Source organism: Bacillus sp. BPN334 (genome assembly GCF_008368885.1).
GTDB lineage: Bacteria > Bacillota > Bacilli > Bacillales > Bacillaceae_G > Bacillus_A > Bacillus_A wiedmannii.
Genome location: NZ_QOZW01000006.1, coordinates 460,004 through 690,689, shown reverse-complemented (window position 1 = coordinate 690,689; position 230,686 = coordinate 460,004). Strand labels below are relative to the sequence as shown.

Sequence of the window (230,686 nt, the reverse complement as noted above, 5' to 3'; positions counted from 1 at the left end):
CAAACATTTCAATTCATATAGTATTTATAAAATTTATTGAATTATTTTCAATTGATTTAAATCATAATCGTCGTTTGTTACATTTAATTGACAAAATAAAAAAACAGAAACTATTAAAAATAGTTTCTGTTTTTTTATTTCACCTCACAACAGTAAGATTTTTTATACTTTTTGCATGATAACTAAACCTTTGTAAAAAACACCGCTCATTTATTTCTTATACTCGTAATAAAATAAATAGAATGATTCATAGCCAATAATCATGTTTAAATTTATGAAAAATGGAGGTAACGGAATGTACCGAAGCAATTCAAATCATACAGATAACGGACCTTCCAAAGCACTGCCTCTCTCCCTATTTGATGTAAAAAATGAATTAAAACAAAAAAGCAAACTCATACATTCTGGCACGATGTATAAATTAACGAAAGAAGAGCAACTCATCATCAACAACATAAAAATACAAACAGAACAACTAAATAAAAATAATGTGACAAGAACACGCGCATACTACCAATTTTACATTCAATATCCAGAAATACATTGGGCACTACTTGGGCATATGGTATCACGTAACGGCGGTTGGAATATGACTGATTTAAAGGGCGATTTATATACGAAAATTTTATCAGAGAAAGATCAAATCACATTTTTTTCTTTTTTAGAAAGAGGAAATTGGCTTATTTTCCAAGATGTATATCCTCAATTTCTGCTTTATGAACAAAGTGTAAAAAGAGCACAAAAGCTATTTCACCTTCTCCCTCACCTAAATGTTTCTACATTTATGGAAACGATGTGGAACGATTTTTGGAAAACAGGTAACAAAAAAACATTAGCTATTGCAACTATTATTAATGAACAAAACTACTTAGAAAAAAGAGTGATTCAAAATATACAATTTAAAAAGACTGTACTTAATAGTATTGGATTTAAACTCTTTGATTTCTTTCAGTTTAATCATATCCTTTTCCCATTCTACGAAAATGATAAGAAACACAAAGTATTACTATTTGGTGATACAATGAAACATTTTACTTCCTTACACGAACGAATCTTAATTGGAAAAAGGTTGTATTCATTATTATTTCGAGACACACATGTTTTATCTCAAATAATAAGCTGGGCCCAGCACCATCCGCATACAGGATCAAGGAAAGATTACTGGCCCCATTTATTCTCAAGTGTAAATGAATCTTTTTCCCGTGAGTTTTATAAACGTCGAATAAAGAAATGCCAGTTGCGTACTGGCACCTATCGTATATACAGTCCTGCACTTATCTATGCATGGCGAGATATGAAGCATGAAGAAGTTGACAGTGAAGATTGGTTTACGGACTGGCAAGTTGTAAATTACTTAGTAGATAAGGAGGAAAATATAAATGGACAAATTACAGAAGACTACTGTAAAACACTCGAAAAAATTGAGTTGGCAATTCTTGCAAAGAAAAACGTCCTCCTTCGAGAAGAAGAATGATTTTCTAGCATTAGCAGTTACAATCTTACTCTCTTCTATTATCGGCACTTGCTTAGATGCTTTCTTTGTTGCAAAACAAATCTATTCCTTTCCCGTTAGACCATTCTCATCCATATTTTCAGTTAACATTGGCTTTACTTTGTTTGTACTACCGATTTTAACAACGATTTTCATACAAATTTCAAAAACATTATCTGCAGTTTCTAGAATTTTATTTATTGTTTCAATAGGTATTTGTGCTAGTATTTTTGAACAGATTGCAGAAAGATTCGGTTTCTTTATTCATAGCGTAGATTGGAATCATACATACTCTTTATTTGGCTATATGATTTTCTTTTCTTTTATTTTGAAAACATATCATTTCATACAAAAATAAAGAGACCATAATCGATCTCTTCTTAAGCATAATCTTCAGTTATTGTTAATGATATAGGATTTTGAAGACTTTTTGAACGTAAACGATAGGCAACGATTTTCTTCTTATATTGCTTGATTACATCAACATGTTCCTCATGGCTATACAGAGAAAATCTAATCTCTTTATTCCCTTTCTTCGTATTAATAACGATTGGTGTTCCTTCCCCGTGCGGTGGGAAATAATGTTTATCTAAAAATAAAGCCTCATTAAATTCATGAATAACTTGTAGTTTCATTTCTCCCACTATATTTTTTCCATCTATCGATATAGAGGTATTCTCTTCTTCAAGTTTTTGATGCAATTCAAATCTACTAATAATTGATTCTACAACAGAAGTTGGCATACTAGAAACTAGTACTTTAAGAGCGCCAAAAATAAATAATGTAACTATAAACCATGTTGTCATTTTCATCATCTCCATTATATTTTAAAATATAAATTTCGTTCCATAAGGTATAAATATACTAATGAGTATTCCGGTTACAATCATCGTCACTGAACCGATCGTCGCCTCTTTCTCGCCTTCCTTCACGAGACGGCTCACACCAATAATATGTGATGCGCAGCCCATCCCCACTCCTTTTCCAATCGTACTTGTTATACGGAAAAACTTAAGTACTGTTGGTCCGATAATAGCACCTGTTATTCCTGCAACAACTACAAAACTAGAAGTCATAGATGGAATACCACCAATTTGATCCGCTAATGAAATGGCGATAGGCATCGTCGCTAATTGCGGCAGTGTTGTTAATATGAGTTCCTTATCTATATTTAACATTCCGCCTATCACTACATTCATACTCGTTAAAGCCACTATACCTACCGCTACGCCGATAAGTATCGACAAAAAATTTTTCATAAGTATATTTCGCTCTTTAAATAAAGGTATCGCTAACGCTACAATTGCAGGACTCAATAAGCCGGAAAGAATGTCTCCCCCATTTTCTCTATACTCATGATGAGAAATACCCAAAATCAGAAATAAGCAAATCATACTTGCTGTAACTGTTAACACCGGTAACGTAAATGGAAACGGAATTTTTTTATATAACTTTGTCGCCAATACATACATTACTACAGTAATAATAATTAAGACCATTTGCATCTTGCACCTTGTCGATTTTATTTTTTTGATGCTACTAATAATTGACTTATATACCCTGAAACAATCAATGTTACTATTGTGCTTGCAACTACTAAAAGGAATATAACACTCCCCTTACTGAAAAGAAAAGACCCATATTCCATCAGCCCTGTTGTCGAAGGAATTAGAAATAACGGTAAAAATATAATTAACTTTTCCGCACCTTCCTCAAACCACTTTAATGGTAAAATACGAGTAGCAAGGAGTAAAAACAGCATTAACATCCCTATTAAACTTCCTGGCATTGATAAATGGAATACTTCCTGAATCCACGTACCAACTAAGCTAAATACATATAGCACGCCTACTTGAAGTAAAAGCGTCACGTACTTCATTTCTTTCCCTCATTTCAATATGCATCACTATTATGAAATCTCGTTTAATGTTTCCGCAAACCTCGTGATTCCCAGTTGAATTTGTTCGACATCTACTCTTCCAAAAGTAAAACGAATATATTCACTTTTAGTACCTAAAACACTTCCTGGGACAAACGCTACACCATTTCGTATAGATTCGCCTAATAAATGATATTCATCAAACGTTCCTTGCACTTTGCACCATAAATGTATTCCACCCTCTGGAACAAAAAATTCAACCTGGTCCCCCAATATTTCTTCGAGCTTTCTAATTAACACATCTCTTCTTTCTTTCAATTGTTCACGAAGCATTGCAATATGTGCATGAAAATCTGCTGATTCTAAAAACTGATTTGCCACCCACTGCGTAAATACACTATGGCCAAAATCAACTTGCTGCTTCGCATCTGCTAAACGTTCTATTACACGTGTAGGGCCAATTACCCAGCCAATACGTAATCCTGATGCAACAATTTTTGATAATGAACTTATATAAAGAACATTCCCGTTTTGATCCATTGATTTTAATGTTGGATTCACTTCTCCATTAAATGAAGTTAAACTATACGGATCATCTTCTACAATCGGTATCCCAAATTCAGAAGACAGTTCTAAAATTTTTTTACGTCTCGCCAATGAAAGCACAGTTCCCGTTGGATTTTGATAATCTGGATTCAAAAACACCATACGAATACGATGCTTTTTATGCAAATCAATTAAATCATCTGGATTCATTCCATACTGATCAACAGGTAAATGGAATATTTTTAAGCCAGCGGATTTAAACATCGGCAATGAGAAACAATACGAAGGGTCCTCAATTGCAATCGCATCGCCAGGTTTTAATAAGCATTGAACGATAAGATTAAGTGCCTGTTGTGCGCCAGATGTAATAAGGATAGAATTCGAATCCGCTTCAATTTGTTTATATTGCTGAACATGTGCTGCAATTGTTTTTCTCAACATTTCATTTCCAAGTGGATGGTCATAACCGAGGTTCCCCATAAATGTTTTCTCCGACAAAATCGTTCGGAATCTATCACTCGGAATTAATTCTGGTGACAATTCACCACTCGCTAAATTAATTAAGTCATCTTTTTGTGTTTCCGTTCTAATTTGTTGAACGAGTGGTACATTAGGTAAGAACGATCCATCCTCAACGTACCTACCCCAGTTCGGTATTCGTTTATGTGAAACACCCCATATGTCTGTATTTACCCGTGTTCCGCTTCCTTTTTGCCGTTCTACTACTCCCAGTGATTTTAATTCTTCATATGCAGCTACTATCGTACTTCGGTTCACCTGTAATTCTTTCGCTAACGTACGCTCAGAAGGTAACTTGCTGTCAGAAGGAAACTCACCTGAAGAAATACCCCTTTCAATATAATCCGCTATTTGTTTATATACAGGCGTCTTATCTGCACGATTTGGTTTCCATTCCACCTTCTTGCCCCTCTCAAAACGAAATATACTTGATTTCCTACTAACAGTATTGACTGTAATAATAGTATTAATTAAGCGCATGATTTAAAAACATTTTTACAGTCCTATTAAAGCTAGTCGGCTGTTCTAAATAAGGTAAGTGACCACTACTTTTCAACTCAATGAAAGTTGTATTTTTCAAATGTCGTTCAAACTCTCTTACATATTTCTCAGGGACAAAATCATCATTTTCCCCTCTTATAATTAAAATAGGACATGAAATATTTGATAGAAACGGTCTTTGATCATAGTCCACTAATTCAGCAAATAACCTTTGAATATGCACCGAATTAATTGACTGTAAAGATTGATAAAATCCCCTGACAATTACTTCATTATCTGCTACTCCCATCGCCTTCAATAATGTATCCGCCCATGTTTTTCCGTCATCGTGCAAGCTAAGTAAATCATATACTTCAATTCGTTCTTTTCGATCTTCAGGCTCCAAATAGGGAAATGCATTTACAACAATTAAGCTAGAAACAAAGCCTGGATATTGAATAGCAAAATCGATACCGACTCTAGCTCCTTTTGAAAGACCACACATAACTACTTTTTGTAGCTTTAAATAACTGCATAACTCATACAAAACATTTGTATATTCTTTAAAAGGGATTTCCAGCCCTTCAGATTTCCCATGCCCCGGTAAATCAAGAGAAATCACCGTCCAATTCTCTTTGAAATATTGCCTTTGATATAGCCAATTGTTTGCGTTCCCACCAAGACCGTGTATTAACAATATAACAGGGCCCGACCCTTCTATATTGTAAGAAATTTTCCAATTATTATATTCAAAATACATATTCATCACCTTCAGCTATAACGTCACTTACTCTTATCTTTGAATGAATATATCCAAAATGGTTCCTTTTCTAACCACTCTACTATTTCCGGTACACCTTCTTCATACTCTCTTTTTAGTTCCGTTACTTTCGTCGCAAATTGTGATGCATGTGCTTGCAATGCCTCTAACTTTTTGGGAACATATTCTTTCACTTCATTTTTAAAATGCGGAGGACCTATTTCCGCTTCATGATTCTTCGAAAAAGCTACCGCATAAAATGTTGGCCTTTTATATTCCGGAATATTAGCTAACACCTCTGCTACCGCTTCTCCTGTTGCATCATGATCTGGATGAACCGCATATCCCGGATAAAAAGAAATGACTAACGAAGGATTCAATTCTTCTACACATTTTTGTATTACACATCTTAACTCTCCGGGAGTTTCAAATTCCAGGATTTTATCACGATATCCCATCATACGTACATCTTTAATCCCTAAAATATTTGTAGCCCTCTTTAGTTCCTTCTCTCTTATAACATATAATGATTCACGTGTTGCAAAAGGAGGATTTCCCATCGTCCTCCCCATTTCCCCTAACGTTAAGCAAACATAAGTAAGAGGAACATTTCGCTGCGCATAAGCTAAAATTGTACCTGCCACGCAATATGACTCATCATCTGGATGCGGAAATACAATTAAAACGTGGCGTTCATTTTTTATCAAAATCATACTCCTCCATCATACACAATATTAACCTTTTTCTTTCAAAACTATTAAATCACTACCGCATACCACGTTACCCCAACAAGTAGTACGAAAAGAAGGAGAATATAAATAGTTGATAAGTTTTTCACATTTCTCTTTGTAGACTTGCCGTAATTCTCCTCCACATTTCGTGCAACTAGCACGGTCCCAAACAGCGATACAATTACAATAATAATCACTAGTGAAATTGCAAAACTCATTGTATTTTCACCTCTCTAAAGACAATCTATTTTAATAAAGAACTTCCTCTTTAAAACATTAATAACATACTACCTTTCTTCTCTTATCATAATGTATGTTTGCAAAAAACGGACCAACCACTTTTGTGTTTTTTTGCTCATCCACTTTGAAAATAAAAAACAACTGATCACTTTGGACTCAGTTGCTTTTCACACGATAAATTATTTTCTTTTTTTATTTGAAATTAATTCGATTTAAAAGTTTAGTCTTTTCATAATGAAACATCGATTGAGATAACTCGAAAATTGTCCCGTTTACAAGACATACTGTATTTTCAATAAGAAGCGCCGGCTCACCTTCATTTAATTCTAACAGCTGCGCGTTTTCTTTATTTACTTTTTCACAACTAATAACTTTATCGGCAAAGCCAATATTTAATCGTAAATCTTCAATGAAATAACTGTATACAGAGCTTAATGCTATTTCTTTATTCAAATATGGAATAATATCCTTTTTGAAATAACTTACTTCAATAGAGAATGGTTTACCATCTACAATTCTTAAACGCTTCAAAAAATATATTCTAGTTCCAGCTTCGCATTGCATCCGCTTTGCTATATCTTCATCCGCATCTATTACTTCAAGCTCTAACACTCTCGTTTTAATATTTTGCGAAACGAGATTTTTCGTTAATCCACGTAAACTTCCTAAATTAATGTAATCTGTTACAGAAGTTTCGCGTAAAAACATACCACTACCTTGCACTTGAAAAATATAACCTCTATTTACAAGCTGGCTACTTACTTTACGTATCGTATTACGGCTTACTTCAAATCGATTCATCAACGCTTCTTCTGTAGGTAGTTTTTTCGTTTCATTAAAAAGCCCATCTCGAATGTTTTGCTCTAACACATCTGCAATTTGTTTATACTTTGCACTCATACACTTTCTCCTAAAATACTCTTTTATCTGTTATAACTCTTCTCCTCTCGTTTCGATCACATGTTTATACCAATGAAACGAAAGTTTTTTCTTACGTTTTAAGTTATCATTATGATCGACAAAAATAAAGCCATATTGCTTTTTATATCCATTTAACCAACTTAATAAATCAATTACTGACCATGCATAATAACCTTTTAAATTGATTCCCTCTTCAATTGCACGCTTTATTATTTTTAAATGCTTTTCAATAAATTTAATTCTCGGAACATCTACAACTTCTCCTTCAATGATTGGATCTTCATCACCAAGTCCATTTTCCGTTACATACATCTTTATGTCACCGTAACGCTCTTTCAACATATGCAATCCATCTAAGAAACCTTCGGGAGATATTTCCCATCCCCATTTTGTATATGTTTTATCATCCATTTTTACTGTTCGATAAAAACCATCAAAAGAAGGATTACCTGGAGCAAGTGTTGAGTTTTCTCGAGAATGCTCATCGCTCTTTATATCCATATCGTATCTTTCTACTCGTATTGGTTGATAATAATTCAAGCCAATAAAATCATTCTTTTCGGCATTTTGTTTAATGATTTCTAATTCTTCAACCGTCCAATTAGGAGTCCACCCTTTTTCCTTTAATTGTTGAACAACATAAGGTGGGTACTCACCTTTTAAAACTGGATCATAATACCAATACGTTTCATATTCATTCGCATGATTTGCTGCTAGTATATTTTCTTTTTCATCATCCACACTATAAGCAGGTAAGAAAACATGTGTAATCCCAATCTCCCCATATTGTTTCAGCTGCTTGTACACCGCAACTGTTTTCGCATGCGCATAAAATACATAATGAGTCGCTTGAAAATACTTTGGAACATCATTTTGTATTCCTGGTGGATGTGCACCTTTTAAATAGCCTAATCCACAAAACATTACGGTTTCATTAAAAGTAATCCAATGTTTCACTCTATCACCAAATGCCTTAAAGCAAATTTCGGCATACTTTACAAAAGCATCTGCTGTTCGTTTATTCGTCCACCCACCATCCTTTTCTAACGGTAATGGTAGATCCCAATGATATAAAGTGACAAACGGTACAATCCCGTACTTTAAACATTCATCAATTAAATTGTTATAAAATTTAATGCCTTTTTCATTTACCTCTCCATCTCCAGTCGGCAATATTCTCGCCCAAGAAATCGAAAAACGATATGATTCCAATCCCATCTCAGCCATTAAACGAACATCTTCCTTATATCGATGATAATGATCAACCGCTACATCACCATTTGTTCCATTGTATGTTTTGCCAGGAATTTTTGAAAACTCATCCCAATTCGTAACACCTTTTCCATCCTCATTCCATGCACCTTCTACTTGATAAGAAGCTGAAGCAGCTCCGAATAAAAAATCATGTGGAAACTTCATAGTATATACCTCCATTTCATTAGAATAAATCAAATTCATTATTACATATAAAGTTTGTAGGTACAAATTTAAATAATTATTATATAATAAGTTTCTGTTTTTCACTATAATTAAACATAGCATTCACACCATTTACAAAAAAAGAACCTATGAAGGTCCTTTTTCAAATTGTGCAACGCAGCACTATATTGAGTATCTTAAAGTTTATACTACTGATAAATGTTAACAAACTTATTCTTCAATAATGAATTGTGAAATGAGCATTTCTAAATTTTCGACTTTCTTTTTCATTTCATTAGATTTCGTCGTTATTTCTTGAATCAATGTGGCTTGTGCTTGAATTGATTGTACCGTTCGATTCGTTTCTTGTGCGACTTGTGTTGCAGTTTCAGAAACTATTGATAAAGAGGCATTCACTTCTTCTGTCCCAGCAGACATTTCTTCTGTGGCAGCAGACACTTCTTGAATTTGGGACGTTATTCTATTAATATCTTGCATAATAGATGAAAAAGCGAGTTCTGCCTTATGTGCCGCTTCTTTACCACCACTAGCCTGTTGTTGACCTTTTTTCATTACATGAACTGTATCCTGTGTATCTTGATGTATAAAACGTATTAAATTATTTATATCATTTACAGATGTTTTAGATTTCTCAGCCAGACCTCTTACTTCAGCTGCAACTACTGCAAATCCTTTTCCATTTTCTCCGGCGCGTGCTGCCTCAATTGCAGCGTTTAAGGCCAGTAAATTCGTTTGTTCTGCAATATTAGTAATAACATCTAGCGCTTCTTCAATTTGTTGTGTCCGCGTAACAAGTCTATCAATGACCTTAGAAGTTTCTTCAACAACTTCATTCACACTATTCATTTGACGAATAGATTGTTTTATAACTTCACTACCAGAATTTGCTTGGTCTATTGTTGTAACAGCAACTTCAGCAACCATCGCTGAAGATTCAGCTACTGTTTGAACTCCAGTTGCAATTTCTTCCATCGAAGTTGAACTTTCTTGAATACTAGTCACTTGTCCCTCTATTTCTTTATTTATTTCAGAAGTAGTTCGAACAACCTCGTTTGATATATGTGCTGCCGTTTTTGTCTCTTGTAACATATTTTCAGTTGAAATAATCACTTCTTTCGCTGTAACCTTCACCTGACCGACTAATTGTTGCAAGTTATCTAACATACTATTAAAGGATTGTACAATATGGCCTAATTCGTTCTCGGATTTATAAGAAGTTCGAATTGTTAAATCTCCAGCAGATACTCGTTCCATATCTTTTTGTAATAATACAATTGGTTTTTTTATAACATTTTTTATTATAAAACCAATAAAAATAATTATTATGATTCCAACAAATGAAATAATTACAAATGTTATTATCGTATTTTTCACACTATTGATATTCTCTTTTTGTAGTTGTTCAGCCGCGGTATTATTATATAAAATAAGTTCACGGATAGACTGAATTGTTTTTCCCATATTAGGCTCAATTTCTTTTAAATAATAGCTATACGCTTCTTCATTATTAGTCAGTCCCAAGTCCTGTGCTTTCTTCATTTGTATTCTTAAATCTTTGAATTGACTTTGAAATGCATTATACAAGCCCTTTTCTTTATGAGAACTAATTCTAGTTTCAAATTGTTTTAATAACTCATCATTTTCTTTCCTAGTCTTATCCATTTCTGTTATTAGTTCTTTCATTCTTTTTTCATCTTTCGATATCATAATCTCCATAAAATTCATATTCACATGGTAAAAATTTGATTCTACAGTTCCTATCCATTCAATTGGTAATAGCCTTTCGTCATACATACTAGAAGATGTATTTTCACCTTTTTGAAGCCCTAGAAACCCCAGAGAAGATAACATGATGCACGCCAAACTCGATATAATGACTAACACATTTAATTTCGTTCCAATTTTACTATTTTTAATAAAAGACAATAAATCCACCTCATCTGTATATTACACTTATATGTTTTATATTACAATATTAATCGACATTTATCGACAATTTTTTTCGTGTCGATTTTATAACCGTATTAAATTATTATATTAACTATATAAACCTATTCAAAGAACTTTGATTCTCATAATATTAAATACTAAAAAGTCTTATGGGAATTCCACAAGACTTTTAATAGCGTTACATTGTTTCTATGAAATTATGGTGAAACTTAAAGTGACTTATTAGTTCTTATAACTTCTTGATAGAGAATCGGTGACCACTTATCACTAACATAATCTTGGATCACCCAACCAACTCTTTTGGGATCCTCTTGTTTAATATATGCCGCAATTTCGGGATTTATATAAGAGGCATAATAATATGGACTATTCCATGCTGTACCACCAGAAGACAAGCTTGTAAAATTAATATATAGATGATTTAAATCCTCACTATTGTTAATCGTTTCATTTATCGTCTCTTTAATAGATTTTACTTTCTCATCATAACTCACTTTATATTTATCTTGTACTGTTACATTTATATTTTGATTTACAGTTGTCGTAAACGTCTCATTATCTGGCCAATAAAAATTATTATACCCTCCAGATTCATTACTACCACTATATCTTTTTAGTAGTACAATTTTCCCTCGAGCATCTCCAAGTTTTATATTTCCTTCTGTTTTTAAAAAGATAGGATCAACAAAATAATTTTTTTCAAACGTATTACTAAATGAACCTTCTGCCCCTTTCATATCCTCATACTCTTTTTTTAAAGACATAATAATTGTTTCACTTGGGTTATCTTTTAAAAATTGTTTCGCTTCGTTTATGAATTCATGCAGTGTTACATAAAGAAATAATGGCCCATGATGAAGAACTATCGTATTATCATCTGTTAAACGGCCTCTTATATCAAAAATGCGAGCTCCATGATCCATTTGATAACGAAAATCATACTCTTGCGTCATTCCCCATACTTGCTTTATTGGATTTTGTAATTTGAACGTACCACTATCATGTGTTCCTGGAATTGAAATTCGTGCTAACGGGATGTTATCAGGTATAGGTTGCATCCATTTTGACCAATTTTCAAGTTCAATAACAGAACTAGCTGCAACGACTTGCTTATCATGTAAAGCAAATACAGATGTGATAAATATCATACTACATATGAATAATTTCAAAATAAACTTCTTATTGCTCATTATTATTCCTCCTTTTTCTGTTTTACATCAAACTTATTGAATATAATATAATCTGGTGAGTAAAAAATAAATAATATTTCATCAATATGAAATATTGCATAGAAGTAAAGTTAAAAAATCATTCACATATACTGAATTAGAAAAATTTAAAGGAACTTCATCTGAAGTTCCTTTCGTTTATTTTATATTCAATATATATGAACCATCTTTATTCTCATACTTATAAACATATAAATAATATTTACCTGGCTTTGCATTATAAGTTCCCTTAACTACATTCCCTTCATTTTCACCATATGCTACATAGTTGTTTAAATCTGATTCATGATGAAGTACCCATGTCATTCCAATGTTTTGTTCATTTAGTAGAGAAATATTAATATTCTCTGGTGAGTCAATTTGGAAAGTAAATACATCTACCTTATCCCGATTATGTAGTGTTCCTTTCATTGGTGTATGAAAGTTAACTTTATTTGCCTGTCTAGGTTCATTATTTGGTTCATTTTCTGTTACTTGTAACTCATTCCCACCGTTCGGCTCTCTTTGTTCATACCCTAAGTTTACTAGTATAGACTTCAAATCTGGTAAAACACCAATTTTATCTGCATATGGATTTTTAGATTTCGTTCCAGTGTTATGGTTACTTAATATCGTTCTTAATTCACTCGGTCTATACGGTTGTCCTGAATTTTTTTTAGCAATGCTTTGTACTAAAGTCGCTGCCCCAGCAATAATTGGCGAAGCACTAGATGTTCCACTAAAGCTTGTAGTATAAAGATTTACAGCACTTCTACTTTGCTCGGCTTTAGTTGTATCTACATTTTCTCCCCACCCGTACACATCAATCCGACTTCCATAATTTGAAAACCACATACGCTCATGAGGGAATGTTGAAGAGCCCGCTCCTACCATAATTGCACCTGAATCTTTAAAATCTTTACTATTACGATTTAAAACTTGTTTACCATTTCTATCTTTAAATTGATCTAAATCATTCCAGCCATTTGCTCCAGCCTCTATAATTACAACACCTTTATCTGTACCAGCACGAATTGCATCAAAGATATCTGGTTGTACTTCAACAGGTAAATATTTATCACCATATCCATCAAAGGAAGCTTGTGCCTCTAATAATAAAACATCCCCAGCTTCTAAATGATTTACAGCACTTAATATTGCATCAGCTGTATTATACTGTCCGTTATCTCTTATTTGAGAAATCACTTTCGCTTTCGCTTTTGGCGCAATCCCAATATTCCCCACTTCATTATCTTCGGAGGATACAATTCCTAGTACAGACGTCCCATGTCCAACATGCTGATCTATATTTCTTCCAGACATTAATTCAATATTTTGATGTACTAAATCCTCATGATTTAATAACCATCCATATTCCATATCAACAAAAGTTATACCATTTCCATTACCGCCTTGAACTCCCCAGGCGAAAGGCGCATTAATACCGTATGGTGCTGCTTCAAGGTAACCTTGTTTTTTATATCTAGGATTGTTATTAGGATTAAAAGATACACTTAATGGTTGTACTTCCGGTGGCGTTATTTTTTCTTGTTTTTTCATATACACATCTTCTATTAAAGAAGATGCCTTTAACTTATCTACTAGTTCTTCTTTCTGCCCACCATTTTGAGTTTGAAGAATATAGTAGTTTAATAAACTTGTAGATACATTATTGGGTGCTTTCACTTCAAGGTCTTGTATTTCTTCTGGACTTACAGATGTGAATAAACGAGTGAATGTTACATCTGGATATTCTACCAAAAGATCTTCTAGTACTTTATCACTTGCTTGAGCTTGTATCTGTTTTTCAATACCATCTTCATATGGTAATTTCAAATCCGCATTGAATTTTACAATGATTTGTTTATCTGTTTCTTGTTCTATCCCTAATTTACTCTGCTGTTCTATAGAATCAGCATTTACAATATTGACAGTGTCCCCTATTCCTAAAAATGTTGAAATGATTACAGCTGAAACAGATATTCTTTTAAAGATATTCATTACATCACTCCTCCAACTTAAAAATCATTATATCAATCTATAATGATTTAACTTCTATAACATATAAAGTTACCTTTCTACTAAATAGATTATAGTAATCAGCAATATGAACTTCAATGTATTTTCATATGCAATATTTCATATTTGGACTCTACACTGCATAAATAAAAAACTTATGATGATTATTTATTTTATACGTGCTAATATACTTATATTAAAATATTATACATAGATATTCTGAACTACATTACTTAACAGTTTCACCTTAATTTTTTCTAGGAGGATTTACAATGAAATTATTAAAAATAAAACATATACTCCCTTTATCTGCAGCGGCAATTACATTCGTATGTAATCAAGGCATAGCTGAAGCATCTACCATTCATACAGTAAAAAAGAATGATACACTTTGGGGCATTAGTAAACAATACGGAGTTTCAATACAATCCATTAAACAGGCTAATAATAAAGGAAACGATCAAGCTTTTATTGGTGAACAGTTACATATTCCAGGGTCTACGAACTCAAATGAAATCACCGTTCGTCAAAACGCCAAACCTGCGAACATATCTGGACAAATTATTTATCAAGTACAACAGGGAGATTCATTAGAAACGATAGCAAAGCGTTACAATGTTACCGTTCAATCTATAAAACAAATTAACAATACAGTCGGAAACAAGCTTTATACAGGGCAACATCTAAAAATTAACTCAAGCATTTCAGAAAAAGAAAAAGACTTAATGGCACGCTTAGTTACCGCTGAAGCAGGTGGCGAATCCTATAAAGGAAAAGTGGCTGTAGCAAAAGTTATACTAAATCGTGTAAATGCAAAAGGTTTTCCAAATACAATAACAGGCGTTATTTATGAACCTATTAAATACGGATATGCCTTTACTCCTGTTACAGATGGAAGAATCAATCATCCTGCAAGCCCAGAAGCAAAAATGGCAGTAGAAGAAGCTATCTCCACAAATGGAATACATTCTGATTGGCTTTATTTCTACAATCCGAAAACATCAACAGACAAATGGATTACGACACGTCAAACAGTAGCAGTAATTGGTAACCATGTGTTTGCTAAATAACATTTAAAATCATTAACAGACCTCTTCACTTGGAAGGTCTGTTTTTTATATGTTAGATTTTATTAATCATATGACATAGTGATCATTTAAAACTATTTCTTCTTTCAAATAAAAACATTTGTATTTACCCCACCACTCGGAGAAATTAAAAAAGCATCCAGTTCAAAAACTCCCTCTTTATTAATAAAAGCTATTTCTTAACTTCATAAAATTGTTATACACTAGAAAAATAAAAACAAATTATTCGTTAGTAGGTGAAAAAATATGTATGATGTTACAATTATCGGTGCTGGAGTAAGTAGCATTTTTATGGCTTATTCACTAGCTAAAAGTAACAAAAAGGTTTTAATTCTTGATAAAGGTAAAGCGCTAGAAGATCGCCATTGTCCTTTAGACGAAGGAAAAGTGTGTACTTGTACTACATGTGATAAATATTTCGGGTTTGGTGGTTTAGGAAAATCTGAAGGGAAATTTAATTATACAAACGGATTTGGCGGAGAACTTGAGCAAAAAGTCGGTAAAGAAAGCTTTATTCAACTCATGGCTGAAGTAGATGAAATTCTATGTCAGTTCGGAGGAAGTTCTGTTTCAAAATACTCTACAGAAAATCCAAATCTCAATAAGAGAGCTGAAACGTGTGGTTTACAAATGCTAACAACAGAAGTAAGGCATCTTGGTACTACCCTTTCAAGTGACATTTTTCAGCAGCTCTATGAATTTTTACTTACAAAAATAAATATTCAATTTCATATAGATGTACAACATATTATGAAACAGAAAGATCATTTTACAATAGAGACAAATGAAGGAATAGTTGAATCTAAGCAACTAGTGTTTGCAACTGGGCGTTCCGGAGCGGATTGGTTAAAAGAAATGTGCACTTCTCTTAAAATTTCTCAGGAGCAAACTCGTGTAGATTTAGGGATTAGAGTAGAGATGAAAGAACACCAATTACGTTCTATATTAAAAGATACATTTGAGACAAAACTTTCTTATGAGCATGAACACTTCACCGCAACTACGTACTGTATGAATCCAAAAGGACGCATCATTAGAAAGTACGAAGAAGGTTTAGTTATGCCTGACGGTCAAAATTTTCGAGAGGAAGGAACTGGCACACCTAACTTAAATTTCACTTTATTTATCCCGCGCTATTTTTCAACTCTCAAAGAAGCAAATGTATACGCAAGTTCAATTATAAAAAACATTAACCAAGGACGAGATCGGATTGTTATACAGCGCTTAGAGGACTTACTAAATAAACAACCTACAATAAAGAACGACATGAAACATAACCGTATACAACCTACACTACAAGGAGATTATGGAGATTTGAATACAGAAATTCCCCCATTATATATTGAAGGACTAAAAGAGTTTTTATTACGCTTAGAACGATTTATCAAAGAACCGATCGATAAAGATACTTTGTTATATGGAATTGACGGAAAGTTCTATGCTCCTACGATAAAAATCAATAACCATTTTGAAACAAGTGTGCATGGACTATTTTTAGTTGGAGATTGTTCAGGCGTCACTCATTCATTATCTCAAGCTGCTGCAAGTGGGTTGTATGTTGGAAAATATTTATCTCATATTTAATTTCTTTCATTAAGATATCAATCAAATATTTTAACTTCCATAACGCTTTATTTATGTACCTTGTCCTTCCCTCGCTAATGATTATCCCGCCAAAAATCGGGATTTTACGAGATACATTTTTAACATAACTATGTATGGTAAAACTATCGACATTCAATTCTAAAAAATTGAATGTCAACAGTTTTAAAAGCCTCTATTCATTTCCACTTTCATTTGTTCGGTATTTTGTAACATCATCATAGTGTTTAATATGTTAGGATGTCTATAAGTATTTTTTACTACAACTATGACTTTTTCTGTTCTGTTTCCCAAAATAGATTTGCGCTTTAAAATTCCTCATTGTACGTATATGAATACTTCATATTGTTACCTTTAGAAACCATTAAATGGTACATTACACTCTAATAGTTATGAAAATATAATATATAACACAAGTTAAATAAATTGTATAAAGAAGGTGTAAAAATGAAAAATAAAATCAATTTACAAATGCAAAATATAAGCTTTGTTTTAATAATTGCTTTAGCAGTATGGTTAAAAACATATCTTATTACAAGATTCAGTTTTGATTTAAAAATTGAGTCTTCAACGCAAGAGCTTATTTTGTTTATTAGCCCTCTCGCTGCATCATTAGCTTTTGTCGGATTAGCATTATTTGCAACCGGTGAAAAGCGAAATTATATAGCGCTATGTATTAATCTCTTATTAACAATCATACTTGTTGGGAATGTAATGTTCTATGATTTTTATAGTGATTTCGTTACGTTACCAGTACTTGGACAAACATCAAACTTTGGCCAATTAGGCGGCAGTATTATAGAAATATTGAACTATAAAATTATACTCGCTTTCGTAGACATTATTTTCTTCTTTATTTTGTTAAAGAAGAAGGCACTAGTCTTCCAAACAGGACGTGTAACTCATCCGGCACGCTTGTTATATTTTCTCTTAACGTTTGGTGTATTTTTTGCGAATCTACACCTTGCAGAAAAAGAACGCCCTGAACTATTAACGAGATCATTCGACCGAGTCATGCTTGTTAAAAATTTGGGACTATACACTCATCAAGTATATGATTTAACACTACAAGTAAAAGCAGGATCACAAAAAGCACTTGCTGATAGTAGTAAATTACAAGAAACTGAAAACTACGTAAAGGCAAACCAAAGTGAGCCAAACCCTAACATGTTTGGTGCAGCAAAAGGAAAAAACGTAATTGTTGTCACTCTTGAATCTCTACAAACCTTTTTAATAGGCGCATCAGTTAACGGTCAAGAAGTTACACCATTCTTGAATGAATTCATAAATGAAAGCTATTACTTCGATAACTTTTTCCACCAAACTGGGCAAGGAAAAACATCCGATTCTGAATTTCTAATCGATACGTCATTGTATCCATTAAATCGAGGAGCTGTATTTTTCACACACGGTAACAATGATTATACTGCGACTCCAGAAATTTTACGTCAGCAAGGTTATTTCACTTCTGTATTCCATGCGAATAACGCAACATTTTGGAATCGTAATATTATGTACTCCGCTCTTGGTTATGATCGTTACTATAACGAACTTGATTACAAAATTACACCCGAAACAAATTTAAATTGGGGATTAAAAGATATCGAATACTTCGATCAATCAGTAGATATATTAAAAACTGTTGATCAACCATTTTACGCTCGTTTCCTTACGTTAACGAACCATTATCCATTTACGTATGATGAAGATACAAAATTCATTGAACCATATAACTCTGGTAATGGCGTATTTGATCGTTATATCGTAACAGCACGTTACTTAGACGAATCAATTAAAAAGTTTATTGAGCGTTTAAAAGCCGAAGGAATGTATGATGATTCTATTATTGTGTTGTATGGTGATCATTATGGTATTTCTGAAAAACATAATCGTGCAATGGCACAGTTTTTAGAAAAAGATCAAATAACAGAATTTGATACTTTAAATTTACAACGCACACCTTTATATATTCATGTACCTGGCCAAACAGAAGGTCAAACGATTTCAAAGCCTACGGGACAAATCGATATGAAACCTACTATTCTAAATTTATTAGGGATTGATACTACGAACGATATCCGTTTTGGTCATGATATGTTTTCAGATGAATATGCCGGTTTTGTCGTTTTACGTGATGGTAGCTTTATTACAGACAAGTATGCATACACAAACAATACTTTCTATGACCGCATAACAGGTGAAATTGTAGATTTACCAAAAAAAGAAGCACAAGCACTCATTAACCGTGCACAAAATGAATTACGAATGTCCGACAAAATTATTGAAGGCGATTTATTACGTTTCTCAGAAAGTAATAAAATTAAAACTGGCAAAGTACAAACTAAAATTAAAGAGACTGAAAAATAATCTAAATACGAAAAGGGAGCAACTTATTACAGTTGCTCCCTTTCACTCTCTTATAACATATGATGCAATGTCATATAAAAACCTCGTATATTTTACTTTTATTCTACGCTTGTTTCTAAAGTTACATCTGTATAGGTATGATCATCACCTATATTTAAAATTACTTCACATTGACGTAATCTCAATTCAAAGAGCATGATAGAATCTTGATAAACTTCAGGTTGTGATTTCATCTTATGTAACATCTCTTGTTTTTCTTGTATTTCTAAATGAGTGTTTTCTACAGCTTGTTTCAAGGAGTTAAATGGATTTCTAAAGAATATGTTAATATCCCGCTCTTGCGTGTTTTCAAATAGCTCAAATTGCAAGAAAAATTTCTTCATAATAGAAGCCGTTACCTCGGTATAATCTTCATTTTCTACATACTGTTTGTATTTGTTATATAGCATACCTTTGTTTTTAGGAAGAACTCCAAATAATTTACCGGCACTTTTCAGTAAAAATTGCGCTGGCGTAAAGCGACGTAAAATATTTACTTCATCCATTTGTATTCTAGTCGTCATTCTGTCAGTATCTCTGCGCCAGTCATCAAGCACTTTAAAATCACATTCTAACTGTATTCGATTTTCTCCAAATAAAGAATTAAGCCCTTCACTAAGTTCTTCTAAGTACGATTGACTTTGAAGGAGCTCATTATTAGAAATCGCAATCCAATTTTGCATAGAAAGAGCAAAATTAGGTAATACAGTTTGCTCTAAATATTTATGTACTCTTTCATTCATCGCTTTATTTAGTTCCGTATCAATGTGCCCGAAATCGCTTTCTTCACTAATTAAATCCGAACAACTCTGTAATATCTTCGGAATATTTTCAGTAAGGTCATTCATAATTTCAGTTTTCATTGTACGATATGATTTTGTAATGAAATGAATTTTTTCCTTCTCAAAAGCAGTAAGATTATTAATACTACCATTTAGTTTCACTAGCATATCTTCGTTCCAATTAATCGCATCCACTAGATTATTTTCTTTCTCAACGCGTTTATCCAAAAGATATGTAATTGTTTTTCGAATGAAAAACAATAGCTTTTCCGTACGTTCTGCATCGATATTTTTATGATTACAGTTAAAATGAATAAACTCAGTTAAATCATTTAATTGTTGACTACTTGTATATAGCGAAGAGTAAGGGAAAATTCTCGCATGCGGGAAATATGTGTTTATTCTCGCTTGCGTATCATGTAATACTCTTTTCACTTCTGCATCACTGTATATGTTATCGATTTTATTTAATAAGAAATGAATTTGTAAATTTGGTGTATGTTCTTGAATGCTTAATAGAATATCACGTTCTTTGTCAGTAAAAGGTGAATCCGCATTTAATACGAATAGTAATTCGTCTACAGAATTTAAATATTCGAATATCTCATCCCTAGTATCGTTATTTCTATTAAAGCCAGGTGTAACTACAAATGTAAGTTTATTTTCACTTAAAAATCTGCATGGTAATTTAAATTCAACACACGCTCTATCTCTATATGTTTGATGGTGCTGAGACATCATATTATAGTAATCAGAGACATCTTCCGTTGTTGTAATTGTAGAGTCTGTTATGGCGTTAATTTCTGTATGCTCATCATTTTTTAAAACTACTACATTTGAAATTGATTTTTCTAATATATTTTCTCCTAATATAGAGTTAATAAATGTAGTTTTTCCGTTTCCTGAAGTTCCCGTTACTAAAATGCGATTTGTGCTTAAATCTGCGAGCTCGCCAACTAACCATCTAAATCGGTGACCCATTTCTATATTATGCTTTTGTGCCCACTCTGTAATAGATTCAAAAAGATGCAAACTATACTCTAAGCCGTTCACATGATTAATAGAATATAACAACAGGTTTTCAGCATGTTTTATATTTGCTGCATCTATTTTAGAAGGGAAAATCTCATCCCATGCCAACACAGCTGCAGATGGAAATACAGCATAAGATGGATTGACTACCTTTAACCAATTTGTTAACAAGTTTGGAATGATGTCGTGTAATTGTTTAAGCTTATATTGACCTTGAATTAATTCAAAGTACGTTCCTTCGTAAAGAGAAGAAATTTTGTCCCATATATCGGACGAATGTATTTCAATATGTAAGAAAAATTCATTTATTGTGTTAAGCCATGATAAGTAATTTTGTTCGTTTTTATAACTATTCCAAAGTGATGAAACCATTTGCGTAAATTGTACTTGATCTACATTATTTAACGTAACTAATACTTCATAAAAATAATCTGGTGAAATATGTTTAGTAAATCTTTTATCGATATATCCTTTTAAAACCTCAAACCACGGATAAGATTCTGTTCGAATTAACTCATTGACAGCAAGCTCTACTGCACTATCAAAATCTTGCTGCTCCTCATAAAAGGAACGTGCAATTTTTGTAACATTTGGATAATCCGGATTTAAAGAAACTGCTTCTTTAATAACAGCGAAAGCAGAGTCAAAATTATTTTGCTCTATGTAAAGAGAAAGTAATTGTAATCTAATCTCCGTCATCAATATTATATTATCAGTAGTAATGGAAGTATAAACATTTTCAGCAACTGGTAATTGATTAAGCTCGAAATAAGCATCGGCAATATTTTTTTGTGCCCATGGTGCTAATTCATTACTAACCTTCTCCCATTTAAAAATAGCTGCTTCAAAATCTTGATGGCGATAATAAAATTCACCTTGTGCAAAACGAATGTAAGATCCATCAGAAATCTCATTTCTTTCTTCGTTTACATAAGCTTCTCCAAGTACGTCAATAGGTGGTTTTGTTTCATTCTCCATTAGGAATGTTTCATAATACATCTTTTTTATTAATTGTTTTTCTACTCTCATCTTTTCCCCCACTATATCTTGAAAATACATTTTTAAGATATGTCAATACTTTTTGTATGTATGCTTTTTATCTTAACAAAGAATATCTTTTGGAAAATTTCATTTTCCTTTCATTTTTTAAGTTAGATTGAATTTTTATGAGAAAAGTTTCAGTTTTTTTTCATTTTCCTTTCAGTTGTGAAACAGCATTAAATGTTCCTAATAACCTAATAAGACTATAATCTCCCGCATTATATTATCAGGAAAAATCTATATAAACCATATTATAAAAACAATTTATAACGAATATATATGCAATATTTCCTTCCCTAATAAATAAAAGAAGCATTATCATATATTTCTCACATTGTTTTCCTTTGAAATATTTCAGTAGTTACGTAATTTAATTCCATTAACCTATATAAATAACTAGTCCAAAAAAAATCTATATGCATATCATGTTATAGTAAAGAATTCAGGAAATCCTAAAAGGAGGCATTTTCATGTTTGAAGATAAATCTAAAATAAATTACCCATATGAATTTACTGAAACTACAACAATCCCGCTAAAAAACCCCATCAATAAAACTTTCAAAAACGGCTCTGGTACACATACTTTCCCAATTAAAAAACACTATAAAGAACAAGTGTTATATACGGAAAAAATTAATAATAATAAAAATAAATAAGCGTATAGTTCTTCATTTTGACGCTGCATAGTTACGTTTTAAGTAATTTATACTTTTTATACAGCTCATGTACTTTTAAAAAGTGCTGATATACAGCGCTTTTTTATACATAGATAATAGAAAAACAAAAAAGGTATGGATATTTTCCACACCTTTTTTGTTCTTTACTATTTATAAATGGAGTACGTCCATGTTCATTTTACCTAATAGCACTTTAATGGGCCTTCTAGAAGAAATAAGTTTCTTAGCGTTTTTAGAGATATTCAGGATAATACTATTCAAATACATTAGGCAATAAAGTCCACCATCACTGCACCTTAGCCAATGCTTCTACCAGCAAAGTTTTACTTGTTGGAGTCATTGAAGAAAGGAGTAGATCTATGGTGAATCACAAAGTTAAAGAAGTACCCAAGAATTATATAGGCATTATTGCTCTATTATATTTACCAAACATTGTTTCAAAGCTACCTAATTTTCATAAAATATTTTTTGTTTCCGTTGGAACGGATAGGCTTTAATCTCATTTGTATCTAAATTTTCATGAAATAAATGAATGGCTATAATTTGTCTACAATCGTAGGTATGATAATAATATGTTCCGGACTCCATACACATTACGCTTGTATATATGGTATTATCTAATGCACCTTCTTCTGTTATTACTCCGCCTTTAGGAACCTCGCAATTTGATAAAATATGAAATAGGGCCGATACTCCCTCTTCTTCACTATCTATACCTTGAATGTTTTGTTTGCCATATGCTGCTCGCACAAACCTTGATGGCGGGGTGAAATCCCCTGGAAGTCCCATTGAGCCTGAGCCCTGACCAAAAGCACTTAATGATAAGTTACTCCACTCAGTTGGCGCGAATGGCTGCGATTTAAGGCCTATATATTGTCTTAAATTTTGCAAATGCCAATTAAACTCCGGACTATTCGTCATCACTCCTAGTGGGTTATCATACATTTTTAATCCTTCATTTGTCGGCTCCAGTACAATACAATCTCCCCATTTATCCGCTAAAATCCAATGTAGTGGTGGCGTAAGTCCTAAATCCGGTAATGGTATATCCAAAAAGGTAAGGCTATCTACAGATTTCTTTAACTCTTTGACAGAATTGAATTGCGTGAGACTCCAAGTCACAAAATCAAATGGAGCCAAATTCGTTTTGTTGTCATCTATGCTTTGACTATAAGCAGCGAATCCTGGAAAATAGAGTGTTGCACATGTCATACCAGCTTCATTTACTCCGTCCGCCATAATGACCCTTCCGTGATGATTAATCCCCATTCCGACCGTAGCATGTTTCGTATTAATAATTTCACCAGTTATATTATTCCACTGGTAATGTCGAGGAATGATTATTACTTCTTGATTCATATCTAATGTGAAGTCCATCGTTCTTGCAAAAAGATGCTGACCGTTTTTTGTCTGTAATGTCAAACTAGTACACATAAAGAACACCCCGTTTTATGGTTTTATCTACACTTTACATAATTCTGATAAATCTGTAAATTGAAAACCTCTTTCCTTACAAAAAAATTGAGAAGGCACATATAAAGTACAAATAGGTTGAGGTTATCTCTAGTTTATAAATGAATTTTTAAAATGTAGTTGCAAAAGAATTATATTAAAAAGGAGCGACTTGTTATAATCTGTACCCTCTCTACTACGCTGATATTTCCAAAACAACTTTTGCACCGTGCAGCTTTTCCGAATTACTTAAGTAAAGGTTTCCACCGTGTTGCTTTGCAAAGCTTTTAGCAATGTATAACCCCATTCCATGATGATCTTTGGAGTTTCTACTTTTATCTCCTCTATAAAACTGCTCTGTAGCTGAATGCATTTCCTCTTCTGTAAACCCTCTTCCCGAGTCCTCTACAATAAATTGCAGTTTTTCACTAATCATTTCCACTGAGAACATCAAGTCACCCTTTGTTGGAGAATATTCAATTGCATTCATCATTATATTCATAATTGCTCTTTTCAAAGCGGTCTCGTCAATAGGAATAAAATTTGGTATGTCCTGAACATTTTCAATTAGATTTAACTGTTTGCCTAAAACACAAATTGCACTTTCTTCTATAATATTACGAATAAAGTCGCGGAGATCTGTTTGCTTGAATTGAAGTGAAGCGCCTTCCTCACATTTCGTAATATCGAGCAAAGATTTCATATATATTTCCATCTCATCAATACTTTTCAAAATATGCTCATTACATTTCTTCTGATTTGAATCTAGCATTGATTCATTTAATAGCTCTGCATTCCCTCTCAATATCGTTAATGGCGTTTTAATGTCATGTGCCAAAGCAGCAATCTGCTCTCTTCTATTTGTTTCCATATTCCACTGTGTACGTAACGAATGATTTAATTCATCTTTCATTTTTACTAAAGAAGTTAATACTTCATTCACTTCTTTTATTTTAGATTGTTCCACTTGAAAATCTAAATCTTCCTTTTGAATTTTATCTGTTACATTTCTCAAAATCAGCATTTCCTTTGACAATGTTTTACCAAAAGAGCGAGATAGAAATATCACTTCGGCAACAAATAATAGAATAAAAAGAACAATTTCACAAACTTCCGGACTTGGTAAATACTTCTTCAAAAAAGGATTTTTAAAAGTAGCATGTAACGTATATAGAATGACACAAATATCTTTATCACGTTCTATAACTGCATAGTAGTACTTACTATCACCTTTTTCATCCTTATGTATGTTATTCCATATTTGTCCCGCATAATCTTTATTAATACTCCCTTGAATAACGTTTCCAGAAAAATCATACACAACATATTTATATTGCTTTAAAATTTGATCATCGTCCTGCTCCGCTTTAACTATAGCATCTCTTTGCGACTCAATCTGCTTTTCATAATAATTTGCTGGCAAGATTACCTCTGCGTTAACTCCAACTTGGAATAGAATCATAAAAAAAGTAACTAATGCAATCGTCCCTATTGAAAATGCAAAAATATACTGTATTAAAATCTTACTAAGATTGACTTGCTTTTTCACTTTCTCCATTTATAACCAATTCCCCATACTGTTTCTATTGGATTCATGTTATGCTTACATAATTTTTGACGGATATTTTTAATATGTTCCACAATTACTTGGTTATCACTTTCTCCCTCATAACCAAAAACATTTTCGTAAATCTTTTCTCTTGAAAATACTTGTCCATGATTCAAAGCTAAATATTCGCAAATTCCATACTCACTTTTCGTAAATGCGATAGATGTATCGTCATGCCATATTTCTTTACATGACAGATGAAATGTAAGACCTGACAGGAAAAATGCATTTTGCTTTTCTCTATGCTCACGCCTTACATGTGCGGATACCCTCGCACGCAGTTCTCCAATTCCAAAAGGTTTTGTAATATAGTCATCTCCACCGAGACTAAGCCCTGTGATCAGATCCTTCTCCATTGTTTTGGCTGTTAGAAATACAATTGGACTATCAACCAAATCCCGTATTTCCTTACAAAGTGTAAAACCATCTATTTCTGGCATCATGACATCTAATAGAATTAAATCATAATGACAAAATTTCTCCTTTGGTATAGTAAGAGGATTACTAACGGCAGTTACCTCATGGCCTTCTTTCTCTAAAGCACTTTTTATAATATAAAGGATGCCTTCTTCATCATCAATTGCTAATATTCTTGCCATATAGAATCCCTCCTCTCACTTCCATTATAATACAAATGCACTTACATTTCTTTACGGCCTTCATAAAAGGAAAACCATACAAGGGAAATAACAAATGCAATGATCGTGAAACAAACGCAAATCACTGCTCCAATTTTCCCCTCTACTTGTAAGACATGAATAGAAGCGGGGCTCAATTTGTGCTCCAAAAAATAATTGCATAATCTCACACTCCACGCACATGGCGTGTATTTCCAAATCACATCTCCCATCCCTGTAAGCATTAAAGCTACCAGCAAGCTTTCTATAATTCCAATCCCAATGGAAGCACCTTTACTAAAGCGAAAATTTAAGAACAGATGCCATATATACATAAAGATTTGACAACCAAAAAGAATGAAGGAAATTTCAACATACAAAGCAAATGGAAAGTTATTTTGTCCTAACAGAGAATGAAACCCTGCCGCAAACCCAACGACTGCCAACATAGTTGAACAAAACCCACATATTAAAAGTAAACATACTTTACTAATAAATGCTTTACGCCTTCCGTATTCCGTTGATAAAAGTTCTTTAAAATTCCCTGCCACAGCCTCCTGTTCCACAACAGAAGAGCACACAATGCTAATTAGCAACGGAAAAGATATCGATAATACTTGAATATATCCTGAAACCTTATTTATAGAATCAACTTTTGAAATGGAATAATAACTTAAAAAAAGAGCAATACCGATGATTGGCATCGCTATATGTATCCAGAAAAAAATCGTATGTTTCATTTTTATAAAATCAGCTCTTACTATCCTCGACAAAACCGCCATATTATTTTGCCTCCTGCTTTTCAAACCATTTTGCCGTCATATAAGTAAACAAAAAGAACAACACGACAGAAATTGCCACGCCTGGCAAAATTACATCGTAGGAAAGGAGTTCTGGTTTGAACGTTACACTTCCGGTTTCTGCATATAGACCATTTGGTAGTATTTTCAAAATAGGAATCATAAGTCTACTTGGATATGTGTATGGACTAATCATCCAAATATTTTTTGTTGCCAATACAACTCCAAAAATTCCATTTGCCCCTACATTCAACAGAAGCGTCGGAAATAGACCTATTTTGTTACCTAAAAACAAGCAGAGTGGAATTTGCCACATAAAAGTAACGATTAAAAGAACGCTTCCTAATAGCGCATTTACTGTAGGAATGATTTGGAAGTTCTCCTTATTTAATAGTAAACTAGATAACTGGATTCCACAGAAAAAAAGTATGCATGAAAAGCTCAAAATCCCTAAAATTAGTAATACTTTAGAAATCCATACTCGTTTTAATGAAACTGGTAACGATAAGATAGAACGATTATTCATTTTCTTATCTTTCTCCGCAAGAAGTACACAACTTAAAGAAATCATTCCTGGAAGCATCGTAATGTACCACCAATTGTAACTAGATAATTGAAAATAATCCGCCGATAATAAAAAAGCAATTAGTATTGTGGCAAATGGAACTAGCCATATAAGTTTGTTCAAAAAAGTATGTTTAATTTTAATTTTTTCAGATGCAATATATAAATTCATTTCTTATGCCTCCCTTCTATACTTTCCAGCCACTTGTACAAATAAATCTTCCAGGTCATCATCCTTATTCAGTTTCCCCTGATACCCCAACACACCGCCTGAGATAATCCCAACATGATCTGCAATTTGACTTACTTCGCTTAAAATATGACTGGATAAAATGACAGTAATTCCTTTTGTGGGAAAGGAAAGGATTAATTTTCTTAATTCCTGAATCCCAAAAGGATCTAGTCCATTCATCGGTTCATCTAATATTAAAAACTTCGGATGATTCAGCAATGCAATCGCAATTCCCAATCGTTGCTTCATCCCCATAGAGAATTCCCTCGCTTTTTTCCTATCTGTATTCTCTAGCTCCACAACATGCAATACTTCATCAATCCTTGATTTAGGTAATCCTAAAACAGTCGTACGAACCAACAGATTTTCTCTTGCTGTTAAATTTTCATAAAGTGGCGGAGACTCAATTAAAGCACCAATAGAATGTAAATCTTGCCGCGTCCATTTATGACCATCAAAATAAATCTCACCAGAAGTAGGTATAAGCATACCTGTTATCATTTTTAAAGTTGTCGATTTCCCTGCCCCATTAGGACCTAACAATCCATAAATTGCATATTTTGGTACAGAAAGCGAAATATTTTGTACTACACTTTGCTTTCTAAATGTTTTGCAAAGATTTTTTGTTTCTAACATCATCTCAGTCATCCTAAACTTCCTCCTCGTATATTGTAATTCTAGAGTAAACGACAATTATAAGGATTCTATAAGGAAAATAAAAAAACATAGAGAAAAAGGAAAAGCTTTTTCAAATGCTATATGTATGAAACTATAGATTCACTTGATTTTTCTACACATGGTTACAAATGAAAAATTTATAAAAAAATGAAAAGCTTTTAATATAAATGCAAACAAAAAAGAAGCGATTTATTTCATCGCTTCTTTTTTATTAAATCATATCCAAAATGACAGTATCCCTACATAACCCTCTTAAACATCTTCTCCAACTCATAAGTAGAATGATGCACAAGAATTGGTCTTCCGTGCGGGCATGTGTATGGGTTTGTTGTTGTACGTAGTTCTTCCAATAAAGCAAATATTTGATCGTTCGTTAAATATTGATTTGCTTTAATGGACGCTTTACAGCTCATCATGATGGCTGCTTCTTCACGTAATTTTTTAATATCAACTTTTTTTAGTTTGACGACTTGTTCCATCATTTCGTCGATAATTTCTGTTTCTTGTCCTTTCGGGAACCACGTTGGATGTGAGCGGACGATAAAGGATTGATGACCGAATTGCTCTAAGAACAGTCCAACTTTTTTCAGTTCTTCTAGTTGCTCTTCGACACGTAAAAATTCAGTAAGAGATAAGTCAATACGGTATGGTACAAGTAGCTCTTGTACTTCTTGCGCTACTCTTCCTACTTTGTCACGGAAGTATTCATAATTAATACGTTCCTGCGCGGCATGTTGGTCAATCATATATAAACCTTTATCATTTTGAGCGAAAATATATGTTCCATGCATTTGTCCAATTGGATAAAGCGGTGGTAAGTCATTACCGTTCATTTCAATCTCTTTTATTTCCTGAACTTCTTCTTCCAATTCCTCTAATTCAAAGTCTTCATCGTTACTGTTCCACGATTTCTCTTCTCGAATTGGTTCTTCTATTATCGGTTTAGTAGATGGCTGCCAACTTTGTTCTTCTCTTACGAGCGACTGTGTTGGTTGCCATTCTTGTTTCGGCGGTTGCCACAGTTGTGCTGGCTGTTTCACAGCCAGTGGTTCTTCTCGTTTTTCATCCATGCCCGTCGGTAAAATGATGTCCGGCATAGATGGCTCTTTCGGCTTCGCATGCTCAAACTTGAACTGTTCTTGCACACTTTCATCTTTTTCTTTTTTCTTCGTTGTTACACCTGCATCTGGGATGAGCTGTATTTTTTTAAATGCTGCTTGCAATGTTTCTTCGATAAGTTTTAGCAATTCTTGTTCTTTACTAAAACGGACTTCTAATTTCGCAGGATGTACGTTAACGTCAACAAGCATTGGATCCATTTCAATCGATAAGAAACCGATTGGATATCGTCCAATTGGCAATAATGTATGGTATCCTTGCTGAACTGCTTTCATTAATACGAAATTTCGAACGTAACGACCATTTACGATCGTTGACATATAATTTCGAGATGCTCTCGTTACTTCTGGTAGTGTTACATAACCTTTAATTGTGAAATCTAAAGATTCAGCTTCAATTGGAATAAGCTTTTTCGCAACTTGAATGCTGTAAATCGATGCAAGTACTTGTCTTACATCACCATTTCCTGATGTGTGAAGCAATTTCTTTTCATTATGAAACAGCTTTAATGATACTTCTGGATGTGACATTGCAATACGATACACGATATCCGTAATATTCCCAAGCTCTGTATGAATGGTTTTCATATATTTAAGACGCGCTGGTGTATTAAAGAATAAGTTTTGTACTGTAATATCTGTTCCTTTTCGGCTCGCTGTTTTCTCCTGCTTTATAATGTCTCCACCTTTAATCATAAGGTGTGTACCAGGCGCATCACCTGTGCTTGTGATTAATTCTAATTCACTAACTGAGGCAATACTCGGCAATGCCTCACCGCGGAAACCGAGTGTTCTAATGCGAAACAGATCGTTTTCATCTTTAATTTTGCTCGTCGCATGTCGTTCAAAAGCGACGATACAATCTTCTTCTGCAATGCCATCCCCATTATCAATGATGCGAATTTTTGATAAACCAGCTTCTTCTAAGTGGATTTCAATAGATGTACTATTCGCATCGATAGAATTTTCCACAAGTTCTTTTACGACTGAGGCAGGGCGCTCTACTACTTCCCCTGCCGCAATTAAGTTAGAGAGTTGATCATCGAGTTTGCGAATTTTCCCCATCTACTTACTCATCCTTTCTTTAACTTTTTCTGCAAGCGATACAGTTCGTTCATCGCCTCTAAAGGTGTCATATCAAGTAAATCAATTTTTTTAATTTGTGCAAGTACCGTCGTTTCTTTTGCATCTAGCACTGACTTGTCTTGTTTTTTTGAAGACTGTTCTCCACCAAAGAATGATAATTGCGATTCTTCCTCAGTCTCTACTTTCGGCTCTTGTATTTCTGCTGGTTCTTCTTTTACAACAGCTGGTTCTGGAGCCACTTCTTGTACTTTCACTTCTGTACGCTTTGGAATAATAATTTCTTCTTGTCCTTCTAGTTGCGCTAACACTTCTTTCGCACGAGCGATTAAGCTATCTGGAAGCTCCGCAAGTTGCGCAACGTGAATTCCGTAACTTTTATCAGCTGCTCCATCTTGAATTTTATGAAGGAATACTACTTTTCCGTTTTCTTCAATAGCTGAAACGTGTACATTCTTCAATTGTCCTAAACTTTCTTCTAGCACCGTCAATTCATGATAATGCGTAGAGAATAACGTTTTCGCACCAATTTGGTCATGAATATGTTCAATGATTGCTTGTGCAAGTGCCATACCATCATAAGTAGATGTACCGCGTCCAATTTCATCGAATAAAATTAAACTTCTTTCTGATGCATTTGCAATTGCATTTTTCGCTTCTAACATTTCGACCATAAATGTACTTTGACCCGAAATTAAATCATCCGCTGCACCAATTCTCGTAAAGATTTGATCGAATACAGGTAATACCGCTTCTGTTGCTGGTACGAAACAACCAATCTGTGACATAACAGTTACAAGTGCTAATTGTCTCATATACGTACTTTTACCAGACATGTTCGGTCCTGTAATTAAAAAGACATCCATCTTCTCCGGCATAATACAATCATTCGGTACATACAATTTCCCGTTCAATACTTTTTCAACGACAGGATGACGACCATCTTTTATAAAGATTTCGCGCTTAGTTGTTAAAACAGGTTTTACAAACTGTTCTTCTTCACTAACTGTCGCGAAACTTTGCAGTACGTCTAATTCACTAATTACTTTCGCTAAATGTTGTAATTTCGGAATAAATACTTTTACTTCTTCACGAAGCGCTGTAAATAAATCGTATTCTAATTGTACAATTTTTTCTTCTGCTTCTAAGATTAATGTTTCTTTTTCTTTCAATTCATCTGTAATGAAACGTTCCGCATTAGCAAGCGTTTGTTTACGCTCATAGCGGCCTTCTGGAAGTGCTGCAAGATTCGCCTTCGTCACTTCAATGTAGTAGCCGAAAATACGGTTGTACCCGATTTTTAATGATTTAACTCCTGTAATATCACGCTCTCGTTTTTCAAGCTCAGCGATCCACGTTTTCCCGTTTTTACTAACGTAACGATATTGATCAAGCTTGTCATTATAACCGTCTTTAATAATATCTCCATCTTTAATAGAAAGTGGTGGGTTTTCTTGAATACTTCTTCCTAGTAATTCAGTTAAGCTCTCACATGGATCCGCACTTTGAATTAACCTTGCTGCATAAGCATTATCTAATAGACTAATCGCTTCTAAAATAGCTGGTACTTGAAGTAAAGATCGTCTTAACTGTAATAAGTCCCGTGCATTCACATTACCAAATGCAACTTTCCCTGCTAAACGTTCTAAATCATATACTTCTTTTAATTTTTCTTTTAAATCTTCACGTAAGAAGTAATCATTTACAAATGTTTCAACCATTTCTAAACGCTCTTCTACTTTTTCTTTTTGAATCAGTGGACGTTCCATCCACTGTTTTAACATACGACCACCCATAGCTGTTTTCGTTTTATCTAATAGCCATAATAATGATCCTGTTTTTTCTTTCGTTCGAAGTGTTTCTGTCAGCTCTAAATTTCGCTTTGAATGCACATCAATTTTCATAAATTGATTCGTATAATAAATTTCCACTGGTTGCAAATGGTCTAACGAACGTTTTTGCGTTCTTATCACATAGTTAAATAAGCGTCCAACTGCTTTAATTAACTTTGCTTGCGAAACGTTTTTCACAAGATGTTCTAACCCTTCCGGAATCGTTGTTGCATCTTCATACGAAATCGTCATTTTTAATGTTGCAGTTAATTTATTTAATTCATCTTTTGAAAATGTAGAATCTACAACAATTTCTTTTGAACCAGTTGCATACACTTCTAATAAAATATCTTCTACTGAACCTGTTAACAACGTTACTGTATTTTGTCCAGTCGTTAAATCATTACAAGCTAAAGCATACGATCCATCTTCAAAATGTGTTAATGCTGCTAAGAAGTTATTTTCTTTCTCATCAATAGTACGCCCTTCCATCATCGTTCCTGGCGTAATTAGTTGTACGACTTCACGGCGCACTACACCTTTAGCTGTTTTTGGATCTTCCACTTGCTCACAAACAGCTACTTTATATCCTTTTTCAACAAGTTGTTCAATATAATTTTTAGCTGCATGATGCGGTACACCGCACATCGGTATACGATCACTACTACCACCATCTCGGCTCGTTAATGTAATTTCAAGTTCATGAGCTGCTTTAACCGCATCTTCAAAGAACATTTCATAAAAATCACCTAATCGGAAAAATAAAAAGGCATCTTGATAGTCTGCCTTAACCTTTAAATATTGCTGTATCATAGGGGTATATTGCGTCATACTTTTCCTCCATAATTCTTACATAGTAATCAATTTTCATATATGTCACACTTCACGGACATCCATATCTCCTATTTCAGGAGTCTTTCCTCATTATAGCACATTTCATAAGGAATCATGTTCATTCAAGCATCACTTATGTAAAGTAAAAAGCTAGGAAGAACTTCTCCCTAGCTTTCTATTACTCTTCTTCTGCATCGACGATAAAGTTCGGATCTAATTCTTCAAACTCATCATCATCGACTTGGAAATCCTCGTCTGATTCTACACAACCTTCAGGATTTACACTTACACAAATTTTCGTTTCCCCAACTACTTCTGTTACAAATTCACGTTCTACAGTTACAACAATTTTATTACCATTTGGTGATACAAGAGCTTCTAAACAATTTGGTGGCTGAATGACACGAGCAATAATTTCTAAATCATCACCAGAAAAGTTTTTATCACGATACCCAATACTCACTTCATCAGTGTAGTTCACACGTTCTGTTACAACTTCTGTCTTTGTATTACCATCAAATGAATACCAAGTGTTCACATCATAGAAACCTTCAATTTCCACATGCTTTCCATTCTTTCTTGCTTCGTACGAGTGGTTAATTACCCAGCACCCTAAAATACTTGTTGGCTCATTATTCGATTCACATGTATGCGTTGACTTTGTATACTTACGTCCTTTTCCAACCACTGCTTTTGTAATAATCTCTCTAAATTCGGACATTCGTAACCCTCCTCAATCACTATTCACTTAATCATATGCGTGACAATAGCGGAATGTGTCATTCTTTTTTCGAGAAGAACTTACGTTTAACCCACTAAAAAAAGAGATGTCAATTCGACATCTCTTTAACAACCACAATTTCCTTTTTTACTTTCTACCGCCGCACCCGTTTCACCCTTCAATACATCGCCATTAGTTGAAATTAATATTTCATCTGTTACGTTGTTAGAAATCGTACTTGCAACTAGCTGTAGTAAGTCATTTACATATGTTTGTGAAGATTTAAATTCTTGCACAACTGGGATACTATCCAACTTATCTTGCAATGCATCAATGTCAGCTTCTACTTTTTTCAAAGCTTCCCATTTCCCGTAATGCTGCAAGTTTACTGCTTGTTTTTGCAGTGCTTTAATTTCATCAATTGCGCGCTTTACATTTTCATTTTTATGAATTTGCGCCTCTGCTTTCTTAAAGAAATCAACTTCTTCTGTTTCAGAAATCATTTTTGCTAATTCTTTCGCTTGTTCAACAATTTCATCTTTCGAATATGCTTTCATCTATTATTCCACCTCAATCGGCTCTTCAACTAATTCCCCGTTAAGAGACCAAGTTTTTGCTTCCGTTACTTTTACTTTCACAAGCTGACCAATTAAAGATTTTGAAGCGATGAAGTTTACAAGTTTATTCGTACGAGTATAACCTGCGAGTACTTCTGGATTATTTTTACTTTCCCCATCAACTAACACTTCTACAATTTGACCTTTGTAACGATTATTCTTTTCAATTGCCAACGTATTTACTAGTGTATTTAAGCGTTGAAGACGTTCTTTTTTCACTTCCATCGGTACATTATCTTTCATTTTTGCAGCTGGTGTACCTTCGCGCGGAGAATAAATAAAGGTAAAGGCAGTATCAAATCCTACTTCACGATATAACGACATCGTTTCTTCAAATTGCTCATCTGTTTCATTTGGGAAACCAACGATAATATCAGTTGTGAATACTGCATTTGGAATTGCTTCTTTAATTTTTCTTACAAGTTCTAAATAATGCTCACGTGAATATTTACGCGCCATAATTTTTAACATATCTGTGCTTCCAGATTGAACTGGTAAGTGAATATGTTCTACTAAGTTTCCAGCTTTTCCAAGCACTTCAATTAAGTGATCATCGAAATCACGTGGATGGCTCGTTGTAAAACGAATACGAGCAATATCAACTTTACGGAGTTCGTCCATTAAATCGCCAAGTCCGTATTCAAAATCTTCAAAGTCTTTACCATATGCATTTACGTTCTGGCCAAGTAACGTAATTTCTTTATAACCATTCGCAGCTAAATGACGAATTTCTTGGATAATGTCTTCTGGACGTCTGCTTCGCTCTTTTCCACGTGTATACGGCACGATACAATATGTACAGAACTTATCACAGCCATACATAATATTTACCCAAGCTTTAATATCACCACGGCGTACTTTCGGAAGGTTTTCAATTACATCCCCTTCTTTTGACCAAACTTCAACTACCGTCTCCTTCGAGAACATTGCATCTTTTAGAATATACGGCAATCTATGAATATTATGCGTTCCAAACACCATATCTACATGCTGATTTTTTTGCATAATTTTATTTACAACAGATTCTTCTTGAGACATACAACCACATACACCAATTAAAAGGTCCGGATTTCTTCTTTTTAATGACTTTAAATGACCTAGTTCACCGAACACTTTATTTTCAGCATTTTCACGAATTGCACAAGTATTTAATAAAACTACATCTGCATCTTCAGTTGAAAAGGTTGGCTCATATCCAAGTGCGGTGAAAATACCCGCCATTACTTCCGTATCATGCTCATTCATTTGACAACCATATGTACGAATATAGAACTTTCTTCCTGTACCAAAATTGCGAAATTCTTCAGGTAAGCCAAAATCCCGTTCAATTTTAACTTCTTCTTTCCCTCGTTTTTTCGCGTCTTTTAAGGAAGGTGGTTGGTATACACTTTCAAAGTATTTACTATAATCTTTCTCTTCTTTTTTCGTAGAGGAATTTGCTTGTTGACTTGCTAATCGTTGTTGCTCGTTCATCGGTAATCTCCTTTCACCCTTAACTATACACACTCTATAGTCCATTTTAATGCGCTTTGACTCACCTCAAAAATGGTTAGATAGCTTGAGAGATAACTTGTCCTTTGAAACTTGAGTAATCAATCTAATCATTCATAAGAATGAAGTCTTCCCCACACAAATAGACATTCCCTTTTCATACTTCTTTTTGTCCTATCCAAAAGCATATTGCTTTATCCCTATAAACATTACCATAGTATGAAGCGTTGCGCCAATTTTAACAAGAAAGAGGCTCTGTCTGATCTTACATTTCATCAGCAATGAACTCGCCATTTTCATACAACGATTTATATATTATTTTACCATTCTGAATTTTCTAAGTAAATAAGACTACCCTATATTTTTTACTCATAAAAAAAGGTTACCAAATGGCAACCTCCTCTTCTTATATTACATAAATTCAGCAACAAGTTCATCAAACATTTTCTGATCCATATTTAAATCAGCTTGCACTAAAGGCTTCTCACTATAGCCTTTTACAAGTTCTTGGTATGAAGGTTGCGCTGTATTTTGATATATTAAACCTGTTACTAATCCGTTATTTTCCATTAACGTTTGCATAGCCATCATGCGATTAGACGGATCATATCCCTCTACTGTACTTAGTTTTGTTAAATTTTCTTTAAACCAATCGTAAGTATTTACTTTATTGTAAGTAACACATGGGCTGTATACGTTAATTAATGAAAATCCTTTATGGTTAATACCAGCTTCAATAATTTGTGTTAGTTCTTTTAAATCACTTGAAAAGCTTTGCGCCACAAATGTCGCACCAGCTGTTAAAGCCATTTCCATAACATTTAGTGACGGTTCAATTGAACCTTGTGGTGTACTTTTCGTTTTAAATCCAGCTTCACTACGCGGTGAAGTTTGCCCTTTTGTTAATCCGTAAATTTGGTTATCCATTACGATGTACGTAATGTCGATGTTACGACGAATAGAATGGATTGTATGTCCCATACCAATCGCAAATCCATCACCGTCACCACCTGATGCGATAACTGTTAAATCACGATTTGCCATTTTCACACCTTGTGCAATTGGAAGGGCACGACCATGAATACTATGCACACCATATGAATTAATATAACCCGAAATACGACCTGAACAGCCGATACCGGAGATAACAGCAAGTTCATCTGGATTTAAGCCAACGTTAGCTGCCGCACGTTGAATTGCAGCTTGCACCGAGAAGTCTCCGCAACCTGGGCACCAGTTTGGTTTTACACTGTTACGAAAGTCCTTAAATGTTGCCATTTAATACAACCCCTTTTTTGCATTCGTTGTAAATCTCTTTCGGCAAGAATGGGTTCCCATCATATTTTAAAAGACTAGAAATTTTCTCACCGTTACCAAGATTCATTTTCATAATGTTAGCAAGCTGACCTGTTGCATTGTTTTCTACTACTACAACACGCTTCGCATTTTTCACAAGTGGATCGATTTCAGCTGTTGGGAACGGGTGAATTAAACGCACATGAGCATGGTTTACTTTCATACCCTCTTGTTCTAAGCGCTCCATTGCCTCTTCGATCGCACCACGAGTTGAGTTAAATCCAACAAGCAATACGTCCGCTTCTTCATGCTTAACATTTTTATAGACAGGGGTGTTAAACTTCAAGTTCTCCATTTTACGGAAACGTTTGTCCATTTGATCTTTACGGTTTATTGCTGATTCAGATGGTTTACCAGTTTCATCATGTTCTACACCTGTAACATGGTGAACACCATTTTTCATACCAGGTAAAACACGTGGTGAAACGCCATCTTCGGTTACTTCATAACGCTTGAAGTATGCTTTATTTTCACGTTCTGGTAATTCCGCTTCTAAATCAAGCTTACCGCGACGAATTTCCACTTTATCTAACGTAAGCGGTTCTACAGTTTGTTTTCCTAAAGAAAGCTGTAAATCCGTTAAGAAAATAACAGGTACTTGATATTCTTCAGCTAGGTTAAATGCTTCTACAATATCATAGAAAGCTTCTTCAACTGTACTTGGCGCCATTACGATTTTTGGAATCTCACCGTGCGTACCGTAAATCATCGCCATTAAATCCGACTGCTCTTGTTTCGTTGGTAATCCTGTACTTGGACCACCACGTTGTGTATCAACAATTACTAATGGTGTTTCTGTAATACCCGCTAAACCAATCGCTTCCATCATTAAAGATAGACCCGGACCAGCAGATGCAGTTAATGTACGAACACCAGCATAGTTTGCACCGATTGCCATTGTACAAGCTGCGATTTCATCCTCAGTTTGGATTACTGTTCCGCCAACTTTTGGCAATTTTTTAATTAAGTATTCCATAATTTCAGATGCAGGTGTAATTGGATATGCAGACATAAAGCGAGCACCACCAGCTACCGCACCAAATGCGATTGCATCGTTTCCAATCATAAACATGCGTTTCTTACCATCAGCTTTTTCAAGCTGCATCATGTTTACTTTCTCACCTAGCAATTCTTTCATATATTGAGAGCCGCGCTTAATTGCGTCCATATTCTTTTGAACAACTTGCTCTCCTTTACGACCAAAGATTTCTTCAACAACATCTAAATAAGCTGTTTCATCTAATCCTAATACCGCACTTGATGCCCCAACAGCAACCATGTTTTTCATTAATGATGTGCCTAATTCTGAAGCAATATCTGTAAACGGTATCACATATAGATTTACATCTGTATTATCAGGTATTGTTGGATTAAATTTCGCATCCGCAACTACAATTCCACCTGGACGTAGTTCGTGGAAGTTAAAATCAATTGTTTCTTGATCAAAAGCAATTAGAATATCTAAATCATCTGAGATCGCGCGTACTTCTGTTGTACTTACGCGAATTTTATTATTTGTATGGCCGCCTTTAATACGTGATGAGAAGTGGCGGTAACCGTATAGGTAATATCCTAATCGGTTTAATGCAATACAGAAGATTTCTCCTGTACTTTCAATTCCTTCACCTTGTTGGCCTCCAACTTTCCATGAAAGTTGACTAATCATCTCCTACACCCCTTTTGGCTGCATTCATTGTAGTGTATTTTTTTACAGTAATAGTTTAGCATTTTTTATACAAATAAACTACAACGGACGCAAATTATGCCTCTTCTGATTTCCCTGAATCTTTAGTATAAAGCTATTTTGTTTTTCATTCTAGTATTAGGTCTTAAAAAAAGCAATAATATCAAATGAATTAATTCTAATTTTTCTGGATTTTTAAAACAAAAATCTTAAAAGCTTATATGATCAACAAAATTATCATATAAAAATCGCTCTACTGTAGATGCAGCATAGTGTTTACAAAGCTCATTAATTACATTTTCATATTCTCCATACGCTGATACATTTACAACTGTTTCTAATATCCCATCAAAATCCGAACCAAACCCTATATTGTTCTCTCCACCTAATGAACAAATATATTCGATATGTTTTACTATATCTGCTATATTCGCTTGTTTTTCACTTATTAGAAACTGTGGTACGAAAGTAACACCAATCATGCTATTTCGCTTTATAAGAGCTCTAAGTTGTTCATCGTTTAAATTACGTGGGTGCTGACAAAGTTTCATACTATTTGAATGGGAGGCAATAGGATTTTTTGCAATTTCTATCACATCCCAAAAGCTTCTTTCATTCAGATGCGACACATCAGTCCATACATGTAACGTATTAAGTTCTTGTACAACATGTTTACCAAAGGTCGTTAAACCCGCCCCACGTGTCTCTAGCGCACCATCAGCTAATAAATTGGCATAATTCCATGTTAGTCCAAAAGAACGTACTCCTAGACGATAAAACAACCGTAATTTCATTGCATCTTTTCCAATTGCTTCGCATCCTTCTAGTGTTAATATCGCTCCAATCTCGTCCTGTTTTAACATGTTAATATCATCTTTTGTCTGAATAAACTTTACACCCGGTAATGATAAAATTTCATTATAAAAAATATCTACCATTTGTAATGCCGCTTCAAATCGTTTTTCATATAGCACCGTTTCTGGCACATATATAGCAAAACATTGTATACTTCCTTTTCTTTTCTTTAACTGTTCAAATGTAATATGTAATTGCGGATCGTTTTTAAAATCCTTTTTCCCCTGTGCACTCCATAACTGAAAGAGTACATCACAATGAGCATCAAAAATTTTCATTTCCATTCCTCCATTATAAAAACAACCTGTTTGCATACTGCAAACAGGTTGTTTAAACTTAACGAGGTTCTACAATTAATTTTATTGCTGTACGCTCTTCCCCATCAATCATAATATCTGTGAACGCTGGGATACAAATCAGGTCCAAACCACTAGGCGCTACAAATCCTCTTGCAATTGCTACTGCCTTTACCGCTTGGTTCAATGCACCTGCACCAATGGCTTGAATTTCTGCTGTTCCGCGTTCGCGAATAACACCTGCAAGTGCACCAGCTACAGAATTAGGGACCGACGTTGCTTTAACTTTTAATATTTCCATTCCGCGTTTCCTCCTCGTTTCTATAAAAAGTATTAGCAATTATTTCACTTTAACTTATATTCACGAGGAATGACGCGTATTCCTGCTAAATTTCTGTAATTTTTCTAAAAAATTAAAAAATAATAACTTTTCTAAATTCTATCCAGGAATTACTCAAAAAATGGCTGATCATCATTAATTAAGATACGCTGGATTTTCTTAGCTTTTCCTGTATTAGGATCCACATCAACTAACACTGCACTTAATTGTGTTCTACCACTTGTCACTTCAAATCGTACTGGTAAGTTTGTTAAAAACTTCTTCAATACCGCTTCTCGATCCATACCTAAAATCCCATCGTAAGGTCCTGTCATACCAACATCTGTGATATATGCGGTTCCGCTTGGTAAAATACGATTATCTGCTGTAGGAACATGTGTATGTGTACCCACTACTGCCGTAGCACGACCATCTACATACCAACCTAACGCTTGTTTTTCACTTGTAGTTTCCGCATGAAAATCAATAAAGATAATATTCGTACGTTTTTTTGCAATGTTAATCAATTCATCCACTTTACGGAATGGGCAATCAATCGGAGGAAGGAATGTACGTCCTTGTAAGTTAATAACTGCAACTTCTGTTCCATTACAGTTCACAAAGATAAGTCCTTTTCCTGGAGTTCCTTCTGGGAAGTTAGCTGGTCTTGCAAGATATTTTGCGTCATCAATAAATTCAAATACTTCACGGTTATCCCAAGCGTGGTTTCCAAGTGTAACCGCTTGTGCCCCGCATTCTAAAAAGTTTCGATATATTTTTTCCGTAATTCCACGTCCACCTGCTGCATTTTCTCCATTAATAATGGTTACTGTAGGTGTATATTTCTTTTTTAATGCCGGTACGTATTGTTGAATCATACCTCTACCAGGAGATCCTACTACATCCCCAACAAATAATATTCTCATATGTCTTACCCTTCCTATGTACTACATTTTTTATTACTATAGCTTCAAGTGATTTCCTTACAATATATTTATTATAAGTTTGTTTCACTTATATACTAGGTATAACTAATTTCCTTTATTTTAACCAATTCCAACACAAAAAAATAAAGTGGTGTTTCACCACTTTATTTTGCGTATTCCACTGCACGTGTTTCACGAATAACAGTTACTTTAATATGTCCTGGGTAATCCAGTTCATTTTCAATACGTTTTCGAATATCACGAGCTAAACGATGAGCTTCTAAATCATCAATTGTATCTGGTTTTACCAGAATACGAACTTCTCGTCCTGCTTGAATTGCGAAAGATTTTTCTACGCCTTCATAAGACTCTGAAATCTCTTCTAACTTTTCAAGACGACGAATATAGTTCTCAAGTGTTTCACTACGAGCTCCAGGTCTTGCAGCTGATAATGCATCTGCTGCTGCAACTAAAACTGCAATGATAGAAGTTGGTTCTGTGTCCCCATGGTGAGATGCAATACTGTTTATAACTACAGGATGCTCTTTATACTTCGTTGCGAGTTCGACACCAATTTCAACGTGGCTACCTTCTACTTCATGATCAATTGCTTTACCGATATCATGTAATAGACCAGCACGTCTTGCTAGTTTTTCATCCTCACCAAGCTCCGCTGCCATAAGTCCAGTTAAATATGCAACTTCCATAGAATGTTTTAAGACGTTTTGTCCGTAACTTGTACGGTATTTTAAACGACCTAAAATCTTAATTAAATCTGGATGTAATCCGTGAACACCCACTTCAAACGTTGTTTGCTCTCCGACTTCGCGAATATACTCGTCCACTTCACGTCTTGATTTTTCGACCATCTCTTCAATACGCGCTGGGTGAATACGTCCGTCCTGTACTAGTTTATCAAGAGCGATACGAGCTGTTTCACGACGAATTGGGTCGAATCCAGAAAGGATAACTGCTTCTGGTGTATCATCGATAATTAGGTCAATACCTGTTAACGTTTCTAACGTACGAATATTTCGACCTTCACGTCCGATAATACGTCCCTTCATTTCGTCATTTGGAAGATTTACAACCGAAACGGTTGTTTCAGCAACATGATCAGCTGCACATCTTTGCATTGCAAGAGATAAAATCTCTTTTGCTTTCTTATCCGCTTCTTCTTTCGCACGAACTTCACTTTCTTTTACCATTACGGCAATTTCATGAGAAACTTCACTTTCTACTTTACCAAGAATAATTGCTTTCGCTTGTTCGCGTGTCAGATTGGAAATGCGCTCTAATTCTGTTTGTTGCTTTTGAACTAACTCTCCCACTTTGCTTTCCAACTCTTCAATCTGTTGTTGTCTCGCTACAAAAGAATCCTCTTTCTTTTCTAACTGTTGCTCGCGTTTATCGAGCGTTTCGTCTTTACGATCAAGGTTCTCTTCTTTTTGCATTAAACGATTTTCTTGTTTTTGTAATTCGCTTCTACGGTCACGAATTTCTAATTCAGCTTCTGTACGAAGTGTATGAATTTCATCCTTTGCTTCTAAAAGCGCTTCTTTCTTAAGTGCTTCAGCCTCACGATTCGCTTCGTCTAGAATACGTTTCGCTTCATTAGCTGCACCATTAATCTTCGCTTCAGCAATAGACTTTCGAACAAAAAAGCCAACAACTGCACCGACTGTTGCAAGCAAAATGGAGATGAGTATCCAAACTGTACTACTCATGATTTCACCTCCCCTTGCTATGAATGAAAAAAGACTGTCGGCATGTACATTGAATACCAACATACAGCAAAGACCGTCGTCCCGCTTTTTTAAGGGACTTTCTTCATTTCACAATTAAAATGTCATATTATTATTTCGGCAAGATTTAAGTCTTACTCCGAATATTACTTCTCTTCTTGAGAAGAGTGTTTCGTATATAAGAAAAAATATACATTCTCATTGTATCTATCGCAATTTTCATTGTCAAGCGTTGTCTACTTTTACTTTCTTTACCTTCAGCCCTAATTCATATATGAATTTAAAAAGAAGACAGCATATTATCCTGGAAAACCTTAGTAAATTCCAGTTTATGCATACAAAACATGCATATATCCCTCTTTATACATAGCCTTTTAGGCAGATTAAATATTTTATCTCCAATGATATACAACGCTTTCATAATGATTAAAAAATAAAAGACACGGAACCGTGTCTTTTATTTTTTAATCTTGAAGATTTGAATCTTCCGTGTCTTCAGCACCAGAGTCTTCACCAATTCCGTGATGGTCACGAACAAAGAAGGCAATTTCCTCTCTTAAATCCGTATTCTCTTTTAAGAATTGCTTCGAATTTTCACGACCTTGCCCTAAACGCTCTTCATTATAAGAGTACCAAGCACCACTCTTTTGAACGATATCAAGTTCAGAAGCCATATCTAAGATTTCACCTTCTCTTGAAATACCTTCTCCATACATAATATCAACTTCAGCAACACGGAATGGTGGTGCCACTTTATTTTTAACTACTTTTACTTTTGTTTTATTACCAACGATGTCATTGCCTTGCTTTAATTGCTCCGCACGACGTACTTCAAGACGAACTGTTGAATAGAATTTCAACGCACGACCACCTGGAGTTGTTTCTGGCACTATCTATAGATTTTCCATCTCTATAGTCCGGACTATCTCTTCATCTCTTTACAGAGAGCCTTGCACTTCCAGCAGTAGCCTATCATCTGCCGTACCCTACTCAGTTAACTAAAAGTCCTTTTCGGTAGTCTCTACACCTTCCCCATATAAATATGAAGCTTGGCACGGTATTACCCTAAATAATGGTGGGCTTCACCGTTAGCAACTATATAAATAGTTACACCCTTAGGCAATAAGGTTCACAAGGTTTTTTAACATGCTATCACTAGCAAGGGAAACCCATGGTAAACTCCTTAATCTTTTGTGCGACTTTTTCTTTATTTACTAACTCTTCTTCATGTATAACAAGATATTTATAGCAGCTCTCTTCCATAAATAAAAGTTTTCTTTTATCTCGTTCTTTTATTTTTTTGAGTGAGTGTGCCCATTTCCCATGGACGTCTAAACAATATTTTCTACCTAAGTAGAAATCAATAGACCACTTATCGATTCTTTTTTGCTTAATGAACGCCAGATCTAAGCTTAATAATATCTGTTCAACCTGTTGTTCCAGTAAAGTATCATAATTTTTCTTTCTGACCTTTACATTAAGCTCTTTTCTCCTTTTAGCAACACATGTATAGGATACGCCATACTTAACGGCAATTTCAACATGTGATAAATATGGATTTTTTAACTCCTGTTCAACTTCTGCGGTTTTAGGTAAATAAACCTTCCTATGTCTGGTTCTTTTAATTCCGAGTAACTTTAATATTTCACCTACTCGCCTTTCATCAAGATTAATTTCTTTACCTATATCTTTTAATTTTCTCTCCGCATGTGTCGCGATAAAATCCACTTGCCATTGTTCTATGTTTCGATAAGTTCTATTTCCAATTGTCACTGCCACCTTAATCTCTCCTTATAAGAAATCCCTTATAAAGACTTAAATGAAGAAGACAAATAAAGATTCAAGTACTACGCTCTGATTAAGCAACTTGTGGTTGATTTCCGAACATAACCCCAACTTTTTCACGAATTTGGTTAATAAAGATTGCAATTGTTTTTGATTTATTGATTGCACCTGACAGCTTACGAAGTGCTTGAGACATTAAACGAGCTTGTAGACCTACGTGTGAGTCCCCCATGTCTCCTTCAATCTCAGCTTTCGGTACAAGTGCTGCTACAGAGTCAATTACGATAATATCAACCGCGCCACTTCGTACAAGTGCTTCTGCGATTTCTAGTCCTTGCTCTCCTGTATCAGGTTGTGATAATAGTAATTCATCTATGTTAACGCCTAATTTTTGTGCATATACAGGATCCATTGCATGCTCCGCATCAATAAACGCTGCTTGTCCACCTTGACGCTGTACTTCCGCGATTGCGTGTAATGAAACTGTTGTTTTACCTGAACTTTCTGGTCCATAAATTTCGATAATACGGCCACGTGGGTATCCGCCTACCCCTAATGCCACATCAAGTGCTAAAGAACCACTTGAAATTGTAGAAATTCTACGCTCCGCTTGTTCTCCTAATTTCATAATTGAACCTTTACCGAATTGCTTCTCTATTTGTTTTAACGCCATATCTAACGCCGCTTGACGATCACTCATTCAAAATTCCTCCTTAACTGAATTGCTAATCTTATTATACCTATTTTCAATTCAATTTGCCAACAAAATCGAACATTTATTCGATTTTTTTATTTTCCATTAAATAAAAATGAATTTAACCATAAAAAAAGCTAGAAGAAACTTATATCTCTTCTAGCTTTTTATATAAATGATAAAATCCATATTTCACCGAACGTTCCCTAATTTGTTGACGACTTCCACTTAAAATAAGAGGAAAGACTACAGTTGGTTCATCCTTCATCGCCAATCCAACGAATACTGTTCCCGGCTCTTTATGTTCTGAAGCATCCGGTCCTGCTACCCCAGTGAAACTAATTCCGATATCCGCTTTTAATAAGCCCTTAACATTTTCAGCAAGATAACGAGCACATTCTTTACTAACTGCACCATCAGTAGACAACACTTCCGCAGGTACATGTAAAACATGTTGCTTCACATCATTATGATAACAAATGACACCGCCTTTAAATACTGAAGACACACCAGCACTTTCTGTTACTTGATTGCCGAAGAGACCACCGGTTAAACTTTCTGCACACGCTAAAGTTAATCCTTTTTTCTTCAATAACTCTATTGCCTTATCATGCAGAAACTCTTGATCATACCCGTAGAAAAATTTTCCTACTCTTTCTAAAATCAAATCTTCCATATGCTGAATGCGTTTCGCAGCTTCATCAGCATTTTGATGTTTGGCAGTTAAACGTAGTGTCACTTCTCCATCATTCGCAAGGGGGGCGATTGTCGGGTTCGTTTGTCCATCAATTAAATCTTGAACTTTCACTTCTAATTGAGATTCCCCAATCCCGAAAAAGCGAAGCACACGAGAATAAATGTTTTCTCCTGTTGTAAAGTTACGTAAAAAAGGCTCTACATAACTTATATACATCGGCTTCATCTCTTTCGGTGGTCCTGGTAATAAAATATAAACTTTCCTGTTCTTATTTAGCCCCATACCAGGTGCCATGCCGTGATCATTCGCAAATACAGTTGCTCCATTCAAAACGAGCGCTTGCTTTTTATTATTCTCTGTGAACTCGCGACCTGTACGCTTAAAGTACTCGCTTATCGATGCTAATGCCTTTTCATCATATACAAGCTCTTCACCCAAACTAGAAGATATCGTTTCTTTCGTCAAATCATCTTTTGTCGGGCCTAATCCACCTGTGAAAATAAGTATGTCAGCACGTTCTTCCGCAACTTCAATCGCCTGCTGTAATCGCTTGTTATTATCTCCAACTACAGTATGGTAGTACACATTAATTCCGATTGAAGCTAACTTTTCAGATAAAAACTGGGCATTTGTATTTGCAATTTGTCCAAGTAATAATTCAGTTCCAACCGCAATAATTTCAGCATTCATCCCAATTCCCCCATAAACTTCTATTTTGAGTTTACAAAAGCAGCTCTATTTTTCCAGAAATAATCCCACCCTGAAATAACAGTAAAGATTAATGCAATCCATATGAAAATATCAGCAACTGGGATATGGATTAAATTTAAAGGTACATCGTGTAATAAATACGCCGCAATTGCAATAATTTGTGTCCACGTCTTAATTTTCCCTAACTGATTTGCTGCCACTACTTCTCCTGTTCCAGCAAGTACAAGACGTAAACCAGTTACTGCAAACTCACGGCTGATAATTACAATAACGATCCAAGCAGGTACGTATTGCATCTCAACTAATGTAATAAGTGCTGCTGAAACAAGTAATTTATCAGCTAACGGGTCAAGAAACTTCCCTAAATTCGTTACAAGATTATACTTTCTTGCGTAATGTCCATCAATCCAATCTGTAGCCGAAGCAATAATAAAGATAAGTGCCCCTACTAAATGTTGAATTGGTAAATCAACATCACCAATTGTGTATGAACCCCAATCAAAGGGCGCTAACATAATTACCATAAAAACTGGAATTAAGAAGATTCTAGATATTGTAATTTTATTTGGTAAATTCACAGCTATTCCTCCATCATATCAAAAACATTTGTTCATTGAAAAAAGTCATCGAGGCGATGACTATTATTGTGCAGGTTGCCCTATCCCTTGGTTTTTTATCACCAATCTTTGGTGAAGTTCTTTTTCTGGATCCAATGGATAAGCGACCACTTGGCCATTCAGTTTAACTTCAACATTCGTTGCATTCCCAATATTAAGTCGCACTTCTTTTAATGTTGATACATCACGTTTTTCTATTTGGCCCTCTTGTACTGTAGCGTTTAGAATCACATTCCCCGCATCATCTTTAACATCTACATAGCTCGCACCTTTACCCGATATTTCCAGTTCTAATGTTTTATTGTTATGAATTTCCAAAGTAGATACTTTACCAGTTGTACCAACTACTTTTACTTCTTCTTGTCCCGTTGGTTGTGCTGGTTGTTCCTCTTTCTTTGGCTCTTCTTTCTTTGGTTCCTCTTTTTTCGGCTCTTCCGCTTTCACTTCATCTTTCTTCGTATCTAACGGAGAGTTTTCTGCTTTTTTAACTTCAATTTTCTCACTTTGAGCATTCGGAACTTTCTCATCACCTTTTCCAGTTAACGCTTGGAAAACAAACCAAATTACCACTCCAAATGCAATTACTAATAGCGCAACTAAAACTTTCGGCATATGATCTGCAATTGGCCATGATGAAGATTTTTGCATTGTTTCTTGCGTTTTCTGTCCTGTTGATACTTGTGGAACGTCGCGTTTTTCAGATTGTGGTATCGTACTCTGATATTCTACAAGCAGTTCCTCTCCATTTAACCCAACCGCATCTGCGTATTGTTTAATGAATGCACGCGCATAAAAAGCTCCGGGCAATACATCATAATTGCCTTCCTCAATCGCTACTAAATGGCGTTTTTGAATTTTTGTAATCTCATGCAGCTGATCCATAGACAAGCCCTTCGTTCCTCTTGCTTCTTTCAGCTTTTGTCCTAATTCTGTCACTACTAACACCTCAATATTTCTTTAAAAGTCAAACATAGAGAAATTATTTTGCGTACCTTGCTCAATTTCATCTACTAAATTATATTGGATTTCTTCATCATAATCGTTACGCAACTCGATAATATAATCAAAATCATCCAATGTGTATTCTGACTGACTCACAAATACGTCAGGATGTTCCACAACTTTCGTTGCAGGTAATCTCATAATTTCACGAACAAGCTGCCAATGCCTTTCGTTAGCACGCTTTGTTGACACGATTCCATCTAAGATAAAAATATTGTCGTCGCTATACTCATCTTCAATCAATTGACTACGAACAGTTTGCTTAATAAGAGTAGATGATACAAATAACCATCTTTTATTTGCACAAACACTTGCGGCAACAATGGATTCTGTTTTTCCGACTCGAGGCATTCCTCGTATCCCGATTAGTTTATGACCTTCTTTTTTCATTATTTCAGCCATAAAGTCTACAAGTAACCCTAATTCATCACGTACAAATCGAAATGTCTTCTTATCATCTGCATCTCGTTGTATGTACCTACCATGTCTAACCGCTAGCTTATCTCTTAGCTTTGGCGGACGATATTTCGTTACCGTTATGTTATCCATCGTATTTAAAATTGATTCAAGTCTAGAGATTTGCTCTTGATTATCACACATAAGGAGTAATCCACGTCGTGCATTATCTACACCATTAATTGTGACAATATTAATGCCGAGCATACCGATTAACGAAGAAACGTCACCAAGCAAGCCAGGTCGGTTTTTATGTATTTCATATTCAAAATACCATTCAATCATCCAAGATCACTCCCCTTGCTTACTTTACACCTACGTACTATATTATATGATTTCACCTTAATAGGGAAGCTAAATGTATAATCTATCCTGCGTTATTATTATACAAAAAAAATAGAGAGGAGAATCTCCTCTCTATTTTTTACTTATGCTGTACAAACTTCACCATTAAGTTTGCGATTGTATGTTGCTCTTGTTCATCAGCGACTTTCCAAAGCTCAGACAATAATTTCTCTTGATCGTTGCGCGCTTCTACTTCATTTGCTAAATAATCTCCAACACGAAATGCCATATCTGATACAGCACCACCATCAAGACCTTTTCCTGATGCTTGTTCTAAACGTTCTCCTAAAAAGCTCTTCCATTGATCAAAATTATCTAAAACTGACATGTTTAAGCACCTCACTACTTAGTAATAGAATCATGCTTAATTTGTACAGTTTTTTATTTTTTATGTAAGAATTTTTTAGCAATGCCAACCGCCATTCACTCCGATAATTTGTCCAGTTATGTAAGAGGCACCTGGTGACACGAGAAATGACACTGTTTTCGCTACTTCTTCTGGTAATCCTAATCGTCCTAACGGAATCTCTTCAGCAATTTCATTCTTATCCTCTTCTGAAAATACGTTTAACATTTCCGTTTCAATTGCACCTGGCGCTACCGCGTTCACTCTTACTCCACTTAATGAAACTTCTTTTGCTAATGCTTTCACATATGAATTTTGTGCACCTTTTACCATCGAATAAAGCACTTCACATGATGCGCCGATTTGGCCCCATATAGACGAAACAAGTACAATATTACCGCTTCTCCGCTGAATCATTGATGGCAGTGCCATTGATAATAGTTTATAGATGCTCTTCACTTGAAGTTCTACCATATAATTTAATTCATCGTTCGTTACATCTGTTACGAGTCCAAAAATACTCTTCCCAGCTGCATATACGATAACATCAAGAGGATGTTCAATTTGTTCCCACAATTGCTCCGCTCCATCACTAGAAGCTAAATCCGCTTGAACAGGAATCACTTCCCCCCACTCTTTCTGTAACTCATTCACTTGCCCTTCACCGTTATTATAATGAACATATACTGTATATCCATCTTGAATTAATTGTTTTGAAATAGCAGAGCCAATCCCTCCGCTTCCTCCAGTTACTAATGCATACTTCTTCATACAATTCCTCTCTTATCTCAACAAAATCTTTTTCCTATAAATAAAGTGAAACTTTAATCAGTGGGTGGATGAACATCCCCCACTGATTATTAGTTGAACCAATCGGGCTTTTACGGGCAGTTGATCCCCCCACCTACTTCTGTGCTTTCACTGAATTTTTAAGTGGGGGGTCTTACTGCCCGTTAATGCGGGGTAAATAATACCCTCATCTTACAATTTATCAATGATAAGATGAGGGTATTATTATGAAACCTTTTATTTTTTCGGTAAAACTTGACAAACACTCATTCTTTCTTCTGATAATAATAATTTGGCTACTTCTTGTAAATCTTGAACAGTTAGACTTTCTAATACAGTCAATGCCTCAAACAGACTAGATTCATTAAACGCATATCGTGTAAATTGATTCGCGATATATTCTGGCGAATTCAACGAGCGTAAAAAGCCACCTATTTTCTTTTTCTTTACTCGTTCTAATGCCGCCTCATCTAATTGATCATAATTTGTATTTAGTAAAATGCTTTTCAAACGCTCTTCCAGCTCATCAGGTTGCTTCGTATCGCCGCCAACCATTGCAAAACCGAAGTTATTCTCTTCCGTATAATCATACGAGAACGAATCATCAATAAGACCTTCATTATATAAAGATTCGTAATGAACGGAGCTTTTCCCAAATAAATAATCTAAAAGTAACGTAAGCGCAATTTCTTGTTTTAAAAGGGCTTTCCCTTTTTCTTTTAAATTTGTCGCTTTAATACCAACTAAACATTTCGGTGTTTGTACAGGCATGGAAATAATTTTCTTCTTTTCATTTACCTCATCAGGTTCTTCCTCAAATGAACGTACAATTTCTGACTGGTTTTTATAATCTTTTTTCGCTTGATTTTCACGTACTAAATCCATTGTTTCCTCTGGATCAATTGCCCCCACAACGAATAATAACATATTGCTCGGATGATAAAATGTTTCATAACATTCATATAATAAGTCTTTCGTAATTTTACTAATAGACTCGATTGTCCCTGCGATATCAATTTTAATTGGGTGCTTTACAAACAAGCTATCAATTAATCCAAAGTATAAGCGCCAATCTGGATTATCTTGATACATTTGAATTTCTTGCCCAATAATCCCCTTCTCTTTTTCAACTGTTTTTTCAGAGAAGTAAGGCTCTTGTACGAAGTTTAACAATGTATTTAAATTTTGTTCTACATTTGATGTACATGAAAACAGATAAGCTGTTCTTGTGAAAGATGTGAAAGCATTTGCTGATGCTCCTTGTTTACTAAACAATTGGAAAGCATCGTGATCTTCTTTTTCAAATAATTTATGCTCAAGAAAATGAGCAATTCCATCAGGCACACGAATTATTTCTTCTTTACCTAGTGGTACGAATGTATTATCCATAGAACCATATTTTGTCGTAAACGTTGCAAATGTTTTATTAAATCCTTGCTTCGGTAAAATATATACATCTAATCCATTAGGAAGTTTTTCATAATAGAGTGTCTCTTTTAATTGCTCATAAACAATTTTCTCCATTTATTCTCCCTCCGTTCCATGTAAAAAGTAAATTGTGTCTAGTTCAATATTTTTAGCAACTTTCACAATCTCTTCTTTCGTCACACTTTCAATACCTGAAAGCCATTCTTCAACCGGACGCGTACGGTCTGAAATAATACCATGATACAGCATTTCCACAAATCCGCGCGGTGTATCAATCGCCTCTAATATTTGATTTTGAATAACACTTTTCGTTTGATGCATCTCTTCTTCTGAAAAATCACCATTTTGCATCGCCAACATTTGTTCTTTAATAATCTCAACAGCTTTTTCATAATTTTTCGCTTCGATTCCTGACATGACAAACAATAAGCCTTTATGACTTTCAAAGCGGGATGCTGCATAGTACGCTAAACTATTTTTTTCACGAACATTAACGAATAACTTTGAATGAGAGAATCCTCCAAACAGTCCATTGAACAATTGCAGTGCAAAATAATCTTCGTCTTTATACGTAATAAACGTACGATAACCGATGTGTAATTTACTTTGTTTTAATTCTTGTTTTTCCACAACTTCTTTTTCTTCATTATTTCTCTTATGAAGAAGTACATTTCTTTCTCTCACAGGACGCGCTGAAATAGAAAAATACTTACTTACAAGATCAACTGCGTTTTCTGAAATATCACCAATAATGTATAGATCCATTTCATCTTCCGCTAACGCTTTTTGATAATATTGATACAAACTTTCATTTGTAATAGATGCAACACTCTCTTTTTTTCCATTTGCACTTAATCGATACGGTTCTACTTTGCACATTTCTTCAATTAAACGCTCGTTTGCATAGCGCATTTTATCATCATACGTAGCTTCAACTCGTTGCAAGAGCGCTCTCTTTTCACTTTCTACAATAGAAGGTAGAAAACTATTCCCCTCTGTTGCTGGATGTAAAACTATATCCGATAACATAGAAAGTGCTTTTTCAAATAACGGTGGTGCATCATGTAAATATACTTCATTTGCAATGTCTACATAAATAGAGATGATATGGTCTTCTCCTTTTTTACTTACATCTACTGCCAAAGAAGATCCATATAATTCTTCTAAATATTGACGAAGACGAATTACAGAAGGAAGTTTTTCTGTCGCACTTTGCAATACGTATGGCAATAGGGCACGCTCTGTCACCGTCTCCTCATTTAAAGGTGCTTTAAAACGAAATACAAAAGTATTTGTTTTATATTTATCAGTCGGAATAATATGTACTCGCAAACCACCTAACTCATGTAACTGTTGTTCCATTAGTTTCATTTATAGCCCTCCTTTACGTATATAGGAATATTCCTCTTCAATATACAGTTTTTAGAAATGAAAAATCAACTTTTCTTCCTCACTATACTTACATCAGGCTCTTTCTAAAAACTTTTATATGTAAGGAACATAGTAAAATTCCGTATTACATATATTCTATGTAAAAAAGCCCGCACTAATGTGCGAGCTTTTTTATACTTATCGTTTTCCTTTTTCATACGGCGTTCCTAACGCTTTCGGAGCTTCAGAACGACCTACAAAACCAACAAGCGCTAATATTGTGAATACATATGGTAATATCGTTAATAAAACACTCGGAATTTGATCTAATACAGGAATTGTTCCACCTGTTACACTTAACGATTGTGCAAAACCAAAGAATAGCGCTGCACCTAATGCACCTAGTGGATTCCACTTCCCAAAGATCATGGCAGCTAACGCTAAGAAACCTTGTCCAGTAATAGTTGCCCCTGAGAAGTTATTAGAAATTGACATTGCAAAAATTGCTCCACCAATTCCAGCAAACACACCTGATATACAAACACCAATATAGCGCATTTTATATACGTTAATTCCCATCGTATCAGCTGCCATTGGATGCTCACCAACCGCACGAAGACGAAGACCGAACGGTGTTTTATAAATAACATACCAAACAACGAATGCTAAAATAATAGCAATATACGACGTTATCGGTACGTTAGAGAAGAATATTTTCCCTAAAACCGGGATATCCGAAAGGCCTGGAATATCAATCTTTTCAATACGGTACTGAATAAAGTCAGTCTGTCCTTTATCAAAAATCTTCTTAATTGCAAATACCGTTAATCCAAGAGATAAGAAGTTAATTGCTACACCACTTACAACTTGATCCGCTCGGAATGTAATAGATGCTACCGCATGAAGTAATGCAAATAACCCACTACCAATTGCCGCAAATAATAACGCAATCCACGGAGTCATCGTTCCCCATGTATCACCCATTAATAAGTTTGTAACAACTCCAATAAATGCACCAAATAGCATTAGTCCTTCTAATCCGATATTTACAACACCCGATCGTTCACTAAATACACCACCTAGTGCTGTAAAAATTATAGGTGCTGATGTATATAACGTACCCGTCACAAGAATGGCTAATATATCTAAAAAGCTCATTTATTTCCCCTCCTTGCTCATGCGTGTAAGCGCCCATCTTAACACATAACTACATGCAACAAAGAAGATGATACATGCAATAATCACATTAATAAGCTCTGATGGTACATCTGCCTCAAAGTTCATTTGAGGGGAAGCACTTTTCAAACCACCAAATAATAAAGCTGAAAGGATAATACCAAACGGATTATTCCCCCCAAGTAAGGCTACGGCAATCCCGTCAAATCCTACTCCTGTAAACGAAGACATTGCTGTCATACTTTGGAATGTTCCTAACCCTTCCATCGCACCACCAATCCCCGCAAATGCACCAGCAATTGTCATAGAGAATACTACATTGCGAGAAACTTTCATACCAGCATATTGGGAGGCATGTTGATTAAATCCTACCGACTTTAATTCATACCCTAAAGTTGTTCGATCTAATAAGAACCACATTAAAATAGCGATTAAAATTGCTACAACAATTCCCCAGTGAAGGCGCGAACCGTCAGTGATGGCAGCAAGCCAGTCTGAAGATAATGACGCACTCGCTTTGATGTCGTACGTTTTATCATTACCCTCGTGCAAGAAACGCTTAATAATGTCATATGTTACGTATAACGCAATATAGTTCATCATAATTGTTACAATAACTTCATTAACTTGAAATTTCCCCTTTAAATATCCAGGGATGAAACCCCAAATTCCACCTACCAATGCTGCAAATAAAATAGATAACGGAATGTGAAGAACAGCTGGTAGCGAAACTGCATAACCGAACCAAACCGCTGCAAGCCAACCAACTAGTAATTGACCCTCTACCCCGATATTAAATAAACCTGTACGAAATGCAAACGCCACTGATAAGCCGGCAAGAATAAGCGGGATCATTGTACGAAGCGTTTCACCTATTGCACTTGGGCTACCGAACATTCCTGTCCAAAGTGCACTATAACCAACAATTGGATCATAGCCACTAACTAGCATTACAATTGCTCCGACAAGTAAGCCGAAAATAACGGATAGTACTGGGACTAAAATATTTATCGTTCGTTCTGTTAAAAGTTTTTTAGCCATTTGTACCCACCTGCTCCTTCTTTGTTCCTCCAGCCATTAACAATCCAAGCTGTTGTTCATTCGTTTCTTTCGCATCAACAATTGCTACGATTTTCCCTTCATAAATAACAGCAATTCGGTCACTAACATTTAAGATTTCATCTAACTCTAAAGATAAAAGTAATACACCTTTTCCTTTATCCCTTTGCTCTATTAATCTCTTATGAATAAATTCAATTGCTCCTACATCTAAACCACGTGTTGGCTGTGCCGCGATTAATAAATCTGGATCACGGTCTACTTCACGTGCAATAATTGCTTTTTGTTGATTCCCCCCAGATAAAGCGCGCGCTAACGTTTGCTCACTAGGTGTACGTACATCAAACTGTTCAATAAGTGCCTTTGCTTTTTCTGTAATTTTACTAAAATTTAAAATCCCTTTCTTTGAAAACGGATTTTTATAGTACGTTTGCAGAACGATATTATCTCTAACAGAAAAATCAAGAACGAGCCCATGTTTATGACGATCTTCTGGAATATGACCAATTCCTTCTTCTGTTATCCTTCTAACAGGCCAATTTGTTATTTCTTTTCCTTTAATTGCAATAGAACCTGACTCAACTTTTCGTAAACCAGTAATTGCTTCTATCAATTCACTTTGTCCGTTTCCATCAATCCCTGCAATTCCAACAATTTCCCCCGCACGAACAGTTAAGTCAAGGCCTTTTACAGCAGGTAGTTGACGTGCATCGTGAGCAACAAGATTTGCAATTGAAAGTACCTCTTCTTTTGGCTTCGCGTCTATTTTTTCTGTTTTAAAATTCACTTGACGTCCGACCATTAATTCTGCAAGTTTATTTTCATCCGTATTTGCAACGTCAACCGTTCCAATCCCTTTTCCTTTACGAATAATCGTACAACGATCGCAAACTTCCATAATTTCTTTCAACTTATGTGTAATAAGAACAATAGATTTCCCTTCTTGTACAAGCTTTTTCATAATTTGAATTAGCTCATGAATTTCTTGCGGTGTTAACACAGCTGTCGGTTCATCAAATATTAAAATTTCTGCCCCACGGTAAAGTGTTTTTAAAATCTCAACACGTTGCTGCATACCAACTGAAATATCCTGTATTTTCGCGTATGGATCTACAGCTAATCCGTATTGTTCAGACAGTTTTTGAATTTCTTTAGCAGCTTCCTCAACAGCAATTTTCCCGTTTTTCTTCGGTTCATTTCCGAGAATAATATTCTCTGTAACTGTAAAATTATGAACAAGCATAAAGTGCTGATGAACCATTCCAATACCAAGGTCATTTGCCACATTCGGATTGGTAATGTTTACAGACTTTCCTTTAATTTTAATTTCACCTTGTTCTGGTTGATACAAACCAAATAGTACATTCATCAATGTGGATTTCCCTGCACCATTTTCTCCAAGTAAAGCATGTATTTCTCCTTGCTTTACTTGCAGCGTAATATCATCATTCGCTACAATGCCTGGGAATACTTTCGTAATGTTATTCATCTCAATTACGTATTCCATTTTGTTCCTCCTTTTAACAGGGAACATTCCCCTATTACACTATTAACTTATTAAGCAATTTGGAAGTTTTATACATACAAAGGTTAGTTCTATGAACTAACCTTTGCTATTTCTCTATTTATTTTTTTAGAGAAGCTTCATATTCTTTATACTCTTTATCTGTAGCTGGTACTTTAATTTCACCATCTGTAATTTTCTTTTCAAACGCTTCTACTTTTGTTAAAATTTCAGGGTTAACTTTTTTCACGTTGTCAGTTGTTTTTGCAATACCAACACCGTCATCTTTTAAACCAAACGCTTCTACTTTACCGCCTTTTAATTTACCATCTTTCGCTTCTTGTGCTACTTTTTCAACAGCGATATCTACACGTTTTACCATTGAAGTTAATGTTACGTTTTCAGGCATACCTTCTTGGTTTTGGTCACGGTCAACACCGATTACCCAAACATTTTCACCTTTTTTCTTACGGTTTTTCGCTTCAGTGAACACGCCGTTACCTGTACCACCAGCAGCATGATAAATTACATCTACACCTTGACCATACATTGCTGATGCAAGAACTGTACCTTTTTCAGGTTTATCAAATGCTTCCGCATATTCAGATACGATTTCAATGTTTGGATTTACTGCCTTTGCACCAGCTTTAAATCCATTTTCGAATTTACTAATTAAATCACTCTTCATTCCACCAACAAATCCTACTTTATTCGATTTTGTTGACATAGCCGCTACCGCACCTACAAGGAATGATCCTTCATGATCTTTAAATGTAATACTTGTTACGTTCGGTGCTTCTACAACAGTATCAACGATTGCGAATTGTTGTTTTGGAGATTCTTTTGCAACTTCTTTAATTGCACCTTCTAATTTATAACCGATTCCGAAAGATAAATCATACTTATCTTTTGAAAATTTCTTTAAGTTCGGAATATAATCTGCTTCTTTTTCAGACTGTAGGTAACGATAATTTGTTTTTTCCTTTAATCCATTATCTTTACCAAACTTTTTCAAACCTTCCCAAGAAGATTGGTTGAATGATTTATCATCAACGCCCCCAACATCCGTTACCATACCAACTTTGAATTCTTTATCTTCTTTCTTGTCACTGCTCGCCTTATCCGAGTTACCACATGCACCTAAAACCGCGCTTGCTGCTAATGTTAATGATAATAAAAGACCTGTTTTTTTCTTCATACTAGAAACCCCTCCTGAAATGATTTGTCTATTTTTTATACGCTGCTGTCCCTAACTTCTTGCTGTCACCTCCCCAAAAAGGAACTTACCTACATACGTTTTCTTAATACGTGGAAGCTAAACTTATCAGCTCTAAAGTAATTGAGAGAATATAAGATTGGCTCATCATTTTGATCATAGTGCATTTGTTTTAAAACTAGCAGTGCCGTTTCCGGTTCACATTCTAAAATCGGTGAAATTTTCGGATGATAGCCAATTGGCTCAATGTGAGCAACTGCGTATGTGATACGTTTGTGCGTGTTGTTATGTATCACTGTAAGCAATGATTCTTCGTTGTATCCCGATAAATCTGGCAATATTTCTTTTGCAAGTTTATCGATACAATATACAACAGGTTCCCCATCTGCTGTACGCACACGCTCAATCATTACTGCATTAAAACCATCTTCACTATTAAACTTCTCTTTTTCTTCTTCTGTTAAACTTGTTGTAGATGATGATAAAAAGATAGTTCCTGGTGTTTTCCCCACACTAGAAATCATATCTGTAATACTAGAAAGTTGTTCAATCCCAGAAGAAAATAACGGCTTTGCATTTACAAATGTTCCTACACCATGTCTACGAATGACAACATTTTCTTCTTCTAAAATACGCAGTGCTTCCCTTAAAGTCGCCCTACTTACACCAAGTTCTTTCGCTAAATCAAACTCTGATGGTAACTTCTGTCTTTCTTTGTAAGCTCCATCTTTAATTTTTTCTTTAATGTGATCAATCACCCGTAAATATAGGTGACGACTATCGGATTTTACTGACATAAGACTCCCCCGCATTTCAATTATTCGACCTCTGATGTAAGACTTCTTTTCTCTTTTTTCAACTTACAACATAATAAAATTACTAAATACTAAAAATAAGCATAATTGTCGAATAAATATTAATAATTTTTTAAGATGAAATTTTCACTCTTTACTGCATAAAAAAAACTTTGCACCATAAACATTCCTCATTTCGAGAAAAAGTTCGGCACAAAGATCTCTTACATCCTTTGTTACACACTTTTCCCCTCATAGTCCAGCAATTCATGGTTGCCGGGTAGAAACTTATGGACCTTATCTCCAAGATTATATGAGGCAGTGATTCTTTTCGAAGTAATCTTACCACTTGCTCCCATACGTGTCAACAAAATTTAACATTTTTCTACATTAAATATCGAACATTCATTAAAAACATAATCAAAGTATTCGTATTCTAAAGAATCGCTTTAAATGTAAGCCCTTTCTTTATCGCTGAATATAGTATATAACAAAACTAGCATATAAAAAAGCCTAATTGTAAAAACAATTAGGCTTTTTTTATGAACTTTTTTCTTGTACATCATTAATGAGCACTTCTCGTGGTTTACTACCTTCATACGGACCTACTACACCATTCATTTCCATTGCATCAATTAAACGGGCAGCTCGCGTATAACCTACTCTAAACCTACGTTGCAACATAGAAACAGATGCTGTTTGCATTTCCACTACAAGCTGAACTGCTTCATCATATAATTCATCTTCTACTTCCTGCTTCGTATCAGGAACATCTTGTGGAATCATATCTTCTTGATATTGCGCTTTTTGCTGACCAATAACATACTCTACAACTCTCTCAACTTCATCATCGGATAAAAATGCACCTTGTACACGTACAGGCTTCGATGCACCAATTGGTATAAACAGCATATCTCCACGACCTAGCAGTTTCTCTGCACCACCACCGTCAAGAATTGTACGAGAGTCCGTTTGAGAAGATACCGCGAATGCAATACGTGATGGAATATTCGCTTTAATAACTCCCGTAATAACATCAACCGATGGACGCTGCGTCGCAATAATTAAATGAATACCAGCCGCACGAGCCATTTGTGCTAAACGCATAATCGCATCCTCTACATCTGATGAAGCAACCATCATTAAATCAGCTAACTCGTCCACTATTACTACAATATAAGGTAATTCCGGTTGTTTCGCTTCTGATTGACTATTATGTTCTTTAATATGATCATTATATCCTTCAATGTTACGCGTGCCACTATGAGCAAATAATTCATAACGTCGTTCCATTTCACTCACGACTTTTTTCAAAGCTTGTGATGCTTTTTTCGGATCAGTTACAACTGGTGTTAATAAATGCGGAACACCGTTATATACATTTAACTCTACCATTTTTGGATCAATCATCATTAATTTTACTTCATGTGGTTTTGCACGCATTAAAATACTAACAATAATACCATTAATACATACACTTTTCCCGCTACCTGTCGCACCAGCTACTAGTAAATGGGGCATTTTATTTAAACGCGCTAATACAGCTTCACCTGTAATATCTCGTCCAAGACCAATTAACAACTTCTCTTCCGGATGATTATTAGCCTTAGAATCAAGAACTTCTCTAAGCGTTACCATAGAAACTTCTGAGTTCGGAACTTCAATCCCTACAGCTGATTTCCCGGGAATAGGTGCTTCAATACGAATGTCTTTCGCAGCTAAAGCAAGTGCTAAATCATCACTTAAACTAACGATTTTGCTTACCTTTACTCCCATATCAGGATATACTTCATATTTTGTAACTGCAGGACCTCTATGTACTTTTGTTACTTTCGCTTTCACTCCAAAGCTTTGGAATGTACGTTCTAATTTACGAGCATTCTCATAAATTTCTGCATTTTCATTTGTAACTTGCTTATTCTTAGGAAATTTCAATATATCAAGTGCAGGAAGCTTGTAATCTTTATTTTCTACATTTGAAAATTGCATTGGCGGGGCACTTGTTTCCGCCTCTAAAGATTCTACAATCTTTTCTCCACGCTTTTTCTTAGATTCTTCAACAGGCGGAGCCTCTTCAATAGACGGTGAAGTTATTAACTCTGCTTCCTGTTCTTCGCTAATTCGTTTATTCTCTTCTTCATTTACAGGATAATTCTCAGTGAAATTCGAAATAATGGGAGGATCAATTGAAATTTCTTCCATCGGCTCAATAATCTCTTCTTGTTCTGCAGAACGTTTGCTCCTTGTGCTTCTCGTTGTTTTTTTCTTTTCTGTTTGTTCAGCCGTCCTTTTGGATCTCCAATCTTTATAATCCCCTTGCATTACTTCAAATTGACTTCTAAGGATTCTCCCTACAGGGGCAAGTACTTCTCCGATATGCTTATTTGTTATACAAAGTATACCGAGAATCACTAAAATAATACCAATGATATAAGCTCCTACTTCGTCAAATAAGAAGTAACACGTCGCGAACATAAGCGCACCAAACATACCACCGCCTAAATGAACGCTATCCGGCCCCTTTTTCATTTCAAGAAAGAAGTTATCTTTCGTACTCACAATAACAGAAGTATTTTGCACTGCTCCATCTTTCGTAAGAAGGTTAAATAATGTAATATGACTAAACATTAATATCGCCAATACTATTAAATAAAAACCGATTAACCGTTTATTTAAAAGGTTCGGCCATCCACGTTTGATAACAAACGAAACCGATAAAGCTATTACACCTAACACACCAATTATGTACCACTCACCAAAGAAGAAGCGAAAAAATAACACAAACGATTTCCCTACAACACCTAGCTGTAAAATCGTAATGATTGAAAGTGCAAAAAGAGTTAAACCGACGATTTCATAATACAAAGTTGGCTTTATCGTGCGTCTTGCTTTTGCCTTCGTCCCTCTTTGCTTTTGTTTTGCCATTTCTTCACCTCGTGTTCTACATGTAAGCAGGGCTTCCTTAAAAAAGCTCTACTTATATGTCTGTTTTCTCTATTTTTTCAGGTCTTATATCTTCTATTTTTACACTTCTTGTAAATTGTTAAATAAACAGAAGAAAGCAGCCCTCTCATGGCTGCTCAACCGTCTTGTTTTTTATATTATACCATAGCTTCTAAACAAAATCCTTCTTTTTGCTAAAAGGTTATTTTTTGGCCGGGCTCAAACTCTAAGTAGTGTAGCGGATCCGTACTTAACACACGTACAATAGAATAACACCCATGTTCTTCTTCAGAAACCATTAATTCAACACCGTTTATATTTACAACTTTTTGGCTTTCACATTGCGAATAATCAGTTGGATATACAAGTTGCTCTGGCATAATTGTGTATAAAATCATTGTAACATTGTCCCTTCTGCACTATCATCCATGCGAGCATCTATTAATTCATTCAGCTTTCGAATCGCATTCCCAATACCACCGACATCATCTATAAGACCATATTTCACTGCATCGCCACCAATTACATTCGTCCCAATATCTCGCGTCAAATTCCCTTTCGCAAACATAAGTTCTTTAAAACGATCTTCGGTTACTTTCGAATGCTTCGTCACAAATCGAATGACTCTTTCTTGCATTTTATCTAAATACTCAAATGTTTGTGGCACACCTATAACAAGACCTGTTAGACGAATGGGATGAATTGTCATCGTCGCAGTTTCCGCAATAAATGAATAATCCGTAGAGACGGCGATTGGTACACCGATAGAATGCCCGCCGCCCAGAACAAGTGATACCGTTGGCTTTGAAAGCGAAGCTACCATCTCAGAAATTGCTAAACCTGCTTCAACGTCACCTCCGACCGTGTTTAATATTAAAAGCAAACCTTCAATTTTCGGATTTTGTTCTATCGCAACAATTTGCGGAATAATATGCTCATATTTTGTTGTTTTATTTTGCGGCGGCAACTGAACATGACCTTCCACCTGCCCAATGATTGTTAAACAATGAATACTCGATTCATTCATTTGTGGTACATTCGTTTGCCCTAGCTGTTGAATTTTTTCCACTATCGAGGCTTCTTTCCCAGTTTCTTTCGGCTCAGCCTCTTTCCCTTCATTTGTATAACGATCACGTTCTGTCATATCGCATCCCCTTTCACTCGTATATAACTATTATTTCTTAAGTTATAAATTTCATTCGATAGAGTTTAAAAAGAAAAAAAGATCACCCGTAAAGGTGATCTTTTTTATACTTCCATAATAATCGGTAAAATCATAGGTTTTCTCTTTGTCTCTTCGTACAAGAACTGCCCTAATAATTCACGAATATTTTGTTTTAACATAGACCATTCAATTGAATACTCTTTAATCGATTGCTCAACAATCATACGTACAATCTCTGTAGAGCGGTCAATTAACGCTTCTGATTCACGAACATACACAAAACCACGTGAAATGATTTCTGGACCAGAGATAATTTTCTTTTCATCTTTACCAAGTGTTACAACAACTACTAATATTCCATCTTGAGATAACATTTTTCTATCTCGAAGAACGATATTACCAACGTCACCTACACCTAATCCATCAATTAACACATTACCAGCTTGTACTTTGCCAACTAAGTTTGCTTCATCGTCACCAAAAGCAATCACATCGCCTTTTTCTACGATAAAGATATTCTCTCTTGCAATACCTACATCTTCAGCTAAATATGCATGTGCTTTTTGCATACGGAACTCACCATGTACGGGTACAAAATACTTAGGTTTCATTAAATTTAACATTAATTTTAATTCTTCTTGGCTACCGTGACCTGAAACGTGAACTTTTCTTTCACCGTAATAAATAACATCAGCTCCAGCTCTAAATAACAAGTCAATAATTTTCGATACAGATATTTCATTACCCGGAATTGGAGAAGCCGCAATAATAACCGTATCACCTTTACGAATTGAAATTTGTTTATGAGCTTGCTTCGCCATTCTAGAAAGGGCTGCCATCGGTTCACCTTGGCTACCTGTCGTTAAAATAGCTACCTTTTTCTCTGGGAAATTGTCTACTTCTTGTAGTGAAATAACCATACCTTCTGGAACATCTAAATAACCAAGACGTCTTGCGATATCTACCACTTTCACCATACTACGTCCTACAACCGCTACTTTTCGTCCTGTTTCAGCAGCTGCATCAAATACTTGTTGAATACGATGTACATTCGATGCAAATGAAGCAACGATAATACGTCCTTCTGCGCCGTAGAACACTTTAGAAATTTCTACACCAACTTCTTTTTCAGAACCTGTATAGCCTGGACGCTCAGCATTTGTACTATCAGATAATAAGCACAGTACGCCTTCATTTCCGATTTGTGCCATTTTTCCAAGGTCTGCTCCACTATTTCCAATTGGAGTTTGATCGAATTTAAAGTCTCCCGTATATACGATAGCACCTTTTGATGTATGGAAACAAACACCAACAGAATCTGGAATACTATGTGTCGTTCCAAAGAATGACACCGTTGTAGTATTAAACTCTACTGTTGAATTTGAATCGATTGTTTTTAAGTCTACACGGCCTAACATACCCGCTTCGCCAAGTTTTTCTTGTATAAGTCCTACTGTTAATTTCGTTGCATACACTGGAATTGATAATTTACGAAGTACGTAAACAATTCCACCAATATGATCTTCATGACCGTGAGTAATAAATAAACCTTTTACTCGCTCTTGGTTTTCCACTAAATATGTAATATCAGGAATAACGATATCAATTCCAAACATTTCATCTCCCGGGAACATTAACCCTGCATCTACAATAAAGATTTCAGAATCAATTTCAACACAGTACATGTTTTTCCCGATTTCACCTACTCCACCAAGAGCAAATACTTTAACAGACTCATTCTCTTTTCTCTTCATGTTGTTGCCTGGTTTAAAAATCTTTCAAACACTGATTTCACTAAAATTGCAGAGACACCAGGGGAAACTCTACAACCACCATATATTCACCGTCCAAGACGAATGTCCTTACCGTTATGCGATATCATGTCCTTGTTTATTTTTTAAACCAGGTTTCACCTCTCTTTCATTATATAAATCAAATATCTTATTCGATATGATATGAAAATGTAATCAAATTATAATTTTTACCAATTTTGCTAAGCATACCCGTACTAAGCTACTTAGCCATATTATACCTGATACAAGAAATAGAACACAAGTTAAATCGTGCGAAAGAAGAAGTAAAAGAACGGAATTACAACAAAAATATCGAACGTATTTCCTTTATATTTACTCCGATTTTATACTCCATATTATTTTGAAGAAATAACCATACATACGCTAAATTAATTTCATAATATGGATTTTCAAGACTTATTTTTCTAGAATCGAACAAAAACACTTATAAAATGAATCTTTTTTATGAATCACGTCACATTTGAGACAATCCCTCTAAAAAACAGAATCGATATTTTATTACGTTTATACAAATGTTTATCCTATAATAACTATGATTTTTTGATTCATTTAAAGGTGTACGATTATTTTCTTATACATGTTGCAACACATAATGAAGAAGCGGTTAAACAAGTGGCATAATATGATCTTATAAGAACACATGTAGGTGAGAAACGAGAGGCAAAGATTTTCATAACATAAAAAAATAACCTAGTTCTACACTAGGTCATTTTTTATTAACGAGGGATAGATTGCATTACAGATTGTAACGTTACTCTTTCTTCTTCTGTTAATGGAAGAAGCGGTAAACGTACAGAACCTACATCTAATCCAACCATTTGTAACGCTGTTTTTACTGGCGTTGGGCTTGGCGCCATAAATAATGAATCCGTTACTCTTACAAGTAATTGATGTAATTTTTGCGCCTTTTTAAATTCTCCTGCTTGGAATGCTGCAATCATTTCTTGCATTTCATTTCCAATCACATGAGATGCTACAGAAACGATACCTTTCGCTCCAACTGCCATAGCTGGTAACGTTAAACCATCATCACCGCTGTATACTGCAAAGTCGTCCGCTGTTTTTTCAATGATTTCTGTCATTGTTAACACATCGCCGCCTGCATCTTTAATCGCAACAATGTTTTCTATTTCTGATAAACGAACAACTGTATCAACGGAGATTTGTACAATAGATCGTCCTGGAACGTTATATAGCATAACCGGAAGCGGCGTGCTTTCAGCAATTGCTTTAAAGTGCTGATACATTCCTTCTTGACTCGGTTTGTTATAATACGGTGCTACTAGCATTACTGCATCAACACCAACCTCTGTTGCCTTTTTAGTTAAGTCAATAGAAGCATGCGTATTATTACTACCTGTTCCAGCGATTACGGGCACCCTTTTATCGACAACAGATACGACATGGCGATATAACGCTACTTTTTCTTCTGAAGTTAATGTAGGAGATTCTCCTGTCGTTCCTCCTACCACGATTGCTGTTGTACCGTTATCTATTAAATAATTTACCAATTTCGTTGTCTTCGCAAAATCGATATTTCCGTTTTTATCAAACGGAGTTACCATCGCGGTTGCAATTGTCCCAAAATCTATCATGGTCTCACTCCTTATTGTTCCAGTTGCTTTTCTTTTGAAAGCTCAAACGCACTATGTAATGCATTTACAGCCTCCACTAAATCAGTTTCTTTTACAAGAACCCAAATTGTCGTATGGCTATCTGCCGATTGCAAAATTTGAATACCTTTTTCCGCTAAAGCTGTAACGATTTTCGCAGTAACCCCTGGGTATCCTGCCATTCCAGCTCCTACAATAGATACTTTTGCACAATGCTCTGTCACAATTGGCTCATATCCAAGGTTTCTTAATAATTCAACTGCACGACTTGATACATTATCACTCACCGTATAAGCTACCCCAGTAGGTGAAATGTTAATTAAATCGACACTGATTCCTTCATTCGCCATTTCTTTAAACACATGCTGTTGTAAATCATATGCTGTTTCTTTTGCCAGCACTTTAATTTGCGTCACATTTGATACATGAGCGATACCTGTAACAGGACGTTCTTCTACATCACGGCCTTTTGTAGCACCGTCCGATGCTGAAATAAGCGTACCTTCACTATCAGAATACGTAGAACGTACACGAAGTGGTACTTTGGCATGCATCGCAATTTCAACTGCACGTGGATGAACGACTTTTGCACCTTGATATGCCATGTTACAAATTTCATTGTATGTTACCGTTTGAAGATGACGTGCATCTTTTACAATGCGAGGATCCGCAGTCATAACACCTTCTACATCTGTAAAGATATCAATAAATTCAGCATGAAGCGCAACACCTAATGCAGAAGCTGAAGTATCGCTACCTCCGCGTCCAAGTGTTGTCGTATCACCTTTTTTCGTTTGTCCTTGGAATCCTGTAACGACGATTACATCTACATTTTCTAACTCTTCATGTACACGATCGCAATTCATTTCAATAATCTTAGCATTCGTAAAATCCTCATTTGTTACAAAACCAGCTTGTGCACCATTTAATGCCGCTGCTTTTATACCGTTCTCATTTAACATGTTAGAAAAGACGATTGCTGAGATTAATTCTCCGCATGATAATAATAAATCTTGCTCACGATTAGAAATGCGAGATTCCTCTTGATTTACAAGACTTAACAAAGTATCAGTTGCATATGGTTCACCTTTACGGCCCATAGCAGATACGACAGTAACTACTTTATAACCCGCATCTAGCGATTTTTTTATATGATGAAGCGCATGCTTACGTCCATTTTCATCACGTACGGATGTGCCACCAAATTTTTGAACAATAATTTTCATATTTTGCACCTTCTCTTAGCCGTTTACACTAATTGTAATTTTACTAAGCGCTCTGCAATTTGAACAGAATTCCATGCAGCGCCTTTTAATAAGTTATCAGATACGACCCAAAGATGGAATCCTTTATCATTATTTAAATCTTTACGGATTCTTCCAACGAATACTTCGTTTTTACCTACTGCAGTAGCTGGCATTGGATATAACTGCTCTTCTGGATTATCTTGTAGAACAATACCTTCCGCATTTGCAAGTAAGCTCTTGAATTCTTCTACTGTTACACCTTCTTTTTCTACTTCGATGTAAACAGACTCAGAGTGACCTGATACAACTGGTAAACGTACACATGTTGCCGCTACTTCTAATTCAGGCATATGCATAATTTTTTTCGTTTCATTAATCATTTTCATTTCTTCAAACGTAAATCCATTATCTTGGAATTTATCAATCTGTGGAATCGCGTTGAAAGCAATTTGGAAATGCTTTTTATCACCTGATACAGGTAAAACATTTGCCTTCACTTCTTCACCATTTAAGATTGCTTGTGATTGTTCATGAAGTTCTTCAATCGCTGCCGCACCAGCACCTGATACAGCTTGATATGTGGAAACGATTACTCGTTTTAAACCATATTGCTGACGAACTGGCTCAAGAGCTACTACCATTTGAATTGTAGAACAGTTTGGATTTGCAATAATACCATTATGTTCTTTTAAGTCGTTTTCATTTACTTCAGGTACAACAAGTGGCACGTTTTCTGTCATACGGAATGCACTTGTATTATCAACAACAATCGCACCGCGCTTTGCTGCTTCTGGCGCTAATTGTTTTGATACAGATCCACCAGCACTAAATAGTGCGATATCTACTCCTTCAAAACTTTCAGGAGTTGCCTCTTGAACTGTAAATTCTTCGCCTTTAAATACAAGTTTCTTACCTGCAGATCGTTTAGATGAAAGTAACGTTAACTTCCCGATTGGAAATTCTCGTTTCTCTAAAGTATTTAACATTTGTTCACCAACTGCGCCGGTTGCTCCAACTACAGCGACATGAAAAGTTTTTTGCTTTTCCATCACTATGCCCCTTTCTAGATACCAATCCTTCTATAACTTAGAATCAGAAGGAGTATACAATACCCCTTCTAATCTTAATAACGTTAATTTTATCATATTCTACAGTAAGAATGATGGTTTCATCAAAAATTGTCCGTTTTTTTTCGTTTTTTAATTCATATATCTGAATTTTTCTACGACAACCGGTTGCAATTGCTTTCCTTGCAGCGCTTCTAATACTGTATCTTCAAGCAGCTCCATACGAGCTACCATTGAGTTCGGTTTTTTCTCTGGTGCATCTTGACCGAATGGGACGAAGTAGATGTTTTTTGTTGCCATTAGGCGCATGAGGTTGACGCCATTCAGCCCTAAAGCATCATTCGTCGAAACAGCCAATACGACAGGCTTGCCATTTCTTAGCGTCGCTTTTGCTGCCATTAATACTGGAGAGTCTGTCATTGCATTTGCAAATTTACTCATAGAATTTCCTGTTAGTGGCGCAATCACCATACAATCTAGTGGAATTTTAGGTCCTAGTGGTTCTGCACCAACGATGGAATTAATCGCTTTAAAACCTGTTACTTCTTCAATCTTTTTAATCCACTCTGCTCCTTCGCCAAATCTCGTATTTGTTGATTGAACAGTGTAAGAAACAACGGGGCGTACTTCTGCTCCCTCAGCAATTAATTTTTCTAAATGAGGCATTACTTCTTCGTACGTACAATGTGAACCCGTAAAACCAAACCCTATTCTTTTCCCTTTTAAATTCATTCCCCATTCTCCTTTCTTGCTATTACGTCTTCTGCTAGTAACTGAGAAAGAACGTTCGCTAAAATTTGTCCTGCTGTTTTTGGAGCAACAATACCAGGTAATCCAGGTGCTAACAGCGCTTTGACTCCTCTTTTTTCCGCATATCTAAAGTCGGTACCGCCTGGTTTAGAAGCTAAATCAATTACTAACGTATGAGCTGGCATTTTTGAAATGACATTCGCTGTCACGACGAGATGCGGAATTGTATTAATGACAATATCGATATTTCCTACTTCTTTCTCAATGTTTTGCATATGAAAAGGAGAAAACATCATTTCTGTAATACGTGCAATATGTTCCGATCGTCTTGCTCCAACTTTGACATGGGCCCCTAATGATTGAAATGCTCTGGCAACACTCATCCCTGTTCTACCAAATCCTAAAACCATTACATTGGAACCATGAATTGTATAGTCGGTATGTTGAATTACCATCATTAATGTACCTTCTACAGTTGGAATAGAATTGTAGATTGCCACATCATCACGATCAAATAATTTAACAAGTTTGCGGTTTGTAGTAGATACGAGATTTTCCAAGTAAGGCGTACCAATACCTGAATATATAGTAAAGTGTTCTGGTGTATTTTCAATTTGTTCTTTCGTTATTGAAACTTTTTCGTTTGAAAAAATAGTATCTACTTCTCCCTTGGCATTTGTACCTGCAACTGGCAAAATAATTGCATCTACAGAAGTGAAATCTAAATTTTGTATACTTTCTTTTGCTGCCCCTGTGAAGCCATGATCTAACTGATCAAACCCTATCAATGAAAGTTTCGCATCCAATTCAACTAGCTTGCGAATTACTTCTAGCTGTCTTGCATCTCCTCCTATGACAGCAATATGCATCTCAGTCAACATTCCCTAATTCACCTTCTTTTTCTGTCATTTATAAGAAAAGTGCCTACTTTTTCTTTTTCCTCCACATCTTATGTAATGTACGAGTTTTAGGTGATTGAAAAACAAAAAGCACGTATGATTTATCCTGCTATTTGTATGCAGTAAGACAACCGTCTGAAAATTCGGCATATTAGAGGACATTATGCGAGAAATTGATTGCCGGTAAAAGCTCAATTCATGTGAGCTAATAATCAAAGGGAAATGAACAAAAAAAGATGACCAAAATGGCCATCTTTCACTTCGAATTTGAACGATCCGTAATATCACAAAGGATCATATCATACCCCACTTTTTTAATTTGGCTCCACCCTACTCTTATTTCTTGTGGTTCCTTTTTAAAACCTCCCCATTTTCCAGCAGGTATGATAAGAGCCTGTATTTGGCCATCCTTCTCATCAATCTCTAAATCCACATATCCTAAAACCCCCATTTTCTCGGCACTTTCTAAATTTACGATCTCTTTACCACTTAATTCGCTTAAACGCATACACTCTCCCCCTACCGAAATTGTGAATTTAAGTTATCCATAATTAGTACCTATTCTGTATATCCAAAAAAAATAACCGTATCTCATTTAAAAGAGATACGGTTATTTTTACATACTTCATATAAAGCAATTATAGTTTTATTCCTTTTGGAAGTTTTCCATCTGGACTAATTAATGCTGCAGAGAATTCATCTGTAAACATGTTACGAATTAACTCATCAACATTTTCTTTTGTTACTGTGTTTACACTTTCAATAATCTCATCAAGTGAACGATGCTTACGAAGTAGCAATTCATTTTTACCATTACGGCTCATACGGCTATTCGTACTTTCTAAACTTAACATTAAGTTTCCTTTTAATTGCTCTTTACTATTAATAAGCTCTTTTTCTGTAATACCTGTATTTTTCAATGTGTCTAATGTTTCTTGCATTGTTTCATACAGTGTATCTAATTGTTGGCTACCTGTTCCACCATACAGCGTTAACATACCTGTATCTTCATAAGAAGAATGGTAAGAAAATACTGAGTAGGCTAACCCGCGTTGCTCACGTACTTCTTGGAATAAACGGCTACTCATACTACCGCCTAAAACGTTATTTAATACAATTAAGTTATAAATATCTTCGTGTCCCATTTGTAAGCCTTTATATCCTAAACATAAATGAGCTTGTTCTGTTTCCTTTTTACGTGCTACTTTATTAAAATGGAAAATTGGGCTATGTACTTGTTCACGGTTTGTTGTTCCTTCATAACTACCGAAATATTGCTCTACCGTTTGTAAAAAGGCTTCATCAATATTTCCTGCAACTGAAACAACGACATTTTCAGGTGTGTAATGATCTTTTATATATTGGCGTAGCGTATCACCTGTAAACGTATCAAGCGTTTCTTCAGTTCCTAAAATAGGATATCCAAGCGGATGCGTTTCATATGTTGCTTTCGTTAACATATCATGCACAATATCATCTGGAGCATCTTCGTACATTTTAATTTCTTCACATACGACATTCTTCTCTTTTTTCAGTTCTTCCTCATCAAATGTTGAATTAAAGAACATATCTGCTAATACATCTAAAGCATATTTAGCATGCTCATCTAGCACTTTTGCATAGTAACAAGTGTATTCTTTTGAAGTAAAAGCATTCACTTGCCCACCAATGCTATCAAATGATTCTGCAATTTCGCGTGCACTACGTGTTTCCGTTCCTTTAAAGAACATATGCTCTAAAAAGTGGGAAACCCCATTATTTTTTTCATTTTCATTTCTTGATCCCGCATGGATCCAAATACCAATCGCAACCGATCTTACGGTTGGTATATTCTCCATAACTATTCTTACACCATTTTTACAAGTATATTTTTTAATCAAAAACTTTCCTCCTACTGCCAGTTTCTCTAAATAAGTGCTATTATTTAATGATAACAAGTTTAAGGATGAATGTCATGCAAATGTATTTAATCCACACGTTTTTCATCCAGTAATTCTGTTATATTCCCTACTTTATATCCTTGTTCCTTCAATTTTGTAATCATTGTATCTAATGCTTCTGTTGTTGATGAAGTTGGATGCATTAATACGATAGCACCTGGATGTATTTTTCTCATTACTCTCTGCAATAGTACATCTGGATCAGGTCGCTTCCAATCAATTGTATCGACAGTCCACATAATCGTTCCCATTTGGAAATCATCAGCAATTTTCACGACTTCATCCCGAAAACTTCCACTCGGCGGAGCAAACCATCTCACCTTTTGATTCGTAGCTGCTTCGATCATTCGATTTGTTTTTTGTAACTGATCTCGTATTTCATCAGAAGATAACGTTTTCATATTAGGGTGTGTGTAAGAATGATTTCCGACTTCTTGATTTGCATCGACAATCATTTTTGCAAATCGTAAATTTTCTTTCACCCAGCGTCCTTCTAAAAAGAAAGTCGCCTTCACATCATGTTTTTTCAATATCTCTAATATACGTGGCAAATACTCGTTTCCCCATGCCACATTTATTGTTAATCCCACCATCTTTTTATTTGGATGTCCCCTATAAATTGGAGCTGGTGATAAATCTTTTAAGTGGACACCCGGTGATACTTCCTTGAATTCAAGATTTTTTTGATCAAATTTCTTTAGCTTCTTCATATTATTATAGGATGCTTCGATATCAACTTGTCTTCCATTATATCCTGGTGTTGCTTTCCATATTTTATCAATCATCGCATTTTGAGGTGCAATCTCATATTGTTTTGCATGTTTTTGAATTTCTTCATACAAGTTATCCTGTGCAAAAACGGAATAAGAGCCTACACTGACATATAAAAAAACTATACATATGTATGCCAATATACGAGCTTTCATATAAACCCTCCCATTAACTATATAAAAACCTTTTTTCTTCTTATCTTTGTTAATTTGAGCGTTATAATGAAAACTATACCTATACTGACATAAAAATATATGTAAATCATATTTTTCACATAACAAAAAAAGCCAGTTTAACTGGCTTTTACTTATTGCTGCTCTTGTTTGTTTTCTTCTTTAGCAGCTTCTTTTTCTTGCTCTTCTTTTAGCAATACTTTTCTAGATAGATTCACGCGACCTTGCTTGTCAATCTCGATAACTTTAACTGTAATTACATCACCGATTTTTACAACGTCTTCTACTTTACCTACACGCTCAAGTGCAAGTTCAGAAATGTGAACTAATCCGTCTTTACCGCTGAATAATTCAACGAAAGCACCGAATTTCTCAACACGTTTCACTTTTCCTTCGTAGATTTCACCTACTTGTACTTCGCGAACGATATCTTCGATAATTTTCTTAGCTTTGTCATTCATTTCTTGATTTATTGAAGAAATGAATACTGTACCATCTTGCTCGATGTCAATTTTAACGCCAGTTTCTTCAATAATTTTATTGATTTGTTTACCGCTCGGCCCAATAACGTCACGGATTTTATCTGGGTTAATTGTCATTGTAATAATCTTTGGAGCGTAAGCTGATAATTCAGTACGTGGCTCTGCAATAACAGATAACATATGATTTAGAATGTGCACACGACCGACTTTCGCTTGTTGTAATGCCTCTTCTAAAATTTCACGAGATAGACCATCGATTTTAATGTCCATTTGAAGTGCAGTTACACCTTTTGCTGTACCTGCTACTTTAAAGTCCATATCACCTAAATGATCTTCCATACCTTGAATATCAGATAAAATTGTGTAATGCTCACCAGTTTTAACTAGGCCCATTGCAATACCTGCAACTGGAGCTTTAAGTGGAACACCAGCATCCATCATTGCTAAAGTACTACCACAAATACTTGCTTGTGAAGTAGAACCATTTGATTCTAAAACTTCAGATACAAGACGTACTGTATATGGGAAATCTTTTTCAGATGGAATTACAGGCTCAAGAGCACGTTCTCCTAGTGCACCGTGACCAATTTCACGACGACCTGGTCCACGCATCGGTCTTGTTTCACCAACACTAAATGATGGGAAATTGTAATGGTGCATAAAGCGTTTTGATTCCTCTACACCAAGACCATCTAAAATTTGCACATCGCCTAATGCACCTAATGTACAAATACTTAATGCTTGTGTTTGTCCACGTGTGAACAGACCAGAACCGTGTGTACGAGATAAAATGCCAACCTCTGATGCTAATGGACGGATTTCGTCACCTTTACGGCCATCTGGGCGGATTTTTTCAACTGTAATAAGACGACGTACTTCTTCTTTTACAATTTTATATAAAATCTCACTTACTTGTCCTAATGTATCAGCGTCAGCTTCCTGCGCTTCGTAATGCTCAATTACACGCTTTTTCACTTCGTTAATTGCATCTTCACGTGCATGTTTCTCATGTACTTGAATTGCAGAATGCATATCCTTCTCAGACATTTCACGTACAGCTTGATTAAGATCAGCGTCAACTTCATACAGTTTCACTTCTGATTTCTCTTTACCTACAGCTTGTACAATCTCTTCTTGGAATGCAATTAGACGTTTAATTTCGTCATGTCCAAACATAATTGCTTCTAACATTGTTTCTTCAGGCACTTGATCTGCTCCTGCTTCAACCATGTTAATTGCATCTTTCGTACCAGCCACAACAAGGTGAATATCACTTTGTTCTTGCTGTTCTACTGTTGGATTAATAACGAATTCGCCGTTAATACGACCAACTGTTGCACCCGCGATTGGGCCTTCAAATGGAATATCTGAAATCGATAACGCTAATGAAGAACCAAGCATAGCTGCCATTTCAGAAGAACAATCTTGATCAACACTCATTACTATGCTGACAACTTGTACTTCGTTACGGAAACCATCTGCGAAAAGTGGACGAATTGGGCGGTCGATTAAACGACTTGCCAAAATTGCTTTTTCACTCGGACGACCTTCACGTTTAATGAAACCGCCAGGAATTTTCCCGACTGCATATAAACGCTCTTCATAGTTTACTGTAAGTGGGAAGAAATCTACATTTTTTGGTTCTTTTGATGCAGTTGCTGTAGATAGAACCGCTGTATCGCCATATCTTACTAATACTGCTCCGTTCGCTTGCTTCGCAAGCTGACTTGTTTCAACTGTTAGCTGGCGACCAGCTAAATCTATCGAGAAGACTTGCTTTTCTTGACTCATTTAAGTACCCCTCTCAATTTAAAGTATTCAATTCTTCTATGTAAATGGATAGTATATCACAATATTCTACCTCTAGTATTACCGAAAATGAAGTAAGCTATAAAGGGTAGAAGATATATTTTTACCTAACAAAAAAGCGGGAATATTCCCGCTTCTTTGACTATCGACGTAAGCCAAGCTTTGTGATTAATTCACGGTAACGTGTGATATCGCTATTACGAAGGTAAGTTAGTAAGTTACGACGTTTACCAACCATCTTTAATAGACCACGACGTGAATGATGATCTTTCTTGTGAGTACGTAAGTGCTCGTTTAGAGTGTTAATTTGCTCCGTTAGGACAGCAATTTGAACCTCTGGAGAACCAGTATCAGTCTCATGAGTTCTAAATTGTGCAATGATTTCATTTTTACGCTCTTGTGTTAAAGCCATCCTATTTCACCTCCTATTAATTAAACCCCCAATTACCTAGCAAGCGTCGGTGAGTCGCAATGCCAAGCAATGGTTGTCATAAAGTACATAACATAGAATACTACTTTTCATTTGAAAAAGCAAGTATATTCTTTTCGTTCGCAAAATATTCTTGTGCTGTTTTCTTATCTTTTGCAATTTGTTCAACTAACTCATCGATGCCATTGAATTTCTTTTCTTCTCTTATACGCATATGCCACTCTACTGTAACATTTTGTTCATATATGTCTTTGTTAAATTCAAATAAGTGCACTTCAATAGATAATTGACGCTCATCTTCTTTAAAAGTTGGTTTATATCCAATATTACATACACCATCGTACCATTCATCGTGAACTTTTAATCTCACTGCATAAACACCTACAGGTGGTAATAGATACTCATCACTTAAACCTATATTAGCTGTAGGAAAACCAATTTGACGTCCACGCTTATCACCGTGTACAACCGTTCCCCCTACTGTATATGCTCTACCTAAAATAGATGGAATTTGTTCCATTTCGCCATTTCGAATTAACTTTCGTAATGCTGTAGAACTTACTTTCTCTTCTTGAAATTCAACTTTTTCAATCACAGTCTGTGTAAACTCCCCTCTTGCATGAAATGGTAAAGTCTCCATCTTTCCTTTTCCTAAACGTCCATATGAATAATCAAACCCTGCTACTACATGCTTTACATTCAAACCAATAATATAATCATCTACAAATTGTTGTGGCAATAAGCCTGCAAACGATTCATCAAATTTAATAACATATAATATATCGATCCCTAAGTTTTCGACTATTTTTTCTTTATCACACATTGGTGTAATATACTCCGCATGCGCTTCCTTTTTTCCTAAAACAACAGATGGGTGCGGATAAAATGTCATAACTGCACTTTTATATCCTCGTTCATCAGCTATTTGTTTCGCAGTTCGAATCACACATTGATGTCCTAAATGAATGCCATCAAAAAATCCTAATGCCATTACAGTAGGTGGTAATTCTAATTTATTTTGTTCATGTGGATGAGTTAAATGAATAAGTTTCACGCTTGAATTCACCTTTTTCTGTAATAATCCTTCCAATAATTCATTATAGCTTTAGTTCTTGATTATTCACAAGTACTTTCATCGGCTTTAGCATACCAGGGTGTTTTGGATGGTGCTCATAAATTGCAAGGCAGCGATTATTTGTATCAAACACTGTTATAAATGGCGCCGTTATTTGCAATTCATTTTTTAAGAACATACCATTCTTTATTTTCTCTGCTTGCTTTTCATCTACAACCATTTTTGGAAACTTACTTAATGCTTCATCAATTGAAATGAAGATAGACTCTACTGTTCCATTTTGCACGTTTTCTTCAATTTCTTCAAATGATATGCAATCTTCTAATAAAAATTCACCCGAAGCTGTTCTTACAAGGTGAGACATATGTGATGGGAAACCAAGTTTTTCACCAATCATTACTGCTAATGTTCTTACATATGTCCCTTTACTACACGTTACACGGAAACGAAATGAAATATTTTCCCCCTCAAACACTTCACGATCATCTAGTAATACAAATTCATGAATTGTAATTGTACGAACTGGACGTTCAACTTCTTGTCCTGCTCTTGCATATTCATATAGTTTTTTTCCGTTAACTTTTACAGCTGAAAACATCGGAGGCATTTGTTCAATCGTACCTGTTAATGCAGCAAGAGCCCCTTCTACTTCCTTACGAGTAATAACACGATCTACATTTTTCGTTTCAACAACTTCACCAGAAGCATCTTCAGTTGTCGTTGAAAATCCAAGTGTTACTTCACCTTCATATGTTTTCGTCTCACTCGTTAAAAATTGTGCAATCTTCGTTGCTCGTCCTACACAAATAGGTAATACTCCTGTTACATCTGGATCTAATGTTCCTGTATGACCAATTCGTTTCTCACGCAATATCTTTCTTAATTTAAATACACAATCATGTGATGTCATGCCTTTTGGCTTATGTAATAATACTACACCTTCCATATATGTTCACCTCATCATAATTCTTTCATAGTAATTATCCAAAATTAATTTTGCATTGAAAAAATGGATAGACAAATGTCTATCCATTATTCTTCACGTTTACCGTCTTTATTAATTTGATGTAAAAGTGTATCAATTCGATGACCATATCCGATAGACTCATCAAACTCAAAGGAAATTTCCGGTGTTTTACGAAGACGAATACGCTGGCCAATTTCTGAACGAATGAAACCTTTTGCCTTCGCTAAACCTTTTAATGTACTTTCTTTCTGTTCCTCATCACCTAAAACAGAAATATATACTGTAGCAATTTGTAAATCTCCACTCACTTGTACATCTGTTACTGTAACAAATCCAACACGTGGATCTTTAATTTTACGACTGATGATGTCGCCTAATTCTTTTTTCATTTGCTCGCCTACACGGTTTGCACGTAATTTCATAACTCTTCACCTCATTCAATACCATTCCAATTGTGTTATTGTACGTTCAATTTCAGGAAATGAATCGATGTACTCGAGTACACGATTCATTTCTTTTTCACAAATAACACGATTAGAGGATACAGAAACAATTGCAATTTCTGTACGTTGCCATACATCTTGATGCCCTACTTCTGAAACAGCTACATTATAACGCTGCTTCACACGAGTTAGCACCCGTTGCAAAATTGCTCGTTTCTCTTTTAAAGAATGCACATCGTAAATCATACACTCGAATGAGAGTGAAGCGATAATCATCGCTTCACTTCTTCCATAATGTACGCTTCAATGATGTCCCCTTCTTTAAGATCATTATATCTCTCAATTGTAATACCACACTCATAGTTTTGTGCAACTTCTTTTACGTCATCTTTGAAACGTTTTAACGTATCAAGTTGTCCTTCGAAAATTACTACGCCATCACGGATAATACGCACGCCACTATCACGTGTAATTTTACCGTCAATTACGTAACAACCTGCGATTGTTCCAACTTTTGTTACTTTGAATGTTTGGCGTACTTCCGCTTGACCGATTACTTTTTCTTCGAATTCTGGATCCAGCATACCTTGCATTGCTGATTCGATTTCTTCGATTACTTTATAGATAATACGGTGTAAACGAACATCAACATTCTCTAATTCAGCTGTACGCTTCGCATTCACATCAGGGCGTACGTTAAATCCAATTACAATTGCATTAGATGCAGAAGCTAAAATAACATCAGATTCTGTAATCGCACCTACGCCTGTATGGATAATTTTAACTTTAACACCTTCAACATCAATTTTACGAAGTGACGCTGCCATTGCTTCTACAGAACCTTGTACGTCTGCTTTCACAATTAAGTTAATTTCTTTTACATCGCCTTCTTGGATTTGTTGGAATAAATCTTCAAGGCTTAATTTAGATTTTTCACCACGTTGAGCAAGTAACGCTTCTTGTGCACGTGATTCACCGATTTGACGAGCTTTCTTCTCATCAGCGAATGCCATGAAACGATCTCCCGCTTGTGGTACTTCATTTAAACCTGTAATTTCAACAGGAGTTGATGGACCAGCAACTTTTACACGACGACCAATATCACTTACCATTGCACGAACACGTCCGAATGAAGTACCAACAACGATTGGATCTCCAACTCGAAGTGTACCGTTTTGAACAAGTAATGTCGCGATAGTTCCTTTACCTTTATCAAGCTGTGCTTCGATTACAGTACCAGTTGCATAACGGTTTGGATTTGCTTTATATTCTTCTACTTCACTTACAAGAAGAATCATTTCTAGTAAGTTGTCAATTCCTTCACCTTGAATTGCAGAAATTGGTACGAAAATTGTATCTCCGCCCCAAGCTTCTGGAACTAATTCATATTCTGTTAATTCTTGCATTACACGATCAGGATTTGCCGCTGGTTTATCCATTTTATTCACAGCTACAATAATTGGTACTCCAGCTGCTTTCGCATGGCTAATCGCTTCAACTGTTTGTGGCATAACACCGTCATCAGCTGCAACAACAAGAATTGTAATATCCGTTACTTGCGCACCACGAGCACGCATCGTTGTAAATGCCGCGTGACCAGGCGTATCTAAGAATGTAATCTTCTTGTCATTTACTTCAACTTGGTATGCACCAATATGCTGAGTAATTCCACCTGCTTCGCCTGCAGTTACTTTTGAATTACGGATAGAGTCAAGTAAAGTTGTTTTACCATGGTCAACGTGCCCCATAATTGTAACTACAGCTGGACGCTCTTTTAAGTTCTCTTCATCATCTTGCTCATCGATGAATGTTTCAAATTCAGTTTCACTTACAACTACTTCTTCTTCTACTTCAATACCATAATCAGTAGCAATTAACTCAATTGTATCTTTATCTAAGTCTTGGTTAATTGTTGCCATAATTCCAAGCATAAAGAGCTTCTTAATAATTTCAGACGGCTCTTTGCTTAATTTTTTAGCAAGCTCACCTACTGTAAGACTTCCAGAGAAAGTAAGTTTATCTGGTGTTTCTACAATTTGTGTTTGTTGTCTTCCAGCAAAGTTATCTTGACGTTTGTCTTCATTTCCTTTGCCTTTTTTCTTTTTCTTATTGCTGTTCTTTTTACTACGAACAACTTTTTCTTCTACTTCAAACTCATCTGCAACAGAAGGTTTTTCAGTTTGGTACGCATTATCTAATTTGTTTACTACTTCATCGTCTAACATTGTCATATGATTCGAAACCTCGATATTCATTTCTTTTAGTTTTGTCATAAGATCTTTACTTGAGATATTATGTTGTTTTGCATATTCATGCACTCGAATTTTACTCATACCTTCACCCCCGGTAATTTGTATCGAGCATGCTACGCAGCTTTTTCGCAAAGCCCTCATCTAACACAGCTACAACGACTCGCTCGTCTCTCCCAATCGCATGCCCTAATTGTTGTCGATTTTCGACCTTTCTCATTGGTACGTTGTAATACGTCGCTTTATCCGTGATGCGTTTTGTAGTATTTGCTGACGCATCTTCAGATAGCAATACAAGTTTTGCTTTGCCACTTCGTACTTCTTTTAAAACAAGTTCTTCACCCGAAATAATTTTCCGAGCCCGGTTTGCTAGTCCTAAAAACGATTTCCAATCGGACACTTATTTCGACTCCTTCTCAACAAGCTCAAGAAGCTCTTCGTATAGAGAACCGTCGATTTTCGCTTTTAGATGATGTTCCAAAACATTTTTCTTTTGGGCTTGAAGAATACTTTCTTTATCTTTTGATAAATAAGCACCTCGTCCTGATTTCTTTCCAGTTAAATCAATGGACACTTCTCCCTCTTTGGAACGAACAATGCGAACGAGCTCTCGTTTTGATTTCATTTCTTGCGTTGCAACACATTTTCGTAACGGAACTTTTCGATTGCTCATACTCATCACCTCTATTCGATTTCGTCTTCAACTGAATCGAATCCGAATGCGATTACGCTATCTTCTTCTGTTACAATACCAAGTTGTTTCGCATCAGACTCACTCTTAATATCAATTTTCCAACCTGTTAATTTAGCTGCAAGACGTGCATTTTGTCCACGCTTACCAATAGCTAATGACAGTTGGTGGTCTGGAACAACAACAGTTGTTGCTTTTTCTTCTTCATCTACAAGCACTTTAACAACTTGTGATGGGCTTAAAGCATTTGCAACATATTCTACTGGATCATTTGACCAGCGAACGATGTCAATCTTTTCGCCTTTTAATTCGTCTACAATGCGTTGTACACGTTGTCCTTTCGGTCCTACACAAGAACCTACTGGATCAACATCAATGTTCTCTGCATGTACAGAAATTTTAGAACGATCGCCAGCTTCACGTGCTACAGAACGAATTTCAACAGTTCCATCATAAATTTCAGGAACTTCCATTTCGAATAAACGTTTTAAAAGACCAGGATGTGTACGTGATACGTAAATTTGTGGTCCTTTTGTTGTTTTTTCTACTTTCGTAATGAATACGCGAATACGATCATGTGGTTTGTACTGTTCGTTTGGCATTTGCTCACTTACAGGTAATAAAGCTTCTACTTTCCCTAAGCTTACATAGATAAAACGAGCATCTTGACGTTGTACGATACCCACCATGATATCTTCTTCACGGTCACTAAACTCAGAGTAAATAACACCACGCTCTGCTTCGCGCACTCGTTGTGTTACAACCTGTTTTGCAGTTTGTGCTGCAATACGACCGAAATCTTTTGGTGTTACTTCAATCTCTAGTACGTCACCATCTTGATAGTTTGGATTAATTTGTCTTGCTTCTTCAACAGAAATTTCAAGACGTGGATCAAACACATTATCTACAACGTCTTTACGTGCTAAAACTTGAATTGTTCCCACTTCTGGGTTAAAGCTCACACGAACGTTTTGTGCTTGATTAAAATTGCGTTTATAAGCAGAGATTAACGCTGCTTCAATCGCATCAATAATAATATCTTTGCTGATTCCTTTTTCTGACTCTAATACGAGCAAGGCATCTAACAACTCAGTGCTCATGAAGATCCCCCTTCTAACTAAAACGTAACAGCAAGTCGCGCATTTGCAACTTTATCCATTGGAATTTGGATTTCTTTTTTACGTGTTTTAATTGTTAATAATAATGTAATTGTAGTACCATCGTAGGAAAGTAGCTTTCCTTCAAACATTTTTTCACCATCAATCGGCTCATATGTTTTAATTGCCACTTGTTTTCCTACCGCTTGCTGGAAGTCTTTCTCTTTCTTTAATGGGCGTTCCGCTCCAGGAGATGATACATCCAAAAAGTAAAGATGAGGAATTGGATCCTCTTTATCTAAAGCTTCGCTTAAACGTTCACTTACCGCACCGCATTCTTCAATGTCGACTCCCTTTTCAGAATCGATGAATACGCGTAAGAACCAGTCTTGTCCTTCTTGCACATACTCTACATCTACAAGTTCAAGATTTAACTCTTCAACGATTGGCTGCGCAAATGCTTCTACAACTTCTGTGACTTTCTTATCCATAAACAGCCTCCTTCCTGCCGCCATGTACCATTTACAAGAAAAGACCCCGTCCATAAAAACGGTCCATCTTATTCTTTCTCGTTAGCTAACAAAAGCCCCTGCCGTTAAGCAGGGAATATCTGTCTTAGTATTACCAAATTTAAGAAGTAAAACTTGTAACAAAATATGTATATACGACAGAAATTTCTTACCTCTCCACATCAATAAAACGTAGATAGTAACACGAAAGAGTGGGTTTCCCCACTCTTTTTTTTACACAATATACATGACATGGTTATCTCGGTTAATAGTATACCATAGCAAATGTTGATTTGCAAAGACTTTTCCTACCTATTAGAACAGTGATAACTGGTTTTGATCAGGTAGATCGCCTAAGCAACCTTGACTATCTAAATACTCAATAATTGTTTTCGAAACCTTACTGCGCTGCTGTAAATCTTCTTTTGATAAGAAATCTCCATTTTTGCGTGCTTCTACAATACTTAAAGCTGCGTTTGTACCAAGTCCAGGCACTGCATTAAATGGAGGAATTAAAGTATCCCCATCAATAATAAATTCTGTTGCATGCGAACGGTATAAATCAACCTTTTGGAATGAGTATCCACGCTCACACATTTCAAGTGTCATTTCTAGTACTGTTAATAAACTTTTCTCTTTCGGCGCTGCATCCAAACCTTTTTGCGCAATTTCATCAATTCTTACACGTATAGATGCTGAACCCTTCGCCATCGCCTCTATATCAAAGTCATCTGCACGAACTGTAAAGTATGCCGCATAGAATAGAAGCGCGAAATGTACTTTAAAGTATGCAATACGTACAGCCATAAGTACGTAAGCAGCCGCATGGGCTTTAGGGAACATGTACTTTATTTTCTTACATGAATCAATATACCAACCTGGTACATTATTACTTTTCATGTCATCTTCCCATTCTTCCGGTACACCTTTACCTTTACGAACTGACTCCATGATTTTGAAGGCTAATGATGGGTCTAAACCTTGATAGATTAAATATACCATAATGTCATCACGACAACCGATAACTTCACTCAGCGTACATGTACCGTTATAAATTAACTCGTTTGCATTACCAAGCCATACGTCTGTACCATGTGATAGTCCAGAGATTTGGACTAACTCAGAGAATGTCGTAGGTTTCGTCTCTTCTAACATCTGCCTTACGAATTTCGTACCAAACTCTGGTATACCAAGTGTACCTGTTTTACAGTTAATTTGTTCTTCCGTTACCCCTAATGATTCCGGGCCTGAGAAAATTTTCATTACTTCTGGATCGTCTGTCGGGATTGTTTTCGGATCAATACCACTTAAATCTTGTAACATACGAATAACAGTCGGATCATCGTGTCCTAGTATATCAAGTTTCAATAAATTATCATGAATGGAGTGGAAATCAAAGTGTGTCGTTCTCCACTCAGCCCCTATTGAATCCGCCGGAAACTGAATTGGTGAGAAATCAAAGATATCCATGTAATCTGGTACAACGATAATACCACCTGGATGCTGTCCGGTTGTACGTTTTACGCCCGTACATCCTGCTACTAAGCGGTCAATCTCTGCATTTCGAATCGTTAAATTATGATCATTTGCATAACCTTTTACATATCCATAAGCCGTTTTTTCCGCGACTGTACCTATTGTACCCGCACGGTATACATAATCTTCACCGAACAGTACTTTCGTATAGTTATGAGCACGTGGTTGGTATTCCCCGGAGAAGTTCAGATCGATATCGGGTACCTTATCTCCTTTAAATCCAAGGAACGTTTCGAACGGAATATCATGTCCATCTTTCACGTATGGAACATTACATGCAGGACATTCTTTATCCGGCAAGTCAAAACCAGAACCTACAGAACCATCATTAAAGAATTCTGATTGCTTACACTTCGGACATACATAGTGTGGTGGTAATGGGTTTACTTCTGTAATTTCCATCATCGTTGCAACGAACGATGAACCTACCGATCCACGCGAACCTACTAAATATCCGTCTACTAACGATTTCTTCACAAGCTTATGTGAAATTAAATAAATTACGGCGAATCCATGCCCAATAATACTTTTTAATTCTTTTTCTAAACGCGCTTCTACAATTTCAGGTAACTCTTCACCATAAATGCTACGCGCCATTTTATAACTCATGTCACGCGTCTCATCATCTGCACCTTCAATTTTCGGTGTATATAGATCATCTTTCACCGGATGAACATCACCAATCAATGATGCAACCTTTTGTGTATTCGTTACAACAATTTCTTTCGCTACGTCTTCACCTAAGAATGAAAAACACTCTAACATTTCATCCGTTGTACGGAAATGTACAGGTGGTAATGAATGTCGGTTTAACGGATTGGCTCCGCCCTGCGAACTGACTAAAATTTTGCGATACATTGCATCCTCTGGATCTATATAATGCACGTTTCCTGTAGCAACAACTGGTTTATCTAACGTCTCACCTAGTTTTACTAAGTTAGAAATAATTGTTTTTAATTGTCCCTCATCTCGAACCAGTTCACGTTCTACTAAATGACGTAACACCTCTGGAGGCATTACTTCAATGTAATCATAGAACTGCGCAATTTCTTCTACCTCTTCAGGAGCTTTTTGCATCATCGCCTCAAACACTTCACCTTTATCACAAGCCGTTCCTACTAAAATTCCTTCACGATATTTTTTTAATAGTGACCTTGGTACTCGTGGTACACGATAAAAGTAATTTAGGTGAGAATAGGAAACAAGTTTATATAAATTTTTCAACCCTACATCTGATGTGGCAAGTAACGTCATATGACTTGGACGTCCACGCTTATACGCATCCCCTTGCCCCATGCTATCATTTAATTGATCGTGATATTCAAATCCCTTTTCAATCACATCTTTTAACATTTTCACAAGTAAGTATCCCGTTGCTTCTGTATCATAAATCGCACGGTGATGTTGCGTTAATTCAATATCAAGCTTTTTACACATCGTATTTAATCGGTGGTTTTTCATTTCTGGGAATAAGAATCTTGCAAGTTCTAACGTATCAATAACAGGATTATTCGTTTTTTCTAGCCCAGCCTTTTTAAAACCTACGTTAATAAAGCCCATATCAAAACTTGCGTTATGAGCAACAAGTGTATGGTCGCCCATCCATTCTTCAAACTTTTTAAACACTTCGTCCACTTCTGGTGCATCCGTTAACATATCATCTGTAATACCTGTTAATTCAATAATCGTCGCAGATAATGGCTGATGTGGATTTGCGAAAGATTCAAAGCGGTCAATAATTTCGCCACCTTTTACTTTTACAGCCGCTAACTCGATAACAGTATCATATACAGCTGATAAACCTGTCGTCTCAACGTCGAAAACAACATATGTTTCCTCTGCAAGTAAACGATGCGCTTCGTTATATGCAATTGGTACACCATCATTAACTAGATTCGCTTCTACACCATATATAACTTTAACCCCAGCCTTTTTACCCGCAGAATATGCCTCTGGGAAAGACTGCGCAACAGCATGGTCTGTAACAGCGATTGCCTCATGTCCCCATTTACCTGCTTGGGCAACAAGTCTAGAAACAGGAGTAACAGCGTCCATTTGGCTCATCGGTGTGTGAAGATGCAGCTCTACACGTTTTTCACCTTCTGGCGCTTTATCTTTACGAGACGGTCCTGTTATTTCATTTATATCATTTGCAATCATTACTAAATCTCGAACGAATGTATCATTTTGAACAGAACCACGCGCTTTCACCCACATTCCTTTTTTCAAGGATTGCAGCATTGGAATATCTTCTTTGTCACGCGAGAACATTTTGATCATAATTGAATCCGTATAGTCTGTTATTTTTAAAGTTAATAACGTACGGCCACTACGCAGCTCTTTCGTTTCTACATGGAAGACGTATCCTTGAACTGTTTTTCTTCTTTCTTCATCTTGAATTTCTCGCATCGGTGTAATCTCTTCATCCGGCTTAATGAGATATCCGAGTACAACCGGTCCTTCATGCACAACGCTACTTTCTTCAGCTTGCTTCTTCGCCATTTCTTCCATAGCTTGTATAACACGTTCACGATCTTCTTGCTGCGTTTGCTCACGAAACTTTTGCATTTCTTCTGTATTTTGCTGTATATGTGTGTCTAACTGAAAACGCGGGAATCCAAAAGTTTCGTATTGATCCCCTACTGGTTTCGCAACGTTTTTCTTTAAAGCAGTAGATTCCAGCTCATTATTCACATTTATTAGCAACTTCACTCCATTCACCTGCGGAAGCTGCTTCTTTAAGTAAGCAAACATAGGTGAAAATGTAATTCGTTCCGTACAAAGCGGCCAATACGCCCTCACTTCTTCTTCTGTAAATTGTTTATTCTCTGTTTCTAATGCAAATGTTGTTCTTGCAATATGAGAAAATGATTGCTTAAGCTTTGTTTCTAGCAATTCATATAATTCTGTAGGCAAAATACGTGGCACTTGTAAATCAAAATGCCAACTTTTATTCGCTTTATCAATAACGAGCCTTTCAATACCACCACCTTGTAAATATTGATTTATAAGGTCGTCTGGTATTTGCAACTGCTGGAGCAAAATTTGAAATCGCTCTTGTTGTTCATTTGTTAAAGACATAAGCACTCTCCTTCCATTTGCTATTATAAATTGAAACGTACTACAAAGAAAGATTTCTCCCTTCTTCTTTTACAAAATACGTTTACAAAGAAAGAGAAGGTACCTCATTACGAGGTACCTCTTCTTATTTTAAAATATTTGTAATATATGTTTGAAGTTCTTCTACTTTCACTTCTTCAGACTCGCCTGTAGCACGTACTTTCACTTCTACAATACCTTCGTCTGCTTTTTTACCAACTGTCACGCGAACTGGAAGGCCGAATAAATCTGCATCTGCAAATTTAACACCCGCACGTTCTGCACGATCATCTAGTAATACTTCGTACCCTTGTTCTTGTAATGAGTTGTAGATATTTTCACCCATTTCACGTTGTGCATCAGATTTCATATTTACTGGAATTACATGCACATGGAACGGTGCAACAGCTTTTGGCCAAACTAAACCGTTCTCATCATTAAACTGCTCTGCGATTGCTGCCACTGTACGAGATACACCGATACCGTAACAACCCATAATAAGTGGTTGTGTTTTTCCGTTTTCATCTAGGAATGTTGCGTTCATTGCTTCACTATAACGAGTTCCTAATTTGAATACATGACCAACTTCAATTCCGCGTGCGAAAAGAATTGTTCCGTTTCCATCTGGAGACTGGTCTCCTTCTTGAATGAAGCGTAAATCTGTATATTGACTTACTTTAAAGTCACGTTCTGGATTTACATTTACATAATGGAATCCTTCTTCGTTCGCTCCTGAACAACCGTTAACAATTGATGCTACAGCATGGTCTGCGATAATTTCGATATCACCTGTTACACCAATCGGTCCTAAAGAACCAACTTCACAGTTTAATAATTCTTTCACTTCTTCATGAGAAGCAAGCTCAACAACTGAAGCGCCGTATACATTTTTCACTTTTACATCGTTTACTTCATGATCACCACGTACAAGTACAAATACTAATTTCTCATCTACTTTAAATACCATAGACTTAATGCACTTGTCAGCTTCAATGTTTAAGAATGCAGATACTTCTTCAATTGCTTTTTGATCTGGTGTTGCTACTTTTTCAAGTGCCTTTTCTGCTTCATCACTCTTCGTATACGTAGCTACAACAGGAGCCATTTCGATGTTTGCTGCATAATTAGATGTATCAGAGTATGCAATTGTATCTTCACCAACTTCAGATAATACCATAAATTCATGCGTATCTTTTCCGCCCATTGCTCCAGAGTCAGCAATAACTGCACGGAAATTCAAGCCACAACGAGCAAAAATGTTAGAGTATGCTTTGTATAAACGATCGTATACTTCATCTAAACTCTCTTGTGTAGCATGGAAAGAGTATGCATCTTTCATTAGAAACTCTCTTCCACGTAATAAACCGAAACGAGGTCTTTGTTCATCACGGAATTTTGTTTGAATTTGGTACAATGTTAACGGTAATTTTTTATATGATTTCACTTCATCACGTACAAGATCCGTAATTACTTCTTCATGTGTCGCTCCTAATGCGAATTCACGAGCGTTACGATCTTTCATACGCATTAATTCAGATCCGTAAGAATACCAACGGCCTGATTCTTGCCATAATTCTGCCGCTTGCATCGCTGGCATTAATAATTCTACAGCTCCTGCGCGCTCCATTTCTTCTCGAACGATACGTTCTACTTTGTGTAGTACTTTTAATCCAAATGGTAGAAAACTATAAATACCAGAAGCATTTTGACGCATAAAACCTGCACGAAGTAATAACTGATGACTCTTAATCTCCGCATCAGCTGGAACTTCACGTAATGTAGGACTGAATACCATACTTTGTTTCATTTATTCGCACCTCTTCATTTTACTCTTTCACGCAGTAAAACCCCTCACCTCGAGTTAGGTGAGGGATTTTATTCTACGAGCTCTATTTCATTATAAGTTTCACTTTATTTTACAAGAAAAACTTACGAATGTCATTCCAAGTTACAACTAACATAAGTAACATTAATAATGCAAAACCAATAAAGTGAACCATTCCTTCTTTTTGGCGGTCAATTGGTTTCCCTCGTAACGCTTCAATTAAGAAGAAGAACAAACGTCCACCGTCTAAAGCAGGGACTGGTAGTAAATTAAATAAACCAAGGTTAATACTTAAAACTGCTGCTAAACTTAATACACGCGTAAATCCATAATCTACAACTTGATCTGTTAGATTATAAATTCCTACTGGACCTGACAACTCATTAATAGAGAATTGACCAGTTACTAATTTCACAAGTGAATCAAAAATTAGTTTTGTCCATTGGTATGTTTGTTCAAATCCTGATTTAATAGAACCCATTACTGTTTTCTCTACTGGAGAGTAAACACCAATTCTACCCACTTCGTCTTTTCCTTCTTTATCGAGTGTTGGCGTTACTTTTACATTAAACTGTTCATTATCACGCTTTACTTGTAACGTAATTTCTTTATTTGGGTTTTCACGTACAACGGTAACAACATCTTTCCATGTACTTGTGTTTTTCCCATCGATTGCTTGAATTGTATCATTTTCTTTTAATCCAGCTTGCTCGGCTGCACTATTCTCCATTACTTTTCCGACCATTGGCTTGTCAACAGGAACACCTTGTACAAATCCAAGAATCACAAAAATAACAAATGCTAAAATGAAGTTCATTGCAGGACCTGCAAAGATTGTTAAGGCACGTTGACCCAATTTCTTGGAGCCGAACTGCCTATTGTACGGAGCAATTTGTATTTCTTCACCAGCAGTAATAATACGAGCCTTTTCATTCACTCGGAATGTTTGAAGCTCTTCCTCGTACTCTTCATAGCCCGAAATTGTTAAATTATGCTCTAAATCAGCTTGTTCGACTTCAATGACACGAACATTTGGATACTTTTCATATCCATCAAAAACTAATTTCGCAACTTCGTCTTTTTCATTTAATACAAGGCCAACCTTTTTTCCAGGCTTTAACTCAACTGTGTCTGCATCTTCGCCAGCCATTCTTACATAGCCACCAAGGGGCAGTAATCGAATCGTATACACCGTTTCATTCTTTTCAAATGAGAATATTTTCGGACCAAAACCAATCGCAAACTCACGGCATAAAATACCTGCTTTTTTTGCGAAATATAGATGCCCTAGCTCATGGAAAAATACGAGTGCACCGAAAATTAATATAAAGGCAATCGCTGTATTCAATTCCATAACCACCTTTGCTAAATTTGTTCCATCACAAACCGTCTTGTGGCTGCATCAATTTCCAAAATTTCCTCTAAGCTCGGACGTGCAATGACATTGTGATGGTTCATTGCTTTTTCAATGAGGTCTTCCACTGTTAAGAAACCAATTCTCTTTTGTAAAAAAGCTTCAACAGCTACTTCATTCGCTGCGTTCATTACAGCTGGCATACTTCCACCTGCTTTTCCAGCTTCATACGCAAAACGTAGGCAACGGAATCGTTCTTGGTTCATTTTTTCAAAATGCAACGTCCCTATTTCCCATAAGTTTAACTGTTTTGTGTCTGTTAGAGGCAATCGATCAGGATATGTAAGCGCGTATTGAATTGGTACTCGCATATCAGGTGAGCCAAGCTGTGCCATTACACTACGATCTTCAAATTCAACCATAGAATGGATAATACTTTCTTTATGTAAAACAACATCGATTTGCTCATAAGGGATACCAAAAAGCCAATGTGCTTCAATTACTTCTAGCCCCTTATTCATCATTGTAGCAGAATCAATTGTAATTTTCGAACCCATTGACCAGTTTGGATGTCGAAGTGCATCTTCTACGGTCACATGATGCAATTCATCTCTCGTTTTATCACGGAAACTTCCACCGGAAGCCGTTATAATTAGTCGAGAAATTCTTTTTTCATTTTCACCATTCAAACATTGAAAAATAGCTGAATGTTCACTATCTACCGGAAGTAACGAAACATTATGTTTTCGTGCCGCTTCCATTACAAGATGCCCTGCAGTTACTAATGTTTCTTTATTTGCAATTCCAATTGTTTTTTTCGCCTCAATTGCACGAAGTGTTGGTAACAACCCTACGCTACCTACAACAGCATTTACTACAATCTCCGCATCTGGATGTAATGCTACTTCTAAAAGCCCTTCACTACCATATACAACTTTTGTATTACCAGAGACAGCTTGTAATTTTAAAACATCTTCCTCTCTTTGCACAGAGACGATTTGCGGAGAAAATTCTTGAATTACATTTACTGCGTAGTCAATATTTTTCCCTACAGAAAAAGCAACGAGACGGAATTGGTCTGGGTGCGAGCGTAATACATCTAAAGTTTGTGTACCAATTGATCCGCTTGCACCTAATAAACTAATGTTTTTCATGACTCCAACCCCTCGTTCATTTATTAATTGTATTGTAATAAGAAGTAGAGAATTGGTAAAACAAATAACCAACTATCTGTTCGATCTAATATACCACCATGTCCAGGTAAAATCGTACCTGAATCCTTTACGCCATAATGACGTTTAAATGCAGACTGTACTAAATCACCAATTTGTCCAAAAATAGAAATGATAATTGTCAACACAATTAAAATCCCTACATTAGCCTCAACAGGGAAGAACATATTGTAAACGAGTGCCACAACAATTCCACAAACGATGCCACCTATTGAACCTTCAATCGTTTTATTTGGACTAATTTCTGGCCACAATTTCCTCTTTCCTAATGCCTTTCCTACGAAATATGCGCCTGAATCAGTAGCCCATATAACAAATAATGCACAAAACACATATTTAATTCCTAATATTCTCGTTTCATTCAAATATAGGAATCCCATTCCAACATATGTTGTTGCCATTAGTAAAAATGAAGCATTGTCAAAAGTAAATGTATTCTTAGAAAGGACTGTATATGATAAAAGTAATAAAACAATCACAAATGTGATTTCTAATTTACCTAATCCAATCTGCGTAAACAGTTCTGATGCACTACTTGGAATTAAAATGATCCATAATAATACTGCAGCTAAAACTGTTGGTATTGAAATAAGCGTAAGCTTATTCATACGAATTAATTCATATAAACCTATAGAAGCAAGTGCATACACTAAAACCGTAAAAGGCACGCCACCGTAAATTACGATGGGAATGAATAGCGCGGCAGCAACCACTCCAGTAATAATTCTCTGTTTCACTACCAAACCCTCTCTTTCTACACGCCTCCGAATCTGCGCCCTCTATGCTGAAAGTCTGTAATCGCATTTAGCAAATGTTCCTCGGTAAAATCTGGCCAATACACATCTGTAAACCAAAATTCCGAATATGCAATTTGCCATAACATGAAATTACTAATACGTAGCTCTCCGCTCGTACGGATTAACAACTCTGGGTCAGGTAAAGAACTCGTCATTAAATAAGAAGAAAGCATTTCTTCACTTACATCTTCAACACGAATTTTTCCTTCCTCACTATCTTTCACCATATGTTGCACAGCAGAAACGATCTCATCTCGACTTCCATAGTTTAACGCGAAATTAAGAATTAATCCCGTATTCTCTTTCGTATCTTCCATGGCCTTTTCCATCGCTCTGCGTGTATGCGTAGGAAGACGATCTTGTTGTCCTATTACTCGGACTTGTACGTTCTCTTTAATCAATTCTGGTAAAAATGTACCTAGAAATTCTTCTGGAAGCCTCATTAAATAGTCAACTTCCTTTTTCGGTCTTTTCCAGTTCTCAGTTGAAAAAGCATAAAGAGTTAATACTTTGACATTAAGTTTGCTTGCAAATTTTGTGATTTTCTTTACAACTTGCATGCCTTCATGATGTCCCGCAATACGAGGCATCGCTCTCCTCTTTGCCCATCTTCCATTACCATCCATAATGATGGCAATATGTTCTGGGACGTATCCTTTTTTCACTTTTTCAACGAGATGATCAAACGATGCGACCTTTTTACTTTTAAAAAAAGGAAAGTTTTTAAACATCATTCATACCCTCCAGCAAGCAGACGTATGCCTAAAAGTGTAAAAAGACCCCCTTAAGAAGAGGGTCATATTTGCGAAGGTATCGCTATTACACTTCCATGATTTCTTTTTCTTTGTTTTTTGCGATTTCGTCAACTTTTGCAATATATTTATCTGTTTCTTTTTGGATATCTTCAGTATATCCTCTTAAATCATCTTCTGTAATATCGCCAGCTTTTTCAAGCTTCTTAAGATCATCGTTACTGTCACGACGTACATTACGAACAGCAACTTTTGCTTCTTCAGCATATTTTTTTACAACTTTTACAAGATCACGACGACGCTCTTCTGTTAATGCAGGGAATGCAATACGAATTACAGTTCCATCATTAGAAGGATTTAAGCCTAAATCCGCTTTTAAGATTGCTTTTTCAATATCACCGATAGAAGTTTTATCATAAGGTTGAATTACAAGTAAACGTGCTTCTGGAACTGTAATGTTCGCTAATTGCACAACAGGTGTTGGTGCACCATAGTAATCAACTTGTACCTTATCTAATACAGACGAGCTTGCACGACCTGCGCGAACTGTTGCCAATTCACGAGAGTAAGCAGCAACTGCTTTTTCCATTTTTTCATTTGAAGACTTCAATACTTGTTGTCCCATATTTATTTCCCCCTTACAACTGTTCCGATATTTTCGCCTAAAACGGCACGTTTAATGTTACCTTTTTCCATAACCGAGAATACAATTAATGGAATATCATTGTCCATACATAAAGAAGAAGCTGTTGAATCCATTACACCTAAACCTTCTTTTAATACATCTAAGTAAGTAAGTGTTTCGTATTTCGTAGCTGTTGGGTCAAGAGATGGATCTGCATTATATACGCCATCTACATTGTTTTTTGCCATTAAGATGACGTCTGCTTCGATTTCCGCTGCACGTAGTGCTGCCGTTGTATCTGTAGAGAAATATGGGTTACCTGTACCTGCTGCAAAAATCACAACACGTTTTTTCTCTAGATGACGAATTGCTTTACGACGAATGTAAGGCTCTGCTACTTGACGCATTTCGATTGAAGTTTGAACACGAGTTTGAATTCCAATGTTCTCTAGGCTATCTTGAAGAGCTAATGAGTTCATAACTGTTGCTAACATACCCATGTAATCTGCTCCAGCACGATCCATTCCCATTTCACTTCCGATTTTTCCACGCCAAATGTTTCCGCCACCAACAACAACAGCAACCTCTACATCAAGTTCTGCAATTTCTTTCACTTGTTCCGCAACTGATTTAATAACAGACGGGTTAATTCCAAATCCTTGTTCGCCAGCTAACGCTTCTCCGCTTAGCTTTAATACGACACGATTATATTTCGGTTTACTCATAATGAACCTCCAATTGCTTACATCTTTATTTTAAAAAAGGGAACACAATGTGTTCCCTAATCTTTATTAGTTGCTACCTTTTACTTGGTTCATTACTTCTTCAGCAAAGTTGTCTTCGCGTTTTTCGATACCTTCACCAACAGCGTAGCGAACGAATCCTTTTAATGTTCCGCCTTTAGACTCAACGAACTGACGAACTTTCATATCAGGGTTTTTAACGAATGCTTGGTCAAGTAAGCAAATTTCTTCGAAGAATTTGCCTAGACGGCCTTCAACCATTTTTGCAACGATTTTTTCAGGCTTGCCTTCGTTTAAAGCTTGTTGTGTTAATACTTGACGCTCATGCTCAACTTCTTCAGCTGTTACAGCATCGCGGTCGATGTATTTAGGGTTAACTGCTGCAATATGCATTGCTACATCTTTAGCAGCTGCTTCATCAGTAGAACCTTCAAGAACTGTTAATACACCGATGCGTCCACCCATGTGTAGGTAAGCACCGAATGCATCTGCATCAGTTTTTGTTACGATTTCGAAACGACGAAGTGTAAGTTTTTCACCAATTTTAGCGATTGCTTCGTTGATGTGCTCTTCTACTGTTTTACCGCCTTCGATTGTTTGAGCCATAGCTTCTTCAACGTTAGCTGGTTTGTTAGCTAATAAGTGAGCAGCTAATTCTTTAATTAATGCTTGGAAACCTTCGTTTTTCGCAACGAAATCAGTTTCAGAGTTTAATTCTAAGATTAAACCTTCGTTACCGTTTGTTTCGATGAAAGTTAAACCTTCAGCAGCAATGCGGTCTGCTTTTTTAGCAGCTTTCGCAATACCTTTTTCACGTAAGAAGTCAATTGCCTTCTCCATGTCGCCATTAGTTTCTGTTAAAGCTTTTTTGCAGTCCATCATACCTGCGCCTGTTTTTTCACGAAGTTCTTTTACCATTTGTGCAGTGATTGCCATATTTTTCATCCTCCTAAAATATGTATTTATACCTTTTATAAAGGTGTTTATACCTTAAAAAAGGTGATAAAAGGCCGAACCCCTTATCACCTTTCCAAATTTGTTACGCAGTAACAGTTTCTTCACCTTGTTTTGCTTCAAGGATCGCGTCTGCCATTTTAGATGTAAGAAGTTTTACAGCACGAATTGCATCATCGTTTGCTGGGATAACGTGATCGATTTCGTCTGGATCACAGTTTGTATCAACGATACCGATGATTGGAATGTGTAATTTGCGCGCTTCAGCAACTGCAATACGCTCTTTACGAGGGTCTACTACGAATAATGCACTTGGAAGACCTTTCATATCTTTAATACCGCCTAAGAATTTCTCAAGACGCTCTAACTCTTTTTTAAGTTGAACAACTTCTTTCTTAGGAAGTACTTCGAAAGTACCATCTTCTTGCATTCTTTCGATGTCTTTAAGACGCTTGATACGCTTTTGGATTGTTTGGAAGTTTGTTAAAGTTCCACCTAACCAACGTTGGTTAACGAAGTACATACCAGCACGAGTTGCTTCTTCTTTAATAGCTTCTTGTGCTTGTTTTTTAGTACCTACAAATAAAATGTCTCCACCTTCAGCAGCGATGTCACGCATCGTTCTGTAAGCTTCCTCAACTTTTTTCACAGTTTTTTGTAAGTCGATGATGTAGATACCGTTACGCTCTGTGAAAATGTAACGCTTCATTTTTGGGTTCCAACGACGAGTTTGATGTCCGAAATGAACACCAGCTTCAAGCAATTGCTTCATAGAAATTACTGACATAATATAGTTCCTCCTAAATGGTTTTTGATATCCTCCGTTTACTTCATCTCTAAGCGAAACTACAAACGTAGCACCAACACTTAAATCAGTAAACGTGTGTACTTTGTACTGACACCACTGCTTACTATATCATACTGAAATATTACAATCAAGTCGAAAATGCGAACAATGTAAAACTTTCTTTGTTTATACTCGAATTCTAGTATTACCAACCTGCATTTCTTTTAAGCAAAAAAATGAAATGCAATTCATAGCTTTTCCAAAGAACACGATTATGACGCTTTTTACAAACACCATTAATCTTTTATACACAAAAAACTCTCCTCAAAAAACGAGGAGAGTTTTATAAATTAGTTTGTTTTTAATTTAGCAAGTTCCTGTAGAAACTTGTCGTTTAGCACTTTAATGTATGTTCCTTTCATACCTAAAGAGCGAGACTCAATAACACCAGCACTTTCTAATTTACGTAGTGCATTTACGATTACAGAACGAGTAATTCCTACGCGATCAGCAATTTTACTTGCAACAAGTAAACCTTCTGTTCCATTTAATTCTTCGAAGATATGCTCGATTGCTTCTAACTCACTGTAAGATAATGAGCTAATCGCCATTTGAACAACAGCTTTACTACGTGCTTCCTCTTCGATTTCTTCTGCTTTTTCACGTAAGATTTCCATACCTACTACAGTTGAACTGTATTCAGCAAGGATTAAATCATCGTCTAAGAACTCTTGACCAAGACGAGCTAACACTAATGTGCCTAAACGCTCACCGCCACCAACGATTGGTACGATTGTAGTTAAACCTTGACCGAATAATTCTCTATTTTCTACTGGGAATGCTGTGTAAGCACTGTTTACATCTAAGTTCGAAGATGTTTCTGTAATGTTGAATAAGCTTTGCGTGTATTCTTCCGGGAATTGACGCTCTGCAAGCATTTGTTTCATACGCTCATTCTCAATTTGTTGGTGAATTGCATAACCTAGTAATTTACCACGACGACTTACTACGAATACGTTCGCTTCGATTACTTCACACATTGTGTCAGACATTTCTCTAAAGTTTACAGGCTTTCCTGCTGCGCTCTGTAATAACGCATTTAATTTTCTTGTTTTTGCTAATAATTCCATTTCAAAAGTTCCTCCTACATGTTACTTACATATTTTTTCATCACTTGGAAACTAGGGCGAGTCACCTGATGACACTATTACAAAATAAACTGGCTCACATCTTTATTTTTAGCAATCGTTGCTAATTTCTCCTCAACGTATTGAGGTGTTATCGTTATTTTCTCTAACGTAATTTCAGATGCTTCAAACGATAAATCTTCAAGGAGTTTCTCCATAATCGTATGAAGTCTTCTTGCTCCAATATTATCTGTATCCTGATTAACTTGATAAGCAATCTCAGCAATCTTACGAATAGCTTCGTCTGAAAATTCAATTTCTATACCTTCAGTCGCTAATAAAGCCATATATTGTTTAATTAACGCATTGTCAGGCTCGATTAATATTTTAACAAAATCATCTGTCGATAATTTTGTTAACTCTACTCGAATCGGAAATCTCCCTTGCAGTTCCGGAATTAAATCCGATGGTTTAGACATATGAAACGCTCCAGCTGCAACGAATAAAATATAATCCGTTTTTACTGATCCGTATTTTGTCGCAACATTCGACCCTTCTACAATTGGCAAAATGTCACGTTGCACACCTTCACGTGATACATCTACGCTATTCGACTGCTTACCAGCAATTTTGTCAATTTCATCGATAAAAATAATCCCGAGCTGTTCAGCACGATAAACAGCCTCTTGTGTAACTTCATCCATATCAATTAAGCGCTGTGCTTCCTCATTTGTCAAGAGTTTTCTTGCTTCTTTTACAGAAAGTTTACGTTTTTTTGTTTTTTTCGGCATAAAACTTCCTAATGCATCTTGGAAATTCATCCCCATTTGTTCCATGCCAGTTCCTTGTAACATATCGAACATGGAAGACTGTTGCTCAGTCACTTCAATCGATACAATTTCATCTTCAAGAAGTCCTGCGGCAAGCTTTCTTTCCACATCTTGACGTTTCTTTTCAATTTCAACATCTTCCTGTGCATCAGATGTTTGATTCGAATTTTGAGCACCGCCAAATAGCATTTCTAATGGGTTTTTAAATCCAGATTGTTTCTCCGGACTCGGCACTAAAATTTCAACAAGACGTTGGTTCGCTTGTTCTTCTGCTTTATCTTGTACTTTAATTACCATTTCTTCTTTCACGATACGAACTGACGTTTCCACAAGGTCACGTACCATCGATTCTACATCTCTACCTACATATCCAACTTCTGTAAATTTGGTAGCTTCAACCTTAATAAAAGGTGCTCCAACGAGTTTCGCCATTCGTCGTGCTACCTCTGTTTTACCAACACCTGTCGGTCCAATCATTAAAATATTTTTAGGCGCAATTTCATCACGTAGATTTTCAGCTAATTTACTTCGACGATATCGATTTCTTAAAGCTACAGCAACCGCTTTCTTCGCATCTTTTTGACCGATAATGTATTGATCTAATTTTTCCACAATTTGACGCGGAGTAAAATGTAAATGCATATAAAATGCCTCCCTTACGATTCTACAATTCTTCCACAATTATATTGTGGTTTGTATAAACACAAATATCGCCAGCAATGTCTAAACTCGCTTTTGCAATTTGCTTCGCTGTTAAATGTTCACTTGCATATTGCTTTAAAGCACGACCTGCAGAAAGCGCATAATTCCCACCAGATCCAATCGCTAAAATACCATCATCCGGTTCAATCACTTCTCCTGTACCTGAAACAAGAAGCATAGTTGTTTTATCCATGACAATGAGCATCGCTTCTAGCTGACGTAACATTTTGTCGCCACGCCATTGTTTTGCCATCTCAACTGCAGCACGCTGCAAGTTCCCATTGTACTCTTCTAATTTCCCTTCAAACATTTCAAAAAGAGTAAATGCGTCAGCGACGGAACCTGCAAAGCCAGCTAAAACTTTCCCTTGGAAAAGTTTACGGACTTTACGAGCTGTATGTTTCATTACAACTGCATTTCCCATTGTCACCTGACCATCTCCAGCCATTGCACATTCTCCATTATGATGAACTGCAAATATCGTTGTAGCGTGGAAATTTCCCATAGAAAAAAACTCCTTTATATGTTTTTATAGCTTTAAAAGCAATTTATGCCCGTGGGTGATGCTTCATGTAGACCGAACGCAATCTTTCTTTAGAGACATGCGTATAAATTTGTGTCGTCGACAAATTCTCATGACCGAGTAGCTCCTGTACAGTACGTAAATCTGCCCCTTCATCTAACATGTGTGTAGCAAATGTATGCCTTAACATATGGGGACTTATCCGCATTGTCAGTGAAGCCTTCTTAATGAGTTCGTTTAATACATAGCGTACCCCTCGACTTGTTAGCGGCGTGCCTTTCGCATTTAAAAATACCATATGAGAGTGTTCTTCAGTTTTGTGAGCTAACTGTTTTCTCCCGTTCTCTATATAAGTAATTAAAGCATCTTGCGCATAGCTTCCGAACGGAATATACCTTTGTTTTTTTCCTTTTCCCATTACTAAAATTGTTCCCACCGCGAAGTCAATATCGGTAAGTTGTAAATTGACACATTCACTCACACGGATTCCAGTCGCATACATCAACTCTAATAAAGCTTGATTCCTTTGACCTAGCGGTGTTTCCGTATCAGCAACTTCAAATAATTCCTCTAATTCTTCAGCATATAAAAACTTTGGGATTGACAATTCTTTTTTGGGGAGTGACGCAAGTGCAAACGGATTATCTTTCCGATAACCTTCACGCATCAAAAAACGATATAAACTTCGTAAGCTTGATACTTTTCTTGCGACAGATTTACGGGCTAACTTTTCATCGTGCAACGTCGTTAAGTACAAACGAACATCCGCGTATGTAACATCTAAAAAAGAGGATATGCCTTCTCGCTCCATAAATTGCACAAAATGTTCTAAATCATTTTGATAACTTGCAATTGTATATTTTGAATAATTTCTTTCAATTTGTAAATATCCAACGAATAATTGTAACAATTTCTTCACATTCACACAATTCACCTCAATAAAGGCTACTAAATCGTATCACAACTTAGTAGCCTTTGCAAGAAATTTAACTAAATATTTACAAAATTTTGAATTGTTTCTAAAGCGCGTGTTGCATATGCTTCATTTCGTTCTGCTTTTCTCTTAATTTTCTTCTCTAACGGTGCAAACAAACCGAAGTTTGCATTCATTGGTTGGAAGTTTTTCGCGTTTGTCGCAGTAATATAATTCGCCATACTTCCCATTGCAGTTACAGGCGGTAATACAACTGGCTCTTCACCTTTCGCAAGTCGAGCAGCGTTAATACCTGCTAGTAATCCTGATGCCGCCGATTCAACATATCCCTCTACTCCAGTCATTTGGCCAGCGAAGAATAAATCATCACGTTGTTTATATTGATATGTTGGACGAAGCAAGTTAGGTGAATTAATAAACGTATTACGATGCATTACACCATAACGTACAATCTCTGCATTTTCCAGTCCCGGAATCAACTGTAACACTTCTTTTTGTGGCCCCCACTTTAAATGCGTTTGGAAACCTACGATATTGTATAATGTTCCTGCTGCATCATCTTGACGTAACTGAACAACAGCATATGGCGTTTTCCCTGTTTTCGGATCTTCTAATCCAACAGGTTTCATCGGTCCAAATACTAGCGTCTGTCTTCCTCTACTTGCCATAACTTCTACCGGCATACAACCTTCAAAGAAAATTTCTTTTTCAAATTCTTTTAAAGGTACTGTTTCAGCAGCAATTAAAGCCTCGTAAAAACGGTCAAATTCCTCTTCCGTCATTGGGCAGTTTAAATATGCAGCTTCACCTTTATCGTAACGAGACTTTAAATATACTTTATTCATATCAATGCTGTCTTTCTCAACAATCGGTGCTGCAGCATCATAGAAATAAAAATAATCTTCACCTGTTAATTCTTTTAATTGTGCAGCAAGATCAGGAGACGTAAGTGGACCTGTCGCGATAACAGTAGGCCCTTCTGGAATTTCAGTAATTTCTTCATTCATCACAGTTACGTTCGGATGGTTTTTCACATACTCCGTTACCTTTGCCGCAAATTCATGACGATCTACAGCTAAAGCTCCTCCTGCTGGTACAGAGCACTCATCAGCTGCACGAATAATAACAGAGTCCATTAGACGCATTTCTTCTTTAATAACACCAACAGCGTTTGTTAATGTGTTTGCTCGAAGCGAGTTACTGCATACTAACTCTGCAAATTTATCTGTGTGATGAGCTGGCGTTTGCCTTACTGGTCTCATTTCATATAATTTCACTTGGACACCACGTTTTGCAATTTGGTAAGCTGCTTCACTTCCTGCAAGACCTGCGCCAATGACGTTTACTACTTGTGTTGTCATATTTATCACCTTTCCTTTTCTTCCCGAAAAAAATGTGAGCAGTTACGCTCACATTTGTTGTTCTTCTTCATAATCACACGAAATACATTGTACTTGCACGCCTTTTTTCAACTTCTTCTCTACAAGCATACCTTCGCACTTCGGACATTTACGACCAATTGGTTTATCCCAAGATACAAAGTCACACTCTGGATACGTACCGCATCCATAGAAAAGACGTTTCTTTTTATTACTACGGCGTTCAATAATTTGACCTTTATCACACTTCGGACAAGTAACACCGATTTCTTTCACAATCGGTTTTGTATTACGACAATCTGGGAAATTCGAACAAGCCATAAATTTCCCGTATTTACCCATTTTAAAGACCATTGGGTGATCACACAATTCACAGTCTTCCCCAGCTGGTTCATCTTTAATTTCCACTTCACGCATTTCTTTTTCCGCTTTTTCTAAACGCGGTTCAAAGCCTACGTAGAAATCATCAACAATTTTTACCCAATTCGCATTTCCTTCTTCTACTTCATCAAGACTTTGCTCCATGTTAGCAGTAAATTCAATGTTAATAATTTCTGGGAAAAACTCTAAAATAAGTTCAATTACTATTTCACCAAGTTCAGTTGGAACGAAGCGTTTATTATCCAAACCTACGTATCCACGTTTTTGAATCGTTTCAAGTGTCGGTACGTAAGTCGACGGTCTTCCAATTCCAAGCTCTTCAAGCGTTCTTACTAGACGAGCCTCTGTATAGCGCGGCGGAGGTTGTGTAAAGTGTTGCTTCGGTTCTAAATCCTTTGAAAATACCGTTTCCCCTACTTCTAAAGGTGGCAACATTTTATCCTTTTCTTCAGCCCCATCATCTTTCGACTCTACATACACTTTCATAAATCCTGGAAACTTTACAACCGATCCACTTGCACGGAACTGAACATTGTTATTAATGAGTCTAGCTGTCACAGTATCCATTATAGCAGACGCCATTTGACTTGCAACAAATCGCTCCCAAATCAGTTTATACAACCGAAGTTGATCACGACTTAAGAAACTCTTTAGTTCCTCTGGCCTTCTCATTACCGAAGTAGGACGAATTGCCTCATGCGCATCTTGCGCGTTCGACTTTTTCGTTTCTTTCTTCTTTTCTGTCCCTATGTATTCCGCACCAAACGCCTCAGTAATGTAAGTACGCGCCTCTGTTTGAGCTGTTTCTGAGATACGTGTTGAGTCAGTTCTCATATACGTAATAAGACCTACCGTCCCTTGCTTTCCAAGATCTATACCTTCATACAATTGCTGCGCGAGCATCATTGTTTTCTTTGCTCGCATGTTTAACTTACGCGCTGCCTCTTGTTGCAAGGAAGATGTTGTAAACGGTAATGCAGGATTACGTTTTCGCTCTTTTCGCGTTACATTTTCAACTGAAAACGCATTATCTTTCATCTGTTCAATTATTTCATTCACTTGCGTTTCATTCGTTAATTGAACTTTTTCACCATCTACACCGTAAAAGCTTGCTTCAAATGTGTCTTTCCCCTTTACAAATTCTGTCTTAATTGTCCAGAATTCTTCAGGCTCAAAGATTTGAATTTCTTTTTCACGTTCGATAATTAAACGAACTGCTACAGATTGTACGCGTCCTGCACTTAATCCTTTTTTTACTTTCTTCCATAATAAAGGACTAATATTGTAACCAACAAGACGATCTAGTATACGCCTTGCTTGTTGTGCATCTACTAAATCCATATTAATCGCACGAGGGTGTTTAAATGATTCTTTTATTGCATCTTTTGTAATCTCATTAAACACAACTCGACAATCTGATTCAACGTCCACATTTAACGTATTGGCTAAATGCCAAGCAATTGCTTCCCCTTCGCGGTCTGGATCGGCCGCGAGATAGACTTTCTTTGCTTTTTTGGCCGCTGATTTTAAATCTTTTAAGACGGGACCTTTACCACGAATGGTAATATACTTCGGGGTGAAGTTGTTCTTTACTTCTATCCCCATTTGGCTTTTAGGTAAATCGCGAACGTGTCCCATAGACGCGACAACTTTGTATTTTTTCCCTAAATATTTCTCAATGGTCTTCGCCTTAGAAGGCGACTCCACGATTACGAGGTAATCTGACATGCTAGTGCCTCCTTAAGAGGTGGATTCAAGTCTTCATCAATCTTATTGATTTCTCTTGTTTTTGTCAATCAAGAATGAATATACCATACAGCGCCTATCTACCATTTGTCAATAATTGTTTAATAAAAACATAAAAATATAAGGTTAATTTAAAACCTCTTCCAAGATATCTTCTGCATTTCTTACTAGTTTTGCTCCTTGTTGAATCAAATGATTCGTTCCTGATGCACTATCTATAAATATAGGTCCAGGAAGTGCAAATACCTCTCTATTTTGCTCTAAAGCAAGGTCCGCAGTAATAAGTGTTCCACTTCTTGATTTCGCTTCTACAACTAAAACACCCTTACTTATACCACTAATAATCCGGTTCCTTTTTGGAAAATACCATTTTTTCGGTGCATAGTGCGGCGGATACTCTGTTAATAACAATATATATTCATTCCACGTTTCATATAAATGTCTATTTTCTTTTGGATACATATACGATAATCCATGTCCTAGTATTGCAATAGTCGGGCAATGCCGTCTTACTGTAATTTCATGAGACATTGTATCTATCCCTCTTGCAAACCCACTGACAATAAGCCATTCCCTTTCTAATAATGGGTGTAAAATAAATTTTAAACTCTCATGTCCATATAAAGTCGGTTCTCTCGTTCCAATAACCGCTAATTTATTCGCTTTATTGAGAAAACCCTTCTCTCCTTTTCCATATAACACAAAGGGGGGATCTTGTATTTCACGTAATAATTGTGGATAATCTTCATCCCATATAGTCATATAAAAGATTCGATTTTTTTCTAAATAAGATATATATTGCGGGAGATTTGAACTTTGAAGAAAATTTACTAATTCTGAAGATTTTTTCGAGGATATTCCAGTGTAGTATTCCATTTGTTTTGTATTAAACGTGTATATTCCCTTCAATTCAGGATCGACATATAGTAGTCTTTCCATCGCCTTCCAATGATCTGCTAAAAAATAATGAAGATGTAACAATCGTTCTCTTTTCATCTTAATTCTCCTTACCCATAATTTTTATTATGTAAACAAGAATTACGTAAAAAGACACCTTCAAGCAAGAAGGTGTCTTTCAACAGATTAGTAGTTTTTACAAGTTTCAAATAGACCTTTTTCTTTTAAGACAGAGATTAGCGTTTCGCCCATAACCGCTGGAGTTTCCGCTACTTTAATACCACAAGCTTCCATCGTTTTAATCTTTTCTGCAGCAGTTCCTTTACCGCCAGAAATGATTGCACCAGCATGGCCCATACGTTTGCCAGCAGGCGCTGTTTGGCCACCAATGAAGCCTACAACAGGTTTTGTCATATTAGCTTTCACCCATTCAGCTGCCTCTTCTTCTGCTGTACCACCGATTTCACCAATCATAATTACAGCATGCGTTTCTTCATCTTCATTAAATGCTTTTAACGCATCTATAAAGTCCGTACCGTTAACTGGGTCCCCACCGATACCTACAGCAGTAGATTGACCAATACCTTCTTGTGTTAACTGATGTACAGCCTCATACGTTAATGTACCAGAACGAGATACGATACCTACATGGCCTTTTTTATGAATGTACCCTGGCATAATACCAATTTTACATTCATCAGGCGTAATAACACCAGGACAGTTCGGTCCAAGTAAACGTGTATGTTTACCCGCCATATATCTCTTTACGTTTACCATATCTAATACAGGAATTCCTTCGGTAATACATACTACTAAATCGATTTCTGCATCAACTGCTTCCATAATTGCATCAGCCGCAAAAGCGGGTGGAACGTATACAACTGAAGCGTTTGCGCCTGTTGCTTTCACTGCATCTTCTACAGTATCAAATACTGGTACACCTTCAATATCAGTGCCACCTTTACCTGGCGTTACACCACCGACAATTTTCGTACCGTATTCAATCATTTGTTTTGTGTGGAATAAACCTTGAGAACCTGTAATACCTTGAACAATAACTTTTGTATCTTTATTAACTAATACGCTCATTTTTCTCCCCCGCTTTCTATTAGCCCACTAGTGAAACAATTTTTTGTGCACCGTCTGCCATAGATTCTGCTGCAACAATATTTAAGCCAGACTCATTTAAAATTTTCTTACCTAACTCTACGTTTGTACCTTCAAGACGTACAACTAAAGGTAATTCAAGACCTACTTGTTTCGTCGCTTCAATAACACCTTCTGCGATAACATCACACTTCATAATGCCACCAAAAATGTTAACGAAGATACCTTTTACATTTTTGTCAGAAAGGATAATTTTGAATGCTTCTGTAACTTTTTCAGCTGTTGCACCGCCACCAACATCTAAGAAGTTAGCTGGATCGCCATGGTAATGTTTAATGATATCCATTGTAGCCATCGCTAAACCTGCACCATTAACCATACAACCGATATTTCCATCTAAAGGAATGTAGTTTAAGTCATATTTAGAAGCTTCAATTTCTTTTGAATCTTCTTCATCAAGATCACGAAGTTCTAAAATGTCTTTATTGCGATATAAAGCATTAGAATCAAAGTTTAATTTCGCATCTAATGCCATAACTTTACCGTCACCTGTTGTAACAAGTGGATTGATCTCCGCGATAGAGCAATCTTTTTCGATAAACGCACGGTATAAGCCCATCATAAACTTCACAGCTTGTCCTACAAGCTCTTTTGGAATATTGATGTTAAACGCGATTCGGCGCGCTTGGAAGCCTTGTAAGCCTACTGCTGGATCAATATATTCTTTAAAAATCTTTTCAGGTGTTTGCTCTGCTACTTCTTCAATTTCTGTTCCACCTTCTTCAGATGCCATTAAAACAACTTGAGAAGTTGCACGATCTAAAACTAGACCAACATAATATTCTTTTTTAATATCGCAACCTTCTTCGATAAGTAAGCGTTTTACTTCCTTACCTTCAGGACCTGTTTGATGTGTCACAAGTGTAGTTCCTAAAATGCTCTCTGCATATGTACGAACTTCATCTAAATTTTTTGCAACTTTTACTCCGCCAGCTTTGCCGCGTCCACCAGCGTGAATTTGTGCTTTTACTACACATACATCCGTTCCTAATTCTTTCGCTGCTTCTACAGCTTCTTCTACTGTAAATGCAACCTTCCCGTTCGGAACGCTAACCCCATAGCTTTTAAGGACTGCCTTACCTTGGTACTCATGGATATTCATGGTCCCATCCTCCCCTGTTTTCCTGTTTTACTCGAAAAGTTTTTTAATGTTTAAAAAACATTACATTGCCATTGTATAAGATGATTGGCACGCTGTCTACAATAAAGTGTCAGAAAACTGAAATCGCTTTATTCTTTTTTGGAAATAATAATGTTCATATACCAAAATAAAAAAATAAGCTGCATATTCGCAGCTTATTTTTGAATCGTATCTTTAATTGGTGCAAACGATTTGCGATGTTCTTCTAATACTCCATGCGCTTCAATCGCTTCTAAATGTTTTTTTGTGCCATATCCCATATGTTGTTCAAATCCATATGCAGGATACTTTTCTCCAAGCTCTTTCATCATACGATCTCTCGTTACTTTCGCAATAATGGATGCAGCTGAAATAGAAATACTTTTCGCATCACCTTTAATAATGGATGTTTGCGGAATTGGTGTAGGAAGTTTCATCGCATCAATTAATAAATGTTCTGGTGCACAAGATAAATTCGCAACAGCATCTAACATCGCTTGTTTCGTCGCTTGATAAATATTTATCTCATCAATAACTTGTGGTGATACAATTCCAACTCCAATTGCAATTGCTTGTGTTTTAATTTCATCATAAAAACGCTCTCGCTTCGCCTCACTCAGCTTTTTCGAGTCATTCAACCCTGGAATATAAAAATCTTCCGGAAGGACAACAGCTGCCGTCACGACAGGCCCAGCTAGCGGCCCACGCCCTACTTCATCTATACCTGCAATAAATGTGAGCCCTTTTTCACGTAATGCAATCTCATACTTAGACATTTCGAAAAACTTTTCTTTTTCTTTCTGCGCTAACTCTTTTTGTTTATGCCACTTCAAAATGAGCTTTTGTACCCCTTTTCGCTCATCTTTCATTAATATTTGAAAGCGGTCGTCTTCTTCACTTATAATTTCTTGCAGTAGATGTTCCGCTTCTTGAATAGTCACTTTTTGCATTCACGCACACTCCCTTTATATACAAAAAAGAAAAGACGTACAAACGCACGTCTTATACTTCTTCTACTTTTTCAACACCTTCTACTTGCTCCGCGAACTCTTCTGGTGTTTCAAACGTCATTTTCCCAAGTTTTCCACCACGAAGCTCACGAAGTATAAGCTCAGATGTTTTATCATAATCAATCATTCCGCCGCCCATTAAACAGCCTCTATTTTTTCCAATTGCATCGAATAACTCCACAATATCTTCTGGAATTTCATTTAAATTATATCGATCTTTCAATCGTTCTGGATAATGTTTTTCCATAAAACGTAAAGCGTAAACAGCAACATCTTGTAAATTTAAAATTGAATCTTTAATTGCGCCCGTTGTCGCTAAACGAAGACCCACTAATTGATCTTCAAATTTAGGCCATAAAATACCCGGTGTATCTAACAGTTCCATTTCCTTCCCAACTTTAATCCATTGTTGAGCTGTTGTCACACCAGGACGATCTCCTGTTTTAGCGATATTTTTCTTCGCCAACTTATTAATTAACGTAGATTTACCAACATTCGGTATACCTACAATTAATGCCCGAATTGCTCTTGGTCTAATACCTTTTGCAACCATTTTATCAAATTTTTCTTTCACCAACACTTTACAAGCCGCTGCAATTTCCTTCATACCTTGTCCAGCTTGTGCGTTAATTGAAATTGCCATCTGGCCTTTTTCTTTAAAATATGCGATCCATTGCTTTGTTAAACGATCATCTGCCATATCCGCTTTATTTAAAACAACAAGCCTCGGCTTATGTGTAATAATCTCATCGATCATTGGATTTCGAGAAGATAAAGGTAATCGAGCATCTACAAGCTCAATTACAACATCAATTAACTTTAATTTTTCTGTTACTTGGCGTCTAGCCTTTGCCATATGTCCCGGGAACCATTGAATTACCATGTTGCCACCTTCTTTTTCTTTTATTTCACAATACGAGCATCTTTTAACGGCCAATATAGTATATTTGCTTTTCCAATCACTTGGTCCATTGAAATTGTACCAATCGAACGGCTATCTTTACTAAAACGACGATTATCGCCTAAAACAAATAATTGACCTTCTGGAACAGTTTTCTTCCCTGTCATTTCTTCAAGAGTAAAATCATATGTAAGCGGTCCGTCAGCAATTTGTTTTTTTTGCTTGTCTAAATACGGCTCCTCATAAGCCTTTCCGTTAACATATAGTTTATCATTACGATACTCTATTTCATCGCCTGGCAGGCCGATAATGCGCTTAATATAATCTTTATCTTCCGTCGCTCGGAATACGATAATATCAAATCTTTTCGGATCTCCTATGTGATAACCAATTTTATTGACAATCATTCGATCGCGATCATGTAAAGTAGACGCCATCGATACTCCATCTACGAGAATTGGCGCAAAGAAAAACTGTCTAATAACACCTGCTAATACAACAGCAATCAAAATTGCTTTGATCCATTCCCAAAGTGAACTCTTTTCTTTCTTCATGCATTTCCCCTCCACGATTATGTAAGCTGCTCGTATTATATCAAAATTTTATATAGATTGGAAAAAGGGAGCTTGTGTATTTACAAGCTCCCATACATGTCTTATCGAATTTCTTTAATACGTGCTTTTTTACCGCGAAGGTTACGTAAGTAGTATAACTTAGCACGACGTACTTTACCACGGCGAAGTACTTCAAGTTTCGCGATTCTTGGCGTGTGAACTGGGAATGTACGCTCAACACCTACACCGTAAGAAATCTTACGAACTGTGAATGTTTCACTGATTCCGCCACCACGACGTTTAATTACAACACCTTCGAAAAGCTGAATTCTTTCACGAGTTCCCTCAACTACTTTTACGTGTACACGTAAAGTGTCTCCAGGACGGAATGAAGGAAGGTCAGTTTTTAATTGGCCTTGAGTAATTTCTGCGATTAATTGTTGCATATTAAATTCTCTCCTTTAAACAGATGCTCTTATAAAGTCTTAATAAATTACAGCGGAACATCGTTAATACGGCCACTGTTTTCAGTAGCACAAGTGTTATAATAGCATATTGCTAGGACTGTTGCAATAGAAAATATATCAAGCCCTTACTTGTCTTCTTTAATCTGTTCTAGCCATTTCGCTTCTTGCTTAGATAATTCTCGTTCTTCCAGTAAATCCGGTCTACGCGTGTACGTACGACGTAGTGATTCTTTGTGTCGCCATTCATCAATATTTTTATGATTTCCTGACATCAGTACATTCGGTACCTTCATACCACGAAAATCAGCTGGACGTGTATAATGAGGATGTTCTAATAAACCTGTACTAAACGAATCCTCGACTTGTGAAGCATGATTTCCTAGCACTCCCGGGAGGAGACGCACGACACTATCCGTAATAACCATAGAGGCTAACTCTCCGCCGGTTAATACGTAGTCACCGATAGAAATCTCATCCGTTACGAGATGCTCACGAATTCGTTCATCGTACCCTTCATAATGACCACACACAAAAATAACATGCTCTTCTTCAGCAAGTTCTTCTGCCTTCTTCTGCGTAAAACGCTCTCCTTGTGGACACATTAGGACAACTCTCGGTTTACGGTCTGTTTCCTTCGTTAACTCTTCCACTGCATCAAAGATAGGCTGGGGGGTTAATACCATCCCAGCGCCACCACCATACGGATAATCATCTACGCTATTATGCTTACTCGTTGTATAATCGCGAAAATTGACAACACGAAGCTCTACTGCTTCTTTTTCTTGTGCTTTCTTTAAAATTGAAGATCCAAACACACCCGTAAACATATCTGGAAACAATGTTAAAATGTCAATTTTCATTATAATAGCCCTTCCATTACATGAATGGTTACTAATTTATTCTCAATGTTAACTTGAAGTACAACATCATCAATATAAGGAATTAATAGATCTTGACCTTTTGGACGTTTAATTACCCAAACATCATTTGCACCAGGAGATAAAATTTCTTTTATTGTTCCTAACGCTTCTCCTTCTTCCGTTACAACACTGCAACCAATAATTTCATGGTAGTAGTATTCACCTTCAGCTAATTCACCTAACTGCTCTTCTGGTACTTTTATTAAAGAACCTTTAAACTTCTCTGCTTCATCAACATTGTTGTATCCTTCAAATGTTAATAGATCAAATGTCTTATGTTGACGATGAGAAGTTACTTTCACTGGAAGGTAGTCTGTACTTTTCTCATTACTTATGTATAACGTGTTTCCTACTTTATATCGCTCTTCTGGAAAATCAGTACGAGAAATAACACGAATTTCTCCTCTTACGCCATGAGTATTTACAATTTTCCCTACGTTAAACCATTTTGTCATAAATAGTATGTCACCCCTGGTTTCTATATAAATTAAGCATCTCCATTTCACATATGGAACATGCAACTTCTCTTTAAATGTTAAAAAAGGGAGAGGAAATAACTCCTCGCCCTTTTTACGTTTATTGAATTTCCAGTGTTACTTTTTCATCATTATGATGTCCCACTGAATACAAGAGCATTCGAATTGCTTTCGCAACTTTCCCTTGCTTTCCAATGACTTTTCCAACATCCTCAGGATGTACAGTTAATCGATACTTTATCTCTCCGTTGTAAAGTTCCTGTGTAACTTTTACATCTTCAGGATGATCGACAAGAGGCTTGACAATCGTCTCGACTAACTTCTTCATAGTCATTGCCTCAATTACTTACCTTGTTTAGATAAGTGGAATTTCTCCATGATACCTTGGTTAGAGAATAAGTTACGAACTGTATCAGATGGTTTAGCACCATTTCCTAACCATTTTAATGCTGCTTCTTCGTTGATCTTAACTTCAGCTGGTTGAGCAACCGGATTGTAAGTACCGATTTCCTCAATGAAACGTCCGTCACGAGGAGAACGAGAATCTGCAACAACTACACGATAGAAAGGAGTTTTTTTAGCTCCCATACGTTTTAAACGAATTTTAACTGCCATTTATAAAGCACCTCCGAATTTATTTCACACAGATAATTATATTAGCAAAAAGACTATTGCTTTGTAAAGTATTTTTTCTTAACAGAGCCATCTTTTTTCCTTACATGAATGGAAACTTCAATCCACCTAGTCCTTTTTTCTTACCTTTTTGCATTCCCGTCATCGTTTTCATCATCTTTTTCATATCATCAAATTGCTTGATTAAACGATTGATCTCTTGTACTGTTGTACCGCTACCTTTGGCAATGCGCTTTTTGCGACTAGCATTGATTATTTCCGGTTGTTCTCGCTCTAATTTAGTCATAGAACGAATAATTGCCTCAATATGCCCAATTTGTTTTTCATCAACTTGCGCATTTTTCAGCCCTTTAATTTTATTTGCACCAGGAAGCATTCCTAACAATTCATCAAGCGGTCCAAGTTGACGCACTTGTCCAAGTTGTTCTAGGAAATCGTCAAGCGTAAACGAAAGCGTACGCATTTTTTGCTCAAGTTCTTTTGCTTTCTCTTCATCAACTGTAGCTTGCGCTTTTTCAATTAATGTTAAGACGTCTCCCATCCCTAAAATACGGGATGCCATACGCTCTGGATGGAACGCTTCAATCGCATCTAGTTTTTCACCCATACCAACAAATTTAATCGGTGTATTTGTTACCGCCTTAATAGATAATGCTGCACCACCGCGCGTATCACCATCTAATTTCGTTAATACAACACCTGTTAAACCTAACTGTTCATGGAAACTTTGTGCAACATTTACCGCGTCTTGTCCCGTCATCGCATCGACAACAAGGAAAATTTCATCCGGTTTCGCAACTTCTTTCACTTTCGCTAATTCATCCATTAGTTCTTCATCAATATGCAGGCGACCTGCTGTATCAATTAAAACATAATCGTGATGATCTTCTTTTGCTTTTGCAATCGCTTGTTTCGCAATTTCAACAGGACTTACTTGATCTCCTAAAGAGAATACAGGCATGTCCAATTGCTTCCCTAATGTTTCAAGCTGTTTAATCGCTGCTGGACGGTAAATATCCGCTGCAACAAGCATTGGTTTACGATTATGCTTTTTACGAAGCAAATTCGCAAGCTTACCTGTCGTCGTTGTTTTACCCGCACCTTGCAGACCAACCATCATTATAACAGTCGGTGGCCTATTAGCAACAGCAATTTTGCTTTGCTCTCCGCCCATAAGTTCTGTAAGTTCTTCCTGTACGACTTTAATTACTTGTTGTCCAGGTGTCAAACTTGTCATTACATCTTGTCCGACAGCACGTTCAGACACACGCTTTACAAAATCTTTTACTACTTTAAAGTTAACGTCCGCTTCTAAAAGAGCTAGACGAACTTCTCTCATCATTTCTTTCACATCGGCTTCAGAAACTTTTCCTTTGCCGCGGATTTTTTGCATTGTCTGTTGAAGTCGGTCGGCTAATCCTTCAAATGCCATATTGCCGCCCTCCTAATCTAATTTTTCGATAGCTTCAACAACTTGTTTCATTTCTTCATTCACATGCTCTTCTTCGCTGATTAGCTGTTTTAGCTTTGCAACAAGTCGCTGTCGCTCTTGAAACTTTTGAAGTAATACTAATTTATCTTCATATTCTTCAAGCATCGCTTCAGTCCGTTTAATGTTATCATACACGGCTTGGCGACTTACATCAAATTCTTCCGCAATTTCACCAAGAGATAAATCATCTAGATAATAAAGCGACATATAACTTCTTTGTTTTTGCGTTAACAACGATTGATAAAAATCAAATAAATAGTTCATTCTCGTTGTTTTCTCGAGCATGTTGGATCATCCTTTGTTAAGTGATTTCCCTTTACATCAATTAGTTTACATGGAGTACAAAAGAGTGTCAAGTTTTTTTCTTAACATCACATATTTTTATAGAAAAAGAAGCGGAAAATACCGCTTCTTTCACTTACACTTCTTCAGTTTCTACTAAGTTCGCAAATAAACCGTACACATATTGTTCTGGATCAAACTGCTGTAAGTCATCCATTTGCTCTCCTAATCCAACGAATTTCACCGGTACATCCATTTCGTTACGAATCGCTAATACAATACCACCTTTAGCAGTTCCATCTAACTTCGTTAAAACAATACCAGTAACATTCGTTGCTTCACGGAATGTTTTCGCTTGACTTAAACCGTTTTGTCCTGTTGTTGCATCAATAACAAGTAATACTTCGTGAGGAGCCCCCGGTACTTCACGCTCAATTACACGCTTCACTTTCTCTAACTCTTTCATTAAGTTTACTTTATTTTGTAAGCGTCCTGCTGTGTCACATAGTAATACGTCTACTTTACGTGCTTTCGCGGCTTGTACAGCGTCATACATAACCGCCGCTGGATCAGATCCTGACCCTTGTTTAATCACTTCTACACCAACGCGATCGCCCCATACTTCTAATTGTTCAATCGCTCCCGCGCGGAATGTATCTCCTGCCGCCAATAGGACAGACTTACCTTCTGATTTGAATTTATGTGCTAGTTTACCAATCGTCGTCGTTTTCCCTACGCCGTTAACACCGACAAATAAAACAACTGTTAATTGATCCTCTTGCATATTAATTTCATTACTAAACTCACTGTCGCCTTTGTAAATTCCTACTAACTTTTCTGAAATAACAGCTTGTACTTCTTTTGGATCTTGGATGTTACGACGTTGCACTTCTTCTTTCAATTGATCAATTAATTCCATTACCGTCGAAACTCCGACATCTGCACCAATTAAAATTTCTTCTAATTCCTCAAAGAAATCTTCATCTACTTTACGATAACGATAAACTAAATCATTTACTTTATCTGCAAACGAATTTCTCGTTTTTTCTAATCCATGTTTAAATTTCTCTGTTACCGTATCTGTTTGTTTTGAAATTTTTTCTTTTAATTTTTTAAAAAAACTCATACTGTCCCATCCTTCCTAATTACTTGCAACTAGTTCTTCTCCATCATCTAAACGAACCGAAACAAGTTTAGATACCCCTGACTCTTGCATTGTTACACCGTACAATACGTCAGACTCTTCCATTGTACCTTTTCTATGTGTAATGACAATAAACTGTGTCTCATCACTAAATCTCTTTAAATACTGCGCAAAACGGGCAACATTCGCCTCATCAAGAGCCGCCTCTACCTCATCTAGTACACAGAATGGGACTGGGCGCACTTTTAAAATACCGAATAACAGCGCAATTGCTGTTAAAGCACGCTCCCCACCAGAAAGTAAACCTAAGTTTTGCAGTTTCTTCCCTGGCGGTTGCGCTACAATATCAATACCAGTATTTAATAAGTCCTCTGGATTCGTCATGACTAAATCCGCTCTACCGCCTCCAAATAATTCAGAGAATACCGATTGAAACTCCATTCGAATTCCTTCAAACGTAGTAGAAAAACGTTTTTTCATTTCTTCATCCATCTCAGTAATAAGTTGGTGCAATGTCGCTTTCGCTTCTTCTAGGTCATCTTTTTGCTCTAGTAAGAATGTATGACGCTCTGCTACACGCTCATACTCTTCAATTGCACCTAAGTTCACTGTGCCTAGCTCTTCGATGGATAATTTAATTAGTTTCACCTTTTTACGTGCATCCTCTGCAGGCATCATCATTGTATACTTCAGTTTTGCTGCTTCAAATGAAATCGTATATGTTTCACGTAAATGTTGTAATCTATTTTCTAACTCTACATCAAGTCGGTTTATTTTTACTTCTTGATTTTTCAGCATCTCAAGAATGTACTTATGTTTACCTGTTGTTTCTTTCAGATTACGCTCTAAATGTTCTACTCTCTCTTGTAACGATACGCGTTGTTCACGACGAGAGCGAATTAACTCTGAAGTTTGATTACGATCATATGCTTTCTTCTCAATCATATTCGTAATTTGCTCTTCACCACTTGAATTCGATGTCATTTCTTGTTTTAAGAATGCTAAATCCTCTTTCGTTTTGACAAGCGTTGCATCCGTTTCTTCTTTTTCCTTCGTCAATCGTTCAACTTTTTCTTTTTGATTAGATAAGCGTTGTTGCTTTTCAGCCGCCAACACTTTTAACTCAGTCATTTCTTTTTGCACTTTTTCTTTCGAAGAATGCTGCTCACTTTTTTGTTTTGTTAAAGCGACAATTTTGCTATCTAATCCCGTAATCTCTGCTTGAAGAGTCGCTAAAATCTGTTCTAGCTCTTCTTTACGCCCTTGTATCTTCACTTGATCTTGTAAGAATCCTTCAATCTCTAAATCGTAAATAGATAAACGATCATTAATACGATGTTCTTCTAATTCTAAGCGATTAATTTCTTCTCTTAATTTCTGTTCATCTACACGCTCTGCTTCTACACTTTGCCTTAGTTCCCGTATTTGCACTTCTCTTTCTTGAATCTCTTGCTTTACTGCTTTAACAAAGTTTTCTAACTTCGTTGTTTTTTCTTCCATATCAGTTAACTTGCCCGTCCACTCTTCTAGTTCACGTTGACGTCCTAATAAAGAAGATTTCGCCTGTTTTACCGCTCCACCGGTCATAGAACCGCCAGGGTTCACTACGTCACCTTCGATTGTTACAATACGATAACGGTATTGCAGTTGTTTCGCTAACTCATTTGCCCCGCGTAAATCTTTCGCAACAATAACAGTACCTAATAAATTCGAAACTACATTTTCATACTTATTGTTATACTGCACAAGTTCTGCCGCCACACCTACAAACGATGGGTGTTGATTTACAATACGTAATTGTTCAAATGATAACGATCTACTTTTAATAACAGCTTGCGGTAAAAACGTTGCTCGTCCATGTTTATTTTGTTTTAAAAACGTAATTGCATTACGAGCATGTTCTTCTTTTTGTACAACAATATGCTGCATCGCTGCACCTAGAGCAATTTCCATTGCAATTTCATATTCTTTCGGTACCGTTAGCAATTCTGCAACAGCACCCTCGATACCTTGCAACCTATCTTCTCTAGCTTTTAATACTTCACGTACCCCTTGATAGAAACCAGAGTAATCCTCTTGCATCTCTTCTAGCATTTCTTTTCGAGAACGTGCCTGTTGTACAAATTGATACGCTTGATACAGTTTTGTTTCATTTTCACTATACTGCGTCTTGCATTTCCCAAGTGCTGCTTCTGTCTTTTGTATATTCGAAAGGATACCAGCTACTTTTTCTTTCACTTGTTCATAACTTTCCACAAGTTTCGTCTTTTTCGCTGTAATTTCCATGCGTATTTCTACATATTTCGCATTTTCTTCATCGAGGCGTTCATTTTTTGAGTTTTGTTGTTTAGATTGTTCTTCAATCATAGATAACTCATTACGATGACTAGCTTGTTGATTTAAAAGTTCAATATAGTCACCTTTTAAATTCTCAATTTGTTCCTCTAAATTGTCAGCAAAAGTTGCCAGCAGTAGCTCATTATCATGCAATTTTGTCTCCAACTCTTTTACTTGATTTACAAATTGCATCAACACTTCAGTACTGGATTCAATTTCACCATCATAACTTGTAGCTTTCTCTGTTAATTCAACAATTAACTGTTCGAGTTGTGCACAATGCGTCGTTGCATTTTGTTTTCTCTCTTTTAATAACTCACGCTGTCCGTCTAACTTTTCTAGCTCTTTACTAGAAAGAAGAAGTACTTCTTGTAAGGAATCTACAGACTCGTCTACTGCTTGTAATTGTCCTCGTAATTCCTCAAGCTCTTCTTCACCTTTTTGTAAATGCGTTGACATTTTAGCTTCTTCGTTTTTATTATGCCCAAACTGATTTCGAAGCGCTTCCCATTTCTCATGCAATTCTTCAATTTCATGTACAATAAGCGCCGCTTCTACTTTCTCTAATTCTTCTTTTTTCTCAAGATAATCTTTCGCAATAGAAGCTTGTCTTTCTAAAGGTTCTACTTGACTACTTAATTCGTGAATGATATCTTGTACACGATTTAAGTTTTCTTGTGTGTCTGCTAATTTTACTTCAGCTTTCTTTTTACGAAGTTTGTATTTCAGTACTCCCGCAGCTTCTTCAAATACACCACGACGTTCTTCTGATTTACTACTTAATATCTCTTCAACTTTCCCCTGGCTAATAATCGAAAAAGCTTCTCTTCCCATACCAGAGTCCATAAATAAATCGATAATATCTTTCAATCTACATGATTGTTTATTAATATAAAAATCACTATCACCAGAACGAGATACACGACGCGTTACACACACCTCATTATATTCAATCGGTAAACGTTGATCTTCATTATTTAAAGTTATTGTTACTTCAGCAACATTAACTGCTCTTCTCGTATCACTGCCTGCAAAAATAATATCCTCCATCTTTGCACCACGTAATGATTTTGCAGATTGTTCACCAAGTACCCAGCGAATCGCATCAGTAATATTACTTTTCCCACTTCCATTAGGTCCTACTACAGAAGTTACACCTGGGACAAAATCAACAGATACACGCTCAGCAAAAGACTTAAACCCTGCTATTTCTAATCTTTTTAAAAACACGAAAGGCCTTCCTCCTATTCTCCGTTGTTATAACTGTTGTCTATACAAAAACAAGCTATTATACGGATTTCCCTTCCCTTTATTCACAAACAAAAAGAAAGTTTCATTCTATGCATAAGGAATCCCCCTCATTCAAAGGGGGATTCCTTATAGTTGTTCTTTTAATTTTTTCAATGCCTCTGCAGCAGCTTGTTGCTCTGCTTCTTTTTTCGACTTGCCACTACCAAGACCTAAAGCCACGTTATTTAACGTAACACGTGACACAAATTCTCGATTGTGGGCCGGTCCTTTTTCCTGCAAAATTTGATACTCAATATTGCCACTACCATCACGCTGAATCAACTCTTGTAATTGACTCTTATAATCCATCACATGAGAAAAAGCACCTTCATTAATTTTAGGGTATACAATTTCTTTTAAGAATCCCCATACTGTTTCTAACCCTTGATCAAGATAAAGGGCACCAATAAACGCTTCAAAGACATCCGCTAATAAAGCTGGTCGTTCACGTCCACCTGTCATTTCTTCACCTTTTCCTAATAAAACAAGGCTACCAAATGACAACTCGTTTGCAAAACGAACAAGAGATGGTTCACATACAATAGCTGCACGTAGTTTTGTTAACTCTCCTTCGCTCATTGTCGGATATTTTTGAAACAGATACTGCGACACAGTAAGTTCCAATACTGCATCTCCAAGGAATTCGAGACGCTCATTGTCTTCATGCGGTTTTTTTCGATGCTCATTCACATACGATGAATGCGTAAATGCTTGAATCAATAATTTTTCATCTGAAAACGTAATACCTATCTCTTCTTGAAATACTTTAAACGCTTCACGATATTTTGTTTCGTATTTTTTTTCTCTATGTTTTCGGTACGGCATAAGTCCCTCCAGATATAAGCCGAGAAGCCCCGCTAAAAAACGGGACTTCACTTAAGCATTATAGATGACTCTCTATGTAAGTCACAGCATCGCCAACAGTAGCAATCTTTTCAGCATCTTCATCAGAAATTTCCATTTCGAATTCATCTTCCAATTGCATTACAAGTTCTACTACATCTAGGGAGTCTGCGCCTAAATCTTCTTTAAAGCTCGCAGCTGGTACTACTTCAGTTTCTTCTACACCTAAACGATCAACGATGATTTTTGTTACACGCTCTAAAACATCTGCCATTCCATTCACCTCCCCTCAAATATTATATTAAATATTGGACAAAAAAACTAGTTGAAATCGATTCTTTTATTACATTACCATTCCGCCATCAACATTTAACGTTTGCCCTGTAATATATTTGCTTTGATCAGAAGCAAAAAACGTTACAGTATTTGCGATATCTTCCGCTTCACCAAACTGAGCTGCAGGAATTAACTTTAACATTTCGGCTTTTATATTTTCATCTAATACATCCGTCATATCAGTCGCAATAAACCCAGGAGCAATTGCATTTACAGTAATATTACGGCTCGCTAACTCTTTTGCTGATGTTTTTGTTAATCCAATTACACCCGCTTTAGCAGCAACATAGTTTGCTTGTCCTGGATTACCTGTCACTCCAACAACAGAAGCGATATTAATAATACGTCCATGACGCTGGCGCATCATGTATCGAGATACTGCCTTCGTACATAAGAATACACCTTTTAGGTTTGTATTAATAACTGTATCCCATTCTTCTTCTTTCATACGCATTAATAAATTATCTTTTGTTACACCTGCATTATTTACAAGAATATCAACTTGTCCAAATGTATCTACAGTTTGTTTCACCATATTTGTAACATCTTCAGCATTTGCAACATCTGCCCTTACTGCAATTGCATCCGAACCTAATTTCTTTATTTCATCAACTACTTCATTTGCCTTTTGCTCATTACCAGCATAATTTACTACAACATTTGCCCCTTGTTTCGCTAAATCAATCGCAATCGCACGACCAATTCCACGTGAAGCGCCAGTTACTAATGCCACTTTCCCTTTTAACATCAGTTTTCTCCTCTCAAATTTGAAATGGTATCTTTTAATGTCTCTTCATCATATATCGCATATGCTTTTACTGATGGATCAATTGACTTCATAAGTCCAGCAAGTACTTTCCCAGGTCCAATCTCAATAAATGTATCTACCCCTTGACTCACCATGTTTTCAATGGACGGGTACCATAAGACAGGCGAATAGAGCTGTTCAATTAGCTTTTCTTGAATATGTGCACCACTTGTAATAACGTCTGCTGTTACATTTGCGATAACAGGAATATTCGTATCTTGAATTGTAATTTCATTTAAGACACTTTGGAACTTCTCCGCTGCTGGCTTCATAAGCGAAGAGTGGAACGGTCCACTTACCTTAAGCGGAATTGCTCTCTTTGCACCATTTTCTTTCGCTCTTTGAGAAGCAATCTCGACTCCTTGCTTTGTTCCAGAAATCACAATTTGCTTCGTACTATTCATATTAGCGATTTGCACTGCATATCCTTCACTTGTTACTTCTTCTGTAACTTGTTTCAGCATATGTGGATCAGCACCTAAAATAGCCGCCATTGCACCTTCTCCGCCAGGAACAGCTTCTTCCATATATTCCCCACGTTTCCTTACAGCATATACAGCGTCTTCAAAAGTTATTGCACCCGCTGCTACAAGAGCGCTATATTCACCTAAACTATGTCCTGCAACAAAGTCTGGTGTAATATCATACTCTTTCAAAGCTGTCAAAATAGCAAAACTCGTTGTTAATAAGGCAGGCTGTGCATTTGTCGTTAACGTAAGCTTTTCTTGCGGCCCTTCAAAAATCACTTCTGAAAGTGAATCTTGCAACACCTCATCTGCTTTTGCAAACACATTTGCAACCTCTTTATTATTCTCCGCTAACTGTTTACCCATTCCAACTGCCTGTGAACCTTGGCCCGGAAAAAGAAATGCTAGTTTTCCCATTTCAAATCCTCCTCTTATTGGAGTGGCTCTTTCTCCATTACGCTTGAAATAGTAGGAATAACTTCTTTCGCTACCATTTCTCTCGTTTGACGAATCGCACTAAATATTGATTGGTCATTAGAAGAACCGTGAGCCTTAATGACAGGAGCTTTCAATCCAAATAATGCCGCTCCTCCATACTCCGAATAATCCATTTTATCTTTTAATACCATAAGTTTTGGCTTTAATACCGCTGCTGCTAATTTGCTCGTAAATGAACTCATTAACTGCTCTTTTAACATAGAAAATAACGCAAGTGCTGTTCCTTCTAATGATTTCAGCGCTACATTCCCTGTAAAACCATCACACACAACAACATCTGCTACACCTTGCAATAAATCTCTTGATTCAACGTTCCCAACGAAATGAATTGGGGCATCCTTAAGCATTGCAAAGACTTGTTTTGAAAGTTCGTTCCCTTTGCCATCCTCTGTTCCAACATTCAAAAGTCCAACGCGAGGATTTTTAATTCCTCTTACTTTCTCAGCGTATACAGATCCCATTACTGCATATTGATATAAATGAATTGGTTTTGCATCAACGTTCGCTCCAACATCTAACATAACAAAACCTTCTCCATCAACAGTTGGCATTGTAGGGGATAAAGCTGGTCGCTCAATTCCTTCCATACGACCTACAACAAACAATCCAGCCGCCATTAAAGCTCCTGTACTACCAGCTGATATACAAGCATCGGCTACGCCGTCTTTCACTTGCTGCGCTGCTAGTACCATTGAAGCTTGTTTTTTTCGACGAACCGCTCTTACTGGTTCATCTGTCGATTCGATTTTTTCATCTGTATGAAGTATAGTAATTCGCTCTTCACTCGTTAAGTATTGACGAATTTCCTCTTCTTTCCCTACTAACATAATATGTAAATCAGAATATTCTTTAATAGCTTTCATTGCTCCTAATACGACAGCCTTTGGAGCATGATCGCCGCCCATTGCATCTATTGCGATTTTCATAAGTTGTTACCTTCCTCACTATAATTACTAGATCGATACATTTCAAAAGTGCCTGTAAAAACAAGTTCTTCTCCAACAAAGCTACGCACTTTGACAACGGTCCGTCCTTTATCATTCTCTACATCTTCAACGCGCACTTTTGCAACAACACGCTCTCCTAATTTTACAGGACGAATGTATCGAATGGTAGACTTTGCAGTTAAAGCTAATTCTTCATCAATAACTGCAACAGCTAGTGAGTTTGCTTGTGCAAACAAATGATGCCCACGGGCAATCTGATTTCTTTTAAATACGTGTTCTACCTTCACTTCAAAGATAGAAATCGCATGTCTATCTAATTCTATATCGATAATTTCTCCGACAACCTCTTCTAACGGTAAAGATTTTACATCTTCTTCATGTTGCTTTGTAGCTACATGTTTAATTCTTTCTCTTAATTCAGGAATAGATAATTCCATACGGTCAAGACGTACGGTTTGTATACTCACTTGAAATTTTTCTGCTAAATCTTCATCCGTAATAAAAGGATTCGTTTCTATTGTTTGTTGTAATAATTCTTGTCTTTCTTTTTTACTTCTTCTTTTTTTCATACCGCACCATCCATTTTTATGACTAGGTACTAACAGTAGTATATAATCATTAAAAGTAGAATGCAACAAAAACTTTCGTTGCCTCCCTTTAATCGAGCTTCTCTCCTTGGAACACACCTGTCCCGTCAAGATAAGTACGCAGCGAAGCATACTGATCATTATGCCAAAACGCTTCTGACTCTACTAGTAACGCCGCATCTTGTCTAGCTGTTTCTAACGCTCGATAATCATGTACCATATCAGCAACCTTGAATTCTGGTAAACCACTTTGCTTACTTCCAAAGAAATCTCCAGGACCTCTTAACTCTAAATCTTTTTCTGACAATACAAATCCATCATTCGTTTCGGTCATAATACGCATTCGCTCTTTTCCCGTTTCCGATTTTGGATCCGCGATTAATAAACAATATGATTGTTCACTACCACGCCCAACACGTCCCCTGAGCTGATGGAGCTGCGATAAACCGAAACGCTCTGCATCATAAATAACCATTACAGTCGCATTCGGTACGTTCACACCTACTTCAACAACTGTTGTCGACACAAGAATTTGCACTTTATTTTCACTAAATCGTCCCATTATCTCTTCTTTTTCTTGAGATGAGAGTCTGCCATGCATTAATCCGACTTGACATTTCCCATGATAATGATGAGTCAGCATACTATGTAAGTCAATCGCATTTTGCACATCAAGTTTCTCAGATTCTTCAATAAGGGGACAAATAACATATGCTTGTCTTCCTTTTTTTATCTCCTTCTCCACAAAACCGAGAACTCGATCTAACATATCATGTTTTGCCCAGTATGTTTCAATTACCTTTCTACCAGCTGGCATCTCATCGATTATAGAAACATCCATCTCTCCAAATGCAGTAATTGCTAACGTACGCGGAATTGGCGTCGCCGTCATAAATAAAACATCCGGACTTTCACCTTTCTCCCTTAAAACTCGTCGCTGCGCTACACCAAATCGATGTTGTTCATCAGTAATAACAAGACCTAACCTATGAAAGATAACTTCATCTTGAATTAAAGCATGTGTTCCAACAAGGATATCTATTTCTCCTTGTTCTAATTTTGCCAAAATCTCTCGACGCCTTACACCTTTAACAGAACTGGTTAACAATTCAACATTCATACCAAAGTGCGAGAACGTCTCTGCGAGCGATTGATAATGTTGCTCTGCTAAAATTTCTGTAGGAACCATTAAAGCACCTTGATAATGTGCTAACTTCGCTGCATAAAGGCCAATTGCTGCAACGACTGTTTTCCCAGAACCTACATCACCTTGCAACAGACGATTCATCCGATAAGGAGATGTCATATCTTTCATAATTTCATCTACTACCCGACGCTGTGCACCAGTTAATGGAAACGGAAGTGCATCGATAAACTCTTGCAATTCTGCTGAAGGAATTTCTTTTTTCGTCCCTTTCGAATTTTCCCTCTCCATTTTCCGTAATGTTTGCATTTTCAGCTGAAATAAGAAAAACTCCTCATATACAAAACGGCGACGTGCTTGTTTTAAATCTTCCTGTCCTGCTGGAAAATGCAACGCCCGAATCGCTTCATAACGCGGCAATAATTTATATCGACTTAGCAATCCATCAGGTAACACTTCAACTATAGATTCTCCATACTCCTTGAACGCTTGGGCGATAAAACGGCGCATCTGTTTTACTGTAAGTTTCCCTTTCACTGAGTATACAGGCTCTACTTCTTGTTGACGTACAACTGGTCCAAAATGAAGCTCTGATACCGCAATCGTTTGACGGTGCTGATCCCATTTACCAGTAATCGTTACTGTTTCATTTAAATTTAACTTCTGCTTATAGTACGGCCTATTAAAGCATACAGCTGTAATTAAATAACGACCGACGAGGACACGAACCGTAAGACGCGACTTCTTCTTCCCATAATATTGCAGTAAAGGAGCACTATGAACCTTTCCCTCAACTGTTACACGTTCATCATGCTTTACTTCAGCAAGATCTTTCATCGCATAATCTTCATAACGGTACGGAAAATGTTCTAATAGATGAGAAACTGTATAAATTCCCATCTCGTGTAGTAATTCAGATGTTTCTCCTCCGATTCCCTTTACATCCGTAACAGGAACTTGTACAACTTCATTCAAGATTCTCACGCTCCGTCACATTATTTTCTTTGATTCATTCATACTATTGACATCTGTAATCGCTCTCTTTCACCCTATATATTCTATCATAGGCATTCTTAGAGAAACTACTCAAATCCCTCATAAGCAATACGAAAGAAAAGAGCCTCACTATTAGCAGCAAGGCTCTTTTTTATCTTCAATATGCTAGCCTTTTGAATAAGAACTAGTAATGAACTTCATATTACTACTTCTTATCCATTAGCAAGTAAGTAATCCATTTATTTTCAAAACGAATTTTTTCTTATTCTACAGAGAAGATAAACGAATACACCGGTTGGTTTCCAGCATGTACTTCTACTTCTGCATCTTCAAAATTCTCTTCTACAAATGCAACTAACTCAGCTACTTCTTCGTCAGTTGCATCTTCACCTTGTAGAATCGTTACAATTTCAGAATCTTCATCAATAAGTGCTTCTAGTAATTGCTTTGCAGCTCCTACTTTTGCAGCATTTGTTGATACGATTTTCCCATCTGCAATACACATGAAATCATCTTTTTGAATTGCTACACCATCAATTTCCGTATCACGTACAGCATACGTAATTTGACCGGTTTTCACATGAGATAAAGCTTCTTTCATGTTTTCTTCGTTCTCTTCTAACGTTCCAACTGGATTAAATGCTAACATTGCAGCCATACCTTGAGGAACTGTTTTTGAACGAATTACAATCACTTCTTGATCCACAACTGACGCTGCTTGTTCTGCTGCCATCACGATATTTCCGTTGTTCGGTAAAATAATGATTTTTTCAGCATTCGCTTCTTCAATCGCCTTCACAATATCCTCCGTACTTGGATTCATCGTTTGGCCACCTTCGATAACTTTCGTCGCGCCAATGCTCTCAAATAAAGTTTTGATACCAGATCCCATAGCAACAGTTACGATACCGTACTGTTGTTTCTCTTTAGACTGGCTAGTTGGCTCAGGCATCATAGTAGGCTCATCTAATAAAGCCGTATGCTGTTCACGCATATTTTCTACTTTAATCTTAATTAAACTACCATAGCGTTGTCCATAATTCATAGGATCTCCAGGATGTTCCGCATGAATATGAACCTTAACAACCTCATCATCTGATACAACAAGTAGTGAATCTCCGTACACACTAATATCTTCACGGAACTTTTGTTCAGAGAAATTATGTTCTTTCATTTTTTCAGGCTCTAATTTCACCATGAATTCCGTACAATATCCATACTTAATATCTTCTGTACTCAATTGGCTTTGTACACTACGGTGATGTTCTGCGCGTACCATGTCATTCATAGATGGTTGGGCAGACACATTAGAAGAAATCGTTTCTCCTTTTAAGTCAGCTAAAAATCCTTCGTATACAACAACAAGACCTTTACCACCGCTATCTACAACGCCAACTTGTTTTAATACAGGTAATAAATCTGGCGTACGATTTAACGATGCATTCGCTTCTTTCACAACGTCTTCCATAAACAAAACAAAGTCGCGCTGTTTTTTCGCAACTGTCACTGCATATTTACCCGTTTCTCTTGCAACCGTTAAAATCGTTCCTTCAATCGGTTTCATAACCGCTTTGTAAGCCGCTTCTACCCCAGCATCTAAAGCTGCAGCAAAATCAACTGTTGTTAATTCTTCTTTTTGTTCAATGGATTTAGAGAAACCACGGAATAACTGAGATAAAATAACTCCAGAGTTACCACGAGCTCCCATTAATAATCCTTTGGCTAAACTTACGCCGACTTTACCAGCATGCTGTGAAGGATTTGCTTTCACTTCACGTGCGCCTGAAGTCATTGATAAGTTCATGTTTGTACCGGTATCGCCATCTGGAACTGGAAATACGTTTAATGCATCAACAAGCTGAACATTATTTGTTAAATTATTCGCTCCTTGCATGATCATTTGTGATAAACGTTTCCCATCAATTTTTTGAATTGACACAGATTTTCCTCCTTAATGCACATTACAAGTTTATTACTTTAACTCCTTGTACGTAGATGTTTACAGAATCTACTGCTAGTCCTACAGTTTGATCTAATGTATATTTCACTTTCGTCTGCACGTTATGTGCTACTTCTGAAATTTTCGTACCATAGCTCACAATAATATACATATCAATATGTACTTCATCTTCATCTTTACGAACAATAACACCTCTAGTGAAGTTTTCTTTTCGTAAAATGTCTGTTAAACCATCTTTTAACTGATTTTTTGATGCCATACCTACGATACCGTAGCAATCTACTGCGGCACCTCCAGCAATTGTTGCAATTACATCTGTACTAATATCAATTTGACCATACTTCGTTTTAATTTCAATTGACATCTCGTTTCCCCCTTCATAAATGGTGAAAGTGAGCTAGACTACTTTAGTTACTATCATATAATCTTTTTAAAGAAAATTCCATCGTTCTTTCTTTTCACTCTCATATTTTATGTTTTAAATCACATTTTTTATGATGAGCAAAATAGTCCATTGTTATTATACAACATGTACCACTATAATATGTCAAGCAATTTTTCTTGATTTCAACTTTTCATCATCGACATATGGTGTCAAGTAATTTTTCTTGATTTCTTTTTTCTACGGTGTTGCATTCTCTTTTTAGTTGTGTTAAATTATAGTAGTGTTTTTAGCATCGCAAAAAAGACTAACATTGAAAAATTACGTATGGTAAGGTATCAAGGGAGGGAAATATAAATGGCTCGTGTTTGTGCTATCACTGGAAGAAAAGCTCGTTCTGGTAACTCTCGTTCTCACGCAATGAACGCTACAAAACGTAAATGGGGCGCTAACCTTCAAAAAGTTCGCGTACGCATCGACGGAAAAGTTCAACGTGTTTACGTTTCTGCTAGAGCATTAAAATCTGGCAAAATCGAACGTGTTTAATAATAAAAAAAAGAGCCGCTAGGCTCTTTTTTTACTATGACAATGGAAAAAGCACCGGTAATAGGTGCTTTTTTTAATCTTTTTTGAAGGTATTTAGCATGGCACGAACAATTCCACCAAGAAATTTAGGTAACTTAATTGTATAAAATCTCATGGTTTCCCTCCTAATCCCCATTACTCCACTTGTTCACTATATGATGTAAGGAGCAAAATTGTTTCTTTAATCAGTGCTTCTTATCACCATTAATATGCCAGAAGTAAATGAAAAAGTACCTTTTTCCTCAACGAGTTCATTACTAATACAAAGTGTTGATCCCCATTCTATTGTTTTATTAGTTAGAGGATACTTAAAACCAAGTAATGTAATCCCTTCTACTATTTCAGTAACCGGTACAAAAGATACATAAGGGAAATTTTTATTGTCTTCAATTATATGTGTACCCACTTTTTTCACGCTTATTTCATTTTTATTATCTACAATACACATTTCTACCCCTACTTCTAACCCTCTTAAAAGCATCTGTATATTTGCTAAACCGTGATCCAGCCTTCCACCAGTGGCACCAAAAATACGAATCAATGTGGGATTTTGTTCTAACGCCCAGTTAATCGCAATTTCTAAATCTGTTTGATCTTTTTCACGAGGAACAATATGTAAGTCATTTGTTTGCTGGCCCATCCATACTAATTCCTCTTCAGTAACTGAATCGTAATCTCCAAACGCAACAGTTGGAGTAATTCCTCCCTTTAATAGACGATATACTCCTCTATCAACTGCTGCCCATACTACTTTCTCATTTTCATATCGAGAAAAATCTGCACAATATTCCGCAGGTCCACCCGCTAAAATATGAATAATCATGTTTCCTTCCCCTTCTATTGTAAAAAGGCAATCTGCCATTCGGTAGATTGCCTTTTTACATGTTTTTTCTCTATCCTTTATAAATAGTGAACACTTACTACACTAGAAGTTTCACTGGGATAAAGACTCGTTCATTCATTATCCACGAATGACACGAATTGCTTCACCGCGGTCTTTTTGATTGTATACTGCTGATCCAGCTACAAGTACATTTGCTCCTGCTTCAACACAAAGTCGTGCTGTTTCAGCGTTTACACCACCATCAACTTCAATTTCTACTTCTAGATTGCGCTCTTTAACCATTTCTGCCACTTGTTTAATTTTCGGTAATACAGAATGGATAAATTTCTGTCCACCAAATCCAGGGTTTACTGTCATAAGTAATACCATATCGATATCTTCTAATACATGCTCAATCGTCGAAACTGGCGTATGCGGATTTAATACAACTCCCGCTTTAATGCCATGAGATTTAATTAGCTGAATTGTACGATGCAAATGAGGGCACGCCTCTACATGAACAGTAATAATATCCGCTCCCGCTTTTGCGAAAGTCGGGATATAGTTATCAGGATTTTCAATCATTAAATGTACATCTAATGGTAAAGATGTAATTGGGCGGATAGCTTCTACAATTAATGGTCCAATCGTAATATTTGGTACGAAATGTCCATCCATTACATCGACGTGAATGTAATCCGCTCCGCCTTTTTCTACATCTTTAATCTCTTCCCCTAATTTTGAAAAATCTGCTGATAAGATCGATGGTGCAATTTTAATCATAACTAATACCTCGGCTTTCTCTCTCTAATTTCTTCTACGAATTGTTTGTAATTTTTATAACGATATTCTGTAATCTTCCCTTCTTCAACCGCTGTCTTCACAGCACATTTCGGTTCAGCAAGATGTGTACACCCTCTAAATTTACAGTATTGGCTCGCTTCTTTCAACTCTGGAAAACAATATGTAAGATCTTCTACCTCTATATCTATGAAATCAAGTGAACTAAAACCAGGTGTATCTGCAACTAGTCCGCTTCCAACCGCAATTAATTCCACGTGTCTTGTCGTATGTTTCCCGCGTCCTAAATGCGAGGAAATATCATTCGTTTTCAGTTCTAACTCTGGACGTAAAACGTTAAGCATAGAAGATTTTCCAACACCAGATTGCCCTGCAACAACAGAAATGCAACCTTCTAAGAATGGTTTTAAAATATCAATACTTTCCGATGTGTTTATAGAAGTAAATAACACATCATATCCCATCTCACGATAGTCATTTGCATAAGATTCAACAGTCTCTCTCATTTTTTCATCCACTAAATCCATCTTACTAATGCAAATAATCGGCTTAATGTTATGATATTCAATCAGCACTAAAAATCGATCTAATAGTCCCGGGTTAAAATCTGGTTCTACTGCAGAGAAAACGAGAATTGCTTGATCAACATTAGCAATAGGAGGCCTAACAAGTTCATTTTTTCGATCAAATACTTCAAGTACATATCCTTCAGTTGGATTATCTGCTTGAAAAACAACTTGGTCTCCTACCAGTGGTGTAATTTTATTTTTTCTGAACACACCACGCCCGCGACATTGTGTAATCCCTTCTTCATGCTGCACATAATAAAATCCACTTAGAGCTTTTACAATTTTTCCTTCTGGCATATAATTCTCCTTTATTTTGTATAAAGTGAAGCTGTCATTAATATTGAATGGTTTAAAATTCTTTAAATACTTATTTCAAAACCCGTCATATATACAAGTTAATATATTTAATCTACCATCAAATTTAAAATATTATTTATAACAGTATCACTTTTATAGCTTTTTGAATCATATATTTTTGCCTGTTATACAGTCCACTATATGTAGACAGCATAACAGGCAAGAGTAATACATTCCATCCCCTCTAGAAAGAAAATGGAAGTCATTATTATTGAGTTGGGTATGGTACTTCTTTGTCGATAATCGTTACACCATCTCGTACAATTTTATAGTGTCCTTTTGTACCTTCTTGAATTACAAATTCTAAAGAAATAGTTGCCGACTCTGAAATTGTTCTAGTTTCAATTGGTCTATCCATTTTTTGTTGCATATCTTCTTTATAAATTTCTATTGTTTGCGGTTTTTTCTCACCAATTATAGAAGACTCATACGGAATAGAAATATTATCCACTTTCACTGTTTTCGTTACTTTCGGCTTAGGCCCCTCTGAAATGATAATCGTCACTTTATCTCCTTCTTTTAACGGCGTTCCTGGTTTTGGAGATTGCGAAATTACAAGTCCTTTATCAACAGTATCGGAATACTCTCGTTTTATATCTGGAGTTAGTTTTCTCTCATTCAAATAACCATTTACGCTATTTTCAGTCCATCCTGAAAAATCACCTGGTCTAATTTGATAAGGACCTTTACTTACCCAAATTTTTAGTTCTTGTTCCGCCTCTACTACCATTTGATCAGGCGTCGGAATTTGCTCTACGATTTCACCTTTTGGCCTATCATTTTCAATAAAATTTATTGTAACTTGCTTATATTTTTCTTCTAATTCATTCCTTATACTCTCAAAATCTTTTCCTGTGAGATCACTCATCTTACTTTTCTTTTTTCCACCTGATTGATAGATAGTAATTTTAGAGTTTTCTTTCACGACTCTTCCTGCTACGGGGTCTGTTTTTATCACATCACCGGTTTCAACATCATCTGTATATACAATATTAGGTTCCGTAATCTCAAAACCCTTTTCAACTAATGTATTTACTGCTGTCGTATATTTCATACCAGCCACATCAGGGACTTTTACATCTTTTGGAATAAAGAATCCTGGAACAACAGTAAGCGCTAACGTTATTCCAATCGCTAAAAGTAAAAATGTTGTAATTAAAATTTTGAGCCATTTATTACTTCGTTTTTTCTTCTTATTTAAATCCGTTTCTTCTTTTCTTGTCTGCTCATCCACTTTACTTCCTTTTAAAACAATTGTTTCATCAGTTACATTTTGGAATAATTGTTCTTGTTGAATAATTGGAATCGCTTTTGTCGCTTCCATATCTTCCGGTATGTAAAATGGCTGCTCATTTACCCTCTCTGGATATAACGCAGTTTCAATATCTCGTTTCATCGCATTGGCAGATTGATATCGGTGAAACGGATCTTTCGCAGTTGCCTTTAATATAATATTTTCGACACTTTGCGGAATATTTTCATTCCATCTTTTTGGAGACGGAATTTCACTTTGTAAATGTTTTAAAGCTATAGCAACAGCAGATTCGCCAGAAAACGGTTGTCTTCCTGTTAACAACTCAAACATAACGATTCCTAGGGAATAAATATCTGATTGTTTATTTGCTATCCCGCCGCGTGCTTGTTCTGGTGATAAGTAATGCACCGAACCGAGTACCGAATTTGTATGTGTAATTGTTGTTGCACTTGTAGCTGTCGCAATTCCAAAATCTGTTACTTTTATTACTCCATCAGCTCGAATTAAAATATTGTGCGGTTTAATATCACGGTGCACAATTTCAAAATGATGGGCGTGTGCCATGGCGGATGTTAACTGCTCCATAATATCAAGAGCTTCTCCTATAGGTAACATCCCTCGCTCAATTATGTATTGCTTCAATGTTTGTCCTGGTACATACTCCATTACAAGATAATATATACCATCTTCTTCTCCGACATCATACATATTCACAATATTTGGATGCGACAACGTTGTAACAGACTGCGCTTCTCGATGGAAACGTTTAATAAACTCTTCGTTATTTGAATAGTCGAGTCTTAATATTTTTACCGCTACATCTCGGCCAAGTATATCATCATGAGCTAAATACACATTGGCCATTCCACCACCACCAATCATTTTCAGCAGCTTATAACGGTCATTTAAGCGTTTTCCAATCAGCACGTTGCACTTCACCTACTTTCGTTTGTCGAACCCGCATAATCAATAAGAACAAGGGTGATATTATCTTCCCCGCCACGATCATTCGCCAATTGAATGAGACGTTGTCCCTTAGTTTCAAGCTGTTCATTTAACTGTAAAATTTGTTGCATATCAGCAATAGAAACTTTGTTAGATAACCCATCAGAGCAAAGAAGTAACTGATCATCTTCCTCAAGCACCAATGTTTTAACATCTAATCCGACTTTTTCTTCTGTTCCTAATGCCCTTAACAAAACATTCTTTTTCGGGTGATATTCTGCGTCTTCTTTTGAAATTTCACCATGTCTCACAAGTTCATTTACAAGTGAGTGATCTTCCGTTACAAGCGAGATTTCTCCCTCTGATACCATATAACAACGACTATCTCCTATATGACCTATTGTCACAAAGTTTGGCGTACAAATCGCTATTATAAGTGTTGTTCCCATACCATTACATTCTACATGTTGCTTAGAGTACTCATATATACGCTCATTAATAATCCCAACACTCGTATGTAACCACTCTTCTACTTTTTTTGGTTCATTCATATTATGCGTTTGCTTCCAATAATCATGGAATAATTGAATGGTCATCGAGCTAGCTACATCACCAGCTCGATGACCTCCCATTCCATCTGCTACTACCGCTAAAATATTTCCATCTAAATTGTGAAAAACTCCTGCACTATCTTCATTATGTTGACGAACTTTTCCTTTATCTGATAGAAACACGGCTTTCATCTCGTCACCTCGTCTCTTCTTTACGCTCCTTCGCACGTAACTGACCGCAGGCTGCATCAATATCATGACCTTGTTCACGGCGAATTGTTACATTCACTCCACGATCTTTTAACGTTTTTTCAAATAAGAAAATTTGTTCACGTGGCGTACGTACATAATCACGTTCAGGTACGTAGTTTACCGGAATTAAGTTTACATGACATTTTACACCTTTTAAAAGCGCAGCAAGTTCTTCAGCTTGCTCAACTTGGTCATTTTCTCCTCCAAATAAGCCATATTCAAACGTAATACGACGCCCTGTTCTATTTACATAGTATTTAACAGCTTCCATTAAGTCTGGTAGCTTATAAGCACGGTTAATCGGCATTAATTTTGAACGTAACTCTGTATTTGCAGAATGCAATGAAATCGCAAAATTAATTTGCATATCTTCTTCAGCGAACTTATAAATTTTTGGAACAATTCCACTTGTTGAAACTGTCATATGTCTTGCACCAATATGAATTCCTTTTTCATGGTTTACAATGCGTAAGAATGACATTAAGTTGTCGTAATTATCAAACGGCTCTCCAATTCCCATAACAACAAGCGAACTTACACGTTCTTCTGTTTCATCAAGTGCACGTTGCACTTCTACTACTTGCGCTACAATCTCTCCAGCCTCTAAGTTTCGTTTTAACCCACCAAGTGTAGATGCACAGAACGTACAACCGATACGGCATCCAACCTGTGTTGTTACACAAATAGAATTTCCATATTCGTGTCGCATTAACACTGTTTCAATAGAATAACCATCATATAATTGGAATAAGAATTTAATTGTTCCATCAGAAGATGTTTGTTTTACCAATGTATTTAAAGTAGTAATATCAAAGGAATTCGACAATTTATCGCGTAATCCTTTAGAAAGATTCGACATGTCGTCATAATTTTTTACACGTTTTTTATATAGCCAATCAAAGATTTGTCCTGCACGGAATTTAGGTTCTCCTTGTTCCTTTAACCAATCTTGCATTTCATGAAGTTGTAAAGAATAAATTGATGGTTTCTTCGTTTCTAGATTTTTCTTTTGTTTTCTCACAGTCGTTTCCACGATGCTACACCTTCTTCCTTAAACAAGCAATATAAAAGCCATCTGTTGCAAAATAATGCGGTAAAATTCGCACTTGACCTTCATCAATATGCGGATTTAACTTTTCTGGCATGCGATCTTTTATCGTAGTATCCCATTCAAATTCAGGATGCTCTTGTAAAAATTGCTTTATTACTTGTTCATTTTCTATTTTTTCTATTGTGCACGTACTATAAACAAGGCGACCACCTTGTTTTAATAACGGTGCTATTTTTTCTAGTATTGCAAGTTGAATCGTCGATAATCTTTCACTATCGCCTTTATTTTTACCTAACTTAATATCAGGTTTACGTCTAATCACACCAAATCCAGAACATGGTGCATCTACTAATATTTTATCAAATGTTTCATTCGCAAAGTGTTCTTGCACTTTTCTAGCATCTAGTGCTTTTGTTTCGACATTTTCTAGACCAAGTCTCTCTGCTTGTTGTTTAATTAAACGTACTTTGTGTGCATGTAAATCAAGAGACATAACTTGACCTGTTCCTTTTAATCGCTCTGCAATGTGCGTTGTCTTTCCGCCCGGAGCAGCACAACTATCAAGAACTACATCTCCCTCATTCGGTTCTAAAGCGCGTGCTACAAGCATAGAACTTTCATCTTGAATAGAAAGAAAACCTTTTTTGAACGCATCTGTATGCGCTACATTCCCTCTTTCAATTTGAATTGCATCCTCTGATAAATCGCCGCGCTTCGCTTCTATACCTTCACCAGCCAACAACTCAATTGCTTCTTCTACTGTTATTTTATCAACATTTACACGCGCTGTTGGTACCGGAGGTAACATGTTCACTTCACACATTTTCTCTGCTGTCTCTAAACCATATTCAGAAGCCCAGTCTTGCACAAGCCACATTGGATGACTTGTTGCAATTGCCAAACGTTCTATTGGATCCTTGATTTCATCTACAGAAGGTACCCCTTCTCTCTGAATCGAACGTAATACCCCGTTTACCATACCAGCAATCCCTTTATGCCCGCGACGCTTTGCAATTTCAACTGCTTCATGAATAGCCGCTCTTTCTGGCACTCGGTCTAAATAAATCATTTGATATAAAGATAAGCGAAGTAATACTCTTACCCACGCCTCAACCTTCTTTTTTAAAAAAGGCTGTAAATAATAATCTAATGTGTCACGACGTTGAATCGTTCCATATACAATTTCAGTTAACAAACCAATATCTTTTCTATCAATTGCATTTTTTTCAATTAGATTATTTAAAAGTAAGTTACTGTATGCACCACTTTTTTCTACTTGAATTAAGCCATCAAGAGCTAACTCACGAACATTTTGTCTCATGCATTTTCTCCTAACTTCGTTCCAATTTCAGGTTTTGTGCCACGTAAAAATTGCGAACAACTCATACGTTTTTTACCAGAAGGTTGCAATTCAGTGATTTTAACACCTGTCTCATTCCCTGTTGCAACAACAAATCCATCTTCTTCAAGAGCTACTATTGTACCTGGTTCAGCTTTCTCTGTAATAGAGACCTTTTCTCCCCACCATACTTTAATAACTTGTCCTGCCAAAGTCGTATAAGCGACTGGCCATGGATTCAATCCGCGAATGTGATTGTATACTTCTTCACCTGTTTTTGTCCAATCAATTTTCTCTTGCTCACGTTTTATATTATATGCAAACGTTACTTCTTCTTCGTTTTGTTTAATTGGTTCTAACTTACCTTGAATTAATAAAGGTACTGTTTTAGATAGAAGGTGTGCCCCTGCTTCACTTAACTTATCGAATAAAGAGCCTGTCGTTTCACGCTCTTCAATCTCGACTTCTACTTGCGTTAAGATATCACCAGCATCCAATTTCTCTACCATATACATAATTGTAATACCCGTTTTTTCTTTACCTTCCATAATTGCATAATGGATTGGTGCACCACCACGAAGTTCAGGTAGTAAAGACGCATGGACGTTAATACATCCATACTTCGGTGCTTCTAAAATTTCATTTGGTACAATCTGACCGAAAGCAGCTGTTACAATTAAATCTGGCTCTAATGCCAAGACTTGTTCATATTCGTCTTTTTCACGAATTCTTAACGGTTGTAACACCGGAATACCATGTTTTTCTGCTTCAACTTTAACAGGTGTAGGTGTTAATACTTTTTTTCTACCTACCGGACGATCGGGCTGCGTCACAACACCTATTACATCATAGCCATCTTCGATAAGACGACGAAGCACCGGCACTGAAAAGTCCGGTGTTCCCATAAATACTACTTTTATCATTTAAAAACCGCTCCTTTTAATACCTATTCTAATTCGTTTTCCTCATAATATCTTGTCACTTTTGATGTAAATAACACACCGTGTAAATGATCGATTTCATGTTGAATTGCACGTGCTAAAAATCCTTCTGCTTCTAGTAAAAATACTTTACCTCGGCGATTTTGCGCACGTACTTTAATATAATCCGCACGTTCCACTTCACCATAAAGTCCCGGGAAGCTTAGACAGCCTTCGGGACCTACTTGTTCACCACGTTTTTCTAGTATCGATGGATTGATTAACTCGATTTTCCCCGTATCATCACCGATATCAACTACCGCAACTTGCAAGCTTACACCTACTTGAGGCGCAGCTAAACCGACCCCGTCCGCAATTAACATTGTTTCATGCATATCTTTCAACAATTTCACTAACTTTTTATCAAAGTTAATTACTCTTTCGCATGGTGTTTCTAACACTTCATTTGGATGCTTTACTATTTCTAAAACTGCCATATTTCCCTCCGCTACATTAACATTGTTGGATTAAAATCAATTGAGATTTGTAGCTCTTTTTGCATTTCTGCTTGATAATGTTCATTTACCATTTTGAGCACGTTCTTTAAGTTTGGTTCCCGTTTGTATTTTATCATGCATTGATAACGATATCTATCTTTTATCCTTGGAATTGCTGAAGCAACCGGTCCTAACACCATTGTTTGCTGCGTGCAGTGTGCCCGTAAATGACCGACAATTTTTTCCGTCACTTGCACTGCCTTTAATAATTCTGGATGCGATACTGTTACAAGTACAACATAGTAATAAGGTGGATATTGTCTTGTTCGTCTCATTTGCATTTCTTGGTCAAAAAACACATCATATTGTTGGTTCTTTGCTAACTCTATACTGTAATGTTCTGGTGTATACGTTTGAATTATAACTTCCCCTGGCAATTCATGTCTGCCTGCTCGTCCACTTACTTGCGTCAATAACTGATACGTCTTTTCACTCGCTCGAAAATCAGGTAAGTGAAGCATCGTATCTGCAGTTAAAACCCCGACAAGCGTTACTTTAGGAAAATCTAACCCTTTCGCAATCATTTGTGTTCCAAGTAGTATATCTGCTTTTTCTTCCCCGAACGCCTTTAATAATTTTTCATGCATTCCTTTGCGACTTGTCGTATCTACATCCATTCGAATGACTCGTGCCTCTGGAAATAGTTTTGTAATTTCTTCTTCTACCTTTTGTGTACCTGTACCAAAGAAACGAATATATGTACTTTGACAAGCAGGACACTCAGTCGGCATATTCTCTTCGTGACTGCAGTAATGACATTTTAAACGATGGTTCATTTTATGATATGTCAGCGAGATATCACAGTGCGGACATTGTACAACATACCCACAATCACGGCACATAACAAATGTAGAATGACCTCTTCTATTTAAAAAGAGCACCATCTGTTCTTTCTTTTCTAATCGATCTGCTATTTTTTCATGCAATGCCTTCGAAAACATGGAACGATTCCCGTCACGAAGTTCCTCACGCATATCAACAATCTCTACTGTTGGTAAAGCTTGTTTATTCATACGTTTTTCCATCGTTAGTAATTCATACACACCTTTTTTCGCTCTTGCAAACGATTCAAGTGTCGGTGTTGCACTACCAAGAACGATAGGACATTTATGATATTGCCCCCTCCACACAGCTACATCCCTTGCATGATACCTCGGATTATCTTCTTGCTTATAGCTCGATTCATGTTCCTCATCAATAATAATAATCCCTAAATTTTCAAAAGGAGCAAATACAGCTGAACGTGCACCAACTACAACTTTCACTTCTTTTCTTAAAATCTTACGCCATTCATCATATTTTTCTCCAACAGACAGCGCACTATGAAGAACCGCAACTTGCGAGCCAAATCTGCCTTTAAAACGATCTACCATTTGAGGCGTTAGTGCAATTTCAGGAACAAGCACAATAGCTTCTTTCCCTTTCGCGAGCACCGCTGCTATAGATTGTAAATATACTTCTGTTTTTCCGCTTCCTGTAACACCATATAGTAAAAATGGATTGTAAGTTTCATTTGTAATTGATGATAAAATCGGTGCAATAACTTGCTGTTGTTCCTCCGTAAGTGGGAATGGTTTCGTTTGTTCAAAATCATCATCGTCATACGGATTTCGGTACACTTCCACATATTTTTCTGAAATTAGCCCCTTTTTAACAAGTGCCTTAATCGGAGCGTCTGTTATTTGCAACTCTTCTGTTATCACTTTCAACGGCACACTTTTATAATTTTCCACAAAATAATAGAGTACATCTTGTTGTTTTTTACTTTTCAGTTCAAATGCTGCTAATTCCAATCGATCTTCTGACAACTCAGGTTGAACGACTCTTTGTTTCTTCTTTTGCACTTTATCTTTTACCTGATAAACAACTTCAATCGTGCCATTTTTAATTTCTTGTTGAATCGTTCGGTATAGATGCGGCTGCGTCTCAATAGCTTCCCAATCTATCGCTTCTTTGTCTTGAAATAAAAACAGTAGTTCAGGTGCTACTTCTTCTTGTTTACGAAGTTGTAGACGCTTTTTATACGTAGCTTTTATCGCCGTTGGAAGCATGACTTGAAAGGCTGAAATCATATAACATAACGTTTCGCTTGTAAGCCAATATCCAAGCTTTAATAATTCCTCGTTTAAAACTTGTGTTACATCTAATATTTCATGGATTGTCTTTAGCTTCTTACTTTCTACTTCAGCCGAATCTTTGATCCCAATAATAAAGCCTTGCAATTTCCTTGGGCCAAATGGAACTACTACACGCATGCCTGTCTGGACAATATCTTCCCACTTTTTAGGGATAATATAATCAAATGGTCGATCTGTCTGACGTGCAGGTACATCAACAATTACACTTGCAAATTTCATAGACGATCATCTTCTAACATCATTTCAATTTGCTTTAATATTTCACGAGCAACCTCTTTCTTCGTTAAAAGTGGTAACTCGATAACTTCTCCATCTTTTCTATACATTGTTACAATGTTTGTATCTGTACCAAATCCAGCTCCTTGTGCCTTTACATCGTTCGCAACAATCATATTCGCATTTTTCTCACGTAATTTTTTTGTCGCGTATTCCTCTACCTTTGTCGTTTCAGCCGCAAAACCGATAAGTAACTGTTTATCCTTCATCTCACCTAACGTTTTTAAAATATCTACTGTTCTCTCGAGTTCGATTACAGCATCACCATTTTTCTTTTTCATTTTATTATCATGAACATATTTCGGGCGATAATCTGCAACTGCTGCTGTTTTAATGACAACATCTACGTTTTGATACTGTTGCAGAACTACTTCTAACATATCTTGTGCAGATTCCACTTGTACCGTATTTACATGTACTGGTGGGTTTAATGCTGTCGGTCCCGAAACAAGTATGACATCAGCACCTAAGTTCGCTGCCACTTCCGCAATTGCATATCCCATTTTCCCAGAAGAAAAATTGGTCATAAAACGCACTGGATCAATCTTTTCACGAGTTGGGCCGGCAGTTATTAATATTTTTTTTCCTTGCAATGGTTTTTGTTCTGAAAAAGCCTCTTCTAACCGTGCAATAATTGCTTCTGGTTCTTCTAGTCTTCCCTTCGCAACATAACCACACGCTAAAAAACCTTCTCCAGGCTCAATAAATGTATATCCTAACGTTTTTAACGTCATCATATTTTTTTGTACAATTTTATTTTCATACATATGCACATTCATAGCAGGTGCAATCCACACTGGGGCTGTAGTAGCTAACAAAGTAGTTGTAATCATATCGTCTGCAATACCACCAGCTAACTTTCCAATACAATTGGCAGTAGCAGGTGCAACAAGTACTACATCTGCCCAATCTGCTAAATCGATATGTGCAATAACAGCCGAGTCTTTCTCATCGAATGTATCTGTATATACGTCATGGCGAGAAAGTGCTTGAAATGTAAGAGGCGTAACAAACTTCATTGCAGACTCACTCATCATTACTTTTACAATAGCACCAGCTTGTGTCAATTTACTAGTTAACGCAGCCGCTTTAAAGACCGCAATGCCTCCTGTTACACATAGAAGTATCTTTTTCCCTTTTAGCATATGGCTCGTCCTCTTTCTTTTTCAAACTTATAATACTGAAACAGAATTCCCAGCTCGTCAGTACCAATATTTCTTCCCTATCGTAAAAAAATAACAACCTACTTGTAAATAGGTTGTTACCGTTACATAGAAAATTATAAAGTCTATGTTTTAATTTGTCGAAAAGAATGCCTTAATCGATGATTTTGTCTTCGCTTGGTACATATTTTAATACTTCTGCATCGATTTCTTCTAATGATTTACCTACACATTTATGAGAAACAGGTTGCTCGATAACACAGTTATCAGCAAGTTGCATTTCACGCGCACGTTTTGCAGCTACTGTTACAAGTGTATATTTAGAATCGATTTTTGTTAATAATGAATCAATTGATGGATTTAACATAATTATAGACCCTCCGTCATTTCTTTATAATATTTTGCTACTCTTTCGCGGCGGCAATGTTCACCAACCACAATTGCTTTAATTCTTTCACAAGCTAATTCAACTTGATCGTTTTCTACAACATAGTCGTAAGCGTCCATCATTTCGATTTCTTCTTTCGCTACCGTTAAACGATTTTCAATAACATCTTCAGTTTCTGTACCACGGCCGACAATACGGTTCTTTAGTTCAGATAAACTTGGAGGTGCTAAGAAAATAAATACACCTTCTGGGAAAGCTTTCTTAACTTGAATTGCTCCTTGCACTTCAATTTCTAAGAATACATCTTTTCCTTCTTGTAATGTTTTTTCAACATAGTCGATTGGTGTTCCGTAATAATTACCTACGAACTCAGCCCACTCAAGTAATTTTTCATTACGAATCATTTCCTCAAATTCTTCTCTCTCTTTAAAGAAATAATCCACACCATCAACTTCACCTTCACGTGGCTTACGTGTCGTTACTGAAATGGAGTACTGAAAACGTGTATCCTCATGACTAAATAGCTCTTTTCGAACCGTTCCTTTACCAACCCCAGAAGGTCCTGAAAGAACGATGAGCAATCCTCTTCTACTTCTCATAAATATGTAAAACCTACCCTTCCTCACTTAAATCTTCTTTATTATTCAAACGATGTGCAATCGTCTCTGGCTGAATTGGACTTAATACCACATGCCCATCATCCATAACAATAACCGCCCTTGTTTTTCTCCCATACGTAGCATCAAGCAAAGCATTATGTTCGCGTGCTTCCTGTACTGTTCGTTTAATAGGAGCTGACTCCGGACTTACAATAGCAATAATTCGATGAGCAGATACAATATTTCCGTATCCAATATTTAAAAACCGCATGGCCATAGTTTGCGCCTCCTAGTAAGTCTATCCGATTTCTCCACCACGTATAACTTTATATATTTTTTGAAAGCTACTCAATATTTTGTACTTGTTCACGAATTTTTTCAAGGTTATTTTTCATTTCTACAACATATTTTGAAATTGTTAAGTCATTTGCCTTAGAACCAATCGTATTAATTTCTCTATGCATCTCTTGCACGATGAAATCCATTTTCCTTCCAACAGGCTCTTCAATCTGCAGTGTTTCACGAAATTGCTCTAAATGACTTTGCAAACGAACTAACTCTTCGTGAATATCACAACGCTCTGCAAAGATTGCGACTTCTGTTAACAATCTTTGTTCATCTAGATCTTGATTATGTAATTCTTTTAAGCGATTTTCTAATCGTTCACGATATTTTTGTGTAACAATCGGTACATGCGGAATAATTGCATTTACACAATTGTGAATCTCTTGTAAACGATACGCTATATCTTTATGTAATCGTTCTCCTTCGCCATCTCTCATCGTTTTTAACATATGAGCAGCTTGGCGAACAGCCTCATATAAACCGTTCTCAAATTGTTCATTTACATTTTCTACTTCTTCAATCGCTGTTACTTCTGGCATTTCCATTAATTGCTGAAGTGTAATAGAATCTTGTAATTGAAATTTTCCTTTTATATCTTCCATAATCAATTGGTACTGCTCAAGAAGCGACCAATTCACACTTAATTTTCTTTCAACAAGTCCTTCACCCGTTATACTAATAGACACTTCAATGCGTCCACGCCGAACTTGTTCTGCAATTATTTTACGAATTTTGTCCTCAAATATCATCATTTGCTTCGGAAGTCGAATACTCATCTCTAGAAAACGGTGGTTCACCGATTTCATTTCTACTGTAATTTGAAAAGTATCATTTTCTACTTTCGATCTTCCAAATCCTGTCATACTACAAATCATTTTTATCACATCCAAGCCATGAAATAACTCAATGAAAAAGGTAATAGAGACAAGGCTCTACTACCTTCTGTAAATTATATCACATTTTCATATCATTGACTATTTCAAGTTTAATCCCTTCTTATATAATATTGGCTTTTCCTTCTTCCCCTTTTTCCCTGTTAATAAAGAACCTACTAATAAGAAGGTCGGAATTGATGACAAACCTCCAATTAACAACCAATCTCTCGCTTGTATTGGCATTGTACTAAAGATCGGTTGTAGCGGTGGGTAATATATAACCACTAACATTAACAGTAAAGAAATGATAACCGCTCCTACTAAATACACGTTCCCAAACGGATTACGGTGGAAGATAGAATGTTCACTTCGGCAGTCAAATACATGAATAAGTTGTGCAAGTACCAACGTCGCAAACGCCACAGTTTGTGCATATTTCAATTCATTTGGATGTTGATTATATGCAATAATAAACGCCACTAACGTCACTGCTCCAATTAGAAAGCCACGACTTATAATTTTCCAGGCAAGCCCTCTAGCAAATACCCCTTCTTTCGGATGACGCGGCGTTCTCTTCATCACGTCTCCTTCCGCCTTATCCAATCCTAATGCCATCGCCGGTAATCCGTCAGTAACTAAGTTCACCCATAAAATTTGAATGGGAACCATCGGCAGCGGTAATGCAAGTAACATTGCAAATAACATGACTAAAATTTCTCCTACGTTCGATGCTAATAAATAACGGATAAACTTACGTATATTCTCGTATATATTTCTACCTTCTTTAATTGCTGATTTAATCGTAGCAAAGTTATCATCTAGCAAAACAAGAGAAGACGCTTCTTTCGCAACGTCTGTCCCTGTAATTCCCATCGCTATCCCAATATCCGCTGTTTTTATAGCCGGAGCATCGTTTACTCCATCACCTGTCATCGCTACTATATGCCCTTTATTTTGCAACGCCTTAACAATTTTCAATTTATGTTCAGGTGATACTCGAGCAAATACATACGTGTCTTCTACAACACTTTCTAGTTCCTCTACATCCATATTCGCGAGTTCTACTCCTTCAACAACACGTCCACCAGGTGGTAAAACCCCTAATTGTTCCGCAATTGCCATTGCTGTCACTTTATGATCTCCTGTTATCATCACTGTTCGAATACCAGCTTCTCTGCACTCTTTTACAGCCTGTTCTACCTCTGGTCTTGGCGGATCAATCATTCCCTGTATCCCGACCAACATAAAATCTTTTTCAACGTCTCTTTCATGTTCAATAGAATCTGTTACTTTTAATGGCTTAAATGCAACTGCAATTGTTCGAAGCGCTTGACTACCTAAACTATGAATAGCCGCCTGTACTTCTTTTCTATACAACTCACTTATCGGTTGTTGCTTATCCCCCCATAAAATCGTTTGACTCATTTGCAGGAGGACATCTGGTGCTCCCTTCGTAACAAGAAACTTTTTCCCCTCTCTATCTCGCACAATAACACTCATCATTTTTCGAGTTGAATCGAATGGAAATTCACGAATGATTTCAAATTTCCCTTTCAGTGCCTCACGCGTTATCCCCGCCTTCATTGCTGCAGCTACTAGTGCTCCCTCAGTTGGATCTCCATCTAATACATACGCCTTTTTCTTTTGAATAATATTTGCGTTATTACATAGTGAACCAAATGTGAGTAGTTGATACAATGCTTTTGTTTTAGCTGGATCACATTCTTTTTCACCTTTCAAAAAAGAGCCATTAGGTTCATACCCTTGACCCGTCACTTTCCATAACTCTCCACCTGACCACATATGTGTTACCATCATTTTGTTTTGCGTCATTGTTCCTGTTTTATCAGAGCATATAACAGAAGCGCACCCTAACGTTTCTACCGCTGGTAACTTCCTTACAATTGCTCTCTTTTTAATCATACGCTGTACACCAAGCGATAAAGCTACTGTAACGATTGCTGGTAATCCTTCAGGAATAGCAGCAACAGCTAGCGACACGCCTGCTAAAAACATATGGTACACTTCATTCCCTTGATACACACCGGCTAATACGACAAGCGCTGTCAAAATAAGAGCCACAATAATTAATATTTTCCCGAGTTGCTCTAATCTTCTTTGCAGTGGTGTTTCCATTTGCTCTGCATTTTGTAACATATTTGCAATTTGGCCCATCGCTGTATTCATACCAGTTGCTACAACGACCCCTGTTCCAGCTCCTCGTGTAATCATCGTACCCATAAAAGCCATATTTTTTTGATCACCAATTGAAACATCTTGCCCCTGCAGAGCTTCTACCTTCTTCTGCACCGGTACTGACTCTCCTGTCAAAGCTGATTCTTCGATATATAAACTTGATGCCTCAACAAGACGTACATCCGCCCCAATACGATCACCACTAGAAAATTTAATGATATCACCTAAAACAAGTGCTTTAGACGGTGCTTTTACCCACTTTCCATTCCGCATTACAGTAACTTGCGGGGCGGCTAGCTCTTTTAAAGCTTCCAGTGATTTTTCAGCCTTTCTTTCTTGAAAAAAGCCAAGAATACCATTGATAATAACAATCGCAACAATCGCAATAGAATCAATGTATTCCCCTAAAAAAGCCGAAACTACTGTTGCACCAAATAAAACAAGTACCATAAAATCTTTAAACTGCGCCAAAAATACCATCAGTGCAGAAGGCCTTTTGGCTTCATCTAATTCATTTGTACCAAATTTTTTTATTCGCCCTTCTGCTTCCTTCTCTGTAAGTCCAACCTTCACATTCGTATTCGTTCTTTCTTCCACTTCGTGTGCGCGCATTCCATACCAGTTCATCCCGCTATCGACCTCCTGATTCCAGACATACTCTATTGAAAGCTTATTCAGCCTCGTCCAAAAAAATGCTATAATTAACTTTTAGTTAGAAAGGAGTGTTCATTTATGGCATTCGATGGATTATTTACAAGAGCAATTACACATGAAATTGCAAATTCTCTTTACACAGGAAGAATTTCCAAAATATATCAACCTTCAAAATACGAGATTTTATTACATATTCGAGCAAACGGAAAAAATCAAAAACTAATTCTTTCCGCTCATCCGACATATGCACGTTTACACTTAACAAATCAAAATTACGATTCACCTGCACTTCCGCCAATGTTTTGTATGCTTCTCCGCAAGCATCTAGAAGGTGGTTTCATTGAAAAAATTGAACAAATTGATTTAGAGCGCATTATTCAAATCACCGTTCGTAGCAGAAATGAAATTGGTGATGAATCGCTAAAAACATTAGTAATTGAAATAATGGGACGACATAGTAACATCATTTTGGTAGACACAAAAACAAACAATATTTTAGATAGCTTAAAACACGTTTCTTTAGCAGTAAACCGCCATCGAACTGTATACGCTGGAGCTGAATATATTGCACCACCAGCACAACATAAAATTAACCCACTTCAGATTGAAACAAATGATGAATTTATTAGACCGCTAGACTTTCTATCTGGAAACATGGATAAACAGCTTGTCGGCACCTTTACGGGAATATCGCCGTTATTCGCAAAAGAAGTAGTGAAAAAAGCAGGTATGGTAAATGAAAAAGCATTAGCGGACGCATTTTTCTCCATACAAAAACCATTACTAACTCATACATATTCACCAACAATGACTACTTCAAATGGGAAAGAATTCTTTTATCTTTTCCCTCTTGCACACTTGCAAGGAGAAGGTAAGATATTTTCATCTGTTAGTGAATTGCTAGACCGTTTCTTTTTCGGAAAAGCAGAGCGCGACCGTGTAAAACAACAAGCTTATGATTTAGAGCGCTTTATGCAAAACGAAAAAAATAAAAATGTGAAGAAACTCATTAAACTAGAAAAAACATTACAGGATGCCGGAAAAGCAGATAAATATCAACTATTTGGAGAACTACTTACAGCCAATATGTACGCTTTGAAAAAAGGTGATAAAGATATTGAAGTCGTTAACTATTACGACGAAAATGGCGGAACTGTAAAAATTACATTAGATCCTTTAAAAACACCATCTGACAATGCGCAACGCTATTTCCAAAAGTACCAAAAAGCGAAAAATTCAGTTGTTGTTGTAGAAGAACAAATTGAAAAAACAAATGAAGAAATTCTTTATTTTGATAGCTTACTTCAACAAATGGAAGCTGCTTCTTCAAAAGATATTGAAGAAATTCGTGAGGAATTAGCTGAAGAAGGTTATATGCGTAATCGTAAAACGAAAAACGCAAAGAAAAAGCCTACTAAACCAGTATTGGACAAATATTTAGCAAGTGATGGCACAGAAATTTTCGTCGGTAAAAACAACAAGCAAAATGATTATTTAACAACGAAGTTTGCCCGTCGTGATGAAATTTGGTTACATACGAAAGATATCCCTGGGTCTCATGTTGTCATTCGTTCTCTTGAACCTACCGAAGAAACTGTGTTAGAAGCTGCTAAAATCGCTGCCTATTTCAGTAAAGCAAAAGATTCTAGTTCTGTTCCTGTAGATTTCACCAAAATACGCCATGTCAAAAAACCGAGTGGTGCAAAACTTGGTTTTGTTACGTACGACAATCAGCAAACCGTATATGTAACACCTGATGCTGATACTGTAATGAAATTAAAAGCGTAAATAAAAAAATGCGTTGCTTATAAGCAACGCATTTTTTATTTATTTTCAATTTAGTTGCTATATCCATTCAATATTGTCAAAAAAATTGACAGTGTCATTTCACATTTGTATAAAATTTTTTACAGCATGTAAATAAAGTACAAGTGTAACTCCAATCAATATTTTTTCATCCCCCTGCTATTTATTGAAGCAATCTGAATTTTATAAACAAACCGTCTCCCACAAATGGCGGGCTATTTTCTTATCTCCCCTAAAATATATGTTTTCCCTACTATCCTTTCTTCAAATATACATTTTGGCACACTATTTGCTTTATTAAATACTGTGAATAGGGGGAATTAACATGACTTTAAAAATTAATAAAATCCAAAATCAACTACAAAACTATGAAATTGACGGGTTACTCATTACAAAAAAAGAAAATCGCCAATATGCAACAGGCTTTACAGGTAGTGCTGGCGTCGTCTTAATCTCTGCGGATAAAGCTGTTTTTATAACTGATTTTCGCTATGTAGATCAAGCGAAATCACAAATAAAAGATGCTGAAATTATTATGCATACAGGAAATTTAGAAATAGAAATTGCAAATCAAGTATCAAAATTAAACATTCAAAAACTCGGAATTGAAGAGAACAACATGACATTGCAACAATATAAAAACTTACAAAAATGTGTACATGTGGAAATGGTTCAAGTGTGCGAAATCATCGAAAATATTCGTATTATTAAAGACATGCCGGAAATAGAAACAATGAAAATCGCAGCTAATATTGCTGACGAAGCATTTCACCACATCATTACGTTTCTAAAACCAGGAATAAGTGAAAATGATGTACGAGATGAGTTAGAATTTTTCATGCGAAAAAAAGGGGCTACATCCTCTTCATTCCAAATCATTGTAGCTTCTGGCGTTCGTTCTTCACTTCCTCATGGAGTTGCATCAAATAAAATAATCGAGCGAGGCGACATCGTTACATTAGATTTCGGTGCACTTTACGATGGATATTGTTCCGATATAACTCGTACTGTAGCAATCGGAGAACCATCAGAAGAATTCAAAAAGATATACAATGTTGTACGAGAAGCGTTAAAGCGTGGAACTAAAGCAATTAAGCCTGGAGAAACTGCGAAAAGTATCGATGATATAACGAGAGATTACATTACAGAACATGGATACGGTCAATACTTTGGACACTCTACTGGTCATGGTCTTGGGTTAGAAATACATGAACCTCTTCGCCTATCCCAAGAAAGTAAGGCTACTTTAGAAGAAGGTATGGTTGTTACAGTTGAACCTGGTATTTACATACCAAACTGGGGCGGTTGTAGAATTGAAGATGATATTGTCATCACAAAAGACGGATATGAAGTTATTACAAAATCAAATCGGGAACTAATTGTGATTCCTTGTTAAAATCATGACCTTTTTAAAAGGAGTTTTTCTCTGCACATAGAATTCTTTCTCTGGAGTCATCGTTTAAAGAGGGGGAATTTTAATTGAATTTTGTAATCGACAAGATAGATGGTTTGCATCCTGAATTTTCCAAAATTGTTTCCATGATGAATTACGCTCGCTATACAACAATGCAAGCAGTGGAAGGTTTAACAATTGAAGAACTTGATTATTTATATGATGAGGAAGCAAACTCAATTGGTATGCTTTTGTACCATATGGCTGCTATTGAATTTTACTACCAAATTCATACTTTTGAAGACCGTGAACCAACGGAAGCTGAATTAGAACGGTGGTTACCTGCTATTGAATTAGGGAATCTTGGACGCGAGAAAATCAAAGGCAACTCTATAGAATTTTACATACATACATTGCAAGAAGTACGTTCCAAAACGATCGAGACTTTTCAATCGTTACCTGATGAATGGCTATTTAAAACGACAGATTTCTGGTATGACAAACCCGCAAATAACTACTTTAAATGGTTTCACGTTTTTGAAGATGAAATCAATCATCGCGGACAAATTCGTTTAATTAAAAAGATGCAAAAAGCTCATTCAGTAAAGTAAGAAAGTGCCACCAGATAAGGTGGCACTTTCTTTTATTCATTAACGAATAACTTTTCGTTTACTTTTTTAGCGATTATCGCTACCGACATTAATATACATATTAAATATAGCAATTTCACAATAAATAACCACCCTTGAAACATTACAATTGCATCTATTATCTCATTTCCTTTCAATAACAAAAAAGGAATCGTGCTAATTATAATGACAAACTCGATGCTGAAAACAATTTTCTTTTTTCTGCTATATGCTTTCCATTCATCCCAGCGATACATGGGAGCAAATATCAATACTCCTATACACCATATAATTGGTACCCATTCACTTTTAAGAAATTGCCCTGAAATAACTGATAATAGTAAACAAACGAGCACACCATAATACCCTATTTTCCCTCTCATTCGTACTCCCCCATTCTACTTCTCCTTTAATATGTAACTTACTATGCTTATAACAAGTCTTAGTAAAATAACAAATACAATTACAATATAAAAACCCTTCGCAGATGACATCCATTGTTGAAAAATAGACATTTTCTCCATTTGCTTCTGCCCTTCTATTAAAATAAACCCTACGAAAAATGAGCAAACAACAATGATACCTATTATAATTCCGATACTTTTCTTACTATATTGTTTTATATCATCCCAGTTATATAAAAGTATAAATACAAACCCGAAAACAGGTATGATACTGATCCATTCATTGCTTGTAAACAGATTCAAAATGATTAATAGACTACAAGATATAATGAATCCCCAAAACCCGATTTTTTTGCGCATAAGCCCTCTTTAAATTCCATTTTTAGGATTAATTGTATTGTAACATCCATTTCTACTTCTTACCATTACAGTACATGAAATTTCACTTTTTTTCTTTTTCCTATACTCACATACTTTTACTGCTTTCATACAATAAACTACACGAATGCCTAAAGGATGTGAATGTTATGGGAGTTGAATTAACGCTGTTGCATGCTCTCTATATTCTTTGTTTACTCACTATTATTACTTTTTTTATTCTCCGGAAAGATACGACGATTATTTGTATCGTTTTTATCTTTTTATTAGCATTAACCGCTACAAGTTCTATCCCTCTTGCCGTTAGCGATATTTTTCAAAGTTTCATTTACGCTATTACTGAACTTTTACCAACTATATTAATCATCTCTATTATCGTATCAATGAGCAATCTACTCGTTCATACTGGCATAAATGATACGATGATTTCACCATTTACAAAGATGATTCGTACCCCTACCCTCGCCTACTGGATTATCGGCCTTTTAATGATGACAATTTCTTTCTTCTTTTGGCCTTCCCCAGCTGTCGCTTTAATGGGAGCTATTTTATTACCTGTGGCTGTACGCGTCGGTCTTCCGCCAATTGGAGTTGCCATCGCTATGAACTTATTCGGACACGGCATCGCCTTATCTGGTGACTTCGTTATTCAAGGTGCACCGAAATTAACAGCGGATGCTGCTGGTCTTCCTGTTTCCAGCGTTGTTTCTGCCAGTGTTCCCCTCGTTATCGTTATGGGTATTGTGACAACTTCCGTCGCATTTTTCTTCTTACGAAAAGAATTCCATACAGGCTTATCTATACAAGAATCTATCCCATCAACTGAATCTTCTAAAACGCTTACTTCATTATCTCCTCGGACAAAAAAATGGCTCGCTATTTGTATTCCGATCGTATATGCCATCGATATCCTTTGCATGATTCAATTTAAACTACAAGGAAGCGACGCAACTGCACTTATCGGCGGGACGACTGTTATTATGATTATCATTATTTCGCTCATCGCTTACAAAGGAAATGGACTGAATAAAACGACCGATTACTTTATAGAAGGGCTCCAATTTGGATTTAAAATTTTCGGCCCAGTTATTCCAATTGCTGCACTCTTTTATTTAGGAGATAGCGGCTTTGTAAAAATTATCGGGGACTATTTACCGAAAGGTTCACACGGAATCATTAACGACTTAGGAATCGCCTTATCTCAAACTGTTCCTTTAAACCAATATGTATCAGCAGGAACATTAACTATCGTTGGTGTCATAACAGGGTTAGATGGATCTGGCTTTTCCGGTATATCACTTGCTGGTTCGATTGCCAATCTTTTCGGCACAGCACTGGGGCACGGAACGGCCACATTAACAGCACTCGGGCAAATTGCAGCAATCTGGACCGGAGGCGGGACTTTAATTCCTTGGGCCCTTATTCCTGCCGCTGCCATTTGTAAAGTAGATCCATTTGAACTCGCACGCCGAAACTTTTTACCGGTTGTGATTGGCTTAATTGTCACCACGATCGTTGCGATGTTTATTCTATAAAGTAAGCAAGTGTTCTCTTGCTTACTTTTCTTATTGTGAAATCCATCATTTATTACTGACTTTCAAAAGGGATTATATATATATTAGCGAAATTATATTAAGAGAGTATTTATTTTAAAACGTTTACGAGAAACAGATTACTTCCATTAGAAAAGGGGACATAACTATGAATGAATTGATTTTCGTCTTATTAATTTGTCCATTACTTATCTTTATCGTTTCTGTTATTGGAACGCGCAAGACGAAAACGTATTACGTAATGCCGATTGTAACGTTTGCTAGTTTTTTAATAATAGGTGTTATCGCCTTTACTCCAAAATTTTTCTTTTGGGTTGGCATGTACAGCATCTTCTCATTTATTGTTTCTTATATGACTCTATTGTTTGTGAGAGGATATGAGATTGCAGAAAGCACTAAGTAGTATTTAGTAAAGAGATTATAATATGATTTTTTTGATATCGATAGGACTTTACATGAAGTTTTAACAATAATATAAAAAACGACCGCGTTCCCCCGCGGTCGTTTTTTTTCGTGTTACGCTGTAATCCAAGCTTCATTTGCTGGATTTTTACGCCACTCTTGTAATTTTTTCATTTCAGCTTGTCCAATCATACCTTTTTCTGCTGCTACTTCAGTTAATGCACTGTAGTCGCTTAAAGAGTATGATGCTACGTTAGCTGCTTCTAGTTTTTCTTTTCCTGCTTCTAGCTCGTATGTGAAGATTGATACGATTCCTAATACTTCACATCCAGCTTCGCGAAGTGCTTCTACACATGTAATTGCACTACCGCCAGTTGAAATTAAGTCTTCTACTACTACTACTTTTTGACCTTTTTCAGCTTTTCCTTCAATTTGGTTCCCTTTACCGTGACCTTTTGCTTTACTACGTACGTAGCACATTGGTAAATCCATACGATCACTTACCCATGCAGCGTGCGCAATACCAGCAGTTGCTGTTCCTGCAATAACTTCTACAGTTGGGAAGTGCTCTTTAATTAACTCTTCTAATCCAGCTGCAATCGCTTGACGTACTTTTGGATAAGATAAAGTTAAACGGTTATCACAATAAATTGGTGATTTCATACCTGAAGACCAAGTAAATGGATCATTCGGTTGTAAAAATACTGCTCCAATTTCTAATAAATGCGATGCGATTTCTTTTTTCATACTGTTACACCTTCCCACTGTTGTTTTACTGTTTTATACGCTTCAAGCGGATTTTCTGCTTTTGTAATACTACGTCCAACTACGATGTAGCTTGAGCCAAGTTCCCTCGCACGTTTCGGTGTTGCTACGCGCACCTGGTCATTTACATCATCGCTTGCAAGACGAATCCCCGGTGTTACTGTTACAAATTCATTTCCGCATACTTCACGTAATTTTGGAACTTCCAGTGTTGAACAAACAACGCCATCAAGTCCACTTTCTTTCGTTAGTTTTGCATAATGAGCAACCGCTTCTTCTAACGTTTTCTCAATGCCGATCTCTTTTTTCATCATAGCTTCCGAAGTGCTTGTTAGTTGTGTAACTGCAATGCAAATCGGTCTCTCTTTTCCTTCTTGCTTACCTTCCTCTAATCCCTCAATCGCGGCTTTCATCATACTGCTTCCCCCAGCAGCATGAACATTTACCATATCTACATCTAGACTAGCTAGGCTACGCATAGCGCTTTTTACTGTATTCGGAATATCATGAAGTTTTAAATCTAGAAAGATCTTATGTCCTTTTTCTTTTAAGTACGTAATAATCGCAGGGCCTTCTTTGTAAAATAACTCCATACCTACTTTGACAAATAACTCTTCCCCTTCAAAGTGGCGCAGGAATTGTTCTACATCTTGTTTCCCTGGAAAATCTAATGCAACGATTAACGTCTGTGACATACTTACTTCCAACTCCTTCCTTGACATTCCGAAATGTGATCAAATCCTAATTCATCTAGTAATGCTGGTAATTCTTCAATAATTGTCGGACATACGAACGGATCGATAAAGTTCGCTGTTCCAACTGCAACTGCGCTTGCGCCAGCGTAGAAGAATTCAATTACATCTTCCGCTGTTTCGATACCACCCATTCCGATAATCGGAATGTTAACCGCTTGGCTTACTTCATGTACCATACGAATCGCTACTGGCTTAATCGCAGGACCTGATAATCCGCCTGTACGGTTTGCTAAAATTGGTTTTGCAGTTTTTAAATCTAGACGCATACCAAGCAATGTATTAATCATCGTTAAACCGTCCGCACCCGCATTTTCAATTGCTTTTGCAATCTCCACAATGTTTGCCACGTTCGGTGACAATTTTACGTATACAGGTACTTCAGAAACCTCTTTTACTCGCTTCGTTAAATCAGCAGCAATTTCAGGATTCGTACCAAAAGCGATACCACCCGTTTTTACGTTTGGACAAGAAATATTTAATTCTAGCGCATGAACATTAGGTGCCTTTGAAATTTCCTTCGCAACTGCTACATAATCCTCAGCTTGTGAGCCAGCAACATTTGCAATAATCGGAAGATCAAATTGCTCGAGAAAAGGTAATTCAGAATTCATTACCTTTTCTAATCCAGGATTTTGAAGCCCGATTGCATTTAGCATTCCGCCTGGTGTTTCCGCAACACGAGGCGTTGGGTTTCCGTAACGAGGCTGTTCTGTTGTCGCTTTAATCATAATTGATCCAAGTACACTTAAATCATAGAACTGTGCATACTCACGACCAAATCCGAAGCAACCAGATGCTGGGATGATTGGATTTTTTAATGATAACCCTGGTAATTCAACTTGCAATCTGTTCATAGTACAACCTCCCCGATTGGAAATACTGGTCCGTCGCTACACACCTTCTTGTAAGAATGTCCACTCGGATCTGCTTGTAAATGGCATACACAGGCGAAACATGCTCCAATGCCACAGCCCATACGCTCTTCTAATGAAATGTAGGCTTTTCTCTCTTTATAGCGTCCTTCTAATGCACGAAGCATCGCTAAAGGTCCACATGAATATAGAATGTCAAAGTCAATTCCATAGCTATCAATTACATCTGTTACAAAGCCTTCTGTACCGTGCGTACCATCAACTGTTGCAACATACGTATCACCAAGCTCTGCGAATTTCTCTTCATAGAAGACAACATCTTTCGTTTGGAAACCTAAGATGTGAATAACGCGTACTCCCTTTGCTACAAGACGCTGTGACAATTCATATAGTGGTGGTACACCAATTCCCCCTCCAACTAATAGAGCCGTTTGTCCAGCTTCCGCTTCTTCTACAGGAAAACCATGTCCAAGTGGTCCTAACACATCTACAAGTTCACCTTGTTTTCTTTTCGCTAATGTTTTTGTTCCTTGTCCTTCCGCACGATATAGCATTGTAAATTCGTTTTTGTCTTGATCGACATTACAAATACTAATTGGGCGGCGCAGAAGGGGCGTAATGCCCTCTGCTACCTTAATGTGTACAAACTGCCCTGGATCGTTCATTTGCTGCACAAGATCCCCTTGAAGCACTAATTCGTAAATGTTTTTTGCGATTTCTTTTTGGTTAACGACGATCATATTTTGCTTTTGCATCATGCATGTACCACCTCGTGACGCTTCGTTTGCGTAATTTCTTTCATTGAATGAGCTGAGAATGTCATAGATTCTAGTACTCGTAAGATTGCTCTCGTTGTATCAAGTGATGTTAAGCAAGCCACACCATTTTCTACTGATTCACGGCGAATGCGGAAACCATCACGCGCTGGTTGTTTGCCTTTTGTTAATGTATTGATTACAAACTGTGCTTTTCCTTGACGGATAATATCAAGTAAGTTGTATTCTTCAGAATCAATTTTATTTACAACTTGCACTGGAATGTTTTGCTCTGCTAACGATTGTGCTGTTCCAGCTGTTGCTAATAAGTTATATCCGATTTCGTGGAAACGTTTTGCAATTTCCATTGCTTCTTCTTTATCTTTATCCGCTACAGTAATGATTACTGATCCGTGCGTTGGGATGTTAATTCCTGAAGCAACTAACCCTTTGTATAATGCTTTTTCAAGTGTTAAGTCTTTCCCCATTACTTCCCCTGTTGATTTCATTTCAGGTCCTAATGTTGTATCAACTGAACGTAGCTTCGCGAATGAGAATACCGGTGCTTTTACATACACTTCTTTCTCTTCTGGGTGATAACCAGTTCCATATCCTTGCTCTACAAGATCTTGACCTAAAATAACTTTCGTTGCAACATTCGCCATCGGTACGCCTGTAATTTTACTTAAGAATGGTACTGTACGGCTCGCACGTGGATTTACTTCAATTACATACACTTCATCTTTGAATACTACAAACTGAATGTTTAGTAATCCAACAATATTTAAACCTTTTCCAAGTGCAATTGTATGTTCAATAATTTGTTCTTTCAGTTTTTCAGATAAGCTTTGTGGTGGATATACTCCGATTGAGTCACCAGAGTGAACTCCAGCGCGTTCAATATGTTCCATAATACCTGGAATGAACACATTCTCACCATCTGAAATTGCATCTACTTCAATTTCTTTACCAACCATGTAACGGTCGATTAATACTGGGTGATCTGCGTGAACTTTAACCGCATTTTTCATGTAGTGCAGCAGTTCTTCTTGACGATATACGATTTCCATCGCGCGTCCACCTAGTACGTAAGATGGTCTTACTAATACTGGGTAACCAATTTTGTCAGCGATTGCTACCGCTTGCTCTACAGTCGTTGCTGTTTTACCAACTGGTTGCGGGATACCAAGCTGTGTTAGAGCTGCTTCAAACTTATCACGATCTTCTGCACGGTCTAAATCTTCAAGTGATGTTCCTAAGATTTTCACACCATGAGCCTCTAATTTAGCAGCTAAGTTAATTGCCGTTTGTCCACCGAATTGGACGATAACACCTTCTGGCTTTTCTAAATCGATAATGTGCATTACATCTTCAATTGTTAATGGTTCAAAGTATAATTTGTCAGAAATACTGAAGTCTGTTGAAACTGTTTCTGGATTGTTATTAACAATGATTGCCTCATATCCAGCTTCTTTAATTGCCCATACAGAGTGAACTGTTGCATAGTCAAACTCAACCCCTTGACCGATACGGATTGGACCAGACCCTAGTACGACAACACTCTTACGATCTGTTCTAACCGATTCATTCTCGTCACCATATGTGCTGTAGTAGTATGGTGTTGCAGATTCAAACTCTGCCGCACAAGTATCTACCATTTTATAAACAGGAGTTATATTGCTTTCTTTACGCATATCGTAAATTTCACGCTCTGTTTTGTTCCAAGCACTGGCGATGTAATGGTCACTGAAGCCCATTTCTTTTGCTGATTGTAATACTTCCATATTTCCTACACTTGCTTTTACTTCGCGTTCCATGTTTACGATATTTTCAACTTTTTGTAAGAAGAAGAAGTCCATTTCACACCAATCGTTGATTTCTTCTTTCGTTACACCTTGACGAATTGCTTCTGCTACAATAAACAGTCGCTCATCATCAGCTTTTATAATGCGTTTTTTCATTGTTGCTTTATTAAGCTCTTTTAAATGCTCTAACTCTAAGTGATAAACGCCAAGTTCTAAAGAACGGATCGCTTTTAATAATGATTGTTCTAAGTTACGTCCGATTGACATAACTTCACCAGTTGCCTTCATTTGTGTACCAAGTGTTCTGTTTGCTGATTCAAACTTATCAAATGGCCAACGTGGAATTTTTGAAACAACATAGTCTAATGCTGGCTCGAAGCAAGCGTATGTTTTTTGTGTTACTGGGTTTATAATTTCATCTAATGTTAAGCCAACTGCAATTTTCGCAGCTAATTTCGCAATTGGATATCCAGTTGCTTTAGATGCTAGTGCAGATGAACGACTTACACGCGGGTTTACTTCGATTACATAGTATTGGAAGCTATGTGGATCAAGTGCAAGCTGAACGTTACATCCACCTTCAATTCCTAATGCGCGAATAATTCTTAATGAAGTGTTTCGTAACATTTGATACTCACGGTCACTTAATGTTTGGCTCGGTGCTACAACGATAGAATCACCTGTGTGAACCCCAACTGGATCGATATTTTCCATGTTACATACTACAATCGCGTTATCATTCGAATCACGCATTACTTCATATTCAATTTCCTTACAACCAGCAATGCTCTTCTCTAATAAACATTGTGTTACTGGGCTATGTTTTAATCCACCTGATACGATTTCAATTAGTTCTTCTTCATTACTACAGATTCCGCCACCTGTTCCCCCCATTGTAAATGCTGGGCGAACAATAACTGGATAACCAATTTCTTTTACAAATTCATGTGCTTCTTCTAGCGTATGAATAATGGTACTAGATGGAATTGGTTCATTTAATTCTTGCATTAGTGTACGGAATAAATCACGATCTTCCGCTTGCTCGATTGCTGATAATTTTGTTCCTAAAATTTCAACTCCGCACTCTTCAAGTATGCCTGATTTCGCAAGTTCAACAGCCATATTTAGACCTGTTTGACCACCTAATGTTGGTAAGATTGCATCTGGACGTTCTTTACGAATGATACGGCTTACGAATTCTAATGTTAATGGTTCTATATATACTTTATCTGCTGTTGCAGTATCTGTCATAATTGTTGCTGGGTTAGAGTTAACAAGGATTACTTTGTAACCTTCTTCTCTAAGAGATTGACAAGCTTGTGTACCAGAGTAGTCAAACTCTGCTGCTTGCCCAATTACAATTGGTCCTGATCCGATTACTAAAATTGTGTTAATGTCTAGGCGTTTTGGCATAACTCTTCCCCTTCTTTCTTGAAGTTTTCAATCATTTCTAAGAAATCTTCGAATAAATCATTTGCATCTTCTGGTCCTGCTGAAGCTTCTGGATGGTATTGCACTGTAAATGCTGGGAACTTCGTATGACGAAGACCTTCTACTGTTCCATCATTTAAAGCAACATGTGTAATTTCAAGGTCTGTATTTTTAACTGATTCTTCTTCTACTGCGTAACCATGATTTTGAGATGTAATTGCTACTTTTCCAGTTGCAAGATGTTTTACTGGATGGTTTAAACCACGGTGACCGAATTTTAACTTACTTGTATTCGCACCAGATGCTAGAGCGAATAGTTGATGTCCTAAGCAAATTCCGAATAAAGGAACTTTACCGATAATGTCTTTTAACATTTCAATTGCTTCTGGTACATCTTTCGGATCTCCAGGTCCGTTACTTAACATAATTCCATCTGGGCTAAGGCGTAAAATTTCTTCTGCTGTTGTATTGTAAGGTACTACAATTACATCACAGTCACGTTTATTTAATTCTCGTAAAATACCATGTTTCATTCCGAAGTCTACAAGTACAACTCGGTGTCCACGGCCTGGGCTTGGGTATGGATCTTTCGTTGATACGCGTTTCACGTGATCTGTAAATACTGTCGCTTTTAATTGGCTTACGATGTATTCTACATCTGCATCCATGTTACATAGACGTCCACGTAATGTACCGTATTGACGAATTTTTCTCGTTAATTTTCTTGTATCAATTCCTGCTAACCCTGGGATATTTCTTTCTTTTAAGTAATCATTTAACGAAATTTCATTACGGAAGTTTGATGGATGATCACAAATTTCGTTTACGATTAAACCATTTACAGATGGGTGAATCGATTCAAAATCGTCACGGTTGATGCCGTAGTTTCCGATTAATGGGTACGTGAATGTTACGATTTGACCGCAATATGATGGATCAGATAATGTTTCTTGATATCCAGTCATTCCTGTTGTGAATACAACCTCACCTGACTTTTCAATTTCTCCTCCGAAACCTTTTCCAATTAATACTGTTCCATCTTCTAAGATAAGTTGTCTTTTCATACTAATGCACTCTCCTTTTGCCATGCGATCTTACCACCAACGATTGTCATTACCGGCCATCCTTGGCATTTCCAACCTGCGAATGGTGTATTTTTTCCTTTTGATAAGAATGTTGTTGGGTCAATCTCTTCTTCTTGTTCTAAGTCAATGATTGTAATATCAGCTGTTCTACCTTCTTTCAGGCGACCTGCTTCTAAGCTGAATGTATCAGCTGGCTTTTCTGTTAAGAATTGAATTAACTGCTCTAATGTAATAATTCCTTTTTTCACAAGGTGTGTGTATAGAAGTGGGAATGCTGTTTCAAAACCAGTAATTCCGAATGGTGCTCTTTCAATTCCTTGTGCTTTCTCTTCCGCTGTATGCGGTGCATGGTCAGTTGCGATCATATCGATCGTTCCATCTAGTAATCCTTCAATTAGTGCTGCGTGATCTTCTTTTCCACGAAGCGGTGGGTTCATTTTAAAGTTAGGATCAGCTGATGGGATATCATCTTCACATAACACTAAGTGATGAGGTGTTACTTCTGCTGTTACTTTAATTCCAGCGCGTTTCGCATCTCGAATTACGCGTACAGAACCTTTCGTACTTACGTGACATACGTGATAGTGACAATCGGCCGCTTCAGCAAGCAGTATATCCCTTGCAATATGTACAGATTCACATACTGATGGGATACCGTTTAATCCGTGTTTCTCAGAAAACTTCCCTTCATGTACACAACCTTTATTAATAAGAGTATTCTCTTCACAGTGTGCAACTACTGCCGTATTTAATTTCGCTGCACGCTTCATAGCAGCTAACATCATGCTAGCATCTTGTACGCCTACACCGTCATCAGTGAAAGCAAATGCTCCAAGTTCTTTTAATGTTTCGAAATCTGTCATTTCAGAACCAGCTTGGCGTACTGTAATTGCTCCGTATGGTAGTACGTTGACATGCGCTTTTTCTTTAATACGTTTTTGCAAGTCTTCCATATGTTCTCTGCAATCTGGTACTGGGCGTGTATTTGGCATTGCACAAATTGTAGTGAATCCACCTTTTGCCGCTGCTAGTGTACCTGTTTCAATTGTTTCTTTATGTTCACCACCTGGTTCACGAAGATGTACGTGTACATCTACTAATCCAGGTGCGATTAACTTTCCGTTCACATCGATTACTTCAGCATTATCTGCCGTAATATTTTCTGCTACCTTAGCGATTTTACCGTCTTGTACGAGAAGATCTGTTACTACGATTTTTCCTTCTTCATTCATATAACGACCATTTTTAAACAAGTAATTCATGTTTCATTCCTCCTAATACATTTGGTAAGGCGCGTTTTAGTACAGCCATTCTTACGTAAACTCCATTTTCCATTTGTTTAAATATGCGTGAACGCTCACACTCAACAAGTTCACTTGCAATTTCAACATTACGGTTTACAGGAGCTGGATGCATAATAATGCTTCCTTCTTTCATACGCTTTTCTCTTTCCACTGTTAATCCGTGTTTCTCATGATACTCTTTCATAATGTCTGTTTCATAATGATCATGACGCTCATGTTGTACACGAAGTAACATCATTACATCCACTTCTGAAACAAGTTCATCTAATGGTTTGTATGTTCCAAATGTGCTGTCTTCATCTTTCCACTCTTCTGGACTTGCAAAGTAAATTGTTGCACCCAGTTTCGTTAATGCTTCTGCATTAGAACGTGCTACTCGGCTATGACGAACATCTCCTACTATCGCAATCTTTAATCCTTCAAATCTTCCAAACTCTTGTTTAATTGTAAGAAGATCGAGTAGGCACTGCGTTGGGTGGTTTCCACATCCATCTCCAGCGTTTAAGATTGGGATATTTACCTGATCTTTTAGTTCATCGAAGTAGCGATCTTGCTCATGGCGGACGATCACCGCTTTTGTTCCGATTGATTCTAGTGTTCTTATCGTATCGTATAAAGTTTCTCCTTTTTGTACGCTAGATGCATCCGCTGAAAAGTTTAAAACTTCAAGTCCTAATCTCTTCTCAGCAACTTCAAAGCTAAATCTCGTTCTCGTACTATTCTCAAAGAACAAGTTCGCAACAAAAGTTTGCTCTGTCGGTTTGCTCTCTTTTCCATTCGCGAAATCTTCTGCGTCTTTTAGGATTTCTGAAATTTCTACTTCCGATAATTCACTCATCGTTAACAAATGGCTCATCGTCATCCCTCATCTTTCTGATTTTTATGTTACCACTTTTGTATTTTTATAACAACATTTGCATAAAAATACCCTAGTCGTGTGAGACTAGGGTGCAAGAAAGAAGCCACCCTTTCCGGTCTCACAGGACTGAATTAAAAGGTTATTATTATGAAGCAATCTGCTTAGATTGTTTTATTTGTTTCGTTTCCGGTAGTAGTAGATTTAATAGTACACCTACAATTGCTGCTAGTGCCATTCCTTCTACTTGGAACGATTCTCCTACTTGCAGTACCGCTCCACCAATACCGATTACTAGTATTACTGATGCAATCATTAAGTTTCGTTTGTCACTTAGGTCCGTTTTCTCATCTACCATCATGCGTAATCCACTTGATGCGATTACACCGAATAGTAAGATTGATACTCCACCCATAACCGGTGTTGGGATCGAATGAATCAGTGCCGAAATCTTACCGATAAATCCGAACATGATTGCGAACACTGCTGAGCCGATGAATAAGTATACGCTGTATGCTCTCGTAATTGCTAGCACACCAATGTTTTCACCATACGTTGTATTCGGTGGTCCACCGATTAGTGATGCAATTAATGTTGCTATACCATCACCGAATATCGAGCGATGTAAGCCTGGTTTTTCAATTAAATCTCTTTTAATAACATTTCCAAGTACAATTTGATGTCCGATATGCTCTGAAATTGTTACTAGTGCAACTGGTACCATCAAGAGTACAATCTTCCACGAAAACTCCGGAGTATATGTTACAAATGGCACTGTGAAATCTGGTACAACAAACCATTTTGCCTCAGCCACCGGCTTTAAATTTACTAGCCCTTGGAAGTAAGCGAAGATATATCCGCCGATAATGCCCAGTAGCACTGGTATGATACTGAAAAATCCTCTTCCGAATATAGAGCAGATAATTGTAATTGCTAATGTTACTAATGCTACTGAAAAGTGTGTAAAGCTATATTTGCCATCCGCACCGTTCATCGCCATGTTAACTGCTGTATGTGCTAAAGCGAGACCGATTACCATTACGACTGGACCAACTACGATTGGCGGAAGTAATTTCATAATCCACTCTGATCCTGACTTCTTAATTCCGAGTGAGATTAAGATATACACAAGCCCTGCTAGCAAACCACCGAGCATTGCTGCTCCAGGTCCACCTGCTGTTTTCGCTGTTATAATCGGTGCGATAAAGGCGAATGATGATCCTAGATAGGCAGGTACTTGACCTTTCGTTATAAGAAGAAACGCTAGCGTTCCTAATCCACTTGATATTAATGCTACTGACGGATTCAATCCTGTTAAAAACGGAACAAGCACTGTTGATCCAAACATCGCGAACAAATGTTGTATACTTAAAAATAACCATTTTCCCGGTTTCGGTACTTCATTAACGTCTAATACTGGCTTTTGTTCCATTGTTACATCCTCCTTCAGTTTAAATCTTTGCAATAAAAAAACTCTTTGTGCCTGTGCACAAAGAGTCCTACACTTTCGTATGCCAAATTTGACATATGAAAGCCAAGACCCTTTGGCAGCCTCACAGGACTACATTTAAAAGGGCTTTACTTATCGTATATGCTTACTCGATCTTGTTGATCTGTCTCTTGCAAATCAACTTCGATACGCTCTTCACTTGATGTTGGAATGTTCTTTCCTACATAATCAGCGCGAATTGGTAGTTCACGATGACCTCTATCAACAAGAACCGCCAGTTGGATTTGTGATGGTCTACCTAAATCCATAAGAGCATCCATTGCTGCTCGAACTGTTCTTCCTGTATATAATACATCATCCACAAGGATAACTTTTTTCTTCGTAATATCTACAGGGATATCAGAACCTTTTACAAGTGGTTCTTCATTTTTCGATTGTAGTGTTAGATCATCACGATATAACGTAATATCTAGCTCTCCAACTTCCATTTCTTTTCCTTCAATTTGACCAATTCGTTCTGCCAAACGTTGTGCAATAAAAATTCCACGCGTTTTAATTCCGACAAGAACACAATTATCGACACCTTTATTTCGTTCCACGATTTCATGACTAATTCGTGTTAAAGCGCGGCGAATCATTTGGTCATCTAAAACGACAGCTTTCTCTTGCATGCTCTACACCTCCAAGCTTTTTTCTTGCGTGAGAGTAATGGTATAAAAAAAGTCCTCTCAGCGTGTGCGAGAGGACTTTTGAAAAAAGGGTACAACATACCCTATGCATTTCAAACCGTTACCTTCTCAACCTCACGGGGCTGTGTTAAAGGATCATTATTTAACTGTTGTCAGTATCTCAGTTTTCTTATGATTTGTCAATACTATTTCCGTAAAATATTTAATGCGTCTTCAAACACTTCTGGAATCGGTGCCTCAAACTGAATATATTCACCAGTACGGGGATGGTCAAACCCTAAAATACCTGCGTGAAGTGCTTGTCCATTCATGTCTAATGTTTTCTTCGGACCATACTTCGGATCTCCTGCAAGTGGATAGCCAATATATTTCATATGAACACGAATTTGGTGCGTACGTCCCGTTTCTAAGCGACATTCTACAAGTGTAAAATCTTTAAAGCGTTCTAACACTTGGAAGTGCGTAACAGCATTCTTACCATTTTCATCAACTGTCATGCTTTGACGTTCTTTCTTATCGCGACCAATTGGTGCATCGATCGTTCCTTTATCATGCGGAATCACACCGTGTACAATCGCTTTGTAACGTCTTGTTACTGTTTTTGCTACAAGTTGATTTACAAGTGACTCATGCGCCACATCATTTTTAGCAACCATTAATAGTCCAGATGTATCTTTATCAATACGATGCACAATACCAGGACGCATTACACCGTTAATACCTGACAGGTCTGTACAATGGTGCATAAGTCCGTTTACAAGCGTACCGCTTGTATGCCCTGGAGCTGGATGTACAACCATACCACGTGGCTTATTTACAACGAGTACATCTGCATCTTCATAATAAATTTCTAAGCCCATATCTTCTGCTTGGATATTTAACTCTTCTGGATCAGGAATCGTTACTGTAATTTCATCGTTTTCTTTAACTTTATAATTCACTTTTACCGATTTTCCATTAACTGTAACGACATCATCTTTAATCCATTGTTGTACTTGTGAACGTGACCATTCACTGTTTATTTCTGCAACGAATTTATCAATTCGCTCACTTTTTTGTTCTTCTGCAACTGTTACTTGTACTACTTCACTCATTCAATTACTCCTTCGTTTTCTTGCCTTCTAATAATGTTTGAATAATAATTAATACAACACCAATACATAATGCTGAATCAGCTATATTGAATACTGGATAGTTGTACGAGAAAATATACACGTGAATGAAATCCACTACTTCTTGTCTAAATACACGATCAATGAAATTACCAATTGCTCCGCCTAATATTAGACCTAATGAAATCCCTAGAAGTTTGTCTGTTTTCGCATATTTTTGCATATAAATTACGATAAATACTACAAAAACGACTGTAATAATGTAGAAAAACCACATTTTATTTTCTAAAATCCCCCAGGCAGCTCCTCTATTTCGATGTGATGTTATGTATAATACATTATCGATAATCGGAATGCTCGTACCCAATTCCATGTTCTTTACAATTAGCCATTTCGATATTTGATCGATGGCAATGACAAATAACGCTATTACATAATATATCATTTTCATTTCCCCCACAAAGACAGTGTACCTCAAAATTTTAGCATAGCTGCAACCTTTTCACAATGAACCTTTATAGAAGAATAAAATAAATTTAAAAAAGGTAATATAATATCGTTGTGCGCATTCATACATTTACTTTTTCATAGAAAAATTCATGAATGGTACGGGCAGTCGGCATCGTCTTCATTTGTTTTACCGAAATTGCTCTCCCCGTTTCTTCACAAATACCATACATATCTATCTCCATTTTAAATAATGCACGTTCTACATCTTTTAAGTCCTCTTTTATATCATGTAATAGGAGTTTTTTCTTTATCTCTTCCTTAATTTCATATCCAAGCTCTTCGCTAAACTCTGTATCATATTTGTGCATGACCTCTTTAGCTAGCCTCTCTTGTAACTCTTTTCGCATCAATTGCAATTCTTCTTTGATTTCCATATACATTTCATTCACGTGTACATTCCTCCCAGCTGCAATGTACGATTAGTGTGTCCGAAATTTCTATGCTTACCTCACACACATTTTTCCTTCATAGGAAAGAGAGTGAAAGTTATTTTAATATATCATCAATAAAAAAACTGACTGTACTTATGCACAGTCAGTTTTTTTATTATTTTACATAGTTTTCTTTAACAACTGTTGCACAACGCTCACATAATGTTGCATGTTCAGCATCTTTACCAATTGTTTCTGAAACTACCCAACAACGTTCACATGTTTCACCAGTTGCTTGAGCAACAACAACCGCTGTATGCTCATATTTTGGCGCATCTGCTGGCGCTTCTTCCATCATACCACCAAGTTTATACTCAGAAACGATGAATAATTGCTTCAAGTCTTCGCTAATAGACTCTAACATAGTTTTCATTTCTACAGTCGGATATAGCGTAATACTTGCATTTAATGACTTACCGATTACTTTCTCATTACGAGCTACTTCTAACGCTTTTAATACGTCATCACGCAGCGTCATAAATGCATCCCATTTTGTTTTTAATGCTTCCGCACCATCTAATTGTACAGCTTCTGGCATGTTAGTTAGTTGTACACTTTCTTCTGTTACACCTGGAATGTATGGCCATACTTCATCAGCTGTATGCGGTAAGATTGGTGTTACAAGTTTCGTCAATGCAACAAGAACATCATATAATACAGTTTGAATTGCACGACGATCTTCATGGTTTGCACCTTCAATGTATAAAATGTCTTTTGCAAAGTCTAAGTAGAATGAACTTAAATCAATTGTACAGAAGTTATGAATTGCATGATACACAGCAGCGAAGTCGTATGTTTCATATGCTTCTTTTACTTTTGTAATTAAGTCATTTAATTTCACTAACATGTAACGATCTACTTCACGAAGTTCAGCTACAGCTACTGTATTTTCACTTGGCTTAAAGTCATCTAAGTTTCCTAATAAGAAACGGAATGTGTTACGGATTTTACGATACACTTCTGCTACTTGTTTTAAAATATCATCTGAAATACGTACATCAGATTGATAGTCAACAGAAGATACCCATAAGCGTAAAATATCTCCACCTAATTGATCCATAATTTTCTTCGGTACGACGATGTTTCCAATCGACTTACTCATTTTACGTCCTTCACCATCTAATACGAAACCATGGCTTAGTACGCCTTTATATGGAGCTTTACCTGTTACAGCAACTGCTGTTGATAATGAAGAGTTAAACCAACCACGATACTGGTCAGATCCTTCTAAATATAAATCAGCTGGACGTTGTAAGTCTTCGCGCTCTTCTAATACTGCTTGGTGAGAAGAACCTGAATCGAACCATACATCCATGATGTCTGTTTCTTTACGGAATTCACCATTTGGGCTACCTATATGTGTAAATCCTTCTGGTAATAGATCTTTCGCTTCACGCTCAAACCATACGTTAGAACCGTGCTCACGGAATAAATCTGCTACATGGTTAATTGTTTCATCTGTAATAATTGGATCACCATTCTCTGCATAGAATACAGGGATTGGTACACCCCATGCACGCTGACGAGAAATACACCAGTCACCACGGTCACGAACCATATTATGAAGACGAGTTTCTCCCCATGCTGGTACCCATTTTGTTTCCGCAACAGCTTCTAATAATTCTTTACGGAACGCTTCAATAGATGCAAACCACTGTGCTGTCGCACGGAAAATAATTGGTTTTTTCGTTCTCCAATCATGTGGGTATGAATGCGTAATGAATGTTAGTTTCAGTAACGCGCCTACTTCTTCTAATTTTTCTGCAATTGGCTTGTTAGCTTTATCATAGAATAAGCCTTCAAATCCAGGTGCTTCATTTGTTAATACACCTTTATCATCAACTGGGCAAAGTACTTCTAATCCATACTTTTTACCAACAACGAAGTCATCTTCCCCGTGCCCTGGTGCTGTATGAACACAACCTGTACCTGCATCTGTTGTTACGTGATCTCCTAGCATAACTAATGAATCACGATCGTAGAATGGATGTTTTGCAACTGTATACTCAAGTTCGCTACCTTTTACCGTTTTCACAACTTCAGCATTTTCCCACTCTAACATTTTTGCAACTGTCTCAAATAGTTCAGAAGCAATAATATATTTTTCATCATTTACTTTTACAATAGCGTATTCAAGTTCTGGGTGAACAGAAATACCTAAGTTTGCAGGTAACGTCCAAGGTGTTGTTGTCCAGATAATGAATTTCTCATCACCTTCTAATACGTTCTTTCCATCTTTTACAGGGAATGCTACGTAAATAGATGCTGATTTTTTATCTTGGTATTCAATTTCAGCTTCTGCTAAAGCTGATTCACTCGTTGGAGACCAGTAAACTGGTTTTTGTCCTTTATAAATATAACCTTTTTTCGCCATATCACCGAACACTTTAATTTGTTGCGCTTCATAAGCCGGCTCTAAAGTAATATATGGGTTATCCCAATCTGCACGTACACCTAGACGCTTAAATTGTTCACGTTGACGTTCTACTTGTTCATATGCATACTCTGCACATAACTTACGGAACTCAGCAACTGTCATTTCTTTACGCTTTACACCTTTATTTGTTAAAGCTTGCTCAATTGGTAAACCGTGTGTATCCCAACCTGGTACATATGGTGCGCAGTAACCAGTCATTGATTTATAACGAACAATAAAGTCTTTTAACACTTTATTTAATGCATGTCCCATATGAATGTCACCATTCGCATATGGAGGTCCATCATGCAGTACAAATAAAGGACGACCTTTCGTATGTTCTTGTACCTTTTCATAAATATTCATTTCAGCCCACTGTTCTTGCATTGCAGGCTCACGTTTTGGTAAATTCCCACGCATTGGGAACTCTGTTTTTGGCATTAGTAATGTATTTTTGTACTCCATGCTCAATTCCTCCTTACATGTATAAAAGAAACACTTAAAAAACGGAATAAAAAAGAGACCTTCTCATCCCAAAAAGGGACGAGAAAGTCTCCCGCGGTACCACCCTAGTAGATCCTATACGTATGTATACAATCCTCTTTATATTCTTAACGCGAATATACGCCTACGCTTACTCTATTTGTTCAGCGCGGAACTCCAGGGTGATATTCCCATTATCTCCTTATCCTGAGCTTACACCATCCTCAGTTCGCTATATAAGGTTTGAAAAGGTACTTATCCCTATCTTCGTTTTTCTTAATAAATATGTTGTTTAAAATTATATGTAATAATGAGAAAAACGTCAAGCTTACACTGTTTCTTCTTTTTTCAACAGTTCATCTACTTCGTCTTCTAACTCAATTAGTTTATCCCAATCATCGTTGTTTAACATTTCAAGCTGTGTTTCTAATAACATACGGAAACGAGTGCGGAATACTTTCGCTTGTTTCTTTAGCTCTTCAATATCAAAAGCAACTTTTCTTGATTTTACTAACGCTTCGTTAATAATACGGTCTGCATTCTTTTCTGCTTCACGTACGATTAATTTTGCTTCTTTTTGCGCATTACGTTTTACTTCTTCCGCTGCTTCTTGTGCAACGATGATAGATTTGTTTAACGTATCTTCAATATTAGAGAAATGATCTAACTTCCCTTCTAATTGCGCAACTTTTTCTTCTAAAGCTTTTTTCTCACGAATGACTAATTCATAATCTTTGATAATTTGATCAAGAAACTCATTTACTTGATCTTCATCATAGCCACGGAATCCGCGACCAAATTCTTTGTTATGAATATCTAATGGTGTTAACGGCACAACGCCACCTCCAAGTAGTTATCTAAATTTCCTCTTTCAATTATATCTTTTCTTCGACAAAATAGGAGGATTTCCTTCTAAAAAACCAATCATTTTAGTATACCATACAAAATTCTCCATTTGTCGCGCTTTGTTCTACCTTCTACAGAAAACAATTTACTTCGTCCATATCCTCTTACTGAAAAAACATCTCCTGGATAACATTCATAAGAAGTTTGCTCCACTGTTTTCCAATTAACTTTTACTAAACCATTTTTTATGAAAGGTTGTACTTTTTGTCTGGATATATGTAACATTTCAGCTAACATAACATCTAAACGAAGTGAAGAAACCGTTCCAGATTTCTCTCCCCACGTTTCTTGCATCTGTAGAATTTTTTCTCCTTGCACTGGTGATAAGGAGACTTTCACTTTTGCTATAGATTGTAAGTTCATCTCAATATAAGATACAACTTCTTTCGCGACTACAATTTGGGCACGATCTTCTTGAAGCAAAATATCACCACATTTTTCTCTCGTTAAACCGAGAGACATAAATGTACCTAATATTTGCCTATGTTCTAGCGTATAAAACTTGGAAGGATAGTCAATTTCCAATACTTCTACTTGAAATTCCTCTTCATTCACTACTAGATAGTCCGGATAAATGAGTGCTCTCTTACGCTCTGCATGAGGCGTTGCACCATCAAACTGTACAGCAACATCCCCTTGTCCTATTACCATAGTGACAATTTGTTGTTGTCTTGGATCAAGGAAGTCTGTTAACTTCACTTGATGGTACTCCGCTGCTCGCTTCCACTCTAACACCTTATCCACAAAGACCTCTTCATCGGGTCTGAAATGTTCATAGATGCTCATTTATTTAACCTCTTACTATAAGAAATAGTTGAATATACTTATTAAACCATTCGTAGCAAGCTTTAACGTGAAAATCGCAACGAGTGGAGAGATATCAATCATACCAAGCGGCGGAATAAATCTGCGAAATGGTTCTAAATACGGTTCACAAATACGCGCAAGAATATCTCCGAAAGTTGATTCCTTTGCACCCGGGAACCATGATAGGAGAATGTAAATAATAAGTGCCCACGAGTAAATCTCGATAGCATAAACTAAAAGCCTTAAAACTGTTTCCATGGCGTATTACCACCTCTTTATATTTGTGTCTTCTTCTTCACCGAATAACTCTGAAATTGCACCAACAATATCTACATTTTCAGGTGTACACATAAATGTTTTCGGTCCTATTTTTTGAATATCCCCGCCTATAGCGTATACAGTACCACTTAAAAAGTCAACGATACGTACAGCTTGATCAGTAGACATTCGTTGTAAATTAATCACAACAGCTCGTCTACCTTTTAAATGGTCCGAAATCCCTTGCGCTTCCGAATATGTGCGTGGTTCTAATAAAACAACTTTTGAAGATTGCTTTGCCGTTTCAATGCTCACAACATTTTGTTTCGGTTGCGCTTTTGGAAACGTAACATCTTGTTGTTCTGGCGGATCTTGCTGCTTCTTCATGTCTGTTTGCTCCTTTTCATAACTATATTGAGCTGCTTCTTTTTCTTCCGGTGTATCAAAAAAGAAGTATTTTACTTTTGACCAACTCATAATAAGATTCTCCTTCCTTTTACGCTTTTCCTACTAAAATCGTCCCCAAACGAATATATGTAGCACCTTCTTCAATTGCAATCGTGTAATCATTAGACATTCCCATTGATAATTCTTTACATGGCGCATGTAATAATTCTAGCTCCTGCACCTCTGTTTGTAGCATACGTAACTCCTTAAAACAGCGTCTGATTTCGTCCTCTTCTTCTGTAAACGGAGCCATTGTCATTAGTCCAACCACTTCAATCTTATCCAATTCTTGCAAACTTTGAATGAAAGAAACGGTTTCTTCTATTGCCAATCCTTGCTTTGATTCTTCAGATGATGTTTTCACTTGAATAAAACATTTCACTTTCTTATCAGCACGTTTTTGAATTTCTTTTGCAAGTGAAAGTCGATCTAACGAATGTAAATAATCAATTTCATTAATGATTTCTTTTACTTTTCTCGTTTGTAATGATCCAATAAAATGCCAATTCACTTTTGAACCGAAATGTTCGTACTTCTGTAAGAAACCTTCATTTCTATTTTCACCTAAATCGCTAATTCCAGCTTCAATTACTTCGTTTGTCTTTTCAATTCCTACCGTTTTTGTAACTGCAACGAGTTTAATATCTTGCAAAGAACGTCCCGCTCGTGCGCAAGATTGTTTAATTTCTTCGTTTACAGTTGTTAAATTTTTTTGTACTGTCACTTGCTTTCTTCCTCCTTAAAACCTATGAAACTCAACATTCTCCCCGTCTTACCTTGATCACGACGATGAGAGAAAAATAGTTGTTTTTCACAGCTTGTACAAAGAGATGACATTACAATATTCTCTTCTTTTATGCCTGCTTGTACACATAATATACGATTAATTTCTTTTAAATTAATTGCGTACTGCCCATCAGAAATTTTTTTATAAGGGACAGAACCGTTTACTACTTGCTCTGCTGCTGTTAACACTCTATCATCAACAACGTAACAACAAGACCCAATTGCTGGTCCAATTGCAACATGAATTTCATCGCTTGAAACCCCTTCTGCATTCCATTTTTGAATCATTTCCTTTGCAATCTCTTTTACAGTCCCTTTCCATCCAGCATGCGCAAGTCCTATCATACCATGTGATGGCGCATAAAAATAGAGTGGAACACAATCCGCGTAACATGATGTTAGAAGAACATCATTATTAGTCGTATAAATGCCATCTGTTTTTGAAATGCCGTCTTCATATGAATAGACGCCACTTCCTTTTTCCTGTTGTCCTACTTTTTCAACATGATGATCATGAACTTGTTCAGAGCAAATCCAGTTTTCTAATGGTTTTTGTAACTTATTTGCTAAAATGCGTCTGTTTTCATGAACATTCTCCACGATATCATTCACATGTAATCCTAAATTCATCGCATGAAAGGAGCCCGTACTTACCCCATCATCTTTTGTCGTAAATCCAGCAGTAATGTTTCCAAGTTCTTTCCACGCTTGTAAATACAATATACCGTCCACATATTTAAATGGTTCTCTCATAACAAAGCGGCTCCTTTTAATTAAAATAACATAAAAAAGCATGGTACTTCCTGTCTATTTTACCATACTTTTATTTTTTCATAATGCCAACAGAAAAAAAAGAGGAATTTGTAATATTCTTTATGAAATTGTCGGTGTTTGTATTGATTCTGTTACAGAATTAACAGGATTTACTCTTACAAGTATGACATCTTCCCCAATTTTCATAATTTCCTCCCAAGGAATTACAATTTCTACATCCTTTCCAAAGATCCCCAACATACGTGCCTGTTTGGAAATAATAATAGACCCGATCTTCCCTGTGTTCATATCAATTTCAATATCTCCAATATTCCCAAGCCTTTTTCCATCTGAAACATTTATTATCTCTTTCATCTGTAACTCTGAAATTCTTTTCATTTTCATCCTCTCCCTTATATATGACGAATTGAAAAAACACTGTTTCTCAAATTAACAGGAAGCACCCTCTACTAATTCCATATTATTTTCATTATATGAACACAGCTTCCCTACTATGAGCGAAGACAAACTATATTACATATAAAAAGGTTTCACCATAAATGGTGAAACCTTATCCTTGAATCGTTTTATTCATTTGTTTAATAGCTGATTTCTCTAAACGTGACACTTGTGCTTGAGAAATCCCAATTTCTTCTGCAACTTCCATTTGTGTCTTTCCTTGAAAGAAACGTTTTCGAATAATCATTTTCTCACGATCATTTAAACGCTTCATCCCTTCTTTCAGTGCTAACTCTTCAACCCACTGCTCGTCCTTTTGTTTTTCATCACTTAACTGATCCATTACAAAGATAGGATCTCCCCCATCGTTATAAATCGGTTCAAATAATGAAACTGGATCTTGAATCGCATCTAATGCAAAAACAATTTCTTCATGAGTCACTTCAAGCACTTTTGCAATATCCATTGCTGTTGGTTCTTTTGAATTTTCTGCAATCAATTTCTCTCTTACTTGTAACGCTTTATACGCAATATCTCGTAATGATCGAGATACACGAATCGGATTATTATCACGCAAATATCTGCGTATTTCCCCAATAATCATCGGCACAGCATACGTTGAAAATTTTACATTTTGGCCTAAATCAAAGTTATCAATGGATTTCATAAGTCCGATGCAACCAACTTGAAATAAATCGTCAACATATTCTCCTCTGTTATTAAATCTTTGGATGACGCTCAGTACAAGACGTAAGTTTCCATTCACTAATTTCTCTCTTGCGCTTATCTCTCCACTTTGCATTTCACGAAATAATTTACGCATTTCATCATTTTTTAGTACGGGAAGTTTAGCTGTATCAACACCGCAAATTTCTACTTTGTTTCTCGTCAAAGTGTTCCCTCCTATCGGGAGTTGCTGTACAGTGTAAAGTATTTCCTTTGAAGGGGATTTTATGCATGCGGTTTTCTCTTCATTTTTCATTTTCGTTGTCTCTTCTCATACAACGAAAGAGAATAAGACCAGCCTAGATAACGGCTGGTCTTATTCTTTACACCATTTTATTAAATTCTTTTCGTAATCTTTTTATGATTCTTTTTTCTAAACGCGAAATGTATGACTGTGAAATCCCAAGCATATCCGCCACATCTTTTTGCGTCTTTTCTTCTTCTCCAGCAAGCCCAAACCGAAGTTCCATAATTTGTTTTTCACGATCATTTAATTGATGCAATGCTTTCATTAGAAGATGACGATCTACAGTAGCTTCTAAATCTTTTGTAATAATATCATCATCTGTACCTAATACATCTGATAACAAAAGTTCATTCCCATCCCAATCGATGTTAAGCGGTTCGTCAAAAGAAACTTCTGAACGATTTTTATTATTCCGACGCAAATGCATTAAAATTTCATTTTCTATACAACGTGAGGCATATGTTGCTAATTTTATCTTCTTTTCTGGATTAAATGTATTCACTGCTTTAATAAGGCCGATTGTTCCTATACTAATCAAATCTTCAATGTTTATCCCTGTATTTTCAAACTTTCTTGCTATATATACAACTAACCGTAAGTTGCGTTCAATCAGTAACGATCTTGCTGCCTGATCTCCTTTTGGCAATTTATTCAAAAGAACTTCCTCTTCTTCTTTCGTTAACGGTGGTGGCAACGCTTCACTTCCACCAATGTAATAAATTTCATCGGTCTTAATTCCTAATTTCAGCAATACTTTATACCAAAGGTATACTAAATAAAATTTTAATTTCATCATATTATCCCGCCTCTCATTATTAAGCAATGACCATTTTTTGCGAAATTAACATTTTCGGATGCACAATACATTGATACTCTCCATTGGTTGACAGCTGTTGTGTATTTAATCCAATCAATACTTTGCTAACTACAATAGAACTACCTTCATGATAAATTTGCACACTGTCTGGCTTAATTGCCCATAAAAATTGATTCTCTACTCCTACTGCTCTGAAAGGAATTAAGCGTAATTTTGTCGCCCACCCAGAATCATTTTCTGGTATTTGAGGAATCTCTGTTTTGGAATAAATTTGTTCTGTTAACCAAGTTGGCAAGCAATGCTCTAATGATGAGATATGCATAATCATAACGGGTGTTTTTGTTAACGGGTCGTAAAGTTGGTTCCCACTATCAATTAAACCTGCGAGTTCTAGTTCCTCTTCGGCTAATTGAATTTTCAATTTCACAATTTGATCATAGTGTATTTTTGTAACCTCTACGCTTTCAATACGCTTTTTAGAAAAATAATAAATTACTGGAAAACCAAAAACAACAAACAACCAGCTAATTGGATCACCGTAAGAAATTGATTGAGATTGAACCAATCCATTTACCATTTCATTCGTTTGCAAAAAGAAATGAGTCCCAATTAACCCTCCGCCAACCATAAAGGTTACAAAGTAAAAAGTAAAAACAGTTTGTGTATAGTTTCTAAACGTTGTAAACCCAAATGCTGTATACACAATAAGTAACGAGTACAGTAGTTTCATAATTGGATGTGTCATCATAGAAGCAAAAGGAGTAAAGGCAAAAATAACAATGGTTGAACCTATAAATGCCCCTAACACAAGCCTCCATCTTTTGATCTTCTTTTTTAACACGGTTGCTGTTAATAAAAGTAAAAGAAAATCAATGCAGGCGTTTAACAACCAAACAACGTCGGCGTAAACAACCAAACAATTCACCTCTTTTTTTAAGTTGAGACTAGTATAATGCATATCCAATAGGAAAGTGTGTCAATTTGCGGAGGTGTTTTTTTGTTATTTTGTGTTTTCTAGACAAAATCTGTCGGTAAAAAATAAAAGTATAAGTTTCATAGAATACTATATTTTTTATTTTCATATAAATCGAAATATATAAAATAAAAAAAGACCTGCTTAGCAGATCTTTTCCCTGTATAAAACAAAAAAGGAGCATGAAAGCTCCTTTTCTTTTATCGTCTACGACGGTTACGTAAGAATGCTGGAATATCGATGTCATCTGAATCTGTATGACGCTCATGCACAACCGGCTCTTCACGTTTCATTTCACGCTTAACTTCACGTTGTTTTGAAGGTTGAGCTACTTGCTGTTGCTGTTGTTGCGTGTGATTCGCAGTCGGACGGATAATTGGTTTTGGTGGCTGCGTCGAAGCACTATCATCAAAACCAGTTGCAATTACAGTTACAACGATATCATCTTTTAATCCTTCATTAATAACAGAACCGAAGATCATATTTACTTCTGGATCTGAAGCTGAAGCTACAATGTCTGCCGCTTCTTGTACTTCATATAAGCTTAGGTTAGCTCCACCCGTAATGTTCATGATAACACCTTGAGCTCCATCAATAGATGTTTCTAATAACGGACTAGAAATCGCTTTTTTCGCAGCTTCAGCAGCACGATTTTCTCCATTACCAGAACCAATACCCATTAAAGCAGAACCTCTATTAGACATAATTGTCTTTACGTCTGCGAAGTCTAAGTTAATTAAACCTGGTGTTGCAATTAAATCAGAAATACCTTGAACACCTTGACGTAATACGTTATCTGCTTCACGGAATGCTTCTAACATCGGCGTATTTTTATCAACAATCTCTAATAAGCGATCGTTTGGAATTACAATAAGTGTATCTACATTTTCTTTAAATGCCGCAATACCAGATGCTGCTTGTGTTGCACGCTTACGTCCTTCAAATGTAAATGGACGTGTCACAACACCAACTGTTAATGCACCTAATTCTTTTGCAACTTGAGCAACAACTGGAGCTGCACCAGTTCCAGTTCCGCCGCCCATACCAGCAGTTACGAAGACCATATCTGCACCACGAAGTGCTTCTTGGATCTGTTCTTTACTTTCTTCTGCAGCTTTTTTCCCTACTTCAGGGTTTGCACCTGCACCAAGTCCACGTGTTAATTTTCCACCAATTTGCATTTTTGTTTCAGCTTTTGATAGATTTAATGCTTGTGCATCAGTATTCACAGCGATAAAGTCTACACCTTGTACACCGTGTTCAATCATACGGTTTACAGCATTGTTTCCGCCACCGCCGACACCGATAACTTTTATATTCGCTAATTGATCTTGAGTAGTATCAAACTCTAACATGTCGAAATCCCCCTAGAACCTCATTTTTCGTGTCCAATTTTAATCCCATAAATAACGGAATACACGTTTTACTTTTGACATCATACGGTCATCATTTTGATTATTATTGTTTTGATTACGAGTTTTTTGTTTCGCAGGTTGCTGTTGTACCGGCGTTGGTGCTGGTGCTGGTACTGGTTCAAAATGTTCTTGCTTTTCCTGCACATTTTTCCCACGTAATTTAGCTTTTTGATAAGAATGTTTAATTAATCCTACTCCACTTGTATATTGGGGCTCACGCACACCAATATAATCAGGAGTCGCTATACGAACATTTTCATGTAAAATATCATATGCAAGATCAAGAACACCCGGCATAGAAGCAATTCCACCAGTTAGTACATAGCCAGAAGCTACTTGCTTTACTCCTAATTTACGCACTTCATCTTGAACAAACATTAAAATTTCCTCTACACGAGCCTCTATTATATCCGATAATTCCAACTGAGAATATTGTTCTGTTTGATCGCTTCCCATAATAGGAACCGTAAACATCTCTTCTTCAGATGCTGTATCATAAAAAGCATGTCCATATTTCAACTTAATTTGATCTGCATTTTCTGTTGAAGTTTTCAACCCAATCGCAATATCCTTCGTTATATGGTCTCCACCTAACGGTAATACGCTCGTTGCTTGTAACTCTCCATCTTTAAAAATAGATAAGGTTGTAGATCCTCCCCCCATATCAACAAGGGCTACTCCTCTATGTTTTTCATCTGAAGATATAGCAACTGTTGCAGCCGCTAAAGGTTGAAGACAAATATCAACTATTTCAAGACCTGCTTTTTCTACACAACGAAGTAGGTTATGTAGTAAAGTTCTCGAGCCTGTTATAAGTGTACCTTCCATTTCTAATCTTACACCGATCATCCCGCGTGGATCGTTAATCTCGTCAAGACCGTCTACGATGAACTGTCGAGGTACCACATCAATAAACTCACGTTCTGGAGCAATTGACACAACTTGTGCTGCATCTAGAACGCGTAAGACATCTTCATTCCCGATTTCACGATCTTCATTTGAAACAGCGACTACTCCGTGACAAGGAAGTAGTTGTACCTGGTTTGCATTGACGCCTACTACAACTTGCTCAATGTGGATTCCCACCATGCGCTCAGCTTGTTCAATTGCTTTTTTAATTGATCGAACAGTCTCGTCTATATCAACTATCGATCCCTTCTTTAAACCATTTGATTTTACATTTCCAACACCAATAATGTTTAAGCTGTCATTAACCATTTCACCAATGATGACTTTAACATTGGATGTACCGATGTCAAGACTAACATATATTTCATTGCTGTTCATTCTTTGGCACCTCCTTCTTTATTTATACCATACAACTCAATATATGGAACAACAATCGCAACTTTACTATTTATAAGAAAAATATTCAACGTCTTTATACGTTTCCCTTTTTTAACCCTATATTTTTCTTATTTTTATTTAACATTCATTTAAGAATATCGCAGTAAACTGTGAATAACTGCTTATCTTGAAATAATTCTATTTCAAGTGTAAAGATTACCGCCAAGTATAAGTCTACACTAAGATGTACTCATAGAAAAGTGAAACTTGTACCAATCCTAGTATGAATCTAAGAATTTTTACATCTTTTTCATCAAATGAACCATTCTTGTAAATTCAGATGCATTCAACAGAACATTCGTTTTGTTTTTTCTATAGGAACGTAGTAAAAACTATCGTTCTATTCTTTTTTTTCTTCCGCTCCTAATTCTTTCGTATATGCCCCTACTTCTAAATCAATTAATACCTTTTTACCCGGCTCAATTGTTTTTAAGATAAGCGGATAAGCTTCCATACGCTTTGCGAAATTTTGAATCGTAGTGCTCACTTCGTACCCTTCGTTCATATATAAAGTAAGGTGATCTTCATTCGCATTCGTCGGTGAATAACGGATTTCAGAAATAGACCTTAAAATCGTTGGTGTTAATTTTTCAAGCTCAGCAATTAACTCCTTCATTTTCTCCTCTTTAAAAGGTTCAAAAATTGGCGCTGCAACAGGAAGTTTTCCGTTCGGAAGTACATCAAGTGTTTTCCCGTTCTCTAGTAACGGTTGTAATTTCCCATCTTTGTTTATATAACCAATCGTTAAATATTCTTCAATATGAACATCAATTTTATTTGGAAAACGTTTTTTTACATTTACCGCTTTAATTTCTTTTCGTTTCGTTAGGTTTTCTTCTGCTTTATGTGCTGTCACTCGGAAATAACTTGTATCATACGTCACACCTGATTCCTTCATCACTTGTTCATCTGTCATATAATGATTTCCAAACACACTTATCTTTTTGATATTGCTTAGCGGAGACCGAAAATAAATTAAAAAGAGCACTAATAAAAATAAAATTGATATGTATAGAATCAACCGATGATTAACATTTTTCTTGTTTTTCTTCTGTTGATTTTTTAACTTTGGTACACGATCCTGTAGTTTAATCACTTTACTATTTTTCATGTACGATCCCCCTACGTAACATAAAAAACGGCATGTTCCTCATGCCGTTCTTATCTTCTTATTATAACATAAATGATAATGAGCGGAACGAATAACCGTTATCTTCCAATGATTTCTACTTCTGTATGCATTTCTACGCCAAATTTATCCTTGATTGTTTGTTTTATTAATGCAATTAAAGATAAGACATCTTGCGCACTGGCTCCCCCAGTATTAATAATAAAATTCCCATGCATTTCAGAAATTTGAGCTCCGCCTATTTGATAACCACGAAGCCCCGCCTTTTCTATTAAGTCTCCTGCAAAGTATGGGATTGGATTCCGAAATATGCTTCCTGCACAAGGATGATTCCACGGCTGTGTTTCACGGCGGTAGTCTTTATTCTTTTGCATGACGCTTACGATTCCCTCACGCTCTCCTACCTGCAATTGAAACTCAGCTTCCAAAACAATACCAGGACGTTTCGTTTGCAATACAGAAGTACGATAGGAAAACTCCATTTCTTCATGTGTTAACCAATCAATTGTTCCGTTTTCAAACAAAATAAGAGCTTTTGATAATATGTTTGATATATCCGATTTATGTGCTCCTGCATTCATATACACTGCACCACCAACACTTCCTGGAATACCACTGGCAAATTCCAGGCCGGATAACCCTTGACGACTAAGTAAAGTTGATAATTTAATAAGGGGATACCCACCACCAACTCTTACTCTATGTTTTTCGACTTCTAAGTGGTCTAATCCTTCTCCTAAACGAATAACGACACCTTCTATACCTAGATCAGATACAAGAAGGTTCGAACCCCGACCAATTACAGTCCACTTGGTTTTATATTTTTTTACTAACTGCAACGTTTTTTCAATACTGGCAACATGCTTTGGCACAATTAAAATATCAGCTGGTCCACCTATTTTCATAGTGGTATAACGCGCTAACGCTTCATTCACTAACACGCGACCAACATTTGCTTCTATAAGCTCATTTACTAATTGCTCCATAAACAATCTCCCCCATACTAAGTATCCTTATTACAGTAGTATGCAGGGCGTTCACCTAACGTTATTTTTTTACAAGCTTATTCATTACTTCATACAGCTTATTTGCTGCATCTGGAATACCTAATTGCCCCGCAGCCAGCTTCATATTTTGTAATGTTTGTGCATCTAATAAAATCTCATCAATATCACGAATAAGCGTTTCTGCTGTTAAATCTTTTTCAAGCAACATTTTTGCTGCTCCTTTATCGACAACAGAACGTGCATTCTTTTCCTGATGGTTATTTGTTACGTAAGGACTCGGTATTAACACACTTGGCTTACCTAACGCGGTTAATTCTGCAAGTGTTGTTGCCCCCGCTCTTGAAACAACAAGATCTACACCTGTAAGTACCTCTGGCATATTATGAATGAAAGGTTTAATAATAACATTATTCGGATTCCCTTTTTGCTTCACTGCTTCCATCACTTTATCATAATGAACTTCACCTGTTACATACAATATTTCGTAACTTTTATTTCCAAACTGTTCAATTGCCTCTACGAAAGCATCATTAATCGGTCTAGCCCCACGACTTCCACCAAAAATAAGTACCGATTTTTTAGGAAGAGATAAACCTACTGAACGTTTTCCTTTCATTCCATTCTGATCCATTACTTCTGATGCTCTTGGATTTCCTGTCATCACCACTTTTGACTGTGGAAAATGTTCTATAGCCGCTTCAAAACAAACCGCAACTTTATCAACATAGCGGCTTAAAAATTTATTCGTTACACCAGGTACACTATTTTGTTCATGTACAATGGTTGGAATACCTAATTTTGCTGCAGCATATACAACTGGTCCACATACATATCCACCCGTTCCAATTACAATATCCGGATTAAAACGACGAATATATCGTTTACTATCTTGTACACCCTTTAGGAAACGCATCACCGTTTTCACGTTATCTAACGATATTTTACGCTTAAATCCACTTATAACAATAGATTGAAACGGTATGCCTGCTTTTGGAACGATTGTGCTCTCTAATCCACTCTCCGTACCAATATATAAAAACCTTGCTTCCGGATTTAATTTTTTTATTTCTCTTATTAGAGCAAGAGCCGGATAAATATGACCTCCAGTGCCCCCACCACTTACTAATACACGCACTACTAACTCCTCCGCTTCTCTTTTCTTATTTCAGTCGTATTTATTTCTATATACATCATGTTTCTTCGCGCACATACGAAAAACCCTGTCTTATAAAACAGGGTTTAGTAGCGAGAATGGCGACTTATATTTAATAATACACCTACTGCCATTAACATTAATGTCAAACTTGATCCACCATAACTTAAAAACGGCAAAGTAATACCTGTTACAGGCATCAATCCTGTTACAACACCAACATTAATCATTACTTGAATCGCAATCATCGCCACAATACCTACTGCTAAAAACGTACCATATAAATCTGGCGCTCCTAAAGCTATACGAATCCCACGCCATAATAATAGACTAAATAATAATAACACAAATGAACCACCAATAAAACCTAATTCCTCGGATAAGATCGCAAATATAAAGTCTGTTTGCGGTTCAGGTAAATAAAGAAACTTTTGTCTACTTTGTCCAAGTCCAAGCCCGAATAATCCACCTGGTCCAATTGCGAGTAACGATTGAATAATTTGAAATCCACTTCCAAGCGGATCTGACCACGGATCTAAATATGATGTAATACGTTTCATTCGATACGGTGCTGATGCAATTAGCCCTACAAATCCTGCTACACCAAGCAAACCAAACATTGCAAAGTGAAAGACCCTTGCTCCCGAGATAAATATCATAATAATACATGTCCCAACCATTACCGTTCCTGTGCCAAGATCTGGCTGTAACATAATCATCCCAAAAGCAAGAAATACAAAACTAAGAGCTGGTAGTAAACCACGTTTAAAAGAGGTAATTAATTTTTGTCGTTCCGCTAAAAATTTTGCTAAGAAAATAATCATCGCAAACTTCATAAATTCTGACGGTTGAATGGAAAATGCCCCGATTCCAATCCAACTTCGCGCTCCTCCTCGAACAAGTCCTACCCCAGGAACAAGAACAAGAATAAGAAGAATGAAGCAAACTAGCAAAATTACTTTTGAATACGTACGCCACACCCAATAATCAATTTTCATAATTAAAAACATAGCCACTACACCGATACTTGCAAATAGCAATTGCCTTTTTGCAAAAAAGAATGAGTCCCCCATTTTATAAGAGGCCCAAACCGCACTCGCACTATACACCATAACCATTCCGATTGTTAACAACGCAAGTGTAACGATGATGAGAATAAAATCAGGCGTTTTCTTCATTACCCATAAACACCACCTCTTTAGGCAGAAACTTTTGCCCTATGTAACAAAACATCAGTAGGTGTTAGCCTACTGATGTTTTGATTTACTTTATATAAGTTTATGCACAGCTTGTATAAAAATGTCTCCTCTTTCTTCAAATGTTTTAAATTGATCCCAGCTTGCACATGCTGGAGAAAGAAGAATTACATCACCATCTGTAGAATGAGCATAAGCTTTCACTACCGCTTCATCTAAAGTATCTACACTTTCAATTGCATCTAATCCCGCTTTTTCTGCAGCTCTTACTAATTTTTGAGCTGTTTGTCCAAATGTCACAATTGCTTTTACATTTTTGAAATACGGAATTAAATCATCGAATTCATTTCCACGATCAAGTCCACCTGCTAATAACACAATCGGTTGTGTAAACGCAGATAAAGCTTTCTCAGTCGCTAACATATTCGTTGCTTTTGAGTCATTATAAACCTTACGATTGTTAATAGTTGTTACATATTCTAAACGATGTTTTACACCTGTAAAACGTTTTAACACCGCCGTAATCGCTTCATTAGAAACACCCAATAATTTTGCGATACTCATCGCTGCTAAAATATTTTCTAAATTATGTTGACCAGGTAAAACGATATCGCCTATTTCAACAACTTTTTCACCTTTAAAACAAAGAGCATTCTCTTTTATACACGCACCATCTTCAATTTCTTTCGTTGTCGAGAATAGTACTTTTTGCCCTTTACTATAAGCAGATAAAGCCATCACATCCGCATCATCTGCATTTATTACACTATAATCATTTTCTGTTTGGTTTTTAAAAATATTTGCTTTTGCTAAACCATATTCCTTCTTCGTCCCGTGATAATCTAAGTGGGCCTCAAATAAATTTAAAAATGCAGCAATTTTAGGTTGGAACAATTCTACTCCCATCAGTTGGAACGATGAAAGTTCTGTAACTACAACTTCATTTTCTTTTGCATCCTGTGCTACTTCACACGCTACAGTTCCTATGTTCCCTGCAATTACAGGATGCTTTTGTCCTTCTTTTAGCATTTCAAATGTAATCATTGTCGTCGTCGTTTTACCGTTAGACCCTGTAATCCCAACAAATGGCGCTTCTGAAATACGATATGCTAATTCAACTTCCGTAACAATTGGAATTTGCTTTTCTTTCGCAGCAACTAATATTGGATTAGAATACGGGATTCCTGGATTTTTTACAACAAGAGAGATATTTCTCTCTAACAATTCTAAAGGATGACCACCGCATACAACGTCCATTCCTTTTGCTTGTAATTCTGCAGCAAGTACATTATCCGCTAAAGGCTTTCCTTCATTTACAATAACATTTGCCCCTAATTTTTGTAACAGCGTAGCTGCTGCATAACCACTTTTTGCAATGCCTAATACAAGAATATTTTTATTTTGAAATTCAGTTACAGTTTTCAATTACATCCACACCCCGATATAAATTCCTAACACAGCTAATAAAAATCCTACAGACCAAAATGTCACAACAACACGCCACTCTGACCAACCACATAATTCATAATGATGGTGTAATGGACTCATTTTAAAGACACGTTTTCCTGTTGTTTTAAAAGAAATGACCTGAATAATAACAGATAAAGTCTCCATTACGAATACTCCACCAATGATTACAAGTAGCAATTCTTGTTTTAATAAAATCGCTACAGCTGCAATCGCTCCACCTAAAGCTAAGGAACCTGTATCTCCCATAAACACTTTCGCTGGATTTGCATTGAATACTAAAAATCCAAGTACAGCTCCTACAACTGCCATACAGAATATCGCTACTCCAAATTGCTCTTGCGCTACTGCAATAATACCAAACGCTCCAAATGCAATAGCAGCTGTTCCTGATAATAAACCATCTAAACCGTCAGTTAAGTTAACTGCATTTGATCCACCAATAAGCATAAATAATACAAGTACAAAATATGCCCAACCTAATTCAAACTTAACATCTGTTCCCGGAATCATGATGTATGTGTGGAACGCTTGCCCTTTTCCAATTAAAAAGAACGCAATAGCAATAACAAGCTGACCTACTAATTTTTGTTTTGATGTTAAACCAAGATTTCTCTTCTTAACTACCTTTATGTAGTCATCTAAAAATCCAATCAATCCGTAACCAAATGTCACTAATAATAATAACGAAACCTCTGCACCTAAATGATTAAACTTAATCGCCATAATAAGTGAAGTTACCATCATCGATACATATATGACAATACCACCCATTGTAGGTGTCCCTGATTTTTTTTGATGTGACTTTGGTCCCTCATCACGAATACTCTGTCCGAACTTTAATTTCCTTAAAAATGGAATAAATAATGGCGAAAGGGCAACAGAAATTAAGAATGCTACCCCAGCCGTTACTAATAAACCTTGCTCAAGCACATGTAGTCCTCCTCTCACGTTGTTACTCTTCGTTGTTTAAACGCTCTGTAATTGCTTCTTTAGCGACTTCACGATCGTCAAAATGATGAACTTCTTTACCAATAATTTGATACGTTTCATGACCCTTACCAGCAATAATGATGATATCTTCAGCTTTCGCATTAGTAATTGCATGGTATATCGCTTCTTTTCTATCAATAATTACTTCATAATTATTCCCATTTGCACCTTGCACCATATCATCTAAAATAGCCCCTGGCTCTTCACTTCTTGGATTATCTGAAGTGTAAATTGCATGAGTTGCATATTTTGTTGCAACACTTGCCATGATTGGTCTCTTTGTTCGATCTCTATCTCCGCCACAACCGACGATACAATATACATCGCCTTTTGCAAACTGTTTTGCTGTTTTTAATACATTTTCTAAGCTATCTGGTGTATGTGCATAATCCACAATAACTGTATAATTTTGTCCACCATCAACTACTTCAAAACGTCCTGGAACTCCAGCTAGTTGCTTTATTACATCAATAACCGTTTCTAAACTTACACCAGAAACAAGTCCTGCCGCTGTTGCCGCTAGTACGTTATATACATTAAATTTCCCAATCAATTTCATCGTAACATTTACACTTTCATACGGTGTTACAAGCGTAAATGTAGTTCCGCCACTCGTCATAACGATATCTTTGGCCATAATATCACTTGTTGTATCAATTCCATACGTTACAACAGTTGCCGCAGTACTTCTCATATATTCCGCAGTTACAGCATCATCGTTATTCAGTACCGCGTACTTTTCACGATTATGATTATAACTATTGCCAAGTTGTGCAAATAGCAACCCTTTTGCATGTTTATATTCTTCCATCGTTTTATGATAGTCTAAATGATCTTGTGTTAAATTTGTAAACACTGCTACATCGTAATCACATCCGTGTACACGACCAAGATCTAAAGCATGTGACGAAACTTCCATTACTGTACTATCTACACCGTGCTCAACCATTTTTGAAAATGTGTGTTGAAGTGTTAGTGCATCTGGTGTTGTATTTTTCACCTCAAATGTTTCATCACCGATTTTCATATTAATCGTTCCAATTAGCCCTGTTTTATGACCATGTGCGCGCATAATCTCATCCATAATATGCGATGTTGTTGTCTTTCCATTTGTACCTGTAATTCCGATTAAATGTAACTTGTGTGTTGGTTGACCATAAAAATAATCAGCTAAAACCGCTAACGAACGAAAAGTGTTTTTCACAAGTACAACTGGAACGTCAACATCAATTGGTCTTTCCGCAACAATAGCAGCCGCTCCTTGTGCCGCTGCTTGCTTAGCAAAATCATGGCTATCAACCGTATATCCTTTCATACATACAAATAAGCTTCCCTCTTTCACTTTACGTGAATCAGCTTCTATAGATGTGATTTCTGGATTTTCTTTTGGAACAACTGGAAAATCATGCAAACATGATAAAAGTGTATGCAACTTCATTTCACTAAACCCTCTCTACATTGTGTATTTATCTCTTTTTTAATAAGCAACACGTTACCTCCTAATTATATAAAATAGGAGGTAAGTGCTACTGTGTCTAATAAATAGACCTATTTATAATTGAGGCTCTTACAGCCTCAAATTAAGTAACTCTTCTATAAAGAACTCACTTCCACCAATTGTACCATAAAACGTACTAGGTTACCTTTAATTCCCGAAGTAAATTCTAATTTTTGAGCCTTCTTTCACTTTAGCTCCTGCTTCTGGCGATTGTTTAATTACTTTCTCCCCGTCTCCACTTATATCAAGCTTCAAATCGACGAGTTGTGTCTGTAAGTCTTTCTTTTTCATACCAATTAAATTCGGAACTTCCACAGTTGGTGTATCGCCCCATTTATATTCTCTCTCAACTTGTTCTTGTCTCGGTTTCACTCCCATAACAGGAAGTGCATCCCGAAGAATATTCCCAACAATTGGAGCTGCTACTACTCCACCAAATTGCGTTACACCTTTCGGATTATCAACAGCAACATAGACAACAATTTCCGGATCATCTGCTGGAGCAAAACCGATAAAAGATACTATATAATTATTCTCTAAATATTTACCATCTTTCACCTTTTGAGCCGTACCTGTTTTTCCACCTACACGATACCCATCAATGAAAGCACCTTTACCAGATCCCTTTGCTACAACATTCTCTAATGCATACCGAACTTTTTCTGAAGTTTCCTTGGAAATAACTTTTCTTTTTTCCACAGGTGTCTTTTTACTTACAACTTGATTATTTTTCGGATCAATAAACTCCTTAGCTATATACGGTTGATACAATGTCCCACCATTTACAGCCGCTGCTACTGCTGCTACTTGTTGAATTGGTGTTACAGAAACTCCTTGACCAAATGAAGTAGTTGCTTGCTCGACTGGACCAACTTTATCTAAATTAAATAAAATCCCACTACCTTCACCTTGCAAATCAATTCCGGTTTTCTGTCCAAAGCCGAAATTACGAATATATTTAAACAATCGGTCTTTACCAAGACGATCACCAAGTTCGATAAATCCTGGGTTACAAGAGTTTTGAACTACTTCTAAAAACGTTTGGCTACCATGGCCTCCCGCTTTCCAGCATTTCAATCTAGCTCCACCCACTTCAGCTGCTCCATCATCATAAAACGTATCTTTCTCTAAGTCTACTAAATTTTCATTCAAGGCTGCGGCTAACGTAATGATCTTAAATGTTGAACCAGGCTCATACGTACTCCATACAGGTAAATTTCTATTATACACTTCTGGAGAAACACTTTGAAAATCTGCTGGATCAAAGCTCGGCCGACTCGACATACCTAAAATTTCACCATTTTTCGGATTCATTGCAATCGCAATCATACCATCTGGATTATATGTCGACTCCGCAATATTCATTTCTCTTTCCATAATTCTATTAATACGTGCGTCAATTGTTAAGCCTAAATTCAAACCAGCTTCTGGTTTTTTGAAATCATCGCCAACATTAGGCATCCTTTGTCCTTTTGCATCTGCAAAAAAACGCACATGTCCTTCATCACCATTTAGCTCTTTATCATAATATTTTTCTAGTCCCATAAGACCTTGGTTATCACTACCAGCAAACCCTAATACGTGTGATAAAAAGTTGCCAAATGGATAGTACCGGATAGAGTCCTCTGCGATATAAACACCTTTCAAACTTAATCCTCGTACCTCTTTCGCTTTATCATGTGATATTTTTCTTCCGCCTTTATCTAACCTTACAATCGATTCTTTTTTTGTAATTCTCTTATAAATCTCATCTTTTTCCACACCTAATACTGCAGCTAACTTCTCTGCAGTCTCTGCTGGTTTTTCAATTTGCCTCGGTACAACAAAGACAGTTGGAGCACTTTTATTCGTAGCAAGTTCCACACCATTTCGATCTAAAATCTTCCCACGTTCAGGTTCAAAAGTAATATTACGACTCCATGAATCCTTCGCACGATCCGTTAACATATTGCCAAGAAAAAATTGCACATATCCAAGACGAATATCGATGATAGTGAAAATAAGTATACCTGATATGAGTATAAAAATAAGTCGTTTTCTAACTGTTACATTTGATACACGCATATTGGAACAAGCCTCCCTTACGCCTAGCTTGTTCCAATATATGCTTGTACTTATTTAATTAGAACTTCTTCTCTTTTACCATTACGGTTTTTCTGCTTCTTGTTGTGGTTCAAGTGGCGGTACAAGTGTTACACCTAGCTCTGTACCAGGTTGCAACAATGTTCCTTCTGGCACACTTTGTTCGGTTACGTATCCCGTACCAGTAGGTTTTAGGTTAAGCTTTAATGTTTTTGCTAAATTCATAACATCACGCAGTGCCCAACCTTGTATATTTGGCATTGTAGGTTTATCTCCTACTAAGAAGACTCGGTCACCTTTTAATGTTTGCTCAGTTGCTTTTGGCACTTGCTGCTGCACTTTTCCTTCGCCTAATACGATTGGACGAAGTTTTGCTTTATCAATTGCTTTTTTCGCTTCTTCCATCGTTTTCCCTGTTACATCCGGAACGACAGTTTGTTGTTCTTTCACATATTTTTTCGGGTCTTTTATTTCATTTGGCTTAATCTTTAAATACTCTAAACTATTTTTGGTTACATATTTAAAAATATCAGCTAAAGGCTGTGCGCCATTCTCATCATCTTTCAATTTCGGCTGTTTTACAGCTACATATACAACAAGTTGCGGATCGTCCATAGGTGCCATCCCTAAGAATGAGAATATGTAATTCTCTCTTCCTGTCATATAGCCACCTTTTCCATCCGGAATTTGCGCTGTCCCTGTTTTACCACCAACTGAATACCCATCAACTTTATAAGCAGTTCCTGTTCCTTTCGGCGATGTAACAACGCGTTCTAATAACTGTCTTACTTGCGCTGCTGTTTCTTTCGTAACAGGTTTTCCCACTTCCTCTGGCTTATGTTCTAATTTTACTTCGCCTGTTATTGGATCTACAATTTTATCAATTGTATAAGGCTTCATCATTTTCCCATCATTTGCAATAGCAGTTGCAGCTTGTACAAGCTGTATTGGCGTTACAGTAGAACCTTGTCCAAAAGCTGTTGTTACTTGCTGTATTTGCTGATCGAATACAATGGTATTTGAACCTTCACCAGGTAAATCAATGTTCGTTTTTTCATCTAATCCAAAACTATGAATATATTTTCGGAATCGTTCTGGGCCAAGTTTTTGATCCCCTAAAATTGCAAACGCTACGTTGGAAGAGCGCTCTACCCCTTCATCAAATGTGATAGATCCCCATCCAGCACCGCCGTTATGATCTTTTATTTTTCGGTTTCCGACTTGATATGTACCAGACTGATAATAATCTTGTCCTTTATACACACCTTCATTAATCGCTGCCGCTAGCGTGAAAATTTTCATTGTTGATCCCGGTTCAAATGCATTTGCAATTGCATCATTGAAGAAATATTCAATTTGGCGATCATTTGGATCATAACTAGGTTTACTAGACATCGCTAATATTTTCCCTGTTTTTGGGTCCGCAACAATCCCTATTAAATTTTCTGGTTCATAATGCTTACTTGCAGCTTTCATCGCATCTTCTAAATAACTTTGAATACGTTGATCTATCGTTAAATACGCGTTATCTCCGTTTTTAGGTGCCTCTACGTTCACTTTCCCACCGTCAAGAGACACTCCTTTACGATCACCTGTATAAGATACTTTCCCGTTAGAAGCACTTAAATATTTATCTAAACTTTTTTCTATACCAAATTGCCCTACCGACGTTCCCTCTTCATTCGGTTTAGCATGCCCTATAACGTAAGATGCAAAATCACCGTTCGGATACACTCTTGCATTTTCAGTAATAAAAGATATGCCTGGCAATTTCAATGCTTCTATTTGTTCCTTCTGTTCTTTCGTCAAATCTTTACCTAGTGTTCCAAATTCGACTTGACTTTTATCTTTTTTATTTAACGTGGCTAAAATCTTCTCTTCATCTTTTCCGAGTACTCCCGCAATTTTCTTTGCAGTATCCTCTTTATTTTCAACATGATTCGCACCTTTTAGTTCCGCTACAAGTTTATAAGAGTTTGCATCTTGCGCTAACACATGACCGTTTTGATCATAAATCGTCCCGCGATTTGCTTCTAGAACTCCTTTTTTACTATGTTTTTGCTGAGCAAGTTTATCCAAATCCTGATTATGCACTGTTCCTGTCGCTTGTATGTAAAAAAATCGGGCTAACAATAGCAAAAAGAGCAGGAGGAATAAAATCATAAAATACCCTGCTCCCTTATTGGTATGAAATTTAGTCATATTTCTCTTCATTTTCCCTTCACACCTATTGCCTTATTTGAGGCCCTTCACATTATTCGCATTAATTTCTAGCCCGTGTTTTTTTGCAACTTCAGCGATTCGTTCATAGCGACTTAACTTCTCTACTTCAGCCTGTAACTCTTGATTTTCTTTTTGCTGCTGTACAATTTTTTGTTCTATCGTCGCTGCTTCTACATTAACTTGATAAAGGCCTGCTTTATTTCCAATAAACGCTACACAGGCATACAATAAAAAGCCAATAAATGCTACATACAACAGTTTTTCGATTCTTGTAATCTTCGCTTTAGCTTTTGGCTGAACCATCTGCTGTGGGGGCGTTTGAATCTGTACCTCTTCTTGCGCTTGTTGTTTGTACTTTACAGCTAAGTTACTCATACCTCTCTCCCCTTTTTATCGTTTTTCAGCGATTCTCAATTTCGCAGAACGCGCTCGATTATTTTCTTCTAACTCTATATCAGAAGGTAAAATCGGTTTTCTTGTAATAAGCTTTAATTTCGGCTTAAATTCATCAGGAATAATCGGTAATCCTGGTGGCAATTGTGGCGTTGTACTATTTCGCTTAAACGTCGTTTTACAAATACGGTCTTCTAAAGAATGGAATGTTATAACACTAACTCTTCCACCCGGCTTGACCATCTCAATTGCAGATTCCAACGCTTCTTCAAACACTTTCAATTCATCATTTACCGCAATACGGATTGCTTGGAACACTCGCTTCGCAGGATGTCCACCCGTTCTACGAGCAGGAGCTGGAATACCCTCTTTAATTAGTTCTACTAATTCTCCTGTCGTTTCAATAGCTTTATTCTCACGATACGCTTCAATTTTCCTTACTATTTGTTTTGAAAATTTCTCTTCACCATACTGGAAGAAAATTCTTACAAGTTGCTCATATGACCAGCTATTTACAACATCATATGCTGTTAATGGGGCATCTTGATCCATCCGCATATCTAACGGTGCATCATGATGATAACTAAAGCCACGCTCTGGTGTATCTAATTGTGGGGATGAAACACCTAAATCAAATAAAATACCATCTACTTCTGTTATACCTAATTCCTGTAGTTTTTCAGATAAATAACGGAAATTACTCTTTACTGTTATGAACTGCTCACCGTATGAAGAGAATCTTTCTTTCGCATTTTGAATCGCTATCTCATCTTGATCAAACGCGATTAATCTTCCACCTTCAGTTAATTGGGATAATAAATAAGAACTATGTCCTCCTCCCCCCAGTGTACAATCTACATATGTACCACCTGGCTTTATATCTAAGCCGTCTACTGTTTCCTTCAAAAGTACTGTTACGTGTTTAAACATTGTTGCACCTACTCTTTTTCCAATTAATTATGTTGAATGCATCTCCTCCTCCAAACGCATATTTCACGATTAGAGAACGAAATACTATGAAAGAACGACTCATTTAACTTGCCTACAAAGGCAGCATACTATACAAATCGCTATTTTCTTTTATTATATACTAAATTTTATCATCTTTTGCGGGAATTTAAATAAAAAACTGTCGAAAAAGATGATAATACGTTTACATTTTGTGCTATTTTGTCATATATTTAAGTATCCTGCATAATTACGATATTCACCGTTTTTAAAATTAATAATTCAGAAAAATTTCACTTCACAGTAAATTCAACAGAACAAAAATAAAATCCTGCTCCTAAGAGCAAGATTCTATAGTTTTATAACATGATGTTTTCCGTCCCAAGAAAACGTTTCTGCCATTACACGATCAACGAAATCCAAACCGAACTGATTTAAATAGTAACATACATTCCACACACGCTCTTGCGGCGCCCCTAATGGACGAAGTGCAAATTGTATGCGACGGAATTTATTTAGCTGTACTGCATGTTTTTTCTCAACATTTCTTTTCAACATTCTTTCCAACAGTTCAATTTGTTCATTAATTTTGAATTCATTTTTCCCTGCAAACGCACTTAATCCAGGATCTATTTTCTTCACAAACTGTTGTAATGACGTATGGATATCAATTATTTCTTTTTTCGCCTCTACAAATCGATCATCTATCGGTTCCTCTATTTGATTAGATAACCAGTTTTCACGCAACTTATCTACGTTATTTAAAAACGGATCACTGTCTTGCAATTGCAAATCGTATAAATCTGTCGCTATATCCCTCTCTACATAAGTGATTGTAATACGCGGAACGACAGGCGGCATTTGGAAACCAATCGTATGGAAAACTTGTTGCAATTCACTCCAGTAAGCTAATTCCCCTGGTCCTCCAATAAACGCGAGCGTAGGAAATAGATACTCTTGCATAAGAGGGCGCGTTACAACATTATTACTAAAGCGTTCCGGGCTTCTTTCCATCTCTTCCATCAATTCCTCATATGAAAAGGAATACGCTCCATCCTTCCCTACAAACTTCCCTTGATCGTTTTCAAGTAACACTCGCTCATTATCAATTTCCATAAATATATGTACTGCATTATACTTTGTTTCAATAATCGGTTTATATCCTAATTCTTTAATTATTTCCTGTTGGTTATGAAGCCCCTCTTGTACTTCTTTATACTTACCTATAATTTGCTTAAAAAACGGCACTTCTAATTTTCTTAATTCAGGATGATGTGAATCAACAAGAATTAAACCAGAATTCACGAACATTTTCATAATAAGATGGGCAAAGAAATCTACATACGTATTCGATTCCCCCAAAGAATCATCAATAAATTGCAGTACATCCTTTGTAAAATTCGTTTCAGGGTATGTTTTGAAAATTTCTTCAATCCACTTTCTACAGTCTTCCAAAGAAAGCTCGGACTCTGAAGCACTCGCCTTTTTCGGATTACGATCATGAAAAATAGTCTTTTTTATTTTTTTATTCTTCGTTACAAAAGTATGATTAATTTCATCCATATCATGGTCTTCACCAGCAATCCAGAAAACAGGAACAACTTTAACACCTAAACTTTCTTCCTTTTCCCTCGCAAGCTGTAAAACTGAAATGATTTTATGAATTGTATAAAGTGGTCCAGTTAATAATCCAGCTTGTTGTCCAGCTATAACAACATATGTATTTTCTTCTCCAAGCGCTTTTACATTTTGAATCGTAGCTTCTCCCGCTTGTAATTTTGTATTATATTCTAATAAATGCGCTACTAAATCTTGGCGGAAAAACTCCCTCTCACGCAAATCATGTACACGCTGTTTAAAAGCATCTTCTGTTAACATATAGTCAAAACACGACTGTATCTCTTTTTTACCGTTCATATAGTCCGCTACAACACCTTGTTGCGGAACAGAGATTTCTTTTATCTCCATATAATTCTTCCTTTCGTATCCTGTTCTCTCACCAATCCACATTGTAGTCAATGTTGCACGTAAAAGCAAAGAATTACACTTATTCTTTTACTTCTAATCCTTTTATTGCATCGAACAAAAATTGAAGTGTCGGAACGGATCGTTGCTGTTTCTTAGCTTCCTCTAATACATATCCAACAATCGCACCAATTTCCGTTTGTCTATTCGCCCTTACATCTGCCAGCATAGATGATGTATTATGAGACGTTTTTTCACATACGTGACGTACCATTTTCCATACCATTTCTTTTTCTTCTTTAACAAGAAAAACGACTTCCTGAAATACTTGCTCCATCAATCGATAAAAAAACGGGTTCGTAATCAACTCTCCGTTCTGGATTTGTAATAACGCTGTCAATGGATTGATACATACATTAACTACTAATTTTTTGTGCATGACATCCTTCCAATCATCTTCTATTTGAATCGGAAAATGAGGAAATGGAAAGCACTTAAATATTTTTTCAAAATGTATAGACTGGCCGTGCACGATTCCAAACTTCGTTACACCTATCCCCGTATGATAAACGGTATGTCTTTCTTCTTTTTTTGCACCATGCTCTACAATCCCAACTGCAATATTTTCATTCCCTATTTTCTGCATAGCATGAAGATGAGACATTCCGTTTTGCAAAAAGATTAATGAGGATTCCCCTCGCACAAAAGGCAGTATGTCAGTTATATGATATTGCTTAACAGCAATAAATATATAGTCTAGCTTCTTGTCTAGCATATTTTCTATTGGCAAAACAGGTGGGAATACGGTTTCACGTTTTTCCTCCCTCATACAAGTTACACCCGTTATATTCAATTCCTCAGCCTGTTTAGCTGTCCTTGTAAACAACGTAACATCTTGATTACTTTTTTGTAAATAAAATGCATATAACAGACCGATAGCTCCTGGTCCCACAACTCCAATTTTCATTTTCACACAAGGAACTCATATAAATACGATACACAAGTCCCTTTTCCCTCCCCCTTTTTATCCCGCAAACACCTGATTGGTGCGGAATCATAATTAACTAAAGGTGAACAAATCCCACCGATTACAGTTTCACTTTATCTTTCTCAATTCCATGAACACAGTTTACAATTTCATTGCTCTTTAACAAACAAATGCAACCTCTACTTTCAATATGTATATACTACCTATTAATATGCTTCTACTCTTAGTTTAGCAAATCCCCAAAAAAATAATAAAAGAAATATACTATCTTCTTCATAAAAATAAAAAAATGAGTTATAATATTATTATAAATATTTTTACTTTTCTGCATTCAACGAGACAAGAAGAGGATGTGATGTTATGGGATTCCCAAAAGTTGAGCGCTTGCTCATCAATTATAAAACATTAGACGAATTTAAAAAATTTAAAGGTTGCGGAGCTCAAGAATTATCCATGTTAGAAGAATTACAGGCAAACATTATTGAAAACGATAGTGAATCTCCATTTTACGGTATTTATTATGGTGGATCACTAATTGCACGTATGAGTCTATATATGAAAAGGCACGGCGGGGAACCATTCGAAATTACAGGTACTTACCTAGAACTCTATAAACTTGAAGTGTTACCAACTTTCCAAAAACAAGGATTCGGAGAAATGCTTGTAAATTATGCGAAGGGGCTACAGTTCCCAATTAAAACGATTGCACGTATCCATTCAGCTGGTTTTTGGGATAAATTAAATTTCCAGCCTGTATCAGTACCTGATGGTGATTTTTATGTTTGGAACCCCGAAACAAATTTGAATGCGGTTACAAACGAAGAGTCCGCATAAGAAATAAAAAAAACAGCTACATAGCAGCTGTTTTTTTATTTCTTTAACTTTTCTAATTTTCCATTCGAACGAGCGCTATTTCTTTCTGCTACCATTACACTTCTTTTTTGATCGATATAATCAAGCAATGTTCTATACTCTTCCTCATATACTGATAATCGCTCCAAAAGACTCTCTCTCTCTGTTTGTAACGATTCAATTTGCTGTTGCAACACCATTAAAGAGTTTTCATCTTTATAATTTTGCAAGAAATCAATAACATCATTCAATGTAATTGACGTAGGCTCTACTACCTTTGTCTCTTTTACTTCATAATTTTCTACTTTACGTAGTTGCTTCGCTTCTTCAATACGTTCTTTGTATTGTTTTCTAACGTAAGAATTCCATCTAAAGCCACATGCTGCTGGTGTACGAGATAAATGTCTTCCCACTTCTTTAAAGGCAGATAATTGCGTTCCACCTTCTTGAATATGCCGGAGTACTACTTCTGCCAGAAGCAAATCTTCATCATCAGTCCAAGCATCTTGTCTTGTTGTCGCCATCTCTCTAGTCCTCCCTATGCATTTTTTATTAAGCATATGCAGTTACTAGAAAAGATAGAATACAACAAATAAAGAATAAGACAAAAAAAATAAACGTAGAAGATATCTTCTACGTTTATTTTCCCGCAATTACTTGCTGATTACTTCTTTACCTTTGTAAGTACCGCATGCTTTACATACACGGTGAGCTAATTTCGCTTCACCACAGCTTGGGCACTCTACCATACCAGGTACTGATAATTTGAAATGCGTACGACGCTTTCTTTTTACTGTTTTAGAAGTTCTTCTAAAAGGTACAGCCATTCTTCCCACCTCCTTAAAAGAAATAGTTATTTTCATATGAAGGCCTAAACCAGTCTTCCGATTATTTGTCAAAAAACTTTGCAAGTCCTGCTAATCGTGGATCAACAGTCTTTTCTTTGTTTTCTTCCGAAATCACTTGCCAGTCTTGACCTTGCATCGGTGCTCCACCAGAAACATCATCACTGAAAATTTGCATTGGAATCTCCAAAAGTATATTTTCCTTGATTACGGGCAGTAAGTCAAGTACTTCTCCTTCTAAACAATGAATTTCAGCTTCAGTTTCAAATTCTTCTTGTGAAGTTTGGAACACCTCAGTTGTTTTAATGTCAAATGGTAATGTCACATCTACTAAAGAGCGAGAACATGGTAAAACCATGCTTCCAGTTATATGTAGATGGAACGTAAACTTACCGGAGCCAAAATCAACTCTTCCTGTTACATGAGCAGGATTAATTTCACGAATATCTTTCTCGACCTCTTGTAGCTCACTTACATCTACCATCTCATCCAATGTCAATCCTTTATTTCTCAATTTATTCAATTGATGGATGGACCATTTCATATCATATCACCTCAAGGCAACAAACAAAATTATAGCTAGCCATTTTATATTTGTCAATGTTTTTTCTTTACACTATAATGAAGTCATCATAGTAAATAATATATAGAGTATCACGTTTTTGAAAAAGATGCTACATCGAAAGGAGAGATTACCATAAAAGCCAGTGGTATTGTTGTTGAATATAACCCTTTTCATAACGGTCATGATTATCATGTGCAACAAACAAAAAAGTTAACACACGCTGATATTACAATCGCTGTTATGAGTGGCCCTTTTTTACAGCGTGGTGAGCCAGCACTCATATCCAAATGGTATCGTACCAAAATGGCCTTATCATGCGGTGTAGACCTTGTTGTAGAGCTTCCATACGCCTTCTCAACACAAAAGGCTGAAACCTTTGCAAATGGCGCTATTTCTATTTTAAACGCCCTGCGTGTTTCTGAAATTTGTTTCGGTAGTGAAGATGGGGAGATTGAAAATTTTCATAACACCATCTCTGTGCAAAAAAATGAAGAAGATACTTTTAATCGTCTTGTAAAGCAATTTATGAATGCAGGTAACAGTTACGCAAAAGCTACATCTGAAGCCTTCCTACACATTTTACCATCCGAAAAAAACATAGACATGTCACAACCGAATAACATATTAGGATTCCAATACATGAAATCAATTTTCTTACAAAATAGTTCTATGCAAGCACAAACGATAAAAAGATTCGCATCTCATTATCATGATGAAACATTTAGCGACCAACATATTGCAAGCGCAACTAGTATTCGTAAACAACTTTTTAGCGAAAATAGTTCTTTTACAGAAATTGAGCCTTTCATCCCAAAAGCGACTGCTTCTCTTTTAGCAAGTTACAAACAAAACTACGGGATATTACATAATTGGGAACAATACTTTTCATTTTTCAAATACAAACTCATGACGATGTCTCCAGAAGACTTACGACTTATATATGAAATAGAAGAAGGTTTAGAGCATCGTATTTTATCAAAAATCCAAAACAGTTCCTCCTTCCATTCATTCATGGAAGCATTAAAAACGAAGCGCTATACATGGACTAGATTACAAAGAGCTTGTACACACATTTTAACAAATACAACAAAAGAAGAAATACATAGCGCAAATATAGAGCAGCATGCACCGTACATTCGTCTACTAGGCATGTCACAAAAAGGACAAACTTACCTTTCAAAAAACAAGAAAAAAATAGAACTTCCCATCCTTACCCATACAAAAACATTTGACCATCCTACTTTACATATAGAGCGAAAAGCCAATTCTGTATATTTCTCCATCATGCAAGAACCATTACGAACACAACTACTAAAACAAGATGCAACACACCATCCAATTCGTTACGATGAAACAACTGCAAAATTCCTATAAAAAACCTCTCTTTTTCAGAGAGGTTTATTTTTTCTCGCCCATTTTTTCCAAATACAGCAATGCATCATCCAGCGTATCAACTGGTACAACTTTCATTTTTGTTTTAATATCTTTCGCAGCCGCAAGCGCATCTTTATAATTCGATTTCTCCGCACCTTTTTCATTTGGCGCAAAGAACACTTCAGCACCAGCATCACTTGCAGCGACCACTTTTTGCTGAATACCACCAATCGGGCCAATTTCTCCCTTTTCATTTATCGTCCCTGTTCCAGCTATTTCATGCCCTCTTGTTAAATCATCTTCCACAAGTTGATTATATATTTCTAATGTAAACATTAGGCCTGCCGATGGTCCGCCTATTTCATGAGAATCAATTTTCACTTTCGGATCTACCACTAATTCTCTTTCAGTAACGATAGAAACCCCTATACCAACACGCCCATTACCATTCGGAATGGTCTTTACATTTAAATTTTCTTTTAACTGTTTTCCATTCCTCTTGTACTCAATATTTACTGCTTCCCCTTCTTTTTTTCCTGTCATATATTCAATAAATTGCTCCGTCTTTTCAAATATTTTTCCGTCGACAGCTATGATGACATCTCCAAGCTTAAGCTTTCCTTCTGACGGCATCCCTTTCGCTACTCCTGCAACCAATACACCTTTATTTTCAAAAGAAACAGTACGATTTGCACGTTTATATGCATTATAGATTGCTGCATTTTGCGAATCTTTCATCGCATAATTTTGGCGAAATTGATATTCTTCATCACTCTCACCTTTTTGCAATATTTCTTCCGCTTTCGAAATATGTGTGTATTTATTAAACTGTGCCGCTATTAAATTCACCACATTTGCTGGTCCCATTGAAACCGTAACAAGCATAAAATCACCGGATTCTTTCGTTCCACCTTCAACTTGAACGTAAGGCTCTAATTTGGCCGCCATTCCTGGTTTTGTTACATAATACGGTAAACGTACGTAAACAAGTAACATCGCCAATATAACCCCTATTAAAATTGCATATATAAACCGAAAACGCTTAAACATTATGTTTCTCCTTCCACTGCTCAATTAATAAATAAATATTTGCAACATGTTTTTCCGCCTCTACTTCTCCAACTCGAATAATGTCTTCAATGTTTGTAAAAGCACGTGAACTAAATTGTTCTACAGCTGGTCGCATCATTAAATCCGATGCAATTTGTCGATTCATCACTAGCTCATGTTGCATAATTTCAATACTCTGCATAATTACATCATAAATAGATGTAACCTCTCCATTCACTTTAATCGGGGATACATCAACAGCAATAACAATATCAGCACCTAACTCTTTCACAACCGATACTGGAATGCGATCAATCACTCCGCCATCCACCAATAATCGTCCATCTATTTTTTCTGGTACAAACACTCCAGGTACAGATATGCTAGCTCTCACAGCCTCTGCAACAGGACCACTTGTAAAAACTACTTTTTCCCCCTTCAAGATGTCAGTAGCCACAACAGCCGTCGGGATATCTAACTCTTCTAAATTTTTATTATATGTAAACATTTTAATCATATCTTTGACACGTTTTCCAGCAATAAATCCCATTTTCGGAACTGTAAAATCTAAATAATATTTCCTCTTAAAAACATTTGCCAGTTTATACAACCTTTCAACGTTTGAGCTAGCTGCATAAAACGTACCTACTAAAGCCCCCATACTACTTCCTGCAATCATATGAATCGGTATACCATTTTCTCTTAAAACTTTTATAACACCAATATGTGCAAACCCTTTTGCGCCCCCAGATCCAAGAGCTAAACCAATTTTCGGTTCTTTCATTTTTCTCACCCTTTAATTTTTTTCATTCCTTTTTCATACTTATGGTCTAAATGCACTACGTATCCACGTATACTGAAATGAACGTTTTTTGGGACAAAGGGGGATTTACTTACATGTATGAAAAATGGAAAACGGCTTTTCTTACCATATCAACACTGTTTTTAACCTTTTCTCTTGTACTTCACCCCCAAGCTGCTTTGCAAGCTTCCATTCGAGGGTTAAATATATGGTGGGAAGTTGTATTCCCTTCACTTTTACCGTTTTTCATCATTGCAGAACTTCTAATTAGTATTGGTGTTGTAAAATTTATAGGTGTTATATTAGAACCACTCATGCGACCACTTTTTCGCGTTCCAGGGATAGGCGGATTTGTTTGGGCAATGGGAATGGCTTCAGGATTCCCTGCTGGCGCCAAATTAAGCGCTAGACTGCGTAAAAGTAATCAACTAACACAAATCGAAGCAGAACGCCTCGTATCTTTTACAAACTCATCTAATCCACTTTTTATTTTTGGAGCTGTTTCAATCGGTTTTTTCAATAATCCGAAATTAGGAATCGTATTAGCTGCTGCACATTATTTAAGTAACTTTGCCGTCGGGTTATTGATGCGTTTTTACGGCAATAACAATATTTCCACGAAGTATCAACATCCTACTAAAAAACGTCCTTTTCAAAACCCTTTTTCAGTCCTACACGAGACGCGCATGCAAGAAAAAAGACCATTAGGAAAATTACTTGGGGACGCTATCGTTTCTTCTATTCAAACGTTACTTATGATTGGTGGATTTATTATTTTATTCTCTGTTTTAAATAAAATGATTACTGTATTTCATATTACAGCAGCACTTTCTTTTATTATGCAACATATTTTATCATTCTTCCAACTAACTACAGAATTTAGTATTCCAATCTTATCAGGGATTTTTGAAATGACACTCGGTAGCCAAATGATTAGTCAAATAAATGAAACACCCCTCCTGCAGCAAGCTATGGTAACAAGCTTTATTTTAGCGTTTAGCGGCCTTTCTATTCAGGCACAAGTTGCTAGCATATTAGCTGAAACAGACATCCGATTTAAGCCCTATTTTTTCGCACGAATTATCCAAAGTATTCTGGCTCCTATTTTTACTTTTATATTTTGGAAACCATTTTATGAAAAAGTAAGCTCTTTTTCACCTATGCAAAAAGATATCCCCGTATTTTTATCGAATCATTCTTCTATACTGCAAGAAATTTGGACATCTTTTGTACACTATGGACCGATCTTTACTTTATTTTGTTTATATGTATATGTTATCTTATTATTTTTTCGTAGCAACAAAGAAAAACCCCGTTCACTTTAACGGGGTTTGAAACTTTTCTTTTAAAGCACGTTCTACAACAGGAGGTACAAGATCTACTACGCTTCCTCCATATCTCGCAACTTCTTTTACAATACTCGAGCTTAAAAATGAATATTGGTTATTTGTCATAATAAAAAAGGTTTCAATATTTTCATCTAATTTTCGATTCATAGAAGTAATTTGCATCTCATATTCAAAATCAGAAACCGCTCGTAACCCACGCAAAATCGCGTTTGCATTACGCATTTTCGCATACTCCACTAATAGTCCACTATGTGAATCTACTTTTACATTCGGGATATCCTTTGTTGCTTCTCGAATTAAATCTAAGCGCTCTTCAACTGAAAAGAACGGTTTTTTTGACGAGTTGTTTAAAACTACTACGTATACCTCATCAAATACTTTTGCTCCCCTTTTAATAATATCCAGATGCCCAAGGGTAATTGGATCAAAACTTCCCGAAGAAATAGCTATACTAGTCATTCCGTCCCCTCACCTTCATACTTATAAATCGATATTGCTGTAACCCCATAATTTTCAGCTCTTACTTTTACAAGACTCCCTATAGAATCAGGTAAAACCACATCATTACCATGCTCTGACATAATTAATCCATCTCTATGTAGCAATCCATGTTGATCCATCACACTAATTAAAGATACAATTTTTTGATCTTTATATGGAGGATCAATTAATATAAGATCGAATGATATTTCACGTTTTATAAGAGCCTTTACCGCACGTTCTGCATCATTTCGATATACTTCAGCTTGTTCCTGTATTCGACAACTTTCTAAATTTTGATGGATTACTTTTATCGCTTTATTATCTCGATCAACAAAAATTGCTTTATCAATCCCTCTACTTATAGCCTCGATTCCAAGACCACCACTACCGCCAAATAAATCAAGAGCGATACCACCATCAAAATAAGGACCTATCATATTAAATATTGATTCTTTTACTTTATCTGTCGTTGGACGTGTTGTATTACCTGGCACCGCTTTTAGTGGATGCCCTTTACATTTTCCTGAAACTACTCTCATCTGTTGTCACTACCTTTATTTCAATCTATCGAGCAATTATAGAAAACCTTTCTCCATTCGGTAACCGCTACCAAACTATACTATTCCATGAAATTTTCCATTCATTTCTCAATGAACAATAGGAGAACTTTGGCTTAAAATAACCGCTCTGCATTTTTATGTATTCATCTCACCATGCGCTAACACGAACCCATTATGTATATTCGTTTCACTTTATCTTTTTTATCCTATCATAAAATAAAAAAAAGAAAAATAAAAAGCCAAACATAAAATTTAATTTCATGATGTATATCTTCATTTAGATTGGACATAAATAATTATAACAACATCACCTTCGATGTTGTTGCCAACCGCGGAGAAGACTTACGTTTCCCCATAAGTTCTTCCTCCGGTTTCTCCTCTCCCTTTTCCTTCTTACTAGTACATGCTAGTATAAGAAGGGCCCTGCTTTGCAGGGTTTTTTTTCTTTGTCTACTTTTCATTTAAAAAGTGAGATGGTACAGTAAAAGAAAGAGGAGGAAAAAATATGATTCAACGCTTTATAGAACTCGGAGAAGGCTACTCTGATTTATATGAATTACTTGAAATTGCCAAAGCAAATCAAGAACGTATAACACATATGTTACAATTTGAAACGATTAAAAATGAAAAAAAAGTGTGCTCACTTGTTGTAATATTAAAACCAACTACTACTGGTGATTTCCAACCATTATACATATGTCGTGAAGGCATTCCTGTACTTGAAAATAAAAAAAGTAAACGCGTCATTTTATTTGAAGAAACGGCAGAACAACTAGGAAGAAAAGTGACTACCTTTACGGTAAAACCATCCACAACTTTCCCAGAAAAAGAACTGTTTTTCAATCATTTAATTGGTATTTTACGAATGAATAATTTCATTCCTCCAATGAAATAAATTGTTATTTCAAGTAAAAAAATCCCCTGCTAAAATTTGCAGGGGATTTTTTCTATTAGCTATAATCGTATTCTTTTGCCCGATCAGGACGTGAATTTTCAAATTCCGTTTTTAAATACGGGCGGTACGACTGTTCTATCTTCTTCACAAAAGGAAGCTTGTTCAACTTTTGCATCATATGCTCAATTTGTTCCATATCACAATATACTACTGCGTATTTTAAGCGTTTTGATATGTAATGTATGTTACCATATTTCCTTAAAATCTTGGCATGTTTCAATGAATGTAAATAAACAATCATACTTTGTCGTTGCCCGAACATAATCTTCTCCATCTTCTCCTTTTAAAAGCATATATTTTATATTTTATGAAAACCAATCAGAAATTTATGACATTACAGGACAAACTCTGTATACGTTTTCTTCTATCTTCTAAAAAACGGGGTAATTTACCCCGTTTTACAGCCACAACCTCCGCCGGTACCACAACCGCCACCACAGCCACCAGCATCAAAAAATGGATTTCCTGTTGGAACTTTGATGGAAGAAGACACCTCAGAACCGATTGCTACACTAACTTCATCTAACAACTTTTGCAAAGCTGTTTCTACTCGTTTAAAAGCTGCAACCTTATCATGTAAGTCTACAGAACGCTTTAACTCCCTCATCTTCGTCGAAACGAAAGTATAATCAGGATGGTATTTACCGAAACGTTGCACTTCTTCATATCGTTCTTTCATCGCTGTAAATTGCTGAATTAACGTCTGAACTTCCATATCTTCATGCAATTCTTTATAACACTTACGATAGTCTTCTGCTATATCTGAACAGATAATCGCTTTTGCAAGCTGCTCTGCCTTATCTAATATCAATACGCTTTCCAGCGTCGCTACAATCATGAGAGACACCTCCGAGTATTCATCATACCACATTTAGAATAGAACTACTAATTGAAGTGTCTCACTAAACAGAAAGATATCACTCTAACTATTTTCCATATAATTCTAGCACATACTTATACATTAATATGTTCCGCAATATTATATTTCAGAACATCCCATTTCCCACTATTTTCTTTCACATAACTAATACATGCATTTTTTAATGGTGTCTTAAACGAAATATCTTCCGGTGCAATTGCATGTAAAATTGCTTTTATCGCATGTGAATGAGCTACAATGATAATACGTTTGCCAGAATAAGTTTCTGCAACATCTTTTACAGCAGCAAAGCAACGAGTTACAATCTCTTCATCTTGCTCCATACCTTCTACTTTACCTTCTGCAATTAGCTCCCTAACAGTCGCAACCGGCTTCCCAGAAGCTTCACCAAAATTACGTTCAACAAATCGCTCATCTAATAAAATCGATTGCAATCCTGTAGCCCCTGCAATTTCCTTAGCTGTTTCGTGCGCTCTAATTAATGGGCTACTTATAATTACATCCCATGCTTCCGCTTGCAAAGCAACTGCACTTTGACTTGCTTGCTTCTTTCCCACTTCATTAAGTGGAATATCTTCACGTCCTTGAATAATCTCTTGAAAATTCCAATCAGTTTGTCCATGTCGTACTAAACAAATTTCCGTCATGCTCATGCTGCAACTCCTTTTTAAATAATCCGCTTCTATTGTATCAAAAGTTCTGCATGACGGACATAGTTTTCCCTTCCAATTATGTTGTATTTTGTTGCTTCATATACTGAAACATATCGATCATAATGGAGGCAACTGCCAATTGGTTTTGAAATTTCTCAACTTTATCTGGTATCGTTTTTTTGAAATGCTGCATAGCTGCTAACTCAAAAGCCTCTTTCTCTTCAGGATTTCGCGTTAGTTTTCTATACCAGTACGGTTGCTCCCTAATATAGCGAGATAAATCCTCATCAGCCCTTATAAACTCCATAATTTCTGCTCTCATCCTCTTTCCCCCTAATCCTTCTGAAAGAAAAATGGATTATTTTCGGAAGTACTCTCTTCTTGCCGCGCGGGCTTCCCTTGAAATTGTTGAAAAACTTGTTGCACACTACCAATGGCACTCGTCACATTGGCTAAATGGTGTTGCATTTGTTCTACATCTAGCTTTTTAAAGAAAGAAAGCATTTGTCCCATCACATCTGCTGTTTTCTCCTCTTCAGTTCGATTATCTTTTTCTTGTTTATTTTCTTTTACCGAAGAAAAAGCAGGCGCTCCATCAGGTCTAAAAGTTGCCCATATCGGATCTTCTTCACCAAGTAAGTACCATTCTTCATAAAACTGTTGCCAAGTTTTGTGACCACTTCGAACCTCATGAACCATTTTAGGGTGATGGTTTACAAACTCTTTAAACTGTTGAACCGATGGATGTAACGGTCCTTTTGTTGTTGGCATAATCCTCACCTCTTCATGTATATCTACTATATAATAAGAAAAAAAAGGCACATGGTTCGCCTATTTTCAGACGATTCATGCACCTTTTTATCCTGCTATTTGCATACGGTAAGATTCCGACCTACACTTCAGTGAATACGAAGTACTTAAACGTGAGGTGTCCCCTACACAACTTAAAATTCCACTTTATTTCCGAATAAAGTTTTGTGTATAAAACTTATCGTATACCCCAACACCTAATCCTGTAAATTGTTCATTTAATACATTTTTTCTATGCCCTTCACTATTTAACCAACCTTGCACCGCCGCAATTCCATCACTATGTTGCGCCGCTATGTTCTCACCAGCAAGTTGAAACCCTACTTTCCCGCGCTGTAAACGATCTCCTAACGTACCTAATGTAGGTGAATCGTGTGAAAAGTAATTATTATCCTTCATATCTTTACTATGCCCTATAGCCACATCTGCTGTTTGTTGATCCCAAGCTAACAGCGGTAACTTATGGCGACTTCGAATAATATTTGTTAAATCAAAAATTTGTTGCATATTCCCATTCTCTATTTGTTTCATTTTATCTGGAGTCAATGGTTGTTCAGCTAGTAATTCACCCGAATAAACAAGCTGATACGGTCTTTGGCGTAATAACGTTTCATCATCCATATAACGAACACCAACAAGCTCATGTGTAAAATGATCAAAATATAATTGTGCCCAGCCATCTTCTACAGGTATTAATGGTTGTTCCATCACTTCCGTGTCAGATAACTCAAATTGATAACTATGTTTCCCTCTTTTTAACGAAATCTCATGCGAGAGTGGATTCTTTTTATACACTTCTTCATACTTTTCATTTATATAATAAGGCGGCACCTTAACTTGCTCACCAGCAACATACGCCGTTACAACTTTTCGTTCCGCAACCCCAAATTGCACATACTGAGTTAAATCTTGATTGTATACCCACCATTCATATCCGTAAGCAGATGGCTCTATTCGAGATGGTTCGCCCCATTTTGCTAATAAATTTTCAGAGTCCCCACCAATCATATTTAAAACCGTATTTGAAGAGTCTTCATTTACTTGTTTTTTCTTTTTCACAATTTTATTTTCTTGCTTTGATTGAGATGGGGTTAATATATATTGTGAAACGAGTAATTTCCCGTATAAGTCCACAGCTAAAATTAAAAATGTAATCATTACGATACGCAATAATTTCTTCAATCGATATACCTCCTGCACAAAACATAAAATTGAGATATACACAAATCCTTTTCTTTCCTTTTTTGTGTGTACCGTACTCTTTTCACTATATCATATTTTCGCAAAAAAAGTCTGGATTATCCCTTTTCTCTCAATATGAATTGCACTTTCTTATTATTCATACTATTATAAAAATAATGATGTAACATGAAAAGAGGAGGTATTATATGCAATTTACAAATACGAAATTTAATGGGGCAGTCGTTGATTTAACACTATTAACAGAGATTATGGAAAAGAACCATTTTGTACTTGCTGGACAGTGGGATTATGAACGAGTTACATACGATTATAAATTTGAAATATTAAACGATATTTATTATTTGCGCGTACTAGGTTTGGCTGTTGAAGGTGATGTTGGTAGCAGACACGCTGAAATCAAGCTACTTCCTCCCTTATTAGGAAAACATTATTATCCTCACGGCGTTGAATATGGTGATGGTGAAACTTTCCCAACGAATGTACTTCAAAAAAGCGAACAACTCCTACAAAATATCGAAAAAGAGTTAAAAGAATTCCAAATCATTGAATAAAATAAAAGTGAGTGCATCATATTGATGCACTCACTTTTATTTCGTTTGTAAATACGGCGGCAATTGTTGCAACTGCTCTTTATCCTTTTCACGCTCTCGACGCGCCCATCGAAAGAATACATAGCCTATAATTGTGCCATACACTATTTCCTGGACAATTTTCATAATGATGCCACCTGTTTGTTGGTCTTGTACGACTGGCATCCAGTGTAAAAATTCTGGTCCCGTTATATTTAAATCTGATAAAGTTCCCGCCGGTACACAAAGTTCCATCGCCTTCATCCAAGCAGCCGGATCCGTATAGGTTGCAAATAACGGTGCAGTTGCAAAAATGATTAACGCACAAGCTGGCGTTAATAATATACCGTTAGCAAACATATAACCAAGTTTCTTTATATCACTTAACGTTTGATATTCTGGTAATGGATTTAGCATCGGCCACCACATCATGATTGCCGTAAAGAACAATATAGCGAGACAAATAGGATGAGCAATTTGACTTTGTTTTACTGTGTCAAAAACAACTGGTAAATGATAAAAAGAAAACAGGCCATTAAATACAAACAATGCAATAAGTGGTTTAGCAAATATCTTTAATATAATTTGAACGAACTTAAAAGAAGTAATATAACGATATAACCAATCTGGTATACCAAGCAACAATAACGGTGGAACTGCAATATACATAACTGCCATCTCAAACATATGTGCACTAAATATAATATGACCAATTAAATCAATAGGCCCTCCCTTTACAAAATACAAAAGAACAATCCCGGTCGTAAAATAAAAAATTTGCTTCTTACTTACCTTCGTCGCATTTTCAAATCGCATTCTATATGGCCCAATAATTAAAAAGTACCCAATAAGAATCGAAAGCATAAATAATAAAAAGATTGGACTCCATAGAGCTTGAAAACCAAATATCCACAAGTTACTCATTGTTACACCTACCTTCTTAAGGTTATCCTTTCACATAATAAGAAGAGGGAGCTGTGACAACACAAGCTCCCTTATTTTTCACTTTTCAAATCCACACAATTGTCATAAAAGCTAAAATTGTAATTAACCCGATTAACAGACCAGAATAAAGAAAGAAACTTGCCGCTTCATGTCCTTTATGACTCATATGCATAAAATAATACAATTGAAAAATTACTTGTACCACTGCTAATAGTAAAATAAATGGTACTGAGAAAGTCGGACTAAAAGTTTTTGGATATGCTACTGCTACAAATGCAACAAATGTTAAAAAAATCATTAATGCAAACGTAATAACTTGATGCTTCATTTCCTCCGCACTTTTTCTCTTCCGATAAACAAGATCAACTTTAGGATTATTCGTTTGCTTTATCGCCATTGTTTATCCCACCATTCCCATTAAATATACTACAGTGAAAATAAACACCCAAACTACGTCAATAAAGTGCCAATAAATCGATGCAACATAAAACTTCGGTGCATTGTATAAATTTAGACCTCTCTTCGCATTTCTAAAGATTAATGTTAAAATCCAACACAATCCAAACAATACGTGTAGTCCATGCGTACCAACAAGAGCATAAAACGCGGAACCAAACGCACTACTTCTCATAGTATGCTTAAATTCATGCGTATAATGATAAAACTCATATATCTCAAACCCTAAAAATCCTAAACCTAGCAACACTGTTACTAATAGCCAAAGTTGCATTTTCTTAAAGTTAAAGTTTTTCATATGATACATCGCATATACGCTCGTTAAGCTACTCGTTAATAAAAGCATCGTCATAATGAAAACGAGTGGCATTTGGAACATCTCTTGAGATGTTGGTCCACCATTTGTAGAATTCTTTAACGCTAAATATGTGCCAAACAAGGAAGCGAACAATACTGTTTCGCCTCCAAGAAATAACCAAAAACCGACAAACTTATTTTTTCCCTCAAGGGTTGCTTTTTCAGGCTCTGCTGGAAATGTTTCATTCGTTAATTTTTCATCTACATGCATTATGCCTTGCCCCCCTTATCTTCTAAATCTTCCTTATGAATATGATATCCATGATCATCGATCACTGAACGTAGGAACATTGTACCGAATGTAATGATTAAACCAATAATTGCTACTAATAACCAAAACTTATCTTTTCCACCCTGCATATACATTGCACCGAATGCAGCTATAAACAATCCTAAAGAAATGATAAATGGTGAAAACGATGGATTTGGCATATGAATATCATCAACTGGTTCCGCCGCTGTCATCTCTTTATTCCCTTCGCGTTTTTCAATCCAAAACGGATCTAATCCGCGAACAAATGGTAATTGTTTAAAGTTATATTCCGGTGTAGGTGCTGGCATTGTCCATTCTAATGTACGTGCATCCCATGGATCACGACCAGCCTTTTCTTTTGATACTGTTGTTTTGATTACATTGAATAGAAGAACAATCGTTCCAAGAGCCATAAATACCGCTCCAATAGAACTAATCATATTCCCCATTTCCAACCCTTGACCTTCAAGATATGTGTAGTAACGACGCGGCATACCAATCAATCCAAGGAAATGCTGAATGAAGAACGTTAAATGGAAACCGATAAAGAATAGCCAAAATGTTATCTTTCCTAACGTTTCATTCAATACTTTATTAAACATCAGTGGCCAATAATAATGAGCTCCTGCAAGTAAACCAAATACAACACCGCCGACGATTACATAATGAAAGTGCGCTACTACGAAATAGTTGTCATGAAATTGATAATCAGCAGGCGCAGATGCTAGCATAACACCTGTAACTCCTCCCATTACGAATGATGGAATGAAAGCTACTGCCCACATCATCGGTGTCGTAAAACGAATACTTCCGCCCCACATCGTAAAGAGCCAGTTGAATATTTTAATACCGGTCGGAACCGCAATCGCCATTGTTGCAACTGAGAAAATAGCATTTGCAACTGGACCAAGCCCGACAGTAAACATATGATGCGCCCATACCATAAATCCTAAGAATCCAATTAATACTGTCGCAAACACCATCGATGAATAACCAAATAATCGCTTTTTCGAAAATGTCGCGAAGATTTCTGAGAATATTCCGAAAGCTGGGAGTATAAGAATGTATACTTCTGGATGACCGAAAATCCAGAATAAATGCTCCCATATAATTGTATTCCCGCCCAATGCTGGATTAAAGAAACTTGTTCCAAATAAACGATCTAACATTAAAAGTCCTAATCCTACAGTTAATGGCGGAAAAGCGAATAATATTAGCGAAGATGTTACAAATGTCGTCCATGTAAACATCGGCATACGCATATACGTCATTCCTGGCGCACGCATATTAATAATGGTTACAAGGAAGTTAATACCTCCAATTAATGTACCAATACCAGAGATTTGCAAGCCGAGTACATAAAAATCAACACCATGGCCTTTTGAGGCTAAAGCTAAAGATGCATAAGATGTCCATCCTGCATCAGGTGCTCCACCTAAAAACCAACTTAAATTTAAAAATACTCCACCAAAGAAAAATAACCAAAATCCAAGTGAATTCAAAAACGGGAACGCTACATCACGTGCACCAATTTGAAGTGGTACAGCGGCGTTCATAAATGCAAACACGAGTGGCATAGCTGCGAGGAAAATCATTGTTGTACCGTGCATCGTTAATACTTGATTATAAGCATCCCCAACAAGAAAAGCGTTGTTAGGAATCGCTAATTGAAGGCGAATAAATAGAGCTTCTATTCCGCCTATTATAAAAAACAATCCACCTGCAATTAAATAGAGAATGGCAATCTTTTTATGGTCTACTGTCGTTAAATAATCCCATATGACAGCACCCATCCCCTGTTTTTTTGCTACAGAACTCACGTTTTCAACCTCCCCTTCGCGAATAATCCCTCTTTACTTTTCAACTTTTAACGTTTGTAAGTATGCATTTAATGCATCAATTTGATCATCCGTTAAGTTGCCATATTTACCAGTCATTTTATTTCCTGGTTTCATATTTTCAGGATCTTTCAGCCATTTTTTTAAGTTTTCTTTATTGTTTTCGGCAATACCGGCAACCATATCGCGATCCGCAAAGTTTGCTAAGTTTGGTGCGATACGAGCGGAAGGTGGTCTACTATCATTGGATCCAACTGCGTGACAACCAATACAGCTTTTATTAAATATTTCTTGGCCCTCTTGCGCCTTTGTTGAAGCTACTTCTTTCTTCCCATCAATCTTCTTCATATCAGCAAGCCACTTTTTGTACTCGCTTTCATCTAAAGCTTTCACTTTGAATTGCATTAAAGAATGTGATGGGCCGCAAAATTCTGTACAAAAACCATTATAAGTGCCCGATTTATCTGCCTTTAACCACATTTTGTTCACATTGTCTGTATTTGTATCCATTTTCCCAGCTAAAGATGGAACCCAAAACGAATGTTTAATATCGGCACCCTTCAAATTCAAATACACTTTCTTACCTGTGGGGATGACCAAATCTTGAGAAGTGACTATTTTTTCTGATTTATAAGAAAATTCCCACCAATAAAGATTCGCTGTTACATCAACAACGATAGTATCTTTATCAATATTCTTTTTCTCCATCGCACTTACATCAGCAAGTTTGAATGTATATGTAACCGTCGGAACAGCTAAGATTAACAAAAGAATAATCGGAATAACTGTCCATATAATTTCTAACTTGTGATTCCCTTCAACTTGCTCCGGAATATAATCTTCCTGACCTTTCTTTTGTCGGAAACGCACAATTACATATAAGAAAATAATAGTAACTACTAGTACTACTCCTACCATGATCGCAGTTGCTAGTAAGAGCAAATCATATTGCATTTTTGCTACTTCTCCTTGCGGAATTAAAGTAGATTGAAAGGCTTTACCGCATCCCCCTAACAGTAAAGCCAGCAGTGAAACGAACGAAAGCAGTCGCCACTGTTTCTTCATACAAACAACCCCCACTTTCCTTGTGAATTAGATTGTACTTTATAGTTAAGTAAAGTAAATCTCAACGTAAAGAAATCCAATTATGTCGTTGTCTTAGAAGAATGTAACTACAATCATTGATACAAATAAGATTGTTAAATAATTTAGGGAATAAACAAACATTTGTACGGACCATTTGATGTCATCTTGCTTACGGAAGCCATAAAATCCTAAAACGATCCATCCGATGTTTAACAATGTTGCAATTACCATAAATGTTATCCCTAGTCCACTCATATAAAATGGTAGTGGTAATAAACATACTGTCCAAATCATAATTTGGCGTTTCGTAATTTCAAATCCATGAACTACAGGAAGCATTGGAATTCCTGCATTTCGATATTCATCAACACGTTTCATCGCTAATGCGAGAAAATGTGGGATTTGCCAAATAAACATAATTAAAAATAACATCCAAGCAATTGGATGGCCTAAAGATGGATCGATTGCTGCCCATCCAATTAAAGGTGGAACTGCTCCAGATATACTACCTACAACAGTATTTAGTGTATACTTTCTCTTTGTCCATAACGTATATAAGACAACATATGTGAAAGCACCAATAAATCCCATTAATACTGCCATTGGTGTTGTTAATAATAAAAATACAAATCCAAGAAGTAATATAACTAGTCCAAATGTAAGTGCAAATCCCGGTTTATACTTCCCAGTAACCGTTGGACGGGTTTTTGTTCTTTCCATTAACGGGTCGATGTCTCGATCAATGTAATTATTTAAACAACATACCCCCGCCATAATTAATCCAGAACCAACGATTGTAAAGAATAACTTATCCAGATTGTCCATCACACTTAATCCATTAAAATGTAATGCCAACCAAAATCCTGTAAATACAGTAAGTGTATTTGAGTTTACAATCCCCATTTTAACGAGCGCTGATAAATCTTGTAGCCGAGTTGTTTCCGGTACACTTGTAACAGCTGACTCATCATGCAGCTCACTTGTTGCATGGTTCATCACTTTAACCCCCTCTTAAAACTTTCATCTTTCTTTTTGCGCCTATTTCGAATGAAATACTTCGCTTCTATATAGCAATATTATTACAGTAGAAATATTGTTAATCCATTCTACTACTAATCTACGCCCATACTCCAATATATTAAATCATATTTCCCGAACATTTTGTGAAGAAAACATGAACTTTTTGTGTCGAATATAAAAACTTAATTCTTACTTGTCCTTATCATAACATGATGTTACCTTCTATCATAAACTTTTTTTGTCATATTTAACACGTATTCTCCCCATTTCTTTTCAAAATAGCCTGTTTTTCACCTAAAAATTCCCTTATACATCCTATTTCCACACCCATTTTCTCTCCCCTGTCTGCGCCCACCATTTCTTTGCTATTTTATTATTTTTTATATATCATAGGAACTAGCGCGTTTTATTCTATACATAATGGAATGAAAATATTTCGCAATAACTTCATAGCAGAAAGATGGTGAAATAGATTGCAACGCTTTATTAAATGGTTAGCAGTCATTACGAGTCTTGATTTATTAATAGTTTTACTAGGAGGCGCCTTAGTTACAAAAACAGGTTCTGGCCAAGGGTGCGGTAAATCATGGCCACTTTGTAACGGTGAATTTGTTCCATCTAATTTATCAATGGAAACTATTATTGAACTAAGTCACCGCCTTACATCAGGATCAGCAGGAATTCTTGTCACACTCCTTTGTATTTTGTCCTGGAAATATTATAAACATGTGCGCGAAACAAAAACGTTAGCAATTTTATCCTTCGTATTTTTAGTTGCACAAGCATTAATGGGAGCGGCAGCAGTTGTTTGGGGACAAATGCCAGCTGTACTCGCTATCCATTTCGGTATTTCCTTAATTTCATTTGCTTCTGTCATTTTATTAACGTGTCTTATCTTTGAAATTGACCAGAAATTTGATGCACGTTCACTTATTATGGACAAAAAAATGAAATTTCATATTTATGGTGTAACAATTTACAGTTATATTGTCGTCTACACAGGTGCTTTAGTACGTCACGAACGAGCTAGCTTAGCCTGTCCAGACTTTCCTTTATGTAGCAAAAATAGACCTATGCCAACTCAACTACATGAATGGGTTCAAATGGGACATAGAGTTGCAGCGATGTTAATTTTCGCTTGGATACTATACGCGATGATTCTCGCTATTCGCCATTACAAGCAGCAGCCTGTCGTATACTGGGGATGGATCATTTCATTTATCCTTGTTACACTTCAAGCTATCGTGGGAATTTTAGTCGTATTTACAAATGCTAATTTAGTAATGGCATTATTACATTCACTATTCATTTCTTGCTTGTTTGCTGTACTATGCTATTTAGTTATGTTAGGTACAAGAAGTAAAGCGAATGCAAAAGAAGCTGAATCAACTTCTCAACAAACAAAATAAATTTAAATTAAAATACCTTGCCGAATTGGCAAGGTATTTTTTGCGATAAAGAAAAAGAGCTGCATTTACACAGCTCTTTTCTATTTTAGTGATCTAATTCAATGAGTAAGTCACCCGTTTGAATTGCATCTCCATCGTTAACATATACTTTTTTCACTTTACCATTGAACGGCGCTTGAACTGTCGTTTCCATTTTCATCGCTTCTGTAATTGCCATAGAATCGCCTTTTTTCACTTCATCGCCTTCTTTTACAACTACTTTAATAACCGTTCCTGGCATTGTTGCACTAATGTGGTTTGGATTTTCACGGTTTCCTTTCACACGTTGTGCCACTGTTGCTTTCACACTTTCGTCTTTCACGACAATCTCACGTGGTTGACCGTTAAACTCCAAGTAAAGAATACGATTTCCATCTGGCTGAGGCTCTCCGATTGATACTAGTTTAACCATCAATGTTTTTCCTTGTTCGATTTCCACATTGATTTCTTCACCAAGTCTCATACCATAGAAGAATGTCGGTGTATCAAGTACAGATACACTTCCATAAAGCTCAGCAACTTTTTCGTAATCCATAAATACTTTTGGATATAATGCATATGCAACGACATCAAAAATCGTCACTTCGCGTCCAAGCTTATGGAATAGCTCTTCTTTTAACGAGTCGAAATCTACTGGCTCTAATAATTCACCCGGCCTTACTGTTAATGGCTCTTTCCCTTTTAAAATAATTTCTTGTAACTTTTTCGGGAAACCACCATACGGTTGTCCTAAATCTCCTGAGAACATTTCAACAACAGATCCTGGGAAGTCCATAGAATGCCCACGCTCTAAAACATCTTGTTCTGTTAAGTGATTTTGAACCATAAATAATGCCATATCACCGACAACTTTAGATGATGGTGTTACTTTTACAATATCGCCAAACATGTCATTCACACGGCGGTACATTACTTTCACTTCATCGAAGCGATCTCCTAAACCAACCGCCTTCGCTTGTTGTTGTAGATTACTATACTGTCCGCCTGGCATTTCGTGCATATATACCTCTGTATGAGGAGCATTCATACCACTTTCAAACGGTGCGTAGTATTTACGTACATCTTCCCAGTAATGAGATAGTTTTTCTAATGAATCTACGTTAACGTCTGGCTGTCTTTCGTTTCCACCTAAAGCGTAGTATAGCGTGTTTGCGCTTGGTTGTGACGTTTGACCAGCCATAGAACTTACTGCTACATCGACAATATCAACACCTGCTTCAATTGCCTTTGTATACGTTAATATACCATTTCCACTCGTATCGTGTGTATGCAAGTGAATCGGAATCGATACCGTCTCTTTTAATGCAGAAACTAAATCATATGCCGCATTAGGTTTTAATAAGCCTGCCATATCTTTAATTCCTAATATATGTGCTCCTGATGCTTCTAACTCTTTTGCTAAGTTTTTATAGTAATTTAAATCATATTTACTACGTAACGGATCATGAATATCTCCTGTGTAGCACATTGTTGCTTCTGCAATTTTACCAGTATCTCGTACAGCATCAATCGCAACTCTCATACCTTCTACCCAGTTTAAGCTATCAAAAATACGGAACACATCAATTCCAGCTTGAGCAGAACATTCCACAAACTTTTGAATTAAATTATCTGGATAGTTTTTGTAACCAACTGCGTTTGAAGAACGAAGTAACATTTGGAATAAAACGTTTGGCATTTTTTCACGAAGATCTAGTAATCGTTCCCATGGATCTTCCTTTAAGAAACGATATGCAACATCAAACGTTGCACCGCCCCACATTTCCGCTGAGAATAGGTTCGGTAACATTCTCGCTGTCGGCTCTGCAATTTGATGTAAATCTTTTGTACGAATACGTGTCGCAAGTAATGACTGATGCGCATCACGGAATGTTGTATCCGTTAAAAGTACACGCTTTTGATCTTGTACCCATTTTACTAATCCGTCTGCTCCACGCTCATCCAAAATTTGTTTCGTTCCATTTTGAACCGGCTCTGAGTGTAATACATTCGGTATACGAGCATCTGGGAAAATTGGTTTCTCTTTTTTTCCTACTCCTGGGAAGCCATTTACTGTTACTGTCCCAATGTAATTTAACATTTTCGTTCCGCGGTCTTTACGTTTCGGGAACAGGAATAGTTCAGGTGACGCATCAATAAATGAAGTGTCATATTCTCCTGATAAGAAGTTTTTATGTTTTACTACATTCTCTAGGAATGGAATATTTGTTTTAATACCACGAATACGGAATTCTTTTAAGTTACGTTCCATTTTCGCAGCAGCTTGTTCAAAAGTAAGTGCCCATGTTGTAACTTTTACAAGTAAAGAATCATAGTACGGTGTAATAACAGCACCTTGGAAACTATTACCTGTATCAAGACGAACACCGAAACCACCGCCTGATCGGTATGCCATAATTTTCCCTGTATCCGGCATGAAATTATTTAGTGGGTCCTCAGTCGTTACACGAGATTGGATCGCAAATCCATGAACAACTACTTCCTCTTGCTTCGGAACACCTACCATTTTACTATGTAATGCATGTCCATCAGCTATTAAAATTTGCGATTGAACGATATCTACCCCTGTGATCATTTCTGTAATTGTATGTTCAACTTGAACACGCGGATTTACTTCAATAAAGTAAAACTCATCACCTTTTACAAGAAATTCTACTGTTCCTGCGTTTAAATAATTTACATTTTTCGTTAATTTCACAGCAGCATCACAAATACGCTGACGCAAATCATCTGAAAGCGACACACTAGGTGCGATTTCTACCACTTTTTGGTGACGACGTTGTACAGAACAGTCACGCTCGTATAAATGAACAACATTGCCCTCTTCATCTGCTAAAATTTGAACTTCTATATGTTTAGGTTTTTCAACGAATTTTTCAACGTATACTTCATCATTACCAAAGGCTGCTTTCGCTTCTGACTTCGCTCGATTATACGATTCTCTTAATTCTTCACTAGTACGTACAATACGCATACCACGACCGCCACCGCCAAGGGAAGCTTTAATAATAATCGGGTAATCATACTTTTCAGCAAATTCTCCAACTTCTTCTATTGAATTTACTGGCCCATCACTACCAGGAATAACTGGAATTTGTGCTAGCTGCGCTTGTGTTCTTGCTTTCACTTTATCTCCAAACATATCTAAATGCTTACTCTTTGGACCGATAAAGATAATCCCTTCTTCTTCACAACGTTTTGCGAATTGAATATTTTCTGACAAGAAACCATATCCAGGGTGGATTGCATCTACATGATTACTTTTCGCAATCTCAATAATGCCCTCAATATCTAGATAAGCATCAATTGGCTTTTTCCCTTCCCCAACTAAATAGGACTCATCGGCTTTATAACGATGATAAGAACCACTATCCTCTTTAGAATAGATTGCAACTGTCTTTAATCCAAGTTCCGAACAAGCTCGAAACACACGAATTGCAATCTCTCCACGGTTAGCTACCAATACTTTTTGAATACGTTGCAGCTTTGTCATGATTTTCCCCCTCTACTTTCCTACCACTCTAGAGATAAAATATACACACACCATAAAGAGCGTGAAGTTCTTCACTTTCTACATTATATTATACTTAGAAAGCTTCACTTTATTTTTATCCATCATACCTTATTTTTTAACAAATGATAAGTTTTCTGATCAATTTGTTTCACAAAAACAGTATAGCATACCTCTTCCTTTTCTAACAACTTAATTGTATATCACATTTAATCAAATGTGATATATTTTTTAATATAATTATCAATTAATACGTCATATTTAATGTTTCTTGAAAATAAAAAACACATTGTACTTTAGAGTACAATGTGTTTTTTATTTTACTACAACAAGATGCGGTCCATCTTGCTCTCTTTCTTTCATTATCTCATTTTGTTGTTTCTCTTGTCGTTTTACATGACTAGCAACATTTAATAATATACCCATTGAGATTAGATTAGCCAATAAAGAACTACCACCATAACTAATAAACGGTAACGGTACTCCTGTAAGTGGTATTAATCCAGACATACCACCAACATTAACAAAAGTTTGTATCCCAATTAAACTTGCAATTCCGATTGCAATTAAACTTCCAAATGGATCTTTACACTTTTGTGCCACTCTAAACGAACGAATGATAATAAGTAATAAACAGATTAAAATGATAGCTACACCTATAAAACCTAGTTCTTCAGATATAATTGCCATAATAAAATCCGTTTGTGGCTCTGGTAAGTAGCCATACTTTTGTATACTATTCCCTAATCCTCTACCATTTAACCCGCCTGAGGCAATTCCAATAAAAGAATTAACTAATTGGAATCCATCATTTTGAGGATCGTTAAATGGATCAAGAAAAACTGAAAATCGAGCTTTTTGGTATAGACTTAATTTATAGTTTCCGATAAAATACAACGCCGGAATCCACAAGACAGATGTTAATAAAAATCTTTTAATCCACAAGTTAACATTAACTCCTGAACAGAAGAACATAATTAACACTGTTCCACCTATTAATATGTCGGTCCCTAAGTCATTTTGTAATAAAATTAATACCATCGATCCACCGACAACAAATATAGGAGGTATGATCCCTTGGAAAAAAGGGGTTTGCCTCTCTTGTTTCTTAGCAAAAAAACTTGCTAGCGTAATAATAACTGCTATTTTTACAAACTCAGCTGGTTGTATACCTAGTATCCATCCTTTTGCACCATTGATTACCTTACCGAAAAGGAAAGCTGCTGTTAGTAAGCCCAGACTCCCTAATCCCATCGCTGTAAGAACTATTTTTTTCCTCCAAAATTTGTAAGGAATTACAGCAACAATCACTAGTATTACCGTTCCAATAGCAAGAGCAACTAATTGTTTTTTAAAAAAGTAATTTGCCGGCCAGTTATATCTCGACGAAATCGCGACAATGGAACTAGAACTATATACCATTATAACTCCCAACACACATAAGATAACAAGAGGAAGTAATAATGAATAATCCATTGATTTCCATACTCTTTTCATTTCATTTCCTCTTTCTGTTTCAATTTAATTATTGTTGTATTCCATATGTACATTGATTCTTCCTGCTTTATTATACAAATAAAAAGCCCAAACTATTTCAGTTTGAGCCCCCCTATTTGAACCCGTTATTGTTGTTTGTTTGTAAATGCTTCATGAAGTGCAGATAACTCACGTTCAAGCTCTCCTAACATTGCTTTCCCTTGTTCTTCTGCAATAAGACCAAGGCGAACTGCAAAATCGACCTCGCGGGATAGTCCAAACATTTGTGTGTCTAACACTTCTTCATATAATGGACATTGCGGCATTGTAAGATTGTCCATTTGCACCTTAATAAGTCTTAAAATCTTCTCCGCATCCGCTTGTAGAAGGGCTAGTGCCTTTTCCTGATGATTTGATACTGTCTCAGACGCCAAATTGATTCCCTCCGTTTCCGTCCTACTCTCTCCTATCTATTAATATTAGCGATAGTTTTAGTAAATTGCAATAGAAACATTTTTTGTGACAACCGTGTCTAATGCTATTATACTGAAAAGTGGGAGTATAACACAAATGGGGGAACAACAATGAGCGAAATTTTATTTATTAATGGAAAAGTTCGTTTTCCAATCACTATCGATCCAACTGTTTGGATCTTTGATGATCGAAAAGTAGATTTGACAACTTACTTTGATGAAACAAGAGAAAACACTTCAGAACTAGAAGCTTATTTAAAAAACACTTCAGAGCATTGGGATCGTGAAATCCGTGATGGTGCTGCGTTTCCACCGATACAACAAAGTGTAAAGAAATATAAAAAAGAACAACTAATTACTGGAACGTTCGGTATACCATTTCATCCATTTCTTGCTAACGCCGAAATTTCTGAGGACGCTACGCAAGTCGAAATTGAAACAGTAGATCAAACAATAATACTTCCATTAGAAACTGTCAAAAATGCTATTCTTGGTTTTTCAAAAGAAGGAAAGCCATTAAAAGAGGATGGACCTGTTCATCTATATTACAATGATGGATCTAATAGACAAAATCCAATCCGTAACATCCGTAAATTTACTATTATTTAACATGTATACTTGAAAGAAAAAAGGAGTGAGCTTCAGCTCACTCTTTTTTATAATAAATCTGCTGCTAGTTGAGCTAAATTAGACCGCTCCCCTTTAACAAACTTTACATGACCACTAATACGCTGCTCTTTAAACTTCTCTACAACATATGTTAAACCGTTATTATATTCATCCAAATACGGGTGATCAATTTGCTGTGGATCTCCCATTAATACAATTTTACTTTTTTCTCCTACCCTTGTTAGTATCGTTTTCACTTCATGCTTCGTTAAATTTTGTGCTTCATCAATTATAATGAACTGATCTGGAATACTTCTCCCACGTATATAGGTAAGGGCCTCCACTTCAATCGAACCCATTCCAGCTAAAATAGCATCTAACTCTCCTGGCTTTTTCGTATTAAATAAATACTCTAGATTATCAAAAATCGGTTGCATCCATGGTCTTAACTTTTCTTCTTTTTCTCCTGGTAAATAACCGATATCTTTTCCGACTGGAACAATTGGCCTTGCAACTAGTAGTTTTTTATATAGCCCTAAATCTTCAGTTTGCATGAGTCCCGAAGCTAAAGCAAGTAATGTTTTTCCTGTACCAGCTTTCCCTGTTAACGTTACTAGCGGAATATCTTCACGAAGCAACAATTCTAATCCCATAATTTGCTGCACATTTCGTGGTCGTATCCCCCATACTTGTTCATTGTGAAAAATAAGTTTCTTTACCTTCTTACCTAAGTGATCCACAATGCCAAGTGCTGAACTAGATCCCCCTAATGCATCTTTCATTACTACAAACTGATTTGGATAAAAAGGGTGATTTGCAATTTCGGATAAAGGCAATTCACCTTTTTCATAAAAATAATCTAATTGCTCTTTTGATATATACCCTTCTAAAAATCCTGAATATATATTATCTACTTCAATTACACGATCACTTAAATAATCTTCCGCCTTCAAACCAATTGCATCAGCTTTTACCCTTACGAGCACGTCTTTACTTACTAAAATAACAGACTTCCCGTCCTCTTTTTCTTGTTCTTCTAAAGATAGATTTTTTGCTACAGCTAAAATTCGATTATCATTCGTTTTTTCTACAAAAATATCTTGTAGTTGAACAAATGAACGATGATTTAATTCAATACGAAATGTACCGCCGTTTTCTAACGGAATACTTTCATGCAGCTTTCCTATTTCACGAAATTTGTCTATTAACTTAGATACATAACGAGCGTTTCGTCCTACTTCATCCATATAACGTTTTTTCGAATCAACCTCTTCTAATACAACTGCTGGAATCACTACTTCATTGGTTTCAAATGAAAAAATAGATAAAGGATCCTGCAAAAGTACATTCGTATCTAACACATAAATTTTATCCAACCTGTTACCCCCTGACTCCACTTTTAAATTTGTAGAACAAGGGTTTCATCCATAAAATATGGACGAACCATTGTTATAATTATATGTACCGTATAAACGAGGTAGAATCGAAATTCATAGCCATTAAACCTTTTATTTATTTTTTATTCATTTCTATTCAATATATTACTTTTAATTATAATTATTAACATAAAATCACAATAACTGATTACAAAAGTTAATAACTTATTTTCTTATTTATCACATTTATAATTCTTTTATTCCTACTAACACTTGGTTATCCAGCTTTTTCGCTGCGCGAATGTCATATGTTTTTTCATACGTTGGCTCAGTTGCAAGTTTCGCTCCATAAAACATAACATCACGTACTTCTTGTACATTTACTTCTATTACAGTTAATTTTAGAGGAATGCCTTCCATTCTATCAGTCAAAATTTCACCTGCACCACTTATGGAAAATACGGATTCATTCGCCATTATAGTCAATACTAGCCCAGTACTATGCCGTATATTTTCCACAATACGTGAACGTTGATCTACTGCAAATCGAATACTAGTTTTACTCACTGCATACACCCAAGAAATAGCACTTACGTTAGGAACTTGTTTTTCGAAGTCTGTTGTTGCTACCATAACAATACATTCTTTACGTAACGTTTGTACTAAATCATCTGTTAATGTAGGATCTACTACATTCGCCATATTTCCACCTCCAAATATACTTACTATATCCTTATCATAACTTATTTTTCGAATTGCGAAAATATTATTTTTTCCCGCTATTATTCAAAAATATTACCCTTCCATGATATACTTATACTGATAGAATTCGTATTGAGGTGACGAAATGAGAGTCAAATGTATGATTTGTGATAAAAAAGATATGTTAGATGATGAAAATCCTATGGCAAAAAAACTACGTAACCGCCCTATTCATACATATATGTGCATGGAATGTTCGGAACGAATTGCAGAACGTACGATGGAACGTCATGCAAGTGGTAATTTCCGATTATATCGTGATAAAAAAGTCGAAGACGATTGGTAAAATGTAAATAAGTCCTTAATCCTATAGATAAGGACTTATTTATATTTTTCAGGTTCACAATTCATTTGATCCAAAAAGCAATCAATAGCTTCTAATGGAAACCTCGCAGATTTTCTTTCTCCATTCATTTCATATGTAATCAAATACATTTCTTCATTCTTTTTAACTTCCACATTCTTTAATTTATGTTCCTCATATATCATATTTTGAAATAACAAATACGTTTCTTTTGCAGCACGATCATCTGGACGTGCTTCCGCAACTGTTTTAATTGTTAACCAATTATATAATGCATCTTGTACTGAACGCATAAAACTCCCCCTCATCCTGCTTTTTGTTGTCTTGCTTGACGTAAACGCAACCTATAAATCCCAAGTACAATTGCCGCTACAACAAGGCCCTCTCCAACAGGTAAAAAAACTGCAAAGAAAGTTAAAACTGTACACCCAATCGCTAACGATATATATATCACTATATTTTTTATTATTGATAGTTTTCTTGCAAAACCTAAATTATACACAAGTGCACTTAATATAATAATGATGCCATATAGCAACCACATCCCTAGTTCTGGATTTTCATCAACTTTACATAATTTCGCAAAAAACGACATTCTTTCTAACATCATTCATCCCCCTTTCTCACAAGAAACAAATTTTATTTATGTACTTAATACAAGAGTAACCTGCAAAAAAAATACTGTCCACAAAAAGAGTAAATATTCCAAAAATAAATACAATAAAAAACAGCCACCCCTCAAAGGTAGCTGTTCTATTATTTTACGCTTCTACAGATTTCTTTTTCTTAGCAGCTCTTTCGCGCTCGCTCTTATCAAGAATCTTTTTACGTAGACGAATTGATTCTGGAGTTACTTCACAGAACTCGTCATCGTTTAAGTACTCTAATGACTCTTCTAAAGTCATTAAGCGTGGTTTTTTCATTGTTGAAGTTTGATCTTTCGTCGCAGAACGAATATTAGTTTGTTGTTTCATTTTTACAACGTTAACTGTTAAGTCATTCTCACGAGTATGTTCTCCAACAATCATACCAGCATATACTTCTGTACCTGGTTCAACGAAGATTACACCACGGTCTTCAACTTGCATAATACCGTATTGTGATGCTTTTCCTGTTTCAAGTGAAACTAGAACACCTTGGCGACGTCCACCAACTTGTCCAGCGTGTACTGGTTGGTAGCAATCGAATGTATGGTTTAAAATACCGTAACCACGAGTTAATGTTAAGAATTCTGTTGTGTAACCAATTAAACCACGTGCTGGAACCATGAAAGTAAGGCGAACTTGACCGTTTCCGTTATTCACCATATCTAACATTTCACCTTTACGTGCACCCATAGATTCCATAATAGAACCAGTGTATTCTTCAGGTACATCGATTTGCACGCGCTCTACAGGCTCACATCTTACGCCATCAACTTCTTTAATAATTACTTCAGGCTTAGATACTTGTAGTTCATAACCTTCACGACGCATGTTTTCAATTAGGATAGATAAATGTAATTCCCCGCGTCCAGATACAATCCACGCATCAGGAGAATCTGTATTATCTACACGTAAACTTACATCTGTTTCTAATTGTGAACGAAGACGCTCTTCAATTTTACGAGATGTAATGAATTTACCTTCACGACCTGCAAATGGGCTGTTATTTACAAGGAATGTCATTTGTAGTGTTGGCTCATCAATACGTAATAATGGTAAAGCCTCTTCATGCTCAACCGGACATACCGTTTCACCTACGTTAATGTCTTCCATACCTGAAACAGCTACTAAATCTCCAGCTTTTGCTTCTTCAATTTCTTGACGTTTTAATCCAATGTAACCAAATAATTTCGTTACACGGAATTGTTTTACAGTTCCATCAACTTTCATTAATGCAACTTGTTGTCCTACTTTCATTGTACCACGGAATACGCGTCCAACCCCGATACGACCAACATAGTCATTGTAATCAAGAAGTGCTACTTGGAATTGAAGTGGCTCTTCGCTGTTATCAACTGGTGCTGGAATATGTTCAATAATTGTGTCAAACAATGATTTCATATTCTCTTCTTGATTTGCTGGATTTGAATCTAAGCTTGCTGTTCCGTTCATTGCTGATGCAAATACAACTGGGAACTCTAATTGATCTTCGTTTGCACCAAGTTCGATGAATAAGTCAACTACTTCATCAACTACTTCATCAGGGCGAGCGAAGTCACGGTCAATTTTGTTTACAACAACGATTGGAGTTAAATTTTGCTCAAGAGCTTTCTTTAAAACAAATCGTGTTTGTGGCATACAACCTTCATATGCATCAACAACAAGTAGAACACCATCAACCATTTTCATGATACGTTCTACTTCTCCACCGAAGTCAGCGTGACCAGGTGTATCTAAAATGTTAATTCTTTTATCTTCATAGTGAATCGCAGTATTCTTCGCTAAAATTGTAATACCACGTTCTCTTTCTAGATCGTTTGAGTCCATTGCGCGTTCTTCAATATGTTCATTCGCACGGAACGTCCCCGCTTGACGTAATAACTGGTCAACAAGTGTTGTTTTACCATGGTCAACGTGGGCAATAATTGCTATATTTCGTAAATCTTGTCGTTTTTTCAACATGTCCAACTCCTAATGTCTTTTTAATCCTTCTCTATTATAAGAGCGAAGGGGATACAATGGCAATCAAAATAAAATCAAGAATGAAAATATAGTTGTATTCTTACTTTTGTGAAAGTAAAATGAGATTGGAGGGTGAAGAAATGGAACACATTCAATATCGCTTTTTATTAACTGCAATTATCGGTGTTATTTTCTTAATCGGTATCGGCATTATGGTTGCTGAAAATAGTCCCATCGGTATTATTATTTGCATTATCGGCACATTTGTTACAGTTGGATACGGTTTTGTAACAAAAAGAAAAATGCGTAAATCGCAATAACGTCAAAAAGTAAGAAGCGCTTATACAGCCTCTTACTTTTTTTGTTAATCCGCTATAAATCGTAACAACTCTTCATACACTCCTGGTTTTGCAACTAATACGCTGCTCTTCTCTACGATAGAAAGCGGAGATCCAGAAAAAGTTGTCACCTTGCCTCCAACTTCCTCTACAATTATCTGTCCCCCACCAAAATCCCATGGTGATAATCTCGGCGTTACATATGCATCTATTCTTCCTGTTGCAACGTATACCATCTCTAACGCTGCACAGCCATATGATCTCGTGCCTCTTGCTTTCTTAACCAGTGCCATCATACTTTCCTTATTAAGCAATGGATTGTCGGTAAGCCATATCGCATTTAATGCTACAATACCTCGCTCTACAGTTCCTTCTTCCAATAAAGGTATTGGTACTTCATTACAAAATGCTCCGGCTCCCTTTACCGCATGGTATAATTCATCATGAACTGGGTCATAAATGAGTCCAACCTTTCCGATACCGTTCTCATAAATTCCAATTGAAATTGCAAAATTTCTTTTTTGATGAACAAAGTTCATCGTGCCATCAATTGGATCAATTAACCAAACAACCCCATCAGAAGAAGTTACCTCATCTCCATAACCTTCTTCTCCTAAAATATTATGGTTCGGGAATGTTTCTTTAATTTTCCCAATTAAAAACTGTTCTATTTCTCGGTCCATATTTGTTACTAAATCAGCTGCATTGGATTTCGTTTCTATAATAAGTGCTTTTTCCATTGATGCCATTAAAAACTCTCCTGCATCTCGAATCCACTGTTTGGCGTGTGCATCGATGTCTTTCCATACTTCTTGCATGTTTAAACACTCCGATCTATACTGTTCACAGAAAAAACGAACCCTTTATAAGGTTCGCACCAACTAATTTTTTATACATATACTATTATTACGCTTCTAAACGAATCATTTCAAGTCTTAACACTTCTAACTTTTGTACACACTCTTCTTTTTTCAGTTTATCATTCTCCATCATCGCATCATATAAAGTTGCTAATTCATAATCTAGCTCCAAACGTAGCACCGGTATTCTCTTTTCAGCATCTGTTCTCTTTAACGCATTAATCACCTGTCTCATATTATTTGCCTCCTCCCAATATTCGTCTGCCCTCGGACTGTAATTGATTCAATTTTCTGATTTTTTGTTTTATACTATACTATGTTGGATAAATCATCTATGCAACAAAATTATATTTTTTTATTTA

General features: G+C 36.3%; 215 protein-coding genes, 2 pseudogenes, 1 riboswitch and 1 other annotated feature. Of the genes and pseudogenes, 21 read left to right on the top strand and 196 right to left on the bottom strand.

The window, feature by feature from the left end; all coding sequences use genetic code 11:
• Positions 1-295: 295 nt before the first annotated feature.
• Together DN393_RS10600 and DN393_RS10595 are read left to right on the top strand one after the other, a co-directional pair.
• A complete protein-coding gene (locus DN393_RS10600; RefSeq protein ID WP_064469407.1) occupies positions 296-1,474 on the top strand; it encodes a DUF2515 domain-containing protein in 1,179 nt (392 codons plus the stop codon).
• Entirely contained in the window at positions 1,437-1,850 is a 414-nt protein-coding gene (locus DN393_RS10595) for a CBO0543 family protein (RefSeq protein ID WP_088047322.1), read from the top strand. Before DN393_RS10600 ends, DN393_RS10595 begins: the two co-directional genes overlap by 38 nt.
• 22 nt (positions 1,851-1,872) lie before the next feature.
• Here DN393_RS10595 and DN393_RS10590 read toward each other — a convergent pair whose 3' ends face one another.
• The 12 genes from DN393_RS10590 to DN393_RS10535 form a co-directional block, all read right to left on the bottom strand.
• Positions 1,873-2,298, bottom strand: coding sequence for a YfmQ family protein (locus DN393_RS10590; protein WP_064469405.1), 426 nt, complete (start codon positions 2,296-2,298; stop codon positions 1,873-1,875).
• A gap of 21 nt (positions 2,299-2,319) precedes the next feature.
• Positions 2,320-2,991, bottom strand: a complete 672-nt coding sequence (locus tag DN393_RS10585) for an LrgB family protein (protein WP_048545914.1) — start codon at positions 2,989-2,991, stop codon at positions 2,320-2,322.
• Positions 2,992-3,014: 23 nt separating this feature from the next.
• Positions 3,015-3,371, bottom strand: coding sequence for a CidA/LrgA family holin-like protein (locus DN393_RS10580; protein WP_000878487.1), 357 nt, complete (start codon positions 3,369-3,371; stop codon positions 3,015-3,017).
• Between the two features lie 30 nt (positions 3,372-3,401).
• Positions 3,402-4,835, bottom strand: a complete 1,434-nt coding sequence (gene pdxR, locus DN393_RS10575; protein WP_064469404.1) for a MocR-like pyridoxine biosynthesis transcription factor PdxR — start codon at positions 4,833-4,835, stop codon at positions 3,402-3,404.
• Between the two features lie 67 nt (positions 4,836-4,902).
• Positions 4,903-5,676, bottom strand: a complete 774-nt coding sequence (locus DN393_RS10570) for an alpha/beta fold hydrolase (protein WP_064475045.1) — start codon at positions 5,674-5,676, stop codon at positions 4,903-4,905.
• Between the two features lie 23 nt (positions 5,677-5,699).
• Positions 5,700-6,380: a bacillithiol biosynthesis deacetylase BshB2 gene (bshB2, locus tag DN393_RS10565; RefSeq protein ID WP_064469420.1), complete on the bottom strand. Its 681-nt coding sequence runs from the start codon at positions 6,378-6,380 to the stop codon at positions 5,700-5,702.
• A gap of 53 nt (positions 6,381-6,433) precedes the next feature.
• On the bottom strand, positions 6,434-6,625 hold the full coding sequence (locus DN393_RS10560; RefSeq protein ID WP_098103487.1) for a hypothetical protein: 192 nt from the start codon (positions 6,623-6,625) through the stop codon (positions 6,434-6,436).
• A 214-nt stretch (positions 6,626-6,839) separates the two neighbouring features.
• Complete coding sequence (locus DN393_RS10555) at positions 6,840-7,547, bottom strand: GntR family transcriptional regulator (RefSeq protein WP_064469403.1); 708 nt, start codon at positions 7,545-7,547, stop codon at positions 6,840-6,842.
• Between the two features lie 30 nt (positions 7,548-7,577).
• Positions 7,578-8,987, bottom strand: coding sequence for a glycoside hydrolase family 1 protein (locus tag DN393_RS10550; RefSeq protein WP_064469402.1), 1,410 nt, complete (start codon positions 8,985-8,987; stop codon positions 7,578-7,580).
• 231 nt (positions 8,988-9,218) lie between these two features.
• The gene (locus DN393_RS10545) at positions 9,219-10,934 is read right to left on the bottom strand and encodes a methyl-accepting chemotaxis protein (RefSeq protein ID WP_064475044.1); all 1,716 of its coding nucleotides are present in this window, start codon (positions 10,932-10,934) and stop codon (positions 9,219-9,221) included.
• Between the two features lie 233 nt (positions 10,935-11,167).
• Complete coding sequence (locus DN393_RS10540) at positions 11,168-12,148, bottom strand: phosphatidylinositol-specific phospholipase C (protein WP_064475043.1); 981 nt, start codon at positions 12,146-12,148, stop codon at positions 11,168-11,170.
• Positions 12,149-12,325: 177 nt separating this feature from the next.
• On the bottom strand, positions 12,326-14,167 hold the full coding sequence (locus DN393_RS10535) for a S8 family peptidase (RefSeq protein WP_064475042.1): 1,842 nt from the start codon (positions 14,165-14,167) through the stop codon (positions 12,326-12,328).
• Between the two features lie 290 nt (positions 14,168-14,457).
• On the opposite strand from DN393_RS10535, the gene DN393_RS10530 reads away from it, so the two are divergent.
• The 3 genes from DN393_RS10530 (at position 14,458) to DN393_RS10515 (ending at position 19,242) form a co-directional block, all read left to right on the top strand.
• Positions 14,458-15,255: a cell wall hydrolase gene (locus tag DN393_RS10530; protein ID WP_064475041.1), complete on the top strand. Its 798-nt coding sequence runs from the start codon at positions 14,458-14,460 to the stop codon at positions 15,253-15,255.
• Positions 15,256-15,519: 264 nt separating this feature from the next.
• Entirely contained in the window at positions 15,520-16,857 is a 1,338-nt protein-coding gene (locus DN393_RS10525) for an NAD(P)/FAD-dependent oxidoreductase (protein WP_064469397.1), read from the top strand.
• 465 nt (positions 16,858-17,322) lie between these two features.
• Positions 17,323-19,242 carry an LTA synthase family protein gene (locus tag DN393_RS10515; protein WP_064475040.1) on the top strand — a complete coding sequence of 640 codons (1,920 nt, stop codon included), beginning with the start codon at positions 17,323-17,325 and terminating at the stop codon, positions 19,240-19,242.
• 98 nt (positions 19,243-19,340) lie between these two features.
• Here the strand turns inward: DN393_RS10515 and DN393_RS10510 are convergent, their stop codons facing one another.
• Positions 19,341-22,124 carry a dynamin family protein gene (locus DN393_RS10510; protein WP_064475039.1) on the bottom strand — a complete coding sequence of 928 codons (2,784 nt, stop codon included), beginning with the start codon at positions 22,122-22,124 and terminating at the stop codon, positions 19,341-19,343.
• 482 nt (positions 22,125-22,606) lie between these two features.
• Between DN393_RS10510 and DN393_RS10505 the strand changes: the two genes are divergently transcribed.
• A complete protein-coding gene (locus DN393_RS10505) occupies positions 22,607-22,792 on the top strand; it encodes a hypothetical protein (protein ID WP_000461129.1) in 186 nt (61 codons plus the stop codon).
• A 468-nt stretch (positions 22,793-23,260) separates the two neighbouring features.
• Here the strand turns inward: DN393_RS10505 and DN393_RS10500 are convergent, their stop codons facing one another.
• From DN393_RS10500 to DN393_RS10020, 96 genes and pseudogenes are all read right to left on the bottom strand, one after another.
• Positions 23,261-24,247 carry a choloylglycine hydrolase family protein gene (locus DN393_RS10500; RefSeq protein ID WP_064475038.1) on the bottom strand — a complete coding sequence of 329 codons (987 nt, stop codon included), beginning with the start codon at positions 24,245-24,247 and terminating at the stop codon, positions 23,261-23,263.
• A 214-nt stretch (positions 24,248-24,461) separates the two neighbouring features.
• Positions 24,462-25,823 (bottom strand): sensor histidine kinase, encoded by a 1,362-nt coding sequence (locus tag DN393_RS10495; protein WP_064475037.1) that lies wholly within the window; start codon positions 25,821-25,823, stop codon positions 24,462-24,464.
• Positions 25,811-26,473 (bottom strand): response regulator transcription factor, encoded by a 663-nt coding sequence (locus tag DN393_RS10490; protein WP_064475036.1) that lies wholly within the window; start codon positions 26,471-26,473, stop codon positions 25,811-25,813. Before DN393_RS10490 ends, DN393_RS10495 begins: the two co-directional genes overlap by 13 nt.
• Positions 26,474-26,514: 41 nt before the next feature.
• Positions 26,515-27,273 carry a lantibiotic immunity ABC transporter MutG family permease subunit gene (locus DN393_RS10485; RefSeq protein ID WP_000279847.1) on the bottom strand — a complete coding sequence of 253 codons (759 nt, stop codon included), beginning with the start codon at positions 27,271-27,273 and terminating at the stop codon, positions 26,515-26,517.
• 1 nt (position 27,274) lies between these two features.
• On the bottom strand, positions 27,275-28,027 hold the full coding sequence (locus DN393_RS10480; protein ID WP_064475035.1) for a lantibiotic immunity ABC transporter MutE/EpiE family permease subunit: 753 nt from the start codon (positions 28,025-28,027) through the stop codon (positions 27,275-27,277).
• A 3-nt stretch (positions 28,028-28,030) separates the two neighbouring features.
• The gene (locus DN393_RS10475; protein ID WP_000138158.1) at positions 28,031-28,735 is read right to left on the bottom strand and encodes a lantibiotic protection ABC transporter ATP-binding protein; all 705 of its coding nucleotides are present in this window, start codon (positions 28,733-28,735) and stop codon (positions 28,031-28,033) included.
• Positions 28,736-29,004: 269 nt separating this feature from the next.
• Positions 29,005-30,948 (bottom strand): DNA mismatch repair endonuclease MutL, encoded by a 1,944-nt coding sequence (mutL, locus tag DN393_RS10470; protein ID WP_149173484.1) that lies wholly within the window; start codon positions 30,946-30,948, stop codon positions 29,005-29,007.
• 8 nt (positions 30,949-30,956) lie between these two features.
• Positions 30,957-33,629, bottom strand: coding sequence for a DNA mismatch repair protein MutS (mutS, locus tag DN393_RS10465; RefSeq protein WP_149173483.1), 2,673 nt, complete (start codon positions 33,627-33,629; stop codon positions 30,957-30,959).
• Positions 33,630-33,810: 181 nt separating this feature from the next.
• A complete protein-coding gene (cotE, locus tag DN393_RS10460; protein WP_001288802.1) occupies positions 33,811-34,353 on the bottom strand; it encodes an outer spore coat protein CotE in 543 nt (180 codons plus the stop codon).
• Positions 34,354-34,478: 125 nt separating this feature from the next.
• Positions 34,479-34,910, bottom strand: coding sequence for a YlbF/YmcA family competence regulator (locus DN393_RS10455; protein WP_000649386.1), 432 nt, complete (start codon positions 34,908-34,910; stop codon positions 34,479-34,481).
• Between the two features lie 3 nt (positions 34,911-34,913).
• Complete coding sequence (gene miaB, locus DN393_RS10450; RefSeq protein ID WP_149173482.1) at positions 34,914-36,443, bottom strand: tRNA (N6-isopentenyl adenosine(37)-C2)-methylthiotransferase MiaB; 1,530 nt, start codon at positions 36,441-36,443, stop codon at positions 34,914-34,916.
• 429 nt (positions 36,444-36,872) lie between these two features.
• The gene (locus DN393_RS10445; RefSeq protein WP_000190158.1) at positions 36,873-37,739 is read right to left on the bottom strand and encodes a 2-oxoacid:ferredoxin oxidoreductase subunit beta; all 867 of its coding nucleotides are present in this window, start codon (positions 37,737-37,739) and stop codon (positions 36,873-36,875) included.
• Positions 37,726-39,483: a 2-oxoacid:acceptor oxidoreductase subunit alpha gene (locus tag DN393_RS10440; RefSeq protein ID WP_000625413.1), complete on the bottom strand. Its 1,758-nt coding sequence runs from the start codon at positions 39,481-39,483 to the stop codon at positions 37,726-37,728. The genes DN393_RS10445 and DN393_RS10440 overlap by 14 nt, the downstream gene beginning before the upstream one ends.
• Positions 39,484-39,710: 227 nt before the next feature.
• A complete protein-coding gene (locus DN393_RS10435; RefSeq protein WP_088047318.1) occupies positions 39,711-40,634 on the bottom strand; it encodes a dipeptidase in 924 nt (307 codons plus the stop codon).
• A gap of 58 nt (positions 40,635-40,692) precedes the next feature.
• Positions 40,693-40,953, bottom strand: coding sequence for a stage V sporulation protein SpoVS (gene spoVS, locus DN393_RS10430; protein ID WP_000404341.1), 261 nt, complete (start codon positions 40,951-40,953; stop codon positions 40,693-40,695).
• Between the two features lie 149 nt (positions 40,954-41,102).
• Positions 41,103-41,897: a TIGR00282 family metallophosphoesterase gene (locus tag DN393_RS10425; protein ID WP_001221093.1), complete on the bottom strand. Its 795-nt coding sequence runs from the start codon at positions 41,895-41,897 to the stop codon at positions 41,103-41,105.
• 164 nt (positions 41,898-42,061) lie between these two features.
• Complete coding sequence (rny, locus tag DN393_RS10420; protein WP_064475030.1) at positions 42,062-43,624, bottom strand: ribonuclease Y; 1,563 nt, start codon at positions 43,622-43,624, stop codon at positions 42,062-42,064.
• Between the two features lie 482 nt (positions 43,625-44,106).
• Positions 44,107-44,529, bottom strand: a pseudogene (locus DN393_RS10415) (recombinase RecA family protein); the annotation flags it as partial.
• Positions 44,530-44,797: 268 nt separating this feature from the next.
• Positions 44,798-45,421: a PDDEXK family nuclease gene (locus DN393_RS10410; protein WP_088047317.1), complete on the bottom strand. Its 624-nt coding sequence runs from the start codon at positions 45,419-45,421 to the stop codon at positions 44,798-44,800.
• Positions 45,422-45,518: 97 nt separating this feature from the next.
• Positions 45,519-46,127 (bottom strand): annotated as a pseudogene (gene recA, locus DN393_RS10405) (recombinase RecA); the annotation flags it as partial.
• Between the two features lie 142 nt (positions 46,128-46,269).
• Positions 46,270-47,508 carry a competence/damage-inducible protein CinA gene (gene cinA, locus DN393_RS10400; RefSeq protein ID WP_088047316.1) on the bottom strand — a complete coding sequence of 413 codons (1,239 nt, stop codon included), beginning with the start codon at positions 47,506-47,508 and terminating at the stop codon, positions 46,270-46,272.
• Positions 47,509-47,528: 20 nt separating this feature from the next.
• A complete protein-coding gene (pgsA, locus tag DN393_RS10395) occupies positions 47,529-48,107 on the bottom strand; it encodes a CDP-diacylglycerol--glycerol-3-phosphate 3-phosphatidyltransferase (RefSeq protein ID WP_048563304.1) in 579 nt (192 codons plus the stop codon).
• A 63-nt stretch (positions 48,108-48,170) separates the two neighbouring features.
• Positions 48,171-49,082 (bottom strand): helix-turn-helix domain-containing protein, encoded by a 912-nt coding sequence (locus DN393_RS10390; RefSeq protein ID WP_000137490.1) that lies wholly within the window; start codon positions 49,080-49,082, stop codon positions 48,171-48,173.
• A 21-nt stretch (positions 49,083-49,103) separates the two neighbouring features.
• Complete coding sequence (locus tag DN393_RS10385; protein WP_000574107.1) at positions 49,104-49,889, bottom strand: DUF3388 domain-containing protein; 786 nt, start codon at positions 49,887-49,889, stop codon at positions 49,104-49,106.
• A gap of 139 nt (positions 49,890-50,028) precedes the next feature.
• Complete coding sequence (locus tag DN393_RS10380) at positions 50,029-50,277, bottom strand: DUF3243 domain-containing protein (protein ID WP_000114455.1); 249 nt, start codon at positions 50,275-50,277, stop codon at positions 50,029-50,031.
• 75 nt (positions 50,278-50,352) lie between these two features.
• Positions 50,353-51,066: an elongation factor P 5-aminopentanone reductase gene (ymfI, locus tag DN393_RS10375; protein WP_048563302.1), complete on the bottom strand. Its 714-nt coding sequence runs from the start codon at positions 51,064-51,066 to the stop codon at positions 50,353-50,355.
• A gap of 255 nt (positions 51,067-51,321) precedes the next feature.
• The gene (gene yfmH, locus DN393_RS10370; RefSeq protein WP_088047315.1) at positions 51,322-52,608 is read right to left on the bottom strand and encodes an EF-P 5-aminopentanol modification-associated protein YfmH; all 1,287 of its coding nucleotides are present in this window, start codon (positions 52,606-52,608) and stop codon (positions 51,322-51,324) included.
• Positions 52,609-53,883, bottom strand: a complete 1,275-nt coding sequence (yfmF, locus tag DN393_RS10365; protein ID WP_149173481.1) for an EF-P 5-aminopentanol modification-associated protein YfmF — start codon at positions 53,881-53,883, stop codon at positions 52,609-52,611. It abuts the gene before it with no gap.
• Positions 53,884-54,081: 198 nt separating this feature from the next.
• Positions 54,082-55,041 carry an ABC transporter permease gene (locus DN393_RS10360; protein ID WP_000008857.1) on the bottom strand — a complete coding sequence of 320 codons (960 nt, stop codon included), beginning with the start codon at positions 55,039-55,041 and terminating at the stop codon, positions 54,082-54,084.
• Positions 55,042-56,100: an ABC transporter permease gene (locus tag DN393_RS10355; protein WP_001085261.1), complete on the bottom strand. Its 1,059-nt coding sequence runs from the start codon at positions 56,098-56,100 to the stop codon at positions 55,042-55,044.
• Entirely contained in the window at positions 56,093-57,625 is a 1,533-nt protein-coding gene (locus tag DN393_RS10350) for an ABC transporter ATP-binding protein (protein ID WP_064475025.1), read from the bottom strand. The genes DN393_RS10355 and DN393_RS10350 overlap by 8 nt, the downstream gene beginning before the upstream one ends.
• A 118-nt stretch (positions 57,626-57,743) precedes the next feature.
• On the bottom strand, positions 57,744-58,820 hold the full coding sequence (locus tag DN393_RS10345) for a BMP family lipoprotein (protein ID WP_064475024.1): 1,077 nt from the start codon (positions 58,818-58,820) through the stop codon (positions 57,744-57,746).
• Positions 58,821-58,909: 89 nt separating this feature from the next.
• Positions 58,910-59,635, bottom strand: coding sequence for a GntR family transcriptional regulator (locus tag DN393_RS10340; RefSeq protein WP_064475023.1), 726 nt, complete (start codon positions 59,633-59,635; stop codon positions 58,910-58,912).
• Between the two features lie 232 nt (positions 59,636-59,867).
• Positions 59,868-59,969, bottom strand: a riboswitch (purine riboswitch).
• A gap of 203 nt (positions 59,970-60,172) precedes the next feature.
• Positions 60,173-62,557: a DNA translocase FtsK gene (locus DN393_RS10330; protein ID WP_088047314.1), complete on the bottom strand. Its 2,385-nt coding sequence runs from the start codon at positions 62,555-62,557 to the stop codon at positions 60,173-60,175.
• Between the two features lie 212 nt (positions 62,558-62,769).
• Entirely contained in the window at positions 62,770-62,973 is a 204-nt protein-coding gene (locus DN393_RS10325; RefSeq protein WP_000605035.1) for a YlzJ-like family protein, read from the bottom strand.
• On the bottom strand, positions 62,970-63,719 hold the full coding sequence (gene tepA / locus DN393_RS10320) for a translocation-enhancing protein TepA (protein ID WP_000139828.1): 750 nt from the start codon (positions 63,717-63,719) through the stop codon (positions 62,970-62,972). The genes DN393_RS10325 and tepA overlap by 4 nt, the downstream gene beginning before the upstream one ends.
• A gap of 104 nt (positions 63,720-63,823) precedes the next feature.
• Positions 63,824-65,494: a ribonuclease J gene (locus tag DN393_RS10315; RefSeq protein WP_000823080.1), complete on the bottom strand. Its 1,671-nt coding sequence runs from the start codon at positions 65,492-65,494 to the stop codon at positions 63,824-63,826.
• A gap of 776 nt (positions 65,495-66,270) precedes the next feature.
• Positions 66,271-67,149 (bottom strand): 4-hydroxy-tetrahydrodipicolinate synthase, encoded by an 879-nt coding sequence (gene dapA / locus DN393_RS10310; protein WP_000564777.1) that lies wholly within the window; start codon positions 67,147-67,149, stop codon positions 66,271-66,273.
• A gap of 11 nt (positions 67,150-67,160) precedes the next feature.
• Positions 67,161-68,393: an aspartate kinase gene (gene dapG, locus DN393_RS10305; RefSeq protein ID WP_064475022.1), complete on the bottom strand. Its 1,233-nt coding sequence runs from the start codon at positions 68,391-68,393 to the stop codon at positions 67,161-67,163.
• 23 nt (positions 68,394-68,416) lie between these two features.
• Positions 68,417-69,463: an aspartate-semialdehyde dehydrogenase gene (asd, locus tag DN393_RS10300; protein ID WP_000414854.1), complete on the bottom strand. Its 1,047-nt coding sequence runs from the start codon at positions 69,461-69,463 to the stop codon at positions 68,417-68,419.
• Between the two features lie 150 nt (positions 69,464-69,613).
• Positions 69,614-70,213, bottom strand: a complete 600-nt coding sequence (gene dpaB, locus DN393_RS10295) for a dipicolinate synthase subunit B (RefSeq protein WP_001049480.1) — start codon at positions 70,211-70,213, stop codon at positions 69,614-69,616.
• Positions 70,210-71,112 (bottom strand): dipicolinic acid synthetase subunit A, encoded by a 903-nt coding sequence (gene dpaA, locus DN393_RS10290; RefSeq protein WP_000954740.1) that lies wholly within the window; start codon positions 71,110-71,112, stop codon positions 70,210-70,212. Before dpaA ends, dpaB begins: the two co-directional genes overlap by 4 nt.
• 274 nt (positions 71,113-71,386) lie before the next feature.
• Entirely contained in the window at positions 71,387-71,638 is a 252-nt protein-coding gene (locus DN393_RS10285) for a YlmC/YmxH family sporulation protein (protein WP_064475021.1), read from the bottom strand.
• A 130-nt stretch (positions 71,639-71,768) separates the two neighbouring features.
• The gene (locus tag DN393_RS10280; RefSeq protein WP_000593005.1) at positions 71,769-73,010 is read right to left on the bottom strand and encodes a M16 family metallopeptidase; all 1,242 of its coding nucleotides are present in this window, start codon (positions 73,008-73,010) and stop codon (positions 71,769-71,771) included.
• Positions 73,011-73,096: 86 nt separating this feature from the next.
• A complete protein-coding gene (locus tag DN393_RS10275) occupies positions 73,097-73,996 on the bottom strand; it encodes a polysaccharide deacetylase family protein (RefSeq protein WP_064475020.1) in 900 nt (299 codons plus the stop codon).
• 152 nt (positions 73,997-74,148) lie between these two features.
• Positions 74,149-76,287, bottom strand: a complete 2,139-nt coding sequence (gene pnp, locus DN393_RS10270) for a polyribonucleotide nucleotidyltransferase (RefSeq protein ID WP_046957398.1) — start codon at positions 76,285-76,287, stop codon at positions 74,149-74,151.
• Positions 76,288-76,447: 160 nt separating this feature from the next.
• Entirely contained in the window at positions 76,448-76,717 is a 270-nt protein-coding gene (rpsO, locus tag DN393_RS10265; RefSeq protein ID WP_001229392.1) for a 30S ribosomal protein S15, read from the bottom strand.
• A 100-nt stretch (positions 76,718-76,817) separates the two neighbouring features.
• On the bottom strand, positions 76,818-77,789 hold the full coding sequence (gene ribF / locus DN393_RS10260; protein WP_064475019.1) for a bifunctional riboflavin kinase/FAD synthetase: 972 nt from the start codon (positions 77,787-77,789) through the stop codon (positions 76,818-76,820).
• 43 nt (positions 77,790-77,832) lie between these two features.
• Positions 77,833-78,756, bottom strand: a complete 924-nt coding sequence (gene truB / locus DN393_RS10255; protein WP_048545987.1) for a tRNA pseudouridine(55) synthase TruB — start codon at positions 78,754-78,756, stop codon at positions 77,833-77,835.
• A gap of 86 nt (positions 78,757-78,842) precedes the next feature.
• Positions 78,843-79,199, bottom strand: a complete 357-nt coding sequence (rbfA, locus tag DN393_RS10250) for a 30S ribosome-binding factor RbfA (RefSeq protein WP_000776445.1) — start codon at positions 79,197-79,199, stop codon at positions 78,843-78,845.
• Between the two features lie 15 nt (positions 79,200-79,214).
• Complete coding sequence (locus DN393_RS10245; RefSeq protein WP_000582364.1) at positions 79,215-79,496, bottom strand: DUF503 domain-containing protein; 282 nt, start codon at positions 79,494-79,496, stop codon at positions 79,215-79,217.
• Positions 79,493-81,553 (bottom strand): translation initiation factor IF-2, encoded by a 2,061-nt coding sequence (gene infB, locus DN393_RS10240; RefSeq protein WP_064475018.1) that lies wholly within the window; start codon positions 81,551-81,553, stop codon positions 79,493-79,495. The genes DN393_RS10245 and infB overlap by 4 nt, the downstream gene beginning before the upstream one ends.
• A gap of 4 nt (positions 81,554-81,557) precedes the next feature.
• Entirely contained in the window at positions 81,558-81,869 is a 312-nt protein-coding gene (locus DN393_RS10235) for a YlxQ family RNA-binding protein (RefSeq protein WP_001286521.1), read from the bottom strand.
• Complete coding sequence (rnpM, locus tag DN393_RS10230; protein WP_000071127.1) at positions 81,870-82,142, bottom strand: RNase P modulator RnpM; 273 nt, start codon at positions 82,140-82,142, stop codon at positions 81,870-81,872.
• 11 nt (positions 82,143-82,153) lie between these two features.
• Positions 82,154-83,260 carry a transcription termination factor NusA gene (gene nusA / locus DN393_RS10225; protein ID WP_000102596.1) on the bottom strand — a complete coding sequence of 369 codons (1,107 nt, stop codon included), beginning with the start codon at positions 83,258-83,260 and terminating at the stop codon, positions 82,154-82,156.
• Positions 83,261-83,277: 17 nt separating this feature from the next.
• Entirely contained in the window at positions 83,278-83,748 is a 471-nt protein-coding gene (gene rimP, locus DN393_RS10220) for a ribosome maturation factor RimP (RefSeq protein WP_000359098.1), read from the bottom strand.
• 333 nt (positions 83,749-84,081) lie between these two features.
• Complete coding sequence (locus DN393_RS10215; protein ID WP_064475017.1) at positions 84,082-88,383, bottom strand: PolC-type DNA polymerase III; 4,302 nt, start codon at positions 88,381-88,383, stop codon at positions 84,082-84,084.
• A 124-nt stretch (positions 88,384-88,507) separates the two neighbouring features.
• The gene (locus DN393_RS10210; RefSeq protein WP_149173480.1) at positions 88,508-90,208 is read right to left on the bottom strand and encodes a proline--tRNA ligase; all 1,701 of its coding nucleotides are present in this window, start codon (positions 90,206-90,208) and stop codon (positions 88,508-88,510) included.
• Positions 90,209-90,317: 109 nt separating this feature from the next.
• Entirely contained in the window at positions 90,318-91,574 is a 1,257-nt protein-coding gene (gene rseP, locus DN393_RS10205) for an RIP metalloprotease RseP (RefSeq protein WP_142289350.1), read from the bottom strand.
• A gap of 17 nt (positions 91,575-91,591) precedes the next feature.
• On the bottom strand, positions 91,592-92,734 hold the full coding sequence (gene dxr / locus DN393_RS10200; protein WP_064475014.1) for a 1-deoxy-D-xylulose-5-phosphate reductoisomerase: 1,143 nt from the start codon (positions 92,732-92,734) through the stop codon (positions 91,592-91,594).
• Positions 92,735-92,757: 23 nt separating this feature from the next.
• Positions 92,758-93,549, bottom strand: a complete 792-nt coding sequence (gene cdsA / locus DN393_RS10195; RefSeq protein ID WP_064475013.1) for a phosphatidate cytidylyltransferase — start codon at positions 93,547-93,549, stop codon at positions 92,758-92,760.
• Between the two features lie 17 nt (positions 93,550-93,566).
• Positions 93,567-94,343, bottom strand: a complete 777-nt coding sequence (gene uppS / locus DN393_RS10190; protein ID WP_064475012.1) for an isoprenyl transferase — start codon at positions 94,341-94,343, stop codon at positions 93,567-93,569.
• Positions 94,344-94,428: 85 nt separating this feature from the next.
• Positions 94,429-94,986, bottom strand: a complete 558-nt coding sequence (gene frr, locus DN393_RS10185) for a ribosome recycling factor (protein WP_000531506.1) — start codon at positions 94,984-94,986, stop codon at positions 94,429-94,431.
• Positions 94,987-94,988: 2 nt separating this feature from the next.
• Complete coding sequence (gene pyrH, locus DN393_RS10180; protein WP_000042666.1) at positions 94,989-95,711, bottom strand: UMP kinase; 723 nt, start codon at positions 95,709-95,711, stop codon at positions 94,989-94,991.
• Between the two features lie 66 nt (positions 95,712-95,777).
• Positions 95,778-96,665 (bottom strand): translation elongation factor Ts, encoded by an 888-nt coding sequence (gene tsf, locus DN393_RS10175; RefSeq protein WP_064475011.1) that lies wholly within the window; start codon positions 96,663-96,665, stop codon positions 95,778-95,780.
• 103 nt (positions 96,666-96,768) lie between these two features.
• On the bottom strand, positions 96,769-97,470 hold the full coding sequence (rpsB, locus tag DN393_RS10170; RefSeq protein WP_000111485.1) for a 30S ribosomal protein S2: 702 nt from the start codon (positions 97,468-97,470) through the stop codon (positions 96,769-96,771).
• A 350-nt stretch (positions 97,471-97,820) separates the two neighbouring features.
• Complete coding sequence (gene codY / locus DN393_RS10165) at positions 97,821-98,600, bottom strand: GTP-sensing pleiotropic transcriptional regulator CodY (RefSeq protein ID WP_000421290.1); 780 nt, start codon at positions 98,598-98,600, stop codon at positions 97,821-97,823.
• 77 nt (positions 98,601-98,677) lie between these two features.
• A complete protein-coding gene (hslU, locus tag DN393_RS10160) occupies positions 98,678-100,069 on the bottom strand; it encodes an ATP-dependent protease ATPase subunit HslU (RefSeq protein WP_000550070.1) in 1,392 nt (463 codons plus the stop codon).
• 22 nt (positions 100,070-100,091) lie between these two features.
• Entirely contained in the window at positions 100,092-100,634 is a 543-nt protein-coding gene (gene hslV / locus DN393_RS10155; protein ID WP_000526271.1) for an ATP-dependent protease proteolytic subunit HslV, read from the bottom strand.
• 43 nt (positions 100,635-100,677) lie between these two features.
• Positions 100,678-101,577 (bottom strand): tyrosine recombinase XerC, encoded by a 900-nt coding sequence (gene xerC, locus DN393_RS10150; RefSeq protein WP_001101235.1) that lies wholly within the window; start codon positions 101,575-101,577, stop codon positions 100,678-100,680.
• A gap of 65 nt (positions 101,578-101,642) precedes the next feature.
• Positions 101,643-102,947 (bottom strand): FADH(2)-oxidizing methylenetetrahydrofolate--tRNA-(uracil(54)-C(5))-methyltransferase TrmFO, encoded by a 1,305-nt coding sequence (trmFO, locus tag DN393_RS10145; RefSeq protein WP_064475009.1) that lies wholly within the window; start codon positions 102,945-102,947, stop codon positions 101,643-101,645.
• A gap of 48 nt (positions 102,948-102,995) precedes the next feature.
• Positions 102,996-105,074 carry a type I DNA topoisomerase gene (gene topA / locus DN393_RS10140; RefSeq protein WP_001286953.1) on the bottom strand — a complete coding sequence of 693 codons (2,079 nt, stop codon included), beginning with the start codon at positions 105,072-105,074 and terminating at the stop codon, positions 102,996-102,998.
• Positions 105,075-105,218: 144 nt separating this feature from the next.
• On the bottom strand, positions 105,219-106,088 hold the full coding sequence (gene dprA / locus DN393_RS10135) for a DNA-processing protein DprA (RefSeq protein ID WP_088047267.1): 870 nt from the start codon (positions 106,086-106,088) through the stop codon (positions 105,219-105,221).
• An 87-nt stretch (positions 106,089-106,175) separates the two neighbouring features.
• Complete coding sequence (gene sucD, locus DN393_RS10130; protein ID WP_000115178.1) at positions 106,176-107,078, bottom strand: succinate--CoA ligase subunit alpha; 903 nt, start codon at positions 107,076-107,078, stop codon at positions 106,176-106,178.
• A gap of 19 nt (positions 107,079-107,097) precedes the next feature.
• Positions 107,098-108,258: an ADP-forming succinate--CoA ligase subunit beta gene (gene sucC, locus DN393_RS10125; RefSeq protein WP_001020778.1), complete on the bottom strand. Its 1,161-nt coding sequence runs from the start codon at positions 108,256-108,258 to the stop codon at positions 107,098-107,100.
• Between the two features lie 194 nt (positions 108,259-108,452).
• Positions 108,453-109,226: a ribonuclease HII gene (locus DN393_RS10120; RefSeq protein ID WP_064475007.1), complete on the bottom strand. Its 774-nt coding sequence runs from the start codon at positions 109,224-109,226 to the stop codon at positions 108,453-108,455.
• Between the two features lie 52 nt (positions 109,227-109,278).
• A complete protein-coding gene (gene ylqF, locus DN393_RS10115) occupies positions 109,279-110,169 on the bottom strand; it encodes a ribosome biogenesis GTPase YlqF (protein ID WP_048546006.1) in 891 nt (296 codons plus the stop codon).
• A gap of 20 nt (positions 110,170-110,189) precedes the next feature.
• Positions 110,190-110,741: a signal peptidase I gene (gene lepB / locus DN393_RS10110; RefSeq protein WP_000711857.1), complete on the bottom strand. Its 552-nt coding sequence runs from the start codon at positions 110,739-110,741 to the stop codon at positions 110,190-110,192.
• 101 nt (positions 110,742-110,842) lie between these two features.
• A complete protein-coding gene (rplS, locus tag DN393_RS10105) occupies positions 110,843-111,187 on the bottom strand; it encodes a 50S ribosomal protein L19 (protein ID WP_001186518.1) in 345 nt (114 codons plus the stop codon).
• 146 nt (positions 111,188-111,333) lie between these two features.
• A complete protein-coding gene (gene trmD / locus DN393_RS10100; protein WP_064475006.1) occupies positions 111,334-112,068 on the bottom strand; it encodes a tRNA (guanosine(37)-N1)-methyltransferase TrmD in 735 nt (244 codons plus the stop codon).
• Positions 112,068-112,583, bottom strand: coding sequence for a ribosome maturation factor RimM (gene rimM / locus DN393_RS10095; RefSeq protein ID WP_000170282.1), 516 nt, complete (start codon positions 112,581-112,583; stop codon positions 112,068-112,070). The genes trmD and rimM overlap by 1 nt, the downstream gene beginning before the upstream one ends.
• A 121-nt stretch (positions 112,584-112,704) precedes the next feature.
• Complete coding sequence (locus tag DN393_RS10090; RefSeq protein ID WP_000737397.1) at positions 112,705-112,932, bottom strand: KH domain-containing protein; 228 nt, start codon at positions 112,930-112,932, stop codon at positions 112,705-112,707.
• Between the two features lie 14 nt (positions 112,933-112,946).
• Complete coding sequence (gene rpsP / locus DN393_RS10085; protein WP_000268750.1) at positions 112,947-113,219, bottom strand: 30S ribosomal protein S16; 273 nt, start codon at positions 113,217-113,219, stop codon at positions 112,947-112,949.
• Positions 113,220-113,319: 100 nt separating this feature from the next.
• Positions 113,320-114,669, bottom strand: a complete 1,350-nt coding sequence (ffh, locus tag DN393_RS10080) for a signal recognition particle protein (RefSeq protein ID WP_048546014.1) — start codon at positions 114,667-114,669, stop codon at positions 113,320-113,322.
• A 12-nt stretch (positions 114,670-114,681) separates the two neighbouring features.
• Positions 114,682-115,014 (bottom strand): putative DNA-binding protein, encoded by a 333-nt coding sequence (locus DN393_RS10075; RefSeq protein ID WP_000891061.1) that lies wholly within the window; start codon positions 115,012-115,014, stop codon positions 114,682-114,684.
• Positions 115,015-115,147: 133 nt separating this feature from the next.
• The gene (gene ftsY / locus DN393_RS10070; protein ID WP_000007644.1) at positions 115,148-116,137 is read right to left on the bottom strand and encodes a signal recognition particle-docking protein FtsY; all 990 of its coding nucleotides are present in this window, start codon (positions 116,135-116,137) and stop codon (positions 115,148-115,150) included.
• Between the two features lie 15 nt (positions 116,138-116,152).
• Positions 116,153-119,722: a chromosome segregation protein SMC gene (gene smc / locus DN393_RS10065; protein WP_064475004.1), complete on the bottom strand. Its 3,570-nt coding sequence runs from the start codon at positions 119,720-119,722 to the stop codon at positions 116,153-116,155.
• A 147-nt stretch (positions 119,723-119,869) separates the two neighbouring features.
• Positions 119,870-120,607, bottom strand: a complete 738-nt coding sequence (rncS, locus tag DN393_RS10060; RefSeq protein ID WP_001146867.1) for a ribonuclease III — start codon at positions 120,605-120,607, stop codon at positions 119,870-119,872.
• Between the two features lie 58 nt (positions 120,608-120,665).
• Positions 120,666-120,899 carry an acyl carrier protein gene (acpP, locus tag DN393_RS10055; protein WP_000786062.1) on the bottom strand — a complete coding sequence of 78 codons (234 nt, stop codon included), beginning with the start codon at positions 120,897-120,899 and terminating at the stop codon, positions 120,666-120,668.
• Between the two features lie 69 nt (positions 120,900-120,968).
• Positions 120,969-121,709 carry a 3-oxoacyl-[acyl-carrier-protein] reductase gene (gene fabG, locus DN393_RS10050; protein WP_064475003.1) on the bottom strand — a complete coding sequence of 247 codons (741 nt, stop codon included), beginning with the start codon at positions 121,707-121,709 and terminating at the stop codon, positions 120,969-120,971.
• On the bottom strand, positions 121,709-122,653 hold the full coding sequence (gene fabD / locus DN393_RS10045; RefSeq protein ID WP_064475002.1) for an ACP S-malonyltransferase: 945 nt from the start codon (positions 122,651-122,653) through the stop codon (positions 121,709-121,711). The genes fabG and fabD overlap by 1 nt, the downstream gene beginning before the upstream one ends.
• Positions 122,654-122,667: 14 nt before the next feature.
• Positions 122,668-123,660: a phosphate acyltransferase PlsX gene (gene plsX, locus DN393_RS10040; protein ID WP_149173479.1), complete on the bottom strand. Its 993-nt coding sequence runs from the start codon at positions 123,658-123,660 to the stop codon at positions 122,668-122,670.
• Positions 123,657-124,250 carry a transcription factor FapR gene (fapR, locus tag DN393_RS10035; RefSeq protein ID WP_000747354.1) on the bottom strand — a complete coding sequence of 198 codons (594 nt, stop codon included), beginning with the start codon at positions 124,248-124,250 and terminating at the stop codon, positions 123,657-123,659. Before fapR ends, plsX begins: the two co-directional genes overlap by 4 nt.
• 88 nt (positions 124,251-124,338) lie before the next feature.
• A complete protein-coding gene (recG, locus tag DN393_RS10030) occupies positions 124,339-126,387 on the bottom strand; it encodes an ATP-dependent DNA helicase RecG (protein WP_064475000.1) in 2,049 nt (682 codons plus the stop codon).
• A 283-nt stretch (positions 126,388-126,670) separates the two neighbouring features.
• Positions 126,671-128,347 carry a DAK2 domain-containing protein gene (locus DN393_RS10025; protein WP_088047265.1) on the bottom strand — a complete coding sequence of 559 codons (1,677 nt, stop codon included), beginning with the start codon at positions 128,345-128,347 and terminating at the stop codon, positions 126,671-126,673.
• 22 nt (positions 128,348-128,369) lie between these two features.
• Positions 128,370-128,732, bottom strand: a complete 363-nt coding sequence (locus tag DN393_RS10020) for an Asp23/Gls24 family envelope stress response protein (protein WP_000021109.1) — start codon at positions 128,730-128,732, stop codon at positions 128,370-128,372.
• A 375-nt stretch (positions 128,733-129,107) separates the two neighbouring features.
• Here DN393_RS10020 and rpmB point away from each other — a divergent pair, with 375 nt between their 5' ends.
• Positions 129,108-129,296: a 50S ribosomal protein L28 gene (gene rpmB, locus DN393_RS10015; RefSeq protein ID WP_000124776.1), complete on the top strand. Its 189-nt coding sequence runs from the start codon at positions 129,108-129,110 to the stop codon at positions 129,294-129,296.
• A gap of 73 nt (positions 129,297-129,369) precedes the next feature.
• Here the strand turns inward: rpmB and spoVM are convergent, their stop codons facing one another.
• From spoVM to DN393_RS09930, 17 genes are all read right to left on the bottom strand, one after another.
• Positions 129,370-129,450 (bottom strand): stage V sporulation protein SpoVM, encoded by an 81-nt coding sequence (spoVM, locus tag DN393_RS10010; protein ID WP_001213599.1) that lies wholly within the window; start codon positions 129,448-129,450, stop codon positions 129,370-129,372.
• A 66-nt stretch (positions 129,451-129,516) separates the two neighbouring features.
• Positions 129,517-130,197 carry a thiamine diphosphokinase gene (locus DN393_RS10005; RefSeq protein ID WP_064474998.1) on the bottom strand — a complete coding sequence of 227 codons (681 nt, stop codon included), beginning with the start codon at positions 130,195-130,197 and terminating at the stop codon, positions 129,517-129,519.
• A gap of 99 nt (positions 130,198-130,296) precedes the next feature.
• Positions 130,297-130,941 (bottom strand): ribulose-phosphate 3-epimerase, encoded by a 645-nt coding sequence (rpe, locus tag DN393_RS10000; RefSeq protein WP_061678216.1) that lies wholly within the window; start codon positions 130,939-130,941, stop codon positions 130,297-130,299.
• A gap of 2 nt (positions 130,942-130,943) precedes the next feature.
• Positions 130,944-131,825 carry a ribosome small subunit-dependent GTPase A gene (rsgA, locus tag DN393_RS09995; RefSeq protein ID WP_064474997.1) on the bottom strand — a complete coding sequence of 294 codons (882 nt, stop codon included), beginning with the start codon at positions 131,823-131,825 and terminating at the stop codon, positions 130,944-130,946.
• A 268-nt stretch (positions 131,826-132,093) separates the two neighbouring features.
• Positions 132,094-134,067 carry a serine/threonine protein kinase PrkC gene (gene prkC / locus DN393_RS09990; protein ID WP_064474996.1) on the bottom strand — a complete coding sequence of 658 codons (1,974 nt, stop codon included), beginning with the start codon at positions 134,065-134,067 and terminating at the stop codon, positions 132,094-132,096.
• 8 nt (positions 134,068-134,075) lie between these two features.
• Positions 134,076-134,828: a Stp1/IreP family PP2C-type Ser/Thr phosphatase gene (locus tag DN393_RS09985; protein WP_000648694.1), complete on the bottom strand. Its 753-nt coding sequence runs from the start codon at positions 134,826-134,828 to the stop codon at positions 134,076-134,078.
• A gap of 4 nt (positions 134,829-134,832) precedes the next feature.
• Positions 134,833-135,921 carry a dual-specificity RNA methyltransferase RlmN gene (gene rlmN, locus DN393_RS09980; protein ID WP_000450539.1) on the bottom strand — a complete coding sequence of 363 codons (1,089 nt, stop codon included), beginning with the start codon at positions 135,919-135,921 and terminating at the stop codon, positions 134,833-134,835.
• Between the two features lie 4 nt (positions 135,922-135,925).
• A complete protein-coding gene (gene rsmB, locus DN393_RS09975) occupies positions 135,926-137,260 on the bottom strand; it encodes a 16S rRNA (cytosine(967)-C(5))-methyltransferase RsmB (protein WP_064474995.1) in 1,335 nt (444 codons plus the stop codon).
• Positions 137,257-138,201: a methionyl-tRNA formyltransferase gene (gene fmt, locus DN393_RS09970; RefSeq protein ID WP_000598793.1), complete on the bottom strand. Its 945-nt coding sequence runs from the start codon at positions 138,199-138,201 to the stop codon at positions 137,257-137,259. The genes rsmB and fmt overlap by 4 nt, the downstream gene beginning before the upstream one ends.
• A 23-nt stretch (positions 138,202-138,224) precedes the next feature.
• The gene (gene def / locus DN393_RS09965) at positions 138,225-138,695 is read right to left on the bottom strand and encodes a peptide deformylase (RefSeq protein WP_000279468.1); all 471 of its coding nucleotides are present in this window, start codon (positions 138,693-138,695) and stop codon (positions 138,225-138,227) included.
• An 11-nt stretch (positions 138,696-138,706) separates the two neighbouring features.
• Positions 138,707-141,112 carry a primosomal protein N' gene (priA, locus tag DN393_RS09960; RefSeq protein WP_064474994.1) on the bottom strand — a complete coding sequence of 802 codons (2,406 nt, stop codon included), beginning with the start codon at positions 141,110-141,112 and terminating at the stop codon, positions 138,707-138,709.
• On the bottom strand, positions 141,109-142,314 hold the full coding sequence (coaBC, locus tag DN393_RS09955; RefSeq protein WP_149173478.1) for a bifunctional phosphopantothenoylcysteine decarboxylase/phosphopantothenate--cysteine ligase CoaBC: 1,206 nt from the start codon (positions 142,312-142,314) through the stop codon (positions 141,109-141,111). The genes priA and coaBC overlap by 4 nt, the downstream gene beginning before the upstream one ends.
• A gap of 172 nt (positions 142,315-142,486) precedes the next feature.
• On the bottom strand, positions 142,487-142,699 hold the full coding sequence (gene rpoZ, locus DN393_RS09950; protein WP_000933964.1) for a DNA-directed RNA polymerase subunit omega: 213 nt from the start codon (positions 142,697-142,699) through the stop codon (positions 142,487-142,489).
• A 2-nt stretch (positions 142,700-142,701) separates the two neighbouring features.
• A complete protein-coding gene (gene gmk, locus DN393_RS09945; RefSeq protein WP_001257740.1) occupies positions 142,702-143,319 on the bottom strand; it encodes a guanylate kinase in 618 nt (205 codons plus the stop codon).
• Between the two features lie 13 nt (positions 143,320-143,332).
• Positions 143,333-143,596: an extracellular matrix/biofilm regulator RemA gene (remA, locus tag DN393_RS09940; RefSeq protein ID WP_001251456.1), complete on the bottom strand. Its 264-nt coding sequence runs from the start codon at positions 143,594-143,596 to the stop codon at positions 143,333-143,335.
• A gap of 67 nt (positions 143,597-143,663) precedes the next feature.
• Positions 143,664-144,539, bottom strand: coding sequence for a YicC/YloC family endoribonuclease (locus tag DN393_RS09935; protein ID WP_064474993.1), 876 nt, complete (start codon positions 144,537-144,539; stop codon positions 143,664-143,666).
• 99 nt (positions 144,540-144,638) lie between these two features.
• Entirely contained in the window at positions 144,639-147,362 is a 2,724-nt protein-coding gene (locus DN393_RS09930) for a calcium-translocating P-type ATPase, SERCA-type (RefSeq protein ID WP_064474992.1), read from the bottom strand.
• 105 nt (positions 147,363-147,467) lie between these two features.
• On the opposite strand from DN393_RS09930, the gene DN393_RS09925 reads away from it, so the two are divergent.
• From DN393_RS09925 to DN393_RS09915, 3 genes are all read left to right on the top strand, one after another.
• A complete protein-coding gene (locus DN393_RS09925; RefSeq protein WP_064474991.1) occupies positions 147,468-149,177 on the top strand; it encodes an Rqc2 family fibronectin-binding protein in 1,710 nt (569 codons plus the stop codon).
• A gap of 343 nt (positions 149,178-149,520) precedes the next feature.
• A complete protein-coding gene (locus tag DN393_RS09920; protein ID WP_149173477.1) occupies positions 149,521-150,591 on the top strand; it encodes a M24 family metallopeptidase in 1,071 nt (356 codons plus the stop codon).
• 83 nt (positions 150,592-150,674) lie between these two features.
• Positions 150,675-151,199, top strand: a complete 525-nt coding sequence (locus DN393_RS09915; protein ID WP_064474989.1) for a DinB family protein — start codon at positions 150,675-150,677, stop codon at positions 151,197-151,199.
• A gap of 32 nt (positions 151,200-151,231) precedes the next feature.
• Here DN393_RS09915 and DN393_RS09910 read toward each other — a convergent pair whose 3' ends face one another.
• Complete coding sequence (locus tag DN393_RS09910) at positions 151,232-151,600, bottom strand: YoqO family protein (RefSeq protein WP_064474988.1); 369 nt, start codon at positions 151,598-151,600, stop codon at positions 151,232-151,234.
• Positions 151,601-151,615: 15 nt separating this feature from the next.
• Entirely contained in the window at positions 151,616-151,981 is a 366-nt protein-coding gene (locus DN393_RS09905) for a YoqO family protein (RefSeq protein WP_064474987.1), read from the bottom strand.
• 167 nt (positions 151,982-152,148) lie between these two features.
• Here DN393_RS09905 and DN393_RS09900 point away from each other — a divergent pair, with 167 nt between their 5' ends.
• Together DN393_RS09900 and DN393_RS09895 are read left to right on the top strand one after the other, a co-directional pair.
• Positions 152,149-153,534 (top strand): hypothetical protein, encoded by a 1,386-nt coding sequence (locus DN393_RS09900; RefSeq protein ID WP_149173476.1) that lies wholly within the window; start codon positions 152,149-152,151, stop codon positions 153,532-153,534.
• A gap of 166 nt (positions 153,535-153,700) precedes the next feature.
• Positions 153,701-153,955 carry a YbeF family protein gene (locus DN393_RS09895; protein ID WP_064474985.1) on the top strand — a complete coding sequence of 85 codons (255 nt, stop codon included), beginning with the start codon at positions 153,701-153,703 and terminating at the stop codon, positions 153,953-153,955.
• 113 nt (positions 153,956-154,068) lie between these two features.
• Here the strand turns inward: DN393_RS09895 and pyrE are convergent, their stop codons facing one another.
• From pyrE to panE, 39 genes are all read right to left on the bottom strand, one after another.
• Entirely contained in the window at positions 154,069-154,701 is a 633-nt protein-coding gene (gene pyrE, locus DN393_RS09890; RefSeq protein ID WP_064474984.1) for an orotate phosphoribosyltransferase, read from the bottom strand.
• Positions 154,698-155,414, bottom strand: a complete 717-nt coding sequence (pyrF, locus tag DN393_RS09885) for an orotidine-5'-phosphate decarboxylase (protein WP_048563196.1) — start codon at positions 155,412-155,414, stop codon at positions 154,698-154,700. The genes pyrE and pyrF overlap by 4 nt, the downstream gene beginning before the upstream one ends.
• 2 nt (positions 155,415-155,416) lie before the next feature.
• Positions 155,417-156,328, bottom strand: coding sequence for a dihydroorotate oxidase B catalytic subunit (gene pyrD / locus DN393_RS09880; RefSeq protein WP_002121858.1), 912 nt, complete (start codon positions 156,326-156,328; stop codon positions 155,417-155,419).
• The gene (gene pyrK, locus DN393_RS09875) at positions 156,325-157,104 is read right to left on the bottom strand and encodes a dihydroorotate oxidase B electron transfer subunit (RefSeq protein WP_000983346.1); all 780 of its coding nucleotides are present in this window, start codon (positions 157,102-157,104) and stop codon (positions 156,325-156,327) included. Before pyrK ends, pyrD begins: the two co-directional genes overlap by 4 nt.
• A complete protein-coding gene (carB, locus tag DN393_RS09870; protein WP_149173475.1) occupies positions 157,101-160,319 on the bottom strand; it encodes a carbamoyl-phosphate synthase large subunit in 3,219 nt (1,072 codons plus the stop codon). The genes pyrK and carB overlap by 4 nt, the downstream gene beginning before the upstream one ends.
• Positions 160,304-161,401: a carbamoyl phosphate synthase small subunit gene (locus DN393_RS09865; RefSeq protein ID WP_088047261.1), complete on the bottom strand. Its 1,098-nt coding sequence runs from the start codon at positions 161,399-161,401 to the stop codon at positions 160,304-160,306. Before DN393_RS09865 ends, carB begins: the two co-directional genes overlap by 16 nt.
• On the bottom strand, positions 161,398-162,684 hold the full coding sequence (gene pyrC / locus DN393_RS09860; protein WP_088047260.1) for a dihydroorotase: 1,287 nt from the start codon (positions 162,682-162,684) through the stop codon (positions 161,398-161,400). The genes DN393_RS09865 and pyrC overlap by 4 nt, the downstream gene beginning before the upstream one ends.
• Entirely contained in the window at positions 162,668-163,582 is a 915-nt protein-coding gene (pyrB, locus tag DN393_RS09855; protein WP_088047259.1) for an aspartate carbamoyltransferase, read from the bottom strand. The genes pyrC and pyrB overlap by 17 nt, the downstream gene beginning before the upstream one ends.
• Before the next feature lie 148 nt (positions 163,583-163,730).
• Positions 163,731-165,014: a uracil permease gene (uraA, locus tag DN393_RS09850; RefSeq protein ID WP_064474979.1), complete on the bottom strand. Its 1,284-nt coding sequence runs from the start codon at positions 165,012-165,014 to the stop codon at positions 163,731-163,733.
• A 146-nt stretch (positions 165,015-165,160) separates the two neighbouring features.
• The gene (gene pyrR / locus DN393_RS09845) at positions 165,161-165,703 is read right to left on the bottom strand and encodes a bifunctional pyrimidine operon transcriptional regulator/uracil phosphoribosyltransferase (RefSeq protein WP_001156490.1); all 543 of its coding nucleotides are present in this window, start codon (positions 165,701-165,703) and stop codon (positions 165,161-165,163) included.
• A gap of 203 nt (positions 165,704-165,906) precedes the next feature.
• Positions 165,907-166,815, bottom strand: a complete 909-nt coding sequence (locus tag DN393_RS09840; RefSeq protein WP_088047257.1) for an RluA family pseudouridine synthase — start codon at positions 166,813-166,815, stop codon at positions 165,907-165,909.
• A gap of 4 nt (positions 166,816-166,819) precedes the next feature.
• Positions 166,820-167,278 carry a lipoprotein signal peptidase LspA gene (gene lspA / locus DN393_RS09835; protein WP_000642186.1) on the bottom strand — a complete coding sequence of 153 codons (459 nt, stop codon included), beginning with the start codon at positions 167,276-167,278 and terminating at the stop codon, positions 166,820-166,822.
• Between the two features lie 124 nt (positions 167,279-167,402).
• Positions 167,403-167,732: a TraR/DksA C4-type zinc finger protein gene (locus tag DN393_RS09830; RefSeq protein ID WP_001004658.1), complete on the bottom strand. Its 330-nt coding sequence runs from the start codon at positions 167,730-167,732 to the stop codon at positions 167,403-167,405.
• Between the two features lie 157 nt (positions 167,733-167,889).
• Positions 167,890-170,655, bottom strand: a complete 2,766-nt coding sequence (gene ileS2, locus DN393_RS09825; protein ID WP_088047256.1) for an isoleucine--tRNA ligase — start codon at positions 170,653-170,655, stop codon at positions 167,890-167,892.
• Positions 170,656-170,726: 71 nt separating this feature from the next.
• Positions 170,727-170,950 (bottom strand) — a binding site (T-box leader).
• 51 nt (positions 170,951-171,001) lie between these two features.
• Positions 171,002-171,508 (bottom strand): septum site-determining protein DivIVA, encoded by a 507-nt coding sequence (gene divIVA / locus DN393_RS09820; RefSeq protein WP_001131609.1) that lies wholly within the window; start codon positions 171,506-171,508, stop codon positions 171,002-171,004.
• A gap of 89 nt (positions 171,509-171,597) precedes the next feature.
• Positions 171,598-172,365, bottom strand: coding sequence for a YlmH family RNA-binding protein (locus DN393_RS09815; RefSeq protein ID WP_088047255.1), 768 nt, complete (start codon positions 172,363-172,365; stop codon positions 171,598-171,600).
• A gap of 15 nt (positions 172,366-172,380) precedes the next feature.
• Positions 172,381-172,644 (bottom strand): YggT family protein, encoded by a 264-nt coding sequence (locus DN393_RS09810; protein ID WP_064474975.1) that lies wholly within the window; start codon positions 172,642-172,644, stop codon positions 172,381-172,383.
• Positions 172,645-172,650: 6 nt separating this feature from the next.
• Positions 172,651-173,121, bottom strand: coding sequence for a cell division protein SepF (locus tag DN393_RS09805; protein WP_064474974.1), 471 nt, complete (start codon positions 173,119-173,121; stop codon positions 172,651-172,653).
• A 19-nt stretch (positions 173,122-173,140) separates the two neighbouring features.
• Complete coding sequence (locus tag DN393_RS09800) at positions 173,141-173,815, bottom strand: YggS family pyridoxal phosphate-dependent enzyme (RefSeq protein ID WP_064474973.1); 675 nt, start codon at positions 173,813-173,815, stop codon at positions 173,141-173,143.
• The gene (gene pgeF, locus DN393_RS09795; protein WP_064475091.1) at positions 173,812-174,630 is read right to left on the bottom strand and encodes a peptidoglycan editing factor PgeF; all 819 of its coding nucleotides are present in this window, start codon (positions 174,628-174,630) and stop codon (positions 173,812-173,814) included. The genes DN393_RS09800 and pgeF overlap by 4 nt, the downstream gene beginning before the upstream one ends.
• Before the next feature lie 120 nt (positions 174,631-174,750).
• Positions 174,751-175,029 (bottom strand): YlmC/YmxH family sporulation protein, encoded by a 279-nt coding sequence (locus tag DN393_RS09790; protein WP_142289349.1) that lies wholly within the window; start codon positions 175,027-175,029, stop codon positions 174,751-174,753.
• 172 nt (positions 175,030-175,201) lie between these two features.
• On the bottom strand, positions 175,202-175,981 hold the full coding sequence (gene sigG, locus DN393_RS09785) for an RNA polymerase sporulation sigma factor SigG (RefSeq protein ID WP_000197753.1): 780 nt from the start codon (positions 175,979-175,981) through the stop codon (positions 175,202-175,204).
• 157 nt (positions 175,982-176,138) lie between these two features.
• Positions 176,139-176,858 (bottom strand): RNA polymerase sporulation sigma factor SigE, encoded by a 720-nt coding sequence (sigE, locus tag DN393_RS09780; protein ID WP_000976947.1) that lies wholly within the window; start codon positions 176,856-176,858, stop codon positions 176,139-176,141.
• Between the two features lie 19 nt (positions 176,859-176,877).
• Positions 176,878-177,795, bottom strand: coding sequence for a sigma-E processing peptidase SpoIIGA (gene spoIIGA, locus DN393_RS09775; protein WP_048563202.1), 918 nt, complete (start codon positions 177,793-177,795; stop codon positions 176,878-176,880).
• A gap of 257 nt (positions 177,796-178,052) precedes the next feature.
• Complete coding sequence (gene ftsZ / locus DN393_RS09770; protein WP_000888983.1) at positions 178,053-179,207, bottom strand: cell division protein FtsZ; 1,155 nt, start codon at positions 179,205-179,207, stop codon at positions 178,053-178,055.
• Positions 179,208-179,246: 39 nt separating this feature from the next.
• Complete coding sequence (ftsA, locus tag DN393_RS09765) at positions 179,247-180,554, bottom strand: cell division protein FtsA (RefSeq protein ID WP_001087544.1); 1,308 nt, start codon at positions 180,552-180,554, stop codon at positions 179,247-179,249.
• A gap of 400 nt (positions 180,555-180,954) precedes the next feature.
• On the bottom strand, positions 180,955-181,725 hold the full coding sequence (gene divIB, locus DN393_RS09760) for a cell division protein DivIB (RefSeq protein WP_000798232.1): 771 nt from the start codon (positions 181,723-181,725) through the stop codon (positions 180,955-180,957).
• A gap of 98 nt (positions 181,726-181,823) precedes the next feature.
• The gene (gene murB / locus DN393_RS09755) at positions 181,824-182,729 is read right to left on the bottom strand and encodes a UDP-N-acetylmuramate dehydrogenase (RefSeq protein ID WP_000437052.1); all 906 of its coding nucleotides are present in this window, start codon (positions 182,727-182,729) and stop codon (positions 181,824-181,826) included.
• A gap of 61 nt (positions 182,730-182,790) precedes the next feature.
• Positions 182,791-183,885 (bottom strand): undecaprenyldiphospho-muramoylpentapeptide beta-N-acetylglucosaminyltransferase, encoded by a 1,095-nt coding sequence (murG, locus tag DN393_RS09750; RefSeq protein WP_064474971.1) that lies wholly within the window; start codon positions 183,883-183,885, stop codon positions 182,791-182,793.
• 104 nt (positions 183,886-183,989) lie between these two features.
• Positions 183,990-185,081 (bottom strand): stage V sporulation protein E, encoded by a 1,092-nt coding sequence (gene spoVE, locus DN393_RS09745; protein WP_000753517.1) that lies wholly within the window; start codon positions 185,079-185,081, stop codon positions 183,990-183,992.
• A gap of 90 nt (positions 185,082-185,171) precedes the next feature.
• Entirely contained in the window at positions 185,172-186,524 is a 1,353-nt protein-coding gene (murD, locus tag DN393_RS09740; RefSeq protein WP_149173474.1) for a UDP-N-acetylmuramoyl-L-alanine--D-glutamate ligase, read from the bottom strand.
• Positions 186,525-187,499, bottom strand: a complete 975-nt coding sequence (gene mraY, locus DN393_RS09735; protein WP_149173473.1) for a phospho-N-acetylmuramoyl-pentapeptide-transferase — start codon at positions 187,497-187,499, stop codon at positions 186,525-186,527.
• 22 nt (positions 187,500-187,521) lie between these two features.
• Complete coding sequence (gene murE, locus DN393_RS09730; protein WP_098101661.1) at positions 187,522-188,997, bottom strand: UDP-N-acetylmuramoyl-L-alanyl-D-glutamate--2,6-diaminopimelate ligase; 1,476 nt, start codon at positions 188,995-188,997, stop codon at positions 187,522-187,524.
• Between the two features lie 207 nt (positions 188,998-189,204).
• Positions 189,205-191,121, bottom strand: coding sequence for a stage V sporulation protein D (locus DN393_RS09725; RefSeq protein WP_064474968.1), 1,917 nt, complete (start codon positions 191,119-191,121; stop codon positions 189,205-189,207).
• An 81-nt stretch (positions 191,122-191,202) separates the two neighbouring features.
• Entirely contained in the window at positions 191,203-193,353 is a 2,151-nt protein-coding gene (locus DN393_RS09720; protein WP_081257198.1) for a penicillin-binding protein, read from the bottom strand.
• 21 nt (positions 193,354-193,374) lie between these two features.
• Positions 193,375-193,737 (bottom strand): cell division protein FtsL, encoded by a 363-nt coding sequence (ftsL, locus tag DN393_RS09715; protein ID WP_000067081.1) that lies wholly within the window; start codon positions 193,735-193,737, stop codon positions 193,375-193,377.
• A 15-nt stretch (positions 193,738-193,752) separates the two neighbouring features.
• Positions 193,753-194,685 carry a 16S rRNA (cytosine(1402)-N(4))-methyltransferase RsmH gene (gene rsmH / locus DN393_RS09710; RefSeq protein WP_000472512.1) on the bottom strand — a complete coding sequence of 311 codons (933 nt, stop codon included), beginning with the start codon at positions 194,683-194,685 and terminating at the stop codon, positions 193,753-193,755.
• 369 nt (positions 194,686-195,054) lie between these two features.
• Positions 195,055-196,671, bottom strand: coding sequence for a bacillithiol biosynthesis cysteine-adding enzyme BshC (bshC, locus tag DN393_RS09705; RefSeq protein WP_064474965.1), 1,617 nt, complete (start codon positions 196,669-196,671; stop codon positions 195,055-195,057).
• 79 nt (positions 196,672-196,750) lie between these two features.
• Positions 196,751-197,641 (bottom strand): 2-dehydropantoate 2-reductase, encoded by an 891-nt coding sequence (panE, locus tag DN393_RS09700; RefSeq protein ID WP_081257197.1) that lies wholly within the window; start codon positions 197,639-197,641, stop codon positions 196,751-196,753.
• 375 nt (positions 197,642-198,016) lie between these two features.
• On the opposite strand from panE, the gene DN393_RS09695 reads away from it, so the two are divergent.
• Complete coding sequence (locus DN393_RS09695; RefSeq protein ID WP_060488409.1) at positions 198,017-198,490, top strand: N-acetyltransferase; 474 nt, start codon at positions 198,017-198,019, stop codon at positions 198,488-198,490.
• 35 nt (positions 198,491-198,525) lie between these two features.
• On the opposite strand, the gene DN393_RS09690 is transcribed toward DN393_RS09695, so the two are convergent.
• From DN393_RS09690 to DN393_RS09680, 3 genes are all read right to left on the bottom strand, one after another.
• Complete coding sequence (locus DN393_RS09690) at positions 198,526-199,032, bottom strand: RsfA family transcriptional regulator (RefSeq protein ID WP_060488408.1); 507 nt, start codon at positions 199,030-199,032, stop codon at positions 198,526-198,528.
• Between the two features lie 129 nt (positions 199,033-199,161).
• Positions 199,162-199,335 carry a 50S ribosomal protein L32 gene (rpmF, locus tag DN393_RS09685; protein WP_001984764.1) on the bottom strand — a complete coding sequence of 58 codons (174 nt, stop codon included), beginning with the start codon at positions 199,333-199,335 and terminating at the stop codon, positions 199,162-199,164.
• A 61-nt stretch (positions 199,336-199,396) separates the two neighbouring features.
• A complete protein-coding gene (locus tag DN393_RS09680; RefSeq protein ID WP_000872150.1) occupies positions 199,397-199,897 on the bottom strand; it encodes a YceD family protein in 501 nt (166 codons plus the stop codon).
• 153 nt (positions 199,898-200,050) lie between these two features.
• Here DN393_RS09680 and DN393_RS09675 point away from each other — a divergent pair, with 153 nt between their 5' ends.
• Positions 200,051-201,292: a nucleotidyltransferase gene (locus DN393_RS09675; RefSeq protein ID WP_367627525.1), complete on the top strand. Its 1,242-nt coding sequence runs from the start codon at positions 200,051-200,053 to the stop codon at positions 201,290-201,292.
• 24 nt (positions 201,293-201,316) lie between these two features.
• Here DN393_RS09675 and DN393_RS09670 read toward each other — a convergent pair whose 3' ends face one another.
• Positions 201,317-202,342, bottom strand: a complete 1,026-nt coding sequence (locus DN393_RS09670) for a SepM family pheromone-processing serine protease (protein WP_064474963.1) — start codon at positions 202,340-202,342, stop codon at positions 201,317-201,319.
• Positions 202,335-203,126: a patatin-like phospholipase family protein gene (locus DN393_RS09665; RefSeq protein ID WP_000662602.1), complete on the bottom strand. Its 792-nt coding sequence runs from the start codon at positions 203,124-203,126 to the stop codon at positions 202,335-202,337. Before DN393_RS09665 ends, DN393_RS09670 begins: the two co-directional genes overlap by 8 nt.
• A gap of 113 nt (positions 203,127-203,239) precedes the next feature.
• On the opposite strand from DN393_RS09665, the gene ylbJ reads away from it, so the two are divergent.
• A complete protein-coding gene (gene ylbJ, locus DN393_RS09660; protein ID WP_064474961.1) occupies positions 203,240-204,469 on the top strand; it encodes a sporulation integral membrane protein YlbJ in 1,230 nt (409 codons plus the stop codon).
• Here ylbJ and coaD read toward each other — a convergent pair.
• Both coaD and rsmD read right to left on the bottom strand, forming a co-directional pair.
• On the bottom strand, positions 204,461-204,952 hold the full coding sequence (gene coaD, locus DN393_RS09655; protein WP_000200598.1) for a pantetheine-phosphate adenylyltransferase: 492 nt from the start codon (positions 204,950-204,952) through the stop codon (positions 204,461-204,463). The two genes, ylbJ and coaD, sit on opposite strands and share 9 nt — an antisense overlap.
• Positions 204,949-205,515, bottom strand: a complete 567-nt coding sequence (gene rsmD, locus DN393_RS09650) for a 16S rRNA (guanine(966)-N(2))-methyltransferase RsmD (RefSeq protein ID WP_064474960.1) — start codon at positions 205,513-205,515, stop codon at positions 204,949-204,951. Before rsmD ends, coaD begins: the two co-directional genes overlap by 4 nt.
• A gap of 526 nt (positions 205,516-206,041) precedes the next feature.
• On the opposite strand from rsmD, the gene DN393_RS09645 reads away from it, so the two are divergent.
• Positions 206,042-206,431, top strand: coding sequence for a DUF7147 family protein (locus DN393_RS09645; RefSeq protein WP_000616012.1), 390 nt, complete (start codon positions 206,042-206,044; stop codon positions 206,429-206,431).
• 55 nt (positions 206,432-206,486) lie between these two features.
• On the opposite strand, the gene DN393_RS09640 is transcribed toward DN393_RS09645, so the two are convergent.
• The 6 genes from DN393_RS09640 to DN393_RS09615 form a co-directional block, all read right to left on the bottom strand.
• Complete coding sequence (locus DN393_RS09640; protein WP_002080814.1) at positions 206,487-206,753, bottom strand: YlbG family protein; 267 nt, start codon at positions 206,751-206,753, stop codon at positions 206,487-206,489.
• A 126-nt stretch (positions 206,754-206,879) separates the two neighbouring features.
• Positions 206,880-207,329, bottom strand: coding sequence for a YlbF/YmcA family competence regulator (locus DN393_RS09635; RefSeq protein WP_000634355.1), 450 nt, complete (start codon positions 207,327-207,329; stop codon positions 206,880-206,882).
• A 116-nt stretch (positions 207,330-207,445) separates the two neighbouring features.
• A complete protein-coding gene (locus DN393_RS09630; RefSeq protein ID WP_064475089.1) occupies positions 207,446-208,018 on the bottom strand; it encodes a histidine phosphatase family protein in 573 nt (190 codons plus the stop codon).
• Between the two features lie 82 nt (positions 208,019-208,100).
• Entirely contained in the window at positions 208,101-208,346 is a 246-nt protein-coding gene (locus DN393_RS09625; RefSeq protein ID WP_064474958.1) for a YlbE-like family protein, read from the bottom strand.
• Positions 208,347-208,357: 11 nt separating this feature from the next.
• On the bottom strand, positions 208,358-208,795 hold the full coding sequence (locus DN393_RS09620; RefSeq protein ID WP_061678261.1) for a YlbD family protein: 438 nt from the start codon (positions 208,793-208,795) through the stop codon (positions 208,358-208,360).
• Between the two features lie 186 nt (positions 208,796-208,981).
• Complete coding sequence (locus DN393_RS09615) at positions 208,982-210,016, bottom strand: CAP domain-containing protein (RefSeq protein WP_064474956.1); 1,035 nt, start codon at positions 210,014-210,016, stop codon at positions 208,982-208,984.
• A gap of 206 nt (positions 210,017-210,222) precedes the next feature.
• Between DN393_RS09615 and DN393_RS09610 the strand changes: the two genes are divergently transcribed.
• Complete coding sequence (locus tag DN393_RS09610) at positions 210,223-210,588, top strand: YugN family protein (RefSeq protein WP_064474955.1); 366 nt, start codon at positions 210,223-210,225, stop codon at positions 210,586-210,588.
• 36 nt (positions 210,589-210,624) lie between these two features.
• Here the strand turns inward: DN393_RS09610 and ctaG are convergent, their stop codons facing one another.
• The 6 genes from ctaG to ctaB form a co-directional block, all read right to left on the bottom strand.
• Entirely contained in the window at positions 210,625-211,530 is a 906-nt protein-coding gene (gene ctaG, locus DN393_RS09605) for a cytochrome c oxidase assembly factor CtaG (RefSeq protein ID WP_048563213.1), read from the bottom strand.
• A gap of 85 nt (positions 211,531-211,615) precedes the next feature.
• The gene (ctaF, locus tag DN393_RS09600) at positions 211,616-211,948 is read right to left on the bottom strand and encodes a cytochrome c oxidase subunit IVB (RefSeq protein WP_048563214.1); all 333 of its coding nucleotides are present in this window, start codon (positions 211,946-211,948) and stop codon (positions 211,616-211,618) included.
• A gap of 3 nt (positions 211,949-211,951) precedes the next feature.
• Complete coding sequence (gene ctaE / locus DN393_RS09595; protein WP_000557861.1) at positions 211,952-212,575, bottom strand: cytochrome c oxidase subunit III; 624 nt, start codon at positions 212,573-212,575, stop codon at positions 211,952-211,954.
• Entirely contained in the window at positions 212,575-214,410 is a 1,836-nt protein-coding gene (gene ctaD, locus DN393_RS09590; RefSeq protein WP_154131176.1) for a cytochrome c oxidase subunit I, read from the bottom strand. The genes ctaE and ctaD overlap by 1 nt, the downstream gene beginning before the upstream one ends.
• 60 nt (positions 214,411-214,470) lie before the next feature.
• Positions 214,471-215,520, bottom strand: coding sequence for a cytochrome c oxidase subunit II (gene coxB, locus DN393_RS09585; RefSeq protein ID WP_088047251.1), 1,050 nt, complete (start codon positions 215,518-215,520; stop codon positions 214,471-214,473).
• 93 nt (positions 215,521-215,613) lie between these two features.
• The gene (gene ctaB / locus DN393_RS09580) at positions 215,614-216,537 is read right to left on the bottom strand and encodes a protoheme IX farnesyltransferase (protein ID WP_001015062.1); all 924 of its coding nucleotides are present in this window, start codon (positions 216,535-216,537) and stop codon (positions 215,614-215,616) included.
• A 497-nt stretch (positions 216,538-217,034) separates the two neighbouring features.
• Here ctaB and ctaA point away from each other — a divergent pair, with 497 nt between their 5' ends.
• Positions 217,035-217,970 carry a heme A synthase gene (gene ctaA, locus DN393_RS09575; protein WP_098110660.1) on the top strand — a complete coding sequence of 312 codons (936 nt, stop codon included), beginning with the start codon at positions 217,035-217,037 and terminating at the stop codon, positions 217,968-217,970.
• Between the two features lie 85 nt (positions 217,971-218,055).
• Here ctaA and pyc read toward each other — a convergent pair whose 3' ends face one another.
• From pyc to DN393_RS09555, 3 genes are all read right to left on the bottom strand, one after another.
• The gene (gene pyc, locus DN393_RS09570) at positions 218,056-221,502 is read right to left on the bottom strand and encodes a pyruvate carboxylase (protein WP_103655783.1); all 3,447 of its coding nucleotides are present in this window, start codon (positions 221,500-221,502) and stop codon (positions 218,056-218,058) included.
• A gap of 333 nt (positions 221,503-221,835) precedes the next feature.
• Positions 221,836-223,017 (bottom strand): putative lipid II flippase FtsW, encoded by a 1,182-nt coding sequence (gene ftsW, locus DN393_RS09560; RefSeq protein ID WP_088047248.1) that lies wholly within the window; start codon positions 223,015-223,017, stop codon positions 221,836-221,838.
• A gap of 125 nt (positions 223,018-223,142) precedes the next feature.
• Positions 223,143-223,430, bottom strand: a complete 288-nt coding sequence (locus tag DN393_RS09555; protein WP_000135698.1) for an Fpa/YlaN family protein — start codon at positions 223,428-223,430, stop codon at positions 223,143-223,145.
• Between the two features lie 150 nt (positions 223,431-223,580).
• Here DN393_RS09555 and DN393_RS09550 point away from each other — a divergent pair, with 150 nt between their 5' ends.
• Positions 223,581-224,078, top strand: a complete 498-nt coding sequence (locus DN393_RS09550) for a hypothetical protein (protein WP_064474951.1) — start codon at positions 223,581-223,583, stop codon at positions 224,076-224,078.
• Positions 224,079-224,125: 47 nt separating this feature from the next.
• Here the strand turns inward: DN393_RS09550 and DN393_RS09545 are convergent, their stop codons facing one another.
• Positions 224,126-225,454: a PhoH family protein gene (locus DN393_RS09545; protein WP_000358079.1), complete on the bottom strand. Its 1,329-nt coding sequence runs from the start codon at positions 225,452-225,454 to the stop codon at positions 224,126-224,128.
• 246 nt (positions 225,455-225,700) lie between these two features.
• The gene (locus DN393_RS09540) at positions 225,701-226,156 is read right to left on the bottom strand and encodes a PNPOx family protein (RefSeq protein ID WP_000024571.1); all 456 of its coding nucleotides are present in this window, start codon (positions 226,154-226,156) and stop codon (positions 225,701-225,703) included.
• Between the two features lie 145 nt (positions 226,157-226,301).
• On the opposite strand from DN393_RS09540, the gene DN393_RS09535 reads away from it, so the two are divergent.
• The gene (locus DN393_RS09535; protein ID WP_001995040.1) at positions 226,302-226,502 is read left to right on the top strand and encodes a YlaI family protein; all 201 of its coding nucleotides are present in this window, start codon (positions 226,302-226,304) and stop codon (positions 226,500-226,502) included.
• 35 nt (positions 226,503-226,537) lie between these two features.
• Here DN393_RS09535 and DN393_RS09530 read toward each other — a convergent pair whose 3' ends face one another.
• From DN393_RS09530 to typA, 3 genes are all read right to left on the bottom strand, one after another.
• The gene (locus tag DN393_RS09530; protein WP_098103099.1) at positions 226,538-226,813 is read right to left on the bottom strand and encodes a hypothetical protein; all 276 of its coding nucleotides are present in this window, start codon (positions 226,811-226,813) and stop codon (positions 226,538-226,540) included.
• A gap of 11 nt (positions 226,814-226,824) precedes the next feature.
• Entirely contained in the window at positions 226,825-227,127 is a 303-nt protein-coding gene (locus tag DN393_RS09525) for a YlaH-like family protein (RefSeq protein WP_000893656.1), read from the bottom strand.
• Between the two features lie 154 nt (positions 227,128-227,281).
• Positions 227,282-229,126, bottom strand: coding sequence for a translational GTPase TypA (gene typA / locus DN393_RS09520; RefSeq protein ID WP_000914755.1), 1,845 nt, complete (start codon positions 229,124-229,126; stop codon positions 227,282-227,284).
• Positions 229,127-229,266: 140 nt separating this feature from the next.
• On the opposite strand from typA, the gene DN393_RS09515 reads away from it, so the two are divergent.
• Positions 229,267-229,446 carry a DUF5325 family protein gene (locus DN393_RS09515; RefSeq protein WP_000400129.1) on the top strand — a complete coding sequence of 60 codons (180 nt, stop codon included), beginning with the start codon at positions 229,267-229,269 and terminating at the stop codon, positions 229,444-229,446.
• Positions 229,447-229,490: 44 nt separating this feature from the next.
• Here the strand turns inward: DN393_RS09515 and DN393_RS09510 are convergent, their stop codons facing one another.
• The gene (locus DN393_RS09510; RefSeq protein ID WP_149173472.1) at positions 229,491-230,282 is read right to left on the bottom strand and encodes an inositol monophosphatase family protein; all 792 of its coding nucleotides are present in this window, start codon (positions 230,280-230,282) and stop codon (positions 229,491-229,493) included.
• 88 nt (positions 230,283-230,370) lie between these two features.
• Positions 230,371-230,559: a hypothetical protein gene (locus DN393_RS09505; protein ID WP_001250166.1), complete on the bottom strand. Its 189-nt coding sequence runs from the start codon at positions 230,557-230,559 to the stop codon at positions 230,371-230,373.
• Between the last annotated feature and the right edge of the window lie 127 nt (positions 230,560-230,686).

What these genes read in the sequence shown, in the direction of transcription:
- DN393_RS10600 (WP_064469407.1), top strand. Translation starts at nt 296, where the DNA reads ATGTACCGAAGCAATTCAAATCATACAGATAACGGACCTTCCAAAGCA.
- DN393_RS10590 (WP_064469405.1), bottom strand. Translation starts at nt 2,298, where the DNA reads ATGACAACATGGTTTATAGTTACATTATTTATTTTTGGCGCTCTTAAA.
- DN393_RS10585 (WP_048545914.1), bottom strand. Translation starts at nt 2,991, where the DNA reads ATGGTCTTAATTATTATTACTGTAGTAATGTATGTATTGGCGACAAAG.
- DN393_RS10580 (WP_000878487.1), bottom strand. Translation starts at nt 3,371, where the DNA reads ATGAAGTACGTGACGCTTTTACTTCAAGTAGGCGTGCTATATGTATTT.
- DN393_RS10570 (WP_064475045.1), bottom strand. Translation starts at nt 5,676, where the DNA reads ATGTATTTTGAATATAATAATTGGAAAATTTCTTACAATATAGAAGGG.
- DN393_RS10560 (WP_098103487.1), bottom strand. Translation starts at nt 6,625, where the DNA reads ATGAGTTTTGCAATTTCACTAGTGATTATTATTGTAATTGTATCGCTG.
- DN393_RS10555 (WP_064469403.1), bottom strand. Translation starts at nt 7,547, where the DNA reads ATGAGTGCAAAGTATAAACAAATTGCAGATGTGTTAGAGCAAAACATT.
- DN393_RS10550 (WP_064469402.1), bottom strand. Translation starts at nt 8,987, where the DNA reads ATGAAGTTTCCACATGATTTTTTATTCGGAGCTGCTTCAGCTTCTTAT.
- DN393_RS10540 (WP_064475043.1), bottom strand. Translation starts at nt 12,148, where the DNA reads ATGAGCAATAAGAAGTTTATTTTGAAATTATTCATATGTAGTATGATA.
- DN393_RS10535 (WP_064475042.1), bottom strand. Translation starts at nt 14,167, where the DNA reads ATGAATATCTTTAAAAGAATATCTGTTTCAGCTGTAATCATTTCAACA.
- DN393_RS10530 (WP_064475041.1), top strand. Translation starts at nt 14,458, where the DNA reads ATGAAATTATTAAAAATAAAACATATACTCCCTTTATCTGCAGCGGCA.
- DN393_RS10525 (WP_064469397.1), top strand. Translation starts at nt 15,520, where the DNA reads ATGTATGATGTTACAATTATCGGTGCTGGAGTAAGTAGCATTTTTATG.
- DN393_RS10515 (WP_064475040.1), top strand. Translation starts at nt 17,323, where the DNA reads ATGAAAAATAAAATCAATTTACAAATGCAAAATATAAGCTTTGTTTTA.
- DN393_RS10510 (WP_064475039.1), bottom strand. Translation starts at nt 22,124, where the DNA reads ATGAGAGTAGAAAAACAATTAATAAAAAAGATGTATTATGAAACATTC.
- DN393_RS10505 (WP_000461129.1), top strand. Translation starts at nt 22,607, where the DNA reads ATGTTTGAAGATAAATCTAAAATAAATTACCCATATGAATTTACTGAA.
- DN393_RS10500 (WP_064475038.1), bottom strand. Translation starts at nt 24,247, where the DNA reads ATGTGTACTAGTTTGACATTACAGACAAAAAACGGTCAGCATCTTTTT.
- DN393_RS10495 (WP_064475037.1), bottom strand. Translation starts at nt 25,823, where the DNA reads ATGGAGAAAGTGAAAAAGCAAGTCAATCTTAGTAAGATTTTAATACAG.
- DN393_RS10490 (WP_064475036.1), bottom strand. Translation starts at nt 26,473, where the DNA reads ATGGCAAGAATATTAGCAATTGATGATGAAGAAGGCATCCTTTATATT.
- DN393_RS10485 (WP_000279847.1), bottom strand. Translation starts at nt 27,273, where the DNA reads ATGGCGGTTTTGTCGAGGATAGTAAGAGCTGATTTTATAAAAATGAAA.
- DN393_RS10480 (WP_064475035.1), bottom strand. Translation starts at nt 28,027, where the DNA reads ATGAATTTATATATTGCATCTGAAAAAATTAAAATTAAACATACTTTT.
- DN393_RS10475 (WP_000138158.1), bottom strand. Translation starts at nt 28,735, where the DNA reads ATGACTGAGATGATGTTAGAAACAAAAAATCTTTGCAAAACATTTAGA.
- mutL (WP_149173484.1), bottom strand. Translation starts at nt 30,948, where the DNA reads ATGGGGAAAATTCGCAAACTCGATGATCAACTCTCTAACTTAATTGCG.
- mutS (WP_149173483.1), bottom strand. Translation starts at nt 33,629, where the DNA reads ATGACGCAATATACCCCTATGATACAGCAATATTTAAAGGTTAAGGCA.
- cotE (WP_001288802.1), bottom strand. Translation starts at nt 34,353, where the DNA reads ATGTCCGAATTTAGAGAGATTATTACAAAAGCAGTGGTTGGAAAAGGA.
- DN393_RS10455 (WP_000649386.1), bottom strand. Translation starts at nt 34,910, where the DNA reads ATGAAAGCATATTCGAAAGATGAAATTGTTGAACAAGCGAAAGAATTA.
- miaB (WP_149173482.1), bottom strand. Translation starts at nt 36,443, where the DNA reads ATGAACGAGCAACAACGATTAGCAAGTCAACAAGCAAATTCCTCTACG.
- DN393_RS10445 (WP_000190158.1), bottom strand. Translation starts at nt 37,739, where the DNA reads ATGGCAACATTTAAGGACTTTCGTAACAGTGTAAAACCAAACTGGTGC.
- DN393_RS10440 (WP_000625413.1), bottom strand. Translation starts at nt 39,483, where the DNA reads ATGATTAGTCAACTTTCATGGAAAGTTGGAGGCCAACAAGGTGAAGGA.
- DN393_RS10435 (WP_088047318.1), bottom strand. Translation starts at nt 40,634, where the DNA reads ATGAAAATTTTTGATGCTCATTGTGATGTACTCTTTCAGTTATGGAGT.
- spoVS (WP_000404341.1), bottom strand. Translation starts at nt 40,953, where the DNA reads ATGGAAATATTAAAAGTTAAAGCAACGTCGGTCCCTAATTCTGTAGCT.
- DN393_RS10425 (WP_001221093.1), bottom strand. Translation starts at nt 41,897, where the DNA reads ATGAGAATATTATTTGTTGGGGATGTAGTAGGATCTCCTGGTAGAGGT.
- rny (WP_064475030.1), bottom strand. Translation starts at nt 43,624, where the DNA reads ATGAGTAGTACAGTTTGGATACTCATCTCCATTTTGCTTGCAACAGTC.
- cinA (WP_088047316.1), bottom strand. Translation starts at nt 47,508, where the DNA reads ATGAATGCTGAAATTATTGCGGTTGGAACTGAATTATTACTTGGACAA.
- DN393_RS10385 (WP_000574107.1), bottom strand. Translation starts at nt 49,889, where the DNA reads ATGATTGAATGGTATTTTGAATATGAAATACATAAAAACCGACCTGGC.
- DN393_RS10380 (WP_000114455.1), bottom strand. Translation starts at nt 50,277, where the DNA reads ATGTCAGTTTTAGATAATTTTGATCAATGGAAGAGCTTTTTAGGAGAA.
- ymfI (WP_048563302.1), bottom strand. Translation starts at nt 51,066, where the DNA reads ATGAAGAAGTATGCATTAGTAACTGGAGGAAGCGGAGGGATTGGCTCT.
- yfmH (WP_088047315.1), bottom strand. Translation starts at nt 52,608, where the DNA reads ATGGAGAAAATTGTTTATGAGCAATTAAAAGAGACACTCTATTATGAA.
- yfmF (WP_149173481.1), bottom strand. Translation starts at nt 53,883, where the DNA reads ATGAAACTAATGGAACAACAGTTACATGAGTTAGGTGGTTTGCGAGTA.
- DN393_RS10360 (WP_000008857.1), bottom strand. Translation starts at nt 55,041, where the DNA reads ATGAGCTTTTTAGATATATTAGCCATTCTTGTGACGGGTACGTTATAT.
- DN393_RS10355 (WP_001085261.1), bottom strand. Translation starts at nt 56,100, where the DNA reads ATGGCTAAAAAACTTTTAACAGAACGAACGATAAATATTTTAGTCCCA.
- DN393_RS10350 (WP_064475025.1), bottom strand. Translation starts at nt 57,625, where the DNA reads ATGGAATACGTAATTGAGATGAATAACATTACGAAAGTATTCCCAGGC.
- DN393_RS10345 (WP_064475024.1), bottom strand. Translation starts at nt 58,820, where the DNA reads ATGAAGAAAAAAACAGGTCTTTTATTATCATTAACATTAGCAGCAAGC.
- DN393_RS10340 (WP_064475023.1), bottom strand. Translation starts at nt 59,635, where the DNA reads ATGTCAGTAAAATCCGATAGTCGTCACCTATATTTACGGGTGATTGAT.
- DN393_RS10330 (WP_088047314.1), bottom strand. Translation starts at nt 62,557, where the DNA reads ATGGCAAAACAAAAGCAAAGAGGGACGAAGGCAAAAGCAAGACGCACG.
- DN393_RS10325 (WP_000605035.1), bottom strand. Translation starts at nt 62,973, where the DNA reads ATGATTTTATACACAATTATGCCAGAGCAACTTGTATATCCAACTGAT.
- tepA (WP_000139828.1), bottom strand. Translation starts at nt 63,719, where the DNA reads ATGACAGAACGTGATCGTTATACAAATGAAGGGAAAGAGGCTGAGCCG.
- DN393_RS10315 (WP_000823080.1), bottom strand. Translation starts at nt 65,494, where the DNA reads ATGAAGAGAAAAGAGAATGAGTCTGTTAAAGTATTTGCTCTTGGTGGA.
- dapA (WP_000564777.1), bottom strand. Translation starts at nt 67,149, where the DNA reads ATGATAGATTTTGGGACAATTGCAACCGCGATGGTAACTCCGTTTGAT.
- dapG (WP_064475022.1), bottom strand. Translation starts at nt 68,393, where the DNA reads ATGAAAATTATTGTTCAAAAATTTGGTGGCACATCCGTACGTGATGAA.
- asd (WP_000414854.1), bottom strand. Translation starts at nt 69,463, where the DNA reads ATGGAAAAGCAAAAAACTTTTCATGTCGCTGTAGTTGGAGCAACCGGC.
- dpaB (WP_001049480.1), bottom strand. Translation starts at nt 70,213, where the DNA reads ATGAATTTAAAAGGGAAAAGAATAGGGTTTGGTTTTACGGGTTCACAT.
- dpaA (WP_000954740.1), bottom strand. Translation starts at nt 71,112, where the DNA reads ATGTTGACTGAGATGCATATTGCTGTCATAGGAGGAGATGCAAGACAG.
- DN393_RS10285 (WP_064475021.1), bottom strand. Translation starts at nt 71,638, where the DNA reads ATGCGTTTAAGCGAATTAAGTGGTAAAGAGATCGTAAATTTAGAAAGT.
- DN393_RS10275 (WP_064475020.1), bottom strand. Translation starts at nt 73,996, where the DNA reads ATGAAAGCTCGTATATTGGCATACATATGTATAGTTTTTTTATATGTC.
- pnp (WP_046957398.1), bottom strand. Translation starts at nt 76,287, where the DNA reads ATGAGTCAAGAAAAGCAAGTCTTCTCGATAGATTTAGCTGGTCGCCAG.
- rpsO (WP_001229392.1), bottom strand. Translation starts at nt 76,717, where the DNA reads ATGGCTTTAACACAAGAGCGTAAAAATGAAATCATTGCACAATTTAGA.
- truB (WP_048545987.1), bottom strand. Translation starts at nt 78,756, where the DNA reads ATGGAAGGTGTAGTATTATTACATAAGCCAAAAGGCATGACATCACAT.
- rbfA (WP_000776445.1), bottom strand. Translation starts at nt 79,199, where the DNA reads ATGAAATTACGTGCAAACCGTGTAGGCGAGCAAATGAAAAAAGAATTA.
- DN393_RS10245 (WP_000582364.1), bottom strand. Translation starts at nt 79,496, where the DNA reads ATGATTATCGCTTCACTCTCATTCGAGTGTATGATTTACGATGTGCAT.
- infB (WP_064475018.1), bottom strand. Translation starts at nt 81,553, where the DNA reads ATGAGTAAAATTCGAGTGCATGAATATGCAAAACAACATAATATCTCA.
- rnpM (WP_000071127.1), bottom strand. Translation starts at nt 82,142, where the DNA reads ATGAGCAATCGAAAAGTTCCGTTACGAAAATGTGTTGCAACGCAAGAA.
- nusA (WP_000102596.1), bottom strand. Translation starts at nt 83,260, where the DNA reads ATGAGCACTGAGTTGTTAGATGCCTTGCTCGTATTAGAGTCAGAAAAA.
- rimP (WP_000359098.1), bottom strand. Translation starts at nt 83,748, where the DNA reads ATGGATAAGAAAGTCACAGAAGTTGTAGAAGCATTTGCGCAGCCAATC.
- DN393_RS10215 (WP_064475017.1), bottom strand. Translation starts at nt 88,383, where the DNA reads ATGTCTTTAACAAATGAACAACAAGAGCGATTTCAAATTTTGCTCCAG.
- DN393_RS10210 (WP_149173480.1), bottom strand. Translation starts at nt 90,208, where the DNA reads ATGAAACAAAGTATGGTATTCAGTCCTACATTACGTGAAGTTCCAGCT.
- dxr (WP_064475014.1), bottom strand. Translation starts at nt 92,734, where the DNA reads ATGAAAAACATTAGTTTATTAGGTGCAAGCGGATCAATTGGTACACAA.
- uppS (WP_064475012.1), bottom strand. Translation starts at nt 94,343, where the DNA reads ATGATGTTTAAAAACTTTCCTTTTTTTAAAAGTAAAAAGGTCGCATCG.
- frr (WP_000531506.1), bottom strand. Translation starts at nt 94,986, where the DNA reads ATGGGACAACAAGTATTGAAGTCTTCAAATGAAAAAATGGAAAAAGCA.
- pyrH (WP_000042666.1), bottom strand. Translation starts at nt 95,711, where the DNA reads ATGAGTAAACCGAAATATAATCGTGTCGTATTAAAGCTAAGCGGAGAA.
- tsf (WP_064475011.1), bottom strand. Translation starts at nt 96,665, where the DNA reads ATGGCAATCACTGCACAAATGGTAAAAGAACTTCGTGAAAAAACAGGC.
- rpsB (WP_000111485.1), bottom strand. Translation starts at nt 97,470, where the DNA reads ATGTCAGTAATTTCTATGAAGCAATTGCTTGAAGCTGGTGTTCATTTC.
- codY (WP_000421290.1), bottom strand. Translation starts at nt 98,600, where the DNA reads ATGGAATTATTAGCAAAAACAAGAAAATTAAATGCGTTATTACAGAGC.
- hslU (WP_000550070.1), bottom strand. Translation starts at nt 100,069, where the DNA reads ATGCATTTACATTTTACTCCGCGTCAAATTGTGGAAAAATTAGATCAA.
- hslV (WP_000526271.1), bottom strand. Translation starts at nt 100,634, where the DNA reads ATGGGAAATTTCCACGCTACAACGATATTTGCAGTTCATCATAATGGA.
- trmFO (WP_064475009.1), bottom strand. Translation starts at nt 102,947, where the DNA reads ATGACAACACAAGTAGTAAACGTCATTGGCGCAGGTCTTGCAGGAAGT.
- topA (WP_001286953.1), bottom strand. Translation starts at nt 105,074, where the DNA reads ATGTCAGATTACCTCGTAATCGTGGAGTCGCCTTCTAAGGCGAAGACC.
- dprA (WP_088047267.1), bottom strand. Translation starts at nt 106,088, where the DNA reads ATGAAAAGAGAACGATTGTTACATCTTCATTATTTTTTAGCAGATCAT.
- sucD (WP_000115178.1), bottom strand. Translation starts at nt 107,078, where the DNA reads ATGAGCGTATTAGTTAATAAAGATACAAAAGTTATTGTTCAAGGTATT.
- sucC (WP_001020778.1), bottom strand. Translation starts at nt 108,258, where the DNA reads ATGAATATCCATGAGTACCAAGGTAAGGCAGTCCTTAAAAGCTATGGG.
- DN393_RS10120 (WP_064475007.1), bottom strand. Translation starts at nt 109,226, where the DNA reads ATGCAAAAAGTGACTATTCAAGAAGCGGAACATCTACTGCAAGAAATT.
- ylqF (WP_048546006.1), bottom strand. Translation starts at nt 110,169, where the DNA reads ATGGTAATTCAATGGTTCCCGGGACATATGGCAAAGGCTAGACGCCAA.
- lepB (WP_000711857.1), bottom strand. Translation starts at nt 110,741, where the DNA reads ATGAAGAAAGAAAAGAGTTCACTTTGGGAATGGATCAAAGCAATTTTG.
- rplS (WP_001186518.1), bottom strand. Translation starts at nt 111,187, where the DNA reads ATGCAACAATTAATCGCAGAAATTACTCAAGGCCAATTAAAAACTGAC.
- trmD (WP_064475006.1), bottom strand. Translation starts at nt 112,068, where the DNA reads ATGAAAATTGACATTTTAACATTGTTTCCAGATATGTTTACGGGTGTG.
- rimM (WP_000170282.1), bottom strand. Translation starts at nt 112,583, where the DNA reads ATGACAAAATGGTTTAACGTAGGGAAAATTGTAAATACTCATGGCGTA.
- DN393_RS10090 (WP_000737397.1), bottom strand. Translation starts at nt 112,932, where the DNA reads ATGAAGAAGTTAGTCGAGACGATTGTCAAGCCTCTTGTCGATCATCCT.
- rpsP (WP_000268750.1), bottom strand. Translation starts at nt 113,219, where the DNA reads ATGGCAGTTAAAATTCGTTTAAAACGTATGGGAGCTAAAAAAACTCCT.
- ffh (WP_048546014.1), bottom strand. Translation starts at nt 114,669, where the DNA reads ATGGCATTTGAAGGATTAGCCGACCGACTTCAACAGACAATGCAAAAA.
- DN393_RS10075 (WP_000891061.1), bottom strand. Translation starts at nt 115,014, where the DNA reads ATGCTCGAGAAAACAACGAGAATGAACTATTTATTTGATTTTTATCAA.
- ftsY (WP_000007644.1), bottom strand. Translation starts at nt 116,137, where the DNA reads ATGAGTTTTTTTAAAAAATTAAAAGAAAAAATTTCAAAACAAACAGAT.
- rncS (WP_001146867.1), bottom strand. Translation starts at nt 120,607, where the DNA reads ATGCCGTACCGAAAACATAGAGAAAAAAAATACGAAACAAAATATCGT.
- acpP (WP_000786062.1), bottom strand. Translation starts at nt 120,899, where the DNA reads ATGGCAGATGTTTTAGAGCGTGTAACAAAAATCATCGTTGATCGTTTA.
- fabG (WP_064475003.1), bottom strand. Translation starts at nt 121,709, where the DNA reads ATGTTAAAAGGGAAAGTGGCATTAGTAACTGGCGCTTCACGTGGAATT.
- fabD (WP_064475002.1), bottom strand. Translation starts at nt 122,653, where the DNA reads ATGGGAAAACTAGCATTTCTTTTTCCGGGCCAAGGTTCACAGGCAGTT.
- plsX (WP_149173479.1), bottom strand. Translation starts at nt 123,660, where the DNA reads ATGAAAATCGCAATAGATGCAATGGGCGGCGATCATGCTCCAAAGGCT.
- fapR (WP_000747354.1), bottom strand. Translation starts at nt 124,250, where the DNA reads ATGAAAAAAAGAAGAAGTAAAAAAGAAAGACAAGAATTATTACAACAA.
- DN393_RS10020 (WP_000021109.1), bottom strand. Translation starts at nt 128,732, where the DNA reads ATGTCAATTGAAATTAAAACGAAGTATGGTCAAATTGATATTAGTACA.
- rpmB (WP_000124776.1), top strand. Translation starts at nt 129,108, where the DNA reads ATGGCTCGTGTTTGTGCTATCACTGGAAGAAAAGCTCGTTCTGGTAAC.
- spoVM (WP_001213599.1), bottom strand. Translation starts at nt 129,450, where the DNA reads ATGAGATTTTATACAATTAAGTTACCTAAATTTCTTGGTGGAATTGTT.
- DN393_RS10005 (WP_064474998.1), bottom strand. Translation starts at nt 130,197, where the DNA reads ATGGCAGATTGCCTTTTTACAATAGAAGGGGAAGGAAACATGATTATT.
- rpe (WP_061678216.1), bottom strand. Translation starts at nt 130,941, where the DNA reads ATGATTAAAATTGCACCATCGATCTTATCAGCAGATTTTTCAAAATTA.
- rsgA (WP_064474997.1), bottom strand. Translation starts at nt 131,825, where the DNA reads ATGCCAGAAGGAAAAATTGTAAAAGCTCTAAGTGGATTTTATTATGTG.
- DN393_RS09985 (WP_000648694.1), bottom strand. Translation starts at nt 134,828, where the DNA reads ATGAAAGCCGTGTTTCTATCAGATAAAGGAAAAGTTCGTCAACATAAT.
- rsmB (WP_064474995.1), bottom strand. Translation starts at nt 137,260, where the DNA reads ATGAGACAAAATGTTCGTGAGTTAGCTCTTGATGGCTTAATTCAAGTA.
- fmt (WP_000598793.1), bottom strand. Translation starts at nt 138,201, where the DNA reads ATGATAAAAGTAGTATTTATGGGAACACCGGACTTTTCAGTGCCGGTG.
- def (WP_000279468.1), bottom strand. Translation starts at nt 138,695, where the DNA reads ATGGCAGTTTTAGAAATAGTAAAGCATCCAAATGAAGTGTTAGAAACA.
- priA (WP_064474994.1), bottom strand. Translation starts at nt 141,112, where the DNA reads ATGAAATTTGCAAGTGTAATTGTTGATGTACCTGCACGTCAGACAGAT.
- coaBC (WP_149173478.1), bottom strand. Translation starts at nt 142,314, where the DNA reads ATGCTAAAAGGGAAAAAGATACTTCTATGTGTAACAGGAGGCATTGCG.
- rpoZ (WP_000933964.1), bottom strand. Translation starts at nt 142,699, where the DNA reads ATGTTAAATCCATCAATTGATTCATTATTAACAAAAATCGATTCTAAA.
- gmk (WP_001257740.1), bottom strand. Translation starts at nt 143,319, where the DNA reads ATGAGAAGTAGAAGAGGATTGCTCATCGTTCTTTCAGGACCTTCTGGG.
- remA (WP_001251456.1), bottom strand. Translation starts at nt 143,596, where the DNA reads ATGGCCATGCGGTTTTTAAATATTGGATACGGAAATATTGTATCTGCT.
- DN393_RS09935 (WP_064474993.1), bottom strand. Translation starts at nt 144,539, where the DNA reads ATGATTTGTAGTATGACAGGATTTGGAAGATCGAAAGTAGAAAATGAT.
- DN393_RS09930 (WP_064474992.1), bottom strand. Translation starts at nt 147,362, where the DNA reads ATGAACTGGTATGGAATGCGCGCACACGAAGTGGAAGAAAGAACGAAT.
- DN393_RS09925 (WP_064474991.1), top strand. Translation starts at nt 147,468, where the DNA reads ATGGCATTCGATGGATTATTTACAAGAGCAATTACACATGAAATTGCA.
- DN393_RS09920 (WP_149173477.1), top strand. Translation starts at nt 149,521, where the DNA reads ATGACTTTAAAAATTAATAAAATCCAAAATCAACTACAAAACTATGAA.
- DN393_RS09910 (WP_064474988.1), bottom strand. Translation starts at nt 151,600, where the DNA reads ATGAGAGGGAAAATAGGGTATTATGGTGTGCTCGTTTGTTTACTATTA.
- DN393_RS09905 (WP_064474987.1), bottom strand. Translation starts at nt 151,981, where the DNA reads ATGCGCAAAAAAATCGGGTTTTGGGGATTCATTATATCTTGTAGTCTA.
- DN393_RS09900 (WP_149173476.1), top strand. Translation starts at nt 152,149, where the DNA reads ATGGGAGTTGAATTAACGCTGTTGCATGCTCTCTATATTCTTTGTTTA.
- DN393_RS09895 (WP_064474985.1), top strand. Translation starts at nt 153,701, where the DNA reads ATGAATGAATTGATTTTCGTCTTATTAATTTGTCCATTACTTATCTTT.
- pyrE (WP_064474984.1), bottom strand. Translation starts at nt 154,701, where the DNA reads ATGAAAAAAGAAATCGCATCGCATTTATTAGAAATTGGAGCAGTATTT.
- pyrF (WP_048563196.1), bottom strand. Translation starts at nt 155,414, where the DNA reads ATGTCACAGACGTTAATCGTTGCATTAGATTTTCCAGGGAAACAAGAT.
- pyrD (WP_002121858.1), bottom strand. Translation starts at nt 156,328, where the DNA reads ATGAACAGATTGCAAGTTGAATTACCAGGGTTATCATTAAAAAATCCA.
- pyrK (WP_000983346.1), bottom strand. Translation starts at nt 157,104, where the DNA reads ATGATGCAAAAGCAAAATATGATCGTCGTTAACCAAAAAGAAATCGCA.
- carB (WP_149173475.1), bottom strand. Translation starts at nt 160,319, where the DNA reads ATGCCAAAACGCCTAGACATTAACACAATTTTAGTAATCGGATCAGGA.
- DN393_RS09865 (WP_088047261.1), bottom strand. Translation starts at nt 161,401, where the DNA reads ATGAAAAGACAACTTATCTTAGAAGATGGAACAGTATTAATTGGAAAA.
- pyrC (WP_088047260.1), bottom strand. Translation starts at nt 162,684, where the DNA reads ATGAATTACTTGTTTAAAAATGGTCGTTATATGAATGAAGAAGGAAAA.
- pyrB (WP_088047259.1), bottom strand. Translation starts at nt 163,582, where the DNA reads ATGAGCCATTTGTTAACGATGAGTGAATTATCGGAAGTAGAAATTTCA.
- uraA (WP_064474979.1), bottom strand. Translation starts at nt 165,014, where the DNA reads ATGGAACAAAAGCCAGTATTAGACGTTAATGAAGTACCGAAACCGGGA.
- pyrR (WP_001156490.1), bottom strand. Translation starts at nt 165,703, where the DNA reads ATGCAAGAGAAAGCTGTCGTTTTAGATGACCAAATGATTCGCCGCGCT.
- DN393_RS09840 (WP_088047257.1), bottom strand. Translation starts at nt 166,815, where the DNA reads ATGAGTGAAGTAGTACAAGTAACAGTTGCAGAAGAACAAAAAAGTGAG.
- lspA (WP_000642186.1), bottom strand. Translation starts at nt 167,278, where the DNA reads ATGATATATTATGTAATAGCGTTATTTGTCATTGCCATCGATCAAATA.
- ileS2 (WP_088047256.1), bottom strand. Translation starts at nt 170,655, where the DNA reads ATGGAGTACAAAAATACATTACTAATGCCAAAAACAGAGTTCCCAATG.
- DN393_RS09815 (WP_088047255.1), bottom strand. Translation starts at nt 172,365, where the DNA reads ATGAGCATCTATGAACATTTCAGACCCGATGAAGAGGTCTTTGTGGAT.
- DN393_RS09810 (WP_064474975.1), bottom strand. Translation starts at nt 172,644, where the DNA reads ATGGAAACAGTTTTAAGGCTTTTAGTTTATGCTATCGAGATTTACTCG.
- DN393_RS09805 (WP_064474974.1), bottom strand. Translation starts at nt 173,121, where the DNA reads ATGAGTTGGTCAAAAGTAAAATACTTCTTTTTTGATACACCGGAAGAA.
- pgeF (WP_064475091.1), bottom strand. Translation starts at nt 174,630, where the DNA reads ATGAGAGAACCATTTAAATATGTGGACGGTATATTGTATTTACAAGCG.
- DN393_RS09790 (WP_142289349.1), bottom strand. Translation starts at nt 175,029, where the DNA reads ATGAAAAGAATTTCAGAGTTACAGATGAAAGAGATAATAAATGTTTCA.
- sigE (WP_000976947.1), bottom strand. Translation starts at nt 176,858, where the DNA reads ATGATGAAATTAAAATTTTATTTAGTATACCTTTGGTATAAAGTATTG.
- ftsZ (WP_000888983.1), bottom strand. Translation starts at nt 179,207, where the DNA reads ATGTTAGAGTTTGATACTACTCAAGATCAATTAGCGAATATAAAAGTT.
- ftsA (WP_001087544.1), bottom strand. Translation starts at nt 180,554, where the DNA reads ATGAACAGCAATGAAATATATGTTAGTCTTGACATCGGTACATCCAAT.
- divIB (WP_000798232.1), bottom strand. Translation starts at nt 181,725, where the DNA reads ATGAAAAATAGTAAAGTGATTAAACTACAGGATCGTGTACCAAAGTTA.
- murB (WP_000437052.1), bottom strand. Translation starts at nt 182,729, where the DNA reads ATGGAGCAATTAGTAAATGAGCTTATAGAAGCAAATGTTGGTCGCGTG.
- spoVE (WP_000753517.1), bottom strand. Translation starts at nt 185,081, where the DNA reads ATGAAGAAAACGCCTGATTTTATTCTCATCATCGTTACACTTGCGTTG.
- murE (WP_098101661.1), bottom strand. Translation starts at nt 188,997, where the DNA reads ATGAAGTTGCATACACTTTTATCATGTTTGCATGATTTTCCAGTTGTT.
- DN393_RS09725 (WP_064474968.1), bottom strand. Translation starts at nt 191,121, where the DNA reads ATGCGTGTATCAAATGTAACAGTTAGAAAACGACTTATTTTTATACTC.
- DN393_RS09720 (WP_081257198.1), bottom strand. Translation starts at nt 193,353, where the DNA reads ATGAAGAGAAATATGACTAAATTTCATACCAATAAGGGAGCAGGGTAT.
- ftsL (WP_000067081.1), bottom strand. Translation starts at nt 193,737, where the DNA reads ATGAGTAACTTAGCTGTAAAGTACAAACAACAAGCGCAAGAAGAGGTA.
- rsmH (WP_000472512.1), bottom strand. Translation starts at nt 194,685, where the DNA reads ATGTTTAAACACGTAACAGTACTTTTGAAGGAAACAGTAGACGGCTTA.
- bshC (WP_064474965.1), bottom strand. Translation starts at nt 196,671, where the DNA reads ATGGAGATAAAAGAAATCTCTGTTCCGCAACAAGGTGTTGTAGCGGAC.
- DN393_RS09695 (WP_060488409.1), top strand. Translation starts at nt 198,017, where the DNA reads ATGGGATTCCCAAAAGTTGAGCGCTTGCTCATCAATTATAAAACATTA.
- DN393_RS09690 (WP_060488408.1), bottom strand. Translation starts at nt 199,032, where the DNA reads ATGGCGACAACAAGACAAGATGCTTGGACTGATGATGAAGATTTGCTT.
- rpmF (WP_001984764.1), bottom strand. Translation starts at nt 199,335, where the DNA reads ATGGCTGTACCTTTTAGAAGAACTTCTAAAACAGTAAAAAGAAAGCGT.
- DN393_RS09680 (WP_000872150.1), bottom strand. Translation starts at nt 199,897, where the DNA reads ATGAAATGGTCCATCCATCAATTGAATAAATTGAGAAATAAAGGATTG.
- DN393_RS09670 (WP_064474963.1), bottom strand. Translation starts at nt 202,342, where the DNA reads ATGTTTAAGCGTTTTCGGTTTATATATGCAATTTTAATAGGGGTTATA.
- DN393_RS09665 (WP_000662602.1), bottom strand. Translation starts at nt 203,126, where the DNA reads ATGAAAGAACCGAAAATTGGTTTAGCTCTTGGATCTGGGGGCGCAAAA.
- ylbJ (WP_064474961.1), top strand. Translation starts at nt 203,240, where the DNA reads ATGTATGAAAAATGGAAAACGGCTTTTCTTACCATATCAACACTGTTT.
- coaD (WP_000200598.1), bottom strand. Translation starts at nt 204,952, where the DNA reads ATGACTAGTATAGCTATTTCTTCGGGAAGTTTTGATCCAATTACCCTT.
- rsmD (WP_064474960.1), bottom strand. Translation starts at nt 205,515, where the DNA reads ATGAGAGTAGTTTCAGGAAAATGTAAAGGGCATCCACTAAAAGCGGTG.
- DN393_RS09645 (WP_000616012.1), top strand. Translation starts at nt 206,042, where the DNA reads ATGATTCAACGCTTTATAGAACTCGGAGAAGGCTACTCTGATTTATAT.
- DN393_RS09640 (WP_002080814.1), bottom strand. Translation starts at nt 206,753, where the DNA reads ATGTTCGGGCAACGACAAAGTATGATTGTTTATTTACATTCATTGAAA.
- DN393_RS09635 (WP_000634355.1), bottom strand. Translation starts at nt 207,329, where the DNA reads ATGATTGTAGCGACGCTGGAAAGCGTATTGATATTAGATAAGGCAGAG.
- DN393_RS09630 (WP_064475089.1), bottom strand. Translation starts at nt 208,018, where the DNA reads ATGACGGAAATTTGTTTAGTACGACATGGACAAACTGATTGGAATTTT.
- DN393_RS09625 (WP_064474958.1), bottom strand. Translation starts at nt 208,346, where the DNA reads ATGAGAGCAGAAATTATGGAGTTTATAAGGGCTGATGAGGATTTATCT.
- DN393_RS09620 (WP_061678261.1), bottom strand. Translation starts at nt 208,795, where the DNA reads ATGCCAACAACAAAAGGACCGTTACATCCATCGGTTCAACAGTTTAAA.
- DN393_RS09610 (WP_064474955.1), top strand. Translation starts at nt 210,223, where the DNA reads ATGCAATTTACAAATACGAAATTTAATGGGGCAGTCGTTGATTTAACA.
- ctaG (WP_048563213.1), bottom strand. Translation starts at nt 211,530, where the DNA reads ATGAGTAACTTGTGGATATTTGGTTTTCAAGCTCTATGGAGTCCAATC.
- ctaF (WP_048563214.1), bottom strand. Translation starts at nt 211,948, where the DNA reads ATGGCGATAAAGCAAACGAATAATCCTAAAGTTGATCTTGTTTATCGG.
- ctaE (WP_000557861.1), bottom strand. Translation starts at nt 212,575, where the DNA reads ATGCATGTAGATGAAAAATTAACGAATGAAACATTTCCAGCAGAGCCT.
- ctaD (WP_154131176.1), bottom strand. Translation starts at nt 214,410, where the DNA reads ATGGGTGCTGTCATATGGGATTATTTAACGACAGTAGACCATAAAAAG.
- coxB (WP_088047251.1), bottom strand. Translation starts at nt 215,520, where the DNA reads ATGAAGAAACAGTGGCGACTGCTTTCGTTCGTTTCACTGCTGGCTTTA.
- ctaB (WP_001015062.1), bottom strand. Translation starts at nt 216,537, where the DNA reads ATGAACCATGCAACAAGTGAGCTGCATGATGAGTCAGCTGTTACAAGT.
- pyc (WP_103655783.1), bottom strand. Translation starts at nt 221,502, where the DNA reads ATGACAAAGCTGCAACGTATTCAAAAAGTATTGGTAGCTAACCGTGGA.
- ftsW (WP_088047248.1), bottom strand. Translation starts at nt 223,017, where the DNA reads ATGAAAAGAGTATGGAAATCAATGGATTATTCATTATTACTTCCTCTT.
- DN393_RS09550 (WP_064474951.1), top strand. Translation starts at nt 223,581, where the DNA reads ATGAGCGAAATTTTATTTATTAATGGAAAAGTTCGTTTTCCAATCACT.
- DN393_RS09540 (WP_000024571.1), bottom strand. Translation starts at nt 226,156, where the DNA reads ATGGCGAATGTAGTAGATCCTACATTAACAGATGATTTAGTACAAACG.
- DN393_RS09535 (WP_001995040.1), top strand. Translation starts at nt 226,302, where the DNA reads ATGAGAGTCAAATGTATGATTTGTGATAAAAAAGATATGTTAGATGAT.
- DN393_RS09530 (WP_098103099.1), bottom strand. Translation starts at nt 226,813, where the DNA reads ATGCGTTCAGTACAAGATGCATTATATAATTGGTTAACAATTAAAACA.
- DN393_RS09525 (WP_000893656.1), bottom strand. Translation starts at nt 227,127, where the DNA reads ATGTTAGAAAGAATGTCGTTTTTTGCGAAATTATGTAAAGTTGATGAA.
- typA (WP_000914755.1), bottom strand. Translation starts at nt 229,126, where the DNA reads ATGTTGAAAAAACGACAAGATTTACGAAATATAGCAATTATTGCCCAC.
- DN393_RS09515 (WP_000400129.1), top strand. Translation starts at nt 229,267, where the DNA reads ATGGAACACATTCAATATCGCTTTTTATTAACTGCAATTATCGGTGTT.
- DN393_RS09510 (WP_149173472.1), bottom strand. Translation starts at nt 230,282, where the DNA reads ATGCAAGAAGTATGGAAAGACATCGATGCACACGCCAAACAGTGGATT.
- DN393_RS09505 (WP_001250166.1), bottom strand. Translation starts at nt 230,559, where the DNA reads ATGAGACAGGTGATTAATGCGTTAAAGAGAACAGATGCTGAAAAGAGA.